This is a genomic window from Variovorax sp. N23, from assembly GCF_025486315.1.
Classification (GTDB): domain Bacteria; phylum Pseudomonadota; class Gammaproteobacteria; order Burkholderiales; family Burkholderiaceae_C; genus Variovorax.
Genome location: NZ_JAOOPY010000001.1, coordinates 225,850 through 449,029 on the forward strand (window position 1 = coordinate 225,850; position 223,180 = coordinate 449,029).

At 68.5% G+C, this 223,180-nt stretch carries 213 protein-coding genes, 2 tRNA genes, 1 other RNA gene and 7 pseudogenes (2 of these 223 running past the window's edge); 99 read left to right on the plus strand and 124 right to left on the minus strand.

Annotated elements, in window-relative coordinates; translation table 11 throughout:
• The 6 genes from N8A90_RS01025 to N8A90_RS01050 form a co-directional block, all read left to right on the plus strand.
• A protein-coding gene (locus N8A90_RS01025) for an aspartate/glutamate racemase family protein (RefSeq protein ID WP_262072785.1) crosses the window boundary here: on the plus strand, positions 1-456 show its 3' portion. Its footprint begins 297 nt before the window's first position; the window shows 456 of its 753 coding nt (coding positions 298-753); its start codon lies off the left edge, out of view; the stop codon is at positions 454-456.
• Positions 453-1,652: an MFS transporter gene (locus N8A90_RS01030; protein WP_262072786.1), complete on the plus strand. Its 1,200-nt coding sequence runs from the start codon at positions 453-455 to the stop codon at positions 1,650-1,652. Before N8A90_RS01025 ends, N8A90_RS01030 begins: the two co-directional genes overlap by 4 nt.
• Before the next feature lie 215 nt (positions 1,653-1,867).
• Complete coding sequence (locus N8A90_RS01035) at positions 1,868-2,956, plus strand: ABC transporter ATP-binding protein (RefSeq protein ID WP_262072787.1); 1,089 nt, start codon at positions 1,868-1,870, stop codon at positions 2,954-2,956.
• A 50-nt stretch (positions 2,957-3,006) separates the two neighbouring features.
• The gene (locus N8A90_RS01040; protein ID WP_262072788.1) at positions 3,007-4,050 is read left to right on the plus strand and encodes an ABC transporter substrate-binding protein; all 1,044 of its coding nucleotides are present in this window, start codon (positions 3,007-3,009) and stop codon (positions 4,048-4,050) included.
• Positions 4,051-4,076: 26 nt separating this feature from the next.
• Complete coding sequence (locus N8A90_RS01045; protein WP_262072789.1) at positions 4,077-4,937, plus strand: ABC transporter permease; 861 nt, start codon at positions 4,077-4,079, stop codon at positions 4,935-4,937.
• Positions 4,938-4,947: 10 nt separating this feature from the next.
• Positions 4,948-5,763: an ABC transporter permease gene (locus N8A90_RS01050; RefSeq protein WP_262072790.1), complete on the plus strand. Its 816-nt coding sequence runs from the start codon at positions 4,948-4,950 to the stop codon at positions 5,761-5,763.
• A gap of 154 nt (positions 5,764-5,917) precedes the next feature.
• On the opposite strand, the gene argF is transcribed toward N8A90_RS01050, so the two are convergent.
• Both argF and N8A90_RS01060 read right to left on the minus strand, forming a co-directional pair.
• Positions 5,918-6,853: an ornithine carbamoyltransferase gene (gene argF / locus N8A90_RS01055; protein WP_262072791.1), complete on the minus strand. Its 936-nt coding sequence runs from the start codon at positions 6,851-6,853 to the stop codon at positions 5,918-5,920.
• Entirely contained in the window at positions 6,850-8,055 is a 1,206-nt protein-coding gene (locus N8A90_RS01060; RefSeq protein ID WP_262072792.1) for an aspartate aminotransferase family protein, read from the minus strand. The genes argF and N8A90_RS01060 overlap by 4 nt, the downstream gene beginning before the upstream one ends.
• A gap of 161 nt (positions 8,056-8,216) precedes the next feature.
• Here N8A90_RS01060 and N8A90_RS01065 point away from each other — a divergent pair, with 161 nt between their 5' ends.
• A complete protein-coding gene (locus N8A90_RS01065) occupies positions 8,217-8,543 on the plus strand; it encodes a DUF3579 domain-containing protein (RefSeq protein WP_262072793.1) in 327 nt (108 codons plus the stop codon).
• A 34-nt stretch (positions 8,544-8,577) separates the two neighbouring features.
• Here N8A90_RS01065 and N8A90_RS01070 read toward each other — a convergent pair whose 3' ends face one another.
• A complete protein-coding gene (locus tag N8A90_RS01070; protein WP_262073135.1) occupies positions 8,578-9,552 on the minus strand; it encodes a chemotaxis protein in 975 nt (324 codons plus the stop codon).
• Positions 9,553-9,854: 302 nt separating this feature from the next.
• Positions 9,855-10,172: a 30S ribosomal protein S20 gene (rpsT, locus tag N8A90_RS01075; RefSeq protein ID WP_262072794.1), complete on the minus strand. Its 318-nt coding sequence runs from the start codon at positions 10,170-10,172 to the stop codon at positions 9,855-9,857.
• A gap of 126 nt (positions 10,173-10,298) precedes the next feature.
• On the opposite strand from rpsT, the gene murJ reads away from it, so the two are divergent.
• The 4 genes from murJ to yccS are packed head-to-tail and all read left to right on the plus strand — an operon-like array spanning position 10,299 to position 15,466.
• A complete protein-coding gene (gene murJ, locus N8A90_RS01080; RefSeq protein WP_262072795.1) occupies positions 10,299-11,864 on the plus strand; it encodes a murein biosynthesis integral membrane protein MurJ in 1,566 nt (521 codons plus the stop codon).
• A gap of 58 nt (positions 11,865-11,922) precedes the next feature.
• A complete protein-coding gene (locus tag N8A90_RS01085) occupies positions 11,923-12,774 on the plus strand; it encodes a SirB1 family protein (RefSeq protein ID WP_262072796.1) in 852 nt (283 codons plus the stop codon).
• Positions 12,774-13,184, plus strand: a complete 411-nt coding sequence (locus N8A90_RS01090; RefSeq protein ID WP_262072797.1) for a bleomycin resistance protein — start codon at positions 12,774-12,776, stop codon at positions 13,182-13,184. The genes N8A90_RS01085 and N8A90_RS01090 overlap by 1 nt, the downstream gene beginning before the upstream one ends.
• Before the next feature lie 50 nt (positions 13,185-13,234).
• Positions 13,235-15,466, plus strand: a complete 2,232-nt coding sequence (gene yccS, locus N8A90_RS01095; protein ID WP_262072798.1) for a YccS family putative transporter — start codon at positions 13,235-13,237, stop codon at positions 15,464-15,466.
• A gap of 15 nt (positions 15,467-15,481) precedes the next feature.
• On the opposite strand, the gene N8A90_RS01100 is transcribed toward yccS, so the two are convergent.
• The 9 genes and pseudogenes from N8A90_RS01100 to N8A90_RS01140 form a co-directional block, all read right to left on the minus strand.
• Positions 15,482-16,477 (minus strand): GlxA family transcriptional regulator, encoded by a 996-nt coding sequence (locus N8A90_RS01100; protein WP_262072799.1) that lies wholly within the window; start codon positions 16,475-16,477, stop codon positions 15,482-15,484.
• Between the two features lie 22 nt (positions 16,478-16,499).
• Positions 16,500-16,811, minus strand: a complete 312-nt coding sequence (locus tag N8A90_RS01105; RefSeq protein ID WP_262072800.1) for a DUF1272 domain-containing protein — start codon at positions 16,809-16,811, stop codon at positions 16,500-16,502.
• 12 nt (positions 16,812-16,823) lie between these two features.
• Positions 16,824-17,396 (minus strand): isochorismatase family protein, encoded by a 573-nt coding sequence (locus N8A90_RS01110; RefSeq protein ID WP_262072801.1) that lies wholly within the window; start codon positions 17,394-17,396, stop codon positions 16,824-16,826.
• A gap of 119 nt (positions 17,397-17,515) precedes the next feature.
• Positions 17,516-17,878 (minus strand): DUF1428 domain-containing protein, encoded by a 363-nt coding sequence (locus N8A90_RS01115; protein WP_262072802.1) that lies wholly within the window; start codon positions 17,876-17,878, stop codon positions 17,516-17,518.
• 68 nt (positions 17,879-17,946) lie between these two features.
• Positions 17,947-19,410, minus strand: coding sequence for a DHA2 family efflux MFS transporter permease subunit (locus tag N8A90_RS01120; protein ID WP_262072803.1), 1,464 nt, complete (start codon positions 19,408-19,410; stop codon positions 17,947-17,949).
• A complete protein-coding gene (locus tag N8A90_RS01125) occupies positions 19,403-19,828 on the minus strand; it encodes a VOC family protein (protein WP_262072804.1) in 426 nt (141 codons plus the stop codon). Before N8A90_RS01125 ends, N8A90_RS01120 begins: the two co-directional genes overlap by 8 nt.
• Positions 19,829-20,233: 405 nt before the next feature.
• Positions 20,234-21,210 (minus strand): annotated as a pseudogene (locus N8A90_RS01130) (acetate kinase).
• Positions 21,095-21,640, minus strand: a complete 546-nt coding sequence (locus tag N8A90_RS01135) for a hypothetical protein (protein WP_262072805.1) — start codon at positions 21,638-21,640, stop codon at positions 21,095-21,097. Before N8A90_RS01135 ends, N8A90_RS01130 begins: the two are co-directional and overlap by 116 nt.
• Positions 21,637-21,804, minus strand: a complete 168-nt coding sequence (locus tag N8A90_RS01140) for a hypothetical protein (RefSeq protein ID WP_262072806.1) — start codon at positions 21,802-21,804, stop codon at positions 21,637-21,639. The genes N8A90_RS01135 and N8A90_RS01140 overlap by 4 nt, the downstream gene beginning before the upstream one ends.
• Positions 21,805-21,961: 157 nt before the next feature.
• Between N8A90_RS01140 and N8A90_RS01145 the strand changes: the two genes are divergently transcribed.
• On the plus strand, positions 21,962-22,573 hold the full coding sequence (locus tag N8A90_RS01145; protein ID WP_262072807.1) for a hypothetical protein: 612 nt from the start codon (positions 21,962-21,964) through the stop codon (positions 22,571-22,573).
• A gap of 61 nt (positions 22,574-22,634) precedes the next feature.
• Positions 22,635-23,993 carry a class I SAM-dependent methyltransferase gene (locus N8A90_RS01150; protein WP_410087613.1) on the plus strand — a complete coding sequence of 453 codons (1,359 nt, stop codon included), beginning with the start codon at positions 22,635-22,637 and terminating at the stop codon, positions 23,991-23,993.
• Positions 23,994-24,021: 28 nt separating this feature from the next.
• Here N8A90_RS01150 and N8A90_RS01155 read toward each other — a convergent pair whose 3' ends face one another.
• From N8A90_RS01155 to N8A90_RS01175, 5 genes and pseudogenes are all read right to left on the minus strand, one after another.
• Positions 24,022-25,008, minus strand: coding sequence for a zinc-dependent alcohol dehydrogenase family protein (locus tag N8A90_RS01155; protein WP_410087623.1), 987 nt, complete (start codon positions 25,006-25,008; stop codon positions 24,022-24,024).
• A gap of 16 nt (positions 25,009-25,024) precedes the next feature.
• Complete coding sequence (locus tag N8A90_RS01160; RefSeq protein ID WP_262072809.1) at positions 25,025-25,504, minus strand: hypothetical protein; 480 nt, start codon at positions 25,502-25,504, stop codon at positions 25,025-25,027.
• A gap of 54 nt (positions 25,505-25,558) precedes the next feature.
• Entirely contained in the window at positions 25,559-26,914 is a 1,356-nt protein-coding gene (locus N8A90_RS01165) for an FAD-binding oxidoreductase (RefSeq protein ID WP_262072810.1), read from the minus strand.
• Positions 26,907-27,344: a class I SAM-dependent methyltransferase gene (locus N8A90_RS01170; protein WP_262072811.1), complete on the minus strand. Its 438-nt coding sequence runs from the start codon at positions 27,342-27,344 to the stop codon at positions 26,907-26,909. The genes N8A90_RS01165 and N8A90_RS01170 overlap by 8 nt, the downstream gene beginning before the upstream one ends.
• Positions 27,345-27,375: 31 nt before the next feature.
• Positions 27,376-28,119, minus strand: a pseudogene (locus tag N8A90_RS01175) (SAM-dependent methyltransferase); the annotation flags it as partial.
• A 344-nt stretch (positions 28,120-28,463) separates the two neighbouring features.
• Between N8A90_RS01175 and N8A90_RS01180 the strand changes: the two are divergent.
• A complete protein-coding gene (locus tag N8A90_RS01180; protein ID WP_262072812.1) occupies positions 28,464-28,886 on the plus strand; it encodes an Hsp20/alpha crystallin family protein in 423 nt (140 codons plus the stop codon).
• Between the two features lie 76 nt (positions 28,887-28,962).
• Here the strand turns inward: N8A90_RS01180 and N8A90_RS01185 are convergent, their stop codons facing one another.
• The 8 genes and pseudogenes from N8A90_RS01185 to N8A90_RS01220 all read right to left on the minus strand — a co-directional run bounded on the left by N8A90_RS01185 (position 28,963) and on the right by N8A90_RS01220 (position 38,082).
• A complete protein-coding gene (locus N8A90_RS01185; RefSeq protein WP_262072813.1) occupies positions 28,963-29,751 on the minus strand; it encodes an ABC transporter permease in 789 nt (262 codons plus the stop codon).
• Positions 29,748-30,632: an ABC transporter ATP-binding protein gene (locus tag N8A90_RS01190; protein ID WP_262073137.1), complete on the minus strand. Its 885-nt coding sequence runs from the start codon at positions 30,630-30,632 to the stop codon at positions 29,748-29,750. Before N8A90_RS01190 ends, N8A90_RS01185 begins: the two co-directional genes overlap by 4 nt.
• A gap of 10 nt (positions 30,633-30,642) precedes the next feature.
• Positions 30,643-30,846, minus strand: coding sequence for a DUF2892 domain-containing protein (locus N8A90_RS01195; protein WP_262072814.1), 204 nt, complete (start codon positions 30,844-30,846; stop codon positions 30,643-30,645).
• A gap of 173 nt (positions 30,847-31,019) precedes the next feature.
• Entirely contained in the window at positions 31,020-33,758 is a 2,739-nt protein-coding gene (gene mgtA, locus N8A90_RS01200; RefSeq protein ID WP_262072815.1) for a magnesium-translocating P-type ATPase, read from the minus strand.
• A 45-nt stretch (positions 33,759-33,803) separates the two neighbouring features.
• A complete protein-coding gene (locus N8A90_RS01205; RefSeq protein WP_262072816.1) occupies positions 33,804-34,946 on the minus strand; it encodes an ABC transporter permease in 1,143 nt (380 codons plus the stop codon).
• A gap of 10 nt (positions 34,947-34,956) precedes the next feature.
• Positions 34,957-36,399, minus strand: a complete 1,443-nt coding sequence (locus N8A90_RS01210) for an efflux transporter outer membrane subunit (RefSeq protein ID WP_262072817.1) — start codon at positions 36,397-36,399, stop codon at positions 34,957-34,959.
• Positions 36,400-36,443: 44 nt separating this feature from the next.
• Positions 36,444-37,519: pseudogene (locus N8A90_RS01215) on the minus strand (HlyD family secretion protein).
• On the minus strand, positions 37,516-38,082 hold the full coding sequence (locus tag N8A90_RS01220; RefSeq protein WP_410087614.1) for an ABC transporter ATP-binding protein: 567 nt from the start codon (positions 38,080-38,082) through the stop codon (positions 37,516-37,518). Before N8A90_RS01220 ends, N8A90_RS01215 begins: the two are co-directional and overlap by 4 nt.
• Between N8A90_RS01220 and N8A90_RS25440 the strand changes: the two genes are divergently transcribed.
• Positions 38,018-38,434, plus strand: coding sequence for a hypothetical protein (locus tag N8A90_RS25440; RefSeq protein WP_410087629.1), 417 nt, complete (start codon positions 38,018-38,020; stop codon positions 38,432-38,434). The two genes, N8A90_RS01220 and N8A90_RS25440, sit on opposite strands and share 65 nt — an antisense overlap.
• Here the strand turns inward: N8A90_RS25440 and phbB are convergent.
• The 3 genes from phbB to N8A90_RS01235 form a co-directional block, all read right to left on the minus strand.
• Positions 38,409-39,158, minus strand: coding sequence for an acetoacetyl-CoA reductase (gene phbB / locus N8A90_RS01225; RefSeq protein WP_262072818.1), 750 nt, complete (start codon positions 39,156-39,158; stop codon positions 38,409-38,411). The two genes, N8A90_RS25440 and phbB, sit on opposite strands and share 26 nt — an antisense overlap.
• A 17-nt stretch (positions 39,159-39,175) precedes the next feature.
• Positions 39,176-39,709, minus strand: a complete 534-nt coding sequence (locus N8A90_RS01230) for a DUF1269 domain-containing protein (RefSeq protein WP_262072819.1) — start codon at positions 39,707-39,709, stop codon at positions 39,176-39,178.
• Between the two features lie 230 nt (positions 39,710-39,939).
• Complete coding sequence (locus N8A90_RS01235) at positions 39,940-40,593, minus strand: BON domain-containing protein (RefSeq protein ID WP_262072820.1); 654 nt, start codon at positions 40,591-40,593, stop codon at positions 39,940-39,942.
• Between the two features lie 401 nt (positions 40,594-40,994).
• Between N8A90_RS01235 and N8A90_RS01240 the strand changes: the two are divergent.
• Positions 40,995-41,216: pseudogene (locus N8A90_RS01240) on the plus strand (universal stress protein); the annotation flags it as partial.
• A gap of 98 nt (positions 41,217-41,314) precedes the next feature.
• The gene (locus N8A90_RS01245) at positions 41,315-41,386 is read left to right on the plus strand and encodes a hypothetical protein (RefSeq protein ID WP_262073138.1); all 72 of its coding nucleotides are present in this window, start codon (positions 41,315-41,317) and stop codon (positions 41,384-41,386) included.
• Between the two features lie 109 nt (positions 41,387-41,495).
• Here N8A90_RS01245 and N8A90_RS25445 read toward each other — a convergent pair whose 3' ends face one another.
• From N8A90_RS25445 to purM, 3 genes are all read right to left on the minus strand, one after another.
• On the minus strand, positions 41,496-41,633 hold the full coding sequence (locus tag N8A90_RS25445; RefSeq protein ID WP_410087624.1) for a DUF3734 domain-containing protein: 138 nt from the start codon (positions 41,631-41,633) through the stop codon (positions 41,496-41,498).
• Positions 41,634-41,774: 141 nt separating this feature from the next.
• Positions 41,775-42,791: an AI-2E family transporter gene (locus tag N8A90_RS01250; RefSeq protein ID WP_262073139.1), complete on the minus strand. Its 1,017-nt coding sequence runs from the start codon at positions 42,789-42,791 to the stop codon at positions 41,775-41,777.
• Positions 42,792-42,838: 47 nt separating this feature from the next.
• Entirely contained in the window at positions 42,839-43,879 is a 1,041-nt protein-coding gene (gene purM / locus N8A90_RS01255) for a phosphoribosylformylglycinamidine cyclo-ligase (RefSeq protein WP_262072821.1), read from the minus strand.
• A 172-nt stretch (positions 43,880-44,051) separates the two neighbouring features.
• On the opposite strand from purM, the gene hda reads away from it, so the two are divergent.
• From hda to N8A90_RS01280, 5 genes are all read left to right on the plus strand, one after another.
• Positions 44,052-44,738 (plus strand): DnaA regulatory inactivator Hda, encoded by a 687-nt coding sequence (gene hda / locus N8A90_RS01260; protein ID WP_262072822.1) that lies wholly within the window; start codon positions 44,052-44,054, stop codon positions 44,736-44,738.
• Positions 44,739-44,774: 36 nt separating this feature from the next.
• Positions 44,775-46,400: a polynucleotide adenylyltransferase PcnB gene (gene pcnB / locus N8A90_RS01265; protein ID WP_262072823.1), complete on the plus strand. Its 1,626-nt coding sequence runs from the start codon at positions 44,775-44,777 to the stop codon at positions 46,398-46,400.
• Positions 46,401-46,409: 9 nt separating this feature from the next.
• Positions 46,410-46,865, plus strand: coding sequence for a 2-amino-4-hydroxy-6-hydroxymethyldihydropteridine diphosphokinase (gene folK / locus N8A90_RS01270; RefSeq protein WP_262072824.1), 456 nt, complete (start codon positions 46,410-46,412; stop codon positions 46,863-46,865).
• Positions 46,866-46,971: 106 nt separating this feature from the next.
• Positions 46,972-47,616 carry a DUF47 domain-containing protein gene (locus tag N8A90_RS01275; protein WP_262072825.1) on the plus strand — a complete coding sequence of 215 codons (645 nt, stop codon included), beginning with the start codon at positions 46,972-46,974 and terminating at the stop codon, positions 47,614-47,616.
• Between the two features lie 13 nt (positions 47,617-47,629).
• On the plus strand, positions 47,630-48,634 hold the full coding sequence (locus tag N8A90_RS01280; protein ID WP_262072826.1) for an inorganic phosphate transporter: 1,005 nt from the start codon (positions 47,630-47,632) through the stop codon (positions 48,632-48,634).
• Positions 48,635-48,657: 23 nt separating this feature from the next.
• Here N8A90_RS01280 and N8A90_RS01285 read toward each other — a convergent pair whose 3' ends face one another.
• The 3 genes from N8A90_RS01285 to N8A90_RS01295 form a co-directional block, all read right to left on the minus strand.
• Complete coding sequence (locus tag N8A90_RS01285) at positions 48,658-50,469, minus strand: sugar-transfer associated ATP-grasp domain-containing protein (RefSeq protein ID WP_262072827.1); 1,812 nt, start codon at positions 50,467-50,469, stop codon at positions 48,658-48,660.
• A 101-nt stretch (positions 50,470-50,570) separates the two neighbouring features.
• Positions 50,571-51,017, minus strand: a complete 447-nt coding sequence (locus N8A90_RS01290) for a hypothetical protein (RefSeq protein WP_262072828.1) — start codon at positions 51,015-51,017, stop codon at positions 50,571-50,573.
• A gap of 8 nt (positions 51,018-51,025) precedes the next feature.
• Positions 51,026-51,553, minus strand: a complete 528-nt coding sequence (locus N8A90_RS01295; protein ID WP_262072829.1) for a GNAT family N-acetyltransferase — start codon at positions 51,551-51,553, stop codon at positions 51,026-51,028.
• Positions 51,554-51,769: 216 nt separating this feature from the next.
• Here N8A90_RS01295 and rpsP point away from each other — a divergent pair, with 216 nt between their 5' ends.
• The 7 genes from rpsP (at position 51,770) to hisC (ending at position 56,966) form a co-directional block, all read left to right on the plus strand.
• Positions 51,770-52,033 (plus strand): 30S ribosomal protein S16, encoded by a 264-nt coding sequence (rpsP, locus tag N8A90_RS01300; protein WP_262072830.1) that lies wholly within the window; start codon positions 51,770-51,772, stop codon positions 52,031-52,033.
• Positions 52,034-52,045: 12 nt separating this feature from the next.
• Complete coding sequence (gene rimM / locus N8A90_RS01305; RefSeq protein ID WP_262072831.1) at positions 52,046-52,612, plus strand: ribosome maturation factor RimM; 567 nt, start codon at positions 52,046-52,048, stop codon at positions 52,610-52,612.
• Between the two features lie 14 nt (positions 52,613-52,626).
• Positions 52,627-53,373 (plus strand): tRNA (guanosine(37)-N1)-methyltransferase TrmD, encoded by a 747-nt coding sequence (gene trmD / locus N8A90_RS01310; RefSeq protein WP_262072832.1) that lies wholly within the window; start codon positions 52,627-52,629, stop codon positions 53,371-53,373.
• Positions 53,374-53,461: 88 nt separating this feature from the next.
• Entirely contained in the window at positions 53,462-53,845 is a 384-nt protein-coding gene (rplS, locus tag N8A90_RS01315; protein ID WP_262072833.1) for a 50S ribosomal protein L19, read from the plus strand.
• A 176-nt stretch (positions 53,846-54,021) separates the two neighbouring features.
• Entirely contained in the window at positions 54,022-54,732 is a 711-nt protein-coding gene (locus N8A90_RS01320) for a CoA pyrophosphatase (RefSeq protein WP_262072834.1), read from the plus strand.
• Positions 54,733-54,865: 133 nt separating this feature from the next.
• Positions 54,866-55,867 carry a CobD/CbiB family protein gene (locus tag N8A90_RS01325; RefSeq protein ID WP_262072835.1) on the plus strand — a complete coding sequence of 334 codons (1,002 nt, stop codon included), beginning with the start codon at positions 54,866-54,868 and terminating at the stop codon, positions 55,865-55,867.
• A 19-nt stretch (positions 55,868-55,886) separates the two neighbouring features.
• Positions 55,887-56,966, plus strand: coding sequence for a histidinol-phosphate transaminase (gene hisC, locus N8A90_RS01330; RefSeq protein WP_262072836.1), 1,080 nt, complete (start codon positions 55,887-55,889; stop codon positions 56,964-56,966).
• Positions 56,967-56,973: 7 nt separating this feature from the next.
• On the opposite strand, the gene N8A90_RS01335 is transcribed toward hisC, so the two are convergent.
• The 4 genes from N8A90_RS01335 to N8A90_RS01350 all read right to left on the minus strand — a co-directional run bounded on the left by N8A90_RS01335 (position 56,974) and on the right by N8A90_RS01350 (position 60,748).
• Positions 56,974-58,101: a glycosyltransferase family 4 protein gene (locus tag N8A90_RS01335; RefSeq protein ID WP_262072837.1), complete on the minus strand. Its 1,128-nt coding sequence runs from the start codon at positions 58,099-58,101 to the stop codon at positions 56,974-56,976.
• The gene (gene rsgA / locus N8A90_RS01340) at positions 58,098-59,039 is read right to left on the minus strand and encodes a ribosome small subunit-dependent GTPase A (RefSeq protein ID WP_262072838.1); all 942 of its coding nucleotides are present in this window, start codon (positions 59,037-59,039) and stop codon (positions 58,098-58,100) included. Before rsgA ends, N8A90_RS01335 begins: the two co-directional genes overlap by 4 nt.
• A gap of 80 nt (positions 59,040-59,119) precedes the next feature.
• The gene (locus tag N8A90_RS01345) at positions 59,120-59,467 is read right to left on the minus strand and encodes a 4a-hydroxytetrahydrobiopterin dehydratase (protein WP_262072839.1); all 348 of its coding nucleotides are present in this window, start codon (positions 59,465-59,467) and stop codon (positions 59,120-59,122) included.
• Positions 59,468-59,488: 21 nt separating this feature from the next.
• Complete coding sequence (locus N8A90_RS01350) at positions 59,489-60,748, minus strand: M48 family metallopeptidase (protein WP_262072840.1); 1,260 nt, start codon at positions 60,746-60,748, stop codon at positions 59,489-59,491.
• Between the two features lie 71 nt (positions 60,749-60,819).
• On the opposite strand from N8A90_RS01350, the gene orn reads away from it, so the two are divergent.
• Positions 60,820-61,416: an oligoribonuclease gene (gene orn, locus N8A90_RS01355; protein WP_262072841.1), complete on the plus strand. Its 597-nt coding sequence runs from the start codon at positions 60,820-60,822 to the stop codon at positions 61,414-61,416.
• A 212-nt stretch (positions 61,417-61,628) separates the two neighbouring features.
• Entirely contained in the window at positions 61,629-63,524 is a 1,896-nt protein-coding gene (locus N8A90_RS01360; protein WP_262072842.1) for a DEAD/DEAH box helicase, read from the plus strand.
• A 171-nt stretch (positions 63,525-63,695) separates the two neighbouring features.
• Here N8A90_RS01360 and N8A90_RS01365 read toward each other — a convergent pair.
• Positions 63,696-63,771 (minus strand) — tRNA-Lys (locus tag N8A90_RS01365).
• A 102-nt stretch (positions 63,772-63,873) separates the two neighbouring features.
• Here N8A90_RS01365 and N8A90_RS01370 point away from each other — a divergent pair.
• Positions 63,874-64,593 (plus strand): SDR family NAD(P)-dependent oxidoreductase, encoded by a 720-nt coding sequence (locus N8A90_RS01370; protein WP_262072843.1) that lies wholly within the window; start codon positions 63,874-63,876, stop codon positions 64,591-64,593.
• Positions 64,594-64,651: 58 nt separating this feature from the next.
• Here N8A90_RS01370 and N8A90_RS01375 read toward each other — a convergent pair.
• Positions 64,652-64,727: transfer RNA gene (locus N8A90_RS01375), tRNA-Ala, on the minus strand.
• Positions 64,728-64,823: 96 nt separating this feature from the next.
• On the opposite strand from N8A90_RS01375, the gene N8A90_RS01380 reads away from it, so the two are divergent.
• On the plus strand, positions 64,824-65,690 hold the full coding sequence (locus N8A90_RS01380) for an alpha/beta hydrolase (RefSeq protein ID WP_262072844.1): 867 nt from the start codon (positions 64,824-64,826) through the stop codon (positions 65,688-65,690).
• 38 nt (positions 65,691-65,728) lie between these two features.
• Here the strand turns inward: N8A90_RS01380 and N8A90_RS01385 are convergent, their stop codons facing one another.
• On the minus strand, positions 65,729-66,706 hold the full coding sequence (locus N8A90_RS01385; protein ID WP_262072845.1) for a GMP reductase: 978 nt from the start codon (positions 66,704-66,706) through the stop codon (positions 65,729-65,731).
• Between the two features lie 205 nt (positions 66,707-66,911).
• Complete coding sequence (locus N8A90_RS01390; protein WP_262072846.1) at positions 66,912-67,565, minus strand: OmpW/AlkL family protein; 654 nt, start codon at positions 67,563-67,565, stop codon at positions 66,912-66,914.
• 232 nt (positions 67,566-67,797) lie between these two features.
• Here N8A90_RS01390 and azu point away from each other — a divergent pair, with 232 nt between their 5' ends.
• Positions 67,798-68,250, plus strand: coding sequence for an azurin (gene azu / locus N8A90_RS01395; protein ID WP_262072847.1), 453 nt, complete (start codon positions 67,798-67,800; stop codon positions 68,248-68,250).
• A 44-nt stretch (positions 68,251-68,294) separates the two neighbouring features.
• Positions 68,295-70,724, plus strand: coding sequence for a UvrD-helicase domain-containing protein (locus N8A90_RS01400; protein ID WP_262072848.1), 2,430 nt, complete (start codon positions 68,295-68,297; stop codon positions 70,722-70,724).
• 21 nt (positions 70,725-70,745) lie between these two features.
• Here the strand turns inward: N8A90_RS01400 and N8A90_RS01405 are convergent, their stop codons facing one another.
• The 3 genes from N8A90_RS01405 to N8A90_RS01415 are packed head-to-tail and all read right to left on the minus strand — an operon-like array spanning position 70,746 to position 72,973.
• Positions 70,746-71,537 carry a BPSS1780 family membrane protein gene (locus N8A90_RS01405; RefSeq protein ID WP_262072849.1) on the minus strand — a complete coding sequence of 264 codons (792 nt, stop codon included), beginning with the start codon at positions 71,535-71,537 and terminating at the stop codon, positions 70,746-70,748.
• A gap of 10 nt (positions 71,538-71,547) precedes the next feature.
• Positions 71,548-72,597 carry a homoserine kinase gene (locus N8A90_RS01410; RefSeq protein WP_262072850.1) on the minus strand — a complete coding sequence of 350 codons (1,050 nt, stop codon included), beginning with the start codon at positions 72,595-72,597 and terminating at the stop codon, positions 71,548-71,550.
• 7 nt (positions 72,598-72,604) lie between these two features.
• On the minus strand, positions 72,605-72,973 hold the full coding sequence (locus N8A90_RS01415; RefSeq protein ID WP_262072851.1) for a hypothetical protein: 369 nt from the start codon (positions 72,971-72,973) through the stop codon (positions 72,605-72,607).
• A 119-nt stretch (positions 72,974-73,092) separates the two neighbouring features.
• On the opposite strand from N8A90_RS01415, the gene polA reads away from it, so the two are divergent.
• From polA to N8A90_RS01450, 7 genes are all read left to right on the plus strand, one after another.
• Positions 73,093-75,906 carry a DNA polymerase I gene (gene polA / locus N8A90_RS01420; protein WP_262072852.1) on the plus strand — a complete coding sequence of 938 codons (2,814 nt, stop codon included), beginning with the start codon at positions 73,093-73,095 and terminating at the stop codon, positions 75,904-75,906.
• 5 nt (positions 75,907-75,911) lie between these two features.
• The gene (locus N8A90_RS01425) at positions 75,912-77,141 is read left to right on the plus strand and encodes a DUF1566 domain-containing protein (RefSeq protein WP_262072853.1); all 1,230 of its coding nucleotides are present in this window, start codon (positions 75,912-75,914) and stop codon (positions 77,139-77,141) included.
• Positions 77,142-77,153: 12 nt separating this feature from the next.
• On the plus strand, positions 77,154-78,056 hold the full coding sequence (locus tag N8A90_RS01430; protein ID WP_262072854.1) for a LysR family transcriptional regulator: 903 nt from the start codon (positions 77,154-77,156) through the stop codon (positions 78,054-78,056).
• A gap of 25 nt (positions 78,057-78,081) precedes the next feature.
• Complete coding sequence (locus N8A90_RS01435; protein WP_262072855.1) at positions 78,082-78,438, plus strand: hypothetical protein; 357 nt, start codon at positions 78,082-78,084, stop codon at positions 78,436-78,438.
• 96 nt (positions 78,439-78,534) lie between these two features.
• Positions 78,535-80,868 carry a TonB-dependent receptor gene (locus N8A90_RS01440; protein WP_410087615.1) on the plus strand — a complete coding sequence of 778 codons (2,334 nt, stop codon included), beginning with the start codon at positions 78,535-78,537 and terminating at the stop codon, positions 80,866-80,868.
• 25 nt (positions 80,869-80,893) lie between these two features.
• Entirely contained in the window at positions 80,894-81,772 is an 879-nt protein-coding gene (locus N8A90_RS01445; RefSeq protein ID WP_262072856.1) for a copper chaperone PCu(A)C, read from the plus strand.
• A gap of 87 nt (positions 81,773-81,859) precedes the next feature.
• Positions 81,860-83,152, plus strand: a complete 1,293-nt coding sequence (locus N8A90_RS01450; RefSeq protein WP_262072857.1) for a LysR family transcriptional regulator — start codon at positions 81,860-81,862, stop codon at positions 83,150-83,152.
• A gap of 4 nt (positions 83,153-83,156) precedes the next feature.
• Here the strand turns inward: N8A90_RS01450 and N8A90_RS01455 are convergent, their stop codons facing one another.
• On the minus strand, positions 83,157-84,377 hold the full coding sequence (locus N8A90_RS01455) for a D-amino acid dehydrogenase (RefSeq protein WP_262072858.1): 1,221 nt from the start codon (positions 84,375-84,377) through the stop codon (positions 83,157-83,159).
• A 344-nt stretch (positions 84,378-84,721) separates the two neighbouring features.
• On the opposite strand from N8A90_RS01455, the gene N8A90_RS01460 reads away from it, so the two are divergent.
• From N8A90_RS01460 to N8A90_RS01480, 5 genes are all read left to right on the plus strand, one after another.
• Positions 84,722-85,600 carry a transporter substrate-binding domain-containing protein gene (locus N8A90_RS01460; RefSeq protein WP_262072859.1) on the plus strand — a complete coding sequence of 293 codons (879 nt, stop codon included), beginning with the start codon at positions 84,722-84,724 and terminating at the stop codon, positions 85,598-85,600.
• A gap of 14 nt (positions 85,601-85,614) precedes the next feature.
• Positions 85,615-86,385, plus strand: coding sequence for an aspartate/glutamate racemase family protein (locus tag N8A90_RS01465; RefSeq protein WP_262072860.1), 771 nt, complete (start codon positions 85,615-85,617; stop codon positions 86,383-86,385).
• 69 nt (positions 86,386-86,454) lie between these two features.
• The gene (locus N8A90_RS01470; protein ID WP_262072861.1) at positions 86,455-87,366 is read left to right on the plus strand and encodes a dienelactone hydrolase family protein; all 912 of its coding nucleotides are present in this window, start codon (positions 86,455-86,457) and stop codon (positions 87,364-87,366) included.
• A 108-nt stretch (positions 87,367-87,474) separates the two neighbouring features.
• The gene (locus N8A90_RS01475) at positions 87,475-88,335 is read left to right on the plus strand and encodes a ZIP family metal transporter (RefSeq protein WP_262072862.1); all 861 of its coding nucleotides are present in this window, start codon (positions 87,475-87,477) and stop codon (positions 88,333-88,335) included.
• A gap of 118 nt (positions 88,336-88,453) precedes the next feature.
• Positions 88,454-88,693 (plus strand): hypothetical protein, encoded by a 240-nt coding sequence (locus N8A90_RS01480; RefSeq protein ID WP_262072863.1) that lies wholly within the window; start codon positions 88,454-88,456, stop codon positions 88,691-88,693.
• Positions 88,694-88,759: 66 nt separating this feature from the next.
• Here the strand turns inward: N8A90_RS01480 and N8A90_RS01485 are convergent, their stop codons facing one another.
• The 7 genes from N8A90_RS01485 to N8A90_RS01515 all read right to left on the minus strand — a co-directional run bounded on the left by N8A90_RS01485 (position 88,760) and on the right by N8A90_RS01515 (position 95,021).
• Positions 88,760-89,341: a DUF3299 domain-containing protein gene (locus N8A90_RS01485; RefSeq protein WP_262072864.1), complete on the minus strand. Its 582-nt coding sequence runs from the start codon at positions 89,339-89,341 to the stop codon at positions 88,760-88,762.
• A gap of 43 nt (positions 89,342-89,384) precedes the next feature.
• Positions 89,385-90,647, minus strand: a complete 1,263-nt coding sequence (locus N8A90_RS01490) for an ABC transporter permease (protein ID WP_262072865.1) — start codon at positions 90,645-90,647, stop codon at positions 89,385-89,387.
• Positions 90,644-91,342: an ABC transporter ATP-binding protein gene (locus tag N8A90_RS01495; RefSeq protein ID WP_262072866.1), complete on the minus strand. Its 699-nt coding sequence runs from the start codon at positions 91,340-91,342 to the stop codon at positions 90,644-90,646. Before N8A90_RS01495 ends, N8A90_RS01490 begins: the two co-directional genes overlap by 4 nt.
• Before the next feature lie 7 nt (positions 91,343-91,349).
• Positions 91,350-91,895 carry a DUF2796 domain-containing protein gene (locus N8A90_RS01500; protein ID WP_262072867.1) on the minus strand — a complete coding sequence of 182 codons (546 nt, stop codon included), beginning with the start codon at positions 91,893-91,895 and terminating at the stop codon, positions 91,350-91,352.
• Positions 91,892-92,800 carry a sulfurtransferase gene (locus N8A90_RS01505; protein ID WP_262072868.1) on the minus strand — a complete coding sequence of 303 codons (909 nt, stop codon included), beginning with the start codon at positions 92,798-92,800 and terminating at the stop codon, positions 91,892-91,894. Before N8A90_RS01505 ends, N8A90_RS01500 begins: the two co-directional genes overlap by 4 nt.
• Before the next feature lie 25 nt (positions 92,801-92,825).
• A complete protein-coding gene (locus N8A90_RS01510) occupies positions 92,826-93,758 on the minus strand; it encodes a DMT family transporter (RefSeq protein ID WP_262072869.1) in 933 nt (310 codons plus the stop codon).
• Positions 93,759-93,878: 120 nt separating this feature from the next.
• Positions 93,879-95,021, minus strand: coding sequence for an aromatic ring-hydroxylating oxygenase subunit alpha (locus N8A90_RS01515; protein ID WP_262072870.1), 1,143 nt, complete (start codon positions 95,019-95,021; stop codon positions 93,879-93,881).
• A 232-nt stretch (positions 95,022-95,253) separates the two neighbouring features.
• Between N8A90_RS01515 and xseB the strand changes: the two genes are divergently transcribed.
• The 4 genes from xseB (at position 95,254) to N8A90_RS01535 (ending at position 99,525) form a co-directional block, all read left to right on the plus strand.
• A complete protein-coding gene (gene xseB / locus N8A90_RS01520) occupies positions 95,254-95,523 on the plus strand; it encodes an exodeoxyribonuclease VII small subunit (protein WP_262072871.1) in 270 nt (89 codons plus the stop codon).
• A complete protein-coding gene (locus N8A90_RS01525) occupies positions 95,520-96,452 on the plus strand; it encodes a polyprenyl synthetase family protein (protein ID WP_262072872.1) in 933 nt (310 codons plus the stop codon). Before xseB ends, N8A90_RS01525 begins: the two co-directional genes overlap by 4 nt.
• A gap of 10 nt (positions 96,453-96,462) precedes the next feature.
• Positions 96,463-98,325, plus strand: a complete 1,863-nt coding sequence (gene dxs, locus N8A90_RS01530) for a 1-deoxy-D-xylulose-5-phosphate synthase (RefSeq protein ID WP_262072873.1) — start codon at positions 96,463-96,465, stop codon at positions 98,323-98,325.
• A gap of 117 nt (positions 98,326-98,442) precedes the next feature.
• Positions 98,443-99,525 carry a TRAP transporter substrate-binding protein gene (locus N8A90_RS01535; RefSeq protein WP_262072874.1) on the plus strand — a complete coding sequence of 361 codons (1,083 nt, stop codon included), beginning with the start codon at positions 98,443-98,445 and terminating at the stop codon, positions 99,523-99,525.
• Between the two features lie 106 nt (positions 99,526-99,631).
• On the opposite strand, the gene N8A90_RS01540 is transcribed toward N8A90_RS01535, so the two are convergent.
• Entirely contained in the window at positions 99,632-101,470 is a 1,839-nt protein-coding gene (locus tag N8A90_RS01540) for a TRAP transporter large permease subunit (protein WP_262072875.1), read from the minus strand.
• A 24-nt stretch (positions 101,471-101,494) separates the two neighbouring features.
• Entirely contained in the window at positions 101,495-102,109 is a 615-nt protein-coding gene (locus N8A90_RS01545) for a TRAP transporter small permease subunit (protein WP_262072876.1), read from the minus strand.
• Between the two features lie 128 nt (positions 102,110-102,237).
• On the opposite strand from N8A90_RS01545, the gene N8A90_RS01550 reads away from it, so the two are divergent.
• Positions 102,238-103,518 carry an SUMF1/EgtB/PvdO family nonheme iron enzyme gene (locus N8A90_RS01550; protein WP_262072877.1) on the plus strand — a complete coding sequence of 427 codons (1,281 nt, stop codon included), beginning with the start codon at positions 102,238-102,240 and terminating at the stop codon, positions 103,516-103,518.
• A 46-nt stretch (positions 103,519-103,564) separates the two neighbouring features.
• Here the strand turns inward: N8A90_RS01550 and N8A90_RS01555 are convergent, their stop codons facing one another.
• The 3 genes from N8A90_RS01555 to modA form a co-directional block, all read right to left on the minus strand.
• The gene (locus tag N8A90_RS01555) at positions 103,565-104,245 is read right to left on the minus strand and encodes an ABC transporter ATP-binding protein (RefSeq protein ID WP_262072878.1); all 681 of its coding nucleotides are present in this window, start codon (positions 104,243-104,245) and stop codon (positions 103,565-103,567) included.
• 148 nt (positions 104,246-104,393) lie between these two features.
• A complete protein-coding gene (gene modB, locus N8A90_RS01560; RefSeq protein ID WP_262072879.1) occupies positions 104,394-105,047 on the minus strand; it encodes a molybdate ABC transporter permease subunit in 654 nt (217 codons plus the stop codon).
• 11 nt (positions 105,048-105,058) lie between these two features.
• The gene (gene modA / locus N8A90_RS01565) at positions 105,059-105,823 is read right to left on the minus strand and encodes a molybdate ABC transporter substrate-binding protein (protein ID WP_262072880.1); all 765 of its coding nucleotides are present in this window, start codon (positions 105,821-105,823) and stop codon (positions 105,059-105,061) included.
• 88 nt (positions 105,824-105,911) lie between these two features.
• On the opposite strand from modA, the gene N8A90_RS01570 reads away from it, so the two are divergent.
• Entirely contained in the window at positions 105,912-106,703 is a 792-nt protein-coding gene (locus tag N8A90_RS01570; RefSeq protein WP_262072881.1) for a TOBE domain-containing protein, read from the plus strand.
• Between the two features lie 3 nt (positions 106,704-106,706).
• On the opposite strand, the gene N8A90_RS01575 is transcribed toward N8A90_RS01570, so the two are convergent.
• Positions 106,707-107,756, minus strand: a complete 1,050-nt coding sequence (locus N8A90_RS01575) for a formylglycine-generating enzyme family protein (protein ID WP_262072882.1) — start codon at positions 107,754-107,756, stop codon at positions 106,707-106,709.
• A 109-nt stretch (positions 107,757-107,865) separates the two neighbouring features.
• Between N8A90_RS01575 and N8A90_RS01580 the strand changes: the two genes are divergently transcribed.
• The 3 genes from N8A90_RS01580 (at position 107,866) to N8A90_RS01590 (ending at position 110,607) form a co-directional block, all read left to right on the plus strand.
• On the plus strand, positions 107,866-108,258 hold the full coding sequence (locus N8A90_RS01580) for a MerR family transcriptional regulator (protein ID WP_262072883.1): 393 nt from the start codon (positions 107,866-107,868) through the stop codon (positions 108,256-108,258).
• Positions 108,255-109,238 (plus strand): aldo/keto reductase, encoded by a 984-nt coding sequence (locus N8A90_RS01585; protein WP_262072884.1) that lies wholly within the window; start codon positions 108,255-108,257, stop codon positions 109,236-109,238. The genes N8A90_RS01580 and N8A90_RS01585 overlap by 4 nt, the downstream gene beginning before the upstream one ends.
• A 67-nt stretch (positions 109,239-109,305) precedes the next feature.
• Complete coding sequence (locus N8A90_RS01590) at positions 109,306-110,607, plus strand: UDP-N-acetylglucosamine 1-carboxyvinyltransferase (RefSeq protein WP_262072885.1); 1,302 nt, start codon at positions 109,306-109,308, stop codon at positions 110,605-110,607.
• 7 nt (positions 110,608-110,614) lie between these two features.
• Here N8A90_RS01590 and N8A90_RS01595 read toward each other — a convergent pair whose 3' ends face one another.
• Complete coding sequence (locus tag N8A90_RS01595) at positions 110,615-111,748, minus strand: helix-turn-helix domain-containing protein (protein WP_262072886.1); 1,134 nt, start codon at positions 111,746-111,748, stop codon at positions 110,615-110,617.
• A gap of 165 nt (positions 111,749-111,913) precedes the next feature.
• On the opposite strand from N8A90_RS01595, the gene N8A90_RS01600 reads away from it, so the two are divergent.
• The 9 genes from N8A90_RS01600 (at position 111,914) to N8A90_RS01640 (ending at position 120,138) form a co-directional block, all read left to right on the plus strand.
• Entirely contained in the window at positions 111,914-112,402 is a 489-nt protein-coding gene (locus tag N8A90_RS01600) for a (2Fe-2S)-binding protein (RefSeq protein ID WP_262072888.1), read from the plus strand.
• 14 nt (positions 112,403-112,416) lie between these two features.
• A complete protein-coding gene (locus N8A90_RS01605) occupies positions 112,417-114,861 on the plus strand; it encodes a xanthine dehydrogenase family protein molybdopterin-binding subunit (protein ID WP_262072889.1) in 2,445 nt (814 codons plus the stop codon).
• Between the two features lie 16 nt (positions 114,862-114,877).
• Complete coding sequence (locus tag N8A90_RS01610) at positions 114,878-115,669, plus strand: FAD binding domain-containing protein (RefSeq protein ID WP_262072890.1); 792 nt, start codon at positions 114,878-114,880, stop codon at positions 115,667-115,669.
• A gap of 7 nt (positions 115,670-115,676) precedes the next feature.
• Complete coding sequence (locus tag N8A90_RS01615) at positions 115,677-116,576, plus strand: AAA family ATPase (RefSeq protein WP_262072891.1); 900 nt, start codon at positions 115,677-115,679, stop codon at positions 116,574-116,576.
• Positions 116,577-116,595: 19 nt separating this feature from the next.
• Positions 116,596-117,789 carry a vWA domain-containing protein gene (locus N8A90_RS01620; RefSeq protein WP_262072892.1) on the plus strand — a complete coding sequence of 398 codons (1,194 nt, stop codon included), beginning with the start codon at positions 116,596-116,598 and terminating at the stop codon, positions 117,787-117,789.
• A gap of 38 nt (positions 117,790-117,827) precedes the next feature.
• The gene (locus N8A90_RS01625; RefSeq protein ID WP_262072893.1) at positions 117,828-118,391 is read left to right on the plus strand and encodes a CoxG family protein; all 564 of its coding nucleotides are present in this window, start codon (positions 117,828-117,830) and stop codon (positions 118,389-118,391) included.
• Positions 118,392-118,410: 19 nt separating this feature from the next.
• Positions 118,411-119,430, plus strand: coding sequence for an XdhC family protein (locus N8A90_RS01630; protein WP_262072894.1), 1,020 nt, complete (start codon positions 118,411-118,413; stop codon positions 119,428-119,430).
• Between the two features lie 6 nt (positions 119,431-119,436).
• Positions 119,437-119,691 carry a YkgJ family cysteine cluster protein gene (locus N8A90_RS01635; RefSeq protein ID WP_262072895.1) on the plus strand — a complete coding sequence of 85 codons (255 nt, stop codon included), beginning with the start codon at positions 119,437-119,439 and terminating at the stop codon, positions 119,689-119,691.
• Between the two features lie 132 nt (positions 119,692-119,823).
• Complete coding sequence (locus N8A90_RS01640; RefSeq protein WP_262072896.1) at positions 119,824-120,138, plus strand: hypothetical protein; 315 nt, start codon at positions 119,824-119,826, stop codon at positions 120,136-120,138.
• A gap of 18 nt (positions 120,139-120,156) precedes the next feature.
• On the opposite strand, the gene mnhG is transcribed toward N8A90_RS01640, so the two are convergent.
• The 21 genes and pseudogenes from mnhG to gyrA form a co-directional block, all read right to left on the minus strand.
• Positions 120,157-120,516: a monovalent cation/H(+) antiporter subunit G gene (mnhG, locus tag N8A90_RS01645; protein ID WP_262073141.1), complete on the minus strand. Its 360-nt coding sequence runs from the start codon at positions 120,514-120,516 to the stop codon at positions 120,157-120,159.
• A 22-nt stretch (positions 120,517-120,538) separates the two neighbouring features.
• Positions 120,539-120,817: a K+/H+ antiporter subunit F gene (locus tag N8A90_RS01650; protein ID WP_262072897.1), complete on the minus strand. Its 279-nt coding sequence runs from the start codon at positions 120,815-120,817 to the stop codon at positions 120,539-120,541.
• Positions 120,814-121,305 carry a Na+/H+ antiporter subunit E gene (locus tag N8A90_RS01655; protein WP_262072898.1) on the minus strand — a complete coding sequence of 164 codons (492 nt, stop codon included), beginning with the start codon at positions 121,303-121,305 and terminating at the stop codon, positions 120,814-120,816. Before N8A90_RS01655 ends, N8A90_RS01650 begins: the two co-directional genes overlap by 4 nt.
• Positions 121,305-123,002, minus strand: a complete 1,698-nt coding sequence (locus N8A90_RS01660; RefSeq protein ID WP_262072899.1) for a monovalent cation/H+ antiporter subunit D — start codon at positions 123,000-123,002, stop codon at positions 121,305-121,307. The genes N8A90_RS01655 and N8A90_RS01660 overlap by 1 nt, the downstream gene beginning before the upstream one ends.
• The gene (locus N8A90_RS01665; protein ID WP_262072900.1) at positions 122,999-123,355 is read right to left on the minus strand and encodes a Na+/H+ antiporter subunit C; all 357 of its coding nucleotides are present in this window, start codon (positions 123,353-123,355) and stop codon (positions 122,999-123,001) included. The genes N8A90_RS01660 and N8A90_RS01665 overlap by 4 nt, the downstream gene beginning before the upstream one ends.
• A complete protein-coding gene (locus tag N8A90_RS01670; RefSeq protein ID WP_262072902.1) occupies positions 123,355-126,303 on the minus strand; it encodes a monovalent cation/H+ antiporter subunit A in 2,949 nt (982 codons plus the stop codon). The genes N8A90_RS01665 and N8A90_RS01670 overlap by 1 nt, the downstream gene beginning before the upstream one ends.
• Before the next feature lie 93 nt (positions 126,304-126,396).
• Positions 126,397-126,768, minus strand: a complete 372-nt coding sequence (crcB, locus tag N8A90_RS01675; RefSeq protein WP_262072903.1) for a fluoride efflux transporter CrcB — start codon at positions 126,766-126,768, stop codon at positions 126,397-126,399.
• A 9-nt stretch (positions 126,769-126,777) separates the two neighbouring features.
• The gene (locus tag N8A90_RS01680; protein WP_262072904.1) at positions 126,778-128,079 is read right to left on the minus strand and encodes a TRAP transporter large permease; all 1,302 of its coding nucleotides are present in this window, start codon (positions 128,077-128,079) and stop codon (positions 126,778-126,780) included.
• Positions 128,072-128,578, minus strand: a complete 507-nt coding sequence (locus N8A90_RS01685; RefSeq protein WP_262072905.1) for a TRAP transporter small permease — start codon at positions 128,576-128,578, stop codon at positions 128,072-128,074. The genes N8A90_RS01680 and N8A90_RS01685 overlap by 8 nt, the downstream gene beginning before the upstream one ends.
• 21 nt (positions 128,579-128,599) lie before the next feature.
• Positions 128,600-129,580 (minus strand): TRAP transporter substrate-binding protein, encoded by a 981-nt coding sequence (locus tag N8A90_RS01690; protein WP_262072906.1) that lies wholly within the window; start codon positions 129,578-129,580, stop codon positions 128,600-128,602.
• A 139-nt stretch (positions 129,581-129,719) separates the two neighbouring features.
• A complete protein-coding gene (locus N8A90_RS01695) occupies positions 129,720-130,043 on the minus strand; it encodes a ComEA family DNA-binding protein (protein ID WP_262072907.1) in 324 nt (107 codons plus the stop codon).
• A gap of 163 nt (positions 130,044-130,206) precedes the next feature.
• Positions 130,207-131,388, minus strand: a complete 1,182-nt coding sequence (gene lapB, locus N8A90_RS01700; protein ID WP_262072908.1) for a lipopolysaccharide assembly protein LapB — start codon at positions 131,386-131,388, stop codon at positions 130,207-130,209.
• A complete protein-coding gene (locus N8A90_RS01705) occupies positions 131,378-131,695 on the minus strand; it encodes a lipopolysaccharide assembly LapA domain-containing protein (RefSeq protein WP_262072909.1) in 318 nt (105 codons plus the stop codon). The genes lapB and N8A90_RS01705 overlap by 11 nt, the downstream gene beginning before the upstream one ends.
• A 37-nt stretch (positions 131,696-131,732) precedes the next feature.
• Positions 131,733-132,068 (minus strand): annotated as a pseudogene (locus N8A90_RS01710) (integration host factor subunit beta); the annotation flags it as partial.
• 59 nt (positions 132,069-132,127) lie between these two features.
• Positions 132,128-133,969: pseudogene (rpsA, locus tag N8A90_RS01715) on the minus strand (30S ribosomal protein S1); the annotation flags it as partial.
• A 4-nt stretch (positions 133,970-133,973) separates the two neighbouring features.
• On the minus strand, positions 133,974-135,971 hold the full coding sequence (locus tag N8A90_RS01720) for a bifunctional 3-phosphoshikimate 1-carboxyvinyltransferase/cytidylate kinase (RefSeq protein WP_262072911.1): 1,998 nt from the start codon (positions 135,969-135,971) through the stop codon (positions 133,974-133,976).
• A 5-nt stretch (positions 135,972-135,976) separates the two neighbouring features.
• Positions 135,977-136,834, minus strand: coding sequence for a prephenate dehydrogenase (locus N8A90_RS01725; protein WP_262072912.1), 858 nt, complete (start codon positions 136,832-136,834; stop codon positions 135,977-135,979).
• Positions 136,835-136,843: 9 nt separating this feature from the next.
• Positions 136,844-137,962: a prephenate dehydratase gene (gene pheA / locus N8A90_RS01730; RefSeq protein ID WP_262072913.1), complete on the minus strand. Its 1,119-nt coding sequence runs from the start codon at positions 137,960-137,962 to the stop codon at positions 136,844-136,846.
• Between the two features lie 26 nt (positions 137,963-137,988).
• Positions 137,989-139,056, minus strand: a complete 1,068-nt coding sequence (gene serC, locus N8A90_RS01735; protein ID WP_262073142.1) for a 3-phosphoserine/phosphohydroxythreonine transaminase — start codon at positions 139,054-139,056, stop codon at positions 137,989-137,991.
• Positions 139,057-139,109: 53 nt separating this feature from the next.
• Complete coding sequence (locus N8A90_RS01740; RefSeq protein ID WP_262072914.1) at positions 139,110-139,700, minus strand: DUF2059 domain-containing protein; 591 nt, start codon at positions 139,698-139,700, stop codon at positions 139,110-139,112.
• On the minus strand, positions 139,697-142,342 hold the full coding sequence (gene gyrA / locus N8A90_RS01745) for a DNA gyrase subunit A (RefSeq protein WP_262072915.1): 2,646 nt from the start codon (positions 142,340-142,342) through the stop codon (positions 139,697-139,699). The genes N8A90_RS01740 and gyrA overlap by 4 nt, the downstream gene beginning before the upstream one ends.
• Positions 142,343-142,565: 223 nt before the next feature.
• Here gyrA and ompA point away from each other — a divergent pair, with 223 nt between their 5' ends.
• The 6 genes and pseudogenes from ompA (at position 142,566) to N8A90_RS01775 (ending at position 146,929) form a co-directional block, all read left to right on the plus strand.
• Complete coding sequence (ompA, locus tag N8A90_RS01750; protein ID WP_316043996.1) at positions 142,566-143,222, plus strand: outer membrane protein OmpA; 657 nt, start codon at positions 142,566-142,568, stop codon at positions 143,220-143,222.
• Between the two features lie 70 nt (positions 143,223-143,292).
• Positions 143,293-144,003, plus strand: a complete 711-nt coding sequence (gene ubiG, locus N8A90_RS01755) for a bifunctional 2-polyprenyl-6-hydroxyphenol methylase/3-demethylubiquinol 3-O-methyltransferase UbiG (RefSeq protein WP_262072916.1) — start codon at positions 143,293-143,295, stop codon at positions 144,001-144,003.
• Entirely contained in the window at positions 144,003-144,671 is a 669-nt protein-coding gene (gene gph / locus N8A90_RS01760; protein ID WP_262072917.1) for a phosphoglycolate phosphatase, read from the plus strand. The genes ubiG and gph overlap by 1 nt, the downstream gene beginning before the upstream one ends.
• Before the next feature lie 12 nt (positions 144,672-144,683).
• Positions 144,684-145,070, plus strand: a transfer-messenger RNA (tmRNA) gene (ssrA, locus tag N8A90_RS01765).
• A gap of 264 nt (positions 145,071-145,334) precedes the next feature.
• Positions 145,335-145,590: pseudogene (locus tag N8A90_RS01770) on the plus strand (integrase core domain-containing protein); the annotation flags it as partial.
• Between the two features lie 592 nt (positions 145,591-146,182).
• On the plus strand, positions 146,183-146,929 hold the full coding sequence (locus N8A90_RS01775; RefSeq protein WP_262072918.1) for a sterol desaturase family protein: 747 nt from the start codon (positions 146,183-146,185) through the stop codon (positions 146,927-146,929).
• A 145-nt stretch (positions 146,930-147,074) separates the two neighbouring features.
• Here N8A90_RS01775 and N8A90_RS01780 read toward each other — a convergent pair whose 3' ends face one another.
• From N8A90_RS01780 to N8A90_RS01795, 4 genes are all read right to left on the minus strand, one after another.
• Complete coding sequence (locus N8A90_RS01780) at positions 147,075-147,590, minus strand: MarR family winged helix-turn-helix transcriptional regulator (RefSeq protein WP_262072919.1); 516 nt, start codon at positions 147,588-147,590, stop codon at positions 147,075-147,077.
• Positions 147,591-147,679: 89 nt separating this feature from the next.
• Complete coding sequence (locus tag N8A90_RS01785) at positions 147,680-148,648, minus strand: PDR/VanB family oxidoreductase (protein WP_262072920.1); 969 nt, start codon at positions 148,646-148,648, stop codon at positions 147,680-147,682.
• A 19-nt stretch (positions 148,649-148,667) separates the two neighbouring features.
• Positions 148,668-149,732, minus strand: coding sequence for an aromatic ring-hydroxylating oxygenase subunit alpha (locus tag N8A90_RS01790; RefSeq protein ID WP_262072921.1), 1,065 nt, complete (start codon positions 149,730-149,732; stop codon positions 148,668-148,670).
• A gap of 42 nt (positions 149,733-149,774) precedes the next feature.
• Entirely contained in the window at positions 149,775-151,115 is a 1,341-nt protein-coding gene (locus N8A90_RS01795; RefSeq protein ID WP_262072922.1) for an MFS transporter, read from the minus strand.
• Between the two features lie 295 nt (positions 151,116-151,410).
• Here N8A90_RS01795 and ggt point away from each other — a divergent pair, with 295 nt between their 5' ends.
• From ggt to ntrC, 11 genes are all read left to right on the plus strand, one after another.
• On the plus strand, positions 151,411-153,090 hold the full coding sequence (ggt, locus tag N8A90_RS01800) for a gamma-glutamyltransferase (protein WP_262073144.1): 1,680 nt from the start codon (positions 151,411-151,413) through the stop codon (positions 153,088-153,090).
• Positions 153,091-153,136: 46 nt separating this feature from the next.
• Positions 153,137-153,868, plus strand: coding sequence for a pseudouridine synthase (locus N8A90_RS01805; protein WP_262072923.1), 732 nt, complete (start codon positions 153,137-153,139; stop codon positions 153,866-153,868).
• 101 nt (positions 153,869-153,969) lie between these two features.
• The gene (locus N8A90_RS01810; RefSeq protein ID WP_262072924.1) at positions 153,970-154,962 is read left to right on the plus strand and encodes a selenium-binding protein SBP56-related protein; all 993 of its coding nucleotides are present in this window, start codon (positions 153,970-153,972) and stop codon (positions 154,960-154,962) included.
• A 7-nt stretch (positions 154,963-154,969) separates the two neighbouring features.
• The gene (locus N8A90_RS01815) at positions 154,970-155,755 is read left to right on the plus strand and encodes a polysaccharide deacetylase family protein (RefSeq protein WP_262072925.1); all 786 of its coding nucleotides are present in this window, start codon (positions 154,970-154,972) and stop codon (positions 155,753-155,755) included.
• A gap of 19 nt (positions 155,756-155,774) precedes the next feature.
• Positions 155,775-156,830 (plus strand): sterol desaturase family protein, encoded by a 1,056-nt coding sequence (locus N8A90_RS01820; RefSeq protein ID WP_262072926.1) that lies wholly within the window; start codon positions 155,775-155,777, stop codon positions 156,828-156,830.
• 59 nt (positions 156,831-156,889) lie between these two features.
• Entirely contained in the window at positions 156,890-157,732 is an 843-nt protein-coding gene (locus N8A90_RS01825; protein WP_262072927.1) for an EI24 domain-containing protein, read from the plus strand.
• Positions 157,729-158,529, plus strand: coding sequence for a competence/damage-inducible protein A (locus N8A90_RS01830; RefSeq protein ID WP_262072928.1), 801 nt, complete (start codon positions 157,729-157,731; stop codon positions 158,527-158,529). The genes N8A90_RS01825 and N8A90_RS01830 overlap by 4 nt, the downstream gene beginning before the upstream one ends.
• 147 nt (positions 158,530-158,676) lie before the next feature.
• A complete protein-coding gene (glnA, locus tag N8A90_RS01835) occupies positions 158,677-160,092 on the plus strand; it encodes a type I glutamate--ammonia ligase (RefSeq protein ID WP_262072929.1) in 1,416 nt (471 codons plus the stop codon).
• A 140-nt stretch (positions 160,093-160,232) separates the two neighbouring features.
• Positions 160,233-160,733: a hypothetical protein gene (locus tag N8A90_RS01840; protein WP_262072930.1), complete on the plus strand. Its 501-nt coding sequence runs from the start codon at positions 160,233-160,235 to the stop codon at positions 160,731-160,733.
• Positions 160,734-160,822: 89 nt separating this feature from the next.
• Complete coding sequence (gene glnL, locus N8A90_RS01845) at positions 160,823-161,899, plus strand: nitrogen regulation protein NR(II) (RefSeq protein ID WP_262072931.1); 1,077 nt, start codon at positions 160,823-160,825, stop codon at positions 161,897-161,899.
• A 22-nt stretch (positions 161,900-161,921) separates the two neighbouring features.
• The gene (gene ntrC / locus N8A90_RS01850; RefSeq protein ID WP_262072932.1) at positions 161,922-163,451 is read left to right on the plus strand and encodes a nitrogen regulation protein NR(I); all 1,530 of its coding nucleotides are present in this window, start codon (positions 161,922-161,924) and stop codon (positions 163,449-163,451) included.
• Between the two features lie 31 nt (positions 163,452-163,482).
• Here the strand turns inward: ntrC and N8A90_RS01855 are convergent, their stop codons facing one another.
• Together N8A90_RS01855 and xth are read right to left on the minus strand one after the other, a co-directional pair.
• Positions 163,483-163,995, minus strand: a complete 513-nt coding sequence (locus tag N8A90_RS01855; protein ID WP_262072933.1) for a hypothetical protein — start codon at positions 163,993-163,995, stop codon at positions 163,483-163,485.
• Positions 163,996-164,008: 13 nt separating this feature from the next.
• On the minus strand, positions 164,009-164,794 hold the full coding sequence (gene xth / locus N8A90_RS01860; RefSeq protein WP_262072935.1) for an exodeoxyribonuclease III: 786 nt from the start codon (positions 164,792-164,794) through the stop codon (positions 164,009-164,011).
• A gap of 161 nt (positions 164,795-164,955) precedes the next feature.
• Here xth and N8A90_RS01865 point away from each other — a divergent pair, with 161 nt between their 5' ends.
• Complete coding sequence (locus tag N8A90_RS01865; RefSeq protein WP_262072936.1) at positions 164,956-166,347, plus strand: NAD-dependent succinate-semialdehyde dehydrogenase; 1,392 nt, start codon at positions 164,956-164,958, stop codon at positions 166,345-166,347.
• A 46-nt stretch (positions 166,348-166,393) separates the two neighbouring features.
• Positions 166,394-167,443 (plus strand): alcohol dehydrogenase AdhP, encoded by a 1,050-nt coding sequence (adhP, locus tag N8A90_RS01870; RefSeq protein WP_262072937.1) that lies wholly within the window; start codon positions 166,394-166,396, stop codon positions 167,441-167,443.
• Here the strand turns inward: adhP and N8A90_RS01875 are convergent, their stop codons facing one another.
• Entirely contained in the window at positions 167,444-167,674 is a 231-nt protein-coding gene (locus N8A90_RS01875) for a hypothetical protein (protein ID WP_262072938.1), read from the minus strand.
• A gap of 161 nt (positions 167,675-167,835) precedes the next feature.
• Here N8A90_RS01875 and N8A90_RS01880 point away from each other — a divergent pair, with 161 nt between their 5' ends.
• Positions 167,836-168,222: a response regulator gene (locus N8A90_RS01880; RefSeq protein ID WP_262072939.1), complete on the plus strand. Its 387-nt coding sequence runs from the start codon at positions 167,836-167,838 to the stop codon at positions 168,220-168,222.
• A 7-nt stretch (positions 168,223-168,229) separates the two neighbouring features.
• Here N8A90_RS01880 and N8A90_RS01885 read toward each other — a convergent pair whose 3' ends face one another.
• From N8A90_RS01885 to N8A90_RS01930, 10 genes are all read right to left on the minus strand, one after another.
• Positions 168,230-168,703, minus strand: a complete 474-nt coding sequence (locus N8A90_RS01885) for a hypothetical protein (protein WP_262072940.1) — start codon at positions 168,701-168,703, stop codon at positions 168,230-168,232.
• Positions 168,696-169,076: a phage holin family protein gene (locus N8A90_RS01890; protein ID WP_262072941.1), complete on the minus strand. Its 381-nt coding sequence runs from the start codon at positions 169,074-169,076 to the stop codon at positions 168,696-168,698. Before N8A90_RS01890 ends, N8A90_RS01885 begins: the two co-directional genes overlap by 8 nt.
• Positions 169,077-169,080: 4 nt before the next feature.
• Complete coding sequence (locus tag N8A90_RS01895) at positions 169,081-169,389, minus strand: hypothetical protein (protein WP_262072942.1); 309 nt, start codon at positions 169,387-169,389, stop codon at positions 169,081-169,083.
• Positions 169,390-169,540: 151 nt separating this feature from the next.
• The gene (locus N8A90_RS01900; protein ID WP_262072943.1) at positions 169,541-170,572 is read right to left on the minus strand and encodes an NAD(P)H-dependent flavin oxidoreductase; all 1,032 of its coding nucleotides are present in this window, start codon (positions 170,570-170,572) and stop codon (positions 169,541-169,543) included.
• On the minus strand, positions 170,569-171,063 hold the full coding sequence (locus N8A90_RS01905; protein WP_262072944.1) for a dihydrofolate reductase: 495 nt from the start codon (positions 171,061-171,063) through the stop codon (positions 170,569-170,571). The genes N8A90_RS01900 and N8A90_RS01905 overlap by 4 nt, the downstream gene beginning before the upstream one ends.
• Positions 171,064-171,079: 16 nt before the next feature.
• Positions 171,080-171,913: a thymidylate synthase gene (locus tag N8A90_RS01910; RefSeq protein ID WP_262072945.1), complete on the minus strand. Its 834-nt coding sequence runs from the start codon at positions 171,911-171,913 to the stop codon at positions 171,080-171,082.
• 10 nt (positions 171,914-171,923) lie between these two features.
• Positions 171,924-172,238, minus strand: coding sequence for a CcdB family protein (locus N8A90_RS01915; RefSeq protein WP_262072946.1), 315 nt, complete (start codon positions 172,236-172,238; stop codon positions 171,924-171,926).
• Positions 172,239-172,481, minus strand: a complete 243-nt coding sequence (locus N8A90_RS01920; protein ID WP_262072947.1) for a type II toxin-antitoxin system CcdA family antitoxin — start codon at positions 172,479-172,481, stop codon at positions 172,239-172,241. It abuts the gene before it with no gap.
• Between the two features lie 57 nt (positions 172,482-172,538).
• Positions 172,539-173,957 carry an FAD-binding oxidoreductase gene (locus N8A90_RS01925; RefSeq protein ID WP_262072948.1) on the minus strand — a complete coding sequence of 473 codons (1,419 nt, stop codon included), beginning with the start codon at positions 173,955-173,957 and terminating at the stop codon, positions 172,539-172,541.
• Complete coding sequence (locus tag N8A90_RS01930; protein WP_262072949.1) at positions 173,954-174,424, minus strand: DUF2069 domain-containing protein; 471 nt, start codon at positions 174,422-174,424, stop codon at positions 173,954-173,956. The genes N8A90_RS01925 and N8A90_RS01930 overlap by 4 nt, the downstream gene beginning before the upstream one ends.
• Positions 174,425-174,441: 17 nt before the next feature.
• Here N8A90_RS01930 and N8A90_RS01935 point away from each other — a divergent pair, with 17 nt between their 5' ends.
• Positions 174,442-175,725 (plus strand): YihY family inner membrane protein, encoded by a 1,284-nt coding sequence (locus N8A90_RS01935; protein ID WP_262072950.1) that lies wholly within the window; start codon positions 174,442-174,444, stop codon positions 175,723-175,725.
• Between the two features lie 65 nt (positions 175,726-175,790).
• Complete coding sequence (locus tag N8A90_RS01940) at positions 175,791-176,159, plus strand: thioredoxin family protein (protein ID WP_262072951.1); 369 nt, start codon at positions 175,791-175,793, stop codon at positions 176,157-176,159.
• Between the two features lie 10 nt (positions 176,160-176,169).
• Here the strand turns inward: N8A90_RS01940 and N8A90_RS01945 are convergent, their stop codons facing one another.
• Positions 176,170-176,976: an alpha/beta fold hydrolase gene (locus N8A90_RS01945; protein WP_262072952.1), complete on the minus strand. Its 807-nt coding sequence runs from the start codon at positions 176,974-176,976 to the stop codon at positions 176,170-176,172.
• 318 nt (positions 176,977-177,294) lie between these two features.
• Positions 177,295-178,605, minus strand: coding sequence for an O-acetylhomoserine aminocarboxypropyltransferase (locus N8A90_RS01950; protein WP_262072953.1), 1,311 nt, complete (start codon positions 178,603-178,605; stop codon positions 177,295-177,297).
• A 127-nt stretch (positions 178,606-178,732) separates the two neighbouring features.
• On the opposite strand from N8A90_RS01950, the gene N8A90_RS01955 reads away from it, so the two are divergent.
• Complete coding sequence (locus N8A90_RS01955; RefSeq protein ID WP_262072954.1) at positions 178,733-179,188, plus strand: CBS domain-containing protein; 456 nt, start codon at positions 178,733-178,735, stop codon at positions 179,186-179,188.
• Between the two features lie 8 nt (positions 179,189-179,196).
• Positions 179,197-180,384 (plus strand): GAF domain-containing sensor histidine kinase, encoded by a 1,188-nt coding sequence (locus tag N8A90_RS01960; protein WP_262072955.1) that lies wholly within the window; start codon positions 179,197-179,199, stop codon positions 180,382-180,384.
• A gap of 18 nt (positions 180,385-180,402) precedes the next feature.
• Here N8A90_RS01960 and N8A90_RS01965 read toward each other — a convergent pair whose 3' ends face one another.
• The 4 genes from N8A90_RS01965 to N8A90_RS01980 are packed head-to-tail and all read right to left on the minus strand — an operon-like array spanning position 180,403 to position 183,901.
• A complete protein-coding gene (locus tag N8A90_RS01965) occupies positions 180,403-181,479 on the minus strand; it encodes a threonine aldolase family protein (RefSeq protein ID WP_262072956.1) in 1,077 nt (358 codons plus the stop codon).
• A 12-nt stretch (positions 181,480-181,491) separates the two neighbouring features.
• Complete coding sequence (locus N8A90_RS01970; protein ID WP_262072957.1) at positions 181,492-182,187, minus strand: amino acid ABC transporter permease; 696 nt, start codon at positions 182,185-182,187, stop codon at positions 181,492-181,494.
• Complete coding sequence (locus N8A90_RS01975) at positions 182,187-182,939, minus strand: amino acid ABC transporter permease (protein ID WP_262072958.1); 753 nt, start codon at positions 182,937-182,939, stop codon at positions 182,187-182,189. Before N8A90_RS01975 ends, N8A90_RS01970 begins: the two co-directional genes overlap by 1 nt.
• 50 nt (positions 182,940-182,989) lie before the next feature.
• Entirely contained in the window at positions 182,990-183,901 is a 912-nt protein-coding gene (locus N8A90_RS01980) for an amino acid ABC transporter substrate-binding protein (protein WP_262072959.1), read from the minus strand.
• A 103-nt stretch (positions 183,902-184,004) separates the two neighbouring features.
• On the opposite strand from N8A90_RS01980, the gene N8A90_RS01985 reads away from it, so the two are divergent.
• Positions 184,005-184,970 (plus strand): LysR substrate-binding domain-containing protein, encoded by a 966-nt coding sequence (locus N8A90_RS01985; RefSeq protein WP_262072960.1) that lies wholly within the window; start codon positions 184,005-184,007, stop codon positions 184,968-184,970.
• A gap of 134 nt (positions 184,971-185,104) precedes the next feature.
• On the opposite strand, the gene N8A90_RS01990 is transcribed toward N8A90_RS01985, so the two are convergent.
• The 3 genes from N8A90_RS01990 to N8A90_RS02000 are packed head-to-tail and all read right to left on the minus strand — an operon-like array spanning position 185,105 to position 190,745.
• Positions 185,105-188,185 (minus strand): efflux RND transporter permease subunit, encoded by a 3,081-nt coding sequence (locus N8A90_RS01990; RefSeq protein WP_262072961.1) that lies wholly within the window; start codon positions 188,183-188,185, stop codon positions 185,105-185,107.
• Positions 188,182-189,300 carry an efflux RND transporter periplasmic adaptor subunit gene (locus N8A90_RS01995; protein ID WP_262072962.1) on the minus strand — a complete coding sequence of 373 codons (1,119 nt, stop codon included), beginning with the start codon at positions 189,298-189,300 and terminating at the stop codon, positions 188,182-188,184. The genes N8A90_RS01990 and N8A90_RS01995 overlap by 4 nt, the downstream gene beginning before the upstream one ends.
• Entirely contained in the window at positions 189,297-190,745 is a 1,449-nt protein-coding gene (locus tag N8A90_RS02000) for an efflux transporter outer membrane subunit (RefSeq protein ID WP_262072963.1), read from the minus strand. Before N8A90_RS02000 ends, N8A90_RS01995 begins: the two co-directional genes overlap by 4 nt.
• 125 nt (positions 190,746-190,870) lie before the next feature.
• Between N8A90_RS02000 and N8A90_RS02005 the strand changes: the two genes are divergently transcribed.
• Together N8A90_RS02005 and N8A90_RS02010 are read left to right on the plus strand one after the other, a co-directional pair.
• Positions 190,871-191,566: a response regulator transcription factor gene (locus N8A90_RS02005; protein ID WP_262072964.1), complete on the plus strand. Its 696-nt coding sequence runs from the start codon at positions 190,871-190,873 to the stop codon at positions 191,564-191,566.
• 168 nt (positions 191,567-191,734) lie between these two features.
• The gene (locus tag N8A90_RS02010; RefSeq protein ID WP_262072965.1) at positions 191,735-192,604 is read left to right on the plus strand and encodes an ATP-binding protein; all 870 of its coding nucleotides are present in this window, start codon (positions 191,735-191,737) and stop codon (positions 192,602-192,604) included.
• A gap of 95 nt (positions 192,605-192,699) precedes the next feature.
• Here N8A90_RS02010 and N8A90_RS02015 read toward each other — a convergent pair whose 3' ends face one another.
• The 8 genes from N8A90_RS02015 to N8A90_RS02050 form a co-directional block, all read right to left on the minus strand.
• Positions 192,700-197,844, minus strand: a complete 5,145-nt coding sequence (locus tag N8A90_RS02015; RefSeq protein ID WP_262072966.1) for a malto-oligosyltrehalose synthase — start codon at positions 197,842-197,844, stop codon at positions 192,700-192,702.
• A complete protein-coding gene (gene treZ, locus N8A90_RS02020; protein ID WP_262072967.1) occupies positions 197,837-199,681 on the minus strand; it encodes a malto-oligosyltrehalose trehalohydrolase in 1,845 nt (614 codons plus the stop codon). Before treZ ends, N8A90_RS02015 begins: the two co-directional genes overlap by 8 nt.
• Positions 199,678-201,816 (minus strand): glycogen debranching protein GlgX, encoded by a 2,139-nt coding sequence (gene glgX / locus N8A90_RS02025; protein WP_262072968.1) that lies wholly within the window; start codon positions 201,814-201,816, stop codon positions 199,678-199,680. The genes treZ and glgX overlap by 4 nt, the downstream gene beginning before the upstream one ends.
• 78 nt (positions 201,817-201,894) lie before the next feature.
• Complete coding sequence (locus tag N8A90_RS02030; protein ID WP_262072969.1) at positions 201,895-202,602, minus strand: mechanosensitive ion channel family protein; 708 nt, start codon at positions 202,600-202,602, stop codon at positions 201,895-201,897.
• 41 nt (positions 202,603-202,643) lie between these two features.
• The gene (gene treS / locus N8A90_RS02035) at positions 202,644-206,018 is read right to left on the minus strand and encodes a maltose alpha-D-glucosyltransferase (RefSeq protein ID WP_262072970.1); all 3,375 of its coding nucleotides are present in this window, start codon (positions 206,016-206,018) and stop codon (positions 202,644-202,646) included.
• A 22-nt stretch (positions 206,019-206,040) separates the two neighbouring features.
• Positions 206,041-208,176: an alpha-1,4-glucan--maltose-1-phosphate maltosyltransferase gene (locus tag N8A90_RS02040; RefSeq protein ID WP_262072971.1), complete on the minus strand. Its 2,136-nt coding sequence runs from the start codon at positions 208,174-208,176 to the stop codon at positions 206,041-206,043.
• Complete coding sequence (gene glgB / locus N8A90_RS02045) at positions 208,169-210,061, minus strand: 1,4-alpha-glucan branching protein GlgB (protein WP_262072972.1); 1,893 nt, start codon at positions 210,059-210,061, stop codon at positions 208,169-208,171. The genes N8A90_RS02040 and glgB overlap by 8 nt, the downstream gene beginning before the upstream one ends.
• 160 nt (positions 210,062-210,221) lie before the next feature.
• Positions 210,222-211,439 carry a polyhydroxyalkanoate depolymerase gene (locus N8A90_RS02050; RefSeq protein ID WP_262073145.1) on the minus strand — a complete coding sequence of 406 codons (1,218 nt, stop codon included), beginning with the start codon at positions 211,437-211,439 and terminating at the stop codon, positions 210,222-210,224.
• A 105-nt stretch (positions 211,440-211,544) separates the two neighbouring features.
• Between N8A90_RS02050 and N8A90_RS02055 the strand changes: the two genes are divergently transcribed.
• The 4 genes from N8A90_RS02055 to N8A90_RS02070 all read left to right on the plus strand — a co-directional run bounded on the left by N8A90_RS02055 (position 211,545) and on the right by N8A90_RS02070 (position 214,270).
• Positions 211,545-212,201 (plus strand): glutathione S-transferase, encoded by a 657-nt coding sequence (locus N8A90_RS02055; RefSeq protein WP_262072973.1) that lies wholly within the window; start codon positions 211,545-211,547, stop codon positions 212,199-212,201.
• Between the two features lie 165 nt (positions 212,202-212,366).
• The gene (locus N8A90_RS02060) at positions 212,367-212,570 is read left to right on the plus strand and encodes a hypothetical protein (RefSeq protein ID WP_262072974.1); all 204 of its coding nucleotides are present in this window, start codon (positions 212,367-212,369) and stop codon (positions 212,568-212,570) included.
• 198 nt (positions 212,571-212,768) lie between these two features.
• Positions 212,769-213,113, plus strand: a complete 345-nt coding sequence (locus N8A90_RS02065) for a hypothetical protein (protein ID WP_262072975.1) — start codon at positions 212,769-212,771, stop codon at positions 213,111-213,113.
• A gap of 68 nt (positions 213,114-213,181) precedes the next feature.
• Complete coding sequence (locus tag N8A90_RS02070) at positions 213,182-214,270, plus strand: PA0069 family radical SAM protein (RefSeq protein WP_262072976.1); 1,089 nt, start codon at positions 213,182-213,184, stop codon at positions 214,268-214,270.
• Positions 214,271-214,286: 16 nt separating this feature from the next.
• Here N8A90_RS02070 and N8A90_RS02075 read toward each other — a convergent pair whose 3' ends face one another.
• From N8A90_RS02075 to N8A90_RS02110, 8 genes are all read right to left on the minus strand, one after another.
• Positions 214,287-215,087, minus strand: coding sequence for a plasmid replication/partition related protein (locus tag N8A90_RS02075; protein ID WP_262072977.1), 801 nt, complete (start codon positions 215,085-215,087; stop codon positions 214,287-214,289).
• 59 nt (positions 215,088-215,146) lie between these two features.
• On the minus strand, positions 215,147-215,779 hold the full coding sequence (locus N8A90_RS02080; protein ID WP_262072978.1) for a 3'-5' exonuclease: 633 nt from the start codon (positions 215,777-215,779) through the stop codon (positions 215,147-215,149).
• On the minus strand, positions 215,776-216,159 hold the full coding sequence (locus N8A90_RS02085) for a TfoX/Sxy family protein (RefSeq protein ID WP_262072979.1): 384 nt from the start codon (positions 216,157-216,159) through the stop codon (positions 215,776-215,778). Before N8A90_RS02085 ends, N8A90_RS02080 begins: the two co-directional genes overlap by 4 nt.
• A 2-nt stretch (positions 216,160-216,161) precedes the next feature.
• On the minus strand, positions 216,162-217,019 hold the full coding sequence (gene fghA, locus N8A90_RS02090; RefSeq protein WP_262072980.1) for an S-formylglutathione hydrolase: 858 nt from the start codon (positions 217,017-217,019) through the stop codon (positions 216,162-216,164).
• Positions 217,016-217,933, minus strand: a complete 918-nt coding sequence (locus N8A90_RS02095) for an alpha/beta fold hydrolase (RefSeq protein ID WP_262072981.1) — start codon at positions 217,931-217,933, stop codon at positions 217,016-217,018. Before N8A90_RS02095 ends, fghA begins: the two co-directional genes overlap by 4 nt.
• Complete coding sequence (locus N8A90_RS02100) at positions 217,926-219,047, minus strand: S-(hydroxymethyl)glutathione dehydrogenase/class III alcohol dehydrogenase (RefSeq protein ID WP_262072982.1); 1,122 nt, start codon at positions 219,045-219,047, stop codon at positions 217,926-217,928. The genes N8A90_RS02095 and N8A90_RS02100 overlap by 8 nt, the downstream gene beginning before the upstream one ends.
• A gap of 64 nt (positions 219,048-219,111) precedes the next feature.
• Entirely contained in the window at positions 219,112-220,956 is a 1,845-nt protein-coding gene (locus N8A90_RS02105) for a hybrid sensor histidine kinase/response regulator (RefSeq protein ID WP_262072983.1), read from the minus strand.
• The gene (locus N8A90_RS02110; protein WP_262072984.1) at positions 220,956-221,579 is read right to left on the minus strand and encodes a response regulator; all 624 of its coding nucleotides are present in this window, start codon (positions 221,577-221,579) and stop codon (positions 220,956-220,958) included. The genes N8A90_RS02105 and N8A90_RS02110 overlap by 1 nt, the downstream gene beginning before the upstream one ends.
• A 211-nt stretch (positions 221,580-221,790) precedes the next feature.
• On the opposite strand from N8A90_RS02110, the gene N8A90_RS02115 reads away from it, so the two are divergent.
• From N8A90_RS02115 to N8A90_RS02125, 3 genes are all read left to right on the plus strand, one after another.
• Complete coding sequence (locus N8A90_RS02115; RefSeq protein WP_262072985.1) at positions 221,791-222,060, plus strand: hypothetical protein; 270 nt, start codon at positions 221,791-221,793, stop codon at positions 222,058-222,060.
• 70 nt (positions 222,061-222,130) lie between these two features.
• Entirely contained in the window at positions 222,131-222,586 is a 456-nt protein-coding gene (aroQ, locus tag N8A90_RS02120) for a type II 3-dehydroquinate dehydratase (protein ID WP_262072986.1), read from the plus strand.
• 9 nt (positions 222,587-222,595) lie between these two features.
• Positions 222,596-223,180 carry the 5' portion of a DNA-3-methyladenine glycosylase I gene (locus N8A90_RS02125; RefSeq protein WP_262072987.1) on the plus strand. It continues 69 nt past the right edge of the window, so the window shows 585 of its 654 coding nt (coding positions 1-585); its start codon is at positions 222,596-222,598; its stop codon lies off the right edge, out of view.

The window sequence follows — 223,180 nt, forward strand, 5'->3', positions numbered from 1 at the left end:
CTGGCCAGTGCCTGCCTGCTGGGCCACCGCTTCTCGATCATCGCGATCTCGCAGCGCATCAGCGCCTGGTACCGCGAGGTGGTCGAAGCGAACGGGCTCGTCGGCCGACTCGCCAGCATCCGCGCGCTCGACCAGCCGCTGGCCGGCATCGGCAGCGTGCAGACCGACCATGCAGAGGCGCTGCGCGCGCTGTGCGAGCGCGCCGTGGCCGAAGACGGCGCCGAAGTGATCATCCTCGCCGGCGCGCCGCTGGCGGGCCTGGCGCGCGCGGTGCGCGGCGAGCTGCCGGTGCCGGTGGTCGACGGCGTGTCGAGCGCCGTGCGGCATGCGGAGACGATGGTGGCGCTGGCGCCGGGCAAGGCGCGCAGCGGCAGCTTCGCGCCGCCGCCGCTGAAGCCGAACTGCGGTCTGCCCGACGCCATCGCGCGCCTGCTCGGTCCCCGGGCGGCCCCTTGACCACCGCGCTCGGCCGCACGCTGCCCGCCATGACGGCGGTGCAGGCGGTCGTGGCCATGGGCGCTTTCTCGCTCTCGGTGCTGGCGCCGCAGTTGGGGGTCGACCTCGGCACGCTCGGGTGGCTGGGGACGACGCTGTTCGGCGTCGGTGCGCTGTCGTCGCTGGCGACCGGCTGGCTGATCGGCCGCGTCGGCGACCTGCCGCTGGCGGGGCTCTGCATGCTGTGCGTGCTGCTCGCCATGCTGTGCGGCGTGGCCGATGCGTTCGGCCTGGGCCCCGCGCGCTGGTCGCTGTGGCCGGCCGCGGTGCTGCTGGGTCTGGCCTTCGGGCCGGAGACACCCGCCAGCGCCGCCGTGCTGTCGCGCGTGACGCCGCCCGCCCGGCGGCCGTGGGTCTTCTCGGTTCGCCAGACCGGCAACCAGATCGGCGCCGTGGCCGGTTCGCTGCTGCTGCCTTCGCTGATGCTGGTGCACGCGGCGGCGGCCTTCGGTGCGGTCGCCGCCTTCGCGCTCGCCGTGGCGCTTTGCTGCTTCGCGCTGCAGCGGGTGGACGGCGCGCCGCCCGCCGTCCGCCGCGTGCCATCGCCCGGTGCGGCCGTCGATGCGAGCGGGCTGCGCGCACTCGCCGCATCGCCGGCGCTGCGGGTGCTGACGGCCACGACGGTCGTGCTCATGGCCACGCAGGTGTGCCTCAACTTCTTCACCATGAGCCATGCGGTGCGCCATTGGTCGCTGCCGGTGCCTGAGGCGGCCGGCTGGGTGGCGCTGATGCAGGCCGCGGGCCTGGTCGGGCGCTTGCTCTGGGGTCGCGTGGCGCAGCGGCCGGGCGTGTCGACGGTGCGCCTCGTCGGCGCGCTCGGGCTGCTGATGGGGGGTGCCGGCCTCGCGCTGTTCCTCTGGCCGGTGGTGCCGCCGCCCACCGCATTGGCCGTGTTGCTGGCCCTGCTGGGGCTCAGCGCCAGTGGCTGGAACGGCGTGATGGTCGCCGAGATCGCCCGGCTGGCCGGCCCCGAACGTGCCGGTGCCGTCAGCGGTGCGGTGCTGCTCTTCGGCTACGCCGGCCTGGCGCTGGCGCCGATCGGCTTCGCCGTACTCGGTGCCGCGGCGGGGACCACGACGGCCTTTGCGGTCCTGTTCACGGCCGCCGCGGCGATGGGCCTGCGCTTGCTGATGGCGCGGCCGGCATCGTCCGCGTAGCGCTTCCACCCGCCTTTTCGGTGCATCTTTTCGATAAGTTGTATCCAATTCAGTGCCGGATTGCACCAAATCATGCCGGCGGTGCTTTGCAGATGACTGCGTCCGTTTTCAGCGGCAGTGGAGGACGCCGCCTCGACGCGACGCCGGTTCTGCAAAAGATCGGTCCGCGCACATTGGATACAAAACATGGCACGCCGATTGCATGGAGCTCCTTCATGGAATCGACCACCGGACAAAGCCTGACGCTCGACGACATCGTGCATCGCTATGCGGGCGCGTTGGCCGTCGACCATGTGACCCTGGAAGTCCAGGCCGGCGAACTCGTCGCGCTGCTGGGCCCGAGCGGCTGTGGCAAGACGACCCTGCTGCGGATCATCGCGGGCTTCATCCAGCAGACCTCAGGCAAGGTGGTGGTCGGCGGGCGCCGCATCGACGACCTGCCGCCGGCTCGGCGCCAGGTCGGGATCGTCTTCCAGAACTACGCGCTGTTCCCGCACATGACGGTGGCGGACAACGTCGGCTATGGCCTGGCGGCGCGCGGCACCGACCGCCAGGCCGCCCGCAGGCGCACCGCCGAGATGCTCGAGATGGTGCAGCTCGGCCATCTGGCCGACCGGCTCACCAGGCAGCTGTCGGGCGGGCAGCAGCAGCGCGTGGCGCTCGCCCGCGCCCTGGCGATCGAGCCGCGCGTGCTGTTGCTCGACGAGCCCTTCTCGGCGCTCGACAAGAGCCTGCGGCTGGACATGCAGATCGAGATCAAGCGCATCCAGCGCGCGGCGGGCACCACCGCCATCATCGTCACGCACGACCAGGAAGAGGCGCTCGGCATGGCCGACCGCGTGGCCGTGCTGAGCCAGGGCCGGCTCGAGCAGTTCGCCGCGCCTTCGGCGGTGTACGACACGCCGGCGACCTATTTCGTCAACCAGTTCGTCGGCACCGCGAACGTGCTGCCGGGCGTGCTGGGCGAGGTCGCCGGTGGGCACGCCGGCGTCCGGCTGGACGACGGCACCTGGCTCGCGGCGCGGGCGCCCATGGGCGTCGCACCGGGCGCGCGCGTGGTCGCCTGCATCCGGCCCGAGAACATGCGGCTGGATGCGGACACCGCGTCGGACGGCCTCGAAGGCACGGTCGAGCTGGGCATGCCGCTGGGCGCCACCATCGTCCACGAGATCCGCACCGCCTCGGGCCTGCGGCTGAAGTTGTCCGAACCCCGCACGCCGGGCATGGGGCCGCGCGCCGCCGGTACGCGCGTTCGGCTCCGGCCCGCGTCGCCCGAGGGCGTCACCGTGTTCGCCGCCCCCTGAGATCCCGCTCCGTCCCGTCTTCACTTCCACTCACTTTCAAGAGGTCTTCCATGGAACTGTCCCGTCGTCATCTGCTCGGCAGTGCGCTCACGCTGAGCGCGATGCAGCTCTTCCCCGGCATCAGCCAGGCGCAGGCGCGCAAGCTGGTGTTCGCCACCTTCACCGGCAGCTGGGAAGAGGCGCACCGCGACGTGCTGGTGCCCGCCTTCAAGAAGGCGACCGGCCAGGACGTGCTGCTCGACGCGATGCTCTCGGTCGACCAGATCGCCAAGGTCGCGGCGGCGCGCAACAACCCGCCCATCGACGTGATGCTGCACGACCCGGGTCCGGCGCTGACTGCCATCGGGCAGGACCTGGTCGAACCCTTCCCGGTCGCGTCCAGCAAGAACTACAAGGACCTGATCCCCGAGGCGCAGGACCCGATGGGTCCGTCGATGTTCTTCCAGGTGGTGGGCCTGACCTACAACCCCGAGAAGATCAAGACGCCGCCGACCTCCTGGGCCGACCTGTGGAAGCCCGAGTACAAGGGCCGCGTCGGCATCACCAACCTCAACTCGACGCTCGGCACCGGCTTTCTGGTCGAGGTCGCGCGCATGCATGGCGGCGGCGAGGGCAATGTCGAGGAGGGCTTCAAGGCCATCGACAAGCTCAAGCCGAACCTGGCTGCCGTGGCCGCCAACCCGGGCGCGCTGGCCGCGCTCTACCAGCAGGGCCAGATCGACATCAGCCCGGGCAACTTCAACGCCATCCAGATCCTCAAGGCGCGCGGCGTGCCGGTGGAATTCGTGGCGCCGAAGGAGGGCGCCATCGCCTTCAAGACCAGCATCCACATCGTCAAGAACTCGCCCAACAAGGCGCTCGCCGCCCAGCTCATCGACGTGGCGCTGTCGCCCGAGGTGCAGGGCAAGCTGATGCAGGCGCCGTACCTGGTCGTGCCCACCAACGGCAAGGTCAAGATGGAAGGCGAGATCGCCAAGGTGCTGGCCAAGGACACGGCCGAGATGAAGAAGAAGTTCGTCTTCCAGGACTGGAAGAAGATCAACGAGAACCGCAGCGCCTGGATCGACCGCTTCAACCGCGAGATCAAGCTCTGATCCCCCCCTGAAGCGCGCACCGCACGATGACCGCCGCCGTTCTCAAGGGTCCGCCCGTCACCGGCTACAGCCTGGCCTTCGCCACGCCGCTGGCGGCGTTCTTCGTGCTGTTTTTCCTGGCGCCGCTGCTGCTGCTGGTCGTCATCAGCTTCTACGCCACGCCGGAGCTCCAGTCCTTCGGCTTCGACCAGTACGTGAAGATCGCGACCGACGGCTTCACGCTGCCGGTGCTGTTCGACACGCTGTGGCTCGGCCTGCAGACCACGCTGCTGTGCCTGCTGCTCGGCTACGCGCTGGCCTGGTGCTACGTGCGCAGCCCCGGCAGTCTGCAGAAGCTGCTGATGCTGGCCATCCTGATGCCGTTGCTGACCAGCGTGGTGGTGCGCACCTTCGCCTGGGTCGTGATCCTCGGGCGCCAGGGCATCGTGAATTCGGTGCTGGCGGACTTCGGCTGGATCGACGCGCCGCTGAAGCTGCTCTACACCCGCGGCGGGCTGATCGTCACGCTCGCCAACGTGCAGCTGCCGCTGATGGTGTTGCCGCTCATCACCGCCTTGCAGAAGCTCGATCCGAACCTGGAGGACGCCTCGTCGGCGCTGGGTGCGAGCGCGCTGCGCACCTTCGTCAAGATCACCTTGCCGCTCACGCTGCCGGGCATCGTGGCGGGCTGCCTGTTGACCTTCGCGGCCAGCATCACCGCCTTCATCTCGCAGTCGCTCATCGGTGGTGGGCAGATGCTGTTCATGCCGATGTACATCTACCAGCAGGCCTCGTCGCTGCAGAACTGGCCTTTCGCCGCCGCCATCTCGCTGGTGTTCCTCGTCGCGGTGATGGCGTGTGTCAGCATCTTCAATTTCCTCGGACGGCTCGGCCGCGGCGCAGCATGAGACCACTGCCATGAGTGCCGGCCGCCAACACGAAGGCTCGGCCATCGCCTTGACGGGGGTGCTCGGCGCCATCGCGGCCATCGCCACGGTGCTGCTGCTGGCGCCCACGGTCATCGTGATCGTGCTGTCGTTCACCAACGGCTTTTCGCTCAAGTTTCCGCCGCCGGGCTATTCGCTGCGTTGGTATGCCTCGCTGCCCGATGCCTTCCAGTTGCAGTACGCGGCGCTCAACAGCCTGAAGGTGGCGTGCGCATCGACCCTGCTCGCAGTGCTGCTCGGCGTCGGCGCGGCGATGGGCATCGCGCGCTCGGAGAAGGCGATGGCGCGGGTGTTCGACTCTTTCTTCATGTCGCCGCTGATCCTGCCGGCGCTGGCCTTCGGGCTGGCGTCGCTGATCTACTTCTCGCGCATCGGCATTCAACTGTCGCTCTGGACCCTGGTGATCGGCCACACGGTGGTGGGGGTGCCCTACGTCATCCGCACCACGGTCGCGGCGCTCTCGCAGTTGCCGCCGGCCCTGCTCGAGAGTTCGGCCAGCCTGGGCGCGAGCCGTGCGTACACCTTCCGGCGGGTGACCCTGCCGCTGATCGCGCCGGGCGTGGCCGCCGGCGCGTTCATCAGCTTCATGTCCTCGTTCGACAACGTGCCGGTGTCGCTGTTCCTGCGCGACGCCTCCACCGACATGCTGCCGATCCGCATGTGGCAGGACCTGGAAGGGCGCCTGGACGTGAGCATCGCGGCCGTCTCGACCCTGATGGTGCTGGTGACGCTGGTGCTGATGGTCGTGATGGAACGGCTCGCCGGCATCAGCAAGCGCATCCGCTGAGAACGCGTGAATGAACCTGCTGCGCACCCCGATCTCGCATCTGCGGTCCTCACCGCACGGGAGTGCGGCTCCGGTCCGGGGCGCAAGCTCGGGGCGCTCGCGACGGTTCCTTCACGCGTTCTGAGCGCCGCCGGGCACGAGAGCAGGGCGTCGTTCAGGTGCCCTGCAGGCGCCCCAGCAGCAGGAATTCCATCAGTGCCTTCTGCACGTGCATGCGGTTCTCGGCCTCGTCCCAGACCACCGACTGTGGCCCGTCGATCACGTCGGCTTCGACCTCTTCGCCGCGGTGCGCCGGCAGGCAATGCATGAAGAGCGCGTCCGGCTGGGCGATGCGCATCATCTCGGTGTCGACGCACCAGTCGGCGAAGGCGGTCTTGCGGGCTTCGTTCTCGGCCTCGTAGCCCATGCTGGTCCAGACGTCGGTGGTCACCAGGTCGGCGCCGCGGCAGGCGTCCATCGGGTCCTTGAAGACCTGGTAGCTCTCGGCCGAGCGGATGCCGGCGATCGACTGATCGACCTCGTAGCCGCTGGGCGTGCTCACATGCACCTTGAATCCGAGGATCTCCGCGGCCTGCAGCCAGGTGTTGGCCATGTTGTTGCCGTCGCCGACCCAGGCCACCGTCTTGCCCCGGATCGAGCCGCGGTGCTCGATGAAGGTAAAGAGGTCCGCCAGGATCTGGCAGGGGTGGAACTCGTTGGTCAGGCCGTTGATGACCGGTACGCGCGAGTTGGCCGCGAAGGCGTCGATCTTGTCCTGCCCGAAGGTGCGGATCATCACGATGTCGACCATGCGGCTGATGACCTTGGCGCTGTCCTCGATCGGCTCGGCGCGGCCCAGCTGGCTGTCGCCGGTCGTGAGATTCACGACCGAGCCGCCCAGCTGGTACATGCCGGCCTCGAAGCTCACGCGCGTGCGGGTGCTGGCCTTCTCGAAGATCATCGCCAGCGTGCGGTCGACCAGCGGCTGGTGGCGCTCGTAGGCCTTGAACTTCTTCTTGATGATCGCGGCGCGCTCGAACAGGTAGGCGTATTCGTGCGCCGTCAGATCGGAAAACTGCAGGTAATGCCTGATCGCTTGTCCGGTCGTCATGGCTTCGGTTCCGAGAGGAAGGTCTTCACCAGCGGCGCGAGGATGGCGACGATCTCGTCGGCCTCGGCCACGCTCAGGATGAGCGGTGGCACCAGGCGGATCACGCTGTCCGCTGTCACCGACAGCAGCAGCCCGGCCTCGCAGGCGCGGTTGAGGATCACGCCGCAGGGTCGGTCGAGCTCGATGCCCAGCATCAGGCCCTGCCCGCGCACTTCCTTTACGCCGGCCAGGCCCTCGAATTCGCGCTCCAGCGCCGCCTTCAGGTGCGCACCGACGGTGACCGCGTTCTCGAGCAGCTTCTGCTCTTCCATGATGCGGATGGTCTCGATGCCCGCGCGCATGGCCAGCGGGTTGCCGCCGAAGGTGGTGCCATGGTTGCCGGGGCCGAAGATGTGGGCGGCGCGCGGGCCGGCCACCACGGCGCCGATCGGCACGCCGGAGCCCAGGCCCTTGGCCAGCGGCATCACGTCGGGGACGATGCCGGCCCACTGGTGCGCGAACCACTTGCCGGTGCGGCCCATGCCGCACTGCACCTCGTCGATCATCATGAGCCAGTCGCGCTCGTCGCACAGGGCGCGCACCTGACGCATGTATTCCAGGGCCATCGGGTGGATGCCGCCTTCGCCCTGGATGGCCTCGAAGAACACCGCCACCACGTTCGGGTTGCCCTCGGTCGCCTTCTTCAGCGCGTCGATGTCGTTGAGCGGCACGCGGATGAAGCCCTCGACCAGCGGGCCGAAGCCCTTCTGGATCTTCGGGTTGCCGGTGGCCGACAGCGTGGCGATCGAGCGGCCGTGGAAGGCGGCTTCGTAGACCACGATCTCGGGGCGCTCGATGCCCTTGTCATGGCCGAACTTGCGCGCCAGCTTCAGGGCGGCTTCGTTGGCTTCCAGGCCGGTGCAGCAGAAGAAGACGTTCGTCATGCTGGCCAGGTCGGTCAGCTTGGCGGCGAGCGTCTCCTGGCCGGGCACGTGGTAGTAGTTGCAGCTGTGGATGATCTTCGAGAGCTGGTCCTGCAGCGCGGGCACCAGCTCGGGGTGGTTGTGGCCCAGCGTGTTGACCGCGATGCCGCCCAGCCCGTCGAGGTAGGCGCGGCCGTTCGTGTCCCAGACTCGGCAGCCCTGGCCGTGCGACAGCGCGATCGGCAGCCGACCGTAGGTGTTCATGACGTGAGGCGAGGTGGGTTCAGCAATGGCGCTCATGCGGTTCTCCGGGGAAGGGAAAGCGATTCTAGGCCGCGTCCTTTGCGGCTTTGTTGCCGATTCCGCATTGCAGCAATGTCGGCCGGCATGCCGCAGGACGAGCCCGCGGCTAGAATCTTGTGCGTCGCAGCACAACGCCTTGCGGCGCCTTTTTCCCACCGATGATTTCTCCCCGCGCCAAAGAAGTTTTCATCCAGGGCATCACGTCCGACGGGCGCACCTTTCGCCCGAGCGACTGGGCCGAACGGCTCGCTGGCGTGATGAGTTCCTTTCGCCCCGGCGGCGCGACGCCCGGGAGCCACCTGAGCTATTCGCCCTGGTGCGTGCCGACCAGCATCGGCGGCGTGAAGTGTGTGATCGTCCACACCGACCTGCGCGACCACGACGTCATGGCCTGGGATTTCGTCATGAACTTCGCCCGCGACAACGGCCTGCAGATCGCCGAAGCCTGCGCCGTGCCCGACGCACCGCCGCCGGCCAAGCCCTGAGGCGCAGCCCGACGACGTGCGAGGCGAGTCGTTCCTAGCGTCGCGCCAGGAGCATCTTCTCGATGGTCTCGGCCAGTTCCTGCGCGACGAACTTGCCGACGAAGGCATCCGCCCCGACCCCCTTGGCATGGACCTCGTTCGTCGTCCCCGTGAGCGATGAATGGATCACCACCGGGATCGCGCTGAAGCGCGGGTCCGCCTTGATCTTCCGCGTCAGGGTGAAGCCGTCCATTTCGGGCATCTCCAGGTCGGTCAGGACCAGCGCGATCTTCTCGGCGGCGGTCTTGCCCTCGGCCTTGGCGGCATCGGCCATCGCCTCGAGGCGCTCCCACGCCTCCTTCCCGGATTTCGTCATCACGTAGGCCGCGCCCATCGCCGTGAGCCCATGCTCGATCAGCGAGCGGGCAAGCATCGAATCGTCTGCCGCCAGAATCACCGAGCCGGGCTGCAGCTGCACCTTCACGCTGACCGCGTCGGCCTTCGTCGCGTCCTCGGCGGCGGGTGGCATCACGGTGCGCAGGATCTGCTCGACGTCCAGCACCTGCGCCAGGCGCGTGCCATGGACGTCGCCATCCAGCCGGGCGATGCTGGTGATCAGGCCGCTGGCCGATGTGCTGCCTTCCGCCGACAGCACCTGGCTCCATTCGAGGCGGACGATCTCGTCGACCTCTTCGACGGCGAACGCCTGGGTCGTGCGTGCATATTCGGTCACCAGCAGGATGTTGCGTCCGTTTTTCGGCACGCATCCCACGGCTCCCGCCAGGTCGATCACGGGCATCAGCTGGCCGCGGATATTGGTCACGCCAAGCATGTGCGGCGACGAGCCCGCGACCGCCGTGATGGTGGGCGCCACGATGATCTCGCGCACCTTGAACACATTGATGCCGAACAGCTCCCGTCGGTCGGACTGAGGCGCTTCACCGAGGCGAAACAACAACAGTTCCAGTCTGTTGCTGCTGGTGAGGTTGGTGCGCTCGTCGACTTCGTTCAGAACTGTGGTGCTGCTCATGGTGTCCCCGGCTGGTGTTGGCTTGATCGATGGAGGTGCCTTGCGTGCAGGCCCGCCGGTCTTGCTATCGGCAATCGGCGGCATTTCCTGTAGGGGTGTTCACGCCAGAACTGCGCATATCTGCACGCTGCGCCCGCGCGTTTGCCGGTTTTCTCCTGGATGGCGCTCATGTGCCTTCGGCGGTGGCAACAAGTACGGCGCCCATGAAAAAACCGCCCGAAGGCGGTTTTTCACTTTTGCTGCAGCGCACCCCTGTCAAACGGCGGACCGGCGGACCGGTCCGGGCTTGGCCTGACGGAAGGTCAGGCGGCGGCTTGCGCCGGTGCGGCCAGGGCGAGTGCCTTGACCTTGGCGGCGAGACGGCTCTTGTCGCGCGCTGCCTTGTTCTTGTGGAAGATGCCCTTGTCGGCGACGATGTCGACGATGCTCTGGGCCTTCGCGAAGAGTTCGGTGGCCTTGGTCTTGTCGCCAGCCAGCACGGCCTTCTCGACGTTCTTGACCGCGGTACGGTATTTGGAACGCAGCGAGGTGTTCGCGGCGTTGATCTTGACGTCCTGGCGGACGCGCTTGCGGCCCGACGCGAGGCGCGGGTTCTTCTTCTTGGGTTTTGCGGATGCCATTTTTTAGGTTCCTGGTGTCTGGGGATGATGCAGCAAAGCCAAAGATTATAGCCCGGCACCCAATTCGCCTCCAGGGTGCGTCGTTTGGCGGGGACGCCGCCATGCCGGGGCCTACACTTCGCCGCCGTGTCCCTGCTCAAATCCGCCTCCACCGTTTCGCTCCTGACGCTCGCTTCCCGGGTCACCGGGCTGGTCCGCGACCTGCTGATGGCGTCGGTGTTCGGGGTCAGCGCGCTGACCGACGCCTTCAATGTGGCCTTTCGTATTCCCAACCTGTTCCGGCGGGTGCTGGGGGAGGGGGCGTTCAGCCAGGCTTTCGTCCCGGTTCTGGCGGCCACGCGCACCGAGCAGGGTGACGCCGGCGCGCGGGCGCTGGTCGACCATGTCGCGACGCTGCTGACCTGGGCGCTGGTGCTGCTGTGCATCGCCGGCGTGGCGGGGGCGCCGGTGATGCTGTGGGCGATGGCCAGCGGCCTGCAGCAGACGCCGCACGGCTACGACGCCGCCGTGCTCATGACGCGCTGGATGTTCCCTTACATCTTCTTCATGTCGCTGGTGGCGCTGGCCGGCGGGGTGCTCAACACCTGGCGCAAGTTCGCGGTGCCGGCCGCCTCGCCGGTGCTGCTCAACGTGGCGCTGATCACCTCGATCCTGCTCGGTGCGCCGCTGTTCCGGCGCTGGGGCATCGAGCCGATCTACGCCCAATGTGTCGGTGTGATGGTGGGCGGGGCGCTGCAGCTGGGCATTCAATTGCCGGCGCTGCGCCGCATCGGCATGCTGCCGCGCATCGGCGTGAGCTGGCGCGCCCTCTGCACATCGTGGAGCGACCCGACGACGCGCAAGATCGTCCAGCTGATGCTGCCGGCGCTGATCGGCGTCAGCGTCGCGCAGATCTCGCTGCTCATCAACACGCAGATCGCCTCGCACCTGGCACCCGGCAGCGTCACCTGGGTCAGCTATGCCGACCGGCTGATGGAGTTCCCCACCGCGATGCTCGGCGTGGCACTCGGCGTGGTGCTGATGCCGCAACTGGCCAGCGCCCGCGCGGCGAAGGACGACGCCCGCTATTCCTCGCTGCTCGACTGGGGCCTGCGCCTCGTCGTGCTGCTGTCGGTGCCCTGCGCGGTGGCGTTGCTGGTGTTCTCCAAGCCGCTGGTCGCGGTGCTGTTCCACAACGGCGCCTTCAGCGCGCTCGACGTGCAGCGCACCACCGTCGCGCTGATGGGCTACGGCGCGGGCCTGGTCGGCATCGTCGCCATCAAGGTCCTGGCGCCGGGCTACTACGCGCGCCACGACATGCGCTCGCCGATGCGCATCGCAGTCGGCGTGCTGATCTTCACGCAACTGCTCAACCTGGTGCTCGTGCCGCTGCTGCAGCACGCCGCGCTGACGCTGACCATCGCGATCGGCGCGGTCGTCAACGCGCTGTGGCTGCTCGGCGGCCTGATGCGGCGCGGCAGCTACCAGCCCGAGCCCGGCTGGGGCAAGTTCGTCCTGCAGGTGCTCGTGTCGGCTGCCTTGCTGGGCCTTCTGTTGTACTGGGGCGCGCAGCATTTCGACTGGGTGGCGCTGCGCGACGCGCGGCTGCGGCGCATCGGCCTGCTGGCGCTGTTCATCGCCGGCGCCGGGGTGCTCTATTTCGCCGCGCTGACCCTGCTGGGCGTGCGGCTGCGCAGTTTCATCAAGCGATAAGGCGCGTCGACGCGTCGTTGCCTTGACGCTCCCGGCGCGCTCCTCTACAAAGAGCCTCATGACGTTCAGCTTCTCGGCACCGACCGCCCTCGAATACTTCGACTCGCTCGTCAAGAGCGACGACCAGTTTCCGCTGCTCGAGGCGGCCACGTCGCTGGCGCAGGACGAGTACCCCGAGCTCGACGTGCAGCAGGTGCTGGGCGACGTCGACCAGCTGCTGGCCCGCCTCAAGCGCCGGCTGCCGGCCGATGCGGCGCCGCTGGCGCGCCTGCGCGCGCTCAACCAGTTCTTCTTCCACGACCTGAGTTTCGGCGGCAACGTCAACGACTACTACGACCCCGACAACAGCTACCTGAACGCGGTGCTGCGCACGCGCCGCGGCATCCCGATCTCGCTGGCGGTGCTGTGGATGGAGCTGGCGCAGGGGCTGGGCCTGCAGGCGCGCGGCGTCGCGTTCCCGGGCCACTTCATGATGAAGGTCACGCTGCCCAAGGGCCAGGTGGTGATCGACCCCTTCACCGGCAAGTCGCTCTCGCGCGAAGACCTGAGCGAGCGGCTCGAGCCCTACAAGCGCAGCAACGGCCTGGTCGGCGACTTCGACGTGCCGCTGGGCCTCTACCTGCAGCCGGCCACGCCGCGCGAGATCATCGGCCGCATGCTGCGCAACCTGAAGGAAGTGCACCGCGCGCAGGAAGACTGGCAACGCGCCATCGCCGTGCAGGACCGCCTCGTGGCGCTGCTGCCCGAGGCCTGGGGCGAGCACCGCGACCGCGGCCTGGCGCACGCCGCGCAGGGCAACACGGCCGCCGCGGTGCGCGACCTGGAAACCTACCTGCGCCACGCCGAAGAGGCGCTCGACCTCGATGCCATCGCCGAGCGCGTCGCGGCCCTGCGCCGGGCGCTGAACTGATGGGCAGCGACCTCGGCACGCGCCATCAGTTCCATGGCGTGCAGCCGGTGCTGCCGGTGGCGGATGCGGCCCGCGCCGCGCGCTACTTCTGCGACGTGCTGGGCTTCGAGCTCGACTTCATTGCCGGCGAACCGCCGAGCTATGCGCGGGTGAAGCATGTGCCGGCGGCCGGGCAGGGCGAGGCGGTCTACCTGCGGCTCTGGCAGGTCAACACGCGCGAGGCGCGGCCGTGGCGTGGCGAGATCGTGATCCATGTGGGCCACGACCTCGACGGCCTGCACGCGGCCTACGTGAAGCGCGGCGTCGACATCCTCGAGCCGCCCACGTCGCAGCCCTGGGGCCTGCGCGAATTCGCGCTGCGCGAACCCGACGGCCACGTGCTGCGCTTCTGCGGCTATCTGCCGACCTGAACCACGCTGCGGCGCCGCGCGCGGTGGCACGCATCCTGCAGCATCCGGCCATGACCGATTCCGTTCTCGCCCTGTCGCCGCGCCGCTGGCTGTTCGCCGCCGGCGGCCAGCCGCTGCGGGTGCTGCTGGCGCTGGGCAGTGCCATGGCGCTGTGCGTCGGCACGGGCCACATGCATGCGCTGATCCCGGCAGCGCTGGGCATCATCGCCAGCGCGCTCGCCGAAACCGACGACAGTTGGCAGGGCCGCTGGCGCGCGCAGGCCGTCACGTTGCTGTGCTTCGCATCGATGGCCTTTGCGGTCGAGTCGCTGTTCGGCCGGCCGGTGCTCTTCATCGCTGGCCTGGCGGTCGCGGCCTTCGCATTGACCATGCTCGGCGCGATCGAGGCGCGCTTCAAGGCCATCGGCCATGCCACGCTGATCCTCGCGATGTACGCCACGCTCAGCCTCGACCACGCCGCCGGCGGCCAGCCGCGCTGGCACGAGGTGGCGCTGCTGCTGTCGGGCGCCGCCTGGTACGGCGCCTGGTCGGTCGGCTGGGCCGCGCTGTTCCCGGCCGAGCCGGTGCAGGCGCTGCTGGTGAAGCTCTTCCATGCGCTGGCCGATTACGTCGGCTTCAAGGCCTCGCTGTTCGAGCCGGTGCGCGGCGTCGACATCGAGCGCAAGCGGCTGTCGCTGGCGCAGCTCAACACCGGCGTGGTGGGCGCGCTCAACGCCGCGAAGGAGAGCATCTTCCGCCGCATCGGCCCGCGCACGCCGACCGGCCGCATCACGCGCTACCGAGGGCTCTACCTGATCGCGCAGGACGTGCACGAGCGTGCCAGCTCGTCGCACGACGACTACAACGCGCTGGCCGACGCCTTCTTCCACAGCGACGTGCTCTACCGCTGCCAGCGCGTGCTGGCGCTGCAGGCCGACGCCTGCCGCCGCCTGGCACTGTCGATCGCGCGGCGCGAGCCCTTCGTCGCCGGCGGCGCGACGGTGCAGGCGCTGTCCGACCTGCGCAGCGCGATCGCGCACGAACGCACGCGGGCCGACACGCCGCAGCGCCTGGCGCTGCTGGCCTCGGTCGAGGCGCTGGTCCGCAACCTCGCGCAGCTCGACGGCCAGCTCGCCGGCGCCAGCCAGCCCGCGGCGCAGGCCGGGCGGACCGACATGGACCTGTACGACCGCTCGCCGCGCAGCGGGCGCGATGCCGTCGAGCGGGTGCGGCGCCAGCTCGCGCCGCGCTCGCCGCTGTTCCGCCACGCGGTGCGACTGGCCGTGGCGCTCGTGGCCGGCTACGGCGTGATGCTGCTGATCCACCCGGTGCAGGGCTACTGGATTTTGTTGACCACGCTCTTCGTCATCCAGCCGACCTATGGCGACACGATGGCGCGCATGGCCGAGCGCGTCGCCGGCACGGCACTCGGCGTGGTGCTCGGCTGGGCGGTGCTCACGCTCTTTCCGCAGCCCTGGCTGCAGTCGCTGGTGGCGGTGGCGGCCGGCGTGTTCTTCTTCGGCGCGCGGGCCCGCCGCTACCTGTTGGCGACCGCGGCGGTCACGCTGCTGGTGCTGATGTTCTTCAACCAGGTCGGCGATGGCGGCCTGCTGCTGTGGCCGCGGCTCATCGACACCGCCATCGGCAGCGCGCTCGCGGGCCTGGCGATGGTGCTGGTGCTGCCGCACTGGGCGGCGCGCCGCATCAACGAGCTGGCCGCTGCGGCCCTGCAGACGCATGCGGCCTACCTGCGACAGATCGCGGCGCAGTACCGCTCGGGCGCGCGCGACGACCTGGCCTACCGGCTGGCGCGGCGCAACGCCCACAACGCCGATGCGGCGCTGTCGACCGCCGTCAGCGACATGTTCCGCGAGCCGGGCGTGGTGCGGCCGCATGCCGGCGTGGCGCTGCGCTTTCTGATCCGCTCGCACACGCTGCTGAGCTACGTCTCGGCGCTGGGCGCGCACCGCACCGCGCTGGCAGAGGCGCGGTCGGCGTCGGCGCTGTTCGACAGCATCGAAGGCGCGGCGGCGGCGCTCGACGCGCTGGCGCAGGCCTTCGCGCGTGGAACGACCGATGTCGCGGACCTGGCTGCCGGCCACCCCGTGCGCGAGGCGCTGGCGCGCGTGGTCCAGGCCGATGCCGACACGCAGGAAGCCGTGGGCCTGGTGCGCACGCAGCTCGGCCTGATCGCGCTGCAGCTCGACGCGCTGGGCACGCACACGGCCGAATGGCTCCAGGCCGGCACGCCGGACGCGGCCGCTGCACCGCTGACCGCGCAGGGCGGCACCGGCGCGCCCTGAGCGCCTGATCGCTCGTCAGCGGTTCGCCGTGGCGGATGTGGCCGACGATGGCGACCCGGGCAACCCGAACTGCCGCCACGCCCGGCGCAGCTGCGTGTCCGACCCGAAGCCCGATTGTTCTGCGGCCCGCGTCACGTTCGCGCCGGCCTGCAGCGCGAGTTGTGCGGACGCCAGCCGCAGCCGGCGCAGGTAGGCCAGCGGGGCCACGCCCGCGTGCTCCATGAACAGCCGCGTGAGGTGGCGCGGCGACGTGTGGGCCACCTCCGCCATCCGCGGCACCGTCCAGTCGGCCTGCGGCTGCGCGCTCACCGCGTCCTGCACGCGGTGCAGCGCGGCGTGCAGGTGATGGCGGTGCGCGAGGAAGGGCGACAGCTCCGGGTCGTGCGGCCCGCGCCGCAGTGCCACCACCATCGTCTGCGCCACCTGCGCGGCCAGCGCCTCGCCGCAAACCTCGCCGATGCGGTGCAGCATCAGGTCGATGCCGGTCGTCACACCGGCGCTGCTGAACACCGGCGGGTCGAGCACGAAGACGCGGTTGGCGACCACCTCGCAGTCGGGCGCCACGGCGCGCAGCTCGTCGAGGTGGTGGTGGTGCGTGGTCGCGCGGTGCCCGGCCAGCAGGCCCGCATGCGCCGCGAGCAGCGTGCCGGCGCACACGGTGACCAGCTCCAGCCGGCCGCGTTCCAGCCGTTGACCGCCGAGCCAGTGCAGCAGCGCGCGCGCTTCGTCGCTGTCGACCGCGATGGTGCGGCCGGGCAGCCCGACCAGCACGATCCACGCCGGCCCGTCCCAGGCCGTGGGCAACGGTGCCAGGCCGCTCAACGTCACGCCGACCGAGCCGATGCTGCTCGGTGTCGGCGACACGAAGTCGACGACGAAGCGCTCGGGCTGCCCGCTGGCGCGCAGCAGCTGGTTGGCGATGCGCAGCGCTTCCGCCGGGCCGGCCCAGTCGAGCACCAGGCTGTTCGGCAGCAGCGCGAAGGCGACGCGGATCGGTGGTCCTGATGTCAACGGCGGTCCTGAGTCGTCGCGCTCAACGCGCGCCGGGCGGCCTGCCGGCCAGGCGCCGCAGCAACTCGGCATGCGCAGCGAGGTCGGCGGGGCGGTGCTTGGCCTGGCTCGGCGCCGGGTGGTGCTGCAGCGAGTTGCCGCGGCCGTTCCAGTCTTGCGCCGGCCGGATCGGCCGCGGCACCAGGTTGCCGCCGCAGTTGGGGCAGACCTGCTGCAGCAAGGTGTCGGCGCAGTGCGCGCAGAAGGTGCATTCGAAGCTGCAGATGCGCGCGTCGGCCGACGCGGGCGGCAGTGCCGCGGCACAGTGTTCGCAGGCGGGGCGGAGTTCGAGCATGCCGATGCGCCTTCAAGCCGCCTGCGATGCGCGTGCCCGTTCCAGGGCCTGCGGCACGCTGCACAGCGTGGCGAAGCGGTCCTGCAGCACGGTGGCCGTGCGGTCCTTGATCTCGGCGGCCGGGAGCGGCCGGCCGTCGGGCTGCGTCATGTCGAAGGTGAGCGTGGCGTCGGTCACGTAGTCGACCTGCCAGCCGAGGTCGGACGCATGGCGCGTCGTCGTCTCGCAGCATTGCTCGGTGCGGATGCCGCTGACGATGAGGCGGCCGATGCCGTTCTGCGTGAGCCACACATCGAGCCCGGTGTTGACCAGTGCGCTGTGGCGGTGCTTGGTGAAGGTCTCGGCGGCGTCGAAGGGGGCCAGGCCTTTGAGCGGGCGGACGTGGCCCGATTCGACGGCGAAGGGGTTGTCGGCCGTGGTGGGCCCGTCGACGTGGAACACGCGCACGATCGGCACGCCGGCCTCGCGGCAGCCGTCGATCAACGCGTTCTGGGCGGCCAGGTAGGCGCCCATGTCGCGCTCGGTGGAGTAGGGGCGGTGACGGAACGATTCCTGAACGTCGATCACTATGAGACAGGTCTTCATGGTTGTGGGTGCGGCGGCGGTTGTGGATGTTGCGCCTGATTCTGAAGGGACACAAGCCGCTCGTCCGTGCCGTGCCGGACCTGAATCGATCAATTCAGGACATCGCTCGCGCCATCGTGTCAGAGCTCGACCAGCGTCTTGAACCCGCCCCAGAACATGCGCTGCATGTCGAAGGGCATCGCCTTCGGGTCCATCATCGATTTCAGCCGCGGGTCGGCCATCACCTTGGCGTTGATCGCGTCGCGCTGCTGGCGCGAGGGGTAGACGATCCACGAGAACACCACGACCTCGTCGGCCTTGAGCTTCACGCTTTGCGGGAAGGAGGTGCGCTTGCCGGGCTTCACGTCGTCGGCGACGCACTCGATGTATTCCAGCGCGCCGTGCTCGCGCCAGATCTTGCCGGCCTTGCGCGCGATCTTGCGGTAGGCCTCGATGTTGTCCTTGGGCACGGGCAGGACGAATCCGTCGACGTAGCGGGGCATGGGCGATCTCCGGTGGGTGTGGAACAGCAGGGACGAACGAAGCCTCAGCAGCAGATGGATCGGCGGACTCATGGGTGCGGATGGCCGGACGCCGCGGCACCAGGCCGCAGGAACACCGCGCCCAGTACCGCCGCCGCGGCGGCGAACACCGCACCGACGACGAAGGCCAGCTGGTAGCCCGCGTTGAGCGCCACGGCCTGGGGCGCGCCGGCCGCCAGGTGTGTGCCGGTGCGCGCGGCGGCCAGGCTGGCGAGCACCGCCAGGCCGAGCGAGCCGCCCATCATGAAGGCGGTGTTGACCACGCCGGACGCCAGGCCGGCGTCTTCCGGGCGCACGTCGCTCATGGCGGCCAGCAGCATCGGGTTGAAGGCGATGCCGGCGCCCAGGCCGAGCAGCAGCATGCCCGGCAGCACGTGCACGACGAAGTCGCCGCCCACTGGCGCGCGCGCGAAGCACGCGAGGCCCGCCGCCGCGATCAGCAGCCCGATGGCCAGGGGCCAGCGGATGCCGAAGCGCATCACCAGCCTGGCCGACAGCCCCACGGAGAAGGCCGCCATGATCAGGTTCGCCGGCAGGAAGGCGAGGCCGACCTGCATCGGGCTGTAGCCCAGCACCCCCTGCAGGTAGAGCGCCGAGATGAAGAACCAGGCGAACATCGCGGCGGCCCAGAGCACGCCGGCGACGTTGGCGGTCGCCACGTTGCGCAGGCGGAACAGCCCCAGCGGGACCAGCGGGTCGCGCACCCGCGCCTCGACCACCAGGAAGACGGCGAACAGCAGCACGGCAGCGCTCAGCAGCACGAGCGTCTGCGTCGAGGCCCAGCCGGTTTCGTTGCCGTTGACCACGCCGTACACCGCGAGCATGAGCGCGGCGGTCACGCTCACTGCGCCGGCGACGTCGAGCCGCACACCGGTGCGGTTGCCGTGGTGCGGCGGCAGCAGTGCCACGCACAGCGCGTACACGGCCACGCCGATCGGCAGGTTGACGAGGAAGATCCAGTGCCAGCTGAGCGCGCCGGTCAGCAGCCCGCCCAGCAGCACGCCGATGCTCCCGCCGCCCGCGCAGACGAAGCCGTAGACGCCCATCGCCTTGGCGCGGTCGGCCGGCTCGGTGAAGAGATTCATGATCAGCGAGAGCGACACGGCCGACACCACCGCGCCGCCCAGGCCCTGCACCGCCCGCGCCGTGATCAGCAGCGCCTGCGAGTTCGCGAGCCCGCAGGCCAGCGACGCGACGGTGAAGGCCACGATGCCGGCGAGGAACACGCGCCGGTGGCCGAACAGGTCGCCGAGCCGCCCGCCCAGCAGCAGGAAGCCGCCGAAGGTCAGCATGTAGGCGTTGACCACCCAGACCAGCGCGGTCTCGCTGAAGGCCAGGTCCTGGCGGATGGAGGGCAGGGCGACGTTCACGATGGTCGTGTCGAGCACGATCATCAGCACGCCCAGGCACAGCACCATCAGGGCGAGCCAGCGCCGGCGCTCCTCGGCGGGCGCACGCGCCTGCGCCGTCATCGGTGCTGCGGCCTCAGCCATGCTGCTGCATGCCGCCGTTGACCATCCACGGCGTGCCGAAGCGGTCGGTGCACATGCCGAAGCGCTCGGCCCAGAAGGTGGGGGCGATCGGCATCGTGATCTGGCCGCCTTCGGCCAGGGCGGCGAACACCTGCTCGGCCTCGGCCGCCGTGTCCTTGTTGACCGTGAGCGCGAAGCCCTTCATGCCTTCGTACGGCGGGCCTTCCATGGTGTCGGAGGCCATCAGCTGGCCGCCGTCGAACGTGAGCATCGCGTGCATCACGCGGGCGGCGGTGGCGGCCGACATCTGCTGCTGCTGCGCGCCCGGCATCTGCGCGAAGGTCATGACGTCGAGCTTGCCGCCGAGCACGCCTTGGTAGAAGGGCATGGCCTGTGCCGCCGTGCCGTCGAAGAAAAGGTACGCGTTGAAAGAGGGCATGGGAGTCTCCTGGGGGCTGGTGGGGCGGAGGGGTGCGTGGCGAGGGCTGATTTGTGTACGCCGTCCACAATACGATAGCAAAGTGACTGGACGGTGTCCACATGGAAACCCATGGGGCCGACGTGGGATCGGTTGCCAGCGGGGAACAAAGCTGTGGACTGGGGAATAAAGCAATGGACAGTGGAACAAAGTTGCGGACCGGAGCGGAGATGTCGGCCGCTGTCGCGTTGGCTATTCTCAGGAGCCGACGGCGTTCCCCATCCAACTGATCGTTTGAAGGTCCGCTTCTGAGCGACATGAAAGTCGGCTTCAGGCCAAAGCGGCAGTCGGCCCCTTGTGGATGTCTACACTTCAAGTCCGTCCCGACGGCTATGGTGGCGTCCGGGGCGGCTTCAACCGAACTGCTCAGGCGATCGCGCCCTGGATGATCTCTGCCGCACGCATGGCGGCAATCCACTCCTCGTTGGTCGGCTCCTCCGCCACGCGCACCGGGCTGGCCGTAGCGGAAATGACGCCGGCGCCGGCCTCGTTGGCCGCGGCGTCGAATACCACCCTCGCAGACGCGTCGCCGGATGGTTGCGTTGTGCTTATCGATGCCAGCGGTGAAGACGAGCAGGTCGAGCCCACCGAGCACGGCCACGAGCGCCCGATCTCCCGCATGATGCGGCGCACATACAGCGCCAGTGCCGCTTCAGCGCGCGGATTGTCCGCTTCGCAATGCAACAGGTCGAGCGGGTCGGGCGATACGCCGGAGATGCCCAGCAAGCCCGACGCGTGATAGAGCGCATGGTCGACGTCCTCTAGCGAGAGCTTCTGGGTCTCCATCATGTGCAGCACCGCATCGGGGTCGAGCGCTCTGCAGCGCGTGCCCATCATGAGTCCGTCCAGTGCCGAGAACCCCATCGTCGTCGCGACGCTGCGCAAGGCCTGCATGCCGCACAGGCTGGCGCCGCTGCCCAGGTGCGCGACGATGGTGCGCCCGCGTGCGCGGTCGCCATGCCGCTCGGCCAGCACGATCGACATGATTCGTAGGAGAGCCCGTGGAACCCGTAGAGCGGCACGCCCGCCTCCCAGGCCGCCCACGAGAGGGGCAGCATCTGCTCAACCTGTGGCATCGTGTGATGGAAGCTGGTGTCGAAGCACGCCACCTGGGGCAGGTCGGGGCGAGACGCCAGCAAGGTCTCGATGGCCTCCAGCGCGAACGGCTCTGGTGCGTCGCGTGACCCGCGCAGACCAGCTCGGCGCAGCGATCGCCGATGCTCGAACTCAGCCGGCGAGCGTCGGCGCGAACCTGTATGCGTAGAGCCACAGCAGCGCGAATCCGATCGGCAGGACGAGCGGCGTGACGCGGACAAGCGCATGAATGCGGCCGCCGATGACATGGCCCGAGGCGCTCTTGCGGTTGGCGATCATGGTTCGTTCATACGATGCGAGCGCCAGCGATGCTGAAGCGGAGAGCTCGAACCCGCTCCTGATTTGGCGCACGAGCATCGTCTGTTCACGGATATAGACCTGCTGGGCCCAACTGGCTGCGTAGATCGACGCAAAGATCAGGACGGACAGGACCATCGCCGCGAGTGGAAGCACATCGTGGAAGAACGTGCGCCACGCGAAGCCGGCGTTCCAGGAGGTGGCATACGCCGTCAGGAGGAAGGCCTGCGACGTCACGTACCACGTGACGCGGCTGGCGATCAGCGTGTCCTCCGCATGGATGTCCTCACGCAGGGATTGGAGTGCGGAGAACAGGGCGCTGGATGGTGGCGGTGCCGTCGCCGAGTGCAGCGCATGTATCTCCTTGGAGGGGGCCCTCACCGGTTCTGGCGCGGTGCGGCCAGAACATCGAGCGGAACGCGCGTGCCGACGCGCACGAACCGATCGACGAAGTCGATGTCTGGAACCAGGCAATGCATAGAAACCTCCGCGAATGGGCGTTCGATGATCGGCCGGGAAGCGCTGACCGTATTGCGATGGATCAAGCGAGGGAGAGGCGTTGTCGAAGAAGGTCGCATGTCTCCTCGGCATGAATCTCCGGGTTGAGTTTGTGCCGCAGCGCTTTGAAGTTGCGCCACATCAATGGTGTGCCGGTGTGCTCCGACGATCCTGCTCGTATCCACAAACCTCGGAGAGGCTCCCATGGCACATAGACTCAAATACCTGTTGATTGCGACCGTTCTGCTTGGCGTTGCAGTCAGCCAGGCGGCAGACAAGCCGCCATCACCAACGCCGCCAGCGGCGACTCAAGGTGCGGCGAAGGCGCAGAGCTTGCCCTCCAAGGCGGCGAAGCAGGCCGAAGCAGCGGCACGTCTGGCTGCTGCCCACGTGGCGGCAGCAATGAAAAAGGCGGAGGCATCCGTTGAGGACGCCTCCGAGCGATCCGCGCGCGCCGTGAACCGGGCGGTCCGCAAGGCCGATGAGGCGGCCGAGGCGGCCGCACGCAAAGCCGAGCGGGCCACCGAGGAGGCGACGGAAGAAACGAAGGAACTCGCCCGGAAGGCAGAGGACGCTGCCAAGCGATCCGCCGTCGCCACCCGGGATGCCGCAGAGAAGGCAAAGAGCGCGGCACAACACGCCGCCAAGTCTGCCCGGGAGGATGCGCTCCAAGCGGCGAAGGCGACACGCGATGCGCTGCGCAAGGCGGACGAGGAAGCGCAGCAGGCGGCCCGTGCATCGAAGGAGGCCGTCGACAAGGCTGGGGAGGCCGCCAAGGAGCGCCTCCATCCCGACTCCACCACGATGAAGAACTAGATGGCCTCCATCGCAAGTGCGCGCGCCATCCTCGTCGGCCGAGCGCGGGTGCCTTGAGATCATGGACACCTATTCGCTGAAGTACACCGACGGGCGCACGGAGGAAGAACCCGGTTCGGCCCTGCTGCCGGCGATTCGCATCCTCGCACGCCTGCTTCGAGGGTTCGAGGCACCGCCCATGCTCCGCCTGTGGAACGGCGCGCTGATCGAGCCGCGGGGGTGCGTTCCCACCTTCACACTGGTGCTGCGCGACCCGGTGCTGCTGCGCCGCATGGTCACCGAGCGCAATCCATTGCTGTTGGCCGACGCCTACTTCCGTGGCGCGCTCGACGTGGAAGGAGACCTCTACAGCGCACTTCGACTGAAGGACCACTTCGCTTCCATGATGCTGTCGTGGCGCGAAAAGCTGGCATTGCTGCGCGACGCCTGGCGCCTGCCGGCGGCCCGCGAAGCCGATTCCGCGAACGGCGGAACGGCGCTGTCTCGCTGGCAGCAGCGCTTTTCCCATCGGCATTCCCGCGATAGCGACCGCGCCGCCATTGCCTTTCACTACGATGTCTCCAACGCCTTCTACGGCCTGTGGCTGGACGAGCAGCGCGTCTATTCCTGCGCGGTGTTCGAGCGGACCGACGACACGCTCGAGCAGGCCCAGCGCAACAAGCTCGATCTGATCTGCCGCAAGCTGCGGCTGGTGCGCGGCGACCGGTTGCTCGACATCGGGTGTGGCTGGGGGGCGCTGGTGTGCTGGGCGGCGCGCGAATATGGCGTGCGAGCGCACGGCATCACTCTCAGTCAACGTCAGCTCGACTACGCGCGGGACCGCATCCGTACCGAAGGCCTGGAGGGACAGGTCACCGTGGCGCTTTGCGACTATAGGGATCTCCCTGCAGACGCAACGTACGACAAGGTGTCGAGCATCGGCATGTTCGAGCACGTGGGCCTGGGCAACCTGCCCGGCTATCTTGCGGCGGTGCATCGGGTGCTTCGGTCGGGCGGGCTCTTCCTCAACCACGGCATCACGCACGACGAGGAGGGATGGAACAAGACGGTGGCGTCCGAGTTCATCAATCGCTACGTGTTCCCGGACGGCGAGCTCGATTGCATCAGCAACATTCAGCTCGGTATGGAACGCACCGGCTTCGAGATCCATGACGTCGAAGGCCTGCGCCCCCACTACGCGCTGACGCTGCGCCATTGGGTGCAGCGGCTGGAGGCGAACCGCGACGCGGCGCTGCGCGAAGTCGATGAGCCGACCTACCGGGTCTGGCGCCTCTACATGGCCGCATGCGCGCTGGAGTTCGAGTCCGGCGGCACGGGCATCTATCAGGTTCTAGCGTCCCGGCGGGATTCCGGCCACTGGCCGGTGCCCATGTCACGGCGCGACCTCTATGCGGCGAATGCCTCGCCGCCCACCGCCTAGACCACAGGGCGCTGAACGGCTGGCGGTGCTACGGCACGAGCACCGCCGCGCCCTGCAGCCGGCCTGCGCGCAAGTCGTCCAGTGCGTCATTGGCCCGTTCGAGGGGGTAGATCGTCGTTTCCACGCGCAGGGGCACCGTCGCCGCCACGGCCAAGAACTCGCGCGCGTCGGCGCGCGTCAGGTTCGCCACCGACAGCAGTTGCCGCTCCTCCCAGAGCAGCCGGTACGCGAACGACGGGATGTCGCTCATGTGGATGCCGCCGCAGACGACCCGCCCGCCTTTGCGCACCGCTTGCAGGGCGAGCGGTACCAGCGCGCCGACCGGGGCGAAGATCAGGGCCGCATCCAGCAGGACGGGCGGGGCTTCTTCCGATCCGCCGGCCCACACGGCGCCCAGGGTGCGTGCGAAGGCCTGGGCTTGCGTGTCGCCCGCACGCGTGAAGGCGAAGATCTCGCGGCGCTGATGCCGTGCGACCTGCGCGATCAAGTGCGCAGCCGCGCCGAAGCCGTAGAGGCCGATCTTCATCGCATCGTCGCCGGCCATCCTGAGCGATCGCCAGCCGATCAGCCCCGCACACATCAGCGGCGCCAGGTGAACCGCGTCCATCGGCAAGGTCAATGGCAGGCAGAACGCGGCTTCGGCGACCACGTGTGTGGCGAAGCCGCCATCGCGGCCATGCCCGGTGAACAGCGGCTGGTCGCAGAGGTTCTCCCGGCCCAGTCGGCAGAACACGCAATGCCCGCAGCTATGGCCGAGCCAGGGAACACCCAGGCGATCGCCCAGCGCGAGATGCGTCACGCCTTCGCCGATGCCATCGACAACGCCGACGATCTCGTGTCCCGGGACGAGCGGCAGGTGCGGCAGGTCCAACTCCCCGTCGACGACGTGCAGATCGGTACGGCAGACTGCGCAGGCGGAGACGCGAAGCCGCACTTCACCCGGTCCAGGCGCTGGCAGCGGGCGCGTTTCCATGCGCAACGCCTGGCCAGGCTTGTGCAGCGTCATGGCGCGCATCATGGGCATCTGCCTGTCAACGCTCCGCCCGCGGTGTCGCACCGGGCCAGTAGAACACCAGCTCGACAGCGCCCTTGCCGATCCGGACCGTCTTGACTTGGACGTTTCCTTCGTAAGTCGCACGCACCCGGTAGCTGCCGGGTTCGAGCCGCACCCAAAGCAGTGGGCCGCTGTCCGGGTAGGGGCCGAATTCGCCGGCGCGATCGATGCCCTCGATCGTCACGGGGATTCCAGTGAGGAACTCGCCACTGCCTGCGGACGCGAAGGTCATGCGCAGGTTGTAGTTCTGGCGCTCCGCCTGCATCGCCTGCTGCTCTTCCTCGCCCACACCGCTATTGAGAAATCCCCCAGGCATCGGTCCGGACGAGGCGGCCATGGCAGTCGCGCCCACAGCCAAGGCCAGGAAGAGCGCCACGCGACGCATGGAAAGGTACCGATGCATGGATTGCCTCGCCGAAAAATATCCGATTCTGGAACGCTGCTGCGGCGCATTCATTGCGCGGCGTCAAGACCGCGGACGGGCTGCACCCGTCGTCTCCTGGCCCCCTCGTCAGGCGTGCAAAACGCACTTTTCGTAGAGGCCAAGCGCGCGATGCTGGGGGTCGTACTTGGTCTTCAGGGCGGTATAGCTGTCCATGTCGTAGGCCATGGCGAACTCTTCCCGCGTGAAGAAGCTGTCGGAATACAGGGACTTGATGCCGCCCAGCCGCTGCACTTCTCGCTCCACCAGCCGGTTGAAGTGGCCAGCCTCGCGTGCCACCGGGCTGTGGACCACGTCCCAAAAGCCGAAATTGATGCAGGCCTCACCCGCGGGCCTGGGATAAAGCGGAAACGGCTTCGCCGGGTCGGCGGCCTGGATCGGGCAGATCCAGATGGGCAGGATGCCGATCTGTTGGAGCAGGAAGTTCAGAAACTCCGCCGCGCGGCCCGCCGGAATGTCGACGTCCTGGATCACCGATTCTGGATACAGCCCGCGGCAGCGTGCCAATCGGCGCGTGATGCCCCAGCGGGCGTTCCAGCGCATCAGCTTCGTATAGGTGTGCGAATTGAGGCGCTTTCGGCCCAGCAGCCAGCGCACCAGTGGGTGCTGCGCACCCACGTTCCGGGAGCACCAGAACCAGTCGGTGTCCCAGCGCCACAGGTAATCGAGCGTGCGCAGGTAGTCGATCGGCTGCCGCGTCAGTGACTGGTAATAGATGTGCTCGTACCCGTAGTCCGACAGCCAGGGGGCCTGATCGGTGAAATGTCCGACGTTAGCGATCATTCGCCCGGGCCCGAACACCACGCCGTCGACGAAGTCGGCCGTGCCACGGTGTGCTTGCGACAAGGTCTCGAAGAAGTCTTCCGCCACCGTGTATGCGCGATGCTCGACACGGACGAAGGGCCGCACCGGGAGCGTGCGCAGCCGGACGCGGAGCGCGTAGCCCAGCGTGCCGTAGGAATTCGCAAAGCCGCGGAACAGGTCGCTGTGCTCGTTGTCCGGGGTACACGCGACGATGTCGCCGCCGGGCAGCAGCACATCGAGCTCGAGCATCGTGTCGTGCACCAGCCCCCTGCGGAAGGAGGTCGCCTCGATGCCCACACCAAATACCGCGCCGCCGACGGTGATGGTCTTGAGCTGCGGCACCACGGCGGGCATCAGACCCTGCGTCAGGGTGGCGTCGACCAGGTGCTCGTAACGCGTGAGCCCTTCGGCGTCGACCCAGCCCCCGGCGGCGTCCGTCCGGAGCACATGGTCGAAGGCGCTCAGGTCCAGCCGGGAACGTGCGCCTGAGGCGCGGTCGCGAAACAGGTTCGAGCTGGCCTTGGCGAGCCGCAGGGGGGCCGTGCCATTGGCGCGTCGCAGCGCCATCGTGTCACGCAACGCCTTCGTGCGTGCCGCATGGTCCGCCATCGGATCAGACATACAGGTGCGCGCGACTCATCGGATAGCCGTTGCGCGTGATGTTGCCCTTGCTGAAAACGATCTGGAACAGGTGCGTGTAGCCGGCCGGCGAGCGGAACATCTCCGCGCATCCGATCAGGTACACGCGCCAGATGCGCCGGAACCGTTCGTCGAAGCGCTCGGGATCCAGCGCCTGGATCGCCGGCCATTGCCGGTCGAAGCGCTCTGCCCAGGCATCCAGCGTCGGCGCGTAATGCCGTCGCAGATTCTCGACGTCGACGTCGACGACTTCGAGCCCGCAGTGCTCCATCTCGACGATCACCTCCGCCAGACTCGGAATCCAGCCGCCCGGGAAGACGTGCTTCCGGATGAAGAGTTCCGTCTCGTAGCGCCCGATGTGGCCGATGAAGTGCAGGACGGCCCAATCCGCCGGGTTTGAGGAAGTCGGCATGCGCCTGGACCACCTCCGCCAGTTGGTCGCGTCCCGCGTGCTCCAGAACACCGATGGAAACCACCTTGTCGTAGGGACCGTCGACATCTCGGAAATCGGACTCGCGCACCGTCAGGTGCGCAGACAGCCCGCGATGCGCGATCTCGTCGTGCAGCCAGAGAACCTGCTCGGTGGTCGTGTTGATGCCGGCACCCGTCGCCCCTGTGGTCTCGAACGCACGAAACATGAAACCGCCGAAGCCGCAGCCGATGTCCACGAAGCGGTCCCCGCTGGCGAGTTGCAGCTTACGACAGACGTGATCGATCTTCTGGCGTTGCGCGTCTTCGAGCGTCTGCGTGCCCTCCGGCCAGTAGCCGCAGGTGTACATCATCAGCGGCGCATCGAGCCACAGGCGGTAGAACTCGGTCCCCAGCCCGTAGTGGGCGCGCGCATTGGCCTTTGCGTGCTCCCGGCTGTGGTTGGAGAAGCGCAGCTCGTGGAGCTGATTCTCGACATGACTCACCGCATTGAGGTGCTGGTTGAGACCTCCCGCCATGCCCGCGCCCAGCGCTGCGGCCAGGCTTCCCTCGATCTCGACTTCCTGGTCGAAGTAGGCGTCGAGCAGGCCCATGTGACCGCGCGCCACGCAGGAAAGCAAGGCGGCATCGGAACGGAGGACGAGATGAAAGGTGGGCTCGCCATCCCCGCTGCGGTAGCAGGAGCCGTCGGGCAACGCGATCGAGAAGGGCACGCGGATGCGCTCTCCCAGCGCGTCGATGAGGGTCTGGAGGTTCATCGCAGGCGCGAACTCGCGTCGCCTGTAGTCGAACAGACGGGAAGCGTGGCCGCCGCCGCGCAGTGGCGCTTCATGAAGGTCCGCGGCATGGTGCTTCCTTGGTGACGCGTTGAAAGCACAAGGCTAGGGGCTACCTCAGTGCCTCGCCTTGCGCGCGATCAAGCTCTGGGCCATGCCCTCGCCCGCGCCGCCCGGCCGTGCGTCCGCGCCATATCGGCGCCGGTCCTTCCCTTGATCCAACTCAATGAGGCGCTCCGGCCGCTCCATAGACTGATTCAGTCGAGCTATCTCAGGAGAACAGGGTCGCTCGACATACGTTCGTTCCATCAATCTTGGAGATTGCTATGACCACACTGGCGCGCCTTGACAGGATCGAGAATCTCTTCCCGGAGCTCATGCGGCGATGGGCCCGGCCCTTGCAGATGCTCGACGACACGGACATTCCCGCCGACCTGCGCGTGGACGTCAGCGAGAACGACCACGAGTACCTGGTCAGCGCCGAGATTCCCGGCGCGAAGAAGGAAGACATCCGGGTGTCCATCGACGGCAACTACGTGTCGATCACCGCGGAGATCAAGAAGGAACAAGAAGAGAAGCATGGCCGCTCGCTGGTCAAGGAAACCTACCATGGGAGCGTCTCGCGCGGCTTCACGCTGGCGAGCGACGTGGACGAGAAGTCGGCGGTGGCCAAGCTGGAGGACGGCGTTCTGCGTCTGACGCTGCCCAAGCGCGAAGGCACCACGAGCCGGTTGCTTCAGATCCAGTGAGTTCCACGCCCGCCTGCCTTGCGGGCAGGCGTTCGGCTTCCGGGCTCCCTGGCACCGAATGCGAGGGAGATGTCTGTCATGTAATCAGGCGTGGATACATCCAGCCGCCGACCCACACCAGCACGGCCATCCCCACCACCAGCACGCCGAAGTCCATTCCCAGGCCGAGCGTGGAACTGCCACCGACCAGCATCAGCGCGCGCAGTCCGTCGACCACGTAGCTCAGCGGGTTGAGGTGCGCCACGACCTTCAGCCACGGCGGCATGATCTCGGTCGGATAGATGGCATTGCTCGCGAAGAACAGGGGCATCGTCAGCACCTGGCCGATGCCCATGAAGCGCTCGCGCGTCTTGACGATGCAGGCGATGATCAGCGAGAAGGTCGAGAACAGCGCGGCGCCCAGCAGTACCAGGGTGACCACGCCCAGCAGTGCTTGCGGACTCCAGACCAGCGGCACGCCCAGGACCATCGCCACTCCGTAGACGATCACCGCCTGCGTCAGCGCGCGCGCACCCGAAGCCAGGGCCTTGCCCAGCACCAGTGCCGTGCGTGGCGTGGGGCTGGCGAGGAACTTGTGCACGATGCCCAGGTCGCGTTCCCAGATCACGGAGATGCCGTTGAAGATGGCGACGAACAGCACGCTTTGCGCCAGGATGCCGGGCACGAGGAAGGCGATGTAGTCCACGCCACCGGTCGGGACGGCGTGGGCCCGGGCGAAGACCTGGCCGAAGACCAGCAGCCACAGCATGGGCTGGATGGCGCGCGTCAGCAGCTCGGTCGGGTCATGGCGCAGCTTGCGCATGTCCATGCCGGTGATCGCCGCCACCTTGGCGAGATAACGCAGGCTGCGAACGGCGAGGCTCATGACAGCCTCTGGCTCGATTGCCGCGTGTCCGCGGTGTCGCCATAGGCGCCGGCGGCCTCGGCCGACTCGCCCGTGTAATGCGCGAACAGCGCGTCCAGCGTGGCGTCGGGCAGCTCGCTGTCCCTGCGCAGCCCGTCCAGCGTCCCGCAGGCGACCAGGCGCCCCGCGCGCAGGATGCCGAAGCGCGAGCACAGGGCCTGCGCCTCTTCCATGTAGTGGGTGGTCATGAAGATCGTGGTGTTGAATTTGGCCCGCAGCTCGCGGATGTGCGCCCACACCGTGTCGCGCGCCACCGGGTCCAGGCCGACGGTGGGCTCATCCAGGAACAGCAGGCGCGGCCGGTGCAGCATGGACTGGGCGATCTCCAGGCGGCGGATCATGCCGCCCGAGTAGGTGGCGACCAGCCGTCCGGCGGCGTCCTGCAGGTCCATGAAGGCCAGTGCTTCGGCGATGCGCTGCGGCCGCTCGGCACGCGGGATGTCGTACAGGCAGGCGAACACGAACAGGTTCTCGTAGCCGGTCAGCTCCCCGTCGGCCGACAGTGCCTGCGGCACGTAGCCGATGGCGGCCCGCACCTGGGTGGCCTGGCGCACCACGTCGAGACCTTCCACGCTCGCGCTGCCTGCGCTGGGCGGCAGCAACGTCGTGAGCATCTTGATCAGCGTGCTCTTGCCGGCGCCGTTGCGACCGAGGAGGCCGAAGACTTCGCCTTCCGTGACCGACAGGTCGAGGCGATCCACGACCACCTTGTCGCCGAAGCGGCGTGTCAGCGCACGCGTCTCCAGCGCCGGCGCGGACTGTTTGCCGGCCGTCGTCGCATCGTTCGCGCCATCGGCCCCGGCCCTGGCCGGGGTGACGATGCCGACCTGGTGTACGACCATGTTCACGGGGTCAGCGGCTCGCGCCGTCGCGCGTGCTGAAGCCAAGCAGCGAGTAGGCAGGACAACTGCCGATGGTGCCGCTCAGGAGCAGCATCACACCGATGTAGCCCCAGAGACCGATCGTCCCGAGGTCGGCCAAGGCGATGAGCCAGACACCCATGGCGAGGCGCACGGCGCAGTCGAGGAAGCCCAGGTTTTGAACGAGGAACGGCATGGCGGATCTCCTTGGAGGACCGTCCGATGATGGGGGCGGTGGCGTCGGCCGCCTTGCGATGCGTCAAACGCGCACGCATTGCCGGAGGCCGGCCGCGCGAAGGCCCGACGGTGCTGCGCGGGATGCATCGCGGGATTCGCCGCCAGGGCGCCCGGTGTCCCCGATCCGGTGCCTCACTGCCACCCGAATCGCCGTATGTAGCAGCGCTTCATCACCGTGGTCAGGACGACGTAGCCCAGCAGGATGGCGGCCAGCCAGCCGAAGTACGCTGGCGGCAGCGCCTGCAGCTTGAAGTAGGGCGCCAGCGGCCCCATCGGGAGCGACAGGCCGAGCAGCGCGATGGCCCCCGTCATCGCCAGCAGCGGCGGTGAGGCCCAGCTCTGCACGAAGGCCAGCCTGGGCGTGCGGATCAGGTGCACCACCAGTGTCTGCGTCAGCAGGCCGACGACGAACCAGCCCGTCTGGAACAGGCCCTGCTGCGCCACGCTGTCGGCCCCGAAGACCCACCACATCACGGCGAACGTCGCGATGTCGAAAATCGAGGACAGCGGCCCGAAGAAGAGCATGAAGCGGCCGATGTCGGCCGGGTTCCACTTCAGCGGCCGCGCCACCAGCTCCGCATCGACGTTGTCGAAGGGGATGCCGGTCTGCGACACGTCGTACAGCAGGTTCTGCACCAGCAGCTGCAGGGGCAGCATCGGCAGGAAGGGCAGGAAGGCGCTGGCCACCAGGACCGACAGCACGTTGCCGAAGTTCGAGCTGGCCGTCATCCGGATGTACTTGAGCATGTTGCAGAACGTGGTGCGGCCCTCGATCACGCCCTGATCCAGCACCAGCAGGCTCTTCTCCAGCAGGATGATGTCAGCTGCCTCCTTGGCGATGTCCACGGCCGAGTCCACCGAGATGCCGATGTCGGCCGCGCGCAGGGCCGGTGCGTCGTTGATGCCGTCTCCCATGAAGCCGACCACATGGCCGCGCGCGCGCAGCGCCCGCACGATGCGCTCCTTGTGCAGCGGCGCGAGCCTGGCGAACACGTCGTGCTGCTCGGCAGCGGCCTGCAGGGCCGCATCGTCCATGGCCTCCACCTGCGTGCCCAGCAACACGGGCGCTGCCGGCAGTCCGACCTGGGCGCAGACATGCGCAGTCACCGATGCGTTGTCGCCGCTGAGCACCTTGACGCGGATGCCGTGCGCGGCCAACGCCCGAAGCGCGGGCGCGGAAGACTCCTTGGGCGGATCCACGAAGGCGATGATCCCCACCAGGGTGAGGCCGCCCTCATCGGCCACGGCGTAGGTGGCTTGCGCGGGTGGCAGCTCCTTCATGGCCACCGCGACCACGCGCAGTCCCTCGGCGCCCAGCGCCTGCGTGTAGGCCTGCACGCGCGCGAGCGCCGTAGCGTCGAGTGGCACGTCGTGCGCTGCATCCCCGGGCTGCGCACCGGCGGCGCGACGCACCTGGGTGCAGATCGCCACCACCTCGTCCAGAGCGCCCTTGCAGATCAGTTCGTGGTGCTCGCCATTCGCATCGTGCTCGGCCACCACGACCGACATGCGCCGGCGCACGAAGTCGAACGGGATCTCGTCGATCTTGCGGTAAGCCTCTTTCAGCTGCAGTTCCCGGGCCACTTCCACCTGTTCGAGCACGGCGTGGTCGAGCAGGTTCTTCAGGCCGGTCTGGTAGTAGCTGTTGAGGAAGGCGAAGTTCAGCACCTCCATCGACGTCTGACCGAAGGCATCGGTCTTGCGCGCCACCGCGATCCTGTCCTGCGTCAGCGTGCCCGTCTTGTCGGTGCAGAGCACATCCATTGCGCCGAAGTTCTGGATCGCGTCCAGCCGCTTGACCACGACCTTCCTGCGAGACAGCCGCACCGCCCCCTTGGCCAGCGTGGTGGTCACGATCATCGGCAGCATTTCCGGCGTGAGGCCCACGGCGACGGACACCGCGAACAGGAATGCCTGCAGCCAGTCGCCCTTGGTCCAGCCGTTCAGCACGAAGACGAGGGGGACCATCACCGCCGCAAAGCGGATCAGCAGCCAGCTCACGCTGTTGACGCCGGCCTGAAACGCATTGGGCGTCGACTCCACGGCCTGCGCGCGCGCCGCGAGCGTGCCGAAGTAGGTGCGCGGACCGGTCGCCAGCACAAGGGCCGTGGCGGCACCCGAGACCACGCTGGTCCCCATGAAGACCAGGTTGCGTGCCTCCAGCGGCCCGGCTGCGGCGTCGGCAGGCTCGACGAATTTCTCCACCGGTGCGGATTCCCCCGTCATCGCCGACTGCGCCAGGAACAGGTCGCGTGCCGCCAGCACGCGGCAGTCGGCCGGCACCATGTCGCCGGCTGACAGCGCGACGACGTCACCGGCCACCAGTTGGCGCACGGGAATCTCCTGCAGCGGCGCATCGGATGCGCCGGGTCCGGGGCGCAGTACGGTGGCGGTGTTGCCCACCAGCGAGCGCAGGCTCTCGGCGGCCCGGTGCGACCGGCCTTCCTGCACGAAGCGCAGGAGCGTGCTCAGGCCCACCATGAGGCCGATGACCAGCATGGCCCTGGCGTCCGCACTCAGCCACGACAGGGCGGCGAGCACCGTCAACAGCAGGTTGAAGGGGTTGAGGTAGCAGCGCCAAAGCCGCAGCCAGCCCGGCAGCGGCTTCTCGTGGTCCACTTCGTTGGGGCCGTCGCGCGCCAGGCGCTGGACCGCTTCGTCCTGCGCCAGCCCGTGCGCACCGGAACCCAGCCGGCGAAGCGCATCGGCGGGCGGCTCCGCGGCGGCGCGCAGCAGCTCGGCCGCGAGCGGGGCGGAGGCTTCGGGCGCCTGGCCATGGGCGAGGGCGCCCAGGAGCGGCCGACGGCCGAAGTGCCGCAGCGCGCGGCGACGGTGCAGGAAGCGGCTGAAGCCCTGGGTGAAGAGCCGCATGGGGGATCCCGCGGCGCGTGCTCGTTTTTTCATGGGGGCGATGCCTCAGTCTCTGAAGATGTCGAAGGGCTCGATCTTCAGAACCCGGCGCACGCCGAACCAGCAGAAGATCGCCGCGATGATCACGACCATGCCGAACGCCAGTCCGACATTCCAGAAGGTGATCATCGCGGCATAGTTCGGCAGCCGGGAGCGGGCGATGGTGATCATCAGCGTCACCAGCCCCACGCCCAGCCCGAAACCGGTCATCGCGGTGAAGGTCGCCATGAAGAGGATCATGTAGACCAGTTCGCGGCTGCGTGCGCCGATGGCCTTGAGTGCGCCGAACTTCTCCAGGTTTTCCAGGATGAAGCTGTAGAAGGTCTGGCCGGAGATCGAGAGGCCGACCAGAAAGCTGATCACCGTCATCAGAAGGATGTTGGTGCCGATGCAGGTCTTGTAGGTGTAGTAGTCGGCGATGCGCTGGTTGAACTCGTCCTTCGTGAAGGCGACGTAGCCCAGCGACACCACCTGGCGCTTGATGCCCACGATGGCGGCATCGTCCTTGGCCTGTAGCAGGACATAGGAAATCGTGAAGCGGGTGGTGGGGATGTACTCGATGGCGCGGCTGTAGGTGGTGTAGAGCGTCGGCACGCCGTTCAGGCCGCTGGAGGCGACCCTGGCGATGCCGACGATCACGCCGCGGTGGTCGTTGAGTTCGAAGGTCGTGCCGATCTTCGGGTGCTCCAGCTTGTCGAACTCGGCATCGTTGACCACGAAGAAGGAGTTGTCGGCATAGATGTCCTCGATGCGCCCCTGTTCCAGCTCGGGACGCCCGAACAGGCTGGTGTCGTCCAGTCCGATCACGGTGATGCCCTGGTAGGTGCCGCTGGCCAGGCGCACCTGTGCGCCGCCGATGAACAGCGGTACCGCATAGCGCACACCGTCCATGCTGCGGACGGCGTCCAGCAGGTAGTCGGGCAGCGGTATCGAGCTGGCGGCCGTGTTGACGGCGGGGTCCATGATCCACATCGTCGCACCGATGTTGGTGACCGTCGCGTAGGCGCGGTTCAGGATCTCGGAGAACGTGGCCGTCATCTGCATCATGAGGAGCACCGCGAAGGTGATGCCGATCAGCAGCGCGAAGAATTTCGCCCGGTCATTGACCAGCAGCTTGAAGCCGACGCGCAAGATGCCGCCGTGTCTCATGCGTGCCTCTTCATGGCAGGGCGTCCTTTCGGGAGGCGTCCGACGGATTCCACCATCCACCGCCCAGGGCGGCGAACAGGGCCACCGTGTCCTGGTATCGCTGGGCCGCGGCCTGGAGCGTGGCGATGCTCGCCGTGTGGAACTGGGCATCGGCGGCCTGCACGTCCACGTAGGGCGTCAGCCCGGCGCGGTAACTCGACTGAAGCAGCGACAACGCCTCGCGCGCGTCCTGCTCCGACGCGGCCAGGGCCTGGAGGGCCTGCGCGTCGTGCTCCAGCGCCTTGAGCACGTCGGCCACCTGTGCGAAGGCCGCCAGCACGGTCTGCCGGTAGTTGGCCTCGGTCGCGTCGAAGGCATCGCGCGCGGCCTGGCGTTGCGCGCGCAGTCGCCCTCCATCGAGCAGCGGCGCCAGCAGCGTCGGCCCCACGCTCCAGAAGCGGCCGGCCGCCCCGAAGAGGCCCGAGAGGCTGTTGCTGGCCGTGCCGTAGGTGGCGTTCAGGCTGAAGCTGGGGTAGAGGGCGGCGGTGGTGACGCCGATGTCCGCACTGGCCGCAGGCAGTTGTGCTTCTGACGCGAGGATGTCCGGGCGCTGGCGCGCCAGTTCCGAAGGCACGCTCAGCGGGAGTTCGGCCGGCAGCACCAGGGAGGCGAAGGCGATCGCCGGTGGCGCCGAGCGCGTCGGCGGTTGCCCCTGCAGCTGCGCCAGCAGGTGCGCCGCCTGGCTGGATTTCTGCCGCAGGGGCGCCAGCAGGGCCTGGTTGCCGGCGATCAGGCTGCGCTGCGAAAGCAGGTTGGCATAGGGCACGGTGCCGGTGCGCACTTGCGCCTCGATGCCGCGCAACTGCTCGGTTTCCAGGGCGACCAGGGCCTCCATGGCGCGGATCTGCGCCTGGTAGGCCGCGTGCGCGATGCATGCGTTGACGACGTTGGCCGTCAGCGTGAGGAAAGCGGCGCGGCGGGCCTGGCGCTGGACATCGACCAGGGCGCCCAGGCGCTCCACCGTGCGCCGCTCGCCGCCGAAGACATCCAGCGGGTAGCTCACACTGGCGCTCAGCGTCCGGAGGCTGAAAACCGTTCCCCCGGCCGACGACCCCTGCTGCACCGGGGCATTTCGCTCGCGCTCCACGCTCGATCCCGCGGTCAGTTGCGGGTAGAACACGGCATCACCGGCACGCAGGTTGTCCTGGGCGACGCGCAGGCTCGCCTCGGCCGCCTGCAGCGTGGGATTGCCGGCCAGCGCCTGCTCGACGGCGGCGTCCAGCGCAGGCGACCGGAACAGCCGCCACCAGTCGGACTGCAGCGCCGTGCCGTGCGCGAAGCGCTGCGAAATGCCCTGCGCGATTTCCGTGCCCTCCACCTGTTCCTCGCGTGTGTATCGCGGCACGTCGGGCGCGGCGGGCCGCACGAAATCCGGTCCCAGCGTGCAGCCGGCCAGCAAGACCGCGCAGAGCATCCCGGATCCAAGGTGCCGCATCGGCGGGGGCGAGGCGGCCATGCTCACCTCTGGCCGATGTAGACATCGACCAGCTGACCCGGATACGCCATGGTGGGGGTCGCCATCTTGAAGCGGAAGATGACCGGCAGCACCCGGAGATCGACCCGCTCCTGGCGCTGGTTGGACAGCGCGATCTTGGGTGAGACGAAGGGCTGCACCCGCACGAACTCCAGCGCGACCTTGACGTCGGTGCCACGAATGGACATCTGCGCCTGGATGCGCTCCGGCGCAGGAAGCCTCGAGACGAGGATCTCGTCCACGTAGCATCGCACCGCCAGGTAGTCCTGTGGCCCGCTCATAACCACCAGCGGGTTCATGCCCTGGGTGTAGGCGTCGTAGGCGCCCAGCGTGGAGACCGAGCTGCCGGGCGTGCTGTTGATGGACGGCACGATACCGTCGACCCTGGCGGTGAGGGTGTACTTGGCGAGCACAGCCTGTGCGGCCAGGTAGGCCTGCTGCAGGGCGTCGGCCTCCCGCTGCTGGTTGAGGATGTCGTAGCGCCACGCACCTGCCCGCGTCAGTGCGTACTGCTTGCGCGCCACGTCCAGGGCCGCCTCGGCCTGGCGTTCGGTGTTGTACGCCGTGTCCAGCACGTCCTTGCTGATGGATCGCGGATCGATCTCGAAACTGGCGCGGCGCTTTCCGGCCTGATCGCGTGCGGCCTTGAGACTGGCCTCCGCCAGTGCCACCTGGGCGCTGGCGATGGCCAGGGTCTCGAGCCGTGGCTGCGCCTGGGGCTGGGCCAGCAGCGTCGTCGCCGCCTCGGCCTGCAGCCGCAATTGCTCCGTCGTGGCCCTCTGCACCGTGTCGTCGATACGCAGCAGCGGCGTGCCCGCGCGCACCTGTTGGCCTTCATGGGCAAGGACCTGCATCACGGTGACTGCCACCTCGGGTAGAGGCTGATGTTGGAGCCGCCCGGTTGATCGCTTTCGATGATGCCGTTGGCGTAGATAGCCGTCGCATAGGGACTGCTGACCGGCGCGAAGGCGGGCGGCTGCGCATGGCCGAAGAACCAGGCGGCCACGAGCCCGGCCACGATGCCCAGCAGCGACAGCATGAAGACGGGCTTGTTCTTCATTGCGTGCCCTTGTCCAGGCCGGTGATGCGCCCGTCCTCCATGTGCACGATGCGCTCGTCGTGCGTCACGATCAGGATGCAGCGCTGCGAATTGAGCACCTCCTTCTTGACGAAGGCGATGATCATCTTGCCGGTGTCGCCGTCGAGCGAGGCCGTCGGCTCGTCCAGGACCAGAATGGTGGGACTGCCGGCGATGGCGCGCGCGATCGCCACGCGCTGCTGCTCACCGCCCGACAGCTTGATCGGCAGCATCGCGCCGTGCCCTCGCAGGCCGACGGTGGCGAGCAACGTGTCCGCCGTGGCGATCGACTCGTTCCAGTCCCGCCCCCTGAGGATGAGCGGGATGGCGACGTTCTCGGCCGAGGTCAGGCGCGGAAACAGGTGGTAGTCCTGGAAGACGAAGCCGATCGTGTGGAGCCGGAAATCGGCGAGCTGGTCCGGCGTCATCGCCCAGATGTCCGCGCCCTTGACTTGGACCGTGCCTGTGTCGGGGCGCAGGATGCCCGAGATCATGCTCAGGAACGTGGTCTTGCCGCTGCCCGAGGGCCCCACCAGGAACACCATCTCGCCGAAGTGCGCGCTGAACCCGACGTTGTCGCCGGGCCTCGCCTTCGCCGAAGCACTTGGTCAGACCGGTGGCCACGATCGCCTCGACCCGTTCCACGCTCACCCCCGTCCGGCCCTCGGGTCGGCCCTCTCGCACGGGAAAGCCAATGACAGGACAGGCGCGAACTCTATGGGGGCGGAGATGCGTGCCTTCGCGCCGGCAAAGGCGGCAGCCCGTCGTCTTGAAGGCGAGAAGATGGCTCATGGCGTTTCCTTGCCCGACGATCGGGCGACGGCGGCGGCGATGCACGAGGCGCAGGACGCGGTGGCCGATGGCCGCGAGGTCATGCGAGGTACTTGCCGCCGTTGATCGACAGCGTGATGCCGTTGATGAATCCGGCATCGTCGGCCGCGAGGAACACCGCACCGCGAGCGATCTCCGACGGCAGGCCCAGCCGGCCGGCGGGCACCGCCTTGAGGATCTGTTCCATCACGTCGGGCCGCACCGCGCTGACCATCGCGGTATCGGTGTAGCCGGGCGCGATCGCATTCGTCGTGATGTTGCGCGATGCGCCTTCGAGTGCCAGCGACTTGGTGAAGCCGATCAAGCCCGCTTTGGCCGCCGCGTAGTTCGTCTGGCCTGCTTGCCCCGACAGGCCATTGACCGAGCTGATGTTGACGATGCGCCCGAAGCGGCGCTCGCGCATCCCCTCGATCACTGCGCGGCACATCGCGAAACAGCCGCCCAGGTCCACGTCGATCACCTCGCGCCACTGCGCGGCCGTCATCTTGTGCAGCATCACGTCGCGCGTGATGCCGGCGTTGTTGACCAGGACCTCGACAGCTCCGATGGCCGCTTGCACGCATGCCACGCCGTCGTTGCATGCGGCCAGGTCCGCGACGTTCCATTCGAAGACCGGGATGCCGGTGCGCGCACTGAAGGCCTCGGCAAGCGGCATGTTGCCCAGGTAGTTGGCGGCCACGCGGTAGCCAGCGGCCAGCAATGCTTCGGATATCGCTGCGCCGATACCTGTCGTTCCACCGGTGACCAGGGCGACGCGGCCCGTGCGCTCTTTGCGAGCCTCGATCTGCATGATGTCTGCTCCTGGCTTCATGCCTGGGCCGGCGCGTCGGCGGGGCGGGGCGCGTTGGCGAGGATGGCGCGGGCGCGGGAGATGTCGTCGGCGGAGCCGTGCACGATCACGAGGAAGCGGTCGGCCTTGACATCGGCTTCGTACTTGATCGCGAGATTCTTCGACATGCCTAGCCCCACCAAGGCCGCGGCAAGGGCGGACAGGCCTCCCACGACCACTGCGCCTTCGAGCGCAGCGACCAGTGCGAGCCCGAATGGCCCGGCAACGGCCACGATGCCGACGGCGGGAATCAGGAACACCGCAGGTCCTGCCAGCAGGCCCCAGATCGCCCCCCAGAAGCCGCCGATGCCGCCCCAGGTCTTGACGCGGTCACCGATGGTGTAGAAGCCCAGCGCGTGTTCTTCGGTGTGGTAGCCCTTTCCGATGATGGAAAGCTTCTTCATGTCGAAGCCCGCCAGGCTGAGGCTCCTGACGCTTGCCTCGGCGGCAGTGTGCAACTCGTGGACAGCGACGACGGGGTCGCTCCCATTCGAAATGGTGTCGGCGTTCATTGAATAGTCCTTGATGGAAAGTGTTCTGACGAGATATCTGTGAGGTCCGTTCTCGGACCCCGTTCGCGCTTGCACCTACTCGAACCCTGTGCAAGAACAAAAGATGCGCCGGCTCTTCGGCGCTGACGCACGATGACGTCGAGACGGCTCGTGCGACGCGGCACGTCAGCCCGACCCGACCCGGTGTCCGGCGCTTGCACGCCCGAGCACGCGGCACGCGAGCAGCGGCTTCAGGCCTCGACCGCGATGTCGTTGACCACGCGGGTCACCCCCGGTGCGGACCAGGCGGCGCTCTGCGCCGCGTAGCGTTCGGAAAGCGAATGGACCTTGCCGCGCAAGGTGACCGAGGAATCGGCCACCGCGACCTCGATCTTCTTCGCTTCGCGATCGGCCTGTCGTTCGAGTGCCTCGCGGATCTTGCCCTCGACCACATCGGCCTTCACGCGGGGCTTCAGCTTGATCAGGTTCGTGACGCCGGTCACGCCCATGAGGTTGCGCATGGCCCCCTCGGCCGCTCTGCGTTGGTAGTCCCATTCAGCTTCCCCGTTCAGCGTGACCCATCCCCTCTCGACCGTGGGGCGAACCTGGTCACTGGGAATGAGCGTGTGCCACTCGATGGCGCGCTCCACGGCGGCGGCGATCTCGGCATCCGTTCGCTTGTGCAAGGATGGAAGCGCCACCGTCAGCTCCACGGCAACACCCTTGACGCCATTGACACGTTGCGCCGCGCGCTCAGCGGCGTATTTCTCGGCGTAGCTCGACAGATGCCCCGTCAGCGTCACATTGCCGTCCTTGACGATGACACCCACGTCCGTCTCGTTGACCACCGGATCCCACCGCAGTTCGGCGAGGACATCGTTTCTCAGTTGTGCATCGGATTTCATGTGCTTCCTTGTCGTTGTGTGCAGCCATCGTGCGCAGAACATCTACGGAAACGCTGCCGGATCACTCTAGGAGTGCGCCCTGGCGCTCTCTTTGCGTTAGATCAAGTGCACCGGGGTCCGTCTGGAACGCAGAAGTAACAGCGTCGCCCCCTCCGGCGAGCCGCTGAAGGCTTTGACGCAGCGCAAGAAAGGGCGTCCCTGTCTCCCTAGACTGTCCAAGCGATCCACGGGTGATGGTGATTCCTTGCGCTGGGAGACATCGAAGAGACCCACCCCATTGGAATCGCCGACGTCTACCTCGCGGCCGGTTGTAGACGCATCCCTCACTTGGTCACAAGGAGAATGCTGCGTACACAAAAATCCTGGTTCCGATCGACGGCAGCAGGACAGCCCAAAGGGGCTTGGACGAGGCGGTGCGCCTGGCCACCGCGCTCAAGAGCAAGTTGCACCTGCTGCACGTGATCGACGACTTCCCCATGATGATGGAGATGTCGGTCGTCACCAATTTCGAGACGACCCTCGACGAACTGAGGACGTATGCGAAGAAGCTGCTCGCCGACGCTGTGAAGCACGCGTCGGAAGCCGGCGTGCCCAGCGAAACCAGCCTGCGCGAAGTTGTCCAGGAACGGATCGCTAGCGTGATCCTCGACGAGGCCAACAAGGCGGGCTGCGATCTGATCGTGATGGGAACCCAGGCCGGAGGGGCATCGGCCGCGTTGCCCTGGGAAGCGACGCCGAGAACGTGCTTCGAACGAGTCCTGTCCCGGTCCTTCTGGTGCGCAGCGCGTCTTAGCGGCGCGAATCCGCGCGGCCCGTTTCTCTTCGTCGCGTTGCTGGATGGATGCCAGCTCAGCTGGTGTCTCGATGGCGCGGGCCCGGTGCCGCCTCGGGCCGCGTGCTGTTCAAGCCTTGCCCAGTACCTCGATCGCCGTGTCGTAACCCGACTGGATGCTCGCGCGAATGGAAGTGATCGAGAAGTCGAAATTGCGCGAAACCGACTCGTCGCCGCCGACCGGCCGCACGATGCGGGCGATGGACATGTGAGCGATGGGGCTCAGGACCGTGTTCCCCTTCGACGGACTTGAAGTTAGTTCCACGCTGGCAGCGACGTGGGATCGGTGAACGCCGAAAAGCGTCGGAGGAAAAGCGAAGGCTGCGCGCGCGGCGGTGCGCGGGGTGCTTCAGACCAGCTGGGCGGCCTGCAGCTCTTTCTTGAGGTAGGCGTAGAACAGCGGCGCGGCCACCAGGCCGGCCGGCCCGAACACCGCCTCGGCCATGAACATCACGGCCAGCAGCTCCCACACGGCCATCTGCGTGCGGCTGCCCACCACCTTGGCGTTGATCACGTACTCCGCCTTGTGGATCAGGATCAGGAAGAGCAGGCAGGCGATCGCGGCGATGGGCGACACCGACAGCCCGACCATGGTGATGACCGCATTGCACAGCAGGTTGCCGACGATCGGCACCAGGCCGGCCACGAAGGTCAGCGTGATCAGCGCCGGGGTGTAGGGCAGGCGCAGGTCCCACAGCGGCAGGAGCAGCAGCAGGAAGACGGTCGTCAGCAGCGCGTTGAACGCGGCGATCCAGAACTGCGCCGCCACGATCTGCCCGAAGGCTTCGCCGAACAGGGTGATGCGCTGCCTCAGCAGCACCGTCAGCGGGCCGCCGCCGACCGATGCCATGCCGGCACCGGCCAGTGCACCGACCAGCAGACCGACGTAGGCGAAGAGCAGTCCGCCGAGCCAGGCCCGGCCCGTGAGCGCCAGCATGCCGGCCTGCGCGCGCAGATAGCCGGCCACCAGGCGCTGCACGTCGGCCGCACCTTCGGGCAGGTAGACCGCCATGTCCGCCGGCAGTTTCAGGCGCAGTTCGAGCACCGTGCGGGCGATGTAATCGAGCAGCTCCCGGTACTGGTCGGGCGCGTTGAGCACGAATTCGCGTGCCTGCGAGAAGGCCAGTGCCATCACCACCAGCGGTGCCAGCATCACCAGCGTGGCCGCGATGGCCCGTGCCATCGGCGAGGTGAAGGGGGCCTGGAGCGCAGCGCGGTGGCGCCGGACCACGACGGCGTCGAGCCCGCGGGCGAGCCGGCGCGTGGCCAGGAAGCCGATGCACACGCACAGCAGCCCGGGCAACAAGCCGTGCCACATCACCAGCAGCAACGCACCCGCGATCAGCAGGTAGCTGGCGATCACCATCGGGCGTGATGGGCCGGTGGCGGGAGCACTCACGCCGGGGCGGCCGATCAGGAGACGACCACGGCAGCGCCGGCGCCGCGCTCGGCGATGACGCCGATGTCGTGCACCGTCTCGCCGGCGGCACGCAGCGTGGCGGCGCAGGCCGCGGCTTCTGCGGCGTCGATGACCACCACCATGCCGATGCCGTTGTTGAAGGTGCGGTTCATCTCGATGTCGTCGATGCCGGCCACCTTCTGCAGCCAGGCGAAGAGTTCGGTCTGCGGCCAGCTGCCCTTCTTCAGGTGGGCGGCGGTGCCTTCGGGCAGCACGCGCGGGATGTTCTCCAGCAGGCCGCCCCCAGTGATGTGGGCCAGCGCCTTGATGGGGTGCCTGCCCAGCGCCTCGAGCACCGGCTTCACGTAGAGATGGGTGGGTTCCATCACCGCTTCGCGGAAGGCCTTGCCGTCGAGCGTGGCCGGCAGGTCGGCGCCGGCGCGCTCGATCACCTTGCGCACCAGGCTGAAGCCGTTGGAATGCACGCCGGCCGAGGCCAGGCCCAGCACCACGTCGCCCGGCTTCACGTCCTGGCCGGTGAGGATCTTCGACTTCTCGACCGCGCCGACCGCGAAGCCCGCCAGGTCGTATTCGCCGGCCGGGTACATGCCGGGCATTTCGGCGGTTTCGCCGCCGATCAGCGCGCAGCCCGAGAGCTCGCAGCCGCGGGCGATGCCGCCGACCACCGCTGCGGCGGTGTCGACGTCGAGCTTGCCGCAGGCGAAGTAGTCCAGGAAGAACAGCGGCTCGGCGCCCTGCACCAGCACGTCGTTCACGCTCATGGCGACCAGGTCGATGCCGACCGTGTCGTGCATGTTCCATTCGAAGGCCAGCTTGAGCTTGGTGCCCACGCCGTCGGTGCCGCTCACCAGCACCGGTTCCTTGTAGCGCTTGGGCACCTCGAACAGGGCGCCGAAGCCGCCGATGCCGGCCAGCACGCCTTCGCGCATCGTCTTCCTGGCCAGGGGCTTGATGCGGTCGACCAGCGCGTCGCCGGCATCGATGTCGACGCCGGCGTCCTTGTAGCTGAGCGGGGTGGGCGTGTTGGAGTTCATGGGCAGAGCAGGCTTGGCGGACGGGACGACGAAGAGGGTGGGCGGGGCGCCGGCAACCGAAACGGCCGGGCCGATAGAATTCGAGACGATTTTAAGGGCCCCCCGCGCCCGGCCCCATGAACCCCTTGTTTGCGTCCTCCGTGCCACGGCAGCCGCCCGCTTCGCTCCCGGCATGAAGCAGCTTGCGCTCGACATCGGCCTTTCGACCGGCCCCACGCTGGCCGGCTTCTTCGCCGGACCGAACGAAGCCGCCCTGCGCCATCTGCGCGTGTGGGTGGGCGACGCGCACGCGCCGACGCTGCATTCGCCCGTGCCCACCTACCTGTGGGGCGAGAGCGGCAGCGGCAAGACGCACCTGCTCGAAGGCGTGCGCAGCGCCCTGCGCGAGCAGGGCGCCCTGGTGGGCTGGCTGCACGCCGGCCTGCTGGAGCCGCCCGAATTCGACGAGCGCTGGGGCGCCGTGGTGCTCGACGACGTGCACCTCTACACCGCGGTGCAGCAGCACACCGCCTTCAACTGGTTCGTCAATGCGCAGACGCTGCAGCGCGGCGTCGTGGCTGCCGGTGCCCTGCCGCCGGCCGATCTGGCGCTGCGCGAGGACCTGCGCACCCGCCTGGGCTGGGGCCATGTGTTCCACTTGCAGCTGCTGAGCGAGCCGGAGCGCCGGGCCGTGTTGCGGCAGGCCGCGGATGCGCGTGGCGTGCTGCTGGGCGACGACGTGCTCGACTACATGCTGCACCGCTTCAGCCGCGACCTGGGCAGCCTGATGGAGCTGCTCGACCAGCTCGACGGCTATGCGCTGCAGACCCAGCGCGCGGTGACGATCCCGCTGATCCGATCGATGCTCGAAAACCAATAACGCCAACCGGGGCGCAGTGCGTCCGACCTTTTTCCAATGATCAAGACATTCATCGACAAACTGCTGGGCAAGTCCGGCGGCGCCAGTGCCAGTGCCAAGTCGCGATTCGGCAAGCGCCAGGAAGTCCCCGCCAGCGTGCACGGCATCGACCCGGCGCTGGTCGACGAGCGCGCCAAGAACGTGGTCACCACGCTGCAGGGCGCCGGCTACGAGGCCTACGTCGTGGGCGGCGCGGTGCGCGACCTGCTGCTGGGCCTGCGGCCGAAGGACTTCGACGTGGCGACCAACGCCACGCCGGAGCAGGTCAAGAGCCTGTTTCGCCGCGCCTTCATCATCGGCCGGCGCTTCCGCATCGTGCATGTGGTGTACGGGCGTGGGCGGGAGCACGAAGTCATCGAGGTCTCGACCTTCCGCGCCTACATGGACAACGCGGCGGCCGAGCAGGTCAAGGGCAACGAGCGCACCAGCAAGGGCGAGCTCGCCGGCATGACGCATGCCGTCGATTCGAGCGGCCGCGTGCTGCGCGACAACGTCTGGGGCCCGCAGGAAGAAGACGCGGCGCGCCGCGACTTCACCGTGAACGCCATGTACTACGACCCGGCCAGCGGCATCGTGGTGGACTACCACAACGGCATCAAGGACGCCAAGAAGCTGGTGCTGCGCATGATCGGCGACCCGATCACCCGCTACCGCGAAGACCCGGTGCGCATCATCCGCGCGATCCGCTTCTCGGCCAAGCTGGCTGCCCTGGGCTTCGAGATCGAGCCCAAGACCGCCGCGCCGCTCGTCGCATCGAGCAAGCTGCTGGCCGACGTGCCGCAGAGCCGCCTGTTCGACGAGATGCTCAAGCTGCTGCAGACCGGGCATGCCGTGGCCACCATCGCCCAGCTGCGCAAGCTGGGCCTGGCGACCGGCATCTATCCGCTGCTCGACGTGGTGGTGGAGCGCGCCGAGCAGCCCTTCGTGAAGGCCGCCCTGATGGACACCGACCGCCGCGTCGGCGAGGGCAAGCCGGTGGCGCCGAGCTTCCTGCTGGCCTGCGTGCTGTGGGCCGACGTGCGCGACGGCTGGGCGCAGCGCCTCGAAGGGCGCAACGGCCAGCGCGGTCAGCCTGCCTTCCCGGCGCTGCAGGACGCGATCGACGACGTCTTCAACACCCGCATCGGCGACGTGTCCGGCCGCGGCAAGCTCGGCGGCGACATGCGCGAGATCTGGATGATGCAGCCGCGCTTCGACAAGCGCGTCGGCTCGACGCCCTACAGTCTGGTCGAGCAGGCGCGCTTCCGTGCCGCCTTCGACTTCATGCGGCTGCGCGCCGACGTGGGCGAGGTGAGCGAGGCCATCGCCGAGTGGTGGCAGGAATTCAGCACTGCCGACGACCTGCGCCGCCAGGACCTGCTCGACCAGGTGCGCGAAGAACAGAAGGCACCGACCCGCAGCCGGGTGCGCGCCAAGCCGGCCCCACGTACGGATCGTACGGATGCGCCCGCCGCTGCCGGGCCGGACCGTGACGAGCCCGAGCGTGACGAGACAGATGACGCCGGCGAGACGGCCGGTGCGGTGCCGCCCGACGGCGAGGCACCGCGCAAGCGCCGGCGTCGCCGCAAGCCGCGCACTGGCGGCGGCGGCGCGGGTGGCTTGGGTGACGGCGGGGCCGCCTGACGCGCGGCCATGACCCTGGCGTTCGTGGCGCTCGGCGCCAACCTGGGTGATGCACCGGCGACCGTGCGCATTGCGATGAAGCAGATCGACATGATTCCGCGCACGCGGGTCACGGCCTGCTCATCGCTCTACCGCACGGCGCCTTTCGAGGCGAGCGGGCCCGACTTCATCAACGCGGTGGTGGCCATCGACACGGGCCTGGCGCCCCACGCCCTGCTCGACGCGTTGCAGCGCCTGGAACAGCACGCCGGGCGCGAGCGCCCATATCACCACGCGCCCCGCACGCTGGACCTCGACCTGCTGTGCCACGGCGACACGGTGCTCCACACGCCTCGGCTGACCTTGCCGCACCCCCGCATGCTCGAGCGCGCCTTCGTGCTGGTGCCCCTGGCCGAGATCGCGCCCGACCGGGTGTTGCCGCAGCAACTCGCGGCCGTGGCCGGCCAGGCGATCGAGCGGTTGTGAGCTGCCGGCGACGGGCGACGCAGGCCCCGTCGCGCCGGCCCTTACACTCCCGACTGTCACGAAATCGTCATCACGACGACACACGGATCGTTTAAGGACCACCGCCATGTTCGGCAAGTTGCTGCCCCGAGAGGGCAATTTTTTTGAGATGTTCAACCAGCACGCCGAGCGCATCGTGGAGGCGGCGCGTGCTTTCGAGAATCTGGTCGCCAACTACAGCGACCTGCACCTGCGCGAGCAGTACAACCGCGACGTCGACAACGCCGAGCGCGCGGCCGACCGCGTGACGCACGACGTCAACCGGCTGATCCACAAGACCTTCATCACGCCGATCGACCGCGAGCAGATCCACAAGCTCATCAACACGATGGACGACGTGGCCGACCTGATCCAGGACTCGGCCGAGACCATGGCGCTGTACGACGTGCGCCACATGACCGAAGAGATCGTGCGGCTCACCGCGTTGAGCGTGAAGTGCTGCGACCGCCTGAAGGACGCCGTCAAGTACCTCGGCAAGATCGCCGACCCGGCGGTGGCCGAGGCCACGCTCAAGACCTGCGAGGAAATCGACCGGCTCGAATCCGACGCCGACCGCGTGATGCGCAGCGCCATGAGCAAGCTGTTCCGCGAGGAGCCCGATGTGCGCGAGGTCATCAAGCTCAAGGCCATCTACGAGCTGCTCGAGACCATCACCGACAAGTGCGAGGACGTCGCCAACGTGATCGAGGGCATCGTCCTCGAGAACTCCTGAAGCGCGGCATTCCATGGATACGGTTCAGGTAGGCCTGTGGGTCGTCGTGCTGCTGGTGCTGCTGGCGATCGCGTTCGACTTCATGAACGGCTTCCACGACGCGGCGAACTCGATCGCCACCGTGGTGTCGACCGGCGTGCTCAAGCCGGCCCAGGCGGTGGCCTTCGCCGCCTTCTTCAATCTGGTGGCGATCTTCGTCTTCCACCTGAGCGTGGCAGCGACCGTGGGCAAGGGCATCGTGCAACCGGGCATCGTCGACGTGCATGTGGTCTTCGGGGCGCTCATCGGCGCCATCACCTGGAACTTCGTCACCTGGTACTACGGCATTCCCAGCAGTTCGTCGCATGCGCTCATCGGCGGCATCGTCGGCGCGGTGATCGCCAAGGCCGGCGCGGGCGCGCTGGTGGCGGCCGGCATCTGGAAGACGATCGCCTTCATCTTCGTCTCGCCGCTGCTGGGCTTCGCACTCGGCTCGGCCATGATGGTGCTGGTGGCCTGGGTGTTCCGGCGCGCCACGCCTTCGCGGGTGGACCGATGGTTCCGCCGGCTGCAACTGGTGTCGGCCGGTGCGTACAGCCTCGGCCACGGCGGCAACGATGCGCAGAAGACCATCGGCATCATCTGGATGCTGCTGATCGCGACCGGCCATTCGGGCGCCGATGCGCCGCCGACCTGGACCATCGTCAGCTGCTACACCGCGATCGCGCTGGGCACCATGTTCGGTGGCTGGCGCATCGTGAAGACGATGGGCCAGAGGATCACCAAGCTCAAACCCGTGGGCGGCTTCTGCGCCGAGACGGGCGGGGCGCTGACGCTGTTCCTGGCGACCGCGCTGGGCATCCCGGTGTCGACCACCCACACCATCACCGGCGCCATCGTCGGCGTCGGCTCGGTCCAGCGCGCCAGCGCGGTGCGCTGGGGCGTGGCGGGGAACATCGTGTGGGCCTGGATCTTCACGATCCCCGCGTCGGCCTTCGTCGCGGCCTTCGCGTACTGGATCAGCCTGCAGGTGTTCTGAGCGGCTGCCCACATCGGCCGGGCTCAGTCCACGTCGTGCGCCCGCGCGAGCGTGGCGAGGTGATACTGCAGCAGCGGTCCGAGCGGGCTGTCGGCGAAGCCCTGCCGATGCACCCGTTGCGGGAACATCACGTCGAGGTTGATGTTGCCTTCGAGCAGCACCGGCCCGTCCATGGTCGACGCGATGTCCCAGCCCACAAGGATTCGGTGCGGGAACGCGCGGTGCGCCGCCAGCGCCAGCGCCTGGATCGCCGGCCAGGTGTCCAGCACGCGTCCCGCCACCGCCTGTCCTTTCACCGGATGGTGCGTGTACAGCACGGCGCAGCGCGACAGCCGGTCGCTGCGCATTGGCCCCAACTGCCCGCTCGTCAGATCGATCGGAACCCCGTATTCGTCCTTGCGCCGCCAGCCTGGCTCGAGTTTCGACAGGATGCGCAGCAGGCCGTGGGTGACCACGGGTCGGCCCTGCGTGTCCAGGCAGGTCAGCACCCGGACCGTGACCAGCGACTGGTCGGCCAGATCGGCCAGCTCCGCGTGGTTGTGCAGCCGCGGCTGCACGATCAGCGCCGCATGGCGGCCGCGTGCCTCGGCCCCTTCGACCAGGGCGTCGAGGTCCAGCGTTTCGCCGTCGGGCGCGCGGTAGCGCATCGGGCCCACCCGCTCAAACAACGTCGCGCCGCGGGCGCCGCGGCCGCTGCGGGGTTTCAGGAACAGGTCGCGGTCGAGCTCGGCCGGCGTGGCCTGCCAGGCGACCCCCGTGTCGTCGCAGGCCAGCAGGGTCCGGGGCACCGGCAGGCCCGCCTGCCGGCAACGGGCGGCGAAGCGCAGCTTGTCCTTCATCTCGTTGACCGCGTCGGGTGCCGGCCGCAGGGCGTTGAGCAGATGCAGCAGGCCGTTCTTGGTCTCGTGGCGCGTCAGATAACGTGCGGCCTCGGCGCGCCGACCGGGCCCATAGAGCTCCTGGAAGTAGTAGGCCAGCGGGTCGAATCCATGGCGCAGGCCGAGCACGAGCAGATCGGCGAACTGGCCGGCCAGCGAACGCCCCGCTGCGCGCCGGACGATCGGTCCGATGGCCGCCACCAGGCCGATCGAGGTGGCGACCAGCAGCACCGATCGCACGCCGGGATAGAACGCCAGGCGCAGCGGTGGATAGATCGCCTTTCGGAACAGATGGCCCTGCTCGTACACGCGCCGTGCTTCGGCGCCGACGGCGAGCGTCCGATGGCGTGTCGCCCCGGTATTCGGCGAGGCGGCGCGGCCCAGCAGCACGAAGGCCATCACATGGTTTTCGATGGCGAGCAGCTCGCTCCATTCGGCCAGCGAGGCGATGTCTTCGGCTGAGATCGACCAGGCCGTGATCGAACGGCCCTGGCACAGGTCGCACAGCATGAAGACGGTCTGCAGCAGCACACCGGTGCGCCAGAGCATCATCACCCAGGGGCGCTCGCGCCCCCGGCGCAGCACGGTGTGCACGAGGGTCGCCACCGCCATCCACAGCGGCAGGTCGAGCAGCCAGTCGTCACGGATGAACCCGCTGCTCACCAGCAGGTCGGTGGCCTGGATGGCACCGAGCAGCAGCATGGCGCCGCTCGCCATCAGCCAGCGGCTGCGTTCGCGGTGCGACTTCCAATGCACCGCGAGCTGGAACAAGGTCCAGCACAGGCCGACGGCGACCGCGATATCCGAGTCGTACTGGACGGGCGAGTCGAAGCGCCAGGCCGGCGTGTCGGTGAGGAACTGGGCCAGCCCGGTCGACAGCGCGAAGAGGCTCGCGCCGACCAGCACGGTCCGGGGGTGGATCGACGGCGGCCTGAGCCGGCCTGTCTGCGATGGCATCGGAACTCCAAAGGCCGTCTGTCGGCCCGCGGGTTCACTCTATTTGGCGAATCTGAACGAACGCTGTCAGCCGGGTGTGCGTGGCTCGAGCGCTCACGCGGCTACTGCGAGATCTTTCGGCCTTCTTCGACCTGGTGCTCGAAATAGCGCTGGAAGCTGAAGGCGATGCTGGCCATCAGCACCGTGCTGCCGATGAGCAGCGAGACGACCACCGCGCCGATGGTGATCCACCCGGTCTGGCCGGGCGCGGCGTCGGCGGGCGCGGCGGCATTGAATCGCGCATTCCATTTTTCCGCCGTCATCAGGCCGTACACGATGGCCGTGAGCGCGCACGCGGCGATGGTGAAGCCCAGCAGCGGAATGAGCGCCCAGCTCAGGCCGTCGTCCAGCCCGTACAGGCGTGCCCGCTCGACGCCGTACAGGCCGAGCGCCGTCGGAATGGGCAGCAGCCAGCCGAGCGTGTCGCCCAGCCCGTGCAGGTAGAAGCGGTGCAGGCCGAGCGGCCCACCGAGGAAGGCGAGCCATGCGGCCAGGGTCTTGTTCTTCATGCGGCGCGTCACTCGGGCCGGGTCGTGCTGCCGGCCCCCAGGGCCTTCTCCATCAGCACGACGTCGAGCCATTGGCCGAACTTCCAGCCGCAATCCTTGAGCACGCCGACGCGCGTGAAGCCCTGGGCGCGATGCACGCCGACCGAGCCCGCGTTGGCCGAGTCGCCGATCACGGCGATGAGCTTGCGCACGCCGGCGGCTTCGGCCGCTTGCGAGAGGGCGGCCAGCAACTGGCTGCCCACACCCTGGCCGCGCGAGGCGTCGGCCAGGTAGATCGAGTCCTCGGCGGAGAAGCGGTAGGCCGGCCGCGGCTTGAACCAGTTGCAGTAGGCGAAGCCGAGGATCCGGCCGTCGCGTTCCGCCACCAGGTAGGGCAGCTGCTTGGCCAGCACGTCGGCACGGCGGGCGGCCATGTCGGCCGGGCTCGGCGGCTCGGTCTCGAACGTGCCGGTGCCGTTCAGGACATGGTGTGCATAGATGGCGGCGATGGCCGCGACGTCTTCGTCGCGGCTGGGGCGGATGGTGAGGGGATTCATGAAGACGAAAGGCTCGTGGCGGCTGCGTGAAAGAGACAGTGAGAGTGCACCGGGGTGCGGGTTCGACACGATTCTGGAGCCAAAAAACGCGCCCGGGCTATAATCGCAGGCTTTTCAGCGTGTCGCTGGCCGGGTGGCCATGTCGCGTGTCTCGACGCTGGAAGAACTCTTGTGGGCGAACCTTGCGGGTTTGCTGCACCACCCGAAGGATAAATCATGGTCGTCATTCGACTCTCCCGCGGCGGCTCCAAAGGTCGTCCGTTCTTCAACATCGTCGTGTCGGACAAGCGCGTTCGCCGCGATGGCCGCTTCATCGAGCGCCTGGGTTTCTACAACCCGACCGCCAAGGAAAACGAAGAAAGCATCCGCATCGCGCAGGATCGCCTGACCTACTGGAAGAGCGTTGGCGCGCAAGCCTCGCCCACGGTCATTCGCCTGATCAAGCAAGCCGCTGCTGCCGCCCCCAAGGCCGCAGCCTAAGCTCGGCCCGGGATGCTGCCCACGCTCGAAGCCGCCGAATTGCCGGCGGACGCGATCGAGGTGGGGCGCATCGCCGACGCCTGGGGCATCAAGGGCTGGTTCAAGGTCCTGCCCCACAGCGCCCGACCCGAGGCGCTCTTCTCTTCGAAGCGCTGGTTCATCCAGCCTTCCGCCCCGGTCACTTCGACACCGAAGATCGGCGCTTTCCGGCTCGCGATCCGCGAGGCCAAGGAACATTCCAATTGCGTCGTTGCGACGTCGGACGACGTGCCTGATCGCACGGCCGCCGAGGCCCTGCGAGGCGCGCGCGTGTTCGTGCCGCGTTCGAGCTTTCCCACGGCAGGCGACGACGAGTACTACTGGGTCGACCTGATCGGCCTGTCGGTGGTCAACCGCGAGGGCGTGGCCCTGGGCACCGTGCGCGAGCTGCTGGCCACCGGCCCGCAGACCACGCTGGTGCTGGCGTCCGAACAGGACGGCAAGCCGCTCGAGCGCATGGTGCCTTTCGTCTCGGCCTTCGTCGACAAGGTCGACCTGGCAGGGCGCCTGATCACGGTCGACTGGCAGCCCGACTACTGAACGCCGGCGTCGCCATGCGCTTCGACGTTCTCACGCTGTTCCCCGAGCTTTTCGCGCCGCTGCTGACCAGCGGCGTGACGCGTCGCGCCTACGAGTCCAAGCAGGTCGAACTCGTCTTCTGGAATCCGCGCGACTTTGCGGAAGGCAACTACAAACGTGTCGACGACCGTCCGTTCGGTGGCGGCCCCGGCATGGTGATGATGGCCGAGCCGCTGTCGGCCTGCCTCGATGCCGCGCTCGCCGCGCGCGGCGCACCGGCACCGGTGGTGCTGTTCTCGCCGATCGGCGAGACCCTGTGCCACGCGGCGGTCGAGACCTGGGCGGCCGGCGAGGGCGCCGTGCTGGTCTGCGGCCGCTACGAGGGCATCGACCAGCGCTTCATCGATGCGCGCGTGACGCACCAGATCAGCCTGGGCGACTTCGTGCTGTCGGGCGGCGAGATCGCCGCCATGGCGCTGCTCGACGCGGTCGCGCGGCTGCAGCCCGGCGTGCTGGGCGACGAGGCCAGCCATGTGCAGGACAGCTTCAATCCGGCGCTCGACGGGTTGCTCGACTGCCCGCACTACACGCGCCCCGAGGTCTGGAACGGGCAAGCCGTGCCAGCCCCGCTGATGTCCGGTCACCACGCGCAGATCGAACGCTGGCGGCGCGACCAGCGGCTCGCGATCTCCGCCGCTCGACGGCCGGACCTGGTGGAGGCGGCGCGCGCTGCCGGTCGCCTGACCCCGGCCGATGAGTCTGCGCTGAAAAAAAAGCTATAATCTCGGGCTCCCCGATCCTCTGGCCGGCCGCGTCATTCACGGAACGACGCCTTTAGTGCAGCGCGGTCACGATCGAATCCAGGAAATCATGAACCTCATCCAGACCCTCGAGCAGGAAGAAATCGCCCGGCTCGGCAAGACCATCCCCGATTTCATGCCCGGTGACACGGTCATCGTCAGCGTGAACGTCGTCGAAGGCAGCCGCAAGCGCGTGCAGGCCTACGAAGGCGTCGTGATCGCCAAGCGCAATCGTGGCCTCAACAGCGGCTTCACGGTGCGCAAGATCTCCAGCGGCGAAGGCGTGGAACGCACGTTCCAGACCTACAGCCCCCTGATCGCCGCCATCGAAGTCAAGCGCCGCGGCGATGTGCGCCGCGCCAAGCTGTACTACCTGCGCGAGCGCAGCGGCCGTTCGGCACGCATCAAGGAAAAGCTGCCGGGCAAGCGCATGAAGGCTGCCGCCGCTCAGTAAGCTGCGTCTTCCATGCCTCGCAAAAGCCGCCGATTCGGGCGGCTTTTTGCATTTTGGCGCGGCGCTTGCATGCCTGCGTGATGCATGGGTGAGGCGTGCCGTGTACCGTTCAGCCCGCTCCCGCGTTGTATCTGCCATACCCATTGTTCGTTCCCTTGAATCCCATCTCCGTCACCATGGAAGCCGTCGCCCCGATCGAACCCATCAACGCCGTCTCTCTGGCGGCCTTCGATCCGCGCGACGTGCCCGTGGTGCGTGTCGACAGCGACCTCCCTGCAGTGCCGGCGTCGCAGCTGACGGCGCAGGCATTGCGCGCCCGTTTCGCGACGCCGCCCCGATGGACGCCCGAACTGCGCCGCGAGCCTCGCATCGGAGACCGCGCGCCCGCCCAGGCCGCCGTGCTGGTGCCCATCGTGCAGCGCGAGGTGCCCACGGTGCTGCTGACCGAGCGCGCGACGCAGATGTCGACGCACTCGGGCCAGGTGGCCTTCCCCGGGGGGCGAGTCGACCCGGAAGACGCGAACATCGCCGCTGCCGCGCTGCGCGAGGCGTGGGAAGAGGTCGGCCTGTCGGCCGACTACATCGAGGTGCTGGGCAGCCTGCCGACCTACACCACGGTCACCTCCTTCATCGTCACGCCGGTCATCGCACTGGTGCGGCCGGGCTTCCACCTCACGCTCAGCCCGTCGGAAGTGGCCGATGCCTTCGAGGTCCCGCTGGCGCATCTGATGGACCCGGCGAACCATCGGAGCCATGCCATGGTGGGCGAGGGCCTGAATGCGCGGCAGTGGTTCTCCATGCCCTACCAGGACGGGCCGCAGGAGCGTTTCGTGTGGGGTGCGACGGCCGGCATGCTGCGCAACCTCTACCGCTTCCTGTCTGCCTGAAAGACGCAACCCACCCCCGAAGCGGCGCACTGCGTGTCGCCGCCTCCCCCTCGAGGGGGCGCACCCAGCGGCCTGGCCAAGCCAGTTCCGCGTGTGCTCTGGCCTCGGCCCGACCACTCGCTATCATCGACCGATGAGCTTCTTTGCCATTCTGTGCGCGTTGCTGATCGAGCAGGTGCGCCCGCTCGCAACCCACAACCCGGTCTATGGGGGCGTGCTGGCCTGGACCCGCTGGACCAGCCGCAACTTCGACGCCGGCCAATCGCACCATGGCTGGGTCGCGTGGGGCCTGGCAGTCTTCGTGCCGACCCTGCTGACGCTGGGCGTGCACTGGCTGCTGGTGCTGACGCTCGGCTTGCCCTTCGCCGTGCTGTGGAGCGTCGCGATGCTCTACGTCACCCTGGGCTTCCGTCAGTTCAGCCATCACTTCACCGGCATCCGCGATGCACTGGAAGAGGGTGACGAGCCGCTGGCGCGCTCGCTGCTCGCGCACTGGCAGCACGTGGACGCGGCGAACCTGCCGCGCAGCGAGATCATTCGCCACGTGATCGAGCACTCCGTCATCGCGGCGCACCGCCATGTGTTCGGCGTGCTGGCCTGGTTCTCGGTGCTGGCCGCCTTCGGGCTGGGCCCGGCCGGCGCGGTGTTCTATCGCATGAGCGAGTTCGTCGCACGCTACTGGGCCCACAAGGACGGCGCCATCGTCCAGCCCTCCAGCGTGTGGGTGCAACAGGCGGCGCGGCGCGCCTGGGTGGCCGCCGACTGGCTGCCGGCGCGCATCACGGCGCTGGGCTTCGCGGTGGTCGGTAGCTTCGAGGATGCCATCGACAGCTGGCGCAACGATGCCCGCCGCTTTCCCGAGCCGAACGATGGCGTGATCCTCGCGGCCACGTCCGGCGCGGTGAATGTGCGGCTCGGCGGCGGCAGCCTGCGTCCGCTGGCGTCGGTCGATCCGCTGGCCGGCGCGCAGATCGCCGACACCGGCTGGTCCGAGCCGGTGCTCGACACCGGCAGCACCGGTGGTCGCGAGCCCGACCTGGGCCATCTGCGCAGCGTGGTCGGCCTGGTGTGGCGATCGGTCGTGATGTGGATGGTGCTGCTGGCGCTGCTGACGCTCGCGCGTCTGCTGGGATGACGGTTCGCCGCCTCTGTCGATGACCGCCATCCCGACCTTCTGGAGTCCGCGCATCGGCGCGCTCGAGCCCTACGTGCCCGGCGAGCAGCCGCGCATCGAGGGGCTGATCAAGCTCAACACCAACGAGAACCCCTACCCGCCGTCGCCGCGCGTGCTCGACGCGGTGCAGGCCGCGGCGGCGAACGGCCTGGAACGCTACCCCGACCCGGAGTCGCTGGCACTGCGCGAGGCCGTGGCTGCCCACCACGGCCTGACCCGCGACCAGGTCTTCGCCGGCAATGGCTCCGACGAAGTGCTGGCGCACGCCTTCTTCGCCTTCTTCCAGCAGGCCGAGCCGCTGCTGTTTCCCGACGTCACGTACAGCTTCTACCGCGTCTATGCGCAGCTCTACGGCATCGACTGCGTCCTCCAGCCCGTCGACGACGCCTTGCGCATCGACGTCGATGCGCTGGCGGTACGGGCCGCGCAGGGCTGCGGCGGTCTCGTGATCGCCAACCCCAACGCGCCGACCGGGCGATCGCTGCCCCTGGCCGACATCGAACGCCTGCTCGTCGCCTGCCCGGCGCGCGTGGTGCTGGTGGACGAGGCCTACGTCGACTTCGGGGCGCAAAGCGCGGTGTCGCTGATCGATCGCTACCCGAACCTGCTGGTGGTGCAGACGCTGTCGAAGTCGCGCTCGCTCGCCGGCCTGCGCGTGGGCTTCGCCTGCGGCCAGGCGCCGCTGATCGATGCGCTCACGCGGGTCAAGAACAGCTTCAATTCCTATCCGATCGACCGGCTCGCGGGCGCCGGCGCCGTGGCGGCGCTGGAGGACGAGGCCTGGTTCAAGCAGACGCGCGATGCGGTCGTCGACACGCGCGAAGGCCTGGTGCTGCAACTGGAGGACCTCGGCTTCGAGGTGCAGCCGTCGCATGCCAACTTCGTCTTCGTGCGGCACCCCGCGCACGACGCGGCTGCGCTGGCGGCGGCGCTGCGCGAACGGGCCGTGCTGGTGCGGCACTTTCGCCAGCCGCGCATCGATCAGTACCTGCGCATCAGCATCGGCACGCGGGCCCAGTGCAGCGCGCTGGTCGATGCGCTGGCGACCGTCGTCGGCTGAATCCGGCTCAGCGGCGGGCGATCACGTCCCGCAGCAGCGCGATGTACTGCGCCACGAAGCGCTCCGGCAGGAACTGGCGCGCTCGTTCGCGCGCCGCCGCGGCCAGCGCGTCGCGGCGGGCCGGATCGTGCAGCAGTTCGAGCATGCGGTCGGCCAGGGCCATCGCGTCACCGTTCGGGAAGACCAGGCCGGCATCGCCGACGCATTCGGCCAGACCGCCCTGCGCAGACACGATCAGGCATTTGCCCGCGGCCATGAGTTCGATGGTCACGCCGCCCATGGGTTCGTACCAGACCGAGGGCAGCACGCCGATGCCGCCACGCCCGACCCAGTCGACCAGGGCCACGCCGGACTGCTTGCCGGCGAAGACCACCGCGTCGCCGATCCCGTGTTCCGCGACGATCCGCTCGACATCGGGGCGGGCACCGCCATCGCCGATCAGCAGCAGGCGCGGCCCCGGGCCGCGCCGCCGCAGCACCTCGGCAAAGGCGTGCACCAGCACGTCCACGCCCTTCTCCTGGACCATGCGGCCCATGTAGAAGAACTCGAATTCAGGGTTCGGCCGGTCGGCGCCGGCGAACTGCGCGATGGGGAAGGGGTTGTAGATCTGGACCTGGCGCGGCAGCGGCAGCGCCTGGTCCATCCATCGCGTGATCGCGACATTCCGATGCACGGCCCGCTTCGCGACGGCGCGGCGCAGGGCCAGCTTGAGGCCCTCGCGCAGCGCGAAGCCCCAGCCGCTGCGGCGCGCATGGAAACGCACCGACGCCAGCGGCGTCAGCGGTGCCGGTGCGTTGTCGACCCAGCCCAGCCCGTCGATGCACGCCGCCTGGTAGCCCACGTGCACCCAGACGAAGGGCTTGCGCTGCAGCAGGACCCAGGGCTGCAGCGCGAGGCTGGCGCCGTTGAACAGCACCACGTCGGCCCATTGCACCAGTGCGCGGGCTTCGGCCCGGCCCGGACGGCGAATCACCTCGAACCCGAAGCCCGGTGCAGCCCCACCGTCCGCCTCGGACTGCGTCACCACCTTGCACGCCACGCCGTTGGCGATGAAACCCTGCGCCAGCGCCATCGACACCGTCTCCACACCGCCGAGCGAGGGGTGGAAGGCGTGCGAATAGAGCAGGACTTTCATGGGAAGCGCCGCTGGCTCAGTTCGGCGAACAGTTCGCCGTAGATGCGGTAGCGCGTGGCGTTGATGGCGCCGGCGTGGGTGGCGGAATCGACCTGTGCGATCACGCCGCAGCCGGGCTCGTGCAGGTGCGTGCAGTTGTAGAACTTGCAGTCGTTCGCATGCTCGGCGATGTCGGGCATGAGCCGCGCGAGCTGCATCGGCTCGATGTGGTTGAGGCCGAACTCCTGGAAGCCCGGCGAATCGATGAGCGCCGTGCGGCGCTCGGCGTCGACCCAATACAGCGTGGTGCTGGTGGTCGTGTGCTTGCCCGAATTCAGCGCGTAGGAAATCTCGTTGGTCAGCGCCGACGCGCCCGGCACCAGCAGGTTCGTGAGCGTGCTCTTGCCCGCGCCCGACGGGCCGAGGACGAGCGTCGTCTTGCCGTCGAGCAGCTTCATCAGCGCGGCGCGGTCGACGTCTCCGGAGGCAGTGAGCGACAGCGGCAGCACGCCCTGGTGCATGCGGCGGTACGGGGCCAGCCGGGCCCAGGCGCGCTCGAAGGGCACGACCAGGTCGCTCTTGTTCAGCGCGATGATGGGGGTGATGTGCTCGGCCTCGGCCGCGATCAGTGCGCGCGCCAGCTGATGCTCCGAGAACTCGGGCTCGGCCGCGATCAGGATCAGCACCTGGTCGAGGTTGGCCGCGAAGGACTTGGTGCGGATCTCGTCCTGCCGGTAGAACAGGTTCTTGCGTTCCACCACCTGTTCGATCGTGCCTTCGTCTTCGCTGGCCTGCCAGCGCACGCGGTCGCCGACGACGGCCTGGCTCTTCTTGCCGCGCGGGTGGCAGATGCGGCGTTCGCCCTCGGGTGTCTCGACCAGGCAATGACGGCCATGGCTCGCGACGACCAGGCCGTCGCGCAAGGCCGCTTCGGCGGCGGCGCCGCGTTGCTTAGCCAAGCGCGCGCGCTCCGGTCATTGGAAAACCTTCGTGCTTCGCACTGCGGTGCGCGCTTGCTTGGGGCGGCCCGGCGCTGCGCTCATGCGGCGGCCAGCAACGCGTCGGCCTGCGCCGCGCAGTCGAGGTCGGTCTGCGAGATGCCCGACACATCGTGCGTGTTGAAGCGCACCACGCAGCGGTTGTAGTGCACCGACAGGTCCGGGTGGTGGTCGAAGCGGTGCGCCACCATCGCCAACGCATTCACGAAGGCGATGGTCTCGAAGTAGTTGGCGAAGGTGTAGGTCTTCTCGATGGCGACATCGGCATCGTTGCCGGTGAGCTTCCAGCCATCGAGGCGGGCGAGGGCGCTCACGATCTCGGTCGCGCTCAGGGCGCGGCGTGGTGTGGACTTCCAGTCCTTGAAGCTGAGCATGCTGGTGCTGGGCATGGGGTCGATCTCCGGAGGGGGTCAGGCCGCGGCCATGCGCGCAAGGCGCTCGGAGGCCGGCGGGTGCGAGTAGTAGAACTGGACGAACAGCGGGTCGGGCGTGAGCGTCGACGCGTTGTCTTGGTAGAGCTTGAGCAGCGCGGCGGCCAGGTCGGTGCCGCTGGTCTGCGCCACGGCGTAGGCGTCGGCCTCGAACTCGTGCTGGCGCGAGAGCCAGGCCGGCAGCGGCGCCACGAAGAAGGTGAAGACCGGCACGGCGAGCATGAAGAGCAGCAGCGCCAGCGCATCGTTCGGGGCGCCCATGTTGGGCTGCACGCCCAGGCCGGCGTAGAACCACGATTGGCCCGACACCCAGCCCAGCAGCGCGAAGCCGGCCAGGCTCAGGGCGAACATCGCCGCCATGCGCTTGACGATGTGGCGGCGTTTGAAATGCCCCAGCTCGTGGGCCAGCACGGCCTCGACCTCGCCGGCGCTGAGCTGGCGCAGCAGGGTGTCGTAGAACACCACGCGCTTGCTGGCGCCGAAGCCGGTGAAGTAGGCGTTGGCGTGCGCGCTGCGGCGGCTCCCATCCATCACGAACAGGCCCTTGGCCGCGAAGCCGCAGCGCTGCATCAGCGCCGTCACGCGGGCCTGCAGGCTGGCGTCGTCGAGCGGCTTGAACTTGTTGAAGAGCGGGGCGATGAAGGTCGGGTAGACCAGCATCAGCAGCAGGTTGAAGCCCATCCACACGGCCCAGGCCCACAGCCACCACAGGCTGCCGGCGGCCCCCATCAGCCACAGGATGAGCGCGGCGATCGGCAGGCCGATGAGCGCGCCGATCAGCGTGCCCTTCACCATGTCGGCCAGCCATAGCTTGAAGGTCATCTTGTTGAAGCCGAAGCGTTGTTCCAGGCGGAAGGTCTGCCACAGCGTGAAGGGCAGGTCGAGCAGACCGCCGATCAGCGCGAAGGCCGCCAGCAGCGTCAGTTGCTGCACCATGCCGCCGCCGAGCCCGGCGAGCAGCACCTTGTTGAGCAGGTCGAGGCCACCCAGCAGTGTCCAGGCCAGCAGCACGGCCGCGCTCCACGCCATCTCGACCAGGCCGAAGCGGCTCTTGGCGATCGTGTAGTCGGCGGCTTTCTGATGAGCGTCCAGGGTCATCGTCTGGGTGAAGGCGGCGGGCACCACGTCGCGGTGGCGCGCCACGTGGCGGATCTGGCGCGAGGCCAGCCAGAACTTCACCGCCAGGCCGGCGAGCAGGGCGGCGGCGAACGCATAGGTGAAGGTGAGTGCATCGGACATGGCGGGCCGAGTTTAGCCCCCGCATCGGCGGGCCCGCTCGGTGAAGGGGCACCTTCGACGACAATCGCCTGATGCCTGAAACCCCCGCATCGAACCTCGCCGCCCCCGCCCCCGTGTTGAAGAAAAGCGACCAGAACCTGGTCTGGCTCGACTGCGAGATGAGCGGCCTGGACCCTGAAAAAGAACATCTGCTGGAGATCGCCATCGTGGTGACCAGTTCCGACCTGTCGGTGCGCATCGAAGGCCCGGTCTTCGTCATTCACCAGAGCGATGCCCTGCTCGACGCCATGGACAGCTGGAACAAGGGCACGCACGGCCGCAGCGGCCTGATCGACAAGGTCAAGGCGTCGACGGTCGACGAGGTCGAGGCGGAGAAGCAACTGCTGGAGTTCATCGGGCGCTACATCCCCAAGCAGGGCTCGCCGATGTGCGGCAACACCATCGGTCAGGACCGTCGCTTCCTGGTGAAGTACATGCCCAAGCTCGAGGCCTACTTCCACTACCGCAACCTCGACGTGAGCACGCTGAAGGAACTGGCCAAGCGCTGGAAGCCCGCGGCCTACAACGCGTTCAAGAAGCAGCAGGCGCACACGGCGCTGGCCGATGTGCATGAATCCATCGACGAACTGGCGCACTACCGCAAGACCTTCCTTCGTCTCGAAGATTAGGTAAAAACCCGAGCCCGTGTCATAATCTCGGGCTTCGCTGCACAGTGCAGCGTTTCTCGCATCTCCCTATCTTGCACACCGCGCCCGATGAACGGGCCGCAGCCAAGGCAGACCTTCGGTCGTAGCTCTTGCTGAATGTCGTTGGATGGTTGATGTTTTTAACCACCCGACGGGGCGCCGCCTACGGCAGCGCTCGCGTATGAGCTATCTCTATGACCGACGCTTACCTCCAAGCGCAGGGCGATTTCGCGCCTGTGCAATCCGACGAATTCGCCGTGGCCGGTGAATCCGCTGCTGTTTCCATGTCCGCATCCGACGACATCGTCGTGCTCGACCTGGCCGACGACGTTGCGCCCGAAGCCGAAGCACCGAAGAAGCCCAACGGCTTCGTCATGCTGGGCCTGGCGCCCGAACTGGTTGCTGCCGTGGCCGACCTCGGTTTCGAACAACCCACCTCCGTCCAGGAAAAAGTCATCCCCCTGGCGATGACCAGTTCCGACGAAGGCAATGCCCGCTTCATCGACCTGCTGGTGTCGAGCCAGACCGGCAGCGGCAAGACCGCCGCCTTCCTGCTGCCCGTGCTGCACACGCTGCTCGCCCAGGAAGCCGAAGCCGCCGCTGCGCTCAAGGCCGAAGCCGACCGCCTGGCCGCCGAAGCCATCGCCCGTGGTGAAGCGCCGCCCAAGAAGGCCAAGCGCAAGGACCCGACCAGCAACCGCAACTTCAAGGCCGCCACCCCCGGCGCCCTGATCCTGTGCCCGACGCGCGAGCTCGCCCAGCAGGTGGCCCATGACGCCATCGACCTTGTCAAGCATTGCCGCGGCCTGCGCGTCGCCAGCGTGGTGGGCGGCATGCCTTACCAGCTGCAGATCGCCAAGCTGCAGAACGCCAACCTCGTGGTCGCCACGCCGGGCCGCCTGCTCGACCTGCAGCGCTCGATGCAGATCAAGCTCGACCAGGTGCGCTTCCTCGTGGTCGACGAAGCCGACCGCATGCTCGACCTCGGCTTTGCCGACGACCTGGCCGAAGTCAACCAGCTCACCATCGAGCGCAAGCAGACGATGATGTTCAGCGCGACCTTCGCACCGCGCATCCAGCAGCTCGCCACCCGCGTGATGCGCCAGCCGCAGAAGATCCAGATCGACTCGCCGCAAGAAAAGCACGCGAACATCAAGCAGGTGCTGTTCTGGGCCGACAACACCCAGCACAAGCGCAAGATGCTCGACCACTGGCTGCGCGACACCACGATCAACCAGGCCATCGTGTTCGCCAGCACGCAAGTCGAATGCGACGGCCTCGCCAACGACCTGCAGCAGGACGGCTTCAGCGCCGTTGCGCTGCACGGTGCCCTGAGCCAGGGCCTGCGCAACCGCCGCCTGATGGCGCTGCGCCAGGGCCAGGTGCAGATCCTGGTGGCCACCGACGTCGCCGCCCGCGGCATCGACGTGCCGACCATCACCCACGTCTTCAACTTCGGCCTGCCGATGAAGGCCGAGGATTACACCCACCGCATCGGCCGCACCGGCCGTGCCGGCCGCGACGGCATCGCCGTCACCTTCGCCGAGTTCCGCGATCGCCGCAAGATCATGGACATCGAGCACTACAGCCACCAGCAGTTCAAGGCCGAGACCATCCCCGGCCTGGAGCCCCAGCAGCGCATGCCGCAATCGCGCCCGCAAGGCAACTTCGGCGGCGGTGGCCGTGATGCCCACTCGCGCGGTGGCGAACGCAAGTTCGGCGGCGGCGGCGGTGCAGGCCCGCGCGGTGGTGGCTTCGGCGGCAATGGCGGCGGCTATGCCGGCGCCAGCGGCTTCAACGACCGCGGTCCGCGCGGCGCGGCACCCGGTGCCCGTCCGCACCATGGCCACAACGCCGGTTTCGGCGGCGGCCGTGACGAAGGCGGCGGTGGCTTCGGCCGCAAGCCGGGCTGGGGCGACAGCGCACCGCGCGGTGCTGGCGGCCCGGGTCGCGGTGAAGGCTTCGCGCCGCGTGGCGAGAGCTTCGCCCCGCGCAACGAAGGCTTCGGCGGCCCGCGCGGCGCAGCCGGCGGCGGCAAGGTGTTCGTGCCGCGTGATGCGGCCAAGCGTGCATTCAAGCCCAGCCGCTGAGTGATCGCCGGCCTCGTGCCGGTTTGATCGATCAGCCAAAAAAAGGCCCGCCTTCGTCATGAAGGCGGGCCTTTTGTCTTTCCGGGAGAGGGCGCGCGAGGCGTGAACCTGCAATGAAAAAAGCCTGCGACGGTGAAGTAGCAGGCTTTTCAACGCTTTCGCGGGTGTTGGTGGTGGGCCCTGAGTGACTCGAACACTCGACCTACGGATTAAGAGTCCGCTGCTCTACCAACTGAGCTAAGAGCCCCTGACTGACATCGACATCGCTGTCATCAGGCAAGACTGCGATTATAGCCATAGAAATCGGGCTGTCGTAGGATGGGCGGCTTCCCTCGTCAAAAATCCAACAATGGCCACCTCTCTTCCTTCCGCCTCCGAACCGTCGCACGTCGTGATCACCGGCGCCGCCGGCGCGCTCGGGCGTGCCGTGGTTCAGCGCTTCATGGGCGACGGCGCCCGGCTGGTGCTCATCGGCCACAGCGAAAGCCAGCTGGCCGATGCCTTTCCGGGACTCGACAACTCGCGCCATCTGCTGATCGCGGCGGATGTGACGTCCGACACCGGCATGCAGGCCGCCGCCGGGCAGATCCTCCAGGCCTTCCAGCACATCGACACCGTCGTGCATGTGGCCGGTGGTTTCGAGATGGGCGCATCCGTGCACACGCTCGACCGCGCCAGTTGGGACCGCATGATGAACCTCAACGCCTGGTCCTTCGTTGCCGTGGCGCAGGCCTTCGTGCCGTCGATGGTCGAGCGCAAGGCTGGCAGTGTGATCGCTGTCACCGCCAAGGTGGCCGGGCGTGGCTTGGCCGCCATGTCGGCCTATATCGCGTCGAAGAGTGCGCTGCAGCGCCTGGTCGAGGCGGCGGCGGCCGAGCTGTCGCCGCATGGCGTCCGGGTCAACAGCATCGCGCCCAGCGTGCTCGACACACCCGCCAACCGTCAGGCCATGCCCGACGCCAACCCGGCGGACTGGGTGTCGACCGATGTCGCGGCGCAGACCGTGGCCTTCCTGGCATCTCCCGCCGCCCAGGCTTTGCACGGACAGCATCTCACGCTCGACGTCTGAGAAGTCGGCGCACCACGAAAAAAGCCTCGGCGCGGACGCCGAGGCTTCTAGATGGAGTTGGTGGAGAGGATGAGGATCGAACTCACGACCTCCGCATTGCGAACGCGGCGCTCTCCCAGCTGAGCTACCCCCCCAACACAGGGCGAATTCTAACCAGAACCGACCGAGGACTGTGGCCCCGAGCGTTGAAAGGCGCGGCGCTATCCTCGACGGTGAAGGAGTTTGAATTCATGACGACCCATGACCCCGCCTGGCTCGAGCGCATGTACAACAACCGCGCCCGCGTGCCCGAGAGCGGCGAGCACCTCGCGCGCTGGACGCGCGATTCCGCACAGGTGCGCGCCAGCACGCCCGGCGCGCTCGATCTTCGCTACGGCGATGCGCCCAGCGAGACGCTGGACATCTTTCCGGGCGCCAAGGCGGATGCGCCGGTGTTCTTCTTCATCCACGGCGGCTGGTGGCGTTCGCTCGACAAGAGCGACCATTCCTTCGTGGCGCCGCCCTTCGTCCAGCACGGTGCCTGCGTCGTGCTGCCCAACTACGCGCTGTGCCCCGGGACCGGGACTGCACCGGTGACCATCCCTGCGATCGCGCTGCAGATGGTGCGGGCGCTGGCGTGGACCTGGCGCCATGTCGCCGCGCACGGCGGCGACCCATCGCGCATCACCGTGGCCGGCCACTCGGCGGGCGGGCACCTCGCGGCGATGCTGCTGGCCTGCGACTGGCAGGCCGTGGCATCGGACCTGCCCGTGGGGCTGGTGCGCAACGCGCTCTCGATCTCGGGCCTGCATGACCTGCGGGAGATCCGGCACGTGCCCTTCCTGGCCGATTCGCTGCGGCTGACCGCGCACGATGCGCGTCGCGCCAGCCCAGCCCTGTGGCCGGCACCGAAGCGCGGCACGCTCTACAGCGTGGCCGGCGCCGACGAGAGCGAAGCCTTCCATGCGCAGAACGCCGCGATCCGCCGGGCGTGGGGCGCGAAGACCGTGCCCGTCTGCGAACTGTTGCCGGGCCTCAACCACTTCAGCATCGTCGAAGCGCTGGCCGACCCGGCGCATGCGTTGCACCGCCACGCCGTGGCCCTGCTGGACGCCTGAAGGGTCGCGTTCTCTTCAGGCGAGGCGGCGCACGGGCGCTACATCAGCAGGTGTTCGCCCGCGTTGTCGCCGCCCAGCGTCACGTAGTTGACCTTGCGGATGTCCATCAGCACCGTGCCGCCGGCATAGCTGATGGAGCTCTGCACGTCCTGCTCCATCTCGACCAGCGTGTCGGCCAGCTTGCCCTTGATCGGCTCGAGGATGCGCTTGCCCTCGACGTGCCGGTACTCGCCCTTGTTGAAGTCGCTGGCCGAGCCGTAGTACTCCTTGAAGAGCACGCCGTCGACCTCGACCGTCTTGCCGGGTGACTCTTCATGGCCCGCGAACAGCGAGCCGATCATCACCATCGATGCCCCGAAGCGGATGCTCTTGGCAATGTCGCCGTGGTCGCGGATGCCGCCGTCGGCAATGATGGGCTTGGTCGCCACCCGCGCACACCACTTGAGCGCGCTCAACTGCCAGCCGCCGGTGCCGAAGCCGGTCTTGAGCTTGGTGATGCAGACCTTGCCCGGTCCGATGCCGACCTTGGTCGCGTCGGCGCCCCAGTTCTCCAGGTCGATGATGGCCTCGGGCGTGCCCACGTTGCCCGCGATCACGAAGCTCTTGGGCAGCTTCTCCTTGAGGTAGGCGATCATGGCCTTCACCGTGTCGGCATGGCCGTGTGCGATGTCGATCGTGATGTATTCCGGCACCAGGCCGGCCGCGGCCAGCTGGTCGACTGTGTCGTAGTCCGCCTGCTTCACGCCCAGCGAGATCGAGGCGAACGTGCCCTTGGCGTGCATGTGCTTCACGAACTTGACATTGTCGAGGTCGAAGCGGTGCATCACGTAGAAATAGCCATGCTGCGCCAGCCAGAGGCTGATGTGCTCGTCGATCACCGTCTTCATGTTGGCCGGCACGACCGGGATGCGGAAGCTGCGGCCGCCGAGCGTGACGCTCGCGTCGCATTCCGCACGGCTTTCCACGCGGCATTTGCGCGGCAGCAGCAGGATGTTGTCGTAATCGAAGATCTGCATGAGAACCAAGCTCCTGTGAAGGTGCACCGCGGAACGATTTCCGGCGGCGTGGGCGCTTGGTCTCGGCCCGGTCGATTCGCGCCCTGCAGACGCAAAAAAACCGGGCGACAAGAAACTTGGGCCCGGTGATTGATTCTAGGGAGGTGCCGGTTCGCGTGCGAGGTGACTTTCGTATAGACCTTATTCGCGAATCGGCTGTGCTCGATCAGAAGCGGTAGCCGATGCCCACGCCCACCAGCAGCGGGTCGACCTTGACCGTCGACAGCTTGGTGCCGTTCAGGCTCACGTCGGTGCGGATCTGCACCTTCTTCACGTCGAAGTTCAGGAACACGTTCTTGGCGATCTTGATGTCGAAACCCGCGCCCACGGCCAAGCCGAAGCTGTTGTGGTCGAGGTCCAGCCGGCCGACGGTCGGCACGTTCAGGTTGGTCGAGCTGATGCGCGTGTAGTTGAAACCGGCGCCGACATAGGGCCGGAACGTGCCTTCGGGCAGGAAGTGGTATTGCAGCGTCAGCGTCGGCGGCAGGTGCTTGAAGGTGCCGATGTCCACCGGGCCGCCGAGCGCGCTCTGCTCGATCGTCACGCGCTGCTTCTGCGGCACGGTCAGCACCAACTCGGCCGCGATGTTCGGCGTGAAGAAGTAGGTGATGTCGAACTCGGGGATCGTCTTCTTGTTGATGGTGATCGCGTCCTCCGGCACGGCCAGGGCACCGATGGCGTCCGACTTGTTGGCCGGGTCGAGCCGCACGGCGCGGGCGCGTACCAGCCAGTTGCCTTGGGCTTCCTGCGCCAGCGCAGGAACGGCGCTCAGCGTGCCGAGCAGGGTGGCGACAAGGGCGCAGGCGAGATTCTTCTTCATGGTCTTGGAACTCCAGTTGTGACCGACACGAGGGGTCGGAAGCCGATGGCCAGTGTCTGCATGCGCGGCGTTTGCTTCCTTGATCCATGGCAACGTTTGCAGAAGGCTGTTTCAAATGCGCAACGTCTCGCGCGCAGCCTTGACGCCCGTCAGTGCAGGGCGCGGGCGGCCTTCCACAATGCACGCACCGCAGCACGTTCGCGCTGCTTCCTATTCCCTGGAGATCATCCTCATGCTTCGCCACCGCCTCGCTGCCATCGCCGTTCTGGCACTCGCCTCGTCTTCCGTCTTCGCTGCCGACTGCACCGTCGAGATCGAAGGCAACGACGCCATGCAGTTCAACAAGGCCACCATCGAGGTGAGCAAGACGTGCAAGGACTTCACCGTCAAGCTCAAGCACAGCGGCAAGCTGCCGAAGCAGGCCATGGGCCACAACTGGGTGCTGGCCAAGACGGCCGACGTGCAGGCCATTGCCACCGACGGCATCGCCGCCGGGCTGCCGCAGAACTACGTGAAGGCCGGCGACGCGCGCGTCGTGGCGCACACAAGAATCGTGGGCGGTGGCGAAAGCGACAGCGTGACCTTCGCGGTGGCCAAGCTCGGCGCCGCCGACAGCTACACCTACTTCTGTTCCTTCCCTGGCCACTCGGCGATCATGAAGGGCACGCTGAAGCTGGTGAAATAAGCGCCGCCGGCGCCGTGCGGACCCCGGCTTCCTACAATGCCGGCATGTCTCTTTTCGGCTCGCACGACGCCTCCGCCGGCGCCCCCCCTTTTCCAGCGGCCGCCTCGCCCCTGCTCGCCAACCTCAACCCCGAGCAGCTCGCGGCGGTCACGCTGCCCGCGGGCAACGCACTGATCCTCGCCGGGGCCGGTTCCGGCAAGACGCGGGTGCTCACCACCCGCATCGCCTGGCTGATGCAGACGGGTCAGGTGTCGCCTGGCGGCATCCTTGCCGTGACCTTCACCAACAAGGCGGCGAAGGAAATGATGACGCGGCTGACCTCGATGCTGCCGGTCAACGTGCGCGGCATGTGGATCGGCACCTTCCACGGCCTGTGCAACCGCCTGCTGCGCGCGCACTGGAAGCTGGCCAACCTGCCGTCCACCTTCCAGATCCTCGACACGCAGGACCAGCTCTCGGCCATCAAGCGGCTGATGAAGCAGTTCAATGTCGACGACGAGCGCTTTCCCGCCAAGCAGACGCAGTGGTTCATCGCCGGCGCCAAGGAAGACGGCCTGCGCCCGCGCGACGTCGAGGTGCGCAGCGAGGACGACCGCAAGAAGGTCGAGATCTATCAGCTCTACGAGGAGCAGTGCCAGCGCGAAGGCGTGGTCGACTTCGGCGAGCTGATGCTGCGCAGCTACGAACTGCTGCGCGACAACGACCCCGTGCGGGAGCACTACCAGCGGCGCTTCCGCCACATCCTGATCGACGAATTCCAGGACACCAACCGCCTGCAGTACGCGTGGATCAAGATGCTGTCGGGCCAGACGATCGACGGCCGCTTCGTGCCGGGCGACAGCAGCGTGATCGCGGTGGGCGACGACGACCAGAGCATCTACGCCTTCCGCGGTGCACGCGTGGGCAACATGGCCGACTTCGTGCGCGAGTTCGACGTGCAGCACCAGATCAAGCTGGAGCAGAACTACCGCAGCTTCAGCAACATCCTCGACTCGGCCAATGCGCTGATCGGCCACAACACCAAACGGCTGGGCAAGAACCTGCGCACGAGCCAGGGCCCCGGCGAGCCGGTGCGCGTGTACGAGGCCACCAGCGACTTCGCCGAGGCGCAATGGATGGTCGAGGAGATGCGCCAGCTCGCGCGCGACGGCATCGATCGCAAGGAGATGGCCGTTCTCTACCGCAGCAATGCGCAGAGCCGGGTGATCGAGACGGCGCTGTTCAACGCCGCCGTGCCCTACCGCGTGTACGGCGGCCTGCGCTTCTTCGAGCGTGCCGAAATCAAGCATGCGCTGGCCTACCTGCGCCTCCTGGAAAACAAGGACGACGACACCAGCTTCCTGCGCATCGTCAACTTTCCGCCGCGAGGCATCGGCGCGCGCAGCATCGAGCTGCTGCAGGACGCGGCGCGTGCCGCCGGCCATTCGCTGCACGACGCCGTGAGTGCCGTCGGCGGCAAGGCCGGCGCCAACCTGTCGGCCTTCGTCGCCAAGATCGACGTGCTGCGCGAGCAGACGGTCGGCATCTCGCTGCGCGAGATCATCGAGCTGGTGCTCGACCACAGCGGCCTCGTCGAGCACTACAAGGCCGACCGCGAGGGCGCCGACCGCATCGAGAACCTGGAAGAACTGGTGAATGCGGCCGAGAGCTTCGTCACGCAGGAGGGCTTCGGCCGCGATGCGGTCGCGCTGCCGGTGGACGAACTGCGGCAGTCGCCGGCGAGCCAGGGCCTGGACCCGAACCGGCCGGTGGTCGACGAACCCGTCGAGCCGCTGGCCCCCGACGCCGAGACCGGCGAAACGCTCAGCCCGCTCGCCGCCTTCCTGACGCACGCCGCGCTCGAGTCCGGCGACAACCAGGCGCAGGCCGGGCAGGACGCCGTGCAGCTCATGACGGTGCACGCCGCCAAGGGTCTGGAGTTCGACTGCGTGTTCATCACCGGCATGGAAGAGGGCCTGTTCCCGCACGAGAACTCGATGAGCGACTTCGACGGGCTGGAGGAGGAACGCCGCCTGATGTACGTCGCCATCACGCGCGCGCGCCAGCGCCTGTACATGAGCCATTCGCAGACGCGCATGCTGCACGGCCAGACCCGCTACAACCTCAAGAGCCGCTTCTACGACGAGCTGCCCGAAGGCGCGCTCAAGTGGCTCACGCCGAAGAACCAGGGCTTCGCGCCGTCGGCCTTCGGCTATGGCGGTGGCTATGCGACCTCGCGCGGCGCCGGCGGGAGTGGCAGCAGCTACAGCGGCGGCTACAGCAAGGATTCCTTCGCCAGCCCGCCTGTCCCGCCGCAGAAGGCCGCGCCCTCGCACGGCCTGCGCTCGGGCATGCAGGTCTTCCACAACAAGTTCGGCGAAGGCACCGTGGTGGCGCTGGAAGGCACCGGCGATGACGCCCGTGCGCAGATCAACTTCCCGCGCCACGGGGTCAAGTGGCTGGCACTGTCGGTGGCGAAGCTCACGCCGGTCTGACCGGCGCGGATTGCGCGACCGTCAGTCGATGAAGGAATCGCGGAAGGTGAACCAGGTGCTGGTGAAGAACATCGCGGCCATCACCATCGCACCACCCAGCATCAGCGCCCCGGCGGCGGCGCCCGCGCCTTCGCCGGCCACCGCGGCGAACAGCGTGGCGATCAGGCTCAGCACGATGCCCGAGCCGATGAACACGCCGACCCAGGCCAACCCGAAGACGAAGAGGGCGCCGAAGTTCTTGAAGCACGCGACGAAGCTGAAGAACAGGCTCTTGGCCGGCGGTACGCCGTGCCAGTGCACCAGCGCCGGGGCATGCCAGAAGGCGAGCGACAGCGGCAGGTACAGCAGCATGGCGATCCACAGCGCCGCCTGGAAATCGCCGGCCTCGGCCATCTCGCGGCTGACGGTGCCGCCCATCAGGTAGACCTTGGCGAACTGCCCGCCGTCGGCCAGGGCCGAGATGCCCATCACGAGCATGAAGAGCACGGCGTAGAGCACGCCGAGCACCAGCATCGGCCGAAAGCCGGTGCGCACCGCCTGCAATGCCGCCAGGAACACCGCAGCGGCAGGCGGCTTCGTGCCGGCGCCGGCCCGCGCGGCCTCGGCGGTGGCGGCCATGAGCCCGAGCGTCATGGTCGGCAGCAGCATCAGCGCGATCGCGGTGCCCACCAGCGGCAGCTGCGAGGCGATCGACACCAGCGCCATGAAAAAGAAGAAGAGCGAGACGAAGGCGAGTGGCCGCTTGGCGAAGGTCTGCAGGCCGGTGCGAACCCACAGCACACCGGTGCGTGCCGGGACGATATTCAGTTTCATCGGGATCCGTTCAGGCCGCCACTGGGGCGGTGGCGCTCGGTGAGGGCGCCGCGAGCGGCTGGCGTGCGCGTTCGCGCAGCACCCGCTCGAAATGGGTGGGGTCGTGCGCCTTCAGCATGCTCGCCTCGCGCGGCAGGTGGAAGTCCCACAGGCGCGAGATCCAGAAGCGCAGGGCGGCGGCGCGCAACATGGCGGGCAGCAGCGCGCGTTCGGCGCCGGTCAGCGGGCGCACCGCCATGTAGGCGGCGAGCAGGGCGTCGGCGCGCAGCGGGTCGTGCGTGCCGGTGGGCAGGTCGACCGCCCAGTCGTTCAGGCACACCGCCAGGTCGAACAGCCAGGTGTCGGTGCCGGCGAAGTAGAAGTCGAAGACGCCGCTCAGCCGGGGCTGTTCGCTGCCGGCGGTGGTATCGAACATGGCGTTGTCGCGGAACAGGTCGGCATGCACCGGGCCGCGCGGCAGCGCCGCGTAGGCCGAAGATTCGGCGACATGGTTCTGGTAGGCCAGCTCGCCGCGCAGCAGGGCTGCCTGCGATTCGTCGAGGTGCGGCAGCACCACCGGTGCGGTGTCGTTCCACCAGGCCAGGCCGCGCAGGTTGGGCTGCACGCGGTCGAAGTCGCGGCCGGCCAGATGCATGCGCGCCAGCCAGCGGCCGAGTTCGGCGCAGTGCGCGGCGCCCGGCGCCAGTTCGCTGCGGCCCGACAGGCGTTGCACCACGGCGGCGGGCTTGCCGGCCACGACGTGCACCAGTTCGCAGGGCGCGTCGGCGGGTCGTTCCAGCCCCGTGGCCTTGGCCGGTGTCACCGTGGGGTCGGCGACCGGCTCGGGCACGGGGATGCCGTGCGCCGCCAGGTGCTTCATGAGGCACAGGTAGTAGGGCAACTGCTCGGGGCCCAGGCGCTCGAACAGCGTCAGGACGTAGGCGCCCTGGTCGGTCGTCGCAAAGTAGTTGGTGTTCTCGATGCCGCCCTGGATGCCGTCCAGCTGGCGCAGGGCGCCCAGCCCCAGGCGCTGCACGAGCGCATCCGCTTCGTCGAACCCGACGTCGGTGTAGACCGCCACGCCCGGCTCAGAACTTCATGACGTTCCAGACGCGGGGGCCGTTGCCGCCCGTGCCTGTTTCCGACTGGCCCTGCCGCTCGCGGCCGCCGTCGTTGGGCAGCACCTGGTAGGACGGCACGTTGGCCTTCGGCTTCACCGTGATGCTCTGGGTCTGGCCGCCATAGCGCACCTCGTCGACGGCGGCGCCGCCGTCCTCGACGTGGATGTTCTCGATCTTCTGGTTGCGTCGCCCCTCGGCCCGCGCTTCGGCTTTGGCCTCGGCAGGCGTCACCGGCGCGGGCTGCGCGGCGGTCTGTGCCTGGACGGCAGCGACGGGCACGGCGCAGACGAGAGCCAGCAACGCGTGGCGGAAGAAGGAGAGGGGGGTGGAGGCCATGGCGCAATTGTAGGTGCCGGCCTGCTTTCGCGCTGTCGGCGTGGGGCGTCAGGGGGCGTACGGCGGGCACGTACGTTGCCACGCCCGAGGCGGCACCGCCGGCCGGGCAAAATGGCCCGATGACCGACAAGAAAACGCTGCTGCTCGTCGATGGTTCGAGCTACCTCTACCGCGCCTTCCACGCCATGCCCGACCTGCGGGCCGTGCCGGGCGACCCCAGCAGCCCGGCCACCGGCGCCATCCGCGGCATGATCAACATGATGCAGTCGCTGCGCCGTGAGGTGCGGGCCGACTACGCGGCCTGCGTGTTCGACGCGCCGGGCAAGACCTTCCGCGACGACTGGTACCCCGACTACAAGGCGCACCGCTCGCCCATGCCCGACGACCTGCGCAGCCAGATCGCGCCGATCCACGAGGTGGTTCGCCTGCTGGGCTGGCCGGTGCTGCATGTGCCGCTGGTGGAGGCCGACGACGTGATCGGCACGCTGGCCAAGACCGCCGCGCTGCAGGGCATCGAAGTCATCGTGTCGAGCGGCGACAAGGACATGAGCCAGCTGGTCGACGAGCACATCACCATCATCGACACGATGAACGGCAAGAAGCGCGACGTCGCCGGCGTCACGGCCGAATTCGGCGTGCCGCCCGCCCTGATGATCGACTACCAGACGCTGGTGGGCGACACGGTCGACAACGTGCCCGGCGTCGACAAGGTCGGGCCCAAGACCGCCGCCAAGTGGCTGCTGCAGTACGGCTCGCTCGACGCGCTGGTGGCCAGCGCGCACGAGATCAAGGGCCAGGCCGGCGAGAACCTGCGCAAGGCGCTCGACTGGCTGCCGCAAGGGCGCCGGTTGGTGACTATCCGCACCGACTGCGACCTGGCCGGGCATGTCGACGGCCTGCCCGCGCTCGACAGCATCGCCATCGGCCCGCAGCAGGTCGACGCGCTCAAGACCTTCTACGAGACCTACGGCTTCAAGAGCCTGGTCAAGACGCTCGAGGCGCACGCGGTGCCGCCCGAACTGATCGAGGAGACCCACCGCAAGAAGAAGGGCGCCGCGAGCGACGCCGGCCCCGGTCTGTTCGACGAGCCGATCGACAACCTGGGCGACGAGGCCGCCGAGAAGGCCAGCAACCTGGCCTACGACACGGTGCTGACCTGGGAGATGTTCGATGCCTGGCTCGCGAAGATCGAGGCCGCCGAGCTGGTGGCGCTCGACACCGAGACCACCTCGCTCGACGAGATGCGCGCCGAGATCGTCGGCCTGAGCTTCAGCGTGACGCCGGGCGAGGCGGCCTACATCCCGCTGGCCCACAACTACCCCGATGCCCCCGAGCAGCTGCCGCGCGACGAGGTGCTCGCGCGGCTCAAGCCCTGGCTGGAGAACGGCGCCAGGAAGAAGCTGGGCCAGCACGTCAAGTACGACCGGCATGTGTTCGCCAACCATGGCATCGAGGTGCGGGGCTATGCGCACGACACCATGCTGCAGAGCTACGTGCTCGAAGTGCACCGGCCGCACGGCCTGGCCAGCCTGGCGGAGCGCCACCTGGGCCGCAGCGGCATCGACTACGAAGACCTGTGCGGCAAGGGCGCCAAGCAGATCTCCTTCAGCCAGGTGGCGATCGACAAGGCCGCGGAGTATTCGTGCGAGGACAGCGACCAGACGCTCGACGTGCATCGCGTGCTTTGGCCGCAGCTGGAGGCCAACGAGAAGCTGCGCTTCGTCTACGCGCTGGAGATGGCCAGCAGCGAGGCGCTCTACCGCATCGAGCGCAACGGCGTGCTGATCGACGCGCCCACGCTGGCCGCGCAGAGCCATGCGCTCGGCACCCGCATCATGCAGCTGGAGCAGGAGGCCTACGAACTCGCGGGCCAGCCCTTCAACCTGGGCAGCCCCAAGCAGATCGGCGAGATATTCTTCACCAAGCTGGGCCTGCCCGTCGTCAAGAAGACGCCGAGCGGCGCGCCCAGCACCGACGAGGAGGTGCTGGAGAAGCTGGCCGACGATTTCCCGCTGCCGGCCAAGCTGCTGGAGCACCGCAGCCTGTCGAAGCTCAAGGGCACCTACACCGACAAGCTGGGGCAGCTCGCCAACCCGCGGACCGGGCGCGTGCACACGCACTACGCGCAGGCGGTGGCGGTGACCGGCCGGCTGAGCAGCAACGACCCGAACCTGCAGAACATCCCGATCCGCACGGCCGAGGGCCGCCGCGTGCGCGAGGCCTTCGTCGCACCCGCCGGCAGCGTGATCGCCAGCGCCGACTACTCGCAGATCGAGCTGCGCATCATGGCGCACATCAGCGGCGACGAATCGCTGCTGCGCGCCTTCACCGAAGGCCTGGACGTGCACCGCGCGACGGCTGCCGAAGTCTTTGGCGTCGCGGTCGACCAGGTGTCGACCGAGCAGCGCCGCTACGCCAAGGTCATCAACTTCGGCCTGATCTACGGCATGAGCAGCTTCGGCCTGGCGAAGAACCTGGGCATCGAGACCAAGGCCGCCGCGTCGTACATCGACCGCTACTTCGCGCGCTACCCGGGCGTGAAGGCCTACATGGACGAGACCCGTGCCAGCGCCAAGGAGAAGGGCTACGTCGAGACCGTGTTCGGCCGGCGCCTCTACCTGCCCGAGATCAACTCACCCAACGGCCCGCGCCGCGGCGGCGCCGAGCGTGCGGCCATCAACGCGCCGATGCAGGGCACCGCGGCCGACCTCATCAAGCTGAGCATGGTCAAGGTGCAGGACGTGCTCGATGCGGAGCAGCGCGCGACGAAGATGATCATGCAGGTGCACGACGAACTGGTGTTCGAGGTGCCCGAGGCCGAGGTCGAGTGGGTGCGCAGCGAGATCCCGAAGCTGATGGCCGGCGTGGCCGAGCTCAAGGTGCCGCTGCTGGCCGAACTCGGCGTGGGGCCGAACTGGGACAAGGCGCATTGAGTCCGATGCGGACCATTGCCCTGGCGGCCGTTTTGATGGGGTGGGCCGCGGCGCCTGCGGTTGCGCAGCCCACGGCGGTCAAGGTGCCGCCCACCGGCGTGCGCATGTGCCTGGGCTTCCAGAAGGACGGCTGGCCGGCGCCCCAGGCCTGCGCCGACGCCGGGCCGCTGGCGCTGGTTCCCAAGCAGGATGGCCTGCAGGGCGCGGGCCGGCCGGCCTACGAGGCCGTGGCGGGACAGCCGCGGACCGCCTGCGTGCGCGACCGGGTGTCCGGCCTCGTCTGGGAAGGCAAGCCCGACAGCGGCAAGCAGCCCTGGCCCCTGCTGCACGACGGCGCCGAACGCGCCCCTCGTTTCGACATGGATGCCTACGGGCCGCAGAACGAGCCCGTGCCCGGCAGCCGCGGCCACAGCGAGGCCTATTCCCTGCACGGCGACGGCCGACCGGGCGACGCCATCGCCTATGTGGCGCAGGTGAACGCGAGCCGGCTGTGCGGCTTCACCGACTGGCGCCTGCCGACGGTGGCCGAACTGCATGGTTTGATCGACCTGGGCAAGGAGCGGTTGTCCGATGTGAGTCCGGCGCTGCCGTTGGCCGAACAGGCGGTCATCGACGCGCGGTGGTTCCCGAACACCGTACCGGGGGTGTACGCGACGTCGGAATGGCGCGACCCGACGAGCGTCTGGTGCGTCAACTTCGCGAATGGCTTCGTCTACGACTGCGACCCCGACATGGCGCGCAAGCCGTTGCCGCTCTTCGTTCGTCTCGTGCGGGGCCCGGAAGCGCCGCCGGCCGGTCGCTGGCGCGAATGGCCCAATGAACGGGGCGTGCCCGGCGGCGCGGTGGAGGACCGCCACACCGGCCTGGTGTGGCGCCGCTGCGAGGAGCCGCAGACCTGGAACGGCCGCCGCTGCATGTGGAGTGCCAAGCGCTACGACTACGTCGAGGCCTTGCAGCGCGCCAGCGAGCAAGCTGGCTGGCGTCTGCCCACCATCAAGGAAATCAACAGCCTCGCGCAGCGCGAGCCCGATCGCTTCGAGCTTCCCCCATCGAACTTCCCGGCGGGGGGCAAGGAAGCGCCGCGCGTGGACCACTGGTCGTCCACCGTGTGCGGTGCGAGTCCGGCGACATCGACGGCCCGGGCATCGATCAGCGCGTGGGTGTTGAGCGACAGCGGCATGATCTACTGTGAGGCACGCGTCAGGCATCTCGGTGTCCGCCTCGTGCGCGAATGAGGGCTCCGCACCATGCGCCTGCGCCATATCGAAGTCTTCAACGCCATCATGCTCACCGGCAGCGTGAGCGCGGCGGCGCGGCTCATCAACATCACGCAGCCGGCCGTGAGCCGCACGCTGCAGCATGCGGAGCTGCAGCTGGGCTTTCCGCTGTTCGCGCGCACCAAGGGCCGGCTCACGCCGACCACCGAGGCGCTCACGCTGTACCCGCACATCGAGCGGCTCTTCGCGCAGCTCGACGAGGTGCAGCGGCTCGCGACCAACCTGCGTTCCTCCGGGGTGGCCGGCGAGCTGCGCATCCTCACCGTGCTGGCGCTCAGCTACGAGGTGCTGCCGCGCGCGCTCAAGGCCTTCCGCGAGAAGCATCCGGGCGTGGCCGTCATCGTCGAGTCGCTGCACTCGCCGCAGATCATGTCGGCGCTGCTGTCGCAGCAGGCCGACGTGGGCTTCGCCTTCAGCCCGGCGGTGCACCCGTCGCTGATGCAGGAGTCGCTGGCCGACAGCTGCATGGTGTGCATCGCACCCAGGGGCATGCTGCCGCGCGCGCTGGTGCGCAACGGTTCGGTGGCGCTGCACGACCTGGTCGACGTGCCGGTGGTCGGCCTCGACGGACGCGACCCGGTGGGCACCAGCCTGAGCCAGGCCTGTCGGCAGGCGGGCGTGGGCTTCCACCGCGCGGTGGTCACCGTGCAGACCTATCACGCGGCGCTCGCGATGGCGCACCACGGCCTCGGCGTGGCGCTGGTCGACGGCTGCACCGCCGCTTCGGCCGACCGCGCGAAGGTCGACGTGCTGGCGCTGGAGCCGCACATCCCGGTGCCGGTGCGCGCCCTGCGGCTGGCGGGCCGGCCCGATTCGGTGGCGGTGCGCGCGATCACGCAGGCGATGCGGGACGCCATCGAAGCGATGGCCTGAGCGCCTGCCCTCATAATTCCGCCCCATGTCCACCCTGCGCCACCTCGCCGTCCTGCACCGCTGCGTGCTGGCGTGGTTCCTGTTGTCGCTGGGCGTGGCGGTGGCCGCGCCGGTGGTGCATCCGCAGGCGATGGAACTGGTGTGCTCCGCGGCTGGCGCGATCAAGGTGATCGTGCAGACCGACGACGGTGCGCAGGAACTGGCCCCCAGCCACATGGACTGCCCGCTGTGCATGCTGACCGGCGCACCGCCGGCCACGGTGCACTTCACGCTGCCGACCCCGCTGCCGCTCGCACGGGCGGTGCAGTCGATTCCCGCGGCGCGCATCGCCGCCGCCACGGCCGCGCCATTGCCGGCGCGCGGGCCGCCTTCTCTCCTCTGACCCTGCATTCGACGGTGTAGCGCGACCCCGCACAGACGGGCGTTGCTGCGCACCTTTCGCATCGAGGCGGCACCGTGCGTGCCGAGGAGAGTCTTCTTGAAGAAACGTGTTCTTTCGCTGGCGCTCGGCGCCGCATTTCCGTGGCTGGCCCTGGCCCAGTCGTCCGCAGTCACCGAGTCCCCGGCCGGCACCGACAGCGCGCCCGAGCGCAGCCGCTCGCTCGGCGTGGTCACCGTCACCGGCGGGCAGCCGACCTCGCTGCCGACACAGATCCCGACCACCATTGAAGGCGTGACGCGCGAGGAGATCGAGACGCGCATCAACGCCACCGATAGCGAGGATGCGCTGAAGTACCTGCCCAGCCTGCTGGTGCGCAAGCGCTACATCGGCGACTACAACCACGCCATCCTGTCGACGCGCGCCTCGGGCACCGGCAACAGCGCGCGTTCGGCGGTGTATGCCGACGGCATCCTGCTGTCGAACTACCTGGGCAACGGCATCGCCAACGGCACCAACTTCGCGCCGCGCTGGGGCCTGGTGACGCCGGAGGAGATCGAACGGGTCGACGTGATGTACGGGCCGTTCTCCGCCGCGTACCCGGGCAACTCGGCCGGCGCCGTGGTCGACTTCGTCACGCGCATGCCGACGCAGCTGGAAGCCCATGTGAAGGCCGGCTATTCGTCGCAGCCCAACGACCTGTACAGCACCAACCGCACCTTCAACAGCTGGCAGACCAGCGCATCGCTGGGCAGCAAGAGCGGCGACTGGTCGTGGTGGATCGACCTGAACCGCACCGACAGCCGCGGCCAGCCGCTGACCTTCGCGACGGCCACCGTGGCCTCGGGCACGCCCGGTTCGGCCGGCGTGCCGGTGACGGGCGCCGTGCGCGGGCTGAACACCACCAACACGCCCTGGTACATCCTCGGCACCGGCACGCAGTACCACACGGTGCAGGACCACGCAAAGCTCAAGCTGGCCTACGACCTCACGCCGACCGTGCGCGCGACCTACACGCTCGGCGTGTGGCAGAACAGCTCGGAAGGGCGCTCGGAGAGCTACCTGAAGAACGCGGCTGGCGCGCCGGTCTACAGCGGCCCGGTCAACATCGACGGCCGCAGCTACAACCTCGCGTCCACCGCCTTTCCGCTGACCAACGACGCGCAGACGCACGTCATGCACGGCCTGTCGGTCAAGAGCCACACCAAGGGCGAGTGGGACTGGGAGCTGGCCGCGAGCCTGTACGACTACGCCAAGGACCAGCAGCGCGCCGCCACCACCCCGCTGCCGCTGGCCGCCGTCGGCGGCGCCGGCACGCTGCAGGACCAGGACGGCACCGGCTGGAACACGCTGGCCGCCAAGGGCACCTGGCGGCCGCAGGGTGTGGGCGGTGCGCACATCGTCGACTTCGGCATCGGCCGCGACGCCTACAAGCTCGCCATCCGCAAGACCAACCTCGCCGGCACCTGGCTCGACGGCACGCCTTCGACACTGGTGAGCGACGTCGGTGGCCGCAGCGAGACCGCCAACCTGTGGCTGCAGGACGCGTGGTCCTTCGCGCCGAAGTGGAAGGCGGTGCTCGGCCTGCGCTACGAGGACTGGCGCGCCAGCGACGGCCATACGTCGACGGCGGCCAGCACGCTGCGCTACGCCGACCGCAGCGAATCCGATTTTTCGCCGAAGGCCGCGCTGGCCTACCAGCTCGCCAGCGCCACGGTGCTGAAGGGCTCGGTCGGCCGCTCGGTGCGCTACCCGACCGTCGGCGAGCTGTACGGTGCGACCTCGGGCGGCGCGCTGTCCTTCATCAACGACCCGACGCTGAAGCCGGAGAAGTCGTGGACCGGCGAGCTCTCGCTCGAGCAGGACCTGGGCAACGGCCTGGCCCGCGCCACGCTGTTCCACGAGACGACGAAGGACGCGCTGTTCAGCCAGCTCATTCCCAACTCGACGGTCTCGCGTGTGCAGAACGTCGACAAGGTGCGCACCAACGGCATCGAGCTGGCCTACACCGGCCAGAACGTCGTGCAGAACCTGGGGCTGCGCGGCATCGACCTGGGCGCCAGCCTGACCTACGCCGACTCGAAGACCGTCGCCAACGCCGCCTTCCCGGCCAGCGTGGGGAAGTGGCAGCCGCGCGTGCCGCGCTGGCGCTCCACCGTCTACGCCACCTACAGGCCCGACGCGCAATGGGCCTTCACCGTGGCGGCGCGCTACAGCGGCCGGCAGTACTCGAACCTCGACAACAGCGACGTGAACGCCGACGCCTACTTCGGCGCCAGCAAGTACTTCACCGTCGACCTGCGCGTGCGCTACCAGATCGACAAGCAGTGGTCGGCCGCCTTCGGCATCGACAACGCGAACAACGCGCAGTACTGGAACTTCCACCCCTATCCGCAGCGCACCTACACGGCCGAGCTGCGCTTCGACCTCTGAACCCGATCACCTGTAAGGAACACCCATGACCCACCGTACATCCATCCTCCCGCGCCTCGCGCTCGTCGCGCTGTTCGCCAGCACCGCCGCCGGCGCCCACGTCACCTTGCCGCCCGGCGGCGCGGCGGCCGGCAGCGACTACGAGGCGGCCTTCCGTGTCGGCCATGCCTGCAAGGACGCCCAGGCCACCACCGGCATCACCGTGCGACTGCCGGAAGGCTTCCGGCTGAGCGAGGCGCAGGCGCGCAAGGGCTGGACCTTGAGCACCAACCCGCGCGAAGTGGCGTGGAAGGCCGAGTCGCCCGCGAGCGCGCTGCCGGGCAGCGAGCGCACCGAATTCATCGTGCGCGGCAGGCTCACCGGCACGCCGGGCCCGCTGTACTTCAAGGTGCTGCAGACCTGCGACCAGGGCAGCGCCGACTGGGCACAGCTGCCCGGCGCCGGTGCCGACAAGCCGGCCTTCCCGGCGGCGCGCCTCGACGTGCTTGCACCGGGCGTCGCTGCGGTCGACGTGCGCGATGCGTGGGTGCGCCAGACCGTGCCCGGGCAGAGCGGCACCGGCGCCTTCATGAAGCTCAATGCGCCCTCGGGCGCGCGGCTGGTCGGCGTCTCGACGCCGGTGGCGGGGGTGGCCGAAGTCCACGAGATGAAGATGGAGGGCGACACCATGCGCATGCGTGCGCTGAACGGCGGCCTGGCCCTGCCGGCGCGCCAGACGGTCGAGCTCAAGCCCGGCGGCTACCACGTGATGCTGATGGACCTGAAGCAGGCGCTGCCCAAGGGCGCGACGGTGCCGATGACGCTGCGCTTCGAGGATGCGAAGGGCGCGGCGGGCACGCTCGACGTGCAGGTGCCGGTCGGCATGCCGGCCGGTGCCGCGGCCTCGGCCGGTCACGCGCACTGAAAGGCGCACCGAGACGCGCCGGCGCCTTCCCTGAATCGGGGTTTTCCGGGGAGGCGCTGCGGCGGACTTGGGAGGAGAGTCCGCCTTGTGAACGAATCCGTCGCGCCCCACCAGGTGATCGACCGCTGGGACAGCGCGGCGCTTGGCATCAACCTGCGCCAGCTGCAGGCCTTTTCGGCCGTGGCGGCTGCCGGCAGCATCGCGCGGGCGGCCGAGGGGCTGTTGCGCGTGCCCTCCGCGGTGACCCGCTCGGTGCTGCAACTGGAGGGCGCGCTCGGCCGGCCGCTGTTCGATCGCGGCTCGCGCGGCGTCACGCTCAATGCCTCTGGCGAGCTGGTGCTGGTGCGCGCGCGCCGCATCGAGCGCGAGTTCGAGGAGGCGCGCACGCACCTCGTCGCGCGCGGCTGCATCGACAGCACGGTGGACCCGAAGTCGCTCTTCACGTCCATCCTGAACGGGCGCCGCCTCGCCGTCATCGCCAGCCTGTCGGAGAAGCGCAACATGCCCTCGGTGGCGCGCGATTTCGGCATCACGCAGCCGGCCATCAGCGTGGCGCTGAAGGACCTGGAGCATGGCCTGGGTGCGGCGCTCTTCGAACGCAGGGCGGGTGGGCTCGTGCCCACGGTGGCCGGCCTCATCGTGGCCTTCCACTTCAAGCGCGTGCTGGCCGAAGTGCGGCACATCGTGCCGGACATCGCGGCCAGCGACGGCACCCTGCAGGGCAGCGTGCATGTCGGTGCACTGCCGCCGGGCTGCACGCAGATCCTGCCGATGGCCATCGCGGCGCTGCTCGCACGGCATCCGCGGCTGCACATCGCCACGGTCGAGAGCCCGTACGACGCGCTGGCCGCCTCGCTGCGCAACGGCGACATCGACTTCATGCTGGGTGCGCTGCGCGCCGAAGACGACGCGGTCAACCTGGAGCAGCAGCTGCTGTTCGAAGACCACCTCAGCGTCATCGCCCGGGCCGGGCATCCGCTGGCGCGCGCGCGGCCGATCGACGTCGACCTGCTGCGTGCGGCGATGTGGGTGCTGCCGCGTCAGGGCTCGCCGTCGCGCGAGATGTTCGAGCGCTTCTTCTCGCAAGCCGACGAGCGGCCGCCGATCCCCGCGGTCGAGACCGGCGACCTCGCGTTGCTGCGCGGGCTGCTGCTCGAAAGCGACATGCTGACCGCCATCTCGGCCCACGCGTTGCGCCACGAGATCCGCGACGGCCGCCTGGTCGTGCTGGACTTTCCGCTCGCGCACACGCACCACCGCATCGGTCTGACGCAGCGGCTGGGCGCGTTGCCGTCGCCCGGCGCGCGGGCGCTCATGCAGGAGATCGAGGCGGTGGTCGCGCGCTGCGCCGACATCCGGCCGGCGCCGAAGGCGCGCTGAGCGCTCAGTCGGTCAGCGCGTTCAAGGCGTCGCCCACCCGGGCGGCCGAGCCGAAGGCCAGCGTGAAGCCCAGGGCGCCATGGCCGGTGTTGAACACCACGTTGCGGGCGGTTCCCGGGCGGTGGCCGATGATCGGCAACCCGGTGGGCGTGGCCGGACGCATGCCGGTCCAGGGGTGCAGGTCGTCGTAGCGCTCGAGTTGCGGAAAGACCGCGCGCGTGGCCTCCACCAGCGTCTCGATGCGGCCCGGCGGAATGCCTGCGTCGTGGCCGACCAGCTCGGCCATGCCGGCGATGCGCAGCCGCGCGCCGATGCGGGCGAACACCACCTTGCGTGCGCTGTCGGTCACGCTCACGCGCGGCGCGGCACCGGGCGCCTCGTCGACGTCGAGCGTGATGCTGTAGCCCTTGAGCGGATAGACCGGCACCGAGGTGCCCAGCTTGCGCCCGATGCGGTGCGACGCGGTGCCCAGCGCGACGACGAAGGCGTCGGCTTCCACCGGCTCGCCGTCGGTGCGCAGCGCCGCCACGCGGCCCTGGCGCTCGTCGAAGCCGCGCACCTCGGTGCCGAGCACGAAGCGCACGCCGCGCGCGCGCAGCGCACGCTCGAGTTCGAGGCAGACCTTGAGGCAGTCCGCCGCGCATTCGCTGGGCGTGTGCACCGCGCCGGCGATGCGCTCGCGGTAGCCGGCCAGCGCCGGCTCGAGCGCGATGCACTCGTCGGCGCTCACCACCTGCTGCACGCTGCCCATGGTGTGTTGCAACGCAACCTGCCGCCGTGCGGCCTCGACGGCTTCTGTGCTCTGGTAGAGCACCAGCTTGCCGGTGGCGGAGAAGTCGCAGTCGGGCGCGATGTCGGCGCGCATCGCCTCGAAGGCGACCCGGCTCGATGCCGCGAGCGCCAACAGCGCCGCCGTGCTCTCGCGCGAGGTCTGCGGGTTGCAGGCCGCGAGGAACTCGATGCCCCAGCGCCATTGCAGCGGGTCGAGTTGCGGCCGCAGCTTCAGCGGCGAGTCGGCCGCCAGCAGCAGCTTGGGCAGTTGCCGCCAGATGGACGGATCGGCCAGCGGCTGCACATACGAATAGCTCAGCTGCGCGCCGTTGCCGCCGCTCGCGCCGGCACCGGGCGTCGCCTTGTCGACCACGGTCACCTGGTGGCCTTCGCGTTGAAGGTGCCAGGCCGTCGCAAGGCCCACGATGCCGGCCCCGAGCACACACACGTGCATGAAACACTCCAGAAATAAAACTCACCCCCGATGCGCCTGCGGCGCCTCCCCCTCAAGGGGGCGCACCCGGCGGCCTGGCAGAGCCAGTTCCGCGGGTGCTCTGGCATCCGGCCACGTGTGGCGCGCAGCGCAACGGATCACTGATATGCGCCGACTCTAGACCCGCGACCCGGCCGCGTGAAATGCCGAAACAGCGGTCGGCCATAGCCGCAGGGCATGGCCTGCGGCACGCATAACTTTTGAACATGACCCTTGGCGCAAAAGGAATGATGGACTTCGGCGAACAAGTTTTTACACTGGCCCTTCCGTCATTTCCCTGTCACTTCCTTGCCGAAAGGGCTCGCATGAAACTCTCCGTACTGATGGCCGCCGTGCTGCTGACCGCCACCGGCGCCCAGGCTGCCGACACGCTGGCCAAGGTCGCCTCGTCGAACAAGATCACGATGGCGTACCGCGAATCGTCCGTGCCCTTCAGCTACCTCGATGGCCCGAGCAAGCCCATCGGCTTCTCGGTCGAGCTGTCGAATGCCATCGTGGCGGAAGTGAAGAAGAAGCTGAACAAGCCGAACCTCGAGGTGGCGTGGATGGCCGTCACCTCGCAGAACCGCATCCCGCTGCTGTCGAACGGCACGATCGACGTGGAATGCGGCTCGACCACCAACAACACCGCGCGCGCCAAGGACGTGGCCTTCGCCATCAACCACTTCTACACCGGCACCCGCCTGCTGGTGAAGAAAACCTCGGGCATCAAGAACTACGCCGACCTCAAGGGCAAGCAGGTGGCCATCACCACCGGCACGACCAACATGCTGGTGGTGCGCAAGTACAACGAGGAAAAGAAGCTCGACATCGACATCCTCTCGGCCAAGGACCATGCCGACGCGCTGCTGCTGGTCGAGAGCGACCGCGCCGCGGCCTTCGCGATGGACGACATCCTGCTGTACGGCCTGCGCTCCAACTCCAAGAACCCGGCCGCGCTCGAAGTGGTGGGCGACGCGCTGCAGGTCGAGCCCTATGCCTGCATGCTGCCCAAGGACGACCCGCAGTTCAAGGCGCTGGTCGACGGCGTGATCACCGGGATGATGAAGTCGGGCGAGTTCGAGAAGCTCTACAACAAGTGGTTCCTCGGCCCGATCCCGCCCAAGGGCCTGCCCATCGGCCTGCCGATGAGCCAGGAGCTCAAGGACAACATCAAGACCCCGTCGGACAAGCCGGCGACTTGATCGGGAACGCACGCATGACGCAGGTGGTCGGCATCCTGGGTGGCATGGGCCCCGCGGCGGGCGCCGACTTCGTGCGGCTGTTCGTCGACGCGTGCGCGCAGCACATGCGCGCGGCTGGCGAGCCGGTGCGCGACCAGGCCTTTCCCGAGCACTGGCTGGCGCAGGTGCCGGTGCCTGACCGCACCGGCGCGCTCGAGCGTTCGGGCGAGGGCGCGCACCAGCCGCTCGAGCCGATGCTGCAGGCGCTCGGCCGGCTGGCCGCGCTGGGCAGCCGTGCCGTCGCCATCGCCTGCAACACGGCGCACGCCTGGCATGCGACGCTGCAGCAGCGTTTTCCGCAGATCGAGCTGCTGCATGTGGCGCGCGAAGTCGCAGCGCACCTGGCGGCGCAGGGCCAGACGCAGGTGGCGCTGATGGCGACCGAAGGCACCTACCGCGTGCGCCTCTACGAAGAGGCACTGGCCGATGCCGGCCTCGAATGCCATCTGCCGCTGCCGGCCGAACGCGCGCTGGTGATGCGCGGCATCTACGACGGCGTGAAGGCCGGCGACCTGCACCTGGCCGAGGCCTGTTTCTCCGAGGTCGCGCTGGCGCTGTCGCGGCGCCACGGCGACGTCGCCATCGTCATGGGCTGCACCGAGGTACCGCTGGGCCTGCAGGGCAGCGTGGCGACGCAGGGGCTGACGCTGGTCGACCCGGCGCGTGTGCTGGCCGGCGCGCTGGCGAACCGCGCCTACGCGGGGTCATCCCCTCACGGCACGTCGGGTTTCACCGGAATCGCCTAGATTGCGGCGTGCGTCCGTCCGGGCGCGCACCTTCCCGCAACCCTCCCGGCCGATTTCACAGGAGCGCCCATGCCTTCTCACGACGATTCCCGAACGGACCTGCAAGCCGATTTCGATTCGCTGCGCCCCGGCGAGAGCACCTCGCAGGGCGCCACGCGCCGCACCGCGCTGAAGGCCGCGCTCGGCGCCGGCTATGCCGCGGCCACGTTGCCGGTCGCCGCGCAGACCGCGATCTCGACGTCGACCGACGGCCTGCAGGCCGGCCCGATCAAGTACCCCGTCAACGGCTTCCAGGTGCCGGCCTATGCGGCGGCGCCTTCGGGCAGGACCGGTCTGCCGGTGGTGCTCGTCATCCAGGAGATCTTCGGGGTGCACGAGTACATCGCCGACGTCTGCCGCCGCTTCGCCAAGCTGGGCTACCTGGCCATCGCGCCCGAGCTGTACGCCCGCCAGGGCGACCCGCGCAACTACACCGAGATCCCGAAGCTGATGAGCGAGGTGGTGTCGAAGGTGCCCGATGCGCAGGTCATGGCCGACCTCGACGGCGCGCTGCAGTATGCGGCGGCCCACGGCGGCGACATCGCCAAGGCCGGCATCACCGGCTTCTGCTGGGGCGGCCGCATCGTCTGGCTGTACGCGGCCACGGGCAAGGTCAAGGCGGGCGTGGCCTGGTATGGCCGGCTCGTCGGCCAGCCCAGCGAGCTCACGCCCAGGCACCCGGTCGACGTCGCCGCGCAGCTCAAGGCGCCGGTGCTCGGCCTCTATGGCGGCAAGGACCAGGGTATCCCTCTTGACACGGTTGATAAGATGAAATCCGCCCTGGCCAGCGGAACCGACGCGGCCAAGGCATCGCAATTCGTCGTGTACCCCGATGCGGGTCATGCGTTCCATGCCGACTACCGGCCGAGCTACCTCCAGGAGGCGGCCGACGACGGTTGGCGCCGGGCCCAGGCCTGGTTCAAGACGCACGGCGTCGCTTAACCCTCGGCACGGCGTCGCCTAGCCGGAGGGCGGGGCGGCACCCGCCTCGCGCACGACGAACAGCCGCCCTTCGGGGCGGTTTTTGTTGGGGCACTGGAAAAAGCGTTTATGAACCTGTTGATCATCCTCGCGGCCACGCTGGTCGCCGGCATCGGAAGCGTGTGGGTCGCGGCCTTGCTGATGCGCGTGGGCGTGCGCAACAACGGCGGCGTCAATGCGCAGCACCTGTTGAGCCTGGCGGCCGGCGCGCTGCTCGCCACCGCCTTCATGCACCTGCTGCCCGAGGCCTTCGAGAGCGGCATCGAACCGTCCTGGCTGTTCGGCACGCTGCTGTTCGGCGTGGTCTTCTTCTTCCTGCTCGACAAGGCCGAGCTGTGGCACCACGGGCACGAGCACCATGCCGACGCGCACGGGCACGATCATGACCACGCGCACGGCCATGCCCACGCCCCGCGCACCGGCGGCTGGGCGGTGCTCACCGGCGACAGCGTGCACTGCTTCGGCGACGGCATCCTGATCGCGTCCGCTTTCGTCGCCGACATCCGGCTCGGGCTGGTGGCCGCGCTGGCGGTGCTGGCGCACGAGGTGCCGCATCACATCGGCGATCTGGTCGTGCTGCGCCAGACCTCGTCCAACTCGAAGATCGCGCTGGTGAAGGTGTCGCTGGCCGGCACCATGACCGCGCTCGGCGGCCTGGTGGGCTGGTGGCTGGTCGATCAGCTGCACGGCTGGCTGCCGTACTTCCTGGTGCTGGCGAGCAGCAGCTTCGTCTACGTGGCGCTGGCCGACCTGATTCCCCAGTTGCAGAAGCAGCTGCCGGCGCGGCAGACCTTCGCGCAGATTGCCTGGCTGGCCGTCGGCATCGCGCTGGTCACGTTGGTGAGCCGGCTCGCGCATGGCGAGCACGACCACGGGAACGACGCGCCTGGCGCGGTGCACAACGAAGAAGGCCCGGACCACAGGCATTGAGGCGGTCTTGCGGCACCTCGAAGGCCCCTTCCGACATCGGGGCGGCTTCCCGGCTGTTGCGTCGCCGGCCGTTGAGGCGCAGCATCGTGGCTACCGACTTCTTGCACGGAACCCGACCATGACTGCAGCCCGCCCTCCGCGCCCCAGTGCCCCACCGCCGATCACCGACACGGAAGACGTCGATGACGACCTGAGCGCCGACGGTTTCGATTCGGCCGACGCCGATGACGCCGACAGCGAAGGCCCGGACCTGCTGGCCGAGGAGACCGGCATCGACCTCACCGACGCGAGCGAACTCGACGCCGACAACGTGCCCGCCGACGAAGAGCACGACCGCGTGTTCCAGGCGCCGGATTGAGGCCCAGGCCTGGTCCGCGGCGTCGCCGCGTGTCGACTTGCAGTGCGCAGCGAGCGCGCGCTTGGCCTATTTCGCCGAGGCAGGCGCCGTGTACGCCGTCACGCTCTGCGCCTCCATGCGGTAGCCGGCCACGCCCATGCCGGAATTGCTGCGCGCCGCCTTGAGCGTGCCGACCACCCACACCGCGTCCATCGAGCGGAACTTCGCGGCCTTCGCGGGGTGCACATGCAGGATCTGGTTGGCCGGCGGTGGCGGCGTGTGGATGCAGGCGCCGAAGTAGGGCACCAGCAGGAACTCGGTGATCTCGCCGGCCTTCTTCTGCTCCAGCGGCACGATGTAGCCCGGGATCTTCACCTGGGCGCCGTCCATGGCGGGGTTGACCGGCGCGTTGTCGAAGGCGGCCTGCATCTTCTTCATCAGCGCGGCGGCGCGCGGGTCGCCGTCCTTCAACTGGCCGGGGTCGGTGGCGCCGATCTCCTTCATCGGGTCCCAGTCCTGGGGCACCAGGTCGTCCCAGGTGATCTCGCGCGCGGCGCCCGGCGTGGGCTTGGGGGAGGCGGGCTCGGCGGCGAAGGTGAGGCCCATCACCGAAGCGCCGATTACGCCGAGTGCGGCGATCACGAGGCGTCGAGGGGAAGAGGTCGTCATGGTCGGTCCTTGGATTCGTCGTGTGCGGCGTGGCGATGATGCGCTACAGACGCGGCGAGAGTCCGTCGGCCAGCGACAGGCGGTAGGCGCGCAGGGCGGGCAGCAGGCTGGCGGCCCAGCCGGCCAGCAGCAGCGCCGCGACCAGCAGGCCTTCGTTCGCGGTGGGGGCCGAGAGTGCCAGCGTCAGCCCGAAGTGTGCCTGCAGCCACGGCGACAGCGATGCGATGCCCACGGCCGCTGCCGCGGCACCCAGCACCACGCCGGCCAGCGTGACCAGCGCGCCTTCGATGGCCAGCAGCGCCAGCACATGGCGCAGCATGGCGCCGGCCGCGCGCAGCACGGCGAGCTCGCGGCGGCGCTGGTCGAGGCCGGCGAGCACCACCGCCACCAGGCCGGCCAGGCTCACCAGCGCGACCAGGGCCGACATCAGCAGCAGCGCGTTCTCGCCGACGCCGATCACGTCCCACAGCTCGTCGAGCGCGACGCCGGGCAGCACCGCCATCAGCGGCTCGCCGCTGTACGTCGACACCCAGCGCTGGACGCCGAACACGGCGGCGCGGTTCTTCAGGCCCACCAGCGCGGCCGTCACGTTCTTCGGCGTGAGGTCGATCTGCCCCAGCTGCGCTGCCGGCACGCGCAGGCCCGGCAGCGGCGCACCGCCGCGCCAGTCGAGGTGGATCGCTTCCATCGCCTGCAGGCCGATGTGCACCGTGCGGTCGACCGGCGTGCCGGTGCGCGCCAGGATGCCGACCACGGTGAAGGGCTTGTCGGCGTGCTCGGCCACCGTGAGTTCGCCGGTGCCGTGGGCCAGCGTGATGCGCTGGCCCACGCGGTAGCCCAGGCGCTCGGCCACGTCGGCACCGATGACGGCGTCGAACAGCGCGCCGAAGGGCCGGCCTTCGCGTAGCACCAGCGCCTGATGGTCGCCGTAGTGGAAGTGCGTGAAGTAGGCCGGTGTGGTCGCGAGCACCGCGAAGCCGCGGTGCGAATCGCCCAGCGACAGCGGCACCACCCAGTCGACGCCCTCGTGCGCCGACAGCGCCTGCACGCTCTGCCAGGCGATGTTGTTGGTCGCCGAGCCGATGCGGAACACCGAATACAGCAGCAGCTGCGTCGAGCCGGTGCGCGCGCCGACGATCAGGTCGGTGCCCGAGACGGCCGACGAGAAGCTCTCGCGCAACTGCGTGCGGATGCGCTCGACGCCCAGCAGCAGCACCGTCGATAGCGCGATCGACAGGACCGTCAGCACCAGCGTGAAGCGGCGGTTCCAGGCGCTGCGCCAGGCGATGGAGAAGAGGGCGCTCATGCCGGGTTGCTCCGCGCGCGGTTGATGTCCGGCAGGCTCAGCTCGCGCCCGAAGCGGGCGGCCAGGCGGCGGTCGTGGCTCACGAAGACCAGCGCGCTGTGGTGCGTGGCGCAGGCGGCCAGCAGCACGTCGAGGAAGGCGTCGCGGTGCGCCTCGTCGAGTGCCGAGGTCGGCTCGTCGGCGATCACCAGCTCGGGCCGGCCGATGAGCGCGCGCGCCGCGGCCACGCGTTGCTGCTGGCCGACCGACAGCTTCATCGCCGGCCGGCGCCATAGCGCGGGCTCGAGCCCCATGCCGTCGAGCAGTGCTTCGGCCTGCGCGCGCGCCGAACCTTCCTGCGCCGCCTGCGCCCGGCGGCGCGGCGAGAAGCGGCAGGGCAGCAGCACGTTGTCGAGCATGCTGAGGTAGGGCAGCAGGTTGAACTGCTGGAAGATGTAGCCGACGTGCGCCACGCGGCAGCGGTCGCGCGCGGCGCCCGAGAGCGCGGCCCAGTCGTGCCCCAGCAGCGTGACGCGGCCGGCATCGGCCACCAGCACACCGGCCATCAGCGACAGCAGCGTGCTCTTGCCGCAGCCGCTCGGGCCGTGCAGGAAGAGCGTCTCGCCGGCGGCGACGTGCAGCCGCTCGACGTCGATGCAGGGCGCGGCGCCCGGCCAGCCGAAGCGCAGGGCCTCGATCGAGAGAACGGTGTTCACCGCGGCGTCACTTGCTCCACGCGATGCGCGCGTTGGGCCGCTTGAGCGTGCGCTTGAACTGGCCTTGCGGCGCGACGATCTGCACCTCGATCTGGCGCGGGCCCTTGAAGGCGGTGAACAGGCCGACATCGATGAACCTGGTGGCGGCGGCGCTGGCGCAGTTGAAGGCGAAGGTCGCGTCCAGGTCGGCATGGCCGGCGCTCGGTGCGCCCGCGGGCGTGGCGCCCAGGCCCAGCACCGGCGCGCGCAGTTCGACCGGGCCCAGCTTGCAGTTGCCGGCCGGGTCGATGGTAAAGAGCGTGTCGGCCGCGCGCAGCTTGGCCACCGCTTCGTCGACCGCCTTCTTCTCGTCGTCGGTGCGCGGGGCGCGCTCGAAGCCGACGAAGTTGTCGAGCGGGGCTTCCATCGTGATGACGACCGTCGGGCCGTCGACCACGACGTCGAGCTTGATCTGGCCGTGCACATGGGCAGGCTGCGATTGCGCATGCAGCGCGAAGGGGGCCGCGGCGAGCGCGGCGGAAGCGAGAAGACGGAGGATGCGTCCGCAAATCATGGTTGTGCGCCTTGCCGGGTCGGCAGCCCCGGCGTGTTGCTCCATTCGCTCCAGCTGCCGGCATAGAGCGCGGTCGGTCCGAAGCCCGCGATTTCCATGGCGAGCAGGTTCGGCACGGCGCTCACGCCGCTGCCACACTGGTGGACGACCGTCGAGGGATCGCGTCCGGCCAGCAGGGTGTCGAATTCGGCGCGCAGCTGCGCCGCGGGCTTGAACCTGCCGTCCGGACCGATGTTCTCGGCGAAGGGGCGGTTCAGCGCCCCGGGGATGTGACCGGCGATCGGGTCCAGAGGTTCCACCTCGCCGCGATAACGTGCACCGGCCCGCGCGTCGATCAGCGTCTGGTCAGCCTGGCCCAGATGCGCAGCGACCTCGCGTGTCACGCGCAACGCGGCCCGCGGCGCCGAAGGCACGAAGTTCGACTGGAAGTGCGCGGGCTCGTCGCCATGTGCCACCGCGCCGCCCGCGGCCTGCCAGGCCTGCAGGCCGCCGTCGAGCACGGCCACGGCCTCGTGGCCCATCCACTTGAGCATCCACCAGAGGCGGCCGCAGTAGTTGGCGCCGTTGCGGTCGTACACCACCGCCTGCATGTCGTTGCGAAAGCCGACGCCTGACAGCCAGGCGGCGAACTTCTCGCGGCTGGGCAGCGGGTGGCGGCCGCCGGAGGCGGGCTCGCCGTCTTCGTGCGCGACCACCACGGTGCCGTCCTTGCCGGGGCGGCCGTGCGCGGCGCTCAGGTCGGTGTCGAGGTTGGCGTAGACCGCGCCGGCGATGTGCAGGTCGCGGTACTGCGCCGCGCCGGCCTCGGGCTGCATCAGGTCGAAGCTGCAGTCGAACACCATCAAGGGCGTGCCGGTGGTGCGCAGCGCCTGCAGTTGCTCGGACGAGATCAGGGTGCTGTACATGCGGGTGTCCTCGAAAAGCAGAAGGTCAGTGTTCTTCGGCCGGCGCCTTGGGCAAGGAGCGCTGCCGCAGGAAGGTGGCGGCGATGCCGCTGCCGATGATGAGCGCCATGCCGGTCCAGCCCAGCACGTCGATGCGGTCGCCGAACAGCACCACGCCGTAGAAGGCGGCGAACACGATGCCGGAATACTGCAGGTTGGCCACCAGCAGCGTGCCGCTTTCCGAGGTGGCGGTGGCGTAGGCGCGGGTCATGCACAACTGGCCGCCCGCGGCCAGCACGCCCACCGGCAGCAGCCAGATGGCGTGCGCGAAGGTCCACTCGGAGAACGGCGTGAAGCCTTCGATCGCAGCGACCAGCCCGCCCGCCACGGCGGAGCCCACGGCGAAGTAGAAGACGGTGCGCGCCTCGGGCTCGCCGGCACGCGAGAGGGCCACGACCTGCATGTACGCGAAGGCGGCCGTCAGGCCCGACAGCAGCCCCAGCAGGCCGGCGAAGCCCTGGCTGCCGCCGACGCTGGGCTTGAGCATCAGCACCACACCGGCGAAGCCGGCGAGCACCGTCAGGATGAGTGTGCCCTGCAGGGGGGGGCGCGCGATCTTGCCGTCGCGCCCGGGCACCGGCACCCAGGCGAGCAGCGCACCGCCGACCAGGAAGGCCGCGATCCACACGCTGCTCATGTAGTTGAGGGTGATCGCGGTCGCCAGCGGCAGGTGGGCGATGGCGTAGAACCAGGCGCCGAGCGACACCACGCCGATCAGGCTGCGCCAGGCGTGCATGCCGGGGTAGTGCGTGCCCAGCGGCACGCGAAGGTTGCGCGCCAGCAGCCAGAGGAAAACGATGCCGATGAGGCCGCGGTAGAAGACCAGCTCGGCGCTGGTGAACCAGGCCGAGGCGATCTTCACGCACAGGCCCATCGTGGCAAAAAGCAGCGCACCCAGCACCATCCACAAAGCTTGCATCGTTGTTGCTCGACGCGCGTCAGCAGCGTTCTGTATTTGTCGTGGAACACCGCGGAACGGGCTTCGCCCGGCCGCTGGTGTTGCCCCCGGCAGGGGGTGGGAGTCGTGACACGAAGTGCACTACGACCTGGGGGCGAGCCGAGTTTTATACCACTCGTGGAACTGCTGCATGCCGTCTTCCATCGGGCTCTGGTAGGGGCCGGTCTCGTTGTCGCCGCGCTGCATCAACGCACGGCGGCCGGCGTCCATGCGCTCGGCGATCTCGTCGTCCTCCACGCAGGTTTCCATGTAGGCGGCCTGCTGGGCCTCGACGAACTCGCGCTCGAAGGCGACGATTTCCTCGGGGTAGAAGAACTCGACCATGTTGAGCGTCTTCTGCGGGCTGATCGGGTGCAGGGTCGACACGGTCAGCACGTGCGGGTACCACTCGATCATCACGTGCGGGTAGTACGTGAGCCAGATCGCGCCGTACTTCGGCGGCTTGCCGTCGCGGTACTTGAGCAACTGCTCCTGCCACTTCTGGTAGACCGGGCTGCCCGCGCGGCCCAGGCGGTTGGCCACGCCCACCGTCTGCACCGAGAACTCCCGGTTGAATTCCCAGCGCAGGTCGTCGCAGGTCACGAAGCTGCCGAGGCCGGGGTGGAAGGGGCCGACGTGGTAGTCCTCGAGGTAGACCTCGATGAAGGTCTTCCAGTTGTAGTTGCACTCGTGCAGCTCCACGCGGTCGAGCGCGTAGCCGCTGAAGTCGAGGTCGGCGCGCGGGCCCAGGCCGGCCAGGTCGGCCGCCACGTTGCGGCCGCTGCCGTCGCGGTTCTTCTCGAACAGCAGGCCGTTCCACTCTTCCAGCGGGTAGTTGTGCAGGTTGAGGCACGGGTCCTGCGCGAAATGGGGCGCGCCGATCAGCGTACCGGTGGTGCGCGGGTCGGCGGCCGCATAGGTCCAGCGGTGCAGCGGGCAGACGATGTTGCCGCCCGTGCGCGCGTCGAGCTGGCCCCGCCCCCGCAGGATCAGCGCCTGGCGGTGCCGGCAGACATTGGAGATCAGCTCGACACCCTTGGGCGTGTGCACCAGCGCGCGGCCGTCGTGTTCCTGCGGCAGCGTGTGGAAGTTGCCGGGTTCGGGCACGGCGAGCCGGTGGCCCACATAGCGCGGCCCGTTGGCGAAAAGCGTCTGCAGCTCGCGGGCATAGAGCGCCTCGTCGAAGTACGCGGTAACCGGGAGTTGGCTCTGGGCCTGCTGCAGTTGAAGACTTAAATCAGACATGGGTGACCTGACCAAGCTCCCCACAGGGAGAAAAGGAAAAAGAGGCGCTGGCTGGAGGTGCGACCGCCCGAGAAAACATCGCCGGCGGGCGCCGGCGTGGAGGAGGGAGGGATTGTACCCGGGGGCCTTTTCCATGCGCCTTGACATGGAACAGCCCTGCCACGATTCGACGGTGTGCATCCGGGGGACGCCATGGAAACTAAAATGCGCGGTTTCACCCACGATTCCCTGCATGCCCAAGGCGCCATCCACTCTCCCGCCGCCGTTGCCGGCGGACGCCCCCGACACCGGTGCGCTGCCCGCGAGCTATGAAGCCGGGCTTCAGGAGCTCGAACGGCTGGTGAACGAACTCGAATCCGGCCAGATGCCGCTCGACCAATTGCTCGTCAGCTATCAGCGCGGCGCGGCCCTGCTGACCTTCTGCCGCGACAAGCTGCAGGCCGTCGAAGACCAGATCAAGGTGCTCGACGCAGGCAGCCTCAAGGCGTGGTCGGCCGAATGACGGCCGCACGCACGGCGGTACGCACGGACGAGGGCTGGGACGCGCAGCGCCTGGCGGCCTGGAGCGGTCCGCACCTGGCGAACGTGGAAGCGGCCCTGTCGCGCTGGGTCGGCATCGACGCCCCGGTGCAACTGGGCGACGCGATGCGCTACGCGGTGCTCGACGGCGGCAAGCGCCTGCGGCCGCTGCTCGTGATGGCGGCCAGCGAGGCCGTGCGCGGCGACGCGGCCGCCGCCCTGCGCGCGGCCTGCGCCACCGAACTCATCCATGCCTACTCGCTGGTGCACGACGACCTGCCCTGCATGGACAACGACGTTCTGCGCCGCGGCAAGCCGACGGTGCACGTGCAGTTCGGCGAAGCCGACGCGCTGCTGGCCGGCGACGCGCTGCAGGCGCTGGCCTTCGAGCTGCTCACGCCCGACGACACCGACATCGCGCCCGACGTTCAGGCCCGGCTGTGCCGCCTGCTGGCCCGTGCGGCCGGCAGCCAGGGCATGGCCGGCGGCCAGGCGATCGACCTCGCCAGTGTCGGCCTGGCGCTCGACGAAGTGCAGTTGCGCGAGATGCATCGCCTGAAGACCGGCGCGCTGCTGCAGGGCAGCGTCGAGATGGGCACGGCCTGCGCGCAGGGCGTGGCGCCGGCCGCCCTCGATGCATTGCGCGCCTACGGCGCCGCGCTGGGCCTGGCCTTCCAGGTGGTCGACGACATCCTCGACGTCACGGCCGATTCGGCGACGCTCGGCAAGACGGCGGGCAAGGACGCCGCGGCCGACAAACCCACCTACGTCTCGCTGCTGGGCCTCGATGGCGCCCGCGCCCAGGCGTCGCAACTGCTCGACGAGTCGATTGCCGCGCTCGACCGCAGCGGCCTGGACGACACCGAAGCGCTGCGCGCGCTGGCACACATGGTCGTGGACCGCGACCGATAACAACACACCCATGGCCGAGCTGCTCCCCACCATCCACGATCCTTCGGTCCTGCGCCAGTACGACCGCGCCCAGCTCAAGCAACTGGCCGACGAGGTGCGCGCCTGCGTGCTGCACAACGTCTCGCGCACCGGCGGGCACCTGAGTTCCAACCTCGGCACCGTCGAACTCACGGTGGCGCTGCACCATGTGTTCGACACGCCGCACGACCGCCTGGTGTGGGACGTGGGCCACCAGACCTACCCGCACAAGATCCTCACCGGCCGGCGCGAGCGCATGCCCACGCTGCGCCAGCAGGGCGGCATCTCGGGCTTCCCGCAGCGCAGCGAAAGCGAGTACGACACCTTCGGCACGGCGCACTCGTCGACCAGCATCTCGGCCGCGCTCGGCATGGCCATGGCGGCCAAGCAGAAGGGCGAAGACCGCCATGCCGTGGCCATCATCGGCGACGGTGCGATGACGGCCGGCATGGCCTTCGAGGCGCTCAACAACGCGGGCGTGTCCGATTGCAAGCTGCTGGTCATCCTGAACGACAACGACATGTCGATCAGCCCGCCGGTCGGTGCGCTCAACCGCTACCTCGCGCAGCTGATGAGCGGCAACTTCTACGCCGCCGCCAAGAACGTCGGCAAGAGCGTGCTGCGCGCCGCGCCGCCGTTGTTCGAGCTGGCCAAGCGCTTCGAGCAGCATGCCAAGGGCATGGTGGTGCCGGCCACGCTGTTCGAGCAGTTCGGCTTCAACTATGTCGGCCCGATCGATGGCCACGACCTCGACTCGCTGATCCCCACGCTCGAGAACCTCAAGCAGCTCGACGGCCCGCAGTTCCTGCACGTGGTCACCAAGAAGGGCCAGGGCTACAAGCTCGCCGAGGCCGACCCGGTGGCCTACCACGGCCCCGGCAAGTTCGACCCGGCGGTGGGGCTCGTCAAGTCGACGGCGGTGACCAAGCAGACCTTCACGCAGGTCTTCGGCCAGTGGCTGTGCGACATGGCCGCCAAGGACGGCCGCCTGGTCGGCATCACGCCGGCCATGCGCGAAGGCTCGGGCCTGGTGGAGTTCCAGCAGAAGTTCCCCACGCGCTACCACGACGTCGGCATCGCCGAGCAGCATGCCGTGACCTTCGCGGCCGGCCTGGCCTGCGAGGGGCTCAAGCCGGTGGTCGCGATCTACTCGACCTTCCTGCAGCGGGCCTACGACCAGCTGATTCACGACGTCGCGATCCAGAACCTGCCGGTGGTCTTCGCGCTCGACCGCGCGGGCCTGGTCGGCGCCGACGGCGCGACGCATGCGGGTGCCTACGACATCCCCTTCGTGCGCTGCATCCCGAACATGAGCATCGCCTGCCCGGCCGACGAGGCCGAGTGCCGGGCGCTGCTGACCACGGCCTACGAGCAGGACCACCCGGTGACGGTGCGCTACCCGCGCGGCGCCGGGGCCGGCGTGGTGCCGCATCTCACGCTCGACGGCCTGCCCTTCGGCAAGGGCGAACTGCGCCGTCAGGGGGCGGGCATCGCGATCCTGGCCTTCGGCACGCTGCTGTATCCGGCGCTCAAGGCCGCGGAAGCGCTGAACGCCACGGTGGTCAACATGCGCTGGGTCAAGCCGCTCGACGTCGACCTGCTGCTGCAAGTGGCGGCCACGCACGAAGCGATCGTCACGCTCGAAGAAGGCGCCGTCATGGGCGGTGCCGGCAGTGCGGTGCTCGAGGCGCTGCAGGCCGCGGCGGTGGTCAAGCCCGTGCTGCAGCTGGGCCTGCCCGACCGATTCATCGAACATGGCGATCCGGGCCGGCTGCTCGCGGGTGTCGGGCTCGATGCCGAGGGCATCGCGAAGTCGATCGCGGCGCGCTTCGGCGCGCCTGGTTCCGCAGGGTAAACCCCCAAGGGCCGCCCTGTAAGCACTTCTTACAATCGCGGGCGACCCACAAGGTCTTCAACTCAACGCGGCGAGGCCGCGTTTTGTTTTTCCCCCTTTGCAATCGGAGTGAATTCAATGGATCGTCGTTCCCTCATCAAGAATGCCGGCATCGCTGGCGTGCTCGCTGCAGGCATCGCGCCTGCGGTGCATGCGCAAGCCGCTGTCCGCTGGCGCCTGGCTTCGAGCTTTCCCCGTTCGCTGGACACGATCTTCGGCAGCGCCGAAATGCTCTCCAAGACCGTCAAGGCCCTGTCGGGCGGCAAGTTCGAGATCACCGTTCACCCCGCTGGCGAACTGATGCCGGCCTTCGGCGTCGTCGATGCCCTGCAGGGTGACAACATCGAAATGGCCCAGTCCGCGGCCTACTACTTCACCGGCAAGGACCCGGTCTTCGCGTTCAGCTGCGCCGTGCCCTTCGGCCTGACCGCCCGCCAGAACACGTCGTGGAAGGACTACGGCGGCGGCCGCAAGCTGCTCGACGATTTCTTCGCCAAGTACAACTTCAAGACGGCCAGCGCCGGCAACACCGGCACGCAGATGGGCGGCTGGTACCGCAAGGAAATCAAGACCGTTGCGGACCTCAAGGGTCTGAAGATGCGCATGGGCGGCGGCGTGTTCGGCGAAGCGATGCAGAAGCTGGGCGTGGTGCCGCAGAACATGCCGGCCGGCGACGTCTACCAGGCGCTGGAAAAGGGCACGCTGGACGCGTCCGAATTCGTCGGCCCGTACGACGATGCCAAGCTGGGCTTCAACAAGGTCGCACCGTTCTACTACTACCCCGGCTGGTGGGAAGGCGGCGCCGACCTCGAGTTCTTCATCAACGTCAAGAAGTACAACGCGCTCTCGGAAGAGAACAAGGCCATCCTGGACGCCGCCTGCAAGGTCGCGGCCACCGACATGACGGCCAAGTACGACGCCTGGAACCCGATCGCGCTGAAGAAGCTCGTGGCCGAGAAGACGCAGCTCAAGCCCTTCCCGAAGGCGGTGATGGACGCGGGCTTCAAGGCCTCCATGGAAGTGTTCGCCGAGCACGAGGCCAAGTCGGCCGAGTTCAAGACGATCCACCAGAGCATGCGCGCCTTCCAGCGCGACCAGATCCTGTGGAACCGTTTCTCGGAATACCCGTTCAACCAGTACATGAACGGCGTGAAGATCTGAGCTCGCTCCGATCGCGGGTCGAAAGAACCGCCCATGAAAAAGCCGCGCACTGCGCGGCTTTTTTTCGTCTGCGGCACCGCTGTCGGTGCCGCAGGTCGTCATGCCTTCACTGTCCCGGTTTGGGCTTGAGGGCGTCCTGCATGGCCTTCATCGGGTCGTCCTCGGTGGCCGGTTCGGGCGTCGGGGCGGGGGCCTCCGGTGCGCCGCCGCTGCCTGCTGGCGCCGGGGCACCGAGCGACGGTGCCGGTTCGGCGCCGTAGCCCTGATCGGAGCCGTAACCACCTTCCTCCGAGGAAGGCTGCAGCGATTCGCGCATCTGGTCGCCGACCTGCCGGAGGTCGACGTTCTCCACCTTGTCCAGGCTGCCCGTGACCAGGCCCGGGAAGGCGATCAGGATGCCCACCATGAAGATCTGGATCAGCACGAAGGGCACGGCACCCTTGTAGATCTGCATGGTCGTCACCGGCTGCATGATCTTCTTCGTCACACGGTCCATGTACGGCTTCTCGGGGGCCACCGAACGCAGGAAGAAGAGGGCGAAGCCGAAGGGCGGGTGCATGAACGAGGTCTGCATGTTCACGGCCAGCAGCACGCCGAACCAGATGAGGTCGATGCCCAGCTTGTGCGCGACCGGCGCCAGCAGCGGCACCACGATGAAGGACAGCTCGAAGTAGTCCAGGAAGAACGCGAGGAAGAAGATCAGCAGGTTCACCAGGATCAGGAAGCCGATCTGCCCGCCGGGCAGGCCGGTGAGCAGGTGCTCGACCCAGATCGGGCCGTCGGCGGCCTGGAACACCAGGCCGAACACCGTGGCGCCGATCAGGATGAACATCACGAAGCTGCCGAGCTTGGTGGTCGTCGCCAGTGCCTGCTTGAGCAGGCTCAGGTTCAGCCGCCGACGCAGCGCGCCCAGCACGAGGGCGCCGATCGCGCCCATGGCGCCGCCCTCGGTGGGGGTTGCGACGCCCAGGAAAATGGTGCCGAGCACCAGGAAGATCAGCAGCAGCGGCGGGATCAGCACGAAGGTCACGCGCTCGGCCAGGCGCGACAGCAGGCCCAGCCGCGTGACCTTGTTGAACAGCGCGATCAGGAAGGCCACGAAGGTGCCGCCGCACATCGCGACGACCACCTTTTCGTCGGTGGCCACCGAGGTGATGAGGGTGCCTTGCCACCACGTGTGGATCTCGGCCATGTGGCGCGCCATCATGGCGGCGACGAAGGCCGAGAAGCCCATCAGCACGACCAGCGAGGCGTAGCCGCCGCCGCCGTTGGGCTCGCGGTAGATGCGCGCCTCGGCCGGCAGGGCCGGCACCTGCGCCGGCTTGAAGATCGCCAGGAAGACCACGTACAGCACGTACAGGCCCACCAGGATGAACGCGGGGAGGAAGGCGCCCTTGTACATGTCGCCGACGCTCTTGCCGAGCTGGTCGGCCATGATGATCAGCACCAGCGACGGCGGAATGATCTGCGCCAGCGTGCCCGATGCGGCGATCACGCCTGAGGCCATCCGGCGGTCGTAGCCGTAGCGCAGCATGATGGGCAGCGAGATCAGGCCCATCGAGATGACCGACGCGGCCACCACGCCGGTGGTCGCGGCCAGCAGCGCACCCACGAAGATCACGGCCAGCGCCAGGCCGCCGCGCATCGGACCGAAGACCTGGCCGACGGTGTCGAGCAGGTCCTCGGCCATGCCGCTTCGCTCGAGGATCAGCCCCATCAAGGTGAAGAAGGGCACGGCCAGCAAGGTGTCGTTGGCCATGATGCCGATGAGCCGCTGCGGCAGCCATGCCATGACGGACGACTGGAACACGCCGAGTTCGACACCGATGAAGGCGAAGAAGAGGCCGCAGGCCCCCAGGCTGAAGGCGACCGGAAAGCCCAGCAGCAGAAAGACGATCAGCCCCGCGAACATGATCGGGGCGAAATTGGCGGTGATGAATTCCATGGTTCTTTTGTCTCTGCTCGTGGCTCAGCGGACCTGCGGGGCGGCGGCGGGATCGACCACGTCGGAGCGTTCGCGCAGCACCTCGGCCAGTTCTTCTTCGGCGGTCTTCTCGCCATGCTTGACCGTCGGGTCGGGGCCCGCGCCGCGCAGGAAGGCGATGCGCTTGATCAGTTCCGACCAGCCCTGCAGCAGCAGCAGCGTGAAGCCCACCGGCAGCGCCAGCCACACGGGCCAGCGGATCAGTCCGCCGGGGTTGCCGGACATCTCGCCGGTCTGGTACATCTGGATGGTCATCGGGACGGTGTAGTACAGCACCACGACGCACAGCGGGGTGAGGAAGGCGGCGAAGCCCAGGATGTCGATCCACATCTGCGTGCGCTTGGGCAGGCGGCTGTTGAGCACGTCGATGCGCACGTGTTCGCGGTTGAGCAGCGTGAAGCCGGCCGCGATCAGGAAGGACCAGGCGAACAGGTACCACTGGACTTCCAGATACGCGTTGGAGCTGGTGTTGAACACCTTGCGGACCACGGCGTTGACGGTGCTGATGGCGGTTGACGCCAGAATGATCCAGATCGCGTACTTGCCCACCTGGGCGTTGAGCCAGTCGATGGCCCTCGACAGCTTCATCAAGCCTTGCATAGTTGCTCCATCATTTTCTAAGGATTGCCCTCATACGAGAGCACCCGACGCGCCGGCGTTGTGCGCTGGCGGATCGGGTGCAGGGCGTACGGATTTTATCGGTGTACGGCGGCCGCGATAATTAGGCCATGCCCGCACCCTCCGGCCCCGCATCGCGCCGCGCGTCGGTCGGCGTGCACGCCATCGATTCCCTCGAGATGGTCCACGCCGGCCGCGAACTGCTGTCGCTGGCGCTCATCGATGCACGCAACCACACGCTGCACCTGCTGTCGCTGTGCGAGCAGGCGATGGAGGCCGCGGCCGCCCCGGTCGAAGACGCGCACGATGCGCTGCCCCCGCTCTGGCTGGCCGGGCACATCGGCTGGTTCTCCGAATGGTGGATCGCGCGGAACACGCAGCGCGCCTTCGGCATCGACTGCCCGGTGCGTCCGACGCGGCTGGCCGCGATCGAGCCGCAGGCCGACGACTGGTGGTCCGCACCGCCCGAGGCCGGCGCGCCGCCACCCGATACCGAAGCCACGCGCGCCTATCTGCTCGAAACGCTGGAGTGCACGCTCGAGCTGCTCGAGCGTGCCACCGAAACCGACGCCGGCCTGTACTTCTATCGCCTCGCGCTGTTTCATGAAGACCTGCGCGGGGAGCAACTCGTCGTGATCGCGCAGACGCTGGGCCTGCCGATCGGCGTCGAGCCGCCGCCCGCCGCCTTGCCGCGCGAGCCCCTGCTGCTGCCGGCCACGCGCTGGACGCTCGGCGATGCCGAAGGCAGCACGGGCTTCGGCTTCGCGCAGGACGGCGGCTCGCTGGCGGTCGACGTGCCCGCCTTCGAGATCGACGCGCAGCCGGTGAGCTGGCAGCAGTTCGCCGAATTCGTCGACGACGGTGGCTACGACCGCAGCGAGCTCTGGCTGCCCGGCGGCCGGCACTGGCTGGCGCAGCAGCACGAGGGCCGCCGTGCGCCGCGCCATGTCGAGCAGATCGGGGCCGGCCGGCGCGGGGAGGGTGGGGCCATCCTGCAACGCCGCTTCGGCCGGGTGGTGCAGGCCGCCGGCCACCAGCCGGCCGTGCACCTGAGCTGGTGGGAGGCCGACGCCTGGGCACGCTGGGCCGGCCGGCGCATCGCCACCGAGGTCGAGTGGGAGGTCGCGGCCCATGCGGGCGCGCACCGCGGCTTTCATTGGGGCGATGTGTACGAATGGACCGCCGGCACGCTGCGGCCCTGGCCGGGTTACCGGGCCGATCCGTGGAGTGGCGGCAGCACATTCGACCCGTTGCCGGCGTTCGGGCAGGCGCGGGTGCTGCGCGGCGCCTCGTTCGCCACCCGTGCGCGGCTGCGTTCGCCGCGTGTACGCCATTTCGCGCTCCCGGCGCGCGACGACGGCTTCTTCGGCTTCCGCACCTGCGCGCTCTGAAGCGCCGCACGGCACGGCGCTCGGGGCCGCTGGACCGATGCGCGGCCTACGGGGCGGGTGCGACCGTGACGCGGCCCATGTCGAGCTGGACCGCCGACTGCGCCAGCGCTGCCACGTCGCTCGGGTCGTGCGTGACCAGCAGGGTCGGCACCTGCACGCGCTCCAGCATCGCCGCGAGTTCGGCGCGCAGGCGGATGCGCTGTGGCGTGTCGAGCGCGGCGAGCGGCTCGTCCAGCAGCAGCAGGTGCGGTTGCGGCGCCAGCGCCCGCGCCAGCGCCACGCGCTGGCGCTGCCCGCCCGAGAGGTGCCGGGGCCACGCCCCGCGCAGTGTGTCGAGGTCGAACTGCCGCAGCAGCGCATCGATGCGCGCGCGCTCGGCCTCGTTCGGGCGCTGGCCGAGCCGGCACAGCCCGAAGGCAAGGTTCTGCTCGACCGTCATGTGGGGGAACAGCGCGTAGTCCTGGAACACCAGCCCGACACGGCGTTCGCGGGCGGGCAGGTCGACGGCGTCGGCCGTGTCGAGCAGCGTGCGGCCCGCCACGCGCACATGGCCCCGCACCTGCGGCAGCAGCCCGGCGATGGCCATCAGCACCGTGGACTTGCCCGAACCCGACATGCCGATCAGCGCCGTGCGAGCGGTCGTCGAGACGAAGCGCGCATCCAGCACGAAGCGGCGGCCCGGCGATTCGAGCGTGGTCTGTACGTGGATGTCGAGCACCGGTTGCATGTCAGTTCCATGGCGCTGCTCATCACCGGCAGCCGATGAAACCGGCGTGGCCGGATGCCAGGGCACCCGCGGAACTGGCTTTGCCAGGCCGCCAGGTGCGCCCCCTTGAGGGGGAGGCGCCGCAGGCGCATCGGGGGTGGGTTTCATGTCAGTGCTTGGCCTGCAGCATGCGGCCGGCGGCGACCAAGACCACCACGCACACGACCGAGATCACAAGCGTGAGCCACAGCGCCTGCGCGTCGTTGCCGGATTGCACCGCGTCGTAGATGGCGATGGACAGCGTCTGCGTCTTGCCGGGGAGGTTGCCGGCGATCATCAGGGTCGCGCCGAACTCGCCCATGGCCCGCGCGAAGGCGAGCATCAGGCCGGCGGCGATGCCGCGCACCGCCAGCGGCAGCGCGATGCGCGCGAAGATCTCGAACTCGCCCGCCCCCAGCGTGCGCGCGGCATGCAGGAAGCGGCCGTCCACGTCCTCGAAGGCCGCGCGCGCCGCCTTGTAGATCAGTGGCAGCGACACCAGCGACGCCGCGATCACCGCGCCCTGCCAGGTGAACATCAGGTTGATGCCGAACCAGCGGTCGAGGTACTGGCCGAGCACGCCGTTGCGGCCGATCAGCACGATGAGGTAGTAGCCCAGCACCGTCGGCGGCAGCACCATCGGCAGCATCAGCAGGGCGTCCACGACGTTCTTGCCGGTGAAGCGGCGCTGCGACATCCACCAGCCCAGCGCGATGCCGACCGCGCCCGCCATCAGCGTGGCGAGTAGCGCGACCTTGAGCGTGAGCCAGAGCGGTGTGAGCAAGAGACGCCGGGTCAGGGCTTCGAGAAGCCGAAGCCGTCGAGGATGCGCTGGCCGGCGTCGCTGCGCACGAAGGCAACGAAGTCCCGGCCCAGCGCCGCGTTCCTGCTGGCGGCGATCTGCGCGATGGGGTAGCTCACGGGCGTGCGGGTCGGCACGGTCAGCGCGATGCGTGTCTTGTCCTTCTCGATCAGCGCGTCGGTGCGGTAGACGAAGCCGGCGTCGACCTCCCCGCGGGCGACGTAGTTGAGCACCTGGCGCACGCTTTCGCCGTAGATCCACTTGGGCTCCAGGGCGGCGGCCAGGCCGGCGTCCTGCACCGCGGCCACGGTGTAGCGGCCGACCGGCACCGAGCTCGGCGTGCCGGTGGCGATGCGCCGGTAGCCGGCGCCGCCCAGGTCGGCCAGCGTCTGTGGAACGGCCGTGGCGGCGGCGGGGACGATCAGCACCAGCGTGTTGCGCGCGAAGTCGGCGCGGGTGCCGTCGGTGAGCAGGTGGGCCTTGGCGGCGCGGTCCATCGTCTCCTGGTCGGCGGAGGCGAACACATCGACCGGTGCGCCCTGCTGGATCTGCGCGAGCAGCGGGCCGGAGGCGGCGAAGTTGAAGGTCACCCTGGCGCCGGGCCGTGTCTTCTCGAAAGCCTGGCCGACCGCCTGGAACGCGTTCGTCAGACTGGCGGCGGCGGAGACGATCACCTCCTGCGCGTGCAGGGCCGCGGTGCCCAGCGAGAAAGCGGCCAGCAGGGCGGCCTTTCCGAGCCAGCGGGAGGGGGTGTTCATCTCGCGTCCTTTCGATGCGCTATTCAAAACAGGAATAGCGAAATCATAGCAAGACGTTTCGGTGCGGCAGCCCACGCACAATCGGCGCATGCCCAGCCCCCGATTCATCGACGCCCTCGGCCACGGACCCAGCGACAAGCGCATCGACATCCTGCGCGGCATCGCGTCCACCGGCAGCATCTCGCAGGCCGCGCGCGAGGCCGGCGTGAGCTACAAGGCCGCCTGGCAGGCGATCGACACGCTCACCAACCTGGCGGGCGTGCCGCTGGTCGAACGCGCCGTCGGCGGTGCGGGCGGCGGCGGGGCCTTGCTCACGGCGCAGGGTGGGCATCTGCTGGAACTGGCCGATGCGCTCGACACCGCGCGGCGCGAGGTGCATGCGCGCTGGTCGGCACGGGGCGCCGATGCCGGCGCGCAGGCCGATGCCACCATGGCCCGGCTGGCGGTCCGCACCAGCATGCGCAACCAGCTGCCAGCGACCATCGATGCGCTGACCCCGTTCGACCGCACGGTGCGCGTGCAGATGCGACTGGGCACCTGCGGTGCCATGGCGGCGCGCATCACGCAGGAGAGTGTCGAACTGCTCGGCCTGCAGGCGGGCATGACCGTGATCGCGCTGTGCAAGGCCACGGCGGTGCGCGTCGAGCGCGTCGATGCCGCCGCGCAGGGCGGCCGGCGCGGCGCCACGGGCAACCGCCTGCTCGGCGCGGTGGCGAGCGCCCTGCGCGGCGGCGGCGACAGCGGCGACGAGATCGCCGTGGCCCTCGAGGGGGGGCTGCAGCTCGTCGGCTTCGCGCCAAGCGGCAGCGGCCTGCGTGTGCGCCAGCGCGCGGCGGTGGTGGTCGACGAGTCGGCCGTGGTGGTGGCGCTGGCGGGCTGATCGCTACCGGCTCGCCGCCGTCGCCGCTGTCTCTTCGCCCGGCGCGAGCTCGCGCAGCAGGCGCAAGCCCACCAGCGTGTAGCGCGTCTGCGGCGAGTTCCAGTTGCGGAAGGACGAGCGCGCATAGAAGGCCCAGGTGTGCCATGAGCCGCCGCGCCGCACGCGCACGCTGCCGTCGGCCGGACCGGTCGGGTCGTCGACCGGCGAGTGGGCGTAATAGTCGTCGGCATGCCAGTCGGCGCACCACTCCCACACGTTGCCGTGCATGTCGTCGAGCCCGAAGGCGTTCGGCGCGAAACGGCCGACCGGGGCGGTGAAGGGGAACCCGTCCTGCCCGTCGAGGGCGAAGGCCCGCCACTGCGGCCAGTTCGGCGCAGCGTCCTGGTCGAACACGTTGGCGCCCTGCAGCAATGTGCGCGGGTCGTCGCCGGTGCTGTAGCGGGTGCGCGTGCCGGCGCGCGCGGCGTATTCCCACTCGGCTTCGGTCGGCAGGCGGTAGGTCACGCCTTCCCGGGCGCTCAGCCAGCGGGCCATGGCCACGGCGTCGTTCCAGCTCACGTTCACGACCGGATGGTCGTCGCCCTGCGCGAAGCCGGGGTTGCGCCAGGAGTAGGTCGGGTCGCGGCCTTCGAAGGCATCGCCGCGGGCCGAGGTCGCGGGGTCGTAGGCCGGGTTGAAACCGTAGCCGCCGGTGCCGTCGGCGATCGATTCCGGGACATGGCCCGAGGCTTCGACGAAGCGGCGGAACTGCGCGACCGTGACCTCGTGGCGCCCCAGCCAGAAGGCGCGCGTGATGCGTACCCGGTGCACCGGCCCCTCGTCGGCCAACTGCGCGAAGCGCGCCGGGTCGTACGCGGGAAAGACCTGCGCCAGCGTGCGCGGGTCTTCGGCGCTGCCCATCAGGAATTCGCCGGCGGGGATGCGCACGAACTCGATCCCGAGCGAATCCGTTTTGCGCTCGGCCACCGGAATGACGGTGCAGGCGCTCAGGCACAGACACGCGACCGGCAGGACGCGGGCGAACCAGGAAGGGGCGAAGCGGCGAGCGCGCATGCGGGGCTCCGGGGGATGAACGGTGCGCAGTCTAGGCGAGCGGCCTGCCGGCAAGAAATATGCGCGCGGCGCTTGACTTCGAGTGCGCTCCAACTTCGAGAATGCGCCCATGGACACTTTGCTCACGATCGACGAGGTGGCGCGGCGCACCGGGCTGACGGCCCACACGCTGCGCTACTACGAACGCATCGGCCTCATCGCGCCGGTGCTCCGCGCGCCGGGCGGGCAGCGCCGCTATGCGTCGGCCGACCTCGACTGGATCGAGTTCCTGCTGCGCCTGCGCGACACCCGGATGCCCGTGGCCCGGATGCAGGTGTTCGCGCGCCTGCGGGCCGAGGGCGACGCCACCGTGCCGCAGCGCCGGGCCTTGCTGGAGGCGCACCTTGCCGAGGTCAACGCGTCGCTGCGCGCGATGCAGCAGGCCGCCGCGGTACTCGGCACCAAGATCACCTTCTACCGCGCGGCCGAACAGGCCGCGCAAACCCTGGAGAAAGCAGCATGAAGCAACGTTCCATCGGCCGCAGCGGCCTCACCGTGGGGGCACTCGGCCTCGGATGCATGGGCATGTCGGAGTTCTATGGCCCGACCAACGAGGCGCAGTCGCTCGACACGCTGGCGCACGCCCTGGCGCGCGGCGTGACGCTCTTCGACACTGCGGACGCCTACGGTTTCGGCCACAACGAGGAACTGCTCGGCCGCTTTCTGAAGGGCCGGCGCGAGCGCGTGACCATCGCCACCAAGTTCGGCCTGGTGCGCCAACCCGGCAGCTACGAGCGCCGGGTCGACAACGCGCCGGCGTACATCCGCTCGGCGTGCGAGGCTTCGCTCAAGCGGCTGGGCGTGGAGACCATCGACCTGTACTACGCGCACCGCCTCAACCTCGAGACGCCGCTGGAAGACTCGATTGGCGCGCTGGGCGAGCTGGCGAAGGCCGGGAAGATCCGCGCCATCGGCCTGTCGGAGGTCTCGCCCGACACGCTGCGCCGCGCCGCGGCGATCCACCCGATCGCTGCCGTGCAGAGCGAGTATTCGCTGTGGACGCGCGACCCCGAGCAGGGCGTGCTGCAGGCCTGCCGCGAGGTCGGCGCCGCCTTCTGCGCCTACAGCCCGCTGGGCCGCGGCTTCCTCACCGGCCAGGTCGCCAGCGACACGCTCGACCCCCAGGACTTCCGCCGCCAGAACCCGCGCTTCGCCGACGGGAACGCGCAGCAGAACCAGCGCATCGTCGACACGGTCAAGGCGCTGGCCGCCGAGAAGGGCTGCACGCCCGCGCAGCTCGCGCTGGCCTGGCTGCTGGCGCAGGGCGACGACGTGATCCCGATCCCCGGCACCAAACGCGTCCGCTACCTCGACGACAACCTCGGCGCGCTCGACGTGGCGCTGTCGGCCGACGACCTGGCGCGCATCGGCGCTGCGCTGCCGCCCGGCATCGCGGCGGGTGGGCGCTACACGGAAGAGGGCATGAAGGGCTTGAACGCCTGAACTCCGGCGCCGGGGGTACAGTCGCAGCGTCTTTCCAGCCGAAGCGCCCGCTGTGCGCCTGTCCCTCATGTCCAACCTCATCGTGCACGGCGGTCTGCCGCTGCGTGGCCGCATCGATCCTTCCGCCAACAAGAACGCGGTGCTGCCCGTTCTGTGCGCCACCCTGCTGACCGGAGAGCCCCTGCGGCTGCTGGGCGTGCCCGACATCACCGACGTGCGCAAGATCCTGGAGATCTTCCGCACGCTTGGCAGCGAGGTGCGGATGGACCACGCGAGCGGCACGCTCGACCTGCACCACCACGCCACCCGCTTCGACGCCGCGCGCCACCGGCTGCCCGAAGAGATGCGCTCGTCGATCATGCTGGTGCCGCCGCTGCTCGCGCGCTTCGGCATCGCCCGGCTGGAGGACAACGTCAAGGGCTGCACGCTGGGCGTGCGCGAGATCGATCCGCACGTCGAGGTGTTCCGCCATTTCGGCAGCGAGGTCGAGCGTGCCGAGGGCTCGCTGATGGTGCGCTGCAGCGGCCGCCTGCGCGCCACCGACCACTGGCTCGACTACGCGTCGGTCACCACCACCGAGAACTTCGTGCTGTGCGCGGCGACGGCAGAGGGCACGTCGACGCTGACCAACGCGGCCTGCGAGCCGCACGTGCAGGAGTTCTGCCGCTTCATGACGCTGATCGGCGTGCGCATCGAGGGCATCGGCACCTCGCGGCTCACCGTGCACGGCGGCAGCGCGCTGCGTGGCGGCGAGTTCCGCTTCGACGAGGACTTCCACGAGATCACCACCTTCCTCGCGCTGGGGGCCATCACCGGCGGCGACGTGGTGGTGCGCAACAGCGCACCGCAGAACTTCCCGCTGATCGACCGCACCTTTGCCAAGTTCGGCGTCGAGATCACGCATGCGGACGGCTGGTCGCAGGCGCGCCGCGCCGGCCCGCTGAAGGTGCAGACGCCCTTCACCAGCAACGTGCTGACCAAGGTCGAGGCGGCGCCGTGGCCGTACTTCCCGGTCGACCTGCTGCCGATCTTCATCGCACTCGGCGTGCGGGCCGAAGGCAACGCGATGTTCTGGAACAAGGTCTACGACGGGGCGCTGGGCTGGACCGGCGAGCTGTCGAAGTTCGGCGCGCATGTGTTCTCGGCCGACCCGCACCGGCTGGTGACCTTCGGCGGCCGGCCGCTGTCGCCGGCGGTGGTCGAGAGCCCCTACATCATCCGCGTGGCCATCGCGCTCTTCATGGTCGCGGCCAGCATCGAGGGGCGTTCCGAAATCCGCAACGCGACGCCGATCCGCCGTGCGCACCCCGGCTTTGTCGAAAACCTCCGCAGCCTGGGCGCCGAGGTGGAATGGACCGCCGAGGAATAGCGGGCCGTCAGCGCCCGCGCGTCGCCAGCTTGCGGTAGACCGTCGCGCGGCTGATGCCCAGCGCGCGGGCGGCTTCGGCCACGTTGCCGCGGGCCTCGTCGACCGCCTGGCGGATCAGGGCGGTCTCCACGTCGCGCAAGCGTGGGGGTGCGGCGGGCGAGGCGGGCGAGGGGGCCGGTGCGCCCGCATCCGCGAGCCGCGCCCAGGCCTGCAGGCGCAGGCCGGACCACAGCGGCACGTCGATCGGATCGCTTCGCCGCGCGGCGTCCCACAGCATGTCCACGGGCAGGGCGAACAGATCGCTCGCGTGGCAGGGCTGGGCCGCGGCGCCGCAGGCCGGTGGCTGCTGCAGCAGCTGCCGCGCCGTGCCGTTGCTCGCGACCACGCGGCCATCGGCGTCGAGCCCCAGCAGGCCGTCGGCGTCGTCGCCGCTCGCGCAGCCCGGCCAGTTCAGGCGCAGCAGCAGGGCATGCGGCTGGGCGCGCACCAGCGCGTTCTCGATGCTGCGCGCGGACAGCATCGCCAGGTGCCGCAGCTCGGGCCGTTCGACCACCTGCACGCCGGTCAGGTCGAGCATGCCGATGCAGTCGCCCTGCGGGCCGAACAGCGGGGCGCCGGCGCAGCTGTAGATGCCGGTGTCGTCGAAGAAGTGCTCGGCGCGGTGCAGCCACACGGGCGCCTGTTCGGCCAGCACGGCGCCGATGGCGGTGGTGCCGACGGCGCGCTCGGACAGGTCGATGCCCACGCGGCCGATGTCGCGGGCGCGGCGCACCGCCTCGCCGCTGCCGCCGGGCAGCGCGCCCACGTCGATGACGACGCCGCGCGCGTCGGTGAGGATGGCGAAGTAGCGCGTGTCCGCGATGGCCCGCGACAGGCGCGCCAGCACTGGCCGCGCGGCGCCGATCAGCGCCTGGTGGCGTTCCTGCGTCTCCTGGATCGACGCGCGTGTCACAGTGCTGAAGCTCACCCGTTGGTCCGGTCGGTGGCCGGCCAGGAGGCAGCGCTGCCACGAGCGCAGCAGCCAGGGGTCGATGGGCGCGTGGCCAGCCGTGCCGATGCCGTCGATGCAGGTGCGTCGCGCGTGGGCGATGGCCAGGGCGCGTGGGCTGTCGGCGGTGGGCAGAGGAAGAGGGTGGGTCATCGTGGAAGCCGGCTGGGTGGCGTCGAGGCAGGCGGGCTGGCTGTTCCATTTTGAGAATTTCGGAGCGCGGCTGCAAGCGTCGAGGGTTTTGCCTAGGATGGCGGTCCGGGCCGGCGTCCAAGATGCCATGCGCTTCCCAGCCATCACCTCCACGGAGACAGCCACATGCAGGTTTCTTTCACCGTCAACGGCCGCGCGGCCACGGTCGACGCTCCCCCCAACACCTTCCTCGTGCACGCCATCCGCGAGCACCTGCACCTGACCGGCACCCACGTGGGTTGCGACACGGCCCAGTGCGGCGCCTGCACCGTCCATGTCAACGGCCGTGCCGTCAAGTCGTGCAACGTGCTGGTCGGCCAGGTGGCCGGTGCCGAGATCACCACCATCGAGGGCGTGGCCCAGCCCGACGGCACCATGCACCCGATGCAGGCGGCCTTCAAGGAATGCCACGGCCTGCAATGCGGCTTCTGCACCCCCGGCATGGTGATGAGCGCCATCGACCTGTGCACCTACCACCCCAATTCGAGCGAGACGGAAATCCGCTCGCTGCTCGACGGCAACCTGTGCCGCTGCACCGGCTACCAGAACATCGTCAAGGCGGTGCAGATGGGCGGCAAGGACATGGCTGCCGCCTCCAAGCCCGTCGCGGCCTGAAACAGGAGCACACCATGGGTGCATCCGATTTCGCCAACCTCCCGCACATCGGCGAGGCGGTCCGCCGCAAGGAGGACTACCGCTTCCTGACCGGCGCCGGCAACTACACCGACGACGTCACCATGGCCGCGCAGAGCCATGCCATCTTCGTGCGCTCGCCGCACGCCCACGCCACCATCAAGTCGGTCGACACCGCCGAGGCGTCGAAGATGCCCGGCGTCATTGGCATCTTCAGCGGCAAGGACATCGAAGGGAAGATGGGCGGGCTGCCTTGCGGCTGGCTCATCAACAACCCCGACGGCACGCCGATGAAGGAGCCGCTGCACCCGATCCTCGCGATCAAGAAGGTGCGCTACGTCGGCGACCACGTCGCCATGGTCGTGGCCGAGACGGTCGAGCAGGCCAAGAACGCGGCCGAGGCGGTGGTGGTCGACTACGACGTGCACACGCCGCTGGTGAGCGTGGCCGACGCCGCGAAGAAGCAGAGCGGCGTGGTCATCCACGACGAGGCGCCCGACAACCAGTGCTACAAGTGGACGCTCGGCGACAAGGCCGGCGTCGATGCGGCCTTCGCGAATGCGGCGCACGTGACGAAGCTCGACCTCGTCAACAACCGGCTCATCCCGAACCCGATCGAGCCGCGCGTGGCCATCGGCAACTACAGCCGCGCGACCGAGGAGTACGTGCTCTACGTGTCGAACCAGAACCCGCACGTCGAGCGCCTGCTGATGACGGCCTTCGTGCTGGGCCTGCCCGAGCACAAGGTGCGCGTGATCGCCCCCGACGTCGGCGGCGGCTTCGGCTCCAAGATCTACCTCTACGCCGAGGACGTGTGCCTGACCTGGGCCGCCAAGCAGCTCAACCGCAGCATCAAGTGGACCGGCGAGCGCTCGGAATGCTTCCTGTCGGACGCGCACGGCCGCGACCACGTGAGCCATGCCGAGATGGCGATGGACAAGGACGGCAAGTTCCTCGCGCTGCGCGTGCACACCGACGCCAACCTCGGCGCCTACCTGTCGACCTTCTCGACCGCCATCCCGACCATCCTCTACGCGACCTTGCTGGCCGGCCAGTACGCCACGCCGCAGGTCTACGTCGAGGTGGATGCGTGGTTCACCAACACCGCGCCGGTCGATGCCTACCGCGGCGCGGGGCGGCCGGAAGCGACCTACCTGCTCGAACGGCTGGTGACGCGCTGCGCCTGGGAGATGAACCTGGCGCAGGACGAGATTCGCCGGCGCAACTTCATCCGCAGCTTCCCCTACCAGACGCCTGTCGCGCTGCAATACGACACGGGCAATTTCCCGGCCCTGATGGACCGCGCCAACGAACTGGCCGAGGTGGGCGGCTTCGCCGCACGCAAGGCCGAGAGCGAGAAGCACGGCAAGCTGCGCGGCATCGGTTACTCCAGCTACATCGAGGCCTGCGGCCTGGCGCCGTCGAACGTGGCGGGTGCGCTCGGTGCGCGCGCCGGCCTGTTCGAGGCGGGCGAGGTGCGGGTGCACCCGACCGGCAGCGTGACGGTGTTCACCGGCTCGCACAGCCACGGCCAGGGCCACGAGACGACCTTCGCGCAGCTGGTGGCGGCGCGCCTGGGCATCCCGGTGGAGAACGTCGACATCGTCCACGGCGACACCGGCCGCGTGCCCTTCGGCATGGGCACCTACGGCTCGCGCTCGCTGTCGGTGGGTGGCACGGCGATCATGAAGGCGCTCGACAAGATCGAGACCAAGGCCAAGAAGATCGCCGCCCACCTGATGGAGGCGAGCGACGCCGACATCGAGTTCGCCAACGGCGAATTCACCGTCAAGGGCACCGACAAGAAGATCCCCTTCGGCCAGGTGGCGCTGACGGCCTACGTGCCGCACAACTACCCGCTCGACAAGCTGGAGCCGGGCCTGAACGAAACCGCCTTCTACGACCCGACCAACTTCACCTACCCGGCCGGCACCTACATCTGCGAGGTCGAGATCGACAGGGCGACGGGCGAAGTCAAGATCGACCGCTTCACGGCGGTCGACGACTTCGGCACCATCATCAACCCGATGATCGTGGAAGGGCAGGTGCACGGCGGCATCGTGCAGGGCATCGGCCAGGCGCTGATGGAGAACTGCGTGTACGACAACGAAACCGGGCAACTGCTCACCGGCAGCTTCATGGACTACGCCATGCCGCGCGCCGAGGACTTCCCGATGTTCAAGATCGACACGCTGAGCACGCCCTGCACGCACAACCCGATTGGCTCCAAGGGCTGCGGCGAGGCGGGGGCCATCGGCTCGCCGCCGGCCGTCATCAACGCCGTGCTCGATGCGCTGGCGCCGCTGGGCGTCAAGGACTTCGACATGCCCGCGTCGCCGCACCGCGTGTGGGAGGCGATGCAAAAAGGCGCCACCACGCCGACCCAACAACCGCAGGCCCCATCGCTCGTCGCGAGCACCCAGGGCCGTCCGGCCGTCTGAACCAGGAGCGACATCCATGTACCCCTTCACCCTCGAACGTCCGGCCAGCCTGGCCGATGCCGCGAAGCTCGCCGCCGCCGGCGGCAAGCCGCTGGCCGGCGGCCAGACGCTGCTCGCCTCCATGAAGCTGCGGCTCTCCGCGCCGGAACAGCTGGTCGACCTCAGCGGCATCGCCGAACTCGCCGGCATCCGGAAGGATGGCGACACGCTCGTCATCGGCGCGATGGCGCGCCATCTCGACGTGGCCAACCATGCCGAGGTCAAGGCCGCGTACCCGACGCTGGCCGACCTGGCCTCGCGCATCGGCGACCGGCAGGTGCGCGCCATGGGCACGCTCGGCGGCTCGGTCGCCAACAACGACCCGGCCGCCTGCTACCCGAGCGCGGTGCTGGCTTCGGGCGCCACCGTGGTCACCGACAAGCGCGAGATCGCGGCCGACGACTTCTTCCTGGGCCTGTTCACCACGGCGCTGGAAGAGGGCGAGCTGATCACCGCGATCCGCTTCCCGATCCCGAAGCGCGCGCACTACGAGAAGCTGCGCCAGAAGGCGTCGAACTTCCCGCTGGTCGGCGTGTTCATCGCGCAGTACGACGCGGGCGTGCGCGTGGCCATCACCGGGGCCGGGAACGGCGTGTTCCGCCACACCGGGCTGGAAGACGCGCTCAACAAGAGCTTCACGCCCGAGGCCGCCGCCACGGTGAAGATCGATGCGAGCGATCTCAACAGCGACCTGCACGCCTCAGCGCCGTACCGCGCCAACCTGATCAGCGTGCTGACGCAGCGCGCCGTCCGCGCTGCGCTGGGTTGATGCGCGGGTGATTTTCTCGAGCATCGACGCGGTCGCCGCCGGCCTGCAACAGGCCGGGTACTTTGCCGACCGGCGCCTCGCCACGGCCGTCTTCCTCGCGCTCAAGCTGCAGCGTCCGCTGCTGCTCGAAGGCGAGCCCGGCGTGGGCAAGACCGAACTGGCCAAGGCGCTGTCGACGGCGCTGCAGCGCGAACTGCTGCGCCTGCAGTGCTATGACGGCCTGGAGCAGCGCGAGGCGCTCTACGAATGGAACTACGCGGCGCAGCTGCTGCACATGCGCGCCGCCGAAGCGCATGGCGCATCGAGCGATGTGGAATCCGAGGTCTACCAGCCCCGCTACCTGATCCGCCGCCCCTTGCTGCAGGCGTTGCAGACGCCTGCACCCGGCGCGGTGCTGCTGATCGACGAGGTCGACCGCGCCGACGAGCCCTTCGAGGCCTTCCTGCTCGAGTACCTGGGCGAGTACCAGGTGAGCATCCCCGAACTCGGCACCATCACCGCGGCGGTGCCGCCGGTGACCATCCTCACCAGCAACCGCACCCGCGAACTCAACGACGCGGTCAAGCGCCGCTGCCTCTATCACTGGCTCGACTACCCCGAGCGGGAGCGCGAGCTCGCCATCGTGCGCGCACAGGTGCCCGAGGCCGGCGACGCGCTGTCGAAGCAGGTGGCCGATTTCGTCGGACGGCTGCGCAGCGCGCCTTTCGCCAGCGCCTTCCAGCGCGCGCCTGGCATCGCCGAGAGCGTGGAGTGGGCGCGTGCGCTGGTCGCGCTCGATGCGCTGGTGCTCGACCCCGAAGTGGTGGTCGACACCGCCGGCATCCTCTTCAAGCAGCGCGACGACGTCGCCGCGGTCACGCAGGTGCTCGCCGCCGAACTGTTGCAGCCGGAGGACGCGGGCGCCTGAGCGCCTGCGCGCCGACGCCATGGAACAGCTGGGTGACGCGCGCCGCGGCAAGATGGCCGGCAACATCGCCGGCTTCGGCCGCGCGCTGCGCCGCGCCGGCGTGCCCACCGATGCGGCGCGCATCGCGCTGGCCACCGAGGCGGCCGTGCTGGTCGGCGTCGATGCGCGCGACGACCTGTGCGCCGCGATGGAGGCCGTGATGGTCGGCCGCGAGCAGGACCGCCTCGTCTTCCGCGAACTGTTCGACGCCTGGTTCCGCGACCCCGAACTCGCCAACAAGATGCTCGCGCAGATGCTGCCGAGCGCCGAAGGAAAGATGGAGCCGGCCAAACGCCGCCCGCGGGTGCGCGAGGCGCTGGCCGCACCGCGCGAGGCCGACCAGCCCGCGCAGGGCGAACGCGAGATCGAATTCGACGCGGCCATGACCGCGAGCGACCTGCAGCGACTGCATCACGCGGACTTCAATGCGCTGGGCGCGGCGGAGTACCGGCTGGTCGAACGCCTGGCGCGCGACATCGCGCTACCGGTGCCGACCGTGCCATCGCGCCGCCTGCGCGTCGCGGCCGGTGCGGGCACGCATGCGCGCATGCACTGGCCCGGCGTGCTGCACGAGGCGGCGCGCACCGGCGGCGAGATGCTGCGCCTGCCGCGGCTGGCGCGCCGCGCGCAGCCCTTGCCGCTGCTGGTGCTGATCGACGTCTCCGGCTCGATGGAACGCTATGCGCGCCTGCTGCTCGCCTTCCTGCACGCGGCCACGCGCCACGCCGGCCGGCGCGACGTGTTCGCCTTCGGCACGCGCCTGACCGACCTGACGCCGGCCTTCCGCCTGGCCGACACCGACGAGATGCTGGCGAGCGCCAGCGCGGCCATCGACGACTTCGCCGGCGGCACCCGCCTGGGCGATTCGCTGGCGCAATTGCGGCACGACCATGCGCGGCGCCTGACCGGCCGCCGCACGCTGGTGCTGGTCATCAGCGACGGCCTGGACACCGGCGAGCCCACGGTGCTCGACCAGGAACTGCAATGGCTCAAGCGCCATGCGCGCCGCGTGCTGTGGCTCAATCCGCTGCTGCGCTTCGAGGGCTACGCGCCCCTGGCGCGCGGTGCGGCCATGCTCCACCGCCATGCAGACGCGATGCTGGCGGTCCACAATCTCAGCGCGCTCGGCCAGCTGGCGGCGAGCCTGGCGGCGCTGATGCGTGCCGGCCGCTGAGCCGCTGCCCCACGATCACGACTAGAAGGAAGAACACCATGGAAATGCTCGGCAACCGCCGTCTCGGCGTCACGCAGCAACAGGCGTGGGACGCGCTCAACGACCCCGAGACGCTGAAGAAATGCATCCCCGGCTGCGACAAGTTCGAACTGACCGGCGACAACCAGTACACCGTGACCGCCGCGGTCAAGGTGGGCCCGGTGTCCGCCAAGTTCGCCGGCAAGGTCACGCTCACCGACATCGCACCGCCCGATGGCTACAAGCTCAGCTTCGAGGGCCAGGGCGGGGTGGCGGGCTTCGCCAAGGGCGCGTCGAGCGTCACGCTCAAGCCGGTGCAGGGCGATGCCGGCGCCTGCGAGCTCGACTACACCGTGCAGGCCCAGGTCGGCGGCAAGATCGCGCAACTGGGTCAACGCCTGATCGACGGCGCGGCCAAGTCGACCGCTGACGACTTCTTCAAGCGCTTCGACGCCGAGATGCAGCGCCGCTACGGCCCCGCGCCGGCCGAGGGCGAGGCGGTGGCCGAAGAGAAGAAGGGCGCGGTCGCCGGCTTCATGCAGAAGATCGGTCTGGGCGGCAAGAAGGACAGCGAAGCGAGCTGAAGCGCGAAGAGGAAAGACCATGGAAAATCTCGACGTCATGGTGCTGCGCACCCTGCGCGACTGGCGGCTCGCCGGCCGCCGCGCGCTGCTCACGACCGTGGTGCGCACCTGGGGCTCGTCACCGCGGCCAGTGGGATCGATCATGGCGCTGGCCGAAGACGGCGCGGTGGTCGGGTCGGTCTCCGGCGGCTGCATCGAGGACGACCTGATCGCGCGCTACAGCCGCCTGCACGGCGCCGCCGAGCCGATGCCCGCGGGCGGCGCGCCGGCGCTGGTCAAGTACGGCATCACGGCCGACGAGGCGCACCGCTTCGGGCTGCCTTGCGGCGGCACGCTCGAGCTGCTGCTGGAGTACGACCCCGAGCCGTCGTCGCTCGAAGCACTCGTCGCGTCGCTGGAGCAGGGCCGCCTGATGCAGCGCACCGTGTCGCTCGCCGACGGCCGCGTGACGTTGGCGGAGGCGTCGTCGCCCGCGGCGCTGAGCGTGGACGAGCGCCAGCTGGTCAACACCTTCGGCCCCGAGTACCGCATGCTGCTGATCGGCGCCGGCCAGCTGGCGGAGTACCTGGCGACCATGGCCAAGTTCAGCGGTTTCGCCGTCACGCTGTGCGACCCGCGCGTGGAATACCGCAGCGCCTGGGCCGTGCCTGGTGTGACGGTGACCACCGAGATGCCCGACGACGCGGTGACCGCCTTCCGGCCTGACCGCCGCAGCTGCGTGGTCGCGCTCACGCACGACCCGAAGCTCGACGACCTCGCGCTGCTCGAAGCCCTGGCGACCGACGCCTTCTACGTCGGTGCGATCGGCTCGCGCCGCAATGCCGAGGCCCGGCGCGCGCGCATGGTCGAGCATTTCGACCAGACGGCCGAATCGCTGGCGCGCCTGCGCGGGCCGATCGGCATCTACATCGGCAGCAAGACGCCGCCCGAGATCGCGGTGAGCGTCATGGCGGAAATCCTGGCGGTGAAGAACGCGGTGGCGCTGCCGCGGGAGACCGCCGTGGCGAACGCCAAGACGCTGCACGAAGCGCGGGGCTGAGGGCGCATGGACTGCCGCCCCGGCTGCGGCGCCTGCTGCACGGCGCCCTCCATCAGCAGTGCCATCCCCGGCATGCCGGGTGGCAAGCCCGCCGGCGTGCCCTGTGTCCAGCTGATGGCCGACCAGCGTTGCGCCATCTTCGGTCGGCCGGAGCGTCCGGCCTGCTGCGGCGGGCTGCAGCCCTCGGCGGAGATGTGTGGCGGCACGCGCGGCGAGGCGATGCTGTGGCTCGACCGGCTGGAGGCCGAAACGGCGCCTTGAAGGGCTCGCGCGGATCGAAGTCGGCCTTTCCGAGAAAAACTGCCCGAATGTTCCGTGGGCGAGGGCAGTAAGTCCTTTGACTTCAGAAGGCGAAGGTTAACAATCTTCTGACACTCTCAGCCGCGCACGACCATGGACGTTCTCTTCCTCCTCCGTTCGATTCGTCAACTGTTCAGCCGACGCGCCCGCGATGCCGCGCCGGCGCGTTCGACCGTGCGGCCGACGGTGCGCCAGCCGGCGGCGCAGGCCCCCCGGCCTGCCGCCGCCCTGCAGGCCTCGCCGCCCGAGCCGGTGCAGGCGCCGGTCCGCAAGATGCGCACGCTGGAAGAGGTGCGGGCCGACCTGGCCCGCCTGCGCCTGAGCGCCCGCGAGCGCCATGCACGCGTCTACGCCTGGCGCGACACCAATTTCGCGCCGACCGACTTCATGGATCTCGCCAACACCTGACGGGTCGGCAGGGCGAGATCAGTCCCCGCGATCCGTGGTGGGCGGCACGTCGCCGCCCTTCTGGCGTTCCCGGAACAGCGCGGCCCGCATCAGGAAGATGGTGGTGACCGGCGCCGTCAGCGCCACGAACAGCGCGATCAGCACGGCGTGCAGGAACAGGCTGTAGCCCTGCACCGAGAAATAGACGATGGTCGCGATGGTCAGGCACCACACGCCGGCCGTGGCACCCAGCGTGGGCGCGTGGATGCGGTGGAAGAAGGTCGGCAGCCGCACCAGCCCGAAGGAGCCGACGGCGGCGAAGGCTGCGCCGAGCACCGCGAACAGGCCGGTGAGGATCTCGGCCCACAGCGGCAGCGGGCCGATGATGAAGTCGGGCACGATGTTCATTCGCAATCTCCCGTCATTCGATCACCTCGCCGCGCAGCAGGAATTTCGCCAGCGCGGTCGACCCCACGAAACCGAACAGCGCGATCAGCATCGCTGCCTCGAAGTAGACGTTGCTCGCATAGTTGATGCCCAGCACCAGCATCATCAGCATGCCGTTGATGTAGAGGCAGTCGAGCGCCATCACGCGGTCCTGCGCGGTCGGGCCGATCAGCAGCCGCCACACGGCGCACAGCATCGCGACGGCCAGCAGGAACAGGGCGCCCTTGAGGGCCCAGAAGAGGAAGGGCGTCATGATTCGAAGATCTCCATCAGCGGGCGCTCGTAGCGCGTGCGGACCATCTCGATGAACGCGGCCTCGTCCTCGAGGTCGAACACATGGAGCAGCAGCCTGCTGCGGTCGAGCGACACCTCGCCCCAGGCGGTGCCGGGCGCCAGGCAGAAGATCATGGCGAGCACGGCCAGCGCGTTCGGGTCGCGCACGGTCAGCGGGATCTCGACGAAGGCGCTGCGGATCTGCGGCGTGCGGCGGGTAAGCAGCGCGCGGCCGACCATCAGCGCGGAATGCAGCAGGTCGTGCAGCACGATGCCGGCCAGGCGCAGCGCCACGCCGGGCCGGCGCATCCGCACGGCCGCGGGCCGCAGGCCCTGGGTGATGAGCGGCACCACCACCGCGAGGATGGCGGCGAACACCATCGTCGCGGCATGCAGCGACTGGTTCAGCAGCAGCCAGACCACGAAGAGCGCCAGCGACAGCGGCGGCGACGGAAGGATCTTGTGCATCAGGGCGTGCCTCCCTTGGGCGTGGGGTTGGGCACCTGCCGCGCGCCAGCCACCGCGTCGCGGTAGGCCTGAGGCGCGAACAGGCCCTCGGCGGTAGCGCTCGCATGCTGCATCACGGTGCCGGCTTCGAGGGTGAGCGCGACCGAGGCCGCCAGCAGCGCCGCCACCGGCAGCACCTCCATCGCGCGCAGGTTCGGCATGGCGCCGAGCGGCTGGGTCCAGAAGTGGCGGATGCCGGTGCGGCTCAGCGCCACCAGCGTCATGAAGCCCGAGGCCAGCAGCAGCCCGAGAAAGAGCCAGCTCGACCGGCTGACCACCGGTGCGTCGAGCAGGCCCGACAGCATGGCGAACTTGCCGACGAAGCCCGACAGCGGCGGCAACCCGGCCAGCAGCAGCGTGCAGCCGATGAAGCCCAGGCCGAGGAAGGCCACGCCGGCTGGGATCGCGCGCCCGTAGAGCGCCTGTTGTTCGTCGTCGAGGTTCACGTCGTTCGACGCCGTGAGGTCTTCCGACAGGAAGGGCGCGTTGCCGGCCGCCTCGTGCGGCGCGATGCTGGCGCCCGCGTTGCGCCAGCGCTCGATCATGTCGATCAGCAGGAAGAAGGCGCTGATCGCCAGCGTGGAGCTCAGCAGGTAGTACAGCGCGCCGGCCCAGATGGCAGGCTGACCCAACCCGACCGCCGCCAGCAGCGTGCCGGCCGACACCAGCACGCTGAAGCCGGCGAGGTTCGACAGCCGCTGGGTGCCGACGATGCCGAGCGCGCCGACGCAGAGCGTGGCCAGCCCGATGGCGACCAGCACGTCGTGGCCGAACTGCGCGGAGGCGCCGGTGTCCGGCGCGAACAGCAGGGTCCACAGCCGCAGCACGGTGTAGAGGCCCAGCTTGGTGAGCAGCGCGAACACCGCGCTCACCGGCGACACCGCGGCGCTGTACGCCGGTACCAGCCAGAAGTTGAGCGGCCAGGCGCCGGCCTTGGCGAAGAAGGCGGTCGCCAGGATGGCGGCGGCCGCATGCACCAGCCCGCGGTCGCTTGCGTCGAGCTGGGCGATGCGCACCCCCAGGTCAGCCATGTTGAGCGTGCCGGTCACGCCGTAGAGCAGCGCCGCACCGATCAGGAAGAGCGACGAGGCCGCCAGGTTGATGGCGACGTAATGCAGCCCCGCGGACACCCGCAGCCGCCCCGAGCCGTGCAGCAGCAGCCCGTACGAGGCGGCCAGCATCACTTCGAAGAACACGAACAGGTTGAACAGGTCGCCGGTGAGGAAGGCGCCGTTCAGGCCCATCAGCTGCAGTTGCAGCAAGGGGTGGAAGTGCACGCCCGCGCGGTCCCAGCGCGAGGTGGAGTAGATCGACGCGGCGAAGGCGACCACGCCGGTGAGCGCGACCATCATGCTCGAGAGCCGGTCGGCCACCAGCACGATGCCGAAGGGCGCCCGCCAGTTGCCTGCGAGGTACACGCCGATGGAACCCGGGCCGTTGCCGGTGTCGGCGGCATGGACCCAGCGCAGCAGCGCCAGCGCGACCAGCAGGCCGAAGAGGCCCGAGGCCACGCTCAGTGCCGACTTGATGCGGCGGCGCTTCTCGTCGAGCAGCAGCATCAGCGCGGCCGTCAGCATCGGCACCAGGATCGGCACCGCCACCAGGTGCGGCATGCTGAAGTCGAGGAAGCGGTCGAGGAGGTGCAGCAGCTCGGTCATTCGCCGGCCTCCCGGGCGCGCTCTTCGCCGTCGACGTGGTCGGTGCCGCTCAGCCCGCGCGAGGCCAGCATCACGACCAGGAACAGCGCGGTCATGGCGAAGCCGATCACGATGGCGGTCAGCACCAGGGCCTGCGGCATCGGGTCGGCGGTGTTGGCCAGGGTGGAGGCCACGCCGGGGATCAGCACCGGCTCGCTGTCGACCTTCAGCCGGCCCATGCTGAAGATGAACAGGTTGACGGCGTAGGCGATCAGCGTCAGGCCCATGATGACCTGGAAGGTGCGCGGGCGCAGCAGCAGGTACACGCCCGAGCCGGTGAGGACGCCGATGGCGATGGCGAGGACGGCTTCCATCAGCGTGCGCCCTCCGCGGTCGGCGTGGCATCGGCTTCGGCGGCTTCGCGTTCGGCCTGCTCGTCGGCCCAGCGGTGGCTGCGCACCGACTGGTGGGCCAGCGCCGTGAGGATCAGCATCGTCGCGCCGAGCACCAGCGAGAACACGCCCATGTCGAAGAAGAGCGCGCTCGGCACATGGATCTCGCCGAGCAGCGGCAGGTGCAGGTGGGCGGTGTGCGTCGTCATGAAGGGGTAGCCCATCAGCACGGAGCCGCCACCGGTGGCCAGCGCGAGCAGCAGGCCGATGGCGATCCAGCGGCGCGGGTAGATGCGCAGGTGCTCCTCGACCCACTCGGTGCCCGAGACGATGAACTGCAGCACCAGCGCCACCGACATCACCAGGCCCGCGACGAAGCCGCCGCCGGGCGCGTTGTGGCCGCGCATGAAGAAGTAGACCGCGACCAGCACCGACAGCGGCAGCAGCAGCCGCACCAGCACGGCCGGCACCATCAGGTAGCCGATGGCGGTGTCCTTGGCGCGGCGCGGATTGAGCAGGTCGCTGCTGCCGTCGTCGGTCTGCAGGCGCTGCTGTGCGGGCAGTGCCATCGACTCGATGGCCGGGCGGAAGCGGCGCAGCAGAGCGTACACCGTGAGCGCGACCACGCCGAGCACGGTGATCTCGCCGAAGGTGTCGAAGCCGCGGAAGTCGACCAGCATCACGTTGACCACGTTGGTGCCGCCGCCCAGCGTCAGCGCGTTGTCGAGGAAGAAGGGCGAGATGCTCTGCGGGAAATCGCGGGTCATCATGGTCCAGGCCAGCGCTGCCATGCCCGAGCCGGCCGCGGCCGCCACCAGCAGGTCTCGCCCGCGGCGGCCCCAGGGCCGCAGCCGTGCCGAGGCGGGCTGCACCGCGGCCTTGCTGCGCATCGGCAGCCAGCGCAGGCCCAGCAGCATGAGCACGGTGGTCACCGCCTCCACCACGAGCTGCGTGAGCGCCAGGTCGGGCGCCGAGAACCAGATGTAGGTGATGCAGCACACCAGGCCGGCCGCGGCGGCGAGCATCAGCGACGCGAGCCGGTGGAACTTGGCCTGCCAGGCGGCTGCCAGCGCGCAGCCCATGCCGATCAGCCAGGTCATCGCGAACATCGGCGAGAAGGGCAGCAGCTCGCGCGTGCCACGGCTGCCGGGCGTGAGCCACAGCGACGCGCCGGCGCCGGCCACCGCGACGAGCACCATCAGCAGCAGTTGGGTCTGCAGGCGGCGCGTGCCGAAGAGCCGGCGGCTGCGCCGGCCCGCTTCGCTCAGGCGCGCCAGCAGGTTCTCGAAGATGCGCTGGCCGTCGAAGCGGTGCAGCACCGGCGTGTGGTCGAGGTGGCCTTGCGCACGGCCGCGGCGTTGCAGCAGGTACAGCGCGGCACCGCCGGCCAGCGCCACGACGCTCATCACCAGCGGCAGGTTGAAGCCGTGCCACACCGCCAGGCTGTAGTCGGGCAGCACACCGCCCACGACAGGCAGCGCGGCGGCGGCCAGCAGCGGGCCGACCGACCAGGCCGGCGCCACGCCCACCACCAGGCAGATCAGCACCAGCAGCTCGACCGGCACGCGCATCCAGTGCGGTGGTTCGTGCGGCTGCCTGGGCACCGCGTCGCCACAAGGAGGGCCGAAGAAGACGTCGAACACGAAGCGCGCGGAATAGGCCACGCTGAACACGCCGGCGAGGGTGGCGATGACGGGCAGGCTGAAGTCGACCCACGGCGTCGACTGGATGAAGACCGTCTCGGCGAAGAACATTTCCTTCGACAGGAAGCCGTTGAGCAGCGGCACGCCCGCCATCGACGCGCTGGCGATGATGGCCAGCGTGCCGGTGATCGGCATCAGCTTCAAGAGGCCGCTGAGCTTGCGGATGTCGCGCGTGCCGGTCTCGTGGTCGATGATGCCGGCCGCCATGAAGAGCGAGGCCTTGAAGGTCGCGTGGTTCATGACGTGGAACACCGCGGCCACGGCGGCCAGCGGGCTGTTGAGCCCCAGCAGCAGCGTGATGAGCCCGAGGTGCGAGATGGTCGAGTAGGCCAGCAGCGCCTTCAGGTCGCGCTGGAACATCGCCGCGAAGCCGCCCAGCAGCAGGGTGATGGCGCCGGCGCCGCCGACCAGCCAGAACCATTGTTCGGTGCCCGAGAGCACCGGCCACAGCCGCGCCATCAGGAACACGCCGAGCTTCACCATGGTGGCCGAGTGCAGGTAGGCCGACACGGGGGTCGGCGCGGCCATGGCGCGCGGCAGCCAGAAGTGGAAGGGGAACTGCGCGCTCTTGGTGAAGGCGCCGAGCAGCACCAGCACCAGCACGGTGGTGTAGAGCGGATGGGCGCGGATCAGCGCGCCCGATGCGAGCACCACATCCAGCTCGTAGCTGCCCACGATGCGGCCCAGCACCAGCACGCCGGCCAGCAGGCACAGGCCGCCCATGCCGGTGACCGTGAGCGCCATGCGCGCGCCGCGCCGCGCGTCACGCCGGTGGTGCCAGTAGCCGATCAGCAGGAAGGAGAACAGGCTGGTGAGTTCCCAGAACAGCACCATCTGGACGATGTTGCCCGAGAGCACCACGCCCATCATCGAGCCCATGAAGGCGAGGAAGAACGAGAAGAAGCGCGGCACCGGGTCGGACGCCGACATGTAGTAGCGCGCGTACAGCACCACCAGTGCGCCGATGCCCAGCACCAGCATGCAGAACAGCCAGGCGAAGCCGTCCAGGCGGAACACCAGGTCCAGGCCGAGGGCGGGCAGCCATTCGACCCGCTGGCGGATCACGTTGCCGTTCGCGAGATCGGGAAAATACAGCGCCGCCGCGATCGCACAACCCAGCGCGACCAGCCCTGCCAGCGTCGACTCCCGGTTGCGGGCGTTCGAGGGCAGCAGGGCTGCCAGCACGCTGGCGATGAAGGGGAGCGCGACGAGCAGGGCAAGGGGCATCGCGGTCGATTCTATCGACCGCACCCGTTCGGTAGCCTCCTGAAACTGCAGCGCGCCCGACGGCTTTTCAGGCCATCGGGCACCTGCCGGCGCTCAGGCCGACAGCCACTGGACGCTGCGAAAGCCGAGCCAGGTCAGCGTGAAGGAACCCGCCAGATGGGTGAGGGCGGTCAGGGCTGCCACGCCGGTGCGGCCTTCCATCATCATCGTGACCACCTCGAGGGAAAAGCTCGAGAAGGTCGTGAGCCCGCCCAGGAAGCCGGTGATGATGGCCAGGCGCCAGACCGGGTCGAGCCCCGGCATGGCCTGGAACACCGCAACGCTCACGCCGATGAGGTAGCCGCCGACGAGGTTGGCCGCGAGGGTGCCCCAGGCCATCAGCCCGGCGCCCAGCCAGAGGCCAAGGCCCCAGCGGCCGAGGGCACCGAGCGATGCGCCGAGGCAGATGGCAATGATGGGTAGCATCGTTCCGCCCTACATCGTCATGTGCTGCGGCAACCAGGTGACGATGCCGGGCACGAAGTAGATGATGAGCACCGACGCGATCATCAGGATGAACATCGGCAACGTGACGCGCGCGATGTAGAGCAGGTCGCGCCCGGTCATGCCCTGCAGCACGAACAGGTTGAAGCCCACCGGCGGCGTGATCTGCGCCATCTCGACGACCAGCACGACGAAGATGCCGAACCAGATCGGGTCGATGCCCGCGGCGGTCACGGTCGGCATGATCACGCCCATGGTCAGCACCACCATCGAGATGCCGTCCAGAAAGCAGCCCAGCACGATGTAGAAGACCGCCAGCATCGCGATCAGCTGGAACTTCGACAGGCCCAGCGAACCGATCCATTCGGCCAGATGCCGCGGCAGGCCGATGTAGCCCATCGACAGCGTGAGGAAGGCCGCGCCGGCCAGGATCAGCGCCATCATGCAGTAGAGCCGCGTGGCACCGAGCAGCGCTTCCTTGAAGCTGTGCCAGCTCAGCGAGCCCTGCGCCGCGGAGATGATGAGCGCACCGACGACGCCGACGGCGGCAGCCTCGGTGGCCGTGGCGATGCCCGCGTAGATCGAGCCGAGCACCGAGATGATCAGCAGCGCGACCGGGATCAGGCTGCGCGATTCGTTGAGCTTCTGCAGGAAGCTCATCTTCCGGTCGGCCGGTGGGATCTTGTCGGGGTGGCGCAGGGCCCAGATGGCGATGTAGCCCGAGAACAGCAGGGCCAGCAGGATGCCCGGCAGCACACCGGCGATGAAGAGCCTGGCGATCGACACGTCGGCGCTGACGCCGTAGACGATCATGATGATCGAGGGCGGAATCAGCAGGCCCAGCGTGCCGGCTCCGGCGAGGGTGCCGATCACCATGTCGTCGGGGTAGCCGCGCTTCTTGAGCTCGGGCAGGGTCATCTTGCCGATCGTCGCGCAGGTAGCGGCGCTCGACCCCGACACCGCCGCGAAGATGGCGCAGCCGACCACGTTGGTGTGCAGCAGCCGGCCGGGCAGGGCCTGCATCCAGGGCGCGAGGCCTTTGAACATGTCCTGCGACAGCCGGGTGCGGAACAGGATCTCGCCCATCCACACGAAGAGCGGCAGCGCCGTGAGCGTCCAGCTCGAGGCCGAGCCCCAGATGGTGACGGCCATCGCGTCGCCGGCGGAGCGCGAGGAGAAGAGTTCCATGGCGATCCACGCCACGCCCGAGAGGGTGAGGCCGATCCACACGCCGCTACCCAGAATGAGGAACAGCGTGAGGATCAGCACGCCGGCAACGGCGATGTCATTCATGGCGCAGGGCCTCGGTGTGTTGCGAAGCGACCCGGCCGCGCCATTCGAGGATGAACTCGTCGATGGAAGCGATCGCCAGGATCACGGTGCCGACGGCCATGGCGAGCTGCGGAATCCACAGCGCCGTCGCATCGTTGCCCGTGGAAATGTCGTTGAAGGCGTGCGAGTTCCAGACCAGGCGCACGCTGAAGACGGCGAACAGCACGGCCAGCACGGCGCCGGCGCCCATGGCCCAGCGCTCGAGCCAGCGCCGGGCGGCCGGCCCGAGGTGCGACAGGATCAGCGTCACGCGGATGTGTTCGCCGCGCTTGAGCGTGTGGGCCAGCGCGAGGAAGCCCGCGCCGGCCATCAGATAGCCGGCGTAGGCGTCGACACCGGGGACGTTGAAGTGCAACTGCCGGCTGACGATGGACAGCAGGATCATGACCAGCAGACCGACCATGAAAAGCGCCGCCAGAGCGGCGGCGCCGTTGTAGAGGAAGTCCAGAGACTTTCGCATGAGATGTGGCGATGGCCTCGTTTACATCTTCTTGTAGGCGTCGACCACGGCCTGGCCTTCGGGGCCGGCCTTCTCCAGCCATTCCTTGAGCATCGTGTCGCCCACCTTCTTCATGTCGGCCTTGAGCGCGTCGGAGGGCACGTGGATGGTCATGCCGTTCTTCTTGAGCAGGTCGAGGTACTCGAGGTTCTTCTTCTTCGACACGTCCCAGCCGCGCTTCTCGGCATCGGCCCCGGCCTTGAGCACCGCGTCCTGCGTGGGCTTGTCGAGCGCGTCGAAGGCCTTCTTGTTGATCAGCACCGCGTTCTTGGGCAGCCAGGCCTGGGTGTCGTAGAAGTTCTTGATGTACTCGTAGGTCTTGGTGTCGTAGCCGGTGGAGCCGGACGACATGTACGACTCGATCACGCCGGTGGCCATGGCCTGCGACAGTTCGGCCTGTTGCACCGTGACCGGCTGGGCGCCCACCAGTTCGGCGATGCGTGCGGTGGCCGGGCTGTAGGCGCGCCACTTCACGCCCTTGAGGTCGGCAGCCGACGCGATGGTCTTCTTCACGAAGATGCCTTGGGGCGGCCAGGCCACCGCGTACAGCAGGACGATCCCTTGTTCGGCCAGCTTCTTCTCGAGCACCGGCTTCTGGGCCTGGTAGAGCTTCCAGGCGGCGTCGTAGCTGTCGGCCAGGAAGGGAATGCCGTCGGCGCCGAACATCTGCCATTCGTTCTGGTAGTTCACCAGCAGGATCTCACCCATCTGTGCCTGGCCACCTTGCACAGCGCGCTTGATCTCCGGGGCCTTGAACAGCGACGCGTTGTTGTGCACCGTGATCTTGAGCTTGCCGCCGCTCGCCTTGTCGACGTCGGAGGCGAACTGCGTGACGTTCTCGGTGTGGAAGTTGGTCGCGGGGTAGGCGGTCGGCAGATCCCACTTGGTCTGGGCGAAGGCGATGCCACCGAAGGTGAGGGCGGCGACCGCTGCGATGGCGGCACGGGCGAACTTGTGATTCATGAGCTCTCCAGGATGAGGATGAAAAGGCGAAGCGAGCATACGTGCAAATATCGGGCCACCTGGAGGGGCCTTTCCCCAAGCGCGAGGCCCAAAGAAAAGGCCGCCCGTGGGCGGCCTGGCCGGCGGGTGCAGGCCGCTCTTACTTGGCAGTGCCTGCGGCCGTCTTGGCCACCGGTCCCTTGGGCGCCGCCGCGGGTGCCGTGAAGGTCTTCCCGTTGACCGTCAGGCCTTCGGCCGAGAGCTTGGCGGCCGTCTTCTCCTTCACGCCCTTGACGCGCTCCATGAAGTCGCCCCAGTCCTTGAACTCGCCTTTCTGGCGCGCGTCCAGGATGCGCTTGGACATCGTCGGGCCGACGCCCTTGAGGCCGTCGAGGTCGGCCGCGCTGCCCTTGTTGACGTCCACGGCCGCGAAAGCGGCGGCGGTGAACAGCATGGCCGAGACGGCCAGAATCTTCTTGAACATGACACTCTCCCTGAGTTTGGTGATGGAAAACACACGGCGCGCGGTGCGTTCTCACCGCGTGCGACAGGGAGCTTAGAGGGGCGTCTCCACGGAGATCAAGGCAGGAATTCGCGTTGTTTCGTGCAATCGTGGGCTTCGGTCGGCCGGTTCACAGTCCGTTGACTCAAAGCTCCTCGACGCGCCGCGGCGGGTAGCTGTCCCAGGCCTGACAGCCCGGGCAGTGCCAGAAATGCTGGTGCGCCTCGAAGCCGCAGGCGGCGCAGCGGTAGCGCATCAGCGGGCGCGTGGCCTGGTCGAGGGCGCGTTGCACCTGCGGGTGGTACTGTTCGTCGACGAAGGTTTCGCCGGCCAGCCAGCGCGAGGCGGCGATCAGCGAGGGCTGGTGCGCCAGATGCGCGATGTAGCCGTCACGCGGCGTCGGCGGCGTGTCGTCGGCGGCGAGCCCGTCAGGCAGCGGCACGTTGCCGCCCAGCGCGATGATGGCCTCGAGCACATCGACCGAAGGCGACGCCGCATAGCGACGCTGCAGCAGCGACAGCGCCTCGCCGCTGCGCTGGGCGGCGACGGCGGCTTGCTGCAATGTCGCGGCATAGAGCGGCAGCGCCAGCGGCGCACGCTCGCTCAGCGCCAGCAGCGTCTCGAAGGCGGCGCGTGCATCGCCCTGGCGCAGTTGCAGGTTGGCGATGTCGATGGCCGGGCGCGGTGCGTCGGGGGCGGTCGCGCTGGCCTGGTGCAGCAGGGCCTCGGCGGCGGCGGCGTCGCCCTTGCCGAGCTGTTCGGCGGCCTGTTCGCACAGGTGATGCGCGCGGCGGGTGGCATAGCTCGCCTGCTCCGCGTCGTCGAGCTTCGCGGCCACGTCGGCGGCCTGCGCCCATTCGCGCGAGCGCTCGTAGATGGCCAGCAGGGCCAGGCGAGCCTCGTTCTGGTAGCGCGTGCCTTCGAGCTTCTGCAGGGCGGCTTCGGCGCGGTCGAGCAGGCCGGCGCGAAGGAAGTCCTGGGCCAGCGCGTGCTGGGCGCGTTCGCGGTCGGCGCGCGAGAGGTCGCCGCGGCCCAGCAGGTGCTCGTGCACCCGCACGGCGCGTTGGTATTCGCCGCGGCGGCGGAACAGGTTGCCGAGCGCGAAGTGCAGCTCCTGCGTGTCGGGGTCGTTCTGCACCGCCTCGATGAACGCATCGATGGCCTGGTCCTGCTGCTCGTTGAGCAGGAAGTTGAGGCCACGGAAGTAGGCCTTCGGGGCCTGCCGGTTTTCGAGCTTCAGCTGACGCAGGTCGAAGCGCGAGGCGAGCCAGCCCAGCACGAAGGCCAGCGGCAGGCTGAAAAGCAGCCAGCTGAAATCAAAGTCCATGTTGACGCACGGCGGGAAGATCGGTCGGCAGGGTGTTCGACACCAGCGGCGCGGTCACGGCGGGCGTGGTGGGAGGCGGCTCGGCCGGACGCTGCGCCGCGGCCCGGTGCCTCCACCAGCCCGGCAGCATGCCCAGCGCGCCGACCACCAGGCCGCCCGCGAAGGCGGCCAGCACCACCAGCACCAGGGGCGCGCGCCACGAGGTGCCGAAGAAGAAGTAGACGGTGGCGTCGTGCTGGTTGTTCAGCGCGAAGGCGAAGAGGGTAAAAAAAATGGCTGCCTTGAGCAGCCACAGGAGGTATTTCATCAGCGTCCCCTTGGGCTCGCCGATTCTACGTTTGACCTCACGGCGCGGACGGCTTGCGTTGCGCGGCGTCCATTTCGGCGGTGCGTGCATCCACCGCTTCGCGCAGGGCCTTGCCGGGCTTGAAGTGCGGCACGCGCTTTTCCGGGATCTGCACGCTCTCGCCCGAACGCGGGTTGCGTCCGATGCGGGGCGGCCGGCGGTTGACCGAGAAGCTGCCGAAGCCGCGGATCTCGATCCGGTGGCCGCGCACCAGCGCGTCGCTCATCGCGTCGAGGATCGTCTTGACGGCGTACTCGGCATCGCGGTGCGTCAGCTGCGAGAAGCGGGCAGCGAGTTCTTCAACGAGGTCGGAGCGTGTCATGGGCCGGCGAAAAAAGAAGACGAAAAAAAAGACAGAGCGGCCCGAAGGCCGGCTCTGTCTGCTGGGTCAGCTTACTTGTCGCTGTTGTCCAGCTTGGCGCGCAGCAGGGCGCCCAGGCTCGTCGTACCGGCGTTCTCGCGGGCCGACTGCTGGCTCAGGCTGGCCATGGCGCCTTGCTCGTCGACCATGTCCTTCTGCTTGATCGACAGCTGGATGTTGCGGGTCTTGCGATCCACATTGACCACCACGGCCGTGACTTCGTCACCTTCCTTGAGCACGTTGCGGGCATCTTCGACGCGGTCGCGCGAGATTTCCGACGCACGCAGGTAGCCGATGATGTCTTCGCCCAGGTCGATCTCAGCGCCACGCGCGTCCACGGTCTTGACCTTGCCGGTCACGATCTGGCCCTTGTCGTTCACGGTCGTGAACGTGGTGAAGGGATCGCTGTCGAGTTGCTTGATGCCCAGGCTGATGCGTTCGCGGTCGACGTCCACCGCCAGCACGAGCGCTTCGACTTCCTGGCCCTTCTTGTAGTTGCGCACCGCGGCTTCGCCGGTTTCGTTCCACGAGAGGTCCGACAGGTGAACCAGACCGTCGATGCCGGCAGCCAGACCCACGAACACGCCGAAGTCGGTGATCGACTTGATCGGGCCCTTGACGCGGTCGCCACGCTTCGTGTTCTGAGCGAACTCTTGCCACGGGTTGGCCTTGCACTGCTTCATGCCCAGGCTGATGCGGCGCTTGTCTTCGTCGATCTCGAGGACCATGACTTCGACTTCGTCGCCCAGCGAGACGATCTTGTTCGGCGCGATGTTCTTGTTGGTCCAGTCCATTTCGGAGACGTGCACCAGGCCTTCGATGCCGGGTTCGAGTTCGACGAACGCGCCGTAGTCGGCGATGTTCGTGACCTTGCCGAACAGGCGGGTCGATTGCGGGTAGCGGCGCGAAACGCCCATCCACGGGTCGTCACCCATTTGCTTGAGACCCAGCGAGACACGGTTCTTCTCGGTGTCGAACTTGAGGATCTTGGCGGTGATTTCCTGGCCGGCCTGAACGACTTCGCTCGGGTGGCGAACACGGCGCCAGGCCATGTCGGTGATGTGCAGCAGACCGTCGATGCCGCCGAGGTCGACGAACGCACCGTATTCGGTGATGTTCTTGACCACGCCACGGACGACTGCGCCTTCCTTCAGCGTTTCCATCAGCTTGGCGCGTTCTTCGCCCATGCTGGCTTCGACCACGGCACGACGCGACAGCACGACGTTGTTGCGCTTGCGGTCGAGCTTGATGACCTTGAATTCCAGGGTCTTGTTCTCGTACGGGGTCAGGTCCTTGATCGGACGCGTGTCGATCAGCGAGCCCGGCAGGAACGCGCGGATGCCGTTGACGAGGACGGTCAGGCCGCCCTTGACCTTGCCGCTGGTGGTGCCGGTGACGAAGTCGCCGGATTCCAGTGCCTTCTCCAGGGCGAGCCACGAAGCCAGACGCTTGGCGGTGTCGCGCGAGAGGATGGTGTCGCCGTAGCCGTTCTCGACGGAACCGATGGCCACGGAAACGAAATCGCCGGCCTGGACTTCGAGTTCGCCCTTGTCGTTCTTGAACTCCTCGATCGGCACGTACGCTTCGGACTTCAGTCCGGCGTTCACGACGACGTGGTTGTGTTCGACGCGCACGACTTCAGCGGTGATGACTTCACCGGTGCGCATTTCGGAACGCTTCAGGGACTCTTCGAATAGATCGGCAAAAGATTCGGACATAGTGTCTTTTCCTTCCGTCACGCAGGGTTCGCAGCTGCACCATTGCAACTGGCTTTGGGTCTGGAGACGGCGGTTGTGGGCTGGGGGCCCGGTTGGGTTGCGAAAACCGGCAAGTCGATGCGCTGTCGCGCGGCGGGGACCTGCCGGACTGAAATACCCCTCAAGAAGACTCGAAAGGCTGTGCTTCCTGCCACCAGTTCAACACCTGTTCGACCGATTGCGCGATCGAGAGTTGGGAGTTGTCCAGGCGGCGGGCATCCTGTGCCGGCTTCAGAGGAGCGACGCTGCGGGACGAGTCCCGGGCGTCGCGAGCTTCCAGGTCGGCGCGAAGACTGTCGAGTGTAGTCGAAATCCCCTTTGAAATCAACTGCTTATGCCGCCGTTCGGCGCGCTGTACGGCGCTGGCCGTCAGGAAGACCTTGAGCACCGCGTCGGGGAAGATCACCGTGCCCATGTCGCGTCCGTCGGCGACCAGGCCCGGCAGGCGGCGGAAGCGCTTCTGCAGCGACAGCAGGGCCGCGCGCACGGCGGGCAGCGCCGAGACGCGAGAGGCGTCCATGCCCGCGGCCTCGGTGCGGATGGCGTCGCTCACGTCCTCGCCTGCCAGCATCACCTTGCCCTTGTCGAACTGCAGCGGCAGCGTTTCGGCCAGTGCGGCGATCTCGGCCTCGTGGGCCGGCTCCGGCTCGAGGCCCCGGCGGCGCATGGCAAGTCCCGTCACGCGGTAGAGCGATCCGGAATCCAGGTAGTGGTAGCCCAGCTCGTGCGCGACCTCGACAGCGAGCGTGCCCTTGCCGGAGGCAGTCGGCCCGTCGATGCAGATGACCGGAATCTCGGGCACGTCGATGACGGTGAACAGCGTCTCGAAGTAGTCCGGAAAGGTCTTGGCGACGCAGTGCGGGTCGAGGATGCGCACCGGCAGGCCGGCCGGGTTGAAGGCGGCGAGCGAAAAACACATCGCCACGCGGTGGTCGTCGTAGGTCTTGATGCGGGCGGCACGCCAGTCGGTGGCGGCGAGCGGATGCACCCGAATGAAATCGGGGCCGTCCTCGACCGTGGCGCCGAGCTTGCGCAGCTCGGCGGCCATCGCATCGATGCGGTCGGTTTCCTTGACGCGCCAGCTGGCGATGTTGCGCAGCGTGCTGGGACCGTCGGCATGGAGCGCCATCACGGCCAGCGTCATGGCCGCATCGGGGATGTGGTTGGCGTCGAGGTCGATGGCCTTCAGCGGCCAGGCGCCGCGCGCGACCTGCAGCCAGTTCGGGCCGCTCTCCACGTTGGCGCCCATCTGGCGCGCGGCCTCGATGAAGCGGATGTCGCCCTGGATCGACTCTGCCCCCACGCCCTCGATGCGCAGCGGGCCGCCGGTGGCCGCCAGGGCGCCGAGTGCGATGAAATAGCTGGCCGACGAGGCATCGGCTTCGACATGGATCTCGCCCGGCGAGCGGTAGCGGCTGCCCGCCGGAATCGTGAACCGCTGCCAGCCGTCGCGCTGTACGGCGATGCCGAAGCGCGCCAGCAGGTTCAGCGTGATCTCGATGTAGGGCTTGGAGATCAGCTCGCCGACGACGTCGATGGTGATGTCGCGCACCGCCACCAGCGGCAGCGCGAGCAGCAGGGCGGTGAGGAACTGGCTCGAGACGTCGCCGCGGACGCGGATCGGCGCGTCGAGCGTCAGGTGCGCCGGCGCGACGGGGTGGATGCGCAGCGGCGGGTAGCCCGGGTTGCCGAGGTAGTCGATCTGGCAGCCGAGCTGCGTGAGCGCGTCGACCAGGTCGCCGATCGGGCGCTCGTGCATGCGGGGCACGCCGCTGAGTTCGAAGTCACCACCCAGCAGCGACAGCGCCGCGGTCAGGGGGCGCATCGCGGTGCCGGCATTGCCCAGGAAGAGCGTGGCCTGTGGCGTGTGCAGCTTGCCGTTCAGCCCGTGGATGCGCACAGTGCTGCCCGACAACTCGACGCCACAGCCCAGCGCGCGCAGCGCATCGAGCATGACCCGGGTGTCGTCGGAGTCGAGCAGGTCGTGGACCGTGGTCGTGCCTTCGGCGAGTGCGGCCAGCAGCAGCACGCGGTTGGAAATGCTCTTGGAGCCCGGCAGGCGCACGGTGCCGGCAGCGGCGACGAAAGGGGGAAGATCGAGAAAGGCGGTCGAGAACATGGGATTCAGCCGCGCCACTGCGAGCGGGTGCGGCGGGCCGCCTCGATCGCTTCCTCGAGGGCCTGGGCATCGCCTGCGGCGAGCAGCGCTTCGAGTTGCATGAGCGTCTTGCGGAAGGCTTGCGATTGCAGCAGCACCTGCTCGCGGTTGGCCAGCAGGATGTCGCGCCACACGGCGGGGTCGCTGGCGGCGATGCGGCTGAAGTCGCGAAAGCCCGGTCCGGCGCGTTCGAGCATGCGGGCGCCATCGGGCTGTTCGGCAATGCCGTTGATGAAGGCGAAGGCCAGCAGATGCGGCAGGTGGCTCACGGCGGCGAAGGCGCTGTCGTGCTCCTGCGGTGTCATGGTCAGAACCTGGGCGCCGATGGCCGTCCAGAGCTGCGTGGCACGCTGCACGTTGGAGCGCAGCGTGGTCTTGGTCGGCGTCAGGATCACCTGCCGGCCGTCGAACAGCGAGGCCTCGGCGTGTTCGACGCCGGCCACTTCCTTGCCGGCGATCGGATGGGCCGGCACGAAGCTGGCGAACTGCGTCTGCAGGCCGCGGCGTGCGGCCTCGATCACGTCACCCTTGGTGGAGCCGACGTCCATCACCAGCGTGTCGGACGACACACCGTGGCGGATCGCCTTGAAGGTCGCTTCCGACGCTGCCACGGGCACGGCGACCAGCACCAGGTCGGCGCCGGACACCGCCAGCAGCGCCGAAGGTGCCGCCACGTCGATCACGCCCAGCTGGCGTGCGCGTTCCGTGGTGGAGGGGGACTTGCTGTAGCCCACCACGCGCTTGACCAGCTTGGCGCGCTTGAGCGCCAGCGCAAAAGAACCGCCCATGAGGCCGCAGCCGATCAGACCGAGTTGCTCGAACATCCGCGAGCCTCAGGACGTGACCGGGTAGGCGCCCAGCACCTTGTAGAAGGCGCAGAGGCCGCGCAATTCCTCCAGCGCCGCTGCCACGTTGGGCTGCGACGGGTGGCCGTCGAGGTCGATGTAGAAGTAGTACTCCCATTGGCCCGTGCGGGCCGGGCGGGATTCGAAGCGCGTCATCGACACCTTGTTGGCCTTCAGCGGCATCAGCAGGTCGTGCACGGCACCCGGCCGGTTGGGCACCGAGACGACCAGGCTGGTGCAGTCGCGGCCCGAGGCCGGGGGCATCGCGAGCGTCTGCGGCAGGCAGATGATGGCGAAGCGGGTGCGGTTGTACGAATCGTCCTGGACGGCGTGGGCCACGATGTGCAGCCCGAAGCGGGTCGCGGCGCGTTCGCCGGCCAGCGCGGCCCAGGCCGGGTTCTCGGCGGCGAGACGGGCGCCTTCGGCGTTGCTCGAGACGGCGCGGCGCTCGGCGTGGGGCAGGTGCTTGGACAGCCAGGTCTGGCACTGCGCCAGCGCCTGCGGATGCGCCAGCACGGCTTCGATGCCGCCCAGCGCATTTTCCTTGCGCAGCAGATGGTGGCGCACCAGCAGGCTGACCTCGCCCACGACGTGGGCCGGAGAATGCAGGAACAGGTCGAGCGACCGCGTGACGACGCCTTCGGTCGAATTCTCGACGCCGACCACGCCGTACTGGGCGCTGCCGGCCGCGGTGGCATGGAAGACTTCGTCGAAGCTGGCGCAATAGATGAGGTCGGCCGCGCCGCCGAAATATTCGACGGCTGCCGCCTCGCAGAAGGTGCCTTCGGGGCCGAGCACCGCGACCCGCTGGGGCGATTCGAGCGCCAGGCAGGCCGACATGATCTCGCGCCAGATCGCAGCAACGTGCAGGCTCTTGAGCGGGCCCGGGTTGCTGCGTTGCATCTTCTCGATCACCTGCGCCACGCGGTCGGGGCGGAAGAAGGGCGTGCCTTCGCGCTTTTTGACCTCACCCACCTGTTCGGCGACGTGGGCGCGCTGGTTCAGCAGGTCGAGCAGGCGCTGGTCGAGCGCGTCGATCTGCACGCGCAGATCGGCGAGGCTGGCGGAGCTTTCGGGCGCCGTGGGCGAGGGTGGGGTCTGGGACATCGTGCGAGAAAGAAGAGGGGCAGGCTTCAGGCCTGCGACCGCTCGAATTCTCGCATGTAGGCCACCAGCGCCTGCACGCCCTCGAGCGGCATGGCGTTGTAGATGCTGGCGCGCATGCCGCCCACGGACTTGTGGCCCTTGAGCTGCAGCAGACCCGCATCGCGGGCCCCTGCCAGGAAGGCGTCGTTGCGGCTTTCGTCGCGCAGGAAGAAGGGGATGTTCATCCGCGAACGGCAGGCCGGGTCGATCCGGTTCTCGTAGAAGGCCGAGCCGTCGATGAAGCCGTAGAGCAGCGCCGCCTTGGCGATGTTGCGTTGCTCCATCGCCGCCACGCCGGTCAGCTCGCCCTCGCGCTGCTGCAGCAGCCAGTCGAAGGTCAGGCCGGCCATGTAGATGCCCCAGGTCGGCGGCGTGTTGTACATCGACTGGTTGTCGGCCACCGTCTTGTAATTGAAGGCGCTCGGGCAGATCTCGAGGGCGTGGCCCAGGAGGTCGTCGCGCACCACGACGATGGTCAGCCCGGCCGGGCCGATGTTCTTCTGGGCGCCGCCGAAGGCCAGGCCGACGCGGCGCCAGTCGACGGGTCGTGACGCGACGTGGGAGGAGAAGTCGATCACCAGCGGTGCATCGCTGCCCAGCGCCGCCAGATCGGGCAGTTCCTGGAATTCGATGCCGTTGATCGTCTCGTTGGTGCACGCGTGCACGTAGGCGGCGCCGGGCGTCAGCTGCCAGGTCGAGGGCGCCGGCAGCCGCGTGTGCTTGCCGTCGGCATTGCTCGCGACGATGCGTGCGTCGCAATAGCGCTGCGCTTCCTTGTGCGACTTGATGCTCCAGCTGCCCGTGATGACGAAATCGGCCACCCCGCCACGGGACAGGTTCATGGGAACGATGGCGTTCTCGCCGAGCCCGCCGCCCTGCATGAACAGGATGTGGAAGTTCGTGGGGATGGCCAGCAGCGTGCGCAGGTCGGCTTCGGCCTTCGTGGCAATGGCCCCGAACTCCTTGCCGCGGTGGCTCATTTCCATCACGCCCATGCCGCTGCCATGCCAGTCGAGCATCTCGGCGGCCGCGCGTCGGAGCACGGCTTCTGGCATGGCCGCCGGGCCGGCGGAGAAGTTGTACGGGCGGGTGCCCACCGCCGCGTCCGTCACTTCTTGGCGGGCGCTTTGGCCGCGGGCTTGGCCGGTTGCTGCGCCGCGGGCGGTTGGCCGTTGGTGGGCGCGCCCAGTGCCTTGGCGACGCTCACGTTCAGCGCCTGAAGCTTGGGGTCGATCGTGGGGCGCACGTCAGCCACCAGCTTCTGGGTCAGCGCGTTGCCCAGCTGCGGGTTCAACTCGGAGAACTTCTTGTTCAGCGGCGAGCTGAGCCAGGCGACGAGCTGCTTGAGTTCGTCTTCATTGAAGTTCTGCTCCAGCAGCGGGCCGACGGTGGTCGGCGCCAGCTGGATGGCCTTGTCGCGCACGATCGGGAAGGCTTCCTGAACATACTTCTGGACCTCGGCTTCGGCGGCCTTGCCGAGTGCTTCGCGCTTCTCGGCGGGCACCTGCGTCTGCAGGTATTCGCTGCCGGCCTGGAGGATGGGGGACACCGAATCGTTGACCAGCAGGCGCGCCATGCCCTCGACGGCCGGGCGCTGGACGTCGAGCAATTGCTTCACGAGCGCGGCCTTGTCTTGGGCCATGGCGATCGAACTGGTGGCCAGTGCGACCGTCAGGACCGCAAGCTTGAAATTTTTCACTGAGGGTTCTCCGTTGAAGATGTGGAAGTGTCGTCGTTGCCGACGTCGTTTTCGACGTTGGCATCGTTTTCGACGATACGCTGCAGGCCGCTGAGCTTGGCGCCTTCGTCGAGGCCGATGAGCGTCACGCCCTGGGTGGCGCGGCCGAGTTCGCGAATTTCGGCGACCCGGGTGCGCACCAGCACGCCCTTGTCGGTGATCAGCATGATCTCGTCGTCGGCATGCACCAGCGTCGCTGCGACGACCTTGCCGTTGCGCTCACTCTGTTGAATGGCAATCATGCCTTTGGTTCCCCGGCCATGGCGGGTGTACTCGGTAATGCTTGTGCGCTTTCCGTAACCGTTTTCGGTCGCGGTCAGGACGCTTTGCTGCTCGTCTTCGGCCACCAGCATGGCGATCACGCCCTGACCGGGGTCGAGCGACATGCCGCGCACGCCACGGGCATTGCGGCCCAGCGGTCGGACGTCTTCCTCGTCGAAGCGCACCGCCTTGCCGCCGTCGCTGAACAGCATCACGTCATGCTTGCCGTCGGTCAGCGCCGCGCCGATGAGGTAGTCGCCGTCGTCGAGGTTCACCGCGATGATGCCGCCCTTGCGCGGGTTGTTGAACTCGTCGAGCGCCGTCTTCTTGACCGTGCCCATGGAGGTCGCCATGAAGATGTACTGGTCGGCCGGGAAGGTGCGCTTGTCGCCGGTCAGCGCCAGCACGACGTTGATCTTCTCGCCTTCCTGCAACGGGAACATGTTGACGATCGGGCGCCCGCGCGAACCGCGCGACCCCGCCGGCACTTCCCATACCTTGAGCCAGTAGAGTCGGCCGCGGTTGGAGAAGCACAGGATGTAGTCGTGCGTGTTGGCGATGAAGAGCTGGTCGATCCAGTCGTCTTCCTTGGTGGCGGTGGCCTGCTTGCCGCGCCCGCCGCGCTTCTGCGCACGGTATTCGCCCAGCGGCTGGCTCTTGATGTAGCCGCTGTGCGAGAGCGTCACGACCATGTCGGTCGGCGTGATCAGGTCTTCGGTCGACAGGTCGTAGGCGCTGTGTTCGACCTGGCTGCGGCGCGCGCCCAGCTTGGTCTGGCCGAACTCCTGTTTGATGACGGTGAGTTCGTCGCCGATGATGGTCGATACGCGCTCCGGTCGGGCCAGGATGTCGAGCAGGTCGTCGATCTCGGCCATCACTTCCTTGTACTCGGCGACGATCTTGTCCTGCTCCAGGCCGGTCAGGCGCTGCAGGCGCATCTGCAGGATTTCCTGGGCCTGCGTCTCCGACAGGCGATACAGGCCGTCGCTGCCCATGCCGAATTCCTTCTCCAGGCCATCGGGGCGGTAGTCGTCGGCATTCACCACGCCGCCATCGGCACGGCTGCGGGTCAGCATCTCGCGCACCAGCTTGCTGTCCCAGGGCTTGCTCATCAGCTCGGCCTTGGCCACCGGCGGGGTCGGCGCATTGCGGATGATCGCGATGAAGTCGTCGATGTTGGCCAGCGCCACGGCCAGACCTTCGAGCACGTGGCCGCGTTCGCGCGCCTTGCGCAGCGTGAACACCGTCCGCCGGGTGACGACTTCGCGCCGGTGCTGCAGGAAGACCTGGATCAGGTCCTTCAGGTTGCACAGCTTCGGCTGGCCGTCGATCAGCGCCACCATGTTGATGCCGAAGGTGTCCTGCAGCTGCGTCTGCTTGTACAGGTTGTTGAGCACCACCTCCGGCACCTCGCCGCGCTTGAGCTCGATCACCAGGCGCATGCCCGACTTGTCGGACTCGTCCTGGATGTGGCTGATGCCTTCGATCTTCTTCTCGTGCACCAGTTCGGCCATGCGCTCCTGCAGCGTCTTCTTGTTGACCTGGTAGGGAAGCTCGTCGACGATGATCGCCTGGCGCTGGCCGCGGTCGATGTCCTCGAAGTGGCACTTGGCGCGCATCACCACCTTGCCGCGGCCGGTGCGGTAGCCGTCCTTGATGCCGTTGATGCCGTAGATGATGCCGGCGGTGGGGAAGTCCGGCGCCGGGATGATCTCCATCAGCTCGTCGATGCTGGCGTCCGGGGCCCGCAGCAGGTACAGACAGGCGTCGACCACCTCGTTGAGGTTGTGCGGCGGGATATTGGTGGCCATGCCGACGGCGATGCCGCCGGAGCCATTGACCAGCAAATTGGGCAATTTGCTGGGCAGCACGGCCGGTTCTTTTTCCGAGCCGTCGTAATTGTCCTGGAAGTCGACGGTTTCCTTGTCGATATCGCCCAGCATTTCGTGCGCGATTTTCGACAGTCGAATTTCGGTATAGCGCATCGCCGCCGCCATATCGCCGTCGACCGAGCCGAAATTGCCCTGGCCGTCGACCAGCATGTGGCGCATCGAGAAGTTCTGCGCCAGCCGCACGATCGTGTCGTACACCGACTGGTCGCCGTGCGGGTGGTACTTGCCGATGACGTCGCCCACGATACGCGCCGACTTCTTGTACGGGCGGTTCCAGTCGTTGTTCAGTTCGTGCATCGCGAAGAGCACGCGGCGATGCACCGGCTTCAGGCCGTCTCGGGCATCGGGGAGTGCGCGCCCCACGATCACGCTCATGGCGTAGTCGAGATAGCTGCGACGCATTTCCTCTTCGAGGCTGATGGGAAGTGTTTCTTTGGCGAACGAGGTCATGGGCAGCAGGCGGACAGCAAGGAGCGGAATTTTACGCCGCCGGAGGTGTCGTACCGCAGCAACACAAGCGCCGTATTCCGCCACCGTCCTACGCTTCGTGCACCCGTGGCGGACTGTTTGCCAAAGACCCTATGGCACAATCGCCTCAACGTTTTGGGTGGTGGTCACTTAAAGCGTCCTTGATTCGCAGCGCGGCTGCGGCTTTTTCCCCAAGAGGAGAACCATGAAGAAACTGAATAAAGTGGCGATGATGTTTGCAGTCGCTGCGCTCGCCACTGCCGCCGGCGCGCAGACCCGTGTCACCGCAGCAAATGGCGGTCCCGTCATTGACAACTGGCAAAACGGCACCGGCGAACTCGTCTGGAAGAACGGTACGAACGAACTGTGCTGGCGCGATGCCAACTGGACGCCTGCAACGGCTGCCACGGGTTGCGATGGCGCCCTGGTGCCCGCCGCCCCCGCGACGGTCGCAACGCCGGGCACCCCGGTTGCTCCGGTCGCCCCGCCGGCACCGCCCGCTGCTTCGAAGGTCACCTTCGCTGCCGACGCATTCTTCGACTTCGACAAGTCGGTGCTGAAGCCCGAAGGCCGCGCCAAGCTCGACGACCTCGTGTCGAAGATCCGTGATGTCAACCTCGAAGTCATCATCGCCGTCGGCCACACCGACTCGATCGGCTCGGACGCCTACAACCAGCGCCTGTCGGTTCGCCGTGCAGAAGCCGTCAAGGCCTACCTGGTGACCAAGGGCATCGAACGCAATCGCGTCTACACCGAAGGCAAGGGCGAGAAGCAACCTGTGGCGGACAACAAGACCGCCGAAGGCCGCGCCAAGAACCGCCGCGTGGAAATCGAAGTGGTTGGTACCCGCGCCAACCGTTGATTCGCAAGAATCAACCGACGAAACCCCGCCTCGGCGGGGTTTTTTTATTGGCTCTTCCATAATGGCTCCCATGACAGAACACGTGAATGCCGACCCGGCGGAACTCGCCAAGTTTTCCGAGCTCGCCCATCGTTGGTGGGACCTCGACAGCGAATTCAGGCCCCTGCACGAGATCAATCCGCTCCGGCTGGAGTGGATCGACGGCCTCGTCCCGCTGGCGGGGTCGCGTGCCCTTGATGTCGGCTGCGGCGGCGGCATCCTGGCGGATTCCATGGCGCGCAAGGGGGCGGAAGTCCTCGGTATCGACCTGGCGGACAAGGCGCTGAAGGTGGCACAACTGCACGCGCTCGAGGCCTCGACGCCGAACGTGAAGTACCGCAAGGTCAGCGTCGAGGCGCTGGCGGCAGAACAGCCGGCCAGCTTCGACGTGGTCACCTGCATGGAGATGCTCGAACACGTGCCGCAACCTGCGTCCGTCGTCAAGGCCTGCGCCGATCTGGTCAAGCCGGGCGGCTGGGTGTTCTTCTCGACCATCAACCGTAATGCCAAGGCCTTCCTGCTGGCCATCGTCGGGGCGGAGTACGTGCTCGGCATGCTGCCCCGCGGGACGCACGAATACCAGAAGCTGATTCGGCCCAGTGAGCTTGCGGCCTATTGCCGCGCGGCCGACCTGGATCTGCGCCACACACGCGGTCTCGAACACAACCCGCTGACCCGCCGTTACTGGCTCAGCGCCGACACCAGCGTCAACTACATGTTCGCGACCAGGAAGCCCGGCTGATGGCTGCTTCTTCCATCGAGGCGGTGCTGTTCGATCTGGACGGCACCTTGGTTGACAGTGCGCCCGAACTGGGTGCGGCGGCCGACAAGATGCGTGTCGATCGGGGCTTGCCCTCCTTGCCGCTGGCGCAGTATCGGCCCATGGCCGGTGCCGGGGCGCGCGGCATGCTCGGCATCGCCTTCGGCATCACGCCCGACACGCCCGACTTCGGGGTACTGCGCGAAGAGTTCTTTCGCAACTACGAAGCGCGCATGCTCCTGAACACGCATGTCTTCGATGGCGTGGCCGAGTTGATCGGCGTGCTGCAGACCCGGCGGCTGGCGTGGGGCATCGTGACCAACAAGTCGAAGCGCTTCACCGAGCCGCTGGTGCGGTCGATCGAGGTGTTCTCGAGCGCCGGTGCCGTGATCAGCGGCGACACCACGCCGTTTTCCAAGCCACACCCCGAACCCCTGTTCGAGGCTGCCCGCCGCCTCGAACTCGACCCCGCACGGTGCGTCTACGTCGGCGACGACGAGCGCGACATCATCGCGGGTCGCGCCGCCGGCATGCGCACGGTCGCGGCGACCTACGGCTACATGGGCGTGCAGGCCGATGCCACGCAGTGGGAGGCCGATGGTGCGATCGATTCTCCGGCGGCGCTCTTGCAATGGCTGAAAGCGGCCTAAAATGACAAGCTTGGGGCTGCACTGGTTTCGACGTGGGTTCGGAATCGCAGCGGTGCATGTCGAGCTGAATGCGCTCGTAAAACAGATTCAAACAAACTAACTGCAAACGACGAACGTTTCGCACTCGCTGCTTAATTGCCAGTGAGCCTTGCAACAGTTGGCCGATGGGCTGGGCAAGGGGGTGAAGGAGCAATCCGACGCCTCCCGGCTGCAAGGATAATTACATGGGCTGGTTTCGATCCGGGTGCCTTGGGTTGGAACGAGAAAATAGGGCACTGGCGTCCGGTTTAGCGTGCGACTGCGCGACTCCGGAAGCGAGATCCAAATCAGACCGCTAAACATGTAGATCTGTGCGAAGAAGGCTTGCGGACGGGGGTTCAAATCCCCCCAGCTCCACCAACATAACGTTCAAGGGCGTTCACTGACATCCAGTGAACGCCCTTTTTCATTGGGGAGGCCACCATTTATTGTGCAAAGAGGTCCTGTGACCTGCCCCCTCCCAGCCGTACCAGCGTAGTGGCAGCGAAATCCGTCAACTTGGAGAACGACGGACACGAGAAAGAGCAGGTCTATCGAGGCGCAGATCATCGGTTTCATCAAGCAGGCCGAGGCCGGCTTGCCGATCGAGGATCTGTGCCGCAAAGGCGGCTTCAGCGACGCGATGGAATATCGGGCCAGCGCGTCACGCGACTGCTCGACCAGGCAGCTGTCTTCAGGGACTACCCGCTGGCCGTGTGCGCAGATAACGGCCCGGAGTTCAAGCCGTGCGTTCATGGCCTGGGCCAGCACGCATGGCATTCGCCACATCCTGATCGAGCCGGGACGGCCGATGCAGAACGGCTACATCGAGAGCTTCAACGGCAAGTTCGGGGACGAGTGCCTGAACGAGCAATGGTTCGAGACGCTGCAGCAGGCCAGGTCGGACCTGGGGCTTATCGCGGCTCCGTCGTGTTGGCACGCGACTTCGGAAACGACGTTCGCGCAAGGCACTTGAACACGGCTTCGGACTGGGTCGATCAGGCAGCGTCGACTTGGCTGACGAGTGGCACCCTCTTGAATTTTTCGATCATGTTGACGTTGGTCCTGCTTCTGAGGGTCAGTCGGCTCATCAGGCGCAACTGAGGGCCGGATATCGAGGGAATACGCTGTCGCCCGAGGTGGCGACGAGGCTCCGGTTGCGAATTCCTTCGCCGCAATGGAGGTCCGGAGCGACGCCCGTCCACCACCGCCGGTCGCGATGCGCCCGCCGATCAGAGGTCGTCCTGCAATCCTCGGCATCAAAGTTCAACCCGCGAGAGGCGGAAGCTCCTGTCATCGGGTTGAGCTACGATCCGGCTCCGCGATGAGCCAGTTCGTCGGCGCGGAACGCGCCCCATGGATTCGCATCGTCGTGCCGGTTGCCTCGGGAATTGCAATGCGTTGGCAGAGCGGGTTCTGCGTGGCTGGCACGGGTTCGTGGATGCGGCGCCTGATTCAGCCTGGATCCTTCTCCACCCTAGTTACTGCGGCCCGTGTCTAGATACCTCACCAATCCGCTCATCTTCAACGGGCTCCTCTTCGTTGCCTTGGTGCTGGTCTTCGGGCTGGCCGAGCGGCGCTGGCGCGCACGACCCATTCCATGGCGCTCGGTGCTGGTTGCCGACATCGCCGCAACCTTGTTCTACGTGGTGATCGTCGCGCAAGCCGCACAGTTCCTGAATCGCTGGATTGCCGTGCGCGGGCCCTGGCCGGCCCTCCTGGGCGAGTGGCCCTTGTGGGCCCGCCTCGTGCTCTATCTCGTCGTCGCGGATTTCGGGGCCTACTGGATACACCGCCTGGTGCATCTGCGGCCGTTCTGGCGAGTGCATCGCTGGCATCACCTGCCCACCCGCATGTACTGGCTGGCCGGCACCCGGAGTTCGATCCTGCAGCAGACGCTGTTCAACCTGCCGTACATCTTCGCGAGCCCCTTGCTCGACGTCTCGCCGTGGTGGATCGCGAGCGGGCTGTTCGCCCTGATGGCGGTGACCAATTCGTGGATGCACATGAACGTGCGATGGCAGCTCGGCTGGCTCGACTGGTTCCTCGTCACGCCGCGCAGCCACGAGATCCACCACAGCGACCGGCCCGAGCACTACCAGAGCAACTTCGGCGTCCTGCTGTCCGTGTGGGACAGGCTGTTCGGCACCTTCTGTTCGCCGCGACAGGTCGACGCATCGGCCCTGCGCTTCGGCATCTCGGACAAAGTGCCGCTCGCACGTTTGACCATCGGGCTTTGAGTAGGTTGCCCTCGAAGTCGGTGGCCGCGCATCGCAAGAGGTTTCGTGGGGCTACAGAATCTTTGTTCAGCTGCCCCGCCGCGCCGATGCGTGGCGGATGTCCCTTCCTGCGCAGCGGCGCCGACCGCTGGGGCCTCGGCGGCCATCAGCTCGAGCCCGGGCCTTCGTCCGTGTCGGCGGTCGCTTTCGACGTCCCTCGACGCAGAGGCGCCCGGCTTCGCTCGTTGTTATGGCTGACGAACTTGCGCAGCAGGTCCAGCAGGTCTGCGCTCTCCTGGGGCGTGAGGCCATTCAGCAGCGTGGTCTGCAAGATCTGGATGGGCGACTTCAGGCTGTCGAGCAGCGCCTCGCCTGCCGCCGTGAGTTCGAGGCGTCGCCGTCCCCGTGCGCCCACGCTGCGCGAAATCCATCCCTTGGCTTCCAGTCGGGCCGCGATGTCGGCGCATGACGAGGTGTCGATGGCGACTTCCTGCGCGACGGTGAGCTGATCGATGCCCGGCTTTTCGCCGAGCACCTTCAACACGGCGTACTGGATCGGCGTGACCTCGCGGCCCACGACGTCCAGGAACACCGAGACCGAGATCTGATGCGCACGCCGGATCAGGTGGCCCGGCTGGTCGTGAAGGTCGATGAGGGAGGAGTCGTGCGGCAGAGTGGGCATGCGCGATGAACCGGCAACGGCGAAGAAGGAGCCGCGCGATTCTCCCTCACCCCCGCGTCGGCACGGCGGGCCTGATCCAGGCCGGCCTGCTACAGGTCCAGCACCAGCAGCTTCGAGCGCGCGCGCGAGCAGCAGGGGGTGAACTGGTCGTTGGCCGCCTGCTCTTCGGGCGTGAGGTACAGGTCCTTGTGATCGGGCTCGCCCTGGAGCACGCGCGTGAGGCAGGTCCCGCACACGCCCTGTTCGCATGACACCTGAACCTTCACGCCTGCATCGCCGAGGGCCTGCACGACGGTGCGATCGGCGGGGATGTGGATCACGCGGCCCGAACTGGCGATCTGGACATCGAAGGCGCCGTCCGTGGCTGACGGTGCGACGCTCGCGCCGAAGAACTCGAAGTGCAGCCGCGTCTCGGGCCAGCCCGCGGTGCGGGCGCTGGCCAGGACCCAGTCCATGAAGCCCTTGGGGCCGCACACATACAGGTGCGTCTGGTCGGGCATGGCGCGCAGGACCTGCTCGATGTCCAGCTTCTGTTCGGCCGCGCCGTCGTCGAAATGCAGCGTCACCTGCGAGGCGAAGGCCGCCTCGGCGATGCGTTGGCGAAAGGCGGTGCGCTCGGGCGATCGGGTGCAGTAGTGCATCTCGAAGGGATGGCCGATGGCGGCCATGCGTTCGGCCATGCAGAGGAGGGGCGTCACGCCGATCCCGCCGGCGAGAAGGAGGCTGTGCGGCGCATCGCTCGCGATCGGAAAGTGGTTCTTCGGCGCGCTGATGCGCAGCGTCCTGCCTTCCTCGATCTCGTCGTGCATGGCGCGCGAGCCCCCGCGCGAGGCCGGGTCGCGCAGCACGCCGATCAGGTAGCGGTGGTTTTCCGTGGCGTCGTTGCACAGCGAATACTGCCGCGTCAGGCCCGAGGGCAGGTGCACGTCGATGTGCGATCCGGCCGAGAAGGCCGGCAGGCCTTGCCCGTCGGTGCGAACGAGTTCAAAGGTGCAGATGTCAATCGCCTCCGGCGTCTTGCGCGCGACGCGCACGGTGAATTCCGAGATGTCGGTCATGGATGTCGTCGTGTCCGGTTCATGCCGCAGCCGCCGCGGACGTTGCGCCTGTGGTCGCCGCCTGCTCCTGCGCGATGAGCCGTTCGATCACGCGGCGCGATTGCACGCCGCCTGCATCGATGTTGAGCTTGAGCAGCGCGCGCGTGGGGTGCGCCAGCAGGTTGCGCTGCTGTTGCTCCAGCATCTGCAGGTCTTCGCTGAAGATCTGGCCCTGGCCTTCGCGAATGGTCTCGGTCAGTGCCTTGTCTTCGGGCCGGAAGTTGCGCGCCATGCCCCAGAAGTACCAGATCGACGTGTCGGTCTCCGGCGTGATGAAGTCGACCACGATGCTCGATGCCTTGTGGGCGGCGTCGGCCGCGTAGCCGCCCTTGCCCGCGTGGGCCACGCCGACCTCGATCAGCACATGGCTCGGCGGCGTGAAGCGGCAGATCTGCCAGCGGTCCACCGGCACGTCGTCGGCCAGGCCGTTGCCGCGCAATGCCATGCGCCAGAACGGCGGGGCGGAGATGTTCTCCATCAGGCGGCTGGTGATGACCTCGTCGCCCTCGACCCGGGTGGCGACCGGCGTCTCGTCGATCTCCTTCTGGCCGATGCTGCTCGCGTGCACGTAGGTCTCGTGCGTGAGGTCCATCAGGTTGTCGATCATCAGGCGGTAGTCGCACTGGATGTGATACAGCCCGCCGCCATAGGCCCACTCGCTGCTCTCGGCCCATTCGAGGTGGTGCAGCTTGGCCGCGTCGGCCTGCGCGGCGTCGCCGGGCCAGATCCAGACGAAGCCGTAGCGCTCGATCAGCGGGAAGCTGCGAATCGGCGGAAAGCCGCGCACGCGCTGGCCGGGCATCGCCACCGTCTTGCCGTCGCAGCCCATTTCGAGCCCGTGATAGCCGCACACCAGCTTGCCGTCGACCACGCGGCCGAGCGACAGCGGCGCGCCGCGGTGAGGGCAGAAGTCCTCCAGCGCGGCGACGCGGCCGTCCGCATCGCGGTAGAAGACGATCGACTCGTTGCAGACCTTGCGGCCCAGCGGCTTGTCGGTGACCTCGTCGCTCGTGCAGGCGACGTACCAGGCATTCTTGGGGAACATCGTGAGGCTCCTTGTGTGGATGGAAGTGAATGCTGCCGTGCTTCAGTGGGCCGAAGCGGCGAGCCGGGGTCGAGGGCCGGCGCCCACCTGCCGGCCCAGCGCCATCGCCGAGGCGGCGGCTGCGAGCAGCGGCAGTGCGTAGACGTAGTAAAGATGCGGCGCGGGCCACCCGCTGTCGAGCAGCAAGCCCGCGACCATCGGGCCGAGCACGGCGCCCAGGCGGCCGATGCCGATGGCCCATCCCAGGCCCGTCGTGCGCACCGCGGCCGGATAGATCACCGGCGCAAAGGCATAGAGCCCGGCCATCGAGGCGAAGATGAACGCGCCGATGGCACCGGCGGCCGCGAAGGCGAGGCCGAGATCGTGGGTGAACAGGCCGAAGGCGGCCACCGCGAGGGCCGTCAGGCACAGTGCGGACGCGGTCAGCGGGCGTAGCGCGACGCGGGCGGCCAGCAGGCCGAAGACGCTGCCGCCCACGATGCCACCCAGATTCAGCAGCACGCCGCCGGTCACGCCCTGCCGGGCCGAGAGGCCGGCCGAGACGAGCAGCTTGGGTGTCCAGCTGAGCGCGAAGTAGAAGCTGAACATCAGCAGGAAGAAGCCCGCCCACAGCCAGAGCGTGGACGATCGCAGGCCGGGGCCGAACAGGGCCGAGATGCTGCCGCCGGATGCCTTGGCCGCTGCGGCGCGTGCCGGCAGCTGGTCCAGGGCGGGTTGCTGCATGCGCCGCAGCAGCCCGTTGACCTTGGGCAGTGCGCCCGCAGGTTGCCGCGTCATCAGGAAGTCGAGCGATTCGGGCAGCCGCCAGAGCACCATGGGAATCATCAGCGCCGTGGCCAGGCTGCCGAAGACAAAGACGGACCGCCAGCCATGCTGCTCCAGCAGGACGGCGGCGATGGTCCCGCCGATCGTGGCGCCGATCGGATACCCCGTGGCCTGCAGGCCGATGGCGGTGCTGCGCCACTTGTCGGACGCGAACTCCGAGGTGATGACGCCCACGCTGGCCAGCATGCCGCCGATGCCCACGCCGGTGAACGCGCGCAGCAGGCCGAGTTCGGTGCTGCTGCGCGACAGCGCCGACAAGCCCATGCCCGCCGTGACGATGACCAGGCAGAGCAGGATCACGGTCTGGCGCCCCCATCGGTCGGCCAGCGGCGCCAGGAAGAGCGAACCCAGCGCCATGCCGACCAGGCCGGCGCTGAACAGGAAGCCGAGCGCAGCGCCATTGAGCTGCCACTCCGCCGAGATGCTCGAGGCGGTGAACGCCATCACCAGCACGTCGAAGCCGTCGAGCATGACCAGCATCACGCAGATCGCCACGGCCAACCATTGGAAAGGGGTCATCGGGCCCTGGTCGAGCGTCCGCCTGATATCGCGATTCATCGTGTCTGTCCTTGATATGGGTCTGATCTCTTGTCGATCAGTACACTGATTGTCGAAATAATCAGGGAAGCTGGAATTCGGGTTTACCCGTTTCCGGGCGGGGCGCGTGCGTCTTTGCGTCCGATGCCGGCGGTGGTGGCACCTGCGCCTCGGACGGACGTTGCATGATCTCCGGTGCGCGGGCGTGCCGATCGGCAGACGGCGGGCGCAATATCCCCGTTTTTCACAAGGAGGCAACACCATGAAGATGATTCCCTGGGCGGCGCGCTGGTCGGTCGCGGCGGCCGTGATGGCCATGACGGCGTTCCCCGCCGTGCACGCCGCGTCGCAGGCGCCGGTGGCGGCGCAGAACGGGATGGTCGTGAGTGCGCAGCACCTCGCCACCCGGGTCGGCGTCGACGTGCTCAAACGCGGCGGCAACGCCATCGATGCGGCAGTGGCCGTCGGCTATGCGCTCGCCGTGGTGTACCCGGCCGCGGGCAACCTCGGCGGCGGCGGCTTCATGACGGTCCAGCTGGCCGACGGCCGCAAGACCTTCCTCGACTTTCGCGAGAAGGCGCCGCTGGCGGCCACGGCCAACATGTACCTCGACAAGGAGGGCAACGTCATCAAGGGGCTGAGCACCCGCGGCCATCTCGCCGTCGGCGTGCCGGGCACGGTCTCGGGCATGGAGTACGCCCGCGAAAAGTACGGAACGATGAAGCGGGCGGCGCTCATCGCCCCTTCCATCGCGCTGGCCGACCAGGGCTTTGCGCTGGCGCAGGGCGACGTCGACATGCTGCTGACGGCGACCGGCGATTTCAGGAAGGACGACGTGTCGGGTGCCATCTTCCTGAAGCAGGGCGAGCCCTTCGCGGTCGGCCAGAAGCTGGTGCAGAAGGACTTGGCCAAGACGCTGCGCGCCATCAGCCAGCACGGCACCGACGGCTTCTACAAGGGCTGGGTCGGCCAGGCGATCGTCGCGTCCAGCCAGGCCGGTCAGGGCCTCATCACGCAGGCCGACCTCGACCAGTACAGCACGCGCGAACTGGCGCCGGTCGAGTGCGACTACCGCGGCTACCGCATCGTGTCCGCGCCGCCGCCGAGCTCGGGTGGCGTGATCATCTGCGAGATGCTCAACATCCTGGAGGGCTACCCGCTGAAGGACCTGGGCTTCCGCTCGGCGCAGGCGGTGCACTACCAGATCGAAGCGATGCGCCACGTCTACGTCGACCGCAACAGCTACCTCGGCGACCCGGACTTCGTGAAGAACCCGCTCGACCGCCTGCTGGACAAGGGCTACGCCGAGAAGATCCGCGGTGTGATCGACCCGGCCAAGGCGGGTGTGTCGAAGGACATCAAGCCCGGCGTCGCGCCGCATGAAGGCAGCAACACCACGCACTACTCGATCACCGACCAGTGGGGCAACGCGGTGTCCGTGACCTACACCCTCAACGACTGGTTCGGCGCCAAGGTCACGGCGGCCAAGACGGGCGTGCTGCTCAACAACGAGATGGACGACTTCACCGCAAAGGTCGGCGTGCCCAACCTGTACGGCCTGGTGCAGGGCGAAGCCAATGCCATCGCCCCCGGCAAGCGGCCGTTGAGCTCGATGAGCCCGACGATCGTCAGCAAAGACGGCAAGCCGGTCTTCGTGGTCGGCACGCCCGGCGGCAGCCGCATCATCACGGCGGTGCTGCACACCATCCTGAACGTGGTCGACTACGGCATGAACGTGCAGGAAGCCGTCGATGCGCCGCGCTTCCACCAGCAATGGCTGCCAGACGTGACCAACGTCGAGACCTACGCCATCTCGCCCGACACCCGCAAGCTGCTCATCGACATGGGCCACAACCTGGGCGTGCCGCAGCCGGCGAACCACATGGCGGCGATCATCGTCGGTGCGCCGTCGCTGGGCGGCAAGCCGGTGGGCAACAATCGCTTCTACGGCGCGAACGATCCGCGGCGCAACACCGGGCTCGCGCTCGGCTACTGAACCCACGCTTTTCCGGCGGCGGCCGCGTCCGCCGCCCGTCCCATCGATGCAACTCCAGGACATTCTCTACACCCAGGGCTTCGGCACGCGCCGCGTCTGCGCCGGGCTCGTGCAACAGGGCTTCGTGACGATCGACGGGGCCGTCGCCACCGATCCGAGCGCCGACGTGGCTGTCGCCGACGGCCTGCGCTTCACCGTGCAGGGCACCGCCTGGGAATACCACGAAAAAGCCTATCTGCTGCTGCACAAGCCGGCCGGCACCGAATGCTCCCAGAAGCCCTCGACCTGGCCCAGCATCTACACCCTGCTGCCGTCGCCGCTGCGGCTGCGGCCGAACAAGGGCGCGGTGCAGGGCGTGCAGGCCATCGGCCGGCTCGACCAGGACACGACCGGGCTGCTGCTGCTGACCGACGACGGCCAGTTCATCCACCGCATGGGCTCGCCCAAGCACCACGTGCCCAAGGTGTACGAGGTGGCCGTCAAGCATCCGCTCGACGACGCCCAGGTGCAGAAGCTGATGGCCGGGGTGGTGCTGGACGACGACCCGAAGCCGGTGCGCGCCGCGGCCTGCGAGGCGGTCGCGCCGCTGCACCTGCGGCTCACGCTGACCGAAGGCAAGTACCACCAGGTCAAGCGCATGGTGGCGGCGGTCGGCAACCGGGTCGAGGCGCTGCACCGGTCGCAGATCGGCGCGCTGACACTGCCGGCCGAACTGGCACCCGGCCAGTGGCGCTGGCTCAGCGCGGCGGAGGTCGAGGCGCTGCGCAGCGCACGCTGACCTGTAGTTTTGCTGGCGAATTTGCACGCGTCGCACCAAGACGGTCAGCCACCGCTAAGGCTTGCACGTTATGGTTCGACCTGCTGTCCCGGAAGCTTCCCTTGCGATTTCTTGCCACCGCCCACGGCCGCCTCGCGGCCTTTTTCTTCGCCTGCGCCCTGCACGCGGTGCCCGCCCTGGCCGCCGAGCCGCCGCCGCTCTTTGTCCTCAACTCGCTCGACGCCACCGTCAGCGTGATCGACCCGGCCACCTGGGTTGAAAAGACGCGCATTCCGACGGGCAAGGAGCCGCACCACATCTACATGACGCCGGACGAGCGTTCGGTGATCGTGGCCAATTCCGCCGGCGATTCGCTGACCTTCCTGAACCCGCGCACGGGCGACGTGCAGCGCGTGGTCTACGGCATCATCGATCCGTACCAGCTGCAGTTCTCGCGCGACATGAAGTGGTTCGTGACCGCGGCCAACCGCCTGAACCACGTCGACATCTACCGCTGGGACGGCAAGGACCTGACGCTGGCCAGGCGCATCGCCACCGGCAAGACGCCCAGCCACATCTGGATCGACGCGACCAGCACCGTGGCCTACGTCACCATGCAGGACAGCGACGAGCTCATCGCCGTCGACCTGCACACGCAGACCATCCGCTGGCGCACCGCCACCGGCCCCATGCCGGCCGACATCTTCGGGGTTCATGGCGACCGCACCCTGCTGGTCGGCCTGACCGGCGGCGACGGCGTGCAGGTGTTCGACGTGGCCGGCCCTCAGCCCAGGGCGGTCGGCAAGATCTTCACCGGCAAGGGCGCGCATGCGTTCCGTTCCGCGGGCGACGGCCAGAGCGTGTTCCTGAGCAACCGCGTCGCCAACACCATCAGCCGCATCGACCTCAAGACGCTCCAGGTGACCGAGACCTACCCGGTGCCCGGCGGGCCGGACTGCATGGACCTGTCGGCCGATGGCAAGACCCTGTATGTGACCTCTCGCTGGGCCAAGAAGCTCAGCGTGATCGACCTGGCCAGCCGCAAGGTGGTGCGCCAGGTGAATGTCGGGCGCTCGCCGCACGGCGTGTGGACCCTGGACCATGCCAAGCGCTGACCGGCCGATGCGCCGCCGCCTCGTCGCCGGGCTGCTTGCTTTCTGCGTGGCGGGCGGTGCGATGGCGCAGGCAAAGTGCGAGAAGCCGCTGTACCTGACCTTCGACACCGGCCATATGGGTGTCGCGCCGCTGATCGCCGAAGTGCTCAAGCGCCAGGACGTGCGCGTGACCTTCTTCGGCGCGGCCGAGCGCACGCTGACCGACGGCGACAGCCTGGACAACCACTGGGCGCCGTGGTGGAAGGCGAGGGCGGCCGAGGGGAACGAGTTCGCGTCGCACACCTACGACCATGTGTACTGGCGCGGTGACGTGAAGGGCATCGAACCACAGTTCCGTGTGCGTCCCTCGGCCGGTGGCCTGGCGGGCCGGGAATTCACCTGGAGCGCAGCCCAGTACTGCGAGAACATCCAGAAGGCCAGCGACCGCATCGGCCACGTCACCGGCAAGAAGCCGCTGCCGCTGTTCCGCGCACCCGGTGGCAAGACCTCGCCCAAGCTGCTCGCGGCCGCCAAGGCCTGCGGCTTCGCGCACGTCGGCTGGGCGCCGGCGGGCTTCCTGGGCGACGAACTGCCCAGCGAGACCTTCCCCAACGACAAGCTGCTGCAGCAGGCGCTCGACCGGATCAGGCCGGGCGACATCCTGCTGGCCCACCTGGGCATCTGGTCGCGCAAGGACCCCTGGGCGCCGGCCGTGCTCGAGCCGCTGATCGTCGGCCTGAAGGCCAAGGGCTTCTGCTTCGAGACGCTGCGGGCGCACCCCGCCTACCGCGACTGGATCGCGGCGCACCCCTGACGATCGAGGCGGCGCGGCGATGGAATGGTTCACCGATCTCTTCTCGAACTGCCAGCAGTGGCTGTTTGAGACGGCCGTGCAGCCGCTGGTCTACGGCATCGGCCTGGGCGGTTACGTCGAGGACGCCTTCGCCGCCACCGGCTGGCTGCTGGTCGGGCTGATCCAGATCGCGGTGCTGATCGCCGTGATCGGCCCGCTGCAGCGCTGGCGGCCGGCCGAGCCGGTGGTCGACCGGCGCGCGATTCGCACCGACGTGCTCTACACGCTGATCCACCGGCTCGGCCTCTTCCGCCTGGGCATGTTCTTCCTGCTGCAGCCGCTGTTCGACGACGGGCTGGGCCTGCTGCGCGGCGCCGGCTGGGGCACGCTGCACCTCGACGAGTTGTGGCCCGGCGTGACCGACGTGCCCTGGGTGGCCCTTGTCATGTACCTCATCGTGCTCGACTTCGTCGAGTACCTGATCCATCGCGGGCAGCACCGCTTCGACTGGTGGTGGGGCCTGCATTCGCTGCACCACTCGCAGCGCCAGATGACGATGTGGAGCGACAACCGCAACCACCTGCTCGACGACATCCTCCACGACACGATCATCGTTCTCGTCGCGCAGCTCATCGGCGTGGCACCGGGGCAGTTCATCGCCATCGTCGCGTTCACGCAGCTCACCCAAAGCCTGCAGCACGCCAACCTGCGCATCGGCTTCGGCGCCATCGGGGAGCGGCTGTGGATCAGCCCGCGCTTCCATCGGGTTCACCATGCGATCGGCATCGGGCATGAATCTCCCATCGTGCCGAAGACCCGCGCCGCCGGGCCGCCCCAAGGCGCGGCGGCCCCCTCGGGGGGCAGCGCAGCACACGAAGTGGCAAGCGTGGGGGTCAAGTTAGGGGGGCACAATTTTGGCGTGCTGCTGCCGTGGTGGGACATGCTCTTTCGCACCGTGAATTTCGAGCCGCACTACGACCCGACCGGCATCCGCGACCAGGTCGAGCCCGACGCGCAGGGGCGCCTGCGCGATTACGGGCGGGGCTTCTGGTCGCAGCAATGGCGCGGGCTGCGCCGGATGGTCGGGCGGGGCTGAGGCCTTCGCCCACCGCATCGGCGGGGTGTTTCACGGCGCGGCGTTATCCTCGGCACCCCATGCGCCTTCTTCTCGATTCCTTCTGGCGAGCCGCCGCCTACTGCATGCGCCCCCGGGTGATCGTGCTGTCGCTGGTGCCGCTGCTCGTGATCGTCGTGCTGGCGGCGGGCTTCGGCTATTTCTACTGGGCCCCGAGCGTGGCGTGGATGCGCCAGACGCTCGACGCCTGGCCGCTGCTGTCGAGCTTCTGGAGCTGGATCGGCGGCCTGTTCTCCAGCGACGTGCCGGCGCTGCTGGCGCCGCTGGTCGTGGTCTTCGCCGCGACGCCGGTCATCGTGCTGGTGTCCCTGGTCGTCGTCGCCGGGCTGATGGCACCGGCGCTCACGCAACTCGTCGCGGAGCGACGCTTTCCCGCGCTCGCGCAGAAGAAGGGCGCCTCCTTCGTCGGCAGCGTGCTGCGCTCGCTCGGCCTCACGCTGCTGGCGCTGGTCGCGCTGGTGGTGTCGATGCCACTCTGGCTCATTCCGCCGCTGGTGCTGGTGCTGCCGCCGCTGATCTGGGGCTGGCTCACCTACCGCGTGATGAGCTTCGACGCGCTGGCCGAGCATGCCGATGCCGAAGAGCGCGCCGCCGTGCTGCGCCAGCACCGCCTGCCGCTGCTGGCCATCGGCGTGCTGTGCGGCTACCTGGGCGCGGCGCCGAGCATCGTCTGGGCCTCGGGCCTGTTGTTCGCCGCGGCCTTCTTCGTGCTGGTGCCGCTGGCCATCTGGATCTACACGCTGGTGTTCGCCTTTTCGGCGCTCTGGTTCGCGCACTACTGCCTCGATGCGCTCGCGCAACTGCGCCTGCAGCGCGCGGAGGCGGCGGTGCTTCCCGTCATTTCCCCCTCGGAGTCCCCATGACCCGTGCATTCGGCCTGATCGTCGTCGGCGACGAGATCCTCTCCGGCAAACGCCTCGACAAGCACATGCCCAAAGTCATCGAACTACTCGCGGCGCGCGGCCTGCAGCTGGGCTGGGCCGAGTATGTGGGCGACGTGCCCACGCGCATCACGGCCGCGCTGACGCGCGCCTTTGCCTCGGGCGACATCGTGTTCTCGACCGGCGGCATCGGCGCTACGCCCGACGACCACACGCGGCAATGCGCGGCCAAGGCGCTGCGGCGCCCGCTGGCGCTGCATCCGGAGGCCGAAGCGCTCATCCGCGAGCGCATGCAGGACACCGCGCGCGAGCAGGGCGTGGCCTACGAGCCCGATCGGCCCGACAACGTGCATCGGCTGAACATGGGCGTGTTCCCCGAGGGCGCCGAGATCATCCGCAACCCCTACAACAAGATTCCCGGCTTCAGCGTGGACCACGTCCACTTCGTGCCCGGTTTCCCGGTGATGGCGTGGCCGATGATCGAGTCGGTGCTCGACAGCCGCTACGCCGACCTGTTCGCGCACGGACAGTCCAGCGAGAAATCGGTGATCGTTTTCGGTGCCATGGAAGCGACCCTCACACCGCTGATGGAGTCCATCGAAGCGACGCACCCCGGTGTAAAAGTGTTCAGCCTTCCCAGCGTGGACCACCCCGAGTACGGGCGCCATATCGAACTTGGCGTCAAGGGCGCGCCGGGCCTGCTGGACGCCGCCTACGCGCAGTTGATCGCGGGGTTGCACACCTTCAATGCGCGCCTTGGACCTGAATTGGTGCGTTAATCGGACGTGCACCAAAATAGATTGCCGCCGCCTTTTTTTGGGGATTTGGCAGGATGATGGGGCCCCCGGCCCCGTGCCCGCCAATGGCACAGAAACTGCATTCCCCACCGTTGTATTTCCAACCACTCATCCAACCAGGAGAAACTGATGGCAAAGACCGTCGCCGATGTACTGAAGCTCGTCAAGGAAAACGAGGTCAAGTTCGTCGACTTTCGCTTCACCGACACCCGCGGTAAAGAACAGCACGTGACCGTGCCGGTGTCTGCTTTCGACGAAGGCAAGTTCACCGACGGTCACGCCTTCGACGGTTCTTCCATCGCCGGCTGGAAGGGCATCGAAGCTTCGGACATGCAGCTCATGCCCGACCCGAACACCGCCAACATCGACCCCTTCTTCGAAGAGACGACGCTGATCCTGACCTGTGACGTGATCGACCCGGCCGACGGCAAGGCCTACGAGCGCGACCCGCGTTCGCTGGCCAAGCGCGCCGAGGCGTACATGAAGGCGTCCGGCTTGGGCGATACCGCCTACTTCGGACCGGAACCCGAATTCTTCGTGTTCGACGGCGTTCGCTGGAAGAACGACATGTCGGGCTGCTTCGTCAAGATCGACTCCGAAGAAGCCTCCTGGAACACCGACAAGGAATACGAGCACGGCAACACGGGCCACCGCCCAGCCGTCAAGGGCGGCTACTTCCCGGTTCCCCCGGTCGACAGCTTCCAGGACATGCGCTCGGAAATGTGCCTGGTGCTCGAAGCCCTGGGCATCCCGGTCGAAGTGCATCACCACGAAGTGGCCAACGCTGGCCAGATGGAACTCGGCACCAAGTTCAGCACGCTGATCCAGCGCGCCGACTGGGTCCAGCTGCAAAAGTACGTGATCCACAACGTGGCCCACGCCTACGGCAAGACCGCCACCTTCATGCCCAAGCCCATCGTCGGCGACAACGGCTCCGGCATGCACGTGCACCAGTCGGTCTGGAAGGACGGCAAGAACCTGTTCGCCGGTGACGGCTACGCCGGCCTGTCGGAATTCGCGCTGCACTACATCGGCGGCATCATCAAGCACGCCCGCGCCCTGAACGCCATCACGAACCCCGGCACCAACAGCTACAAGCGCCTGGTCCCCGGCTTCGAAGCCCCGGTGAAGCTGGCCTACTCGGCCAAGAACCGCTCGGCCTCGATCCGCATCCCGTTCGTGGCCAACCCCAAGGGCCGCCGCGTCGAAGCGCGCTTCCCCGATCCGCTGATGAACCCGTACCTCGGTTTCGCCGCGCTGCTGATGGCCGGCCTCGACGGCGTCGAGAACAAGATCGATCCGGGCGAAGCCGCCACGAAGGACCTGTACCACCTGCCGCCGGAAGAAGACGCGCTGATCCCGACCGTGTGCCACAGCCTCGACCAGGCCCTGGAATACCTCGACAAGGACCGCGCGTTCCTGACCAAGGGTGGTGTGTTCACCGACTCGTACATCGACGCGTACATCGAGCTGAAGATGCAGGAAGTCACGCGCTTCCGCATGGCGACCCATCCGGTCGAGTTCGACATGTACTACTCGCTGTGATCGCTGGCCTCCGGGCCACCGACGCATTGCTCGAAAAGGACGGCTTCGGCCGTCCTTTTTCTTTGGGTGGGAACGGCTCGCCGGAACGTCACTCGAATTGCATGAGAATCCGCTGTCTGCGTACATCTCCTCCCAGGACCATGAAGATCTCCTCACTCGTCTTGTCGCTCATCGCTCCGTTGGCCGCGCTGTCGGTACAGGCGCAGGAGCGCGTCTGGCGCTGCGGCAACGAATACACCAACAATGCGGTCGACGCGCAAAAGCGCGGATGCAAGGTGATGGAGGGTGGCAACGTCACGGTCGTCCAGACGCCGCGTCCGGGCGGCAGCGCCAGCGGCGCTGGCGGCAGCGCGGCGCGCGCGCCGGCCGGGAGTCCGCGGGTCGAGGGCGCCGACCAGCGCGCGCGCGACGGCGAAGCGCGTTCGGTCCTTCAATCCGAACTGAGGAAGGTGGAGGCCCGTCAGGCGGAACTGCTGAAGAACTACAACAACGGCGAGCCCGAGAAGCAGGGCGGCGAGGCGCGCAACTACCAGAAGTACCTCGACCGCGTGAGCGAGATGAAGGCGGAAATCGCCCGCAACGAAAGCGACATCGCCGGCATCCGCCGCGAGCTCGGTCGCCTGCCGCCTACCAGCCCCTGAGATGAAACAGCCCCCACGCTCAGCGCTTCGCGTATCGCTGCCCCCCGGGGGGGCGCGTCAGTGCCTTCGGGCGGCCGGGCGGCACTGACATGGCCTTCGGCAAGACCACGTCCTCCCCCAAGCGTTTCCAGCCCTTCGACCTGCTCGCCACGCTCATCGCGGTGGTCAAGTCCGACGGGGCGGTCCTGTTCGCCAACGCCGCGCTCGAAGACGTGCTCGGCACCTCGCGGCGCACGCTCGAAGGCTCGCAGTTCGGCGCCTGCTTCCATGAGCCGCACGTCCTGCGCACGGCCATCGACGGCGCGCGCAGCAACGACTTCGCTACGCTGCGCTACGAGGCCATGCTCCGGCGCGTCAACCACGAACTGATGCCGGTGCAGGTGACGCTCGCGCAGAGCGACAAGGTGGGCGAGCTGATCGTCGAACTGTCACCGCTGGAGCAGCAGGTGCGGCAGGACCGCGAAGAGCGCCTGCTCGACCAGGCGCAGGCGAACAAGGAACTCATCCGCAACCTGGCGCACGAGATCAAGAACCCGCTGGGCGGCATTCGCGGCGCGGCGCAGCTGCTGCAGATGGAGGTCGAATCGCGCGACCTGATCGAATACACCCAGGTCATCATCCACGAGGCCGACCGGCTGCAGACGCTGGTCGACCGCCTGCTGGCGCCGCACCGCCGCCCGCACGTGGTGGGCGACGTGAACATCCACGAGGTCTGCGAGCGGGTGCGCTCGGTCATCCTCGCGGAGTTCCCGCGCGACCTGCACATCGACCGCGACTTCGACCCGTCGATCCCCGAATTCCGCGGCGACCGCGAGCAGCTGATCCAGGCCACACTCAACATCGCCCACAACGCCGCGCAGGCCCTGGCCGAGCGGCGGGCCGCGGGCGACGCGCGCATCACCTTCAGGACGCGCATCGCGCGTCAGGTGATCTTCAATAAGCAGTGGTACCGACTGGCACTGGAATTGCATGTCATCGACAACGGGCCGGGCGTGCCCGACACCATCAAGGACCGCATCTTCTACCCGCTGGTGTCGGGCAGGGATGGCGGTACCGGGCTCGGGTTGACGTTGGCGCAAACCTTCGTACAACAACACCACGGCGTGATCGAGTGCGACAGCGTGCCCGGCCGGACCGATTTCAAGATACTGATACCGCTGCCCTAGCAGCAAGGCGACAAGGAGCTGCATGAAGCCGATCTGGATAGTAGACGACGACCAATCCATCCGCTTCGTGCTGGAAAAGGCGCTGCTGCGTGAAGACCTGCCGACGCGCAGCTTCACCAACACGCGCGAAGTGCTGGCGGCGCTGGAAGTCGCTGCCGACGACGACCAGCAGGGTCCGCAGGTGCTGGTCAGCGACATCCGCATGCCCGGCGGCTCGGGCCTGGACCTGCTCGACAAGATCAAGGCCAAGCACCCCGGCCTGCCGGTCATCATCATGACCGCCTTCTCCGACCTGGACAGCGCCGTGTCGGCCTTCCAGGGCGGTGCCTTCGAATACCTGCCCAAACCCTTCGACCTGCCGCGTGCCGTGGAGCTCATCCGCCGCGCCGTCGACGAAAGCCAGCGCGAGGAAGTGGCCGAAGAACGCATGCAGGCCGCGCCCGAGATGCTCGGCCAGGCCCCGGCGATGCAGGACGTGTTCCGCGCCATCGGCCGGCTGTCGCAAAGCAACGTCACGGTGCTGATCACCGGCGAATCGGGTTCCGGCAAGGAACTGGTGGCGCGCGCGCTGCACAAGCATTCGCCCCGTGCCAACGGCCCCTTCGTGGCGATCAACACCGCGGCGATCCCCAAGGATCTGCTGGAGAGCGAACTCTTCGGCCATGAGCGCGGCGCCTTCACCGGCGCGCAGACCATGCGCCGGGGCCGCTTCGAGCAGGCCGAGGGCGGCACGCTGTTCCTCGACGAAATCGGCGACATGCCCTTCGACCTGCAGACGCGCCTGCTGCGTGTGCTGAGCGACGGCCATTTCTACCGCGTGGGGGGCCACAACTCGGTCAAGGCGAACGTGCGCGTCATCGCCGCCACCCACCAGGACCTGGAGCAGCGCGTCAAGGTCGGCGGTTTCCGCGAGGACCTGTTCCACCGCCTCAACGTGATCCGGCTGCGCCTGCCCGCCTTGCGCGAGCGCGGCGAAGACGTGCCCGCGCTCACGCGCCACTTCCTGCAGCAGAGCGCCAAGCAGTTGGGCGTCGAGCCCAAGCGCATTTCCGACGCCGCGCTCACCCAGCTCGCCACCTTCTCCTTCCCGGGCAACGTCCGCCAGCTGGAGAACATCTGCCACTGGCTCACCGTGATGGCGCCGGCGCAGCTGATCGAGGCCAAGGACCTGCCGCCCGAAGTGATGGCCGTTCCGGCGGGCGATGCGCCCTCGGCTGCGGCACATGCCCCGGCGGCGCTGCCGGTCGCGTCTGCCGTCCCCGACATCGAATCGCCCGCCATGCCCGCGTCGGCGCCGGTGGCTGCCGTGCCTTCGGCGAGCGCCGAAGGCGGTGCCGCGTCGGCCTGGGAAAGCGGGCTCGAGCTGGAGGCGCAGAACCTCCTGGCGGCCGGTCGCACCGACGTGTGGGATGCGCTGTCGCGCCGCTTCGAGTCGCGCCTCATCCTCACGGCGTTGGCCAACACGCGTGGCCGCCGCATCGAGGCCGCGCAGAAGCTCGGCATCGGGCGCAACACCATCACCCGCAAGATCCAGGAACTCGGCCTGGAGTGAGGGGCTGGCCTCGCCGCACCCGGTCAGCCGGCTACCGGCTGCGCTGGCCGAGCGTGCGCGAATCCAGCTGGAAGGTGCCGCTCTTGTCCCACAGCCAGGTGTCGACGTAGGTGTGCGCGCCCAGCCGTCCGGGGCTGGGCAGCGGTGACGCCTTGCGGATCAGCTCGGCGATCATCGGCGGCACCTCGGGCGCATGGCTCGGCGTGCGGCTGAAGTCCACGTTCACCACCTTGCCGGTCGCGTCGATGTCGGTTTCGACCACCACCACGGCGTAGACGAGCGGCGGAATCTTGCCCTTGTGGATGCGGGTCGGGTAAGCCTTGTAGATCGCGCCCGAGCCGATCTTTCGATAGGCCCGAACAGCCGGCGTCTGTGCCGTGATCAGCCGCACCGTGGCCACGTCGCTGCGGGCCGGTGCTTCTTCGGCCGCTGTCTTCTCTTCGGACGACGTGGCCGGTGCGCCGGACTTCGTCGATGTGCAGCCCGCCAGCACAGCCACCAGCGCCGAGAGCACCAGGGCGCACGTTCTTGTCGATGCCATCATGCGTGGTAGGCCCTTAGGCCGCCGTGGCCAACTCGAGCGTGACGGGGGCGTGGTCGCTGGGCTTGTCCCATTTGCGCGGCACGCGGTCGATCGTGCAGGCCACCGCGCGCGGCACCAGCGGCTCGCTCACGAGGATGTGGTCGATGCGCAGGCCGCGGTTCTTCTGGTAGCCCAGCATGCGGTAGTCCCACCACGAGAAGCTCTTCTCGGGCTGGTCGAAAAGGCGGAAGGCATCGGTCAGACCCAGTCCCAGCAGCGCCTTGAAGTGTTCGCGCTCTTCGGTGGTGTGATGGATGGTTTCACGCAGGCCTTCGGGGTCGAAGCTGTCGCGGTCTTCCGGCGCGATGTTGAAGTCGCCGAGCAGCACGAGGTTCGGGTGCGCCGCCTTCTCGGCACGCAGCCAGTCGCGCAGGGCGTCGAGCCAGCGCATCTTGTAGGCGAACTTGTCGCTGCCCGGTGCCTGCCCGTTGACGAAGTAGCCGTTGACGATGCGCAGCGGGCCATTCGCGGTATCGACGGTGGCACTGATGACCCGCGAATGCTCGTCGCTGAAGCCGCCGATGTTCTTCGTCACCTCGCGCATCGGCGCGAGGCTCAGGATCGCCACGCCGTTGTAGGTCTTCTGGCCGAACACCGCGGCCTCGTAGCCGGCGGCCTTCAGCACCTCGAGCGGGAACTTGTCGTCGCTCATCTTCAGTTCCTGAAGACACAGCACGTCGACCGGGTTGGTGGTCAGCCAGTCGAGCACATGGTGCAGGCGGGCGGTGAGGGAGTTGACGTTCCAGGTGGTGATTTTCATACCGATGTGACTTGTGGTTTCAAGGAGCCCGGTGCCGTCGCAAGACACTTGCGCCTCCCTGCATTCCTGCTTCCGGGTTGCTCTGGATCAATGCCATTCCGGGTTTCGGAACGATCATTCTTGCCAAGCATGCCGCTTGTTGAAAAGGATTCTCCCTCCCAATGGCCTACGAAACCAAGAATCCCTATACCGGCGAACTCCTCGAACGCTTTCCCGACGCGACCGACAACCAGATCGCTCAAGCCATCGCCGATGCTCACCGTGCATTCCTGTCCTGGCGAGAGACCTCCTTCGCCGAGCGGGCCGCGGTGATGCGGCGCGCAGCGGGCCTTCTTCGTGAGGATGCCGCGAACTATGCGCGGCTGCTGACGCTCGAGATGGGCAAACTGGTGTCGGAGGCCACTGCCGAGGTGGAACTCTCGGCGGCGATCCTCGACTACTACGCGGAGCATGCCGCGGCATTGCTGGCCCCGGAGAAGCTGCCGGTGGCCGATCCGGCGGAGGGCGTGGCGACGCTTTTTTGCGAGCCACTCGGCGTGTTGCTGGCGATCGAACCCTGGAATTTTCCTTACTACCAGATCGCCCGCATTGCCGCGCCGCAGCTTTCGGCCGGCAATACGATGTTGCTCAAGCACGCCTCGAACGTTCCCCAGTGCGCCCTGGCCTTCGAGCGACTGCTGCGTGACGCAGGCCTGCCCCAGGGCGCCTTCCAGAATGTGTTTGCAACGCGGTCGCACATCGAGTTGATCCTCAACGACCCGCGCGTCCACGGCGTGGCGCTCACCGGCTCCGAAGGGGCTGGCGCGATCGTCGCGGCACAGGCCGGCAAGGCACTGAAGAAATCCACGATGGAACTCGGCGGCGCCGATGCCTTCGTCGTGCTGGCGGATGCCGACCTCGACAAGACCAGCCAGTGGGCCGTGTTCGGCCGGCACTGGAATGGCGGCCAGGTTTGCGTGTCGTCCAAGCGGATGATCATCGTCGATCAGGTCTATGACGCGTTCCTTGAGCGGTACACCGCCGGCGTCGCCGCACTGCGCGCGGGCGACCCGTTCGACCCGGCCACGACCCTGGCGCCCCTGTCCTCGCAAGGGGCGGCCGACGAGATCAAGGCGAAGATTGCGCAGGCGGTCGCCCATGGCGCCACGGCGACCGAGGTGGGGCCGCGTGTGCCTGAGAGGGGTGTCTTTGTGCAGCCGACGATCCTGACCGGGGTGAGTGAGGACAATCCGGCCCGGTACTGGGAATTCTTCGGACCGGTGTCGATGCTGTTCCGGGCCAGGGATGAGGACGACGCCGTGCGCATCGCCAACGATTCGCCCTTCGGCCTCGGTGGCTCCGTGTTCACGGCGGACACGCGGCACGGCGTGGAGGTCGCCAAGAAGATCTCCGCGGGCATGGTGTTCGTCAACCATCCGACGATGGTCAAGGCCGACCTTCCCTTCGGCGGTGTTCGGCGCTCGGGCTACGGTCGCGAGTTGCTGGGGCTCGGCATCAAGGAGTTCGTCAACCAAAAGCTGATCGATGTCGTGGACATCGACGCTCCGTTCTGAGCGGCCGTCACGGCCCTCATCGACTCACACGTTCCAGGAGAACCACATGCAGAAGACCATGAAGGCAGCCGTCGTCCGGCAGTTCGGTGCACCGCTCGTCATCGAGGAGGTCACCGTCCCGAGGCCCGGTGCGGGCCAGATCCTCGTCAAGGTCGCCGCCACCGGCGTGTGTCACACCGATCTTCACGCAGCCGAAGGCGATTGGCCGGTCAAGCCGAACCCGCCCTTCATCCCGGGTCATGAAGGCGTCGGCCATGTCGTCGCTGTCGGCGGCGGCGTGAAGCACGTGAAGGAGGGCGACCGGGTCGGCGTGCCGTGGCTGTACACCGCCTGCGGACATTGCGTGCATTGCCTGGGCGGCTGGGAGACGCTGTGCGCGGAGCAGCAGAACACCGGCTATTCGGTCAACGGCAGCTTCGCGGAATATGTGCTGGCCGACCCCGACTATGTCGGGCACCTGCCGGCAAACATCGGCTTCGTCGAGATCTCGCCGATCCTCTGCGCGGGCGTGACGGTCTACAAGGGGTTGAAGGTCACCGATACCAAGCCCGGCGACTGGGTGGCGATCTCGGGGATCGGCGGGCTCGGCCACATGGCGGTGCAGTACGCGAAGGCCATGGGCCTCAACGTCGTTGCCGTCGACATCGACGATGCGAAGCTCAAGCTGGCCACGGAACTCGGTGCCGCCCTCACGGTGAATGCTCGCCATGAGGACCCGGCCGCCTTCATCAAGAAGGAGATCGGCGGCGCGCAGGGCGTGCTGGTCACGGCCGTGTCGCCGAAGGCCTTTCAGCAGGCGATGGGCATGGTGCGGCGGGGCGGCACCGTCTCGCTCAATGGCCTGCCGCCCGGCGATTTTCCGTTGTCGATCTTCGACACCGTGTTGAATGGCATCACGGTGCGAGGGTCGATCGTCGGGACGCGGCTCGACTTGCAGGAATCGCTGGATTTCGCAGCCAGCGGCAAGGTGCGTGCGACCGTGACGACCGACACGCTGGACAACATCAACGACGTCTTTGCGCGCATGCATCGGGGCGAGATCGAGGGCCGCATCGTGCTCGACTTCGAGCCGCCCTCGACGCAGGCCGCCGGTTGATCAGCCCGACCAGAACTTCCACCAGGGCCGCGGGTTGCGCAGCGTGACCGGTCGGGTGTCCAGGTTGGCGGGTTCGGTCTGCATGGTGACGCCGACGCCGCGGCGCCGAAGTTCGGTTTCCAGGGCGTGTGCCACGCCGCGCGCCGACTTGTCGCCGCGCAGCGCGCGCTGGCGCCATTCCTGCGCATGGAGCGTCAAGTCCTCGTCGCTCAAATCACGTATCGCTGTCATGTGACGATTGTGCCGTCGTCGGGAACTTCTCCGGCAGGGATCGCCCTGATGCAGCGCGGATAATCCTTTCCGCACCCCGTCCACCAGCGGTACCTTGCGGTGCCGTCCTCGTGGGTTCTGGCGGGCCGCTGCCCCGCACTCCTCTTGCTCCAAGCTGTGTCATGACGCTTCGTGTCTTTCTGATCGAAGACAACCCCACCATCCGCGACCTGCTCGTGGGCCTTCTCGAAGACGCCACCCCCTGCGAAGTGATCGCCATGGCGGAGTCGGAGAACGAGGCCCTGCGCTGGCTGGCGCGCAACGCAGAAGGCTGGGATCTTCTGGTGGCCGACCTGTTCCTGACCGAAGGGTCGGGCATGGAGGTGGTCAAGGCCTGCGCCCGCCGGCTGCCGCATCAGCGCGTGGTGGTGCTGACCAACTACGCCGAAGCGGCCAACGACCGTGCGCTGTCGCAAGGGGCGGATGCGGTCTTCGACAAGACCGGCCAGTTCGAGGATTTCCTGGCCTACGCCAGCGAGCGCGCAGCCGCCGGCGGACAGCGGCGCTGAGGCCGCCTCACGACACCCGCTGTTGCAGCGGGACCTGTTCGTCGGCCGGTGGGTCGTCGTTGTCATCGGGGCGGGCGAAGGCGCCGGCCATCAGGCCCGTGAGGTCGGAGGTCCGGAAGGCCAGCGACAGCACGGTCGCGAGCGACAGCAGCTTCCAGGGCTTGATCACCATCAGCAGCGCACCGGTGCCGGCACCGCAGGCCATCAGCTTGGCCGGCTGCCTGCGCGCCATGTCTTCGAGGAAGGGGCGCCCCAGATCGGCCACGCTGTTGAGCGGATGGCGCGACCACCAGCGCGCCAGCACGCCGCGGCGCGATGTCGGGCGCGGCACCGGGTCTGCGCGAGGAAAGCGCGTTGAGACGAGTTGCGGGGCCGTGGCGTCGCTCGGTGCGATGTCGAAGTAGCCCATGGCCTCGAGCAGTTCGGCGCGCGAGAGGGCGAGCTTCTGCTTGGGGGTCAGGGGCGGCAGGGTGTCAGCCACGGCGCGCCTCCTTCACGGTACGAAGGACGGCCAGGTCGGCTTCGAGTTCGTCCTTCACGTCCTGCACGTCGTCGCGCACCGACGATCTCATCGCGACCACCGCTCCCACCCCGGTGAGCAGCCAGGCCACGCCCGGCACCGCCACCAGCGCCCAATGGAAGCTGCCATGCACGGCGCCCATCATCAGCGCGATGCCCGTCAGGCCGAGCGCGAGCATCAGTGCAACGAGCGCCACGACGGCACCGGCCGCCTTGTACGCGACGGAGCGGCCCGCATCGCCCAGTTCCTTCTTCACCAGGTCGACATGGTTGCGCAGATGCGCCGCGACCAGGTCGGGGCGGCGCAGCGCCGTCATGTAGATGGGATGGATCATCGGATCAGCCCCGGCGCCGGCGCAGGCCGGCCATGAGCAGGCCAGTGAGCAGCGCCCCGCCGGCCACGGCCATCAGGGTGGACTTGACCGGCGCCTGAGCGATGTAGCGTGTGCAGGCGTCCTGCGCGGCAGCCACCCGGTCCTGCCACAGGCCGAGCTTCTTGCCGGCGGCATCGACCGCGCTACGGGCGTAGGCCTTGCCGGTCACGGTGGCCTCTTGCGCGCTGTCCCCGGCGTCTTCTGCCATGCCCCTGGCCGTGTCGAGCACGTCGGTGGCTGTGTCGGAGGGGGGTATCACATCGTCGATCGGCATGGCTGCACCCTTTCTGTCGTTTCAGGACAGCCCCGTGCCGTCCGCAGACCAGTGTGCGCAGTCCGCCGCGACGGCGGTGTCGGCGGCAGATCGCCTTGTGCGTAGGCCAAATGCCGTCCCGGCGTCCCCGGGCGTGTTTCGGCTCAGCCTCTCAGGCGGCCAGCTCGCGCGTGAGCTGCGCCGCCGGGATCGCGCGGCAGCCGGTGGCGTTCTGGCCGGACCAGAGCGTGGAGAAGTCGTCGCGGCCCAGCTTTTCCGCCGCCGCCTTCAGCGGTGCCAGGGCGGCGGTCGCCAGCGGGAAGTCGGGTGCCGCGTCGCTCAGCGGGCCGAGTTCGTCGAGCAGGCGGTTGCGCATGCCGCGTGCGGGGCGGCCGGTGATGAGGTTGGTGAGCACGGTGTGCGCGGCACGCGGGCCGGTCAGCGCGGCGCGGTGCAGCGGCGTGGTGGTGGCTTCCGGGCACAGCAGGTAGCTGGTGCCGACCTGCACGCCGGTCGCGCCCAGCGCCAGCGCGGCGGCCACGCCCGGCGCATCCGCAATGCCGCCCGCAGCGATCACCGGGACGCGGACCGCCCGGACGATCTGCGGCAGCAGGGCCATCGTGCCGACCTGCGTCGTGAGGTCGTCGCCGAGGAAGATGCCGCGGTGGCCGCCGGCCTCCAGGCCCTGGGCGATGACGGCATCGACGCCGTGCGCCTCGAGCCAGCGCGCCTCCTCGACCGTGGTGGCCGACGACAGCACCTTGGCGCCCCAGCCCTTGACGCGCGCCAGCAGCGCGGGCGAAGGCAGTCCGAAATGGAAGCTCACCACGGGCGGCCTGAAGGTTTCGAGCAGGTCGGCGGCCTCGGCATTGAAGGGCGTTCGTCCGCCACCCGCCGGCACGCTGGCCGGGTCGATGCCGAACTCCGCGTAGTAAGGCGCCAGCGCGGCGCGCCAGACGGCCTCTCGCGCCGCGTCGGGCGCCGGCGGCGTGTGGCAGAAGAAGTTGACGTTGTACGGGCGGGTGGTCTGCGCGGTGATCGCCTGCAGCTCGCTGCGCAGCGCATCGGGCGTGAGCATGGCACAGGGCAGGGAGCCCAGGCCGCCCGCGTTCGACACCGCGATCGCCATCGCGCTGCCTTGCACGCCGGCCATCGGCGCCTGGATGATCGGCAGCTCGATGCCGAGGAATTCCTGGATGGTCATGACGCCTCCTGGCGCAGGTAGGTGACGAAGCCGAAGGGCAGGCCGTTGGCGGCGACGTGCGTTTCGCGCGCCGTTTCCTGCCAGCCGGCGCCCAGCGAGGGCGCGTGCGCATCGCCCTCGAAGTCGCGGCCGATCTCGGTGACGACGGCGCGCTGGGCCAGCGGCGCCGCTTCGGCATAGATCTGCGCACCGCCGATGACCCAGACCTCGGCGGCATCGGCACTCAGGGCCATCGCCTCGGGCAGGCTGCCGGCGCGTTCGGCACCGTCGGCCTGCCAGCCGGCCTGGCGCGTGACCACGATGTTGCGGCGTCCGGGCAAGGGGCGGAATCTCGGCGGCAGCGAATCCCAGGTCTTGCGGCCCATGACGACCGGGCAACCCGCCGTCATGCGCTTGAAGTGCGCCATGTCTTCCGGCAGGTGCCAGGGCAGGGCGTTGTCCTTGCCGATCACGCCGTTGGCGGCGCGGGCGTAGATCAGGTTCAGGCGCATGGTGATCGGCCTCTGCTCAGACCGCGACTGGCGCCTTGATGGCAGGGTGCGGGTCGTAGCCGTCGAAGGCGAAGTCCTCGTACTGGTAGTCGAAGATCGAGTCGGGCTTGCGCAGGATGCGCAGCGTCGGGTACGGGCGTGGCTCTCGGCTGAGCTGCAGCGCCACCTGCTCGGCGTGGTTGCTGTAGATGTGGCAGTCGCCGCCGGTCCAGATGAAGTCGCCGACGTCGAGGTCGCACTGCTGCGCCACCATGTGCGTGAGCAGCGCATAGCTCGCGATGTTGAAGGGCACACCGAGGAAAATGTCGGCGCTGCGCTGGTAGAGCTGGCAGCTCAGCCTGCCGCGCTCACCCGTTGCCTGCGGCGGCGCGACATAGAACTGGAAGAAGGCGTGGCAGGGCATCAGCGCCATCTTCGACAGCTCCGCCACGTTCCACGCGCTCACGATGATGCGGCGTGAATCGGGGTTGGTCTTGAGCGTCTTGATGACCTCCGCGATCTGGTCGATGTGGCCGCCGTCGGGCGTCGGCCAGCTGCGCCACTGCACGCCGTAGACGGGGCCGAGGTCGCCGTCCTCGCGCGCCCATTCGTCCCAGATCGTCACGCCGCGCTCGCGCAGCCAGTTGTTGTCGCTGGAGCCCGTAAGGAACCACAGCAGCTCCTGGATGATGGAGCGCACATGCACCTTCTTCGTGGTCACCAGCGGGAAGCCTTCGTTCAGGTCGAAGCGCATCTGGTGGCCGAAGACGCTTTTCGTGCCGGTGCCGGTGCGGTCGGACTTGAACACGCCATGCGTGTCGACATGGCGCATGAAGTCTTCGTAGGGGGCGCGGATGGGGTGGGCTTGCATGGCGGTCATGTCAGTAGGAGCCGAAGAGGGTGTCGAGCGCGTTGACGATCACATCGGCCTGGGCGCGCAGGTTGGCGACCGGGCTGCGCAACTCGGCGGCAGGAAAGGCGGCAATCGCTGCGGCATCGAGTGCCACCTGTGTGCCGTCGATCTCCAACACCGGGTTCAAGTCGCGCATGGGAAGGCCGAGTTGCTTGAGTGTGCGAATCGGCAGGACCACGCGCGTCTCCATGCCGTTGATGTAGTCGTTCTGAACATCGAGAAGGTAAGGCGTGGTCTTGCGCAGCGCTGCGTCGGGATGACGATAGACGTCGAAGCGCGCCACTCAGAAGCTCCGGTACTTGGCCAGAGGCAGACCTTCCTTGGCGATGCGGGCGTTGTACGCTGCCACGGCTTCCTTGTTCTCCTCGTTCCACTTTTCCCAGTACTGCCGCTTGACCTCGGCGGCCAGCAGACCATCGACGGTCTGCGAGACGTTCATGCCCAGCTCGCGTGCCATTTCGAGCACCTTGCTGTTCAGGGAAAGATTGGTGGCCTTCTTGGGCGCATCCTTGTCGAAACGAAGCATGTCGATATCCGAAAGCATGAATGATGCGCATATTTTACGCGCATGAATGTAGGCGCATCAAACCCGCAGCACCCGCCCCGGATTCATGATGTTCTGCGGGTCCAGCCCGCGCTTGATGGCGCGCATCATGCCCAGCGCCACGGGCGACTTGTGCTTCTCGAGCTTGTGCACCTTCAGTTCGCCGACGCCGTGCTCGGCCGAGAACGAGCCGCCGAACTTCTCGACCGCGTCGTAGACGAGCGTGTTGACGCGCTCTTCCTCGTCGCGCAGGAAGGCCTTGGCGTCGCCTTCGGCCGGAGCCTGCACGTTGTAGTGCAGGTTGCCGTCGCCCAGGTGGCCGAAGTTCACCAGCCGCACGCCGGGGATCTCGCGCTGCAGCAGGGCATCGGTCTCGGCCACGAAGGCGGGGATGCGCGACACCGCGATCGAGATGTCGTGCTTGATGTTCAGGCCTTCCTCGGCCTGGGCCAGCGGAATGCTCTCGCGGATGTGCCAGAGCTGGTGCGCCTGCGTCAGGTTCTCGGCCACCACTGCGTCGGTCACGCAGCCGTCCTCGAAGGCGGTTTCGAGCAGCGACTCGAAGCGCGCGCGTGCATGGTCTTCGGATTCGTTGTCGGAATTCTCGAGCAGCACGCAGTAGGGCGCTGCGGCGTCGCCGAGGAAGGGCACGCGCAGCTGCGGCATGTGCTTGCCGACCAGGCTCAGCGCGAACTGGCCCATCACCTCGAAGCCGGTGAGCCCGGCGCCCAGGTGCTTGTGCGCCAGGCCGAGCAGCGTGACGGCGTGGTCCAGCGAGGGCACGGCGGCCCAGGCGGTGAGCTGCGCCGCGGGCATCGGGTACAGCTTCATCGTCGCGGCGGTGATGATGCCCAGCGTGCCTTCGCTGCCGATCATGAGGTCGCGCAGGTCGTAGCCGGTGTTGTCCTTGCGCAGGCCGCTGGTGCCTTCCCAGATCTCGCCCTGCGGCGTGACCACCTCGAGGCCCAGGCACAGGTCGCGCGTGTTGCCGTAGCGCACGACCTGCGTGCCGCCCGCATTGGTCGCCAGGTTGCCGCCGATGGTGCAGCTGCCTTCGGCCGCGAGGCTCAGCGGGAACAGGAAGCCGGCCTTCTCGGCGGTCTCCTGCAGCGTCTGCAGGATGCAGCCGGCCTCGACCGTCATCGTGAGGTTGGCCGCGTCGATGTCGCGCACCGCGTTCATGCGCTGCAGGCTCAGCAGCACCTGCGTGCCGCTGGCGTCGGGAATGCCGCCCACGGCCAGGCCGGTGTTGCCGCCCTGCGGCACCAGCGAACTGCCGGCGGCGGCGCAGGCCTTGACGACGTCGGCCACCTGCTGCGCGCTGACCGGGCGCACCACGGCCAGCGCCTTGCCGCGCTCGCGCTTGCGCCAGTCCTGCTCGTAGGCGGTGAGGTCGCCCTCGGTGAGCACATGGGGCGCGCCGACGATGGCGCGCAGTTGGTCGATCAGATCGGTCATGGGATGGAAGTCTCCAGCGGAATGGCGGCCCGTGCGGCGCGGGCATCGCGCAGGCGCAGCCGCACGTGCATCGCGCAGGCCACGAAAAGCATCAGGCACAGCGCGATTTCGATGCCTGCCAGCAAGCGCCCGAGCGGCAAGGCGTCGCTCCACGCGCGCACCACGCCTTCGGTGAAATAGAGCCAGATCATCAGGCTGACCCAGCGGTAGGTGTACATGCGGTTCTTGTAGAGCCCCGCGAGCGGCACCACCAGTGGCAGCACCTTGAGCGCCAGCCACGAACCGCCGGGCCGCAGTGGCGCCAGCCACATCTCCCACGCCAGGCCCAGCACGATCAGGCCGACGAGGCTGCCCACGGCCAGCCAGCGGGTGGTGGCGACGGCGGACGAGGGGGCTTGGGGCAGGGTCACGGATGGGGCACGGAAGGGTCGCGCGCAGCGGGCGCGCAGGGCGGTCTGCGGCGGCATGCCGCAGGGCCGATGGCATGATACCGGCCATGAAACACCGGCCATGGTGGAGGGACCTTTCGCACTTTCCGTGGGGCAACACGGCGGCCGTGTTGCGCGAGCGTTTCCGGGAAGACCGGCTCGGCCTGACGGCCGGCAGCCTGACCTTCACCACCACCATCGCGCTGGTGCCGTTCTTCACCACGGCGCTGGCGCTCTTCACGGTGTTTCCGATGTTCGCCAAGATGCAGGGCCGCCTGCAGCGCTGGCTGATCGAGAGCCTGATCCCCGACAACATCGCGCGCCAGGTGCTGGGCTACCTGAACCAGTTCGCGAGCAAGGCCAGCGGGCTCGGCATCGCGGGCCTGATCGTGCTGCTGGTCACGGCGGTCGCGCTGATCCTGACGATCGACAAGACGCTCAACAGCATCTGGCGGGTGCGCAACCCGCGCCCGCTGGCGCAGCGCGTGCTCATCTACTGGGCGGCGATCACGCTCGGGCCGCTGATCCTCGCGGTGAGCCTGAGCACCACGTCGTATGTGTTCTCGGCCTCGCGCGGTGTGGTCGGCAGCGGGGGCCTGCTCAAGCTGCTGTTCGACACCTTCGAATTCGTGCTGCTCGCCGGCGGCATGGCCTCGCTCTACCACTACGTGCCCAACACCTCGGTGCGATGGGCCCATGCGTGGGCGGGCGGCCTGTTCGTCGCGGCCGCGATCGAGATCGCCAAGCGGGTGCTGGGCTACTACCTGAGCCTGGTGCCGACCTATTCCGTGCTGTACGGCGCCTTCGCGACAGTGCCCATCCTGCTGGTCTGGATCTACGTCGCGTGGGTGATCGCGCTCTTCGGCGCGGTGATCGCGGCCTACCTGCCCAGCCTGCTGACCGGCGTGGCACGCCGCGGCGACACGCCGGGCTGGCCGTTCCAACTGGCGGTCGAGGCGCTGCAACTGCTGGACGCCGCCCACGCGACGCCGGCCAAGGGCCTGGGCGCGAGCGAGCTGGTGGTGCGGATGCGGGTCGATGCCCTGCAACTGGCGCCGGTGCTGGAAACGCTGGTCGCCATCGACTGGATTGCGCCGCTCGCGGAAGAGCCGGCCAACGAGGATCCGCGCTACGTGCTGCTGGCCGACCCCGACGTCACGCCGCTCGCGCCATTGCTGATCGCGCTGCTGCTGCCGCGCGCCGAGACGCTCGCGCATTTCTGGCACAAGGCCGCGCTCGAGAGCCTGTGCCTGCGCGATGCGCTGGTGGTGCGCGACGGACTGCGGGACCTGACACGGCCGAGCCAGATGGGGCGCTACGCCGATCCCGCGAGGCCTTGACCCGGGCGCTGCAGCTCTCGGCGGCCACCTCGATAATCGACACTCCACATTTCCAGATCCTGTCCGTGAGCGCACCGCCCATCGCCGATCCTGCCTCCGCCACCTGGGTGGTTTGCCTGTGCGCGGACTGGTGCGGCACCTGCCGTGACTACCGGCCGGCCTTCGAGCGCATCGCCACGGCGCACCCCGGACTGCGCTTCGCCTGGGTCGACATCGAAGATCACGCGGACATCGCCGACGACTTCGACGTCGAGACCTTTCCCACGCTGCTGGTCGTGGGGGCGCAGGGCACGCACTTCCTCGGGCCCCTGCTGCCGCACCCCGAGACGCTGACGCGCATGCTCGGTGCGCTGCCGGCCGCGCAGCCGTCGAGCGAGACGGTGGCCACGCTGATGGCCGCGGTGGCTGCCACGCCCGCGCAGTTCGAAGTCTGAGGGCCCGGCCTCAGTCGCTCAGGAAATCCCGCAGCGCGAACAGGACCTCGTCCGGCGCTTCGGTCATCAGCGCGTGGCCGGCCTGCACCACCACCGTCTTCGACGACGGCGCCTTGGCGCTGAGCGTCCTGGCGGCTTTGGGCGGCGTCATCTGGTCGGCCGCGCCGAGCAGGAACAGCACGGGGCACTGCACCGCCGCGATCGCCGCTTCGCCGTTCGCATAGTCGTTGCAGGCGTTGAAGCCGACGTGGAACACGTTGACCTCGCGGTTGCTCGCCAGCACGCGGCGCATCAGTGCGCGCGAGCCGCCGTAGAGCCAGGTGCCGGGGCCGAGCGAAGAGGGCGGCGGCGCCAGCATCGAATGCGAGAAGGCGTTGACCATGTCGATGGCCTTCATCGGCGCGTTCAGCGCGCTGTCGAGCAGCGCCGGCGACACCGCCATCGGGTAGGCCGTGCCGAACATCGCCAGGTGCGAGATGCGTTCCGGCGCGCGGGCCGCCGTTTCCAGCGCGATCAGCGAGCCGAAGCTGTGGCCGACCAGTGCGGCCTTCTGCACGCCGGCCGCGTCGAGCAGCGCGACGATGAACTGCGCCGCCTCCTCGACGGTGGCCGGCGCCTTGCCGGCGCTCTTGCAGTGCCCGGGCAGGTCGACCGCCAGCACGTTCCAGCCGTGGTTCGCGAACCATCGGCTCTGCAGGATCCACACGCTGTGGTCGTTGAGCACGCCGTGGATGAAGACGATGGTCGGCTTGGCCGGGTCGAGCGTTTTGCCGCCGGTGTAGGCGTAGGTGGTGTGGCCGTTGATGGTGTAGTTCATTTCTGTGCTCCACCTGATTGGCGTTCCTGTTGGGGGCGCGTGTGCAGGCCACCGGGTACTTCCCTCCGCGAATGTCCCCCGCCTTCGGCTCCTCCTTTATTTCGCTGCGGGAAGCACCCGGCACCCTGCGCACGTGGACGCGTTGGGGGTGTGCTGCGGTTGGTCAAACACAGCGCGTCCCGATCACGTCGATGGGGTGCCTTGCGCAGCGAAATAAAGGAGGAGCCCGAAGGGCGGGGGACATTCGCGGAGCAAGGTACCCCGTCGGCGTGATCGCGCCCCGAACCAGGCACTTCACCAACAAAGAAATAAGCCATCTCAAGCCCCCGCCTTCTCAGCCGCCTTCAACGCCCGCTTCAAGTCATCGATCAAATCCGCCGGATCTTCCAGCCCGATCGACAGCCGGATCGTTCCCTGCGAAATCCCCGCACCCGCCAGCGCCTCGTCCGTCATGCGGAAATGCGTGGTGCTGGCCGGGTGGATCACCAGGCTGCGGCAATCGCCCACATTGGCCAGGTGGCTGAAGAGCTTCAGCGTCTCGATGAACTTCTTGCCTTGTTCGCGGCTGCCTTTGATGTCGAAGCTGAACACTGCACCGGCGCCGCGTGCGCCGTGCTTCAGCAGCTTCTGCGCCAGCGCATGGCTCGGGTGCGATTCGATCAGCGGATGTCCCACGCGCGACACGAAGGGGTGCGCTGCCAGGAATTCGACCACTTTCTGCGTGTTATCGATGTGCCGCTCCATGCGCAGCGGCAGCGTCTCGATGCCCTGAAGGATCAGCCACGCCGTGTGCGGGCTCATCGACGCGCCGAAGTCGCGCAGGCCTTCGCGGCGCGCGCGCAGCAGGAAGGCGCCGACCGTGCTCTCCTCGCTGAACACCATGTTGTGGAAGCCGTCGTAGGCCTGGCTCAACTCGGCGAACTTGCCGGATTGCTCCCAGTCGAAACTGCCGCCGTCGACCACCACGCCACCGATCACCGTGCCATGGCCGGAGAGGAACTTGGTGGCCGAGTGGTAGACCAGATCGGCGCCGTGGTCGAAGGGCTTGATGAGGTAGGGCGAGGTCAGCGTCGAGTCGACCAGGAGCGGCACGCCGGCCGCATGCGCGATGTCGCTCACCGCCGGGATGTCGAGCACGTCGAGGCCGGGGTTGCCCACGGTCTCGCCGAACAGCAGCTTGGTGTTCGGCCGGATCGCGGCCTTCCAGCCGTCCAGGTCGTTCGGCTTCACGAAGGTGGTCTCGATGCCGAAGCGCCGCATCGTGTAGTGCAGCAGGTTCTGCGAGCCGCCGTAGAGGGCGGTGCTGGCCACGATGTGCGAGCCGGCGCCCATCAGCGTCGCGACGCTCAGGTGCAGCGCGGCCTGGCCGCTGGCCGTGGCGATGGCGCCGATGCCGCCTTCGAGCGCCGCCACCCGCTGCTCCAGCACCGCGTTGGTCGGGTTGCTGATGCGGCTGTAGACGTGGCCGGCGCGCTCCAGGTTGAACAGGGCCGCCGCATGGTCGCTCGACTCGAAGACGAAGGAGGTGGTGAGGTGGATCGGCACGGCGCGCGCGCCGGTCGTGGGGTCGGGGGCGGCGCCGGCGTGCAGCGCGAGCGTGTCGAACCCGGGGTCGGAATAGCCTGGCATGTGTCTCCTCTGGGGCTTGTAACGACCGCTCACGTCTGCGCGGCGCAGGGGCGGGCGGTGGCCGGCTATTGTGAGCGAGTTGGGCTATATTCAATCGGATCGGCCGAGTCAGAAGAGGAGCACCACGATGAAAGTCAGCGACATCCTGCGCGTCAAGGGCAACACCCTCTACACCATCACCCCCGACGAGCCCCTGGCCGACGCCGTGACGACCATGGCCGAGAAGGACATCGGTTCGCTGGTGGTCATGGAACACGGCGATCTGGTCGGCATGCTCACCTTCCGCGAGGTGATCGTCGCCATCGTCAGGAACGGCGGCCAGGTCGGCGGCTCGCTGGTGCGCAAGGCCATGGACGACGCGCCCGTGACCTGCACCGCCGAGACCGACCTCGACGAGATCCGCCGCATCATGCTCGAGCGCCACGCCCGCTACATGCCCGTGATGGACAAGCGCATGCTGATGGGCGTGATCAGCTTCTACGACGTCGCCAAGGCGGTGGTCGACAGCCAGAACTTCGAGAACAAGATGCTCAAGGCGTACATCCGCGACTGGCCGGCCGAGGACGAGGGCACCACCACCTGAACCACGCCATGGATGACAGCGCCGAGGCCATCGCACGGGACATTGCCGCGGTGGGGCGCATCAGCGCCGTGCCGTCGTTGCTGCGTTTGATCTGCCAGAACACCGGAATGGGCTTCGCCGCCGTGGCGCGCGTCACCAACGGCACCTGGACGGCCTGTGCGGTGCAGGACGACATCGACTTCGGTCTGAAGGCCGGCGGGCAGCTCGAGGTCGCGACGACCCTGTGCAGCGAGTCGCGTGCCGCCCGCGAGCCGGTGGTCATCGACCACGCCAGCCTCGACCCGGTCTACCGCGACCACCACACGCCGCGCATCTACAACATCGAGAGCTACATCTCGGTGCCGATCATCCGCCCGGGGGGCACGTATTTCGGCAACCTCTGCGCGATCGACCCGCGGCCGGCGGTGGTCTCCGATCCGCGCATCGTCGCGATGTTCACCGCCTTCGCCGACCTCATCGCGATGCAGCTCGAGAGCGAAGACCGCCAGAACGCGGCCGAGACGGAACTGGTCAACGCGCGCGCCACGGCCGAGTTGCGCGAGCAGTTCATCGCGGTGCTGGGGCATGACTTGCGCAACCCGCTCGCGGCGGTCGGTGCCACCGCCCAATTGCTGTCGCGCCGGACCGAGCCCGAACTCGTTCGCCTCGGGACGCGCCTGGGCGCCACCACGCGACGCATGTCGCAGCTCATCAACGACGTGCTCGACCTGGCGCGCAGCCGGCTGGGCGCCGGCATGGGCGTCGTGCTGGAAGAGACCACCGATCTGGCGGCGGCGCTGAACGACGTCGTCTCCGAACTGCGCGAAGCCCATCCGCAGCGCCGCATCGACGCCGACATCGCCATTGCGCGCGTCGTGCGCTGCGACCGGGGCCGGCTGCAGCAGGTGCTGTCGAACCTGCTGGGCAATGCGCTGACCTACGGCGCCGTTGATCGACCGGTGCGCGTCAGCGCCTCGATCGAGGGCGACCTGCTGGTGCTGGTGGTGGCGAACGAGGGCGCGCCGATTGCACCCGGCGACCTGGCACGCGTCTTCGAGCCCTACTGGCGCCCGCTCACCAGCAAGCCGGGCGGTGGGCTGGGCCTGGGGCTGTACATCTGCGCGCAGATCGCCACGGCGCATGGCGGTGCGATGCGGGTCGAATCGTCGGCCGAGGCGGGCACGGCGTTCTCTGCGCGGTTGCCGATCGTCGTCTGACGACGGTCGAGTCCCGAATCAGACCAGCGCCAGTGCCGCCTGGCGAAAGGCTACGACGGCGCGGTCGACCTCCGCCTCCTCGATGTGGCGGTGCGTCACGCAGCGCAGCAAGGTGGTTCCCCAGGGGCGCACACGCAGGCCTGCCGCGTCCAATGCGGTCACCCACGCATGGCTGCCCAGTCCGCTGGCCGACACGTCCACCTGCACGATGTTGGTCTGCGGCAGGGCGGCGCGCACCGGCAGCCCGGTGGCATTGAGCGCCTCGCTGAACCGGCGCGCCCGCGCGTGGTCTTCCACCAGGCGCTCCCGCATATGGAGCACCGCGTCGAGCCCGGCCGCGGCCATGATGCCGGACTGGCGCTGCGTGCCGCCGAGCATGCGGCGCAGCGTGCGGGCGCGGGTGACGGTGGCCTGCCCGCCGGTCAGCACGGCGCCCACCGGCGCGCTCAGGCCCTTCGACAGGCAGACCGACACCGTGTCGGCAAAGCGCGCGATGGCGATCGGCTCGACCTGCAGCGCCGCGCTGGCATTGAACAGCCGCGCCCCATCGAGGTGGACCGGGATGCCGCGCCGCTGTGCGATGTCCTGGACGGCCTGCAGGTGCTCGAGCGGCAGCACCGCGCCGCCGGCGTTGTTGTGCGAGGTCTCGACCGCGATCAGGGCCGTCGCAAGCCGATGGCTGGCAGGCTTCAGCACCGCTTCCAGCTTTGCGAGGTCCATCGCGCCGGACGTTCCTTCGACCGGTTGGTAGAACATGCCCGTGAAGGTGCTCGCCCCGCGCTCGGTCATGTACATGTGGGCCGATGCTTCGAGCACCACCTGCTCGCTGCGCCCGCCCGCGGCCAGCACGGCCAGCAGGTTGGCCATGGTGCAGCTCGGCACGAACAGGCCGGCTTCCTTGCCGAGCAGCGCTGCCACGGTGTCTTCGAGCGCGAGGGTGCTCGGGTCGCCGTCCAGCCCGTCGTCGCCGATCGGCGCTTGACGCATGCGCTCGTACATCTGCGCCGTCGGGTGCGTGACCGTGTCGCTGCGCATGTCGACGCTGGGCGCCTCGTCGGCGACGGCGTGAACGTTGGAGGAGTGTGCAGCAGGCATGGCGGATTCGGGTCAGTGCGAATGGCGGTGGCGTCGGGCCAGGTAGGCCGTGCCGCGCGAGGCCGTGAAACAGAGGGCGAGGTAGACCAGTGCGACGAAGATGTACATCTCGGGCAACCGGCCGTCGCGTTGGCCGATCTTGGACGCGGCCCCCAGGAAGTCGGTGAGCGACAGCACGTAGACCAGGGACGTGTCCTGGAACAGCATGATGATCCGCGTCAGCAGCGCCGGCGTCATGTTGCGGAAGGCCTGCGGCAGCACGATGCTGCGCATGAGCTGGCCGTGCGGCATGCCCAGCGCCATGCCCGCGGCCACCTGGCCCTTGGGCACCGACTGGATGCCGGCGCGCACGATCTCGCAGAAGTAGGCCGCCTCGAACAGCGTGAAGGTGATGACCGCGGACTTGAAGGCGCCCACCTGCACCGGGCTCGACGTGCCCAGCACCCAGGCGCCCATGTACGGCATCAGGAAGTAGAACCAGAAGATCACCAGCAGCAGCGGCACCGAGCGCATCACGTTCACGTACACGGCGGCCGGCCAGGCGATCAGCTTGATCGGCGAGAGCCGCGCCATCGCCAGCAGCGTGCCGAGGGCCAGGCCCATGATGGCCGCCAGCGCGGTCAGCGTGAGCGTGAAGACGAGCCCGGTCTTCAGCAGATAGGGCAGCGCCGGGAGGATCGCGCCCAGCTCGAAATGCGGCGCGGCCATCAGACGGCGTCCTTCGGCGCAGCGCCGATCAGGCCGGGCACGGCGACGCGGCGCTCCAGCATCCGCATGCCTTGGCTCACCGCGCCGTTGATCAGCAGGTAGCCGACGGTGGCGGCGCAGAAGGCCTCGAAGATGTGGAAGCTGAAATCCGCCATCGAGCGCGCCTGCCCGGTGAGTTCGAGCAGGCCGATGGTGAGCGCCACCGACGAGTACTTGATGGTGCCCATCAGCTCCGAAGTCATCGGCGGCAGGATGATGCGGAAGGCCTCGGGCAGGATGATGTGGCGGTACGCTTGGTACTCGGTCAGACCCATGGCGCGCGCCGCCAGCATCTGACCGCGCGGCAGCGACTCGATGCCGGCGCGCAGCGTCTCGGCCAGGCGCGCGGCACCGTAGCAGCCCATCGCCAGCACGGCGAGGCAGAAGGCGCCCCACGGATGGGGCAACTGCTTGAGCGCAGTGCTCATGGAACCGGGCAGGAATTCCGGCAGCACGAAGTACCAGAGGAAGAGCTGCACCAGCAGCGGAATGTTGCGGAACACCTCGACGTACACGGTGGCAACGAACTTCAGCGGCTTGTGGCTCACGCAGCGCAGCGTGCCGATCAGGCTGCCCAGCAGCAGCGCGATGGTCCAGGCGCAGGCCGCGAGCGTGAGCGTCCAGCCGACGCCGACGAACAGCATTTGCAGGTAGGAGCGCGTGCCGTCGAGCGAAGGGTCGAGGAAGACGCCCCAGCGCCAGTCGTAGTTCATCGGATCTTCTTTTCAGCCGGCGTGCGGGCGCCGCGCAGCACGTGCCTGACTTACTGGTAGACCGCCGGGTCGCCCGAATCGGTCGGGCTGGCGAGCACGCGCTTGAGGATGTCGCTCATCGGGTAGGCAAGGTTGATCTGCTTCGGTGGAATCGGCGAGAGGAAGTACTTCTGGTAGAGCGCCGCGACCTTGCCGCTCTTGATCATGCCGACGACCGCTTCGTCGACCACCTTCTTGAAGGCCGGGTCGTCCTTCGGCTGCACGATGCCGTAGGGCGCGGGCTCCAGGCCCTTCTTGCTGATGACGTAGTCGCCGCTGGTGCGCGCCGATGCGACCGAGGCGTAGGCCAGGCCGCTGTCTTGTGCGGAGCCCGCGGCACGGCCGCTCTCGACCATCAGGAAGGTCTCGGCCGTGTCCTTGGTCGGGATCACGGTGATGTTGTAGCCGTTCTTCGCGCTCAGCTGCGACACCAGCCGGAAGGTCTGGCCGCCGGCCTGCGCCGCGATCGCCTTGCCGCGGAACGAGGCCAGGTCGTCGACGTTGACGCCACCGTCCTTGCGTGCCGTCAGCACGACCTCGGCCACGAAGGTGGTCGGCGCGAAGGCCACCAGCTTGTGGCGCTCGAGGTTGTTGGTGGTGTTGCCGCACTCGAGGTCGATGGTGCCGTTGGCCAGCAACGGGATGCGCGTGGCCGAGCTGGTCGGGTTGTAGCGCACGTCCAGCTTGGCCAGGCCGAGCGACTTCTGCACGTGGGCGGCGATGCCCTGGCAGATCTCGACGCTGTAGCCGATGGGCGCCTGCTTGTCGTCGAGGTAGGCGAAGGGCACCGACGACTCCGGGTGACCCAGCACGATCGCGCCGGCCTGCTTGATCTTGTCCAGCCGGCCTTCGGCGGCAGCGACGTGGGGCAGAAGGGCGCTGAAGACCAGCGCGGCAGCGAGATAGACGGCAGACGTTCGCATCGGGTCGATCCTTCGTATGGCAATGGGCGGGTGCGAAGTCAGTATCCCGGCGCGTTATGCTTTTGACCAATTCCACTTGGATATCTATCCATTCAGATTTGGTATGGCTACCACCCGCATGTCGCTGCGGCACATCGAGGCCTTCCGGGCGGTGATGGTGTCGGGCTCGATGACCGAGGCCGCGCGGCGCATGCACACCTCGCAGCCGCAGGTGAGCCGGTTGATCGGCCAGCTCGAGAAGATCGCGCAGTTCGCGCTGTTCAGCCGCAAGGGCAGCCGCCTCACCGCGACGCTCGATGGCACCCGCTTCTACAAGGAAGTGGAGAAGACCTTCGTCGGCCTGGCCGGCCTCGAGTCGGCGGCGGCGGGCATTCGCGCCTTCAGTGCCGGGCGGCTCACGGTGGCGGCCATGCCGCGGCTGGCGGGCGGGTTGCTGGCGCGGGTCGTGGCGCAGTTCAAGACGCGGCACCCCGACGTGATGGTGTCCATCCAGTCGGGCAACGCCGGTGCCATCCACGACTGGGTCAGCTCGGGGCTGTGCGATCTCGGCCTGGCGCTGCTATCGGAAGACAGCCCCGGCGTGCAGGTCGAGCCCGTGCTCGCGATGAACTGCGTCGCCGTGCTGCCGCGCGGCCACCGGCTGGCGCGGCTCAAGGCACTGGGCGCGGCGCATTTCGGCGGCGAGCCCTTCATCTCGTTCTCGGGCGGCACCGCGCTGCGCAACCGCATCGACCTGCTGTTCGCCGACGCCGAGGTGCAGCGCGCACTGGTCGCCGAAGCCAGCCTCGGCGCATCCATCTGCGCAATGGTCGGCGCGGGGCTGGGCCTCAGCATCGTCAACCCGCTGGCGGCCAGCGAGGAGACCGGCCTCGGCGGCATCGAGGTGCGGCCCTTCCTGCATCCGCTGCCGGTCACGGCCGCGCTGCTCTATCCGCAGTACCACAGCCGCACGCGGCTGGTGGAGCTGTTCGCGCGCTATGCGCGACAGCTCATCCTGAAGGAGATGGGGCACCTGGGCACGCCGGTGTCGGCGATGCCGGGTGCGGTGGGTGCGGGGCGGGCGGTGTAGGCGTCGAGGTCGGCCGCTGCGAGGAGCCGCCAGGCACGCGCCCGCAGCACCACGGCAACTGCGACGGCGCCTGCTTGCGCGATCCGGGCGGGAGCAAGCCATGGGGCCTCGGACGGTGTGCGGACCGGTGCGCGTTAGTCGGTGGAGTGCCGTGGCAGCAAGCGGCGCAGCGACTGCAGCAGATCGTCCACGTAGGTGAAGACCACGGGCACGACCAGCAGGCTCAGGACCGTCGAGGTGAGCAGGCCGCCGATGACCACGATCGCCATGGGTTGCCGGAAGCTGGGCTCCGCGCCCAGGCCGAGGGCATTGGGCAGCATCCCGGCGGCCATGGCGATGGTCGTCATGACGATGGGACGCGCCCGCTTGTGGCAAGCATCGATCACCGCCTCGAGCCGTGCCAATCCGCGATCCCGCCGCGCGACGATGGCGTACTCGACCAGCAGGATCGAGTTCTTGGTCACGATGCCCATGAGCATCAGCACGCCGATGACCACCGGCATCGAGAACGACTGGTTCGTGAGCCAGAGCGCGCCGAACGCGCCTCCGAAGGCCAGCGGCAACGCGCAGAGAATGGTGGCCGGCTGCATGAAGTCATGGAACAGCAGCACGAGCACGGCATAGATGCAGAACACCCCGATCGCCATCGCCGTGCCGAAGCTCGTGAAGAGCTCCGACATGCGCTGCAGCTCGCCTTGCTCGACGATGCGCACGCCCGCAGGCAGCGACTTGAGCGACGACAGGGCCATGGCTTCCTTCTGCACTTCGCCGAGCGCACGGCCATTGAGTTCCACGCTCAGGGTCACGTTGCGGGATCGGTCCAGGCGGTCGATCTGCGACGGGCCGCTGCCCATGGCCACATCCGCCACCGAACCGAGGCTGACCGAGCCGTTGGCGCCCTTGACGCGCAACTGGGCGATCGCCTCCATGTCCTGGCGCACGGAGGCATCCATCCGAACGCGAATCGCGATCTGGCGTTCGGGCAGATTGAGCTTGGGCAGCGCGGTCGAGTAATCGCCGTAGGTCGCGAGCCGGACGGCGTCTGCGAGCGCCTCGGACGTGACGCCCAGGGCGGCGGCGCGCGCATAGTCCGGGCGCACCTGGACCTCCGGGCGCTGCAGTGCCGCGCTCGACGTCACCGTGCCGACATGGTTCAGCGACCGCAGCTGCTGCTCGGCCTGGTTCGCCGCCTGGTTCAGTGTGTCGGCATCGTCGCCGGCCAGCGTGATCTCCAGCGTCGAACCGGTGCTGCTGCCGGCAACGGTCACACGGACGCCCGGAATGGTCTTCAACTGGTCGCGGATTTCGGCCTCGACCTGGGACTGCTTGAGCTTGCGGTCGCCGCGGTCCACCAGGTCCACCGTGAGCGTGGAACTGGTGACATCCGTCGTCGAGCTCGAACTCATGCCGCTGCCGGTGCTGCCGGTGCTGGCGGTGCCGGCGGCAATGAAGACGGATCGCACCTCGGGGATCTTGCTCAGCAACTGCTGGGCCTGCTGGCTGACGGCGGTGGTCTGCGCCAGCGTGGCGTCGGGCCCGAGCTTGAGCGTTACCGTGGCCTGGGCCTTGTCCTGCGCCGGCATGAAGGCGGTCGGGATCGTCAGAGCCAGCGCCACCGACAGCACCAGGAAGACCAGCGCGGCCAGGACGGTGGCTTTGCGGTTCTGAAGCACACCGCGCGCCCAGCCCAGGTAGCGCGTCATCACCGGCCCGTCGGTCGATGCGTTGTGCAGATGCGCGGCCTTGGGCTTGAGCAGGTAGGCGGCCATCATCGGCGTGAGCAGCCGCGCCACCAGCAAGGACGCGAGCACGGCGATCGACGCGGTCACGCCGAACTGGCGGAAGAACCTGCCCGGAATGCCGCCCATGAAAGCCGTAGGCAGGAAGACCGCCACCAGCGTGAAGGTCGTGGCGATCACCGCCAGGCCGATCTCGTCGGCCGCCTCCATTGCCGCCTGGTAGGGCGTCTTGCCCATCAGCAGATGGCGCTCGATGTTCTCGATCTCCACGATCGCGTCGTCCACCAGCACGCCGATGACCAACGACAGCGAGAGCAGCGTGATGGTGTTGAGCGAATAGCCCGCCAGCGCCATGAAGGCGAAGGCGGGTGCGATGGACAGCGGCAGCGCGGCCGCGGCGATGAGCGTGGCGCGCATGTCGCGCAGGAACCATCCGACCACGAGCACCGCGAGCACCGCGCCTTCGAGCAGCAGCTCCATGGAGCCTTCGTAGTTCTCCTGGATCGGCGTGACGGTGTTGCTGGCCTCGACGATGTGGACCTCGGGATGCGCCGCAGAGAACTTCTTCAGTGACGCGCGGATGTCGTTCGCGACGCCGACATCCGAGAAGCCCTGCGAGCGCTTGATCTGGAACCCGATCACCTTCTTGCCATCGCGGAACGCCATGGTCGTGCGCTCGGCGCTCGTGTCGGTGATGCGCGCGATCTGGTCGAGCCGCACATAGCGGCCGTCGCCCAGCGACAGCGTGATCGCCGCGACCTCGGCGGCCGAGCCGACGGTGGCCAGCGTACGGCTGGACTGCTTCTGGCCGCCCACGTAGGTCTCGCCGCCTGATGCTTCCTTCTGCGTGGCCTTGAGTTGCGTCGACACGTCCGAAGGCGTGACGCCGAGGCCGGCCATCAGCACCGCATCGAGATCGATGTGGACCTCGCGGTCGATGCCCCCCACGCGCGACACCGAGCCGACGCCCTTGACGGTCAGCAGGTTCTTCGTGACCTGGTTGTCGACGAACCACGACAGGTCCTTCTCGTCCATCGCGGTCGAGTCGACGGTGTAGGTGAGCAGCGCGGTGCTGGCCGTGGTCAGCTTGGAGACCGTCGGCGACGCCATGCTGGCCGGCAGGTCGGCCTTGGCACTGTCGACCGCGTTGCGGACCTCGTTGAGCGCGACTTCCGAGTCCTTGTCGATCTCGAAGCTGACGCTGATGCTCACCAGGCCGTCGGTGATGGTCGTGGTGATGTGGTCCAGCCGGCTCAGCGAGGCGAGCTTGTCCTCGATCTTGCGCGCGACCTCGGTCTCGAGCTGCGCAGGCGCAGCGCCTTCGAGCGTCGCCGAGACCTGGATGGTCGGCAGATCGGTGTCGGGGAAGTCCTGGATCTGCAACGTCCGGAACCCGATGATCCCCAGGACCGTGAGCAGGATGAAGGTCAGGACGGCGGGAACCGGGTTGCGGATCGACCAGGATGAAATGTTCATCGTTTCGTCTCCGCTTGCTTGACCGTCACCAGCACGCCTTCGGACAGGAAGGCCCCGCCGCTGGCCACGACCCGCGCATCGCTGGCCAGTGTCGACAGCAGCTCGACCCGGTCGTCCTGGCGACGGCCCGTCGTGACGGTCTGCGCGGAGACCTTGTTGTGCGCGTCCACGAGGTAGACATAGGCGCGTCCGTCGCGCATCACGATGGCCGTCTGGGGCAGCGTGATCGCGGGCGTGGTGTCCAGGCGGATCAGGCCGCTGGCGAACATGCCCGCGCGCGCTGTGCTGTCGCCGGTGAGGCTGACGTACACCGTGGCACGCCCGGTGCTCGTCGACAAGGTCGGCGCCGGAATGCGCACGGTGCCGTTCACGCGTTCGCCGTTCGGCAATGTCAGTTCCGCCTTCTGGCCGGTCTTCACCGAAGCGAGTTCGCGTGCATCGAATTCGGGCCGCCATTCGAGCCGGCCCCGCCGCACGAGGCGAAAGAGTTCGGTGCCTGCGCTCACCACGTTGCCGGCGATGCCGCTCTTCGACGACACCACGCCGTCGTCGGGGGCCAGGACGCGGGTCTGCACGAGCTTGAGCTTCACGCTGTCGAGGTCGGCCTGCGACGATTGAAGGGTCGCACGCGCCGTCGCTTCGGAGATGCGGTATTCCTCGATCTGCTGGTCGGACAGCGAACCGGTCGCGCCGACCGCATTCGCCCGTCGCACATAGGCGTTGGCCTGCTCGAGGCTGCTGCGCGATTGCGCGACCACCGCTTCCTGCTTGCGCAGGTCGACCTTCAGGCTGTCGTCCGCCAGGCGCGCGAGCACCTGGCCGCGCCGGACCACGTCGCCGACGTCCACCAGCAGTTCCGCGACACGCAGGCCGCCGGTTTCGGGGCTGACGATGAGCTCCTGCCATGCCGTGACCGGCCCGCTCCCCTGCAGCGTCTGCGACCAGTCGCGACGGTCGGGTGCGACGAGCTCCACCGTCATCGCGCTGGCCGGCGCGCCGGCTACCGGATCCTTCGCGGGCGGACGCAGGAAGAATGCCGCGGCGGCAACCACCAGCAGAAGGATCACGGCGATGACGGGGCCGCGGCGGAACTTGGGTTTCGAGAGGATGCTCATGGCTTCTTTGTCTTTTCATCGGCCAGCGTCTGGGGTGCGGTGACCGGCGTGCCGGGCTGCCATCCGCCGCCGACGGCCTTGTAGAGCGCGATCCAGTACTGGACACGGTTCTGCTGCAGGGTGATTTCGGTGATCTCGGCCGACAGCGCGGAGCGCCGGGCCTCCTCCAGCGTGAGCAGGCTGGTGCGGCCCGCGCGCCAGTTGCTCTCGCTGGACAGGAAATAGTTGCGGTACTCGCGCGCCGCCGTTTCCGCCTGTTCCGCACGGCGGCCGGCGCCATCGAGGTTCAGCAGGGCTTCTTCCACGTCGCGGACGACCGTGCGCACACCCTGCCGGTAGCTGGCCACCGCCGACGTGTAGCTCGCCCGCGCGGCGTCGACCGCCGCGCGCCGCTGCCCGCCGTCGAACAGCGGGATCGACAGCGACGGCCCGAAGGACCAGAGCGTGGCCGGCGAGGCCAGGCTGCTCGCCGACACGCTGACCGATCCGCTGAGCGAGAGGCTCGGGTAGAGGTCCGCCTGGGCCGCGCCGATCTCGGCGCCGGTGGCGGCCACCTCGCGCTCGAGCGAGGCCAGGTCGGGGCGCTGGCGCAGCACCTGCGCTGGCACCGCCTGCACCTCCAATGCCGCCGGCCGCGGCAGGCGGTTCTCGCCATCGTCGATCAGCTGCCGCAGCGCGGGCTCGTCGGCGCCGGTGAGGTAGACCAGCGACTTGACGAGCAGGCCGCACTGCGTGGTCTGCTGCTGCAGGCTCGACTGCGCGCTGGCCAGGCTCGCACGCGCCAGCGCGCCGTCCGATGGTGCGGTGTAGCCGGCCCGCACGGCGTTCGTCGTGGCCTGCTCGGTGGCGGCGGTCGAAGTCGCCTCGCGCTGGTAGGCGTCCGCCAGCAGGATGCAGGCGCGGTATTGCACATAGGTGTCGGCGACCTCCGCCGCCAGCGACACGCGCGCATCGTGCCAGTCGGCGGTGCGCGCCTCGACACGCGCCTCGGAGGCCTGCGCGTTGCGGCGGACCTTGCCGAACAGGTCGGTTTCCCAGGAGGCATCGAAGCCGGCGCTGCGCGACGTGCCGGTCGTCGTGGAGAAGCCCGACTGCAGCTGGTTGCTGCGCGACGCCGACGCACTGCCGCTCAGGCTGGGCAATGCGCCTGCGCGCGTGCTGCGCAGGGTGGCACGCGCCTTCTCGATGCTGGCCCAGGCCTGTGTGAGCGTGGGGCTGTCCCGCTCGGCCATCTCGACCAGGCGACCGACCCGGCCGTCGTCGAACTGCTGCCACCACTGCTGCAGCTCGCCAGCGCGTCCGCCGTGGGGCAGTTCGGCCTGCCAGGACGACGGTGCCTGTGGCTGCGGCGAGTCTTCGAGGCGGCCCGTGGCGCACGCGGTCAGGCTCCATACCACGCAGACGGCCAGGGGCATGACAAGCAAGGAGCGGGGGGGTGCGTTCATCAGATCTTCTTCCTCCGGTAAGGGTAGGAGCGTCTGCTGTTGGCTGCGGTCAGCCAGCGTTAAGCTGGGTAAATGTCGGTACGCCACCGGCGGTCGGCAGCCGGTTCGGCGCCATACTCGCTGCGATGCACAGGGTTCTGCTTGTCGACGACGACGTCGACCTCACATCGATGCTGTCGCTCTACATCTCCCGCGAGGGCTTCGAGGTGCAGGTCGCGAACGACGGCGAGACGGGCGTGAGCGAGGCACTGCGCGGCGGCTACGCACTCGTCGTGCTGGACATCATGATGCCGCGCGTGTCCGGCATCGAGGCCTTGCGCCGGATCCGCACCACGAGCAATGTGCCGGTGCTCATGCTCACGGCGCGCGGCGACAACGTCGACAAGATCGTCGGCCTCAACATGGGTGCGGACGACTACGTGCCCAAACCCTGCACGCCGGGCGAACTGGTGGCGCGCATCCAGGCGATCCTGCGGCGCACCGAGAGCCGCAGTCAGCCGGAGGGCGCGGGCGCCGTGCAGACGCTCAAGGCCGGCGCTCTCATGCTGTATCCGGGCACGCGCCAGGCTGTCTGGCACGGCGCGCCGCTGGAGCTCACGGGCACCGAATTCAACCTGCTGGAGGTTCTCGTGCGTCATGCGGGGCAGCTGATCAGCAAGCAGGACATCTCCCAGGCCGCCTTTGGCCGGCCACTCACGCGCTTCGATCGCCGCATCGACGTGCACATCAGCAGCATTCGCCAGAAGATGGGCATGCGCGATGACGGCCGCTCGTGGATCCAGAGTGTGCGCGGCCTCGGCTACCAATTGCTCAAGGACTGACCGGCGATGGTCCGGCCCACGCGCCTCTTTCGCAAGCTGCTGCTCGTGCTGTCGAGCTGCATGATTTCGAGCATCGGCTTCACGGCACTCTACCTGTCGCTCATCGGCGTCAGTCCACCGCCCGGCGACCCGGTGCCCAAGGTGATCGGGCTCCCTGTCGTTCCGCTGATGATCGCCGTGCTGGCCAGCCTGATCTTCGGTGGCTTCCTGGCCTGGTATCTCTCCCGGCCGCTCGAGCACCTGCGCTGGGGGCTGCAGCGCATGGCCGAAGGCCAGCTGGGCACGCGGGTCGAGCCGCTGATGAAGGGGCGCCGCGACGAGATCGCCGATCTGGCGCACGACATCGACGGCATGGCCGCGCAGCTGCAGGCGATGATCGCCGCACGCGACCGCCTGCTGCACGACATCTCGCACGAGCTGCGTTCGCCGCTCTCGCGCATCCAGGCGGCGATCGGGCTGCTCAAGCAGGGTTCGTCTCAAGTGGGTGACATGGTCGAGCGCGTCGAGCGCGAGACCCAGCGGCTGGACGCGCTGATCGGCGAAATGCTCACCCTGCATCGACTGGCGGCAGCGGCGCCGGTCTCGCGCAGTGCGGTCGATCTGGTCGAGCTTCTGCACGACATCGCTGCCGACGCCGATTTCGAGGGACGCGCGATGAACCGGTCGGTGCGCATCGAGACGCCGGAGCGCTTTGTTGCCCGGGTCGATGGCGAGCTGATCTATCGCGCTTTCGAGAATGTGATTCGCAATGCCGTGAAGCACACGGCCGAGGGGAGCGCGGTGGACGTGCATGCGCGCTTGCGCGCCGAGGGCCAGCAGCTCGAAGTGGTGATCGGCGATCACGGACCGGGCGTGCCGCCGGACATGCTCGAGGCGATCTTCGAGCCATTCGTGCGGATCGACCAGCAGGAACTCGGGCGTGGCGTCGGACTGGGCCTGGCGATCGCGCGGAGCGCCGTGCTCGCCCATGGCGGCGCGATCGAGGCATCGCTCGCCGACCATGGTGGTCTGCTGATCAGGATCGAACTGCCTCGTTGACCGCCCGGACCGGGGTGCCCCTCACGCCCTCACCAAGATGCGTTCGGATGGGGAACGGCCGAGGTGATGGATCTCGAGCAGGGTGGTTCCGGTGATCATTCGCGCGCGTCGAGCGCGACCAGGGCGGCACCCGGGAAGTGCGAGAACACCTCGCTCATCGGCAGCGCCCCATCACGCACGGTCAGCACCTCCCCGGTGAACAGGTTGCGCAAGCGCGTGCCGTCGGGCCAGCCGGGCAGGGCCAAGGCCGTGTCCCGCCACACCTGGGCACCGAGCGGCAGCCAGCCCTCCGATGCAGCGATCGAGGCCTGCAATTCGACTTTGGTCGCCAGGCCGACGAAGAGGCGTCCGGCCACGATCAGCAGGGTCTTGCCCTCGTGCGTCCGCTCGAAAGCGAGCACGTGCGACGCGGCAGGGCCGGTGGCTTCGAGCGGGGCATAGGCTCCGTCGCGGAACAGTGCGGGCTCGTCGCGGCGCAGGTCAAGCAGGCGCGAGAGGATCCACAGCTTTGCGCCACCGTCGTGCGGCGCCGCGGCCAGCGCACGCACGACCGCCGGTTCGCCGGGGCCATGGGCGATCTGCGAGAGGCGCTCCAGCCACTGCGCGCGCGCGCCGTAGTCGACCGGCCGGCGGTTGTCCGGGTCGACCAGGCTCAGGTCGGTCAGTTCGTTGCCCTGGTACAGGTCGGGCACGCCGGGCGAGCCGTACTTGATGAGCGTCATCGACAGGCTGTTGAGCGCGCCGAACCAGGCCAGCGTGTCGCCCAGCGCCTGCACGTCGTCGAGGAAGGGGTTGCCGGCGACGCGGCCGAGGATGCGCTGCACGAAGCCCGAGAGTGCCTTCTCGTAGTCCTCGTCGGGGAAGGTCCAGCTCGTGTGTACCTTCGATTCGCGCGCGGCCTTGAGCATGTAGCGCTCGATGCGCTCCACGTAGGCGGCGCGCGTGGCGTCGGTCAAGCCGCCGGCCGGCAGCGTGCCCAGCAGCGTCTGGTAGAGCAGGTACTCGTCGGCGGCGGAGGGCATGGCGCCGCGCTCGTCGCCGGCGGCTGCGGCGTCCGCGTCGGTGCGGTTCATCGCGCGCCAGCGGCGCAGCGCCAGGCGCCAGGCGGCGGGCATCTCGGAGAGCACGTCGATGCGGGTGCGCACGTCTTCGGAGCGCTTGTTGTCGTGCGTCGACGTGGCCAGCATCGTGTGCGGCCAGCGCGCCGCGCGGTCGGCGCTGGCGGTGTGGAAGTCGGCCACCGTCATGCCGAAATGCGCCGGCTCGCCACCCACTTCGTTGAGCGAGCTCAGCGGGAAGTAGCGGTAGAAGGCGGTGTCTTCCACGCCCTTGGCCGTGACCGGTGCGCTGAACTGCTGGAAGCGGACCGCCAGGCGCAGCGCCCGTGCGCACAGGGCCTTGTCCGCGCCGGGCACGGTGTCGGCCAGCAGCGTGAGCCGCACGAAGTCGAACACCGAGCCGTCGGCGTCGCGGCTGCGATGGCGTGCCTCGGCCACCGCCTGGTCGATGTACTTGCGGTCCTGTTCCGACGGCGCATCGAGGATGTAGCTGCGGTACACCGGCAGGCAGGCCGCGACTTCCGACAGCGCACGGCGCAGCGTGTTGAGCGTGTAGTCGCGCGTGCGCCGGTCGCCGCGCGCGATGCGCAGCAGCTCGCTCGACAACACGTTGAGTTCGGACGACAGCGCATTGCGCATGATGGCGCGCTTGCCTTCGTAGGCCAGTTCGCCGAAGGGCTGCAGCACGCCGGTGAAGCTGCGCCAGATGCGCAGGAAGCGCTCTTCGGCCTCGGTGTCGACCAGCACGCCGTTGACCACTGTCGCGAAGCGGTAGCCGGTGGTGCCGTGGATGGCCCACTGCACCGGCACCTCCTCCTGCGACGCGGCGATCTTCTCGGCCACGACGTAGAGCGGCCGGGGTGGGCGGCCTTCCGCATCGGGCTCGGGCAGCACCAGGCCGGCGCGCTTGGCGTAGCCCTGCTGCAGCCGGTTGAAATACTGGGCCGGGTCGTACAGGCCGTCGGGGTGGTCGATGCGCAGGCCGTCGACCACGCCCGCCGCCGCCAGGTCGAGCGCCATGCCCTGCGTGGCCTCGAACACCGGCTCGCGCTCGATGCGCAGCGCCGCCAGTTCGTTGATGTCGAAGAAGCGCCGGTAGTTGATCTCGTCGGCCGCCACGCGCCAGTAGGCGAGGCGGTAGGCCTGCGCTTCGAGCAGCGCGTGCAGCGCGTCGCGCTCGCCCGGCGCGTTGATGTCGGCCAGCGCCGCCGCGATGGCCTGCGCCACGTCGAGCTGGCGCGACACCAGACGGGCCAGCCGGCTCTTGAGCAGCTCCTTGTCGCGCGCCCGCTCGGCCACCGGCTCGGCATCGGTCGCCTCGCGCGCCGGCAGGTGGCCGAAGGAGGTGGCGATGCTCGCCAGGCTGGCCGACAGGTCCGGGTCGGCCAGGCGCGATTCGGCGCGCTGCAGCACGCGCGCGTAGGTCTCGGGCGCGAGTGGAAAGCGGTGCTCGTGGTAGTGCACCGCCAGGCTGCCGTTCTCGGCGTCGAAGGCCAGCACCAGCTCGCCGCGGTCGAGCACGTCGCCGTAGTGGTCGCCCAGCACGGGCAGCAGCACCTTGCCGTGCAGCTCGACGTTGAGCGGCTGCCAGTCGATGTCGAAGTGCTGCGCGTAGAGCGACGCGGGACCGTTCTCGAGCACGTCCATCCACCACGCGTTGTCGGCGCCCAGCACGCCCATGTGGTTGGGCACCAGGTCGAGCAGCTGCCCCATGCCGTGCGCGCGCAATGCGGCGCTGAAGCGCTCGAAGCCGGCCCGGCCACCGAGCTCGGGGTTGATCTCGTCGTGCGCGACCACGTCGTAGCCGTGCATGCTGCCCGGCCGCGCGCGCTGGATCGGCGAGCAGTACACGTGGCTCACGCCCAGCTTCTCCAGGTAGGGCAGCACGGCGATGGCGTCGTCGAAGGTGAAGTCCTTGTGGAACTGCAGGCGGTAGGTGGCGCGCGGCACGACCGTCTCGATGCCGCGGCGTGCGGTCGGCGCGCGCGCCGGGTGCGGGCGCACGGCTTCGAGCGTCTGGAACAGGGCCAGCGTGTTGTCGTCGACGGCGAGCTGCTGCAGGTCGAGCGTGAGCTTGCGCTGCCAGTTGGGGTGCGCGTCGGTCGTGCCCGGCATGTTGGCCTGCTCGACCTGACCGATGGCGTCTTCGAGCTGCACCATCATCACCTGCGACGCGGTGCTCGCGAGGAAGGCGTGAAGGGCGGCCACGGTCTCGGGCTCCAGCGTCTGCGCACCGGTGGCCTGCGCCACGGCGTCGCCCGACAGCAGCCCGGCGCGCTGCACCGCCAGCAGCAGGCGCACGCGCTCCTGCGCGCGGTCGAACAGCTGCTTCTCGAACAGCGCCTGGTTCGGGAACAGGCCGAGCGACAGGCGCAGGCGCAGGTCGTGGCCGGTCCACCAGCCGCTGAGCGTGGCCAGGTCGTGCGTGCTGATCGCCACCAGCGCGTGGCGCGGGTAGTCGGCGGGCGCCTTGAACTCGCCGTCGTGGCCGCGCTCGAAGTACATCAGGCGATACGACAGGATCTGGTAGCGCGCCAATGCGCCGCGCATCTCGTCGGCCACCGTGCCGAGGTCTTCGCCGATCACCATGCAGCGCGCGCGTTCGCTCTCGATGGCGACCACCGCCAGCATCTCGTGCAGCGCGTAGTGCACATAGGCGCCGTCCTGCGGCGTCTTGCCCGGCGGAATCCAGAACAGGCGCATCAGGCCCATCACATGGTCGATGCGCAGCGCGCCGGCGCCGCGCATGTTGGCGCGCAGCGTCTCGATGAAGAAGCGGTAGCCGTCGGCGCGCAGCTTGTCCGGCCGCAGCGGCGGCAGGCCCCAGCCCTGGCCGTTGGGGTTGAACTCGTCGGGCGGGGCGCCCACGCTCGCGCCGTGCGCGAACTGGTCGCCCTGGCACCAGGTGTCGGAGCCGGCACGGTCGACCGACACCGCAAGGTCCAGGTACAGGCCCACGGCCATGCCGAGCGCGGCGCACTGGTCGCTGGCGCGCTGCAGCTGCCGGGCCGCCTGCCATTGCAGGTACTCGTAGTAGCCGATGCGTTCGGGCTGCGTCTGGACGAAGCGCGCGACCGCGGGCGATGCCGGATCGCGGTAGTCCTCGGGCCACACCGGCCAGCCCCACACGGAGGCATCGCCCTCGAAGAAATGCGCCTGCAGCGCCTCGAAGGTCGCATGGCGGCGCAGCGTGTCGCCGCGTGCCGCGCGGAAGTCGTCGAAGGCGCCCGCGCTGCCGCTGCGGCCGGTGCGTTGCTGCGCGCGAAAGTGGGCGTAGAGCAGTTCGAGCACCTCGAACTTCGCGGCGGCCACGCCGGGGTAGTCGACCAGCGGTGCTTCGCGCAGCGCGGCCAGGCGGGTCTGGAAGTCGGGCGACTGCACCAGGCGCTGGGCCGGCTCGCAGTCGCGGAATTCATCGACGGCCTCGACGTCGATGTAGAGCACGTCGAGCATCAGGCGCGACGACGGGCTGTAGGGGCTGGCATGCGCCGGGTTGTGCGGGAACAGCGCATGCAGCGGGTTCAGGCCGATGATGCCGGCGCCGCGCGGCGCCACCTGCTGCGCCAGTTGCGTCAGGTCGCTGAAGTCGCCGATGCCCCAGTTGCGCGCCGACCGCAGCGCATAGAGCTGCACCGCCGGGCCCCACACGCGGCCGTTGCCCTGCAAGGCAGGCGGCTGGTAGCAGTGCGGCGGTGCGGCCAGCACCAGCGTTTCGCCGACGAGGCCCTCGAGGCTCAGGCGGTGGTAGCCGACCGGCAGCGGCAGGCTCAGCGTCACCAGCCGTTCGCACACGGCCACGCCGTCGCGTTCGCCGCGCGCGCCTTCGGGCAGCGCATGCAGGTCGATGCGGCCGTGCAGCGGCGTGCCGTCTTCGGTGTGCAGCGTCCAGCCGATGTCGGCCTGCGCCGCGGGCAGCCGCAGCGTGAGCTGCCAGTGCTCACGCCCGGCGTCGACCGCGACCGCGGGCGGCAGCGCTTCCTGCCAGCGCGCGGCCTCGACTTGCGCCAGGCTCTCGTGCGGCAGCGCATGCGGGTCGACGCCGAAGCTCTCGAGCAGCGTGACCAGGTTGGTCGGCGCGATCACATGGCGGTTGCCGAAGATGTCGTGGTAGTCGGTCGCGATGCCGAAGTGGGCGCACAGGCGCTGCAGCGCCTCGTGTTCGCCGTGGGGGGCGTCAGGCAAGCGGGTTCTCCTCGAGGGTCAGGCAGACGGCGCCGGGCGCGAGCCGCCAGGTCGGGCCGGCGTCGCGGTCGGTGGCCGATGTGTAGAGCAGGTCGCCCGCCAGCGGCGTTGCGTCGATGGGCGCGGTGCCGAAGTACGCCACCAGGTTCAGTTGCGCGAAGCGGCCGGGCGCGGCGCCGCCGACTTCCCAGCGCACGCGCAGCGCTTCGCCGTCGCGCCAGTGCTTGCCACCGGTGCGGTGCGCGGCCAGGCGCGGCATCAGCCGCTCGCGGCGCAGCGTGAGCAGGTCGCGCACATGCGCCAGCAGGTCGGCATGGGCGCCGTCGGTGCGCTCTTCCCAACGGAGCTTCGAGGCGCCGAAGGTCGATTCGGCGTTCGGGTCGGGGATGCGTGCGCGCGCGGCCTCGTCCTTGAAGGCCGCGAAGCCGCCGAACTCGGCGCGGCGGCCTTCGGACACGGCGGCCGCCAGCTCGGGGCCGAAGTCGCAGAAGTAGAGGAAGGGCGTCGACGCCGCGTATTCCTCGCCCATGAACAGCATCGGCGCGTGCGGCGACAGCAGCAGGCAGGCGTAGGCCGCGCGCAGCAGTACCGGGTCGGCCAGCGCCGCGATGCGGTCGCCGAAGGCCCGGTTGCCGACCTGGTCGTGCGTCTGCAGGAAGGAGACGAAGGCGGTCAGCGGCAGGTGCGCACTCGGCTCGCCGCGGTGCTCGCCATGGCGGAAGGGCGAGGGCTGGCCCTGGTAGACGAAGCCCTGCGCCAGTGCCACGCCGAAGCTGTCGACGGCGTCGTCCGCATAGTCGGCGTAGTAGCCGTCGCGCTCGCCGGTGACGAGCACGTGCGCCGCATGGTGCAGGTCGTCGTTCCACTGCGCGGTGGCGCAGAGCGGGCGGTTGTCGGCATCGCGTTCGAGGTAGTGCGCGCCGTTGGCGTCGTTCTCCAGCACGACGTGCACCTGGCGTTCGCGGCCCGGCCCGTCGCGCAGGGCGGCGCAGATCTCCTGCACGATGTCGGTGGTCGAGTCGTCGCGGATCGCATGCACTGCGTCCATGCGCAGGCCGTCGAAGCGGAACTCCTCCACCCAGTACAGCGCGTTGTGCACGAAGAAGTCGCGCACCGTGCGCGCCAGTTCGCCGTCGTAGTTGATGGCGGCGCCCCAGGGCGTCTGGTGGGCCGGGTTGAAGAAGGCCGGGCTGCCGGCATGCAGGTAGTTGCCTTCCGGGCCGAAGTGGTTGTAGACCACGTCGAGCAGCACCATGAGCCCGAGCGCATGCGCCGCGTCGACGAAGGCCTTGAGTTCGTCGGGCGTGCCGTAGGCCGCGTCGGGCGCGAACAGCAGCACGCCGTCGTAGCCCCAGCCGCGCCGGCCGGGGAAATCGGCGACCGGCATCACCTCGATCACCGTGAAGCCGAGGTCGGCGAGTTCGGCCAGGCGCTGTTGCGCCGCGGCGAAGCTGCCTTCGGGCGTGAAGGTGCCGATGTGCAGTTCGTAGATCACGGCTTCGTGCCACGGGCGGCCGTGCCATGCGGTGTCGTGCCAGTGGTAGCAGCGCGGGTCGACCACCTCGCTGGCGCCGTGCACGTCGTCCGGGTTGCGGCGCGAGGCCGGGTCGGGCACGCGCAGGCCGTCGGGCAGCTTGAAGCGGTAGCGGTCGCCGGCCGCGGCTTCGGGCACCTCGAGGTGGTGCCAACCGTCGGCATAGGGCAGCATCGGCAGCGCGCCCTCGGCGCCTTCGCGCTCGAGTTCGACGCGCGCCAGGCCAGGCGCCCAGTAGCGAAAGAGCACGCCGCCGCCGTCGAGCAGGCTGGCGCCGAAGGGCATGGGGTGGGCACGTTTCATGGGTGTGGTCTCGCGGGTCGGGCGAGCAGCACCAGCGAACGGCAATGCACGCGCAGGGTGGCTTGCACCAGGGGGGGCGCCTCGTCGTCGGGCAGCGTGTCGCTGGCCGTGTCGACGCGCAGGTGCCAGGGGGCGCCATCGGCGGGCAGGGTGAATTCCATGTCCTCGTGGTGGGCGTTGAAGAGCAGCAGGAAGTCGTCGTCGACCAGCGGCTCGCCGCGCCGCCCCATGTCGGCGATGCCGCAGCCGGACATGAACATGGCGATGCAGCGCGCGTTGCCGTCGTCCCAGTCGCCGGGGCTCATCTCCTGGCCGTCGGGGCGGTACCAGACCAGGTCCTTGGCGGCCGTGCCCTTCAGCGGCGCACCGCGGAAGAAGCTGCGGCGCCCGAAGGACGGGTGGCGCCGGCGCAGGTGCACCAGGTGGCGCGTGAAGTCGCGCAGGGCGAGGCGCTCGTCGTCGAGCGCCCAGTCGAGCCAGCCGAGTTCGTTGTCCTGGCAGTAGACGTTGTTGTTGCCCTTCTGCGTGTGGCCGGATTCGTCCCCGGCCAGGAGCATCGGCACGCCCTGCGACAGCAGCAGCGTCGCAAGCAGGTTGCGCTTCTGTCGTGCGCGCAGCGACAGCACCTCGGGGTCGTCGGTCGGCCCCTCGACGCCGCAGTTCCACGCATGGTTGTTGCTGCTGCCGTCGCGGTTGTCCTCGCCGTTGGCCTCGTTATGCTTCTCGTTGTACGACACCAGGTCGTGCAGCGTGAAGCCGTCGTGCGCGGTCACGAAGTTGATGCTGGCCGGCGGCTGCTTGCCCGACCAGCCGTACAGGTCCTGCGAGCCGGTGAGCCGGCTGGCCACTTCGCCGAGCAGGCCGCCGTCGCCCTTCCAGTAGCTGCGCATGCCGTCGCGGTAGCGGTCGTTCCATTCGGCCCAGCCGAGCGGGAAGTTGCCCACCTGGTAGCCGCCGTGGCCGAGGTCCCACGGCTCGGCGATGAGCTTGACGCGGTTGAGCACCGGGTCCTGCCGGATGGCATCGAAGAAGCCGCCGAGGTTCTCGACCTTGCCGCTCTCGCGTGCCAGGGCCGAGGCCAGGTCGAAGCGGAAGCCGTCGACGTGCATCTCCTCGACCCAGTAGCGCAGCGAGTCCATCACCAGCTGCAGCGCGCGCGGATGCTCGAGGTTGACGGTGTTGCCGCAGCCGGTGAAGTCGTCGTAGTAGCGCCGGTTGTCGGCGTTGACGATGTAGTAGGACGCGTTGTCCACGCCGCGCAGCGACAGCGTCGGCCCGAGCTGGTTGCCTTCGCAGGTGTGGTTGTAGACCACGTCGAGGATCACCTCGATGCCTGCGGAGTGCAGCGTCTTCACCATCGTCTTGAACTCCTTCACCTTGCGCGCTGCGCTGTAGCGCATCTGGGGGGCGAAGAAGCCGAGGGTGTTGTAACCCCAGTAGTTCTGCAGGCCCTTCTCGGCGAGGTGGCGGTCGTTCAGGTAGCTGTGCACCGGCAGCAGCTCGACCGTGGTGATGCCCAGGCGCTGCAGGTAGTCGATGACCGGCGCGGTCGCCAGGCCCGCGTAGGTGCCGCGCAGTTCGGGCGGCACCTCGGGGTGCTGCATGGTGAAGCCGCGCACGTGCATCTCGTAGATGACCATGTCCTGCCGCGCGATCTGCGGCCGGCGGTCGTCGCCCCAGGTGAAGGCGGTTTCGAGCACGCGGCCCTTGGGCATGAAGGACGCGCTGTCGCGCCGGTCGAAGGACAGGTCCTCGCGCTTGCTGCCGATGGTGTAGCCGTACAGCGCGTCGCTCCAGCGCAGCTGGCCCACCAGGTCTTTCGCGTACGGGTCGATCAGCAGCTTGTGCGGGTTGAAGCGGTGGCCGTCCTCCGGCTTGTAGGGGCCATGCACGCGGTAGCCGTAGGCCATGCCGGGGCGGGCCTCGGGCAGGTAGCAGTGCCACACGTCGTCGGTGCGCTCGCGCAGCACGATGCGCTGCAGTTCATGCCGGCCGCTGTCGTCGAAGATGCACAGCTCGACCTTCTCGGCATGCTGCGAGAAGAGGGCGAAGTTGACGCCCTCGCCGTCCCAGGTGGCGCCGCGCGGGTAGGCGGCACCGGGCCAGACGATGTGGATCGGGTTGGGTGATTTCATGGCAACGGTGCGCGGTCGGCGAAGGAAGAGGAACGTGCCCGAGGGCGAGGCAAGCCGCGTGCCACGGCGTCGGCAGGGTCAGGGCAGCCGATCGCTGTCCTCGCGCTCTTTCAGCGAGCGCCCGCGGCGCGGCCACCATTCCTCGATGCGTTCGGCCGCCCAGTCCTTGCCGCCCAGGCCGAAGGCCAGCGCGATGGCGAAGACCACGCCGCCCAGCAGGATCAGAAAGCTCTCGCGGATGATGTCGCCGCCGACCCTGATCTGGTCGAGCGCGATCAGGATCACGAAGGCCATCACCGCGTACTGCGCCAGTTTGCCCAGCAGCAGCGCGTCCTGCATCTTCACGTTGCGGCAGTAGGTCGTCACGGTGTCGCCGATGAAACGCGCGAAGTAGGCGCCGAAGGCCAGCACCAAGAGCGCGACGAACACATTGGGCACGAACCACACCACGCGGCCGAGCAGGTCGGTGATGTAGGTCAGCCCCAGGCCGTTGAAGGCGATGAGCAGCGCCGCCAGGATGACCAGCCAGTACACCAGCACGCCGAAGATGGTGGTGGTGTCCCCGGTCATGCCGCCCTGGCGCAGGAAGCCGTCCAGACCCGAGCGCTCGGTGAGCACGGGGAAGTTGATGGCGCGCATGGCCTTCACGACGGCGAAGCGCGCCACTTTGGCGAGCAGCCAGCCGGCGATGACCACCACGACGGCGATCAGCAGGCGCGGCAGGAAGGCGCCGATCTGGTAGAGGATGGCCCGTACGGGCTCGAGGTGGATGCTGAAATTGTCCATGGTGTCTCTCCGGGTGCCGGGTGTCGCGGTGCTTCAGTCGTTCAATGGCCGTGGTGGCGGTCGATCAGTGCCAGGATGCCTTGGAGCGGCACCTGCACCCAGTCGAGCCGGTTGTCGAGCTCGTAGCGCAACTCGTACATCGCCTTCTCGAACTCGAAGAGCGCGAGCAGGCGGGTGGCCGATTCGGCGCTCTGCACCGCGCCGCCGTGGCTCATGCGCGCCAGGTAGGCGCCCAGGAAGGCGTCGCGCGTCTCGGCTTCCCATTCGCGCGCGGCGGGCTCGAGCTTGACGATCTCGTCGGCGCTCTGGGCCACGCGGCGCAGGGCCGACCAGCGTGCGTAGTTGAAGGAACGCACCATGCCGGCCACGTCGCGCAAGGCCGAACTGCGCTGGCGCCGTTCCTCGAAGCTGCGCGCGGGCTCGCCCTCGAAGTCGATGATCAGGAAGTCGTTGCGCGACACCAGCACCTGGCCCAGGTGGTAGTCGCCGTGGAAACGGGTCTTGATGCCGCTCTGGCCCTCCAGCGGGAAGTCGGCGACGCGTGCCCGCACCTCCGCCGCACGCACCAGCAGCCGCTTGGCCTCGTCCTGCAGCTCGTGCGGCAGGTCGGGCAGGCGTTCGGCCAGCCGGTCGAGCGTGCGGCCGGCCTCGCTGGCAGCGCGCTCGCGCCAGGCGATCACGTCCTGCGTCGTCAGCGGCTCCGGGTCGAAGGCCGCATGGCCGGTGCGCTGCGACAGCGCCAGATGCAGCTCGGCGGTGCGTTCGCCCAGGGTGTGCATCAGCGACAGGAAGCCGCCATGCACATCGGTGGGTTGCGGCGCATCGACGGTGCGCATCGCCTCCAGGTGGCGCTCCAGGTAACTGAGCGTGTAGTCCCAGCCATCGCCCTGGTTGGGCACATAGGACTGCACCATCGCCAGCGTCATGGTGCTGCCGTCGCCGGCCACGTATTCCAGCGCACCGGCCACCGGCACGCAGTTCGGGTATTTGGCCACCTCGGTGAGGAAGCGGCCCATCTCCAGCTCGGGGTTGATGCCCGGGCGCAGCCGACGGTAGCCCTTGAGGAACAGGCGCTCGCCCAGCGTGACCACGGTGTTGCTGCTCTGCGCGGTCGGCGCGGTCACGGGCAGGGTCGCGACGTCCTTGCCGGCCAGTTTGGCGAAGGCATCGGTGTGCGTGAACACCAGCTTGCCCCCGGCGGTCGGCAGTGTGAGGCCGCTGCCCATCGCCTCGATCAGCGCGCGGCAGAAGCCCTCGTCGAAGAAGGCGTCGGCCATCACGCCGACGTTGGCCTGCTGGCGCACCTTGGCCACGGGGCAGGCCATCAGCGCCTTCAGGCGATCCTCGTCGTGGTCTTCCCAGGCGATGGCGAGCGGCATGAAGTAGGTGGAGGCTTCGGCCGGCCCGTCGAGGTCGAGCAGCGGCAGCATCCAGCTGCGCTGGCCGGCGTCCCACACCGCGTGGTCGCGCAGGCGGGCGCGCGCGATGGTCGTGCCCTTGGACGCATACCAGCGCTGCGTCTCGACGTGGCGCGGCAGGGTTTCGGTCTCCAGCTGCAGGCGCATGCGCTCGGCCATGCCGATGCGCCAGGGCATCACGCGCTCGCGGAAGAAGCTGGTCCAGCCGTCGAACAGCACGAGCACCGCGCGGTCCTGCAGCGGCGTGCCTTCCTGGTGCCAGGCCGGCATCTGGACCTCGGCCGACAGGCGGAACCAGTAGAAGCCGTGCGACGGCAGCGTCAGCAGGTAGGGCAGGTCGCCCACCGGCGGGAACGCGGTCTTGCCGAGCATCTCGACCGGCACGCGGCCCTTGAAGGCCGACAGGTCGAGCTCCACCGGCTGCGCTGAGCGCGACAGGTTGAAGACGGTGAGGATGGCGTCGTCGCCGTACTCGCTCAGGTAGGCGAGGATCTTGCGGTTGCCCGGCTTCAGGAAGCGGCGCTTGCCGCGCCCGAAGGCATGGCTGGTCTTGCGCACGGCGAGCATGCGCTTGGTCCAGTTCAGGAGCGAACTGGCTTCGCGCGATTGCGTCTCGACGTTGAGCGCCTCGTAGCCGTACATGGGGTCCATGATCGGCTGCAGGTACAGGCTCTGCGGGTCGGCGCGCGAGAAGCCGGCATTGCGGTCGGGGCTCCACTGCATGGGCGTGCGCACGCCGTTGCGGTCGCCCACGAAGACGTTGTCGCCCATGCCGATCTCGTCGCCGTAATAGATGATGGGCGAGCCGGGCATCGACAGCAGCATGCTGTTCATCAGCTTGATGCGGTCGATGTCGTTTTCCATCAGCGGCGCCAGCCGGCGGCGGATGCCCAGGTTGATGCGTGCGCGCGGGTCGGCGGCGTACATGCGGTACATGTAGTCGCGCTCGCGGCTGGTCACCATCTCGAGCGTGAGTTCGTCGTGGTTGCGCAGGAAGATGGCCCACTGGCAGCCGTCCGGGATGTCGGGCGTCTGCTGCATGATCTCGATGATCGGGTCGCGGTCTTCCTGCGCGATGGCCATGTACATGCGCGGCATCAGCGGGAAGTGGTACGCCATGTGGCATTCGTCGCCATTGCCGAAATACTCGCGCACGTCTTCGGGCCACATGTTGGCCTCGGCCAGCAGGAAGCGGTTCCTGTACTCGGCGTCGATGGTGGCGCGCAGCTTCTTGATGACGTCGTGCGTCTCGGGCAGGTTCTCGTTGCTGGTGCCGTCGCGCTCGACCAGGTAGGGAATGGCATCGAGCCGGAAGCCGTCGACGCCCATGTCCAGCCAGAAGCGCATGGTCTTCATGATCGCTTCGAGCACCGCCGGGTTGTCGAAGTTGAGGTCGGGCTGGTGGCTGAAGAAGCGGTGCCAGAAGTACTGCTTGGCCACCGGGTCCCAGGTCCAGTTCGAGGTCTCGGTGTCGGTGAAGATGATCCGCGTGCCCTGGTAGATCTGGTCGGTGTCGCTCCACACGTAGAAGTTGCGCTCGGGCGAGCCGGGTGGCGCGGCGCGGGCCGCCTTGAACCACGGGTGTTCGCTCGAGGTGTGGTTGATGACCAGCTCGGTGATCACGCGCAGGCCACGGGCATGCGCGGCCTCGAGCATTTCCCGGAAGTCCTCGATCGTGCCGTACTGCGGGTGGACGCTCTCGTACTCCGAGATGTCGTAGCCGTCGTCGCGCAGCGGCGACGGGTAGAAGGGCATCAACCAGATCGTGTTGACGCCCAGCTCCTTGACGTAGTCGAGCTTCGCGGTCACGCCCTTGAAGTCGCCCATGCCGTCGTTGTTCGAATCGAAGAAGGCCTTGACGTTGAGCTGGTAGATGACCGCATCGCGGTACCACTGCGGGTCGTCGCTGGTGTCGATTTCCGGTGTTTCGAGCGTGAGGGCGGGCACGTTGCCGGCCGTGGCCGGCTGCACATGGGGGGCTTGAAGGGGTGCGTTCATGACCACGGGGCCTCTCTTCTTTTCACAGGAAGTATTCGAAGTCGTTCTCGTCGCGGGTGCGGCGTCGCACCCGCAGCACGTGCGCCGGCGTGCTCTGCGGCTCGAGCATGACGTAGTGCCATTCGCCCTGCCACAGGAAGCGCTGGTCGCTCAGCAGGTCGTGCACCTGGAAGGACTGGCCGGCCGGCACACCGATCGATTCGGGCGCAAGGCCGATCCAGCCGGACTGCGCGTTGTGCGGGTCGAGGTTGACGACCGTGACCACCACGTTGCTGCCGTCGTCCGAGGACTTCACGTAGGCCAGCAGCTGGTCGTTCTCGACCGGCAGGAAGCGCAGCGTCGCGTTGGTCTGCAGGGCCGGGTTGTCGTGGCGGATGCGGTTGATGCGCGCGATGAAGGGCGCCAGGCTGTGCGGCATGTCGGTCGGCCAGGTGCGCAGCTGGTACTTCTCCGAATCGAGGTATTCCTCGCTGCCCGCGTGGCGCGGCTTGTGTTCGAGCAGCTCGTAGGCCGGGCCGTAGATGCCGTAGCTGGCCGCCAGCGTGGCGGCCAGCGCCAGCCGCAGGCGGAACATCGGTGCCTCGCCGCTCTGCAACTGCTCGTGCAGGATGTCCGGCGTGTTGGGCCAGACGTTGGGGCGGAAGTAGTCGTGGCCGGGGCCCTGCGACAGCTCGGTGAAGTACTCCGTCAGCTCCTGCTTGGTGTTGCGCCAGGTGAAGTAGGTGTACGACTGCGAGAAACCGAGCTTGGCCAGCCGGTGCATCACCTTCGGCCGGGTGAAGGCTTCGGCCAGGAAGAGAACTTCGGGGTGTTCGCGCTTGATCTCCGTGATGACCCATTCCCAGAACGGGAAGGCCTTGGTATGCGGGTTGTCGACGCGGAAGATCGTCACGCCCTCGGCTATCCAGTGGTCGAACACGCTCTTCAATTCGGTCCACAGCCCCTGCCAGTCGTCGCACTCGAAGTTGAAGGGGTAGATGTCCTGGTACTTCTTGGGCGGGTTCTCGGCGTACTGCACCGTGCCGTCGGGCCGCCAGCGGAACCAGTCCGGGTGCGCCTTGACGTAGGGATGGTCGGGCGCGCACTGGAAGGCGATGTCCAGGGCGATTTCGAGGCCGTGCCTGCCGGCTTCGGCCACCAGGTGCCGGAAGTCCTCGGGTGTGCCGAGCGCGGGCAAGATGGATTTGTGGCCGCCTTCCTCGGCGCCGATGGCCCACGGGCTGCCGACGTCGTCGGGCTCGGTGACGAGTGCGTTGTTCTTGCCCTTGCGGTCGACGCGGCCGATCGGGTGGATCGGCGGGAAGTACAGCACGTCGAAGCCCATCTTCTGGATCGCGGGCAGGCGTGCCTCGACGTCGCGGAAGGTGCCGTGCTCGCCGAGCACGGTGCCGGCCGAGCGCGGGAAGAGTTCGTACCAGCTGCTAAAGCGTGCGCGTGCGCGGTCGACCACCAGCGACAGCTCGGCGCCGTAGCGTGCCTCCAGGCGGCGGTCTGGATAGAGCGACGCCAGGGCTTCCAACTGCTCGTCGAGCGCCAGCGCCTTGAGGGCCGTGCTGGTGACCGTTTCGTCAGCCGCAGCGCGGTCGAGTTCGACCGCCAGGCGCGTGAGCGTGGCGGCGTCGTCGCCCGTGGCACGCCCTGCGGCGGCTGCGACCTCGAGCGCACCGACCTTGGCGGCGATGCGGATGTCGGCATCGTCGACGCGACGCGTCAGCTCGTGGCGCCACGACGCGAAGCCATCCACCCACGCCAGCACCGAGTAGACGTAGCGGCCCGGCACCGGTGGCGTGAAGCCTCCCTTCCACACGTCGTTGTGGAGGAGGGCGAGCGGCGCCTCGTGCACCGTGGTGTCGCCCTCGCGCCACCACTGGACGACCGCGCGCAGCACGTCGTGGCCATCGGTGAAGCAATGGGCCGTGATCTCGAAAGGCTCGCCCGCGATGCGCTTGACCGCGAAGCGGCCGCCATCGACGTTGGGCAGGACCGCGTCGATCACCGCGCGGATGCGGCCTTCCTTGGGCAGGCTGTGCGGATGCGCGATCAACGCGGCGGTCTGTGTTTCGGGGATGGCCGGCGCGGCAGCCGTGGTGCTGTCCCTGGATGCGCGTCCCGGCTTCGCGGCTGGCGTCGGTGTGCTCTTCGATGGGCTCTTAGGCATGGGTCTCAAGCTTCAGGATCAGGGTGGAAAGAGGCGGCAGCGTCAGCGTCAGCGCGTGCGGGTGGCCGTGGGCCGGCAGCGGCGAGGACTCGACCGTGCCCATGTTGCCCCAGCCGGCACCACCGTAGTCGCGCGCGTCGCTGTTGAGCAGTTCGCGCCACAGGCCGGGCAGCGGCACGCCCAGGCGGTAGTTGGTGCGGGGCAGCGGCGTGAGGTTGCACACCACCAGCACCGGGTCGCCGTTGCGCGCCTTGCGCAGGAAGGCGAAGACGCTGTTCTGTGCGTCGTCGGCCTCGACCCACTCGAAGCCTTCGGGCGAGAAGTCGAGCTCGTACAGCGCGGGTTCGGCCTTGTACACGCGGTTGAGTTCGCGCACGAAATGCTGCAGCCCGCCGTGGCCTTGCTGGCCGGTGACCCACCATTCGAGTTCGCCGTCGTGCGTCCATTCGCGCCGCTGACCGAACTCGCCGCCCATGAAGAGCAGCTTCTTGCCGGGGTGTGCCCACATCAGGCCGAACAGCGCGCGCAGGTTCGCGAATTGCTGCCAGGCATCGCCGGGCATCTTGTGGATGAGCGAGCCCTTGCCGTGCACCACCTCGTCGTGCGAGAGCGGCAGCACGAAGTTCTCGTTGAAGGCATAGACCAGCGAGAAGGTGAGCTGGTGATGGTGGTGCCGGCGGTGCACCGGGTCCTTCGCGAAGTACGACAGCGTGTCGTGCATCCACCCCATGTTCCACTTCATGCCGAAGCCCAGGCCACCCATGTCGGTGGGCCGCGAGACCATCGGCCAGGCGGTCGATTCCTCGGCGACCGACACGGTGTCGGGGTGCTCGCGGTAGACCGCGCGGTTGAGGTCGCGCAGGAAGCCGATGGCCTCGAGGTTCTCGCGGCCCCCGTGAATGTTGGGAATCCACTCGCCGGGCTGGCGCGCGTAGTCGAGGTAGAGCATCGACGCCACCGCGTCGACCCGCAGGCCATCCAGGTGGTAGCGCTCGAGCCAGAACAGCGCCGACGAGATCAGGACGCTGCGCACCTCGTTGCGGCCGTAGTTGAAGATGCTCGAGTTCCATTCCGGATGGAAGCCCTGGCGCGGGTCCGCATGCTCGAACAGGTGCGTGCCGTCGAAAAAGGCCAGGCCGTGGGCGTCGGTCGGGAAGTGCGAGGGCACCCAGTCCAGCAGCACGCCGATGCCGCGCTGGTGCATGTGGTCGACGAAGGCCATGAAGTCCTGCGGCGTGCCGTAGCGCGAGGTCGGCGCGAAGTAGCCGGTGGTCTGGTAGCCCCAGGAGCCGTAGAAGGGGTGCTCGGTCACCGGCATCAGCTCGACGTGGGTGAAGCCCATGTCGACCATGTAGTCGGCCAGCCGCTCGCCCAGCTCGCGCCAGCCCAGCATCTGGCCGTCCTGCCGCTGCCAGGAGCCGGCGTGCAGTTCGTAGGTCGACATCGGCGCGTCGAGCGCGTTCTTCGGGCCGCGTGCGGCCATCCACGCATCGTCGTTCCAGGTGTGCTCGAGCGACCAGACGCGCGAGCCGGTGGCCGGCGGCGGTTCGGCGTAGAAGGCGAAGGGATCGGCCTTCTCCAGCACGTTGCCGTTCGCGGCGGAGAAGATGCGGTATTTGTAGACGGCGCCGCGCACGGCTTGCGGGTCGAAGCCTTCCCACACGCCGCTGCCGTCCGCGCGCGGCGCCAGGCGCATCGCGCTGTCGTCCCAGCCGTTCCAGTCGGCGATCACCGACACCGCCTGCGCATTGGGCGCCCACACCGCGAAGCTGGCGCCTCCTCCGGGCTGGAGGTGGCAGCCCATGGTGTCGTGCAGTTTCGCGTGCGTGCCTTCGCGGAAAAGCCAGACGTCATGCTCGCTGAGGCGAGGGGGTTCGATGTGCACGGGTGCGTTCCTTGTTGCGCCGGAAAAGTCCGGCGCTTCCACTTCGGGCCTGAAGCCTTTAGCCTACGCCACCCGCTTGACATCGCGGGCCGCCGAGCGCCCTTCGTCCTGTCGGACAGGAGCTATGTCGGGCTTGAGCCGGGGCCTGGAAGCACTCGGCTCAGGGCAACTCGGCCGCGGCGTGGATCGCCTCGCGCACCCGCGGGTAGATCTGCGCGTTCCACTTGCTGCCGCTGAACACGCCGTAGTGGCCCACGCCGGCCTGCAGGTGGTGCGTCTTGAGGTATGGGCGGATGTTCGTGCAGAGGTCCTGTGCGGCGACCGTCTGGCCCACGGAGCAGATGTCGTCGCGCTCGCCCTCGACCGTCATCAGCGCGGTCTTGCGGATGGCCGCCGGGTTGACCGTGCGGCCGTTCACGGTGAGTTCGCCGCGCGGCAGGTCGTAGGTCTGGAAGACCCGCTCGACGGTCTCCAGGTAGAACTCGGCCGGCAGGTCGTTCACGGCCAGGTACTCGTCGTAGAAGTTGCGGATGGTGTCGGCCTTGTCGGTCTCGCCGTCGACGATGTGCTGGTAGAGCTTCCTGAACTGTTCCTTGTGCCGCTCCGGGTTCATGCTCAGGAAGGCGGTGAGCTGCAGAAAGCCGGGGTACACGCGCCGCATCATCCCGGCGTGCGGGAAGGGCACATGGCTGATGAGGTTCTTGCGGAACCACTCGATGGGCTTGCTGGTGGCCAGGGTGTTCACGCCGGTGGGGTTGACCCGGCAGTCGACCGGTCCGGCCATCAGCGTCAGGCTCTTCGGCGCGGCGGGGTTGTCGTCTTCCGCCATCAGCGCGGTGGCAGCCAGCGCGGCCACGCAAGGCTGGCAGACCGCGACCATGTGCGTGCCCGGGCCGATGGCTTCGAGGAAGGCGATCAGCTGGGTGGTGTAGTCGTCGAGGCTGAAGCCGCCATGGCGCAGCGGCACGTCGCGGGCGTTGTGCCAGTCGGTCAGGTAGACGTCGTGGTCGCGCAGCAGCGTGCGCACCGTTTCGCGCAGCAGCGTGGCGAAATGGCCCGACAACGGTGCCGCCAGCAGCACCGGCGGGTGCACCGCCTTGGTGTTCTTGCGGAAATGCAGCAGGGTGCCGAAGGGGGCGACCAACGTGACTTCCTCTTTGACCGCCACGGGTTCGCCGTCGACCAGCACCTGGTCGATGCCGTAGGCCGGGCGGCTGTGGGTGAGCCGCAGGCGCGAGAAGACCTCGAAGGCCGCGGCCATCTTGCGGCTGGCGCTGTCGGGGCCGGCGCCAGCCCACATGGTTTGACCCATGAACTGCGCCGCGAGCCGCATGGGAGACATCAGATCGCTCTGGTTTTGGTAGGCCCGGTACAGCATGAGGCTGCGTGAAGGCAATTTGCGGGCCAGCACGACCGGCCCGCACGGGCTGTGGCACAGGGCTTGCACACGGGCTGGAACGATTGGGCAACCAGGAACAATGCAATGGCCAAACCCGTCCTCACCATCAGCAGCAAGAACTACGGTGCATGGGCGCTGCGCGGCTGGCTCATGTGCAAGCTGGCCGGGCTCGACGTCAGCGAGAAGGTGATCTCGCCGGACGATCCGGCCATGAAGGCCGAGATGCTGCTGCTGTCGTCGTCGATGCTGGTGCCCTCGCTGCAGCACGGCACGGTCAACGTGTGGGACACGCTGGCCATCGGCGAGTACCTCAACGAGATCAAGCCCAAGGCCGGCCTGCTGCCGGCCGACGCCGAGGCGCGGGCCCACTGCCGGGCCATCAGTGGCGAGATGCATTCGGGCTTCAGCGCCATGCGCGGCTCGCTGCCGATGAACATCAAGGGCCACTTCCCGAACTTCAAGATCTGGTCGCGCGCGCAGACCGACATCGACCGCGTGCTTGCCATCTGGCGCGAATGCCTCAAGCGCTACGGCGGCCCCTTCCTGTTCGGCAAGCAGCCCTGCATCGCCGACGCGATGTATGCCCCGGTCGTGACCCGTTTCCTCAGCTACGACGTGTCGCTGGACCGCGAGTGCGCCGCCTACTGCAAGCGCGTCATGGCGTTGCCGGCCATGCAGGAATGGGTGGCTGCGGCGAAGCAGGAGCCCGATGAAATCGACGAACTGGATGCCGAGTTCTAGCGGGTGGGCGCGCCCGGCGCGGGGACCGGTACCCGCTGACGCCCGAAGAAATGAATACTTGTGGGTAACTTTTATTACACAAAAGAGTACTAAAGGTTAACATTTCGACCTATCATCGCCGGCATCGGCAGCCTGGGTGGCTGCCCGCTGAACCGGAGATGTGTTGTGAAGAACTGCTGGACTGCGGCCGCGGGCCTGACGGTGCTGGTGCTGTGCCTGACAGCGTGTGACGACGGCGCGCGCGCCGGCCTGGAGACGGGCAAGAGCGCGTCGGCCTCCCAGGGCACCAACATCGAAACCGTCATCGTGACCTGGCAGCCGCGGGACAAGACCGCTGAATTCCTCAGCGCCTGGCGCCCGAAGAACTGACCGAATCGGACGTTCCGACAGCGTTGTCGGATCGCTCCGTCCGGGATGCCGCCTGAGCCGCGCAGCCCGACGACACCCGATCCCTGCCTCAAATTTTGTCGAAGAGCCTCAAGACTTGGCGCGCGCTGCCGATAAGTCTTTTGTAGGCATCGAGCGCGGTGCCCAGCCGATGGACACGACTCTGGACGAGAGGATCACATGCAACACGACACCATTCCCATGGGGTCTGCCTTCTCCCAATGGGAAAGCCTGACGAAGGACTACCTGGAAGGCCTGGTGGCACTGCGCCGCCGGGAGCCGGGTGCGTCCGCCAAGATGATGCGCCTGGCGCGCGAGATGCAGGAATGCGAAGCGCGCTGCGGGGGCCCGGTGTACGCCCCCCCGCCCCGCGTCGAAGCGCAGCCGGCGGCCCCGGCCAAGCCGATCCAGCGCCAGCGGGCCGACAAGGACCCGGCGCCGGGCTTCTGGACCAGCGCGTTCGGGACCTTGCTCGGCGTCAGCCGGCACGCCGCCCACGGCGGACGAGACGCCACCGCCCGCTGACCTGTTGCCGCCGTCCCCCTTCTCATGAGGGAGGCAATGCGAGATACTGTATTTAAATACAGTACCTCATGGCCGACCATCTCATCCCTCTCCAGGCCCTCAAGGGCCGCGGCGCCGCCAGCCGGCTGCCGCACCGTTTCGAGCGCGACGTGCGCGACGACTTCGACGACGGCTGGAACACGTTGCAGGACGATGCCGCCGAAGGCCTGCCGCCGCTGCAGACCGAGGTCCGCTTCGAGGACGTCAAGTCGGTCCTCGGCGAGAACGATTCCCCCGACATCCCCTTCGACCGTTCGCTCAACCCCTACCGTGGCTGCGAACACGGCTGCATCTACTGTTTCGCCCGGCCGACGCACAGCTACCTCAACCTGTCGCCCGGCCTCGACTTCGAGACCAAGCTGATCGCCAAGCGCAACATCGCCGAGGTGCTGCGCGCCGAACTGGCCCGCAAGAGCTACCGGCCGAGCCACCTCGCCATCGGCACCGCCACCGACTGCTACCAGCCGATCGAGCGCGAGCTGCGGCTGACCCGCTCGGTGCTGGAGGTGCTGCGCGAGGCGCGCCACCCCTTCGGCATCGTGACCAAGTCGAGCGCGGTCGAGCTGGACCTCGACCTGCTCGCGCCGATGGCCGCCGACCGATTGGCTGCGGTCTACGTCACCGTCACCACGCTCGACGGCGATCTGGCCCGCAAGCTCGAGCCGCGCGCCGCCGCGCCGCACCGCCGGCTGCGCACCATCCGCACGCTGGCCGAGGCCGGCGTGCCGGTGGGCGTGAGCGTGGCGCCGCAGATCCCCTTCGTCACCGAAGACATGGAGCAGGTGCTCGAAGCGGCCTGGGAGGCGGGCGCGCGCTGCGCCTTCTACACGGTGGTGCGGCTGCCCTGGGAGGTCGCGCCGCTCTTCAAGGAGTGGCTCGAACTGCACTACCCGCAGCGGGCCGCCCGCATCATGGCGCGCATCCGCGAGATGCGCGGCGGCAAGGACTACGACGCCGACTTCGCCACCCGCATGAAGGGCAGCGGCCTGTGGGCCGACCTGATCCGCCAGCGCTTCGAGAAGGCGACGAACCGCATCGGCTTCAACCGGCAGCGCATCGCGCTGGATCTCGGCGCCTTCCGGCCGCCGGGTGTGGCGGGGCAGGGCAGCCTGTTCTGACGGCTGCGCGGCGGCCTCAGCCGGCCATCAGGTCGGCCACCTGACGGCGCAGCGACGCGTTCTCGGCCTCGAGCTCCGCCACGCGGCGGCGCAGCGCCTGGATCTCGTCGACACCATCCTCGGCATCAGCCGGTGCGGCGTCATCGGCCGACGGTTCACGCGGCTTGCGCTTGGCGTCGCGCACGCGTTTGGCCGCCTGCTTGAGCTCGTCCTTGCCGGCGACCACCGCAGCCTTCTGTTCCTCGGCCGGCAGGCTGGCGACGGCGGCAGCAGCGTTGAGCGAGATGGTGCCGGCCTTCACGGCCTCGACCAGCTCCGGCGCGGCCTGCTTCTGGATCTTCTCGATCATCACGACCTGGCTGCTGCTCAGGCGCGCGGCCTTGGCGATCGCCTCGCGGCTGTTCATCGGTGCCGGCGGCGGCTCGTCGACGTCGAAGGGCGGGCCGTCGTCGGCGCTGGCATCGGCGGTCGCAGGCGCCGCCGCGCGGGCGCGCCGCTCGGCCACGATCTCCCGCTTGCGCAGCGCCAGCACGCCGCGCTGAAAGTCCGACACGCTGCGCCGGCCCAGGTGCTGGTCGATCATCCACAGGTGCACATCGTCGATGCTGCGAAAGCGCGGGTTCTGCACCGTCTGGAACGGCAGGCCGTGCTTCTGGCAGATGCCGTAGCGGTTGTGGCCGTCCACCAGCACGTCGCCCCACAGCACGAGCGCATCGCGGCAGCCCTCGGCCAGCAGGCTGCGTTCCAGCGATTCGTATTCGTCCGGCGTCAGCGGGTCGATGTAGGCCTTGAGTTCTTCGTTGACGACGATGTCCATGGATGCGCGATTCGGGAAGCGGGAGAAGGGGCGCGATTGTAGTGAGGGCGCCCCGTGCCTCAGCTCGACAGCGGCATCGGCACGAGCCTGGCGGCGTCCAGGCCCAGCCGGTCCATCACGTGCATCGCCGCGTAGGCGTCGTTCGCGGCGTAGCGCACCTGGCCTTCGGACAGCCGATGGGAGGCCCAGTTGGAGGTCGACTGCTTGCGCGACTTGACGAACTGCTGGCCGAACAGCAGCGCGATGGCCGACTTCACGCCGACCGCGTCGCGGTAGCCGCGGCGCTTGAAGACGGTGTCGAGGTCGAGCACGGCCTGCGGCTCGACGCCCAGCGTGCGGCGGATCTGCGTGCGATCGCCGGCCAGGCCGAAGCCGACCTTGACGAGTGCGCTCGACGCGATCAGATGGGCCGCCGCCGTGCGGCAGACCGGCTCGTGCACCTGGAACACCCAGGCCCGCTCGAGCGAGGCGAACTGCACCGTGTGCGGCCCGGTCGAGATTTCGTTCTTGAGGAAGGTGGGCTTGGATTCGGTGTCGAAACCGACCACGTTCAACGCACCCAGTTCAGCCAGCGCCTTCTCGGCCTGGATCGCGGTCGTGATCACGTCGATGTCGTGCAGCGTGAGGCCGGGAAACACGTCGAAGGCGGCGATCTCTTCGCGGGTCGGCAGGGGCGGCGGGGCGGTGTTCATGGTGCTTTCTTTGTCTTCGCCGCCGACCTCGGCGCCTTGGCGCGTGGGGGCCGGGGCGCTTGTCCGGAGCGCATCGCCGCCTCCCAGGCACGGCGGCCCCACAGGGCCGCGAGTTCGCGGTCGTCGAAGAGGTCGGCGGGCGCCTCGCGGTACGACATCTGCATCGTCCTGCCCTGGCGTTCGTAGCAGAAGGCCGGCGCCTTCAGCGCGTCGAAATGGGGGGCGCTCTCGGCATCGACCTTGAGGTAGAGCGTCTCGCGCACGACCAGCCCGATCATTCGGCCTTCGTGGAACAGCCCGTGGCCCCCGAACATGCGCCGCGCCTGGACGCGGCCGAGCCGCTCGAACACCTCCGGCAGGCTGTCGGCGAGCCCGGCCATGCTCAGGCCTTCAGCAGCTGGGCGTGATGGACGAGGTGGTCGGCCATGAAGCTCTGGATGAAGTAGTAGCCGTGGTCGTAGCCCTCGTGCCGGCGCAGCGTCAGCGGCTGGCCGATGGCGTGGCAGGCGGCCTCGAACAGATGCGGGTGCAACTGCTCGGCGAGGAATTTGTCGCCCAGGCCCTGATCGACCAGGATGCCGGCGGGGTAGGGCGCGACCGGCTGGTTCTCCATCAGGACCGTGGCGTCGTGCTCGATCCAGCGCGTGCGGTCGGCGCCGAGATAGCCGGTGAAGGCCTTCTCGCCCCAGGGGCAGCGTGTGGGCGCGCAGATCGGCGCGAAGGCCGACAGCGACTTGAACAGGCCGGGGTGCCGCAGCGCCAGCGTGAGCGCGCCATGCCCGCCCATCGAATGGCCGGTGAGGCCGATGCGCTGCGGATCGATCGGGAAGGCGGTACCGAGCAAGGGCAGCAGGTCGCCGATCAGGTAGCTTTCCATGCGCCAGTGCGTGGCCCATGGCGCCTCGGTCGCGTCGAGGTAGAAACCGGCGCCGACGCCGAAGTCCCAGCTGTCCGATTCACCGGGCACGTTGGCGCCGCGCGGGCTGGTGTCGGGCGCGACGAGCGCGAGGCCGAGCTCGGACGCCAGGCGCTGCGCGCCGGCCTTGACCATGAAGGTCTCTTCGTTGCACGTCAGCCCGGCAAGATAGATCACGGCCGGCACCGGGCCGTCGGCGGCCTGCGGCGGCAGGAACACCGAGAAGCGCATCGGCAGGCCGATCTCGCCCGAGGCGTGTTCGTGGAAGGTCTGCGTGCCGCCGAAGCAGCGGTGTTCGGACAGGGTCTTGAGGGAAGCGGTCATCGGCGATGCGGGGAAAGAAGCTCGAGCACCGCGTCGGCGAAAACGCGCGGCGCCTCCTGCGGCATGTTGTGGCCCACGCCGGGCAAGATGCGGTGCGTGCGCGGGCCGGTGAAGTGGTGGCCCTGGTCGGCGGTGCCGGCGGGCGACGTCACGCCGTCGTCGGCACCGTCGAAGGTGATCGACGGCACGCGGATCTCGGGCATCTTGGCCAGCGCGGCCTGCAGGTCGGCATAGGCCGGGTCGCCCTCGGCCTTGCCGTAGCGGTGCCGGTAGGAGTGGATCACGATGTCGACGAAATCCGGGTTGTCGAAGGCGGGCGCCGTGCGCTCCCAGGTTGCGTCGTCGAAGGCCCAGGTGGGCGACCAGAGCCGCCACAGCAGGCGGCACAGGTCGCGCCGATTCTGCGCCAGGCCCGCGCGGCCGCGCTCGGTGTGGAAGTACCACTGGTACCAGTAGCGGAATTCGTTCTCGGGCGGGGCCGGCTCGCCGGCATGCGCGATGTTCTGCACCTTGTAGCTGTTGAAGGACACGAGCCCCGTGCAGCGCTCGGGCCACAGTGCTGCCGCCACGCAGGCGGCCGTGCCGCCCCAGTCGTAGCCGGCCAGTACGGCCGCGGGAATGGCCAGCGCATCGAGCAGGGCGCGCAGGTCGGCGGCGAATGCAGCCTGCTCGCCCGAGCGCGGTGTGGCCGCATCGACGAACTGGGTCGGACCGAAGCCGCGCAGGTAGGGCACGACCACACGACAGCCCGCGTCCGCGAGGACCGGCACCACCTCGGCGTAGGCGTGCACGTCGTAGGGAAAGCCGTGCAGCAGCACGGCGGGCGGCCCGCCCTCGGGGCCGCTCTCATGGAAGGCGATGTCCAGCACGCCAGCGTGCACGCGGCGCAGCGGGCCGAGCATCGCTTCAGTCATACAGAACCACGCCGCGGATCGACTCGCCGCGCTTCATGAGGTCGAAGCCCTTGTTGATGTCTTCCAGCGGCATGGTGTGCGTGATCAGGTCGTCGATGTTGATCTTGTTTTCCATGTACCAGTCGACGATCTTCGGCACGTCGGTGCGGCCGCGGGCGCCGCCGAAGGCCGAGCCCTCCCAATGGCGGCCGGTGACCAGCTGGAACGGACGGGTGCTGATCTCGGCGCCGGCCTCGGCCACGCCGATGATGATGCTGCGCCCCCAGCCCTTGTGCGTGCATTCCAGCGCCTGGCGCATCACCTTCGTGTTGCCGATGCACTCGAAGCTGTAGTCGGCGCCGCCGTCGGTCAGTTGCACGATGGCGTCGACGATGTTGCCGCCGACCGCCTCGATGTCCTTCGGGTTGAGGAAGTGCGTCATGCCGAACTTGCGCGCCATCGCCTCGCGCGCTGGGTTCAGGTCGACGCCGATGATCTTGTCGGCGCCCACCATCTTCGCACCCTGGATCACGTTCAGGCCGATGCCGCCGAGGCCGAACACCACCACGTTCGCGCCGGCTTCCACCTTGGCCGTGAAGATCACCGCGCCAATGCCGGTGGTCACGCCGCAGCCGATGTAGCAGACCTTGTCGAACGGCGCGTCTTCACGGATCTTGGCCAGCGAGATCTCCGGGGCGACCGTGTAGTTGCTGAAGGTCGAGGTGCCCATGTAGTGGAAGATGGGCTTGCCGCCCATGCTGAAGCGGCTGGTGGCGTCGGGCATCAGGCCCTTGCCCTGCGTGCCGCGGATCAGCTGGCACAGGTTGGTCTTGCGGCTCAGGCAGAACTTGCACTGGCGGCATTCCGGCGTGTAGAGCGGAATGACGTGATCGCCCTTCTTGAGCGTGGTCACGCCGGGGCCGACGTCGACCACGATGCCCGCACCTTCATGGCCGAGGATCGCCGGGAAGATGCCTTCCGGATCGGCGCCCGAGAGCGTGTAGTAGTCGGTGTGGCAGATGCCGGTGGCCTTGATCTCGACCAGCACTTCGCCGAACTTCGGCCCGTCGAGGTCGACGGTTTCGATGGTCAGGGGCTGGCCCGATTGCCAGGCGACGGCGGCTTTGGTTTTCATGCGAAGGTCCTAGAGGAATGGGGTGGCGGCTCGACCGCGGACCCCCAAGCTTAAAACGGTTCGGTCAGAGCGCCGTGGCGACGCGCGTTTGCCCGACGGGCCCTGGGGGCAGGTTCTCCAGCAGCGCGAAGTTCGAGTCGAGCGCGACGCGATGGAGCACGCACTGCAGCCCGTGGTGGAGCTGGGCCGGCAGCACCGGCTTGTGCAGCAGCGGCACGCCGGTCGCGCGTGCTTCGCGCAGGCGTTGCGGTGCCGTGTCACCGGTGATCAGCAAGGCCGGCAGGGTCTGGCCGCACTCGGCGCGCAGCGCCGCGATGGCCTCGGCCCCGGTGCGCTGGTCACGCAGGCGGTAGTCGCTGATGACAACGCCGGGTGCGCGCAGGCGTGCCAGCACCAGCGCCTCCTCGATCGAATCCGCCACGTCGCATTCGCAACCCCAGGCGGTCAGCAACTGCTGCATGCCGGTGCGGACCGATTCGTCGTCGTCGATCACCAGCACGCGCACGTCGAAGGCCTGGGCTTCGATCGGCGTCAGGGCTGGGCGGCGCGCCAGCGTCCCCAGGGGCGCGAGCGGCAGGCTCAGGCGGAACACGCTGCCACGGCCGGGTCGCGAGGACAGGGTCAGTTCCTGCTGGAGCGCGCATGCCAGCCCCTGCGCGATGGCGAGCCCCAGGCCCAGCCCCTTGCGCCGGTCGCGCTCGGCATTGCCGAGCTGGTGGAACTCGCGGAACACGGCCTGCTGCTGTGAGGGATCGATGCCGATGCCGGTGTCCCAGACCTCCAGCACCGCCTGCCCGGCGCGTCGTCGGCAGGCCACCAGCACGCCGCCGCGCCGCGTGTAGCGGATCGCGTTGGACACGAGGTTGCGAAGCACCAGCGCGACCAGGGCCGGGTCGGACTGGACGACGACCTCCGTGTCGATCGAGCGGTAGACGATGCCCTTGGCGTCGGCCTGCGGCGCCAGTTCGTTCTCGATCTTGTTGAGCAGCGGCTGCAGCGGGAAGGGCTGGAGTCGTGGCTCCACCACACCCGCCTCGATGCGCGAAAAGTCCAGCAAGGTGTCGAGCATCTCGGCCGATGCCTGCCAGGTGGCGCGCGCATTGGCCAGGGCGTCGTACTGGGTGGTGGTGAGCCGGGTGCGCGCCAGCACCTCCAGAAACAGGCCCTGGGCATGGATCGGCTGGCGCAGGTCGTGGCTGGCGGCGGCCAGGAAGCGCGACTTGGCCAGGCTGGCCTGTTCGGCCTCGAGACGGGCCCCCTGCGCCTCTGCGCCGCTGGCATGCAGCTGCTCGATCAGCGCGAGGTTCTCGAAGCGCAGGTCGATGGCCGCCCGGGCGGCCCGGCTGCTGTTGCGCGCCTGACCCATCAGCGTGGTGATATAGAGCGCGCCGGCGATGCCGAGTGCGTGGTAGGCCGGGTTGCCCAGCAGCCAGAGCTTGCTGCCGACGGTCGCGAACTCGAACAGTGCGAACGCGATGAAGACCGGCAGCACCGGCGCCAGCGAAGACATCGAACTGCCGGCCACGCCGGCGAGCACGGCGACCACCAGGATGCTGCCTGCGACGGTGCTGTCGTCGAGCGTGACCCAGGCGAGCGCACCCCAGGCCACCGCGTCGATGGCGTTCAGCGCCATCTGGCGCAGCACCACGCGATGCGGGTGCGTGGTGGCGAGGCCGGTGCGCAGCGTGCGCTCGGCGTCCCAGGCGTAGATCAGCTTGATGAGCACGATCGCCGCGCACCAGGCCGTGAGCCAGGGGGCATTGCGCGCATTGACCAGCGTCCATACCAGCAGCGGCGCGACCAGCAGCGTGGGAACCACCGAACTGCCCACGTGGCCCAACTGGAGCCGCAGCTGTTCGGTCAGCGTGCGCTCGTCGGGCAGCCAGCGCCGCCAGTTCATCCGGCGCATCAGGCGACCAGGCCGCGCTGGCGCGCCGCGAAGCCGGCCTCGGACCGGCTCGACACCTGCAGGGCCGCGAGGATGGCCTGCACATGCCCGCGTACCGTGTTCTCCGACAGGTCGAGTCGCCGCCCGATGACCTTGTTCGACAGGCCCTGGCACATCAGGTCGAGCACCTCGCATTGGCGCGGCGTGAGGCGCTGCGTGTCCGGGGCGTCGGTGCCGGGCGTGTGCGCGGTCGGGCTGGCCGCCGAGGGCAACGGCAACCCGCGGCGGATCTGGTCGATGACGCCGAGGATGGCATCGGCGGTGGCGGCCTTGGAGACGAAGGTGGCCGCGCCGCGTTCGAGGGCCAGTGCGATGGTCTGCGGCTCGGCCTGCGACGACAGCATGATCACCGCGGCGCCGGGCCATTTCCGCTTGACCAGGGCGATGCCTTCGATGCCGTTCAGGCCCTGCAGGTGGACGTCGAGCAGCACCAGGGCCGGTGACGCCATCGCGCAGTGCATCGCTTCTTCCAGGGATGCCGCCTCGGCCACTTCGAGTCCGGGAATGCCTGCGGCCAGCACCATGTGCAGTCCACAGCGAAACAGCGCGTGGTCATCGATCAGCAGAATTCTGGCGGGCAGCATGGCGCTGGCGACGGTCCCATGGAGAACTAAAGAATCAGCGGGCGGGGTGATCGGGCTGCGGTGCTGCCAGCGCGCCCGCGTTGGAGGCCGTGTCGGGGATTTTGCGCGAACTCGGGGGGTCCGAAAGGACTATTTACGCCGGCGTCCTTCCTTGCGACTATCGGGCTCGCGGATGCCGCGACTTTGTACCCCTTGTACCTATTCCCCCCGCATGAACCCCCTGATCGACATTCGCCGCCACGCGCCGAACGGCTTCACCTACTGCATCAGCGCCCGTGGGGTCGGCGGCGTGGACGGCGGCGCGGCGTTCGACACCATCGAGCGCTGCCTGTTCGACGCGGCGGCGTCGCTCGGCCACTACTTCCCGCTCGTGGAGATCCGCTTCGAAGGCGGCCTCCTGGGCGCCTGCGCCACCGACACGCTGCGCCGCGCGCCGCAGACCATCGTCGCCCGGATCCCGACGCAGCCCGAGGCGGCCTGAGGCGCCCTGGGCGCGCCCGTGGGCGCACATAATGGCCGCCGAATTCCTCGCAGCCATCGGTGCCCCGCCCATGAAAAAGATCCTCGTCCTCAACGGCCCCAACCTCAACCTGCTCGGCACGCGCGAGCCGGCGCAATACGGCAGCGATACCTTGGCCGATGTGGAGCGCCTGTGTGCCGACGCCGGCACCCGGCTCGGCGTCGCGGTGGAGTGCCGCCAGACCAACCACGAAGGCGCCCTGGTCGACTGGCTGCACGAAGCCGGCCGCGAGGTGGCGGCCGGCCGCATGCTGGGCGTGGTGCTGAATGCGGGCGCCTACACGCACACCTCGGTCGCGCTGCACGACGCCATCAAGGGCGCCAGCGTGCCGGTCATCGAACTGCATATCTCGAACGTCCATGCGCGCGAGAGCTTCCGGCACCACTCCTTCATCTCTCCGGTGGCGCGCGGCATCATCGTCGGCCTCGGGGTGAAGGGCTACCCGCTCGCCATGGACGCCTTGGTCCAATTGAGCGCGGCAGGCTGAGGACGCCGCATGCACTCCAGCGAGGGAAAGTCCCTGCCCGACGGGCTGTTCCACGGCGCCGACGGCACGCCGCGCTGCCGCTGGTGCGAGGCCACGCCGGCCTACCAGCACTACCACGACCATGAATGGGGCTTCCCGGTGACGGACGAGCGCCGGCTGTTCGAGAAGCTGTGCCTCGAGGGCTTCCAGGCTGGCCTGAGCTGGCTCACCATCCTGAACAAGCGCGAGAACTTCCGGCGCGGCTTCGCCAACTTCGAGGCCGAAGCCATCGTGCGTTTCGCCGACGCCGACATCGCGCGCCTGCTGGCCGACGCCGGCATCGTGCGCCACCGCGGCAAGATCGAGTCGACCATCAACAACGCGAAGCGCGTGCTCGAACTGCGCGAGGAATTCGGATCGCTGGCGGCCTATGCCTGGCGCTTCGAGCCCACGCCGGCCTCGCGTCCGAAGCGGGTGACGCTCGCCGAACTGCGCACCTTCACCACCTCCGCCGAATCGATCGCGATGTCGAAGGACCTGAAGAAGCGCGGCTGGAGCTTCGTCGGGCCGACCACGGTCTATGCGTTCATGCAGGCGATGGGCCTGGTCAACGAC

Bases quoted from the DNA above. Each gene is read 5' to 3' on its own strand.
- argF (WP_262072791.1), bottom strand. From the start codon at position 6,853: ATGACGACCGGACAAGCGATCAGGCATTACCTGCAGTTTTCCGATCTG.
- N8A90_RS02055 (WP_262072973.1), top strand. From the start codon at position 211,545: ATGGCCAAACCCGTCCTCACCATCAGCAGCAAGAACTACGGTGCATGG.
- N8A90_RS01170 (WP_262072811.1), bottom strand. From the start codon at position 27,344: ATGCCGACTTCCTCAAACCCGGCGGATTGGGCCGTCCTGCACTTCATC.
- polA (WP_262072852.1), top strand. From the start codon at position 73,093: ATGACCGACAAGAAAACGCTGCTGCTCGTCGATGGTTCGAGCTACCTC.
- N8A90_RS02075 (WP_262072977.1), bottom strand. From the start codon at position 215,087: ATGGACATCGTCGTCAACGAAGAACTCAAGGCCTACATCGACCCGCTG.
- adhP (WP_262072937.1), top strand. From the start codon at position 166,394: ATGCAGAAGACCATGAAGGCAGCCGTCGTCCGGCAGTTCGGTGCACCG.
- N8A90_RS01505 (WP_262072868.1), bottom strand. From the start codon at position 92,800: ATGTACAGCACCCTGATCTCGTCCGAGCAACTGCAGGCGCTGCGCACC.
- pheA (WP_262072913.1), bottom strand. From the start codon at position 137,962: ATGTCCCAGACCCCACCCTCGCCCACGGCGCCCGAAAGCTCCGCCAGC.
- gph (WP_262072917.1), top strand. From the start codon at position 144,003: ATGGCTGCTTCTTCCATCGAGGCGGTGCTGTTCGATCTGGACGGCACC.
- glnL (WP_262072931.1), top strand. From the start codon at position 160,823: ATGGCCTTCGGCAAGACCACGTCCTCCCCCAAGCGTTTCCAGCCCTTC.
- N8A90_RS01350 (WP_262072840.1), bottom strand. From the start codon at position 60,748: ATGTCCGATGCACTCACCTTCACCTATGCGTTCGCCGCCGCCCTGCTC.
- N8A90_RS01945 (WP_262072952.1), bottom strand. From the start codon at position 176,976: ATGAACTACACCATCAACGGCCACACCACCTACGCCTACACCGGCGGC.
- lapB (WP_262072908.1), bottom strand. From the start codon at position 131,388: ATGGACTTTGATTTCAGCTGGCTGCTTTTCAGCCTGCCGCTGGCCTTC.
- N8A90_RS01650 (WP_262072897.1), bottom strand. From the start codon at position 120,817: ATGACGCCCTTCCTCTTCTGGGCCCTCAAGGGCGCCCTGTTCCTGCTG.
- N8A90_RS02085 (WP_262072979.1), bottom strand. From the start codon at position 216,159: ATGGCCGGGCTCGCCGACAGCCTGCCGGAGGTGTTCGAGCGGCTCGGC.
- N8A90_RS02000 (WP_262072963.1), bottom strand. From the start codon at position 190,745: ATGAACGCACCCCCCCGCTCCTTGCTTGTCATGCCCCTGGCCGTCTGC.
- N8A90_RS01150 (WP_410087613.1), top strand. From the start codon at position 22,635: ATGGACACCTATTCGCTGAAGTACACCGACGGGCGCACGGAGGAAGAA.
- N8A90_RS01190 (WP_262073137.1), bottom strand. From the start codon at position 30,632: ATGGTCGTACACCAGGTCGGCATCGTCACCCCGGCCAGGGCCGGGGCC.
- N8A90_RS02095 (WP_262072981.1), bottom strand. From the start codon at position 217,933: ATGACTGAAGCGATGCTCGGCCCGCTGCGCCGCGTGCACGCTGGCGTG.
- N8A90_RS01725 (WP_262072912.1), bottom strand. From the start codon at position 136,834: ATGTTCGAGCAACTCGGTCTGATCGGCTGCGGCCTCATGGGCGGTTCT.
- N8A90_RS02080 (WP_262072978.1), bottom strand. From the start codon at position 215,779: ATGAACACCGCCCCGCCGCCCCTGCCGACCCGCGAAGAGATCGCCGCC.
- N8A90_RS01695 (WP_262072907.1), bottom strand. From the start codon at position 130,043: ATGTTCAAGAAGATTCTGGCCGTCTCGGCCATGCTGTTCACCGCCGCC.
- N8A90_RS01965 (WP_262072956.1), bottom strand. From the start codon at position 181,479: ATGCCTGCTGCACACTCCTCCAACGTTCACGCCGTCGCCGACGAGGCG.
- N8A90_RS01980 (WP_262072959.1), bottom strand. From the start codon at position 183,901: ATGCGAACGTCTGCCGTCTATCTCGCTGCCGCGCTGGTCTTCAGCGCC.
- N8A90_RS01295 (WP_262072829.1), bottom strand. From the start codon at position 51,553: ATGAATCCCCTCACCATCCGCCCCAGCCGCGACGAAGACGTCGCGGCC.
- N8A90_RS01780 (WP_262072919.1), bottom strand. From the start codon at position 147,590: ATGCCCACTCTGCCGCACGACTCCTCCCTCATCGACCTTCACGACCAG.
- ubiG (WP_262072916.1), top strand. From the start codon at position 143,293: ATGACAGAACACGTGAATGCCGACCCGGCGGAACTCGCCAAGTTTTCC.
- N8A90_RS01900 (WP_262072943.1), bottom strand. From the start codon at position 170,572: ATGACCATCCAGGAATTCCTCGGCATCGAGCTGCCGATCATCCAGGCG.
- N8A90_RS01895 (WP_262072942.1), bottom strand. From the start codon at position 169,389: ATGCCGATCGACGATGTGATACCCCCCTCCGACACAGCCACCGACGTG.
- N8A90_RS01550 (WP_262072877.1), top strand. From the start codon at position 102,238: ATGCCCGCACCCTCCGGCCCCGCATCGCGCCGCGCGTCGGTCGGCGTG.
- N8A90_RS01385 (WP_262072845.1), bottom strand. From the start codon at position 66,706: ATGCAGATCTTCGATTACGACAACATCCTGCTGCTGCCGCGCAAATGC.
- N8A90_RS01625 (WP_262072893.1), top strand. From the start codon at position 117,828: ATGGAAATGCTCGGCAACCGCCGTCTCGGCGTCACGCAGCAACAGGCG.
- N8A90_RS02010 (WP_262072965.1), top strand. From the start codon at position 191,735: ATGATCGCCGTGCTGGCCAGCCTGATCTTCGGTGGCTTCCTGGCCTGG.
- N8A90_RS01115 (WP_262072802.1), bottom strand. From the start codon at position 17,878: ATGCCCCGCTACGTCGACGGATTCGTCCTGCCCGTGCCCAAGGACAAC.
- N8A90_RS01920 (WP_262072947.1), bottom strand. From the start codon at position 172,481: ATGCTTCGTTTCGACAAGGATGCGCCCAAGAAGGCCACCAATCTTTCC.
- N8A90_RS01445 (WP_262072856.1), top strand. From the start codon at position 80,894: ATGACCCACCGTACATCCATCCTCCCGCGCCTCGCGCTCGTCGCGCTG.
- N8A90_RS01820 (WP_262072926.1), top strand. From the start codon at position 155,775: ATGGAATGGTTCACCGATCTCTTCTCGAACTGCCAGCAGTGGCTGTTT.
- glgX (WP_262072968.1), bottom strand. From the start codon at position 201,816: ATGAAATCACCCAACCCGATCCACATCGTCTGGCCCGGTGCCGCCTAC.
- N8A90_RS01680 (WP_262072904.1), bottom strand. From the start codon at position 128,079: ATGAATGACATCGCCGTTGCCGGCGTGCTGATCCTCACGCTGTTCCTC.
- N8A90_RS01185 (WP_262072813.1), bottom strand. From the start codon at position 29,751: ATGAGCCTCGCCGTTCGCAGCCTGCGTTATCTCGCCAAGGTGGCGGCG.
- N8A90_RS01655 (WP_262072898.1), bottom strand. From the start codon at position 121,305: ATGCACAAGATCCTTCCGTCGCCGCCGCTGTCGCTGGCGCTCTTCGTG.
- N8A90_RS01630 (WP_262072894.1), top strand. From the start codon at position 118,411: ATGGAAAATCTCGACGTCATGGTGCTGCGCACCCTGCGCGACTGGCGG.
- N8A90_RS02050 (WP_262073145.1), bottom strand. From the start codon at position 211,439: ATGCTGTACCGGGCCTACCAAAACCAGAGCGATCTGATGTCTCCCATG.
- N8A90_RS01050 (WP_262072790.1), top strand. From the start codon at position 4,948: ATGAGTGCCGGCCGCCAACACGAAGGCTCGGCCATCGCCTTGACGGGG.
- N8A90_RS01605 (WP_262072889.1), top strand. From the start codon at position 112,417: ATGGGTGCATCCGATTTCGCCAACCTCCCGCACATCGGCGAGGCGGTC.
- dxs (WP_262072873.1), top strand. From the start codon at position 96,463: ATGGCCGAGCTGCTCCCCACCATCCACGATCCTTCGGTCCTGCGCCAG.
- serC (WP_262073142.1), bottom strand. From the start codon at position 139,056: ATGCCAGAAGCCGTGCTCCGACGCGCGGCCGCCGAGATGCTCGACTGG.
- N8A90_RS02065 (WP_262072975.1), top strand. From the start codon at position 212,769: ATGCAACACGACACCATTCCCATGGGGTCTGCCTTCTCCCAATGGGAA.
- N8A90_RS01930 (WP_262072949.1), bottom strand. From the start codon at position 174,424: ATGCCGCCGCAGACCGCCCTGCGCGCCCGCTGCGCGCGACCCTTCCGT.
- N8A90_RS01575 (WP_262072882.1), bottom strand. From the start codon at position 107,756: ATGCGCGCTCGCCGCTTCGCCCCTTCCTGGTTCGCCCGCGTCCTGCCG.
- N8A90_RS01335 (WP_262072837.1), bottom strand. From the start codon at position 58,101: ATGAAAGTCCTGCTCTATTCGCACGCCTTCCACCCCTCGCTCGGCGGT.
- N8A90_RS01825 (WP_262072927.1), top strand. From the start codon at position 156,890: ATGCGCCTTCTTCTCGATTCCTTCTGGCGAGCCGCCGCCTACTGCATG.
- N8A90_RS01935 (WP_262072950.1), top strand. From the start codon at position 174,442: ATGATACCGGCCATGAAACACCGGCCATGGTGGAGGGACCTTTCGCAC.
- trmD (WP_262072832.1), top strand. From the start codon at position 52,627: ATGCGCTTCGACGTTCTCACGCTGTTCCCCGAGCTTTTCGCGCCGCTG.
- N8A90_RS01855 (WP_262072933.1), bottom strand. From the start codon at position 163,995: ATGATGGCATCGACAAGAACGTGCGCCCTGGTGCTCTCGGCGCTGGTG.
- N8A90_RS02005 (WP_262072964.1), top strand. From the start codon at position 190,871: ATGCACAGGGTTCTGCTTGTCGACGACGACGTCGACCTCACATCGATG.
- N8A90_RS01250 (WP_262073139.1), bottom strand. From the start codon at position 42,791: ATGGTGATCGCCAGCTACCTGCTGATCGCGGGTGCGTTGCTGCTGGTG.
- pcnB (WP_262072823.1), top strand. From the start codon at position 44,775: ATGATCAAGACATTCATCGACAAACTGCTGGGCAAGTCCGGCGGCGCC.
- hda (WP_262072822.1), top strand. From the start codon at position 44,052: ATGAAGCAGCTTGCGCTCGACATCGGCCTTTCGACCGGCCCCACGCTG.
- N8A90_RS01345 (WP_262072839.1), bottom strand. From the start codon at position 59,467: ATGCCCAGCACCAGCATGCTCAGCTTCAAGGACTGGAAGTCCACACCA.
- ompA (WP_316043996.1), top strand. From the start codon at position 142,566: ATGAAGAAACTGAATAAAGTGGCGATGATGTTTGCAGTCGCTGCGCTC.
- phbB (WP_262072818.1), bottom strand. From the start codon at position 39,158: ATGCAGATCGAGGCTCGCAAAGAGCGCACGGGCCGCGTCGCCCTGGTC.
- mgtA (WP_262072815.1), bottom strand. From the start codon at position 33,758: ATGCGGCTCTTCACCCAGGGCTTCAGCCGCTTCCTGCACCGTCGCCGC.
- N8A90_RS01195 (WP_262072814.1), bottom strand. From the start codon at position 30,846: ATGCCGTTCCTCGTTCAAAACCTGGGCTTCCTCGACTGCGCCGTGCGC.
- N8A90_RS01065 (WP_262072793.1), top strand. From the start codon at position 8,217: ATGATTTCTCCCCGCGCCAAAGAAGTTTTCATCCAGGGCATCACGTCC.
- ntrC (WP_262072932.1), top strand. From the start codon at position 161,922: ATGAAGCCGATCTGGATAGTAGACGACGACCAATCCATCCGCTTCGTG.
- N8A90_RS01595 (WP_262072886.1), bottom strand. From the start codon at position 111,748: ATGACCCACCCTCTTCCTCTGCCCACCGCCGACAGCCCACGCGCCCTG.
- N8A90_RS01280 (WP_262072826.1), top strand. From the start codon at position 47,630: ATGGATACGGTTCAGGTAGGCCTGTGGGTCGTCGTGCTGCTGGTGCTG.
- N8A90_RS01455 (WP_262072858.1), bottom strand. From the start codon at position 84,377: ATGCACGTGTGTGTGCTCGGGGCCGGCATCGTGGGCCTTGCGACGGCC.
- N8A90_RS01610 (WP_262072890.1), top strand. From the start codon at position 114,878: ATGTACCCCTTCACCCTCGAACGTCCGGCCAGCCTGGCCGATGCCGCG.
- N8A90_RS01785 (WP_262072920.1), bottom strand. From the start codon at position 148,648: ATGACCGACATCTCGGAATTCACCGTGCGCGTCGCGCGCAAGACGCCG.
- N8A90_RS01070 (WP_262073135.1), bottom strand. From the start codon at position 9,552: ATGAGCAGCACCACAGTTCTGAACGAAGTCGACGAGCGCACCAACCTC.
- gyrA (WP_262072915.1), bottom strand. From the start codon at position 142,342: ATGACCTCGTTCGCCAAAGAAACACTTCCCATCAGCCTCGAAGAGGAA.
- N8A90_RS01165 (WP_262072810.1), bottom strand. From the start codon at position 26,914: ATGTCTGATCCGATGGCGGACCATGCGGCACGCACGAAGGCGTTGCGT.
- N8A90_RS01970 (WP_262072957.1), bottom strand. From the start codon at position 182,187: ATGGCCGCGCCGCATTTCGAGCTGGGCGCGATCCTCCCGGCGCTGCCC.
- N8A90_RS02070 (WP_262072976.1), top strand. From the start codon at position 213,182: ATGGCCGACCATCTCATCCCTCTCCAGGCCCTCAAGGGCCGCGGCGCC.
- N8A90_RS01475 (WP_262072862.1), top strand. From the start codon at position 87,475: ATGAACCTGTTGATCATCCTCGCGGCCACGCTGGTCGCCGGCATCGGA.
- rpsP (WP_262072830.1), top strand. From the start codon at position 51,770: ATGGTCGTCATTCGACTCTCCCGCGGCGGCTCCAAAGGTCGTCCGTTC.
- crcB (WP_262072903.1), bottom strand. From the start codon at position 126,768: ATGCTACCCATCATTGCCATCTGCCTCGGCGCATCGCTCGGTGCCCTC.
- N8A90_RS01490 (WP_262072865.1), bottom strand. From the start codon at position 90,647: ATGAGCGCCCTCTTCTCCATCGCCTGGCGCAGCGCCTGGAACCGCCGC.
- N8A90_RS01540 (WP_262072875.1), bottom strand. From the start codon at position 101,470: ATGGAATTCATCACCGCCAATTTCGCCCCGATCATGTTCGCGGGGCTG.
- N8A90_RS01815 (WP_262072925.1), top strand. From the start codon at position 154,970: ATGCGCCGCCGCCTCGTCGCCGGGCTGCTTGCTTTCTGCGTGGCGGGC.
- N8A90_RS02105 (WP_262072983.1), bottom strand. From the start codon at position 220,956: ATGCGCCGGATGAACTGGCGGCGCTGGCTGCCCGACGAGCGCACGCTG.
- N8A90_RS01795 (WP_262072922.1), bottom strand. From the start codon at position 151,115: ATGAATCGCGATATCAGGCGGACGCTCGACCAGGGCCCGATGACCCCT.
- N8A90_RS01485 (WP_262072864.1), bottom strand. From the start codon at position 89,341: ATGACGACCTCTTCCCCTCGACGCCTCGTGATCGCCGCACTCGGCGTA.
- N8A90_RS01790 (WP_262072921.1), bottom strand. From the start codon at position 149,732: ATGTTCCCCAAGAATGCCTGGTACGTCGCCTGCACGAGCGACGAGGTC.
- N8A90_RS01685 (WP_262072905.1), bottom strand. From the start codon at position 128,578: ATGCGAAAGTCTCTGGACTTCCTCTACAACGGCGCCGCCGCTCTGGCG.
- fghA (WP_262072980.1), bottom strand. From the start codon at position 217,019: ATGACCGCTTCCCTCAAGACCCTGTCCGAACACCGCTGCTTCGGCGGC.
- N8A90_RS01285 (WP_262072827.1), bottom strand. From the start codon at position 50,469: ATGCCATCGCAGACAGGCCGGCTCAGGCCGCCGTCGATCCACCCCCGG.
- N8A90_RS01045 (WP_262072789.1), top strand. From the start codon at position 4,077: ATGACCGCCGCCGTTCTCAAGGGTCCGCCCGTCACCGGCTACAGCCTG.
- N8A90_RS01890 (WP_262072941.1), bottom strand. From the start codon at position 169,076: ATGATCCATCCCATCTACATGACGGCGCTGCGCCGCCCCGACCTGGTC.
- xseB (WP_262072871.1), top strand. From the start codon at position 95,254: ATGCCCAAGGCGCCATCCACTCTCCCGCCGCCGTTGCCGGCGGACGCC.
- N8A90_RS01665 (WP_262072900.1), bottom strand. From the start codon at position 123,355: ATGGAAGCCGTCCTCGCCATCGCCATCGGCGTCCTCACCGGCTCGGGC.
- orn (WP_262072841.1), top strand. From the start codon at position 60,820: ATGCCTGAAACCCCCGCATCGAACCTCGCCGCCCCCGCCCCCGTGTTG.
- N8A90_RS01040 (WP_262072788.1), top strand. From the start codon at position 3,007: ATGGAACTGTCCCGTCGTCATCTGCTCGGCAGTGCGCTCACGCTGAGC.
- N8A90_RS01415 (WP_262072851.1), bottom strand. From the start codon at position 72,973: ATGGCCTCCACCCCCCTCTCCTTCTTCCGCCACGCGTTGCTGGCTCTC.
- rimM (WP_262072831.1), top strand. From the start codon at position 52,046: ATGCTGCCCACGCTCGAAGCCGCCGAATTGCCGGCGGACGCGATCGAG.
- N8A90_RS01950 (WP_262072953.1), bottom strand. From the start codon at position 178,605: ATGCCAGGCTATTCCGACCCCGGGTTCGACACGCTCGCGCTGCACGCC.
- N8A90_RS01105 (WP_262072800.1), bottom strand. From the start codon at position 16,811: ATGCTCGAACTCCGCCCCGCCTGCGAACACTGTGCCGCGGCACTGCCG.
- N8A90_RS01460 (WP_262072859.1), top strand. From the start codon at position 84,722: ATGAAACTCTCCGTACTGATGGCCGCCGTGCTGCTGACCGCCACCGGC.
- N8A90_RS01690 (WP_262072906.1), bottom strand. From the start codon at position 129,580: ATGAATCACAAGTTCGCCCGTGCCGCCATCGCAGCGGTCGCCGCCCTC.
- N8A90_RS01905 (WP_262072944.1), bottom strand. From the start codon at position 171,063: ATGCGCCTGAACCTGATCTACGCCCGCGCCGCCAACGGCGTGATCGGC.
- N8A90_RS01125 (WP_262072804.1), bottom strand. From the start codon at position 19,828: ATGCCCTCTTTCAACGCGTACCTTTTCTTCGACGGCACGGCGGCACAG.
- N8A90_RS01085 (WP_262072796.1), top strand. From the start codon at position 11,923: ATGACGTTCAGCTTCTCGGCACCGACCGCCCTCGAATACTTCGACTCG.
- N8A90_RS01500 (WP_262072867.1), bottom strand. From the start codon at position 91,895: ATGATTTGCGGACGCATCCTCCGTCTTCTCGCTTCCGCCGCGCTCGCC.
- N8A90_RS01805 (WP_262072923.1), top strand. From the start codon at position 153,137: ATGCAACTCCAGGACATTCTCTACACCCAGGGCTTCGGCACGCGCCGC.
- N8A90_RS01325 (WP_262072835.1), top strand. From the start codon at position 54,866: ATGAGCTTCTTTGCCATTCTGTGCGCGTTGCTGATCGAGCAGGTGCGC.
- N8A90_RS01640 (WP_262072896.1), top strand. From the start codon at position 119,824: ATGGACGTTCTCTTCCTCCTCCGTTCGATTCGTCAACTGTTCAGCCGA.
- N8A90_RS01390 (WP_262072846.1), bottom strand. From the start codon at position 67,565: ATGAAGAAGAATCTCGCCTGCGCCCTTGTCGCCACCCTGCTCGGCACG.
- N8A90_RS01430 (WP_262072854.1), top strand. From the start codon at position 77,154: ATGCGCCTGCGCCATATCGAAGTCTTCAACGCCATCATGCTCACCGGC.
- N8A90_RS01155 (WP_410087623.1), bottom strand. From the start codon at position 25,008: ATGCGCGCCATGACGCTGCACAAGCCTGGCCAGGCGTTGCGCATGGAA.
- rpsT (WP_262072794.1), bottom strand. From the start codon at position 10,172: ATGGCATCCGCAAAACCCAAGAAGAAGAACCCGCGCCTCGCGTCGGGC.
- N8A90_RS01405 (WP_262072849.1), bottom strand. From the start codon at position 71,537: ATGAAACTGAATATCGTCCCGGCACGCACCGGTGTGCTGTGGGTTCGC.
- N8A90_RS01435 (WP_262072855.1), top strand. From the start codon at position 78,082: ATGTCCACCCTGCGCCACCTCGCCGTCCTGCACCGCTGCGTGCTGGCG.
- N8A90_RS02100 (WP_262072982.1), bottom strand. From the start codon at position 219,047: ATGAAAACCAAAGCCGCCGTCGCCTGGCAATCGGGCCAGCCCCTGACC.
- treS (WP_262072970.1), bottom strand. From the start codon at position 206,018: ATGAACGCACCCCTTCAAGCCCCCCATGTGCAGCCGGCCACGGCCGGC.
- xth (WP_262072935.1), bottom strand. From the start codon at position 164,794: ATGAAAATCACCACCTGGAACGTCAACTCCCTCACCGCCCGCCTGCAC.
- N8A90_RS01480 (WP_262072863.1), top strand. From the start codon at position 88,454: ATGACTGCAGCCCGCCCTCCGCGCCCCAGTGCCCCACCGCCGATCACC.
- N8A90_RS01145 (WP_262072807.1), top strand. From the start codon at position 21,962: ATGGCACATAGACTCAAATACCTGTTGATTGCGACCGTTCTGCTTGGC.
- treZ (WP_262072967.1), bottom strand. From the start codon at position 199,681: ATGAAACGTGCCCACCCCATGCCCTTCGGCGCCAGCCTGCTCGACGGC.
- yccS (WP_262072798.1), top strand. From the start codon at position 13,235: ATGACCGATTCCGTTCTCGCCCTGTCGCCGCGCCGCTGGCTGTTCGCC.
- N8A90_RS01600 (WP_262072888.1), top strand. From the start codon at position 111,914: ATGCAGGTTTCTTTCACCGTCAACGGCCGCGCGGCCACGGTCGACGCT.
- N8A90_RS01380 (WP_262072844.1), top strand. From the start codon at position 64,824: ATGACGACCCATGACCCCGCCTGGCTCGAGCGCATGTACAACAACCGC.
- glnA (WP_262072929.1), top strand. From the start codon at position 158,677: ATGGCAAAGACCGTCGCCGATGTACTGAAGCTCGTCAAGGAAAACGAG.
- N8A90_RS01880 (WP_262072939.1), top strand. From the start codon at position 167,836: ATGACGCTTCGTGTCTTTCTGATCGAAGACAACCCCACCATCCGCGAC.
- N8A90_RS01320 (WP_262072834.1), top strand. From the start codon at position 54,022: ATGGAAGCCGTCGCCCCGATCGAACCCATCAACGCCGTCTCTCTGGCG.
- N8A90_RS01720 (WP_262072911.1), bottom strand. From the start codon at position 135,971: ATGTTCTCGACCGCCTTTCTCGATCTTCCCCCTTTCGTCGCCGCTGCC.
- N8A90_RS01110 (WP_262072801.1), bottom strand. From the start codon at position 17,396: ATGAAGACCTGTCTCATAGTGATCGACGTTCAGGAATCGTTCCGTCAC.
- N8A90_RS01275 (WP_262072825.1), top strand. From the start codon at position 46,972: ATGTTCGGCAAGTTGCTGCCCCGAGAGGGCAATTTTTTTGAGATGTTC.
- N8A90_RS01545 (WP_262072876.1), bottom strand. From the start codon at position 102,109: ATGCAAGGCTTGATGAAGCTGTCGAGGGCCATCGACTGGCTCAACGCC.
- N8A90_RS01925 (WP_262072948.1), bottom strand. From the start codon at position 173,957: ATGACCGATCTGATCGACCAACTGCGCGCCATCGTCGGCGCGCCCCAT.
- N8A90_RS01535 (WP_262072874.1), top strand. From the start codon at position 98,443: ATGGATCGTCGTTCCCTCATCAAGAATGCCGGCATCGCTGGCGTGCTC.
- N8A90_RS01205 (WP_262072816.1), bottom strand. From the start codon at position 34,946: ATGAGACACGGCGGCATCTTGCGCGTCGGCTTCAAGCTGCTGGTCAAT.
- N8A90_RS01570 (WP_262072881.1), top strand. From the start codon at position 105,912: ATGCCCAGCCCCCGATTCATCGACGCCCTCGGCCACGGACCCAGCGAC.
- N8A90_RS01580 (WP_262072883.1), top strand. From the start codon at position 107,866: ATGGACACTTTGCTCACGATCGACGAGGTGGCGCGGCGCACCGGGCTG.
- N8A90_RS01290 (WP_262072828.1), bottom strand. From the start codon at position 51,017: ATGAAGAACAAGACCCTGGCCGCATGGCTCGCCTTCCTCGGTGGGCCG.
- N8A90_RS01230 (WP_262072819.1), bottom strand. From the start codon at position 39,709: ATGAACGCCGACACCATTTCGAATGGGAGCGACCCCGTCGTCGCTGTC.
- N8A90_RS01090 (WP_262072797.1), top strand. From the start codon at position 12,774: ATGGGCAGCGACCTCGGCACGCGCCATCAGTTCCATGGCGTGCAGCCG.
- azu (WP_262072847.1), top strand. From the start codon at position 67,798: ATGCTTCGCCACCGCCTCGCTGCCATCGCCGTTCTGGCACTCGCCTCG.
- N8A90_RS01910 (WP_262072945.1), bottom strand. From the start codon at position 171,913: ATGCAAGCCCACCCCATCCGCGCCCCCTACGAAGACTTCATGCGCCAT.
- aroQ (WP_262072986.1), top strand. From the start codon at position 222,131: ATGAAAAAGATCCTCGTCCTCAACGGCCCCAACCTCAACCTGCTCGGC.
- N8A90_RS02040 (WP_262072971.1), bottom strand. From the start codon at position 208,176: ATGCCTAAGAGCCCATCGAAGAGCACACCGACGCCAGCCGCGAAGCCG.
- purM (WP_262072821.1), bottom strand. From the start codon at position 43,879: ATGAACTCCAACACGCCCACCCCGCTCAGCTACAAGGACGCCGGCGTC.
- N8A90_RS01525 (WP_262072872.1), top strand. From the start codon at position 95,520: ATGACGGCCGCACGCACGGCGGTACGCACGGACGAGGGCTGGGACGCG.
- N8A90_RS01875 (WP_262072938.1), bottom strand. From the start codon at position 167,674: ATGACAGCGATACGTGATTTGAGCGACGAGGACTTGACGCTCCATGCG.
- N8A90_RS01180 (WP_262072812.1), top strand. From the start codon at position 28,464: ATGACCACACTGGCGCGCCTTGACAGGATCGAGAATCTCTTCCCGGAG.
- N8A90_RS01510 (WP_262072869.1), bottom strand. From the start codon at position 93,758: ATGCAAGCTTTGTGGATGGTGCTGGGTGCGCTGCTTTTTGCCACGATG.
- N8A90_RS01830 (WP_262072928.1), top strand. From the start codon at position 157,729: ATGACCCGTGCATTCGGCCTGATCGTCGTCGGCGACGAGATCCTCTCC.
- N8A90_RS01990 (WP_262072961.1), bottom strand. From the start codon at position 188,185: ATGAACATTTCATCCTGGTCGATCCGCAACCCGGTTCCCGCCGTCCTG.
- N8A90_RS01035 (WP_262072787.1), top strand. From the start codon at position 1,868: ATGGAATCGACCACCGGACAAAGCCTGACGCTCGACGACATCGTGCAT.
- N8A90_RS01960 (WP_262072955.1), top strand. From the start codon at position 179,197: ATGGATGACAGCGCCGAGGCCATCGCACGGGACATTGCCGCGGTGGGG.
- N8A90_RS01705 (WP_262072909.1), bottom strand. From the start codon at position 131,695: ATGAAATACCTCCTGTGGCTGCTCAAGGCAGCCATTTTTTTTACCCTC.
- N8A90_RS01425 (WP_262072853.1), top strand. From the start codon at position 75,912: ATGCGGACCATTGCCCTGGCGGCCGTTTTGATGGGGTGGGCCGCGGCG.
- N8A90_RS01400 (WP_262072848.1), top strand. From the start codon at position 68,295: ATGTCTCTTTTCGGCTCGCACGACGCCTCCGCCGGCGCCCCCCCTTTT.
- N8A90_RS01060 (WP_262072792.1), bottom strand. From the start codon at position 8,055: ATGAGCGCCATTGCTGAACCCACCTCGCCTCACGTCATGAACACCTAC.
- N8A90_RS01995 (WP_262072962.1), bottom strand. From the start codon at position 189,300: ATGAGCATCCTCTCGAAACCCAAGTTCCGCCGCGGCCCCGTCATCGCC.
- N8A90_RS01360 (WP_262072842.1), top strand. From the start codon at position 61,629: ATGACCGACGCTTACCTCCAAGCGCAGGGCGATTTCGCGCCTGTGCAA.
- N8A90_RS01660 (WP_262072899.1), bottom strand. From the start codon at position 123,002: ATGACCGAGCTGCTGCACCTCCTCGACCGCTTCCTCGACTTCAGCATG.
- N8A90_RS01865 (WP_262072936.1), top strand. From the start codon at position 164,956: ATGGCCTACGAAACCAAGAATCCCTATACCGGCGAACTCCTCGAACGC.
- N8A90_RS01220 (WP_410087614.1), bottom strand. From the start codon at position 38,082: ATGGTGTTCCTGGTGGGGCCCTCGGGCAGCGGCAAGACCACGTTCCTG.
- N8A90_RS25440 (WP_410087629.1), top strand. From the start codon at position 38,018: ATGCCCGAGATCATGCTCAGGAACGTGGTCTTGCCGCTGCCCGAGGGC.
- N8A90_RS01635 (WP_262072895.1), top strand. From the start codon at position 119,437: ATGGACTGCCGCCCCGGCTGCGGCGCCTGCTGCACGGCGCCCTCCATC.
- N8A90_RS02110 (WP_262072984.1), bottom strand. From the start codon at position 221,579: ATGCTGCCCGCCAGAATTCTGCTGATCGATGACCACGCGCTGTTTCGC.
- N8A90_RS01975 (WP_262072958.1), bottom strand. From the start codon at position 182,939: ATGAACTACGACTGGCGCTGGGGCGTCTTCCTCGACCCTTCGCTCGAC.
- N8A90_RS02030 (WP_262072969.1), bottom strand. From the start codon at position 202,602: ATGGACAATTTCAGCATCCACCTCGAGCCCGTACGGGCCATCCTCTAC.
- N8A90_RS01235 (WP_262072820.1), bottom strand. From the start codon at position 40,593: ATGAAATCCGATGCACAACTGAGAAACGATGTCCTCGCCGAACTGCGG.
- N8A90_RS01955 (WP_262072954.1), top strand. From the start codon at position 178,733: ATGAAAGTCAGCGACATCCTGCGCGTCAAGGGCAACACCCTCTACACC.
- ggt (WP_262073144.1), top strand. From the start codon at position 151,411: ATGACGGCGTTCCCCGCCGTGCACGCCGCGTCGCAGGCGCCGGTGGCG.
- modA (WP_262072880.1), bottom strand. From the start codon at position 105,823: ATGAACACCCCCTCCCGCTGGCTCGGAAAGGCCGCCCTGCTGGCCGCT.
- N8A90_RS01590 (WP_262072885.1), top strand. From the start codon at position 109,306: ATGTCCAACCTCATCGTGCACGGCGGTCTGCCGCTGCGTGGCCGCATC.
- N8A90_RS01470 (WP_262072861.1), top strand. From the start codon at position 86,455: ATGCCTTCTCACGACGATTCCCGAACGGACCTGCAAGCCGATTTCGAT.
- N8A90_RS01670 (WP_262072902.1), bottom strand. From the start codon at position 126,303: ATGCCCCTTGCCCTGCTCGTCGCGCTCCCCTTCATCGCCAGCGTGCTG.
- hisC (WP_262072836.1), top strand. From the start codon at position 55,887: ATGACCGCCATCCCGACCTTCTGGAGTCCGCGCATCGGCGCGCTCGAG.
- N8A90_RS25445 (WP_410087624.1), bottom strand. From the start codon at position 41,633: ATGTCCATCGCCCGCATCGTGCGGCCGGTCGGCGGCGACGAGTCGGTT.
- folK (WP_262072824.1), top strand. From the start codon at position 46,410: ATGACCCTGGCGTTCGTGGCGCTCGGCGCCAACCTGGGTGATGCACCG.
- N8A90_RS01465 (WP_262072860.1), top strand. From the start codon at position 85,615: ATGACGCAGGTGGTCGGCATCCTGGGTGGCATGGGCCCCGCGGCGGGC.
- N8A90_RS01840 (WP_262072930.1), top strand. From the start codon at position 160,233: ATGAAGATCTCCTCACTCGTCTTGTCGCTCATCGCTCCGTTGGCCGCG.
- N8A90_RS01160 (WP_262072809.1), bottom strand. From the start codon at position 25,504: ATGAATGCGCCGCAGCAGCGTTCCAGAATCGGATATTTTTCGGCGAGG.
- N8A90_RS01210 (WP_262072817.1), bottom strand. From the start codon at position 36,399: ATGCTCTGCGCGGTCTTGCTGGCCGGCTGCACGCTGGGACCGGATTTC.
- N8A90_RS01620 (WP_262072892.1), top strand. From the start codon at position 116,596: ATGGAACAGCTGGGTGACGCGCGCCGCGGCAAGATGGCCGGCAACATC.
- N8A90_RS01585 (WP_262072884.1), top strand. From the start codon at position 108,255: ATGAAGCAACGTTCCATCGGCCGCAGCGGCCTCACCGTGGGGGCACTC.
- N8A90_RS01370 (WP_262072843.1), top strand. From the start codon at position 63,874: ATGGCCACCTCTCTTCCTTCCGCCTCCGAACCGTCGCACGTCGTGATC.
- N8A90_RS01985 (WP_262072960.1), top strand. From the start codon at position 184,005: ATGGCTACCACCCGCATGTCGCTGCGGCACATCGAGGCCTTCCGGGCG.
- N8A90_RS02115 (WP_262072985.1), top strand. From the start codon at position 221,791: ATGAACCCCCTGATCGACATTCGCCGCCACGCGCCGAACGGCTTCACC.
- N8A90_RS01515 (WP_262072870.1), bottom strand. From the start codon at position 95,021: ATGTCTGATTTAAGTCTTCAACTGCAGCAGGCCCAGAGCCAACTCCCG.
- N8A90_RS01120 (WP_262072803.1), bottom strand. From the start codon at position 19,410: ATGGCTGAGGCCGCAGCACCGATGACGGCGCAGGCGCGTGCGCCCGCC.
- rplS (WP_262072833.1), top strand. From the start codon at position 53,462: ATGAACCTCATCCAGACCCTCGAGCAGGAAGAAATCGCCCGGCTCGGC.
- N8A90_RS01555 (WP_262072878.1), bottom strand. From the start codon at position 104,245: ATGCAACCGGTGCTCGACATCCACGTACAGACCACGCTCGAATCGCCG.